Source organism: Glycomyces sp. NPDC047010 (assembly GCF_040644205.1).
GTDB lineage: Bacteria > Actinomycetota > Actinomycetes > Mycobacteriales > Micromonosporaceae > Glycomyces.
In genome coordinates this window covers 115344-345152 of the sequence record NZ_JBEYVY010000005.1, presented here as the reverse complement: position 1 = coordinate 345152, position 229809 = coordinate 115344, and the positions used below count along the sequence as shown (strand labels likewise).

Genomic DNA, 229809 nt, shown 5'->3' with positions numbered 1-229809 from the left:
CTGGTCGTGCTCGACGACACCCGCCGCGACGACGAGCACCGGATCGGGGAGCGCTGGGCCGCGGAGTTCGAGGGTTGGGCGTTCAAGTCCCTGCCGCACGACCACGGCACGCTCGTGCTCCGCCGGGAGGCGGAACCCGGGGCCTGAGCGGCGCGGGACCGGTCCGACCGGGGCCTTCGGAGAGTTCACATCGGAGAACCCGATGTTAGGATGGTTCGCATTCCTCCCCAGTCAGAGAATCCGAACGGTACCCCATGCCCAATCCGAATCCCCCCGCGTCGCGCGCGCTGGTCGAACGAGTCCTGGCATCCTCCAGAACCGACGGTGTCGCATCGATCTTCGAATGGGGGCAATTCCACCGTTCCAAGCTGTCGCTCTCGGTTCTCGCATATCTGGCGTATCCCGTCGACCCCGATGTCTTCTGGCGTTCCACCGACCATTTTCCGCGATTGTCGCGAACGGCCCTGAATTGCGAGGCGCTCTGCGCGCTCGCCGCGGCGTTCGTGCTCCAGCCGCGCGGCACGGAGGACGTGCGGCGCGGCGCGGCGCTGTTCGACCTGGCCCGCCGACGTCTCGGCGGACGGCTCGATCCCGCTCACCAGGACCTCCATGTCATCGCCGCGCATCTCAGCGGGGACGCGGCCGGGGCGGGGCGGCTCCTGGACTCGTACCCGGACTGCACCCCGGCGCTGCGGGGGGCGCTCGCGAGCCTGGCGGCCCATCCGGCGAACGGCGGGAGCACCGCGGCCCTGGAGCGCGAGCTCAGGTCCCTCGCCGACTGGGACGACCTGCGCCTGCCCGAGGACCCGGCGCGGGCCACGATCGACGGCCTGACCACCACGGCGAAGCCCGGGTGGAAGAGCGGCCCCCTCATCTCGGTCATCATGACCTGCTTTCAGCCCGGACCCGCCCTGCTGACGGCCGTGCGGTCCATCCAGGCGCAGTCATGGAAGCGCTGGGAGCTCATCGTCGTCGACGACGCCTCCGGTCCCGAGTACGACGACGTCCTCCGCGAGGCCCGCGAGATCGACCCCAGGGTCACCGTGCTGGTGCAGCCGGAGAACGGTGGCACCTACAAGGCGCGCAACAGGGCCCTCGCCGCGGCCGAGGGCGTGTTCGTCACCGGTCTCGACTCCGACGACTGGGCGCACCCGCGGCGGCTCGAACGCCAGGTCAAGCCGATGCTCAGGGACTCCAAGCTGGTAGCGGTCGAGTCCTGCGCGCTGTCGACGACCACCGACCTCCGCCCGGTGATCGACCCGCAGGTCGACGTCGTCGCGGCGCGGTCGACGCTCGTCATGTTCCGCACCGCGCCGATCCGCGAGCACATCGGGTTCTTCGACGAGGTCCGCAAGAACGGGGACTCCGAGTTCATCCGCAGGATCCGGAGCAGGTTCGGGCCGGGGAGCTGGACCCGCGTCGGCACCCGGCCGATGACGATCATGCGCCGCGAAGGCGAGACGCTCTCTGCGGGAGAGATCTCCCGGGCCTGGATGAGCGCGGGCAGGTTCGCGTACCACTCCGCGTTCATGCACTGGCACCGGCAGATCAGGGCCAAGGCCGTCCCCGCGTTCCTCGACTCCCTGCCCGTGCACCGGCCGTTCCCGCTCAGCGTCTCGCTGACGCTGCCGGGAGCGGAGGCGACCTTCACGTACGACCGCGTCTACGCGGCGGACTGGCGGTTGCCGGGCACGGCCCGCTCGGCGATGACCGGCGAGGCGATCGAGGCGGCGGCGGCCGGGGAGCGCATCGCGTTCGCGCACTGCCCCGAATGGCTCGACGTGAACGGCAGGCGGGCGCTCATCCCGGATTACATCCTCGCCAGCGCCGCCGAGCACGGCATCTGCTTCACCGATATCCGGCCGGGCGTCGCCCCGGTGGTCGTCGCCCCGAACCGCGAGTACCTGGAGCTGCTGCGCTTCGAGCACCCCGAGATCGACGGTGCCGACGTCCGCCTGGTCGAACCGGCCGAGGCGCCGCAGGCAGAGCGGCGCGGAGTCCCCGTGGTCGCGGACCGGCCGCTGCTGCGGCGCCGCGACCGGCTCCTCCTCGGGCTCGGCGCCCCGGCCGCCGTCGGCGCGGCCGCGGTGGCGGCACTGTGGACCGGTCCCGAACCGCTCTGGGTGCTCGCGGGCGGCGTCGTCGCCGCCGCGGCGGTGGCCGCACTCGGCCTCGGCCGCCAGTTCTCGCGGCGGCTGCACCAGCGCTAGCGCCCATGTCGACCACTCGATCACGACCAGAAGGACCCGGCCCTCGATGAATCCCCGGTCAATTGCCAGGAGGCTGCGCAAGCGGTGGCCCTGGGCGCTCCTCGCGCTGCTGCCCGCCCTGCCGCTCGCAGCCGTGTTCGCGCCGGAGCCCGGCCGCGCCTATGCCGCGCTGCTGTTCGGCGCCGTGGTCTTCGCGTTGGTGCTCGCCGTCTCCGGACTGCGCACCGCCGCCGACCGCGCGCGGGACCTCGCGCTCCGGCCCGCGCCCGCGGCCCCCGCGGCGCAGAAGTACTCGGGGCCGATCTCGAACCGCAAGCAGCAGGCGTACGTCCGGTGGACGGGGCGGCTGCACAACGGCTGGTCCGACGCGGCCCTCCCGGTCCTGTACCAGACGGCGCGGACCAAGGGCGAGGATCCGCGCTACCGGCTCAAGGTGCTGCGCGCCCTGTGCGAATGGCACGCACAGGACCGCCGGGACCGGCATGAACCGCGCGACCTCGACTTCGACGTGGTCATCGTGTCGAACATGAACCTGCCCGGCGGCACCACCTCCTCGAACGAGGCGGAGATCCTCGCGTTCCGCGAGGCCGGGCTCCGGGTCGGCCTGCTGCACCATCCGGTGTGGAACTGGAACATCATCCGCCCGATCAACCCGAAGCTCGACGCGCTCGTCGACGGCGAGCGGGTCGTCCGGCTGACCTCGGCCGACACCGCCCGGTGCAGGCTGATGATCGTCCGGCTCCCCAATACCATGATCCGGCTCATGGACGACCTGCCGGACCTGCACGCCGACCGCGCCATCCTCGTGATCAACCAGACCCCGCACGAGGAGTACGGCGTCGCGGGCGGCTACGGCCGCTCGTGGAGCATCGCCGACGTCCACCGGAACCTCACCGCCTGGGTCGGCGACCACACCTGGTACGGCATCAGCCCGGTCGTGCAGGGCATCCTCGAACGGCACCACGCCGAGGAGCTCGCCGAGGTCGACGTCGCCGCCGAACCCTGGTACAACACGATCGACATGCGACTGTGGGACCGGGGCGACGAGCTCCCCGCCTTCGGGGACCGCCCGATTCGGATCGGACGCCACAGCCGCGACCACATCACCAAGTGGCCCAACGCGGCCGAACAGATGCGGGCGGCGTATCCGCTGCGCGACGACATCGAAGTGCACGTCATGGGCGGGCACGGCTCGGTCCAGCGGATCATCGGCACCCTGCCGGAGAACTGGGTCTCCCACCCGTTCGGCTCGATGCACGCGTCCGAGTTCCTCCGCGGTCTCGACGTGTACGTCTACTTCACCGACGAGTCGTACGTCGAGGCGTTCGGCCGGTCCCCGCTGGAGGCCATGGCGGCCGGAGTGCCGTGCCTCCTGCCCGAGCGGTTCCGGCCCCTCTTCGGCGACGGGGCCGTCTATTGCCGGCCCGACGAGGTCGAAGCCGAGGTGCGGCGGCTGGCCGCCGATCCCGGCTACTACCGGTCCCGGGTCGAGGCCGGGCGCAGAACGGTCCGCGAGCGGTTCTCCCCGCAGGCGCTCCTGCGGAGGCTGGCGGGCTACGGCGTCCACGCCGACCCGGCGGTCTTCGACGCGCCGCTCGCTCCGGCCGCCACCACCGACGAACCCGCGACTCCGAGGACCGCCGCATGAACCGACCCAGCAAGCCAGCGGCCTCGCAGCGCCGCACCGCGATCGCCGCGGCGGCCGCGGCAGCGGTCTCGGCCGCCGCGGCATGGGCGCTGCCTTCCGCGGCGGCGATCGCCGTCGCGGGCGCCGTCGCCGTCATCCTCGCGGCGGCCGCGGTGTTCTACGGGACGCGGCTGCGCCGGGGCGCGGCCGACATGCGGGCGCGCGAGCGCGCCGCGGGACTGCTCGGCGGGCTCGCGGACCGGGCGCCGAGCCTGGGCGCCGTCACGTTCGAGCACCGGGCGCGCCGGGTCCGCGACGCGCTCCACGGGGGGTTCCCCGACACCGCGGTGGTCGAGGCCGACCGGCTGGCGAAGAACACGGCGCTCCCTGCGGACGAGCGGATCGCGCTCCTCCAGGAGGTGCTCGCCTGGCACCGGCAGGAGCGGGAGACCGCCGGAGACGGCCGGAGCCTGGAGTTCGACGTCGTCATCGTCTCGCACTTCGGTCTGCCCGGCGGCAACACCTCTGCCAACGCCGCCGAGATCCTCGCCTACCGCGACGCCGGCCTGCGGGTCGGCCTGCTCCACCACCCGGTGTACCGCTGGGGCGCTTCGGCACCGATCAGCGACAAGATCGAGCCGCTCATCGACGGCGACCGCGTCGTGCGCATCGACGCGCACGACCGCGCGCACTGCTCGCTGGCGGTCGTCCGGCTGCCGACCGTGCTGCTCAAGCCGCTGGAGCACCGTCCACGGCTCACCGCCGACGCCGTAGCGATCATCGCCAACCAGACCCCGTACAAGTTCTACGGCTCCGAGGGCCCGAGCGAGGCGGCCTGGGACATCGCGACCGTCGAGGAGCACTTGGGCGACTGGCTCGGCGACCACACCTGGTACGGCGCCGGCCCGACCGTGATCGAGACGCTGCTCCGACACCACGGCGAGGAGGTCGCCGACCTGAAGCTGTCGACGGATGCCTGGTTCGAGTGCATCGACGTCGACCGCTGGACGCTCGACGCCCCGCGGACCGCGGACGGGACCGTCCGGATCGGCCGGCACTCGCGCGACCACAAGCTGAAGTGGCCCGAGGACCCGCGGACCCTGACGCAGTGCTACCCGGACCGGGCCCCGTTCGAGATCCACATCCTCGGCGGCGCCGAGCACCCCCGCAGGATCCTCGGCGGACTGCCGGAGAACTGGGTCGAGCACGAGTTCAACTCCATGGACTCGCGCGAGTTCCTCTCCCGGATCGACGTGCTCGTCTACTTCATCTCCTCGGAGGGGAAGGAGGCGTTCGGCCGGGCCCCCCTGGAGGCGATGGCCGCGGGCGTACCGGTCGTCATGGACCGGGTCTTCGAGCCGACGTTCGGACCGGCGGCGCTCTACTGCACCCCCGAGGACGTCGCCGCGACCGCGGCGGCGCTCGTCGCCGACCCTCAGGCGTACCGGGACCAGCGCGACCGCGCCCTGGAGTACGTGCGGCACCACTTCTCCGAGCAGGCGCTGATCCGGCGGATCCGCACGCTCGGGGTCACGGTGCCGCCCACCGCCTGACAGCCGGATTCCGAACCCGCCCTTACTGAATCGCACACGGGCCCGTGTGCGGTCGGCCTTCGCCGACCGCATGCGGGCCCGCCGTCGTGCGCCTCCCGCACGGATCCCGAACCCTTGCCGCTCTGATGTAGCATCGACTTGCCCCAGTCGCCCGATTTATTCGCCGTTGCACTTTCTGCCCCTAGTGGACTGATCATCGACGGCAGCGGTCGGAGCCGAGGAAATGCAGGACCTTGCGACAGGAAAGGGATGCGCATGCCCCTCCCACCCTCCACGGAGTACCTCGATTCGGTACTCCCACGAGTCGCCGCGTCCACGAGCGGCGCGGTGCTCGCCAACGCCCTGCGGCTGCGCTCGCGCACCGGACGGCGGCTCCTGGCGATCCTCGCCCACCCCGAGGACCGCGACGCCTCGGACGCGCTCGACCACACCGCGTTCGACCGGCGCGTGAAGTCCTCCAGCCTGCACCTGCGCGCGTACTGCGACCTGGCGTACGCGCTGGCCGCGCAGCCACTCGACGACGGCGACCAGGCCGCGGCCCTGTCCATGTACGGGCGCGCGAGGCGGCTCCTCGGGTCCTCGGTCCCGGAACGGGATCAGACCGCGCACGTGCGGCTGGCGGGACTGCACGGGGACCGCCCGCTGCTGGAGTCGCTGCGGCGGACCTACAACCGGGTGCCCGAGGTCTACTGGAAGGCCGCCGAATGCGCCGTCCGGCGCACCGAGGCCCCCGGCGACGAGGCGCGCTGGTTCGCCGCGCTCCTCGACTTCGCCGGGTGGGAGGGCGTCGCGCTCGCTCCGTCCGGCCCGGACCCGCTGGGTCGGCTGCGGCCCGACGGCGTGCGGGCCGTCGAGGACGGCCCCCTCGTCTCGGTCGCCATGACCTGCTTCCGTCCCGGCCCCGAACTGCTCACCGCGGTCCGCTCGGTGCTCTCGCAGAGCTGGCGGCACCTGGAACTGCTGCTCGTCGACGACGCCTCGGGCCCCGAGTACGCGGACGTCCTCCTGGAAGCCGCCGGACTCGACGACCGCGTGCAGCTCATCCGCCAGCGGGTCAACGGCGGGACCTACAGGGCGCGCAACCGGGCCCTCGGCATGGCCCGCGGGGAGATGGTCACGGGGCTCGACTCGGACGACTGGGCCCACCCGAGGTGGATCGAGCACCAGATCGCACCTCTGCTGGAGCGCCCGGAGCTGGTCATGTCGGTCGCCGAGGGCATCCGCTGCTCCGGTGGCCTCGAACCCGCGATCACGCCCGAGCTGCGCCTGACCGAGACCCGGTCCACGTCGGTCATGTACCGCGCTGCGGAGGTCCGCGAGCACACCGGGTTCTACGACACCGTCCTCAAGAGCGCCGACACCGAGTTCAAACTGCGCATCCAGCGCCACTTCGGGTCCGGGCGGACCGCGTTCCTCCGCGGCCGGTACCTCACGGTGGTGCGCCACCGGTCCGGGTCGCTCTCCGAAGCCGAGGTCGCGGCGGAATGGGTCAGCCCCGCCCGCGCGGCCTACGAGTCCGCGTTCCGCCACTGGCACAAGCAGATGCGGCAGGGCCGGTCGAAGCCGTTCCTGGCCGCGTCAGCGCCGGAGCGGCCGTTTCCCGCGCCGCGCGAACTGCTGGAGCGAGGCGTGGTGCCCGACCGCTTCGACCTGGTGACGGCCGCCGACTGGCGCCGCATCGACCGGTCGCGGCGCGGACTGCTGGACGCGGCGGCCGAGGCCGCCGGCGACGGCGGCGCGGTCGGGCTGGTGCACTACCCGGCGTGGGACGCCCTCCAGGGCCCGGCCCAGATCGCGCCGGAGGTGCTCGCGTTCGCCGCCGAGCACGGCCTGCTGTTCGCCGACCTGGAGCGCTCGGGAACGGACCGGCTGATCGCCTCCGACGATGCGCTGCTCTTCTGCCTGGAGCAGGACTACGGCGTCACCGGGACCTCCGACGAGGAGACCCGCCCGACGTCGCGACCGCATGCGGCCCTCCGCGTCCGAGTCGAACGGCTGCCGAGCGCGCGGGGCCTGGCCGCCGCGTGCGGCGCCGGAGCCGCCGTCCTGGTCGGCGCGGGAGCCGCGGTCGCGGCGGCCGGTCCGGCGGCAGCGCTGACGGCGGCCGCGACCGGTGTCGCCGCCGCGGCTGCGATCGGGGCCATCGGGGCCGCGCTCGCCGCGAGGCGGCTGCGGCGATGAGGCGGATCTTCCTTCGCAGGCTCCGCACCCGGATCGGACGGCCGCTCAAGCGGCTCCCCCGCCGGATCGGCCCCGCACCGGCCGCGGCGCTCGCCGGACTCGCGGCCGTGCCGGTCGCACTCCTGGTCGCGGACCGCACTGTCGCCCTCGCCGTCGCCGCCGCTGTCGTGGTGCTCGAACTCGGGTTGCTGGCCGCGCTGCTGCTGCGCCTGGAAGTCGCCGTCAAGGAGGCCGCGGTCGCCCCCGCCGAGGCGTCGGAGGCAGCGGCGTCGGAGGCCGCACCCCAGGCATGGAAGCTCCCCGCGCGCAAGCTCCGGCCGCTGCGGCGCTGGGCCGCACGGCTCGGTCGCGGATTCTCGGCGACGGCGCTGCCGGTCATGTACGGCTACGCGGACAACGAGAAGGGCACGTACCCGTTCCGGATCGCGATGCTGGACGCGATCGTCGAGTGGCGGCAGGGCCTGCGGGAAGGGCGCACCGAGCCGCTCCGCGGGCATCTCGACATCGTCCTGGTCTCGAACCTCAACCTGCTCGGCGGCACCACCGCGTCGAATGTGGAGGAAGTGCGGGCGTACCTGGAGGCGGGCCTGTCGGTGGGGCTGCTCCACCACCCGGTGTTCGAGTGGAACGTCGCCCGCGACGTCAACCCGAAGGTCGCCGAGCTGCTCGACGAAGGCGCGGTCATGCTCCGCCCCGGCGACGAGGTGTCGTGCGACCTGATGATCGTCCGGTTCCCGCCGTCGCTCGCGAAGCTCCTCGACGACCGCCCCGAGATCAAGCCGGCCCGCACGGTGCTGCTGATCAACCAGACCCCGTTCGAGGCCTACGGACCCGACGGCACAGGCAGGCACTTCTCGTGGGACATCGCGACCGTCCGCGACAACCTGCGGTCCTGGATCGGCGACAGCACGTGGTACGCCATCGGGCCCTCGGTCCGCGAGACCCTCGAACGGCACCACGCCGGCGAACTCGACGGCGTGGACCTGTCCGAAGACTACTGGTACGGGTCTCTCGACCCCGGCCTGTGGCGCCGCGAGGGCCCCAGGGAGCCCGACGGGACGGTGCGCGTCGGCCGCCACTCTCGCGACCACCCCCTGAAGTGGCAGACCATCGCCGAGGACCTCCGCACCGCCCACCCTGACGCCGAGGACTTCGAGGTCCACGTCCTCGGCGGGGCCGAATCGCCCCGGCGGGTCCTCGGACGGCTGCCGGAGAACTGGACGGAGTACCCGTTCGGATCGGTCGGCCCGATCGACTTCCTGCACTCGCTGGACGTGGCGGTCTACTTCACCGCGGAGGAGTACGTCGAGGCGTTCGGGCGCTCCCCCATGGAGGCCATGGCGGCCGGGCTCCCGTGCATCATGCCGCCGCGGTTCAGGCCGCTGTTCGGCGACGGCGGGCTCTACTGCGAGCCCGGCGAGGTCGAGGACCTCGTGCGCGGCCTCATGGCCGACCCGGAGCGGTACCGGCGGCAGTCGGAGCGGTCCCTGGCCGCGGTGCGGGAGCACTTCTCCTACGAGGCGCTCCTGCGCCGCGTGGCGAATCTGGGCGTCCGGGTCCCCGGCGCCGACACAGGCGGACCGGCCGAGCCGGTGGGCGCGGCCGCCGAGGGCGAGGCACGATGAACGTCGAGGCGATCCGGCGGACCCGTAGCGGGTCCGCCCTCCTTTGGGCCGGCGTCGGCGCCGCAGTCACGGCAGGAGCCGTGCTCGCACTGCCGCTCGCCCCCGCCGCCGCAGTGGTCGGCGCCGTCGTCGTGGTCGAACTCGCCGCGATCGCGGCCCTCGGCGCCCGGGTGGCGCGGCGTGCCCGCAACCTCGGTGTCAGGCGGTCGCTCGAACACGCGGCCGCACCCGAGACCGGACCCGGCACCGACCCGGCAGAGGAGGAGCGGCGCCAGTTCCACGAGAAGTGGACCGCACGCCTCCGCAACGGGTTCTCCGCCGGGGCGGTCGACGCGCTGCTCCGCTCCGCGCGCAACACCGCGCATCCCCCCAAGCACCGGCTCGCGGTACTCAGGGAACTGGACGAGTGGCTCCAGGCGGAGGAAAGGGCGTTCCAGGCGTGCGCTGAGCGTTCGGTCGACGTGCTCATCGTGTCCCACTTCGGGCTGCCCGGCGGGAACACCTCCGCGAACGTCGCCGACATCGGGGCGCTCACCGGGGCCGGGCTGCGGGTGGGGCTGCTGCACCATCCGGTGTACCGGTGGGACGTGGCGGTGCCGCTCAACCCGAAGATCGAGGAGCTCGTGGACGGGGAGCGGGTGGTGCTCGTCGGGGCGCACGACGAGGTGCGGTGCGACCTGGCCGTGGTGCGGCTGCCCACGGTCATGGAGCGGCTCATGGACGACCTGCCGCGGATCACCGCCGGGCGCACGGTGCTGCTGGTGAACCAGGTGCCGTTCACGTACTACGACGCCGAGGGCGGGCGCCGCCCCCAGTGGGACCCGCGCGCCGTCCACGAGACCGTGCAGGGCTGGCTCGGGGAGCACACCTGGTACCTCATCGGGCCGGAGGTGCGCCGGACCCTCGAACGCCACCACGCCGAGGGCATCGCGGGCATCGACATCGCCGACGAGTACTGGTACGAGATCATCGAGACCGCCGAGTGGCGCCGTGACGCCCGCCCCGGAGGCGACGGGCCGGTCCGGATCGGGCGGCACACCAGGGACGCGCCCCTGAAGTGGCCCGAGACCGCGGAGAAGCTCCTCGCCTGCTACCCGGACGACCCCGCGTTCGAGGTGCGGGTCCTCGGGGGCGCCGCGACGCCCCGGGAGATGCTCGGGGGGCTGCCGGAGAACTGGACCGAGCTGCCGTTCGGGTCGGTGCCCGCGCGCGAGTTCCTCCACGGGCTCGACGTGTTCGTGTACTTCATCGCCGAGGACTGCGTGGAGGCGTTCGGCCGCTCCCCGCTGGAGGCGATGGCCGCCGGCGTCCCATGTGTCATGGACCCGCGGTTCGAGGCCCTGTTCGGCGACGCGGCCCTCTACTGCGGGCCCGAGGACGTCGCCGCCACGGTGCGCGCGCTCGCGGCCGACCCCGAAGCGTATGCGGCCCAGGCGTTGCGGGCACTCGCTAGAGTCGAGGAGGACTTCTCCCCGGCCGCACTGGTCCGCCGGGCCGCCCGGCTCGGCGCCACCGTGCCGGACCGGCTCTGACCTGCCGGAGCGGGTGCGGGGAGGCCGCCCCCGCACTGCTCCTCTGGAGAACTGGACGACCCGTCGCGGCCGAGCCGCATGCTAGGATCGCCTCGGCCCAGTGTGCGCCCCTCACGATCCTCTTTCCTTATCTCTTGATGGCTGACTGACTGCATCGATGACCTCAACCACCTCTGCGACTCCGCTGCCCGCACAGCAGTCCGCCCCCGCGAACACGGACCCCGCCGACCCCGGGCCCGCCGCGGAACTCAGGCAGGCGCTGCTCGACGAGGCGAGGTCGCAACCGGTCGAAGCCCTCTACTCGACGACGGTCCGCACCCGCTCGGCGCTGGCCGTGGACCTCGCGCGCGAACTCGCCGCCCCCGGGCTCGACCACGACGCGCTCGTGGCCCTCGCCGAATCCGGCGACACCTCAACCGTCGACCCCGCCCGGCTGGCCGGGTATGCGGCCGCGTTGTCGCGGCGGCGGGAGTATCGGGACGCGTATGCGCTGTTCGGGCTGGCGGAGCGGTTGGACGCGAAGTCGGTGGGGGCGGAGTTCCAGATCCGGTATGCGGAGGCGGCGCTGGCGGCGACCGGGTCCGCTGCGGGGGTGCTGGAGAGGTTCGACGGACTGGTGCCCAGGTGGCGCCACGCGTTCGAGGCCGACGAGGTGCATCCTGACCGGGGCGGGGACGCCGCGGTGTGGATGGAGCGGTTCAGGGTCCTGACCGGGATGCCCGACCTGGAGCTGGCCGAGGGCGACGGGGTGCGGTTCGACCGGCTCGGGGCCGGGCCGGCGGCGCCGGTGCAGACGCAGCGGCGGATCTCGGTCGTGATGACGTGCTTCAAACCCGACGAGACGCTGTTCACGGCGATCAGGTCGGTGACGGCGCAGACCTGGCAGAACTGGGAGCTGCTGCTCGTCGACGACGCGTCGGGCCCGGAGTACGGCGGGATCCTCGCCCGCGCGGCCGCGCTCGACGAGCGGATCAGGCTGTACCGGCTGCCCGAGAACTCCGGCACGTACCGGGCCCGGAACCGGGCGCTGCTGGAAGCCAAGGGCGTGTTCACCACGGGCCTGGACTCCGACGACTGGGCGCACCCGCGGTGGCTGGAGCGGCAGGTCGCGCCGATGCTCGCCGACCCGGCGCTGGTCATGACGTTCGCGAACTGCATCCGCGTCCGCGAGGACCTCACGGCCGTCCACACCGGACGGCCCGTGCAGGGGCCCAGGTCCACGTCGGTGATGTTCCGGACCGAGCCGGTGCGCGAGCGCATGGGCTACTTCGACGCGCTCCGCAAGGGCGCCGACACCGAGTTCCACTTCAGGTTCAAGGCCGTGTTCGGCAACCGGGCCGTCAAGAAGCTCCAGGGCGAGGTGTTCACGCTCGTGCGCCTCGCGAGCGACACCCTCACCTCCCGCGAGATCGACAACGGCTGGCAGCACCCGTCCAGGTCCGCGTACCAGTCAGCGCACCAGCACTGGCGCGAGCGCATCCGCCGCGGCCAGTCCACCGGGTTCATCGAGGCCGACCAGGTCGAGCGGGAGCTGTACGCCCCCAGCCTGAGCCGCGGCGTCCGCCTCGACGGCCGGGCCTTCGACGAGCTGTACGTGCTCGACTGCCGCTTCTGGGAGGACGGCCAGCAGCGGGCGCTCGCGCTCGTGAAGGAGGCCGCCGCGGCAGGGAAGCGCGTCGGCGTCGTGCACGTCGAGTCGCTGCTGCGCCTGCGCGCCGAGCTGCGGCACCTGCGCCCCGAGATCCTCGACTTCCTCAACGAGTCCTCGCACGGCCCGAACCCGGTCGAGTTCGTCGCGCCCGTCGACAAGGTCGCGGCCGCGCGGCTCGTCGCCACCGACCCGTCCCTGTGGGAGGGCCGCGCCGACGAGTTCGCGTTCACCGAGGTCGGCCGCACCGAGACGTGGGAGCGGACGATCACCCCGACCGCGGCCCCGAAGGCGATCCTCGCGAAACGGGACGGCGCAAAGCGGGGCGCGAAGGCCCAGGAGCCGAAGCCCGAGGGGAAGGGCCCGCGCCGCTTCCTCGCCGGGGCGTTCGGCGCCGTGCTGGTCCTGCTGTGGGCCGCCGCGGCGGCCTCCTGGTTCACCGCGGGCACCGGTCCCGCCGCGGCCCTGACGTTCCTGGCCCTGTCGGCCTCGGGCGGCACCGCCGTCGCCGCGCTGTCCTCCGCCGGGTTCGCCCGGTTCAAGGCCCTCCTGCGGCGGGCGGCCCGCCGATGATCGGAGCACGCATGCGCACCGCCAAGAGGCTCGCGCTCGCCGGGGCCGTGTTCGGCACCGTGACGCTCGCCGTCGCGGCGCTCGCCCTCACCGCCCCGCCCGCCGTGTACCTGCCCGCGATGGCCGTGGTCCTCGCCGGGGAGGCCGCGCTCGTGGTCTACCTGCTGCGCAACCGGATGCGCGACTCCGGGGTCGCCTCGCCGCTGCAACTGCTGTCGCGCCGGCGCCTGCGGGCCGCGCAGCGCGAGACCCGCGCGCTCGCGAACGTGCGCAAGTGGCAGGAGCGCCTGGACGCGGGCTTCGTGTCCGCCGCCTCGCCCGCGCTCGCCTCCATCAGCACCGACACCGGCCACACGCGGGCCGTGCGCCGCGCGGCGGCCGCCGCGCTCGCGGCCCCCCGCGCCGCCGGGAGCGGCCCGGAGGAGCGGTACGACGTCGTCATCGCCTCGAACTTCAACCTCCCCGGCGGCACGACCTCCTCGAACCTCAACGAGATCGCGCTGCTCAAGGCCGCGGGGATGCGCGTGGGCCTGGTCCACAACCCGCTGTTCGAGATGCACCCCGGGCGGCCCCTGAACGGGAAGGTCCTCGACGCCGTGGACGGCGACCGGGTCCGGATCGTCGGCGACCGCGCGAAGGTGTCCGCGGACCTGCTGCTCATGCGGTTCCCGCCGTTCGCGTCGCAGCTGCGCGACGACCTGCCGGAGATCGACGCCGCGCGGCGGATGCTCGTCGTCAACCAGGCGCCCATGACCTACTACGAGGGCGGCGTCGGCCGCAAGCGCGTGTGGGACGTGGACCGCGTGCACCGCAAGCTCACCGACTGGATCGGGGAGCACCGCTGGGTCACCGTCGGCCCCCTCGTCCACCAGGCCCTGCTCGACCACCACGCCGACGAGCTCGACGGCGTGGACCTGTCTGCCGACTACTGGTACCCCTCGATCGACCTGAAGACCACCGAGGTCCGGGGCGACGAGCCCGTCGGGGACGTGGTGCGCGTCGGCCGCCACTCCCGCGACCACCTGTCGAAGTGGCCGGAGCTCGCCACGCACCTGCGGGCCTGCTACCCGGCGGGGCCCGGCTTCGAGATCCGCGTCCTCGGCGGCGTCGACGTGCCGCGGCGGACCCTCGGGCGGCTGCCGTCCAACTGGGTCGGCCACCGGTTCGACGAGGTCGCCGTCGGCGAGTTCCTCAGCGGCCTGGACGTGTACGTGTACTACACGTGCTCGTCGTGGCTGGAGGCGTTCGGGCGCGCGCCCGTCGAGGCGATGGCCGCGGGCGTCCCGGTGGTCCTGCCGCCCGTGTTCAAGCCCGCGTTCGGATCGGGGGCCCTGTACGCCGAGCCCGCCGATGTCGCCGCGCTCATCGCGGAGCTGACCGGCGACCACGCGAAGTGGCTGGAGCAGCGCGAGGCGGGCTTCGAGACGACTCGGCGGCTGTTCAGCCACGAGGCCCACCGGGCGCGCTTCCGCGCGCTCGGCCTGGACCTGTGACGGGCGGACCCGCGAAGGCCGCTTTGCTTGAGGCGCTTACGAAAGGGTCGTGAACTCCGCGGGGAACGGGAACGACGAGGTCATCTCGCCGCACGCGGCGTCGACCTGCGCGAAGGCCGCGTCCCACGAGCACGTGATGTCGATGAGGTACTGCCCGGCGAACACGAAGTGGTCCTGCCACTTGACGGTGACGCCGTCGACGTCGACCGAGCCGAACCGGTACACGCCGTCGTGGCGGTGCACGACCGTCGGGTAGAAGTTGTCCAGGGAGATGTCCTGGTTCAGCTTCCCGAAGTAGTCGGTCACCAGGTTCGCCTGCGAGTCATAGGAGGACGTGTCCGTGCCCTCGCTGAGCAGGTACGAGGTCACCTGGATGCGGTCGAAGCCGCCCTCGGTGCCCGCGACGTAGAACGTGTACGTGAAGTGGTCGTTCGCGAAGAGCACCTCGCGGTCCTCGCCCTCGGCCGCGGTGAACCCGGCCGGCGCCGTCAGCGTCAGTTCGAGCGGGACGGTCGGTGCGGCGGGGGCGGTCGACTCGTCGCCGCCCGGGTCCTCGGTGCCGGGGTCCTCCGAGCCGGTGCAGCCGGCGGCGAACAGCAGCACGAGTGCGGCGAGTGCGGTCAGCCTGCGCATGGGGCGTTCCTCTCAAGGGGGATCTCGGGCTCCCGACGGGGAAGGGCTCGATACACACTGTACCAAGCGCCCTCCACGGACGAGGCCCGCGAGCAGGGCGCGGACCGGCCTGCGCCACAGCTCACAGGGCCGGGAGCCGCTCCTCCAGCAGCTGCGTGAGCGACCGCGCGTACGGGGTGCTCATGTGGTGGGAATCGCGGTAGACGAGCAGGTTCCCGGTGACCACCGGGCACTCCCCCGCGTAGCAGAACCAGCCGACGGTCTCCACGACCTGCGCCCCGGCCTCCTGCTCGGCGGCGAACGCGGCCTCGCGGTTCCCCGAGTCGTCCACGGCCTCCGACCGCTCCATCACGCACTCGTCCACCGAGTCCTGGTGCAGCGCCACGCAGTCGGGGATCGGGTCCCCGCTGGGGCTGCGCGGGGTGTCGGTGAGGACCACGGTCTGCCCGGCCGAGGGGGTGATCCGCGCGAGCGTGTCGGTCCAGCCCTGCGCCCACCGCTCGGGGCTGTCGTCCTCCCACTCGACCAGCGGCGGCGCGTCCTCGCCGCTTAGGACGACCATGGCGGGCTTGATCTCGTCGATCTCGTCGAGGACGCTGTCGCGCCAGTCGGCGCAGCCGGTGTACTCGCCGCCGACGTCGCCGTTGTAGACCGTCACCGTCGCGGGGGTGCACGCGCTCTTGGTGCGGGTCAGCAGCTTCCAGCCGTTCGCCTCGGCGATCGGCTCCAGCGCCGGGAACCACTGCGCCGCATGGGAGTCGCCCACGAGCATCACGGTCTTGTCGCCTTCGGTGTCGCCGAACACGCAGTCGCCGGGGAGGTCCTCGGTCCACGCGTCCAGGTGGCAGCCGTTCCCGTAGATCTCCGGCTGGTCGGTGGCGACGCCCGTCAGCGACGGCTCCAGGTCGGCCGGGACCTGCGTGGTCGCGATGCCCTCCTGGAGGCGCGTCTCGATCTCGGAGACGTCCTCGACCTCCTCGACGGCCTCCAGGTCCACCGCGTCGTCCTCCTGCGGCGGGACCTTCCCGAACCCGAGGGTGAGGACCAGGACCATGCCGATGCCCAGGAGCGAGCACGCGACGCCGGTGACCAGGCCCCACATGTTGCTCGTCTTGAGCGGGCGGGCGCGGCGCAGCGGCTCCTCGATGTACAGGTACGACAGTTGCGCGACGGCGATCGTGGCGAGGATCAGCACCACGTTGAGTCCCACCGTCGGCTCAGCGCCGACCGCGAGCGGGATGAGGATGAGGATCGGCCAGTGCCACAGGTACAGGCTGTAGGAGATCTTCCCGACGTACTGGAACGGGCCGGTGCCGAGCAGCGAGCTGGCCGGGTTCGCGGCGCCGGTGCCCGCGGCGATGAGCGCCGCGGCGCCCAGGACCGGGAGGAGCGCGGTGTACCCGGGGAACGGCGTCGCCGCGTCGTACACGACGCCGGCGGCGATGATCGCGGCGAGCCCGGCGAGGCCGAGGATCCACGCGAGGACCTTCGGGATGCGCTTGAGCGTGGGCAGCATGAGCGCGAGGATCGCGCCCGCCGCCAGCTCCCAGATCCGCGTGTGGGCCGCGTAGTACGCGGTCGGCTGCGACACCTGCGTGGTGAGCACCGACAGGACCAGGCTGAGCGCGAAGAGCCCCGCGCACGCGGCGAGCGCGGAGTTCACGAACTTGCGGGGCGCGCGCTTGGCGAGGACGAGGAGGCCGATGAGCAGCAGCGGCCACACCACGTAGAACTGCTCCTCGACCGCCAGGGACCAGTACTGCTGGAACGGCGAGGGCATCTGGTCGGCGTTGAGGTACTCGGTCTCGGTGGCCACGAACCGGTAGTTCACGGCGTAGACGATCACGGTGAACGCGTCCTGCATGACCGCTTCGAGGCGGGTCACGGGGAACCACAGCCACGCGCCGAGGACCGTCGCGATGGTGACGGCGGAGGCGGCGGGGAGGATGCGGCGGGCGCGGCGGGCGTAGAACCCGGCGATCGAGATCTTCCCGGTGTCGAAGACCTCCTTGACGAGCAGGGAGGTGATGAGGAACCCGGAGACGACGAAGAACACGTCCACGCCGACGTACCCGCCCTGCGCGAACGCGAACCCGGCGTGGGAGAGGAGGACCAGGGCCACGGCGACGGCGCGCAGGCCCTGGATGTCGGGCCGGAAGCCGACGCCCTCCCAGCGCTGCGGCGGGCGGGCCGGGGCGGGGGCGGGCCGAGGGTGCGCGCCGGTGGTGCGCATCCCTGGCGGGGCCGGGGGCGCGGGGGGCGGCGGCGCGGGCGCGCGGAACGGGGGCCGGACCGGGTAGGGGCTGGGGGCGGTGCGCTGGGTGACCGGGGAGGTGTGGGCCGCCGAGCCGGGCGTGGTCGCGGGCAGGTGGAGGGTCTCCTCGTTGACGCCGCCCCCGGTGGCGGCTCGGGACTGCGGCCGCGGGGGCTGGGGCGAGGTCATGGTGCGAGTGTCTCCGTCTGCGGCTTGCCGGGGCTGGGTCGCGCCCCATACTAGGCGCATCCGGCCCTATCGCGGACTCAGTGGTGACCAATCCGACCTACCGGACACGCAACTGGTTGCGGGCCTTGCTCACATCGTACCGAGGGCGGTCGCGCGGTGCGGTGCCGCACGGGCGATTCGGGTCCGATTTGTCGCTCCTGCAACCTCATTGGAGGTTCGGCAGGGCCTCGCCCAGGACGTTCGCGAGGGACGCGACGTACGGGGTGGAGACGTGGTGGCCGTCGCGGTAGACGGCCATGTCGTCCACGACCAGCGGGCACTGCCCGTCGATGCAGAACCACGGCTCGGTGTCGACGATGTGGGCGCGCCAGGTCTCCTGGGCCGCGAACCCGGCTTCGCGGCGGTCCTCGTAGGTGATCGCGTAGGGGTTCTCGGCCACGCACGACTGCACGTCGTCCTGGTGGAGGGCGAGGCAGTCGGGGGCGGCCTCGCCGGTGGCCCAGGGGGTGTCGGCGAGGACCGCGACCTGCTGGGCGGCCTCGGACCGCAGGAGCGTCTCGGTCCACCCGGCGTTCCACGCCTCGGCGGCGGCCTCGCCTTCGAGGCCGGAGACGCCGGTCTTGTCGGAGGTGCCGATGACGAGCAGTTCCGGTTCCAGGGCGTCGATCTCGGCGAAGACCTCCTGCTTCCAGTCCCAGCACTCGGTGTACTCGCCCTCGTGGATGGTGCTGTCGACGCGCACGGACACGGGCGTGCAGGCGCTCTTGGTGCGGGAGACCAGCTCCCATCCGTTGCGGTCGGCGAGGGCCGCGAAGGCCGGGAACCACTGCGCCGCATGGGAGTCGCCGACGAGCATCACCTCGATGTCGGAGCCGGTGTCGCCGTAGGAGCAGCCGTCGGGGAGCGCAACGTCCGCGAAGTCGAGGTGGCAGCCGTCGTCGTAGGTGGCGGGCCGGTCCCCGGCGGCGCCGGTGAGGGACGGGACGAGGTCGGCGGGGAGTTCGGTGACGGCGAGGCCGTCGCGGAGGCGCTGTTCCTGGGCGGTGAGGTCGTCGGCGGCTTCGACCTGGGTGAGGTCGACGGGTTCGGTGCCGTCGGGGGTCTTGGGGAAGACGTGGAGGAGGGCGAGGACGGCGGCGGCGCAGGCGAGGGAGGCGGTGAGGCCCATGAGGAGGCCGGGGGCGTTGCGTTTGAGGGGGCGCCAGTTGCGGACGGGCTCTTCGATGTACGTGTAGGAGAGCTGGGCGACGGCGACGGTGGCGACGAGGAGGATGAGGTTGAGGCGCAGCGTGGGGTCGGTGCCGAGGGCGAGGGGGGCGAGGATGAGGATCGGCCAGTGCCAGAGGTAGAGGCTGTAGGAGATGCGGCCGAAGAATTGGAACGGGGCGGTGCCGAGGAGCGCTGAGGCGGGGTTGCGGCCGGGGCCCGAGCCCGCGGCGATGACGGCGGCGGTGCCGAGGACCGGGGCGAGGGCGGCGTACCCGGGGAAGGGGGTCGCCTCGGTGAACATGAAGCCGGACAGGAGGATCGCGGCGAGGCCGCCGAGGCCGAGGACCCAGGCGAGGGCCCGCGGGGTCTTCTTCAGGGCAGGGAGGCTGAGGGCGAGGAGGGCTCCGGCGGCGAGTTCCCAGGCGCGGGTGTGGGCGGCGTAGTAGGCGGTGGGCTGGGACGCGGCGGTGACGGTGACCGAGAGCGCGAGGGTCGCGGCGAAGATCAGTGCGGAGCAGACGATCGCGGCGGTGACGAGGCGGCGGGGGCGTCTTCCGGTGCACAGGAGGAGGACCAGGAGGAGCAGGGGCCAGACGACGTAGAACTGCTCCTCGACCGCCAGGGACCAGAACTGCTGGAACGGGGACGGCATCTGGTCGGCGTTGAGGTACTCGGTCTGCTCGGCGACGAAGCGGTAGTTGACGACGTAGACGACGACGGCGAGGGCGTCCTGGAGTACCGCGTCGAGGCGGGTCACGGGGAAGAACACCCACGCGCCCAAGGCGGTCGCGACGGTGACGACGGCCGCCGCGGGGAGGATGCGGCGGGCGCGGCGGGCGTAGAACCCGGCGATGGAGACGCGGCCGGTCGCGAAGACCTCCTTGACGAGCAGGGAGGTGATGAGGAACCCGGAGAGGACGAAGAACACGTCCACGCCGACGTACCCGCCTGCGGCCCTGGGGAACCCGGCGTGCGAGAGCAGGACCAGGCCGACGGCGACGGCGCGCAGGCCCTGGACGTCGGGGCGGAACCCCAGGCCGGGCCAGCGGTCGGGCTCGGGGGCGATGCGGGGCAGCAGGAGCGTGTCGGTGCGGCTCGCGGTGGTCGTCATCGGGCGGAGCGCCACGTCGAAGGCATCGGGACAGTGTCCAGGAGCGAGGTGGCCCGGGGATGAACGCCGCGCGGCCCGGAGGGAAACGAAACGGCCCCGACCAGGAGGTCGGGGCCGTCGTCTCGTCTAGAGCGCCTTGAGGACGCGCGGTTCGAGCTTGTAGAAGATCCAGCGCCCGAAGAACAGCAGGAAGACGGAGAAGCCGAAGGCCACCGCGACCTGGTACATGGTCGGGGCCAGTTCGGGGATGAACGCGCCGCGGTGCATCGAGAAGATGCCGACCAGCGGGTTCGACGAGAACACGTCGAAGAGCCACGGGTGCTCCTTCATCGTGTCCGCATCGGCGACCTTGGAGACCGGGTAGATGATCGCGGAGCCGTAGAACAGCACGCGCATCACCAGCGGCATGAACCGGGAGACGTCCTTGTAGAGGACGTTCGCCGCGGAGAGCACGAACACCATCCCGGTGGTGAGCATGGCCTGGACGAGGATCGCCGGGAACAGCCACAGCAGGTTGAGCCCGAAGGTGCCGCCGTCGAGGAGCGCGACGCCGATCAGGATCGGGAAGCCGACCAGGTACTCCGCGAAGCGCGCGAAGACCTTCGAGACCGGGAAGACCTCTCTGGGGACCTTCATGACGGTGATGAGGCTGGCCTGCCCGCCCAGTGCCGTCTGGCCCTGGTTGACGGCGGTGCTGAACCACTGGTACGCGAAGATGCCGGAGACGATGAAGATCAGGTAGCCCGCCTGGGGCGTCCCCGGGTCGTTCGGCATCGACTTGCCGCCGCCGAAGACGAGGTCGAACACGAACCAGTAGATGAGGGTCAGGCCCAGCGGCTCGATGAGCGACCACACGTAGCCCATGACGGTCGACTGGTACTTGACGGCGAGGTCGCGGCGGACCAGGACCGACATGGCGTACCGGTGGCGCAGGAGCGCGGTGAAGCCGGTCGTCAGCGGGAACTTCCGCTTGAGCGGCTTGGCCTCGGCCTCGCGGGTGTTGTCGATCGGGCCCTCGTCGCGGCGCGCGGAGTCGAGGAACGCGGGGAGCTCGGCGGTGTCGTCGATGTTCCGGCGGATCGGCGACTGCCCGGCCATCGGCATCTCGCGGCCCGGTTCGACGCGGGTCGCGTAGGGCGCCTGCGGGACCTGGCCCGGTCCGCCCGCGGCCTGCGGCACGGGGGGCGCGACGGCGGGCGGCGGCGGGGGCGTCTGCGGCTGGTAGTGCTGCGGCTGGCCCGGGTGGGGCGCGGGCTGCCCGTACGGCTGCGGCGGCTGCCCCGGCTGCCCGTAGCCGGGAGGGGGCGGCGGCTGCTGGCCCGGGTGGGGCGGGGGCGGCGTCTGGTGGTGCTGGGGCTGCCCGGGGTGGGGCGGCTGCGGCGACTGGTGCTGCGGCGCGGGGTACGGCGCCTGCGGGGCCCCGTAGGGCTGCTGCTGTGGGGAGCCGTACGCGGCGGGCGGCGGCGGGACCTGGCCCGGGTGCGCCGCGGGGTGCTGCGGCGCGGCGGGGTTGTAGCCCGGCTGGGGCGCATAGCCTTGCGGCGCAGGAGCCTGCGGGGCGCCCGGGGGCTGCCCCGGAGCGCCGGGGTGGGGCGGCGGGGTGATGCCGGGCGCGGCCGACGGCGGCGGGCTCGCGAACGCGGCCGAACCGGAGCTCATGGCCCCCGGCGGGTATCCCGCGGGAGCGGCCGAAGGCCCGGCGCCGAAGCCGCCCTGGGGGGCGGCCGCGTCGGTGGGGTCCGGGCTCCCGTCGCGGTTCCCGGCTGGGCCGGAGACGCCGTCGGGGTGCGGGCTAATCGAGCTCATTCATCATCTCCGTCAGGTGTCGCTCCAGCGCCACCGAGTCCAGTTCACGATGTTCGAGAATCGTATAACGGCCTGGCCGCGTCCTCGGCGCGTAGGCCACCGCTGTGGCGAGCTGGGCCGTTGTCAACCCGAGTTCACTCGCGGTGCGCGGCAGGCCGTGCCGCTCCATGGCCGCGGCGAGCTCGGCGAACAGGGCCTCGTCGCCCCGCAGCCAGGTGCACACGAGCGCCCCTACGGCCCCTTCGGCCCCATGGGTCGCGAGGCCGGGGTGGAGCGCTTCAAGGGCGTGCGCGATCTCGTGGCACCCGCCCGAGCAGGGCCGCGAGGACCCGGCCATCGAGGAGGCGAGGCCCCCTTGGATGAGCGCGTCGGCGAGGGTCGCCAGGAACGCGTCGTCGGCGATGGTCCCGGGGTGGCGCAGCACCGCTTCGGCGCCGGTGCGGGCGATGGCGGCGGCGAGGCCGTCCACGGGCTCGCCGTTCACCTCGTGCGACAGGTGCCAGTCGGCGACCGCGGAGAGGTTCGTGAGTGCGTCGCCGATGCCGGACTGGAGCTGGTGCGCGGGGGCGTTGCGGATGAAGTCGAGGTCGGCGAGGACGGCGAGCGGCGGGTGGACCCCGTAGGAGACGGAGACGCCGTCGCGTTCGAGCGAGGCCGTGGGGGACGCGAGCCCGTCGTGGGCGAGGCTCGTGGCGACCGAGACCATCGGCAGGCCCAGGTCGGAGGCGGCCCACTTGGCGGTGTCGAGGAGCTTCCCGCCGCCGATGCCCACGAGCGCGTCCACGCGGTGGTCGTCGCGCAGCCGCTTCGTGAGCTCCTTGGCGCTGTCGAGGCTGCCGGGGACGACGGTGTGGACCGTGGCGTCGGGGAGGTGGTCGAGCTGGTCGGCGATGGTCTCGCCGAGGCCCGGCCCGAGGGCGACGGCGACGCGGCCGCCCGAGGAGATCCGGGAGTCCGCGAGGAGCTCCGGGAGGCGCGCGACGGCGCCCGCGGAGACCTCGACGGTGATGGGGGCCAGCACCGTGCGGGCGAACGTGGGCACTAGAGGGCCTTGGCGATGTCTCGGGCCACGGCCCAGTCGGCGTGGTCGTCGACCTCGGTCCAGGCGACGGGCCCGGTGGAGACCGTGCCGATGCGCCCGGCCTCGGCCAGCAATTGGAAGGCGTCCTCGTAGTAGAGGGTCGAGTCGCGCGTGAAGGTCGCTTCGAGGGCCTTGGTCAGCTCCTCGGCGATCCCCGCGGGGATGAGGCTCACGCCGATGTACTCGCCCGCGGCGGCCGCGATCGGCTGCTGCTTGTGGATGAGCTCGACGCCGTGCTCGCCAATCGCCACTTTCATGGCCTCGTCGGTGAGCTGCTTGTGGTCGTCCAGGGCCAGGAGCAGGCGCGGGTCGTCCTCGGCGGCGGCCAGGAGGCGCCGCTCGATGCTCGCGGGGTGGACGGTGTCGCCGTTGACGAGGATCGCGCCGCCGGCGTACCGCTCGCGGGCGGTCCACAGCGAGTAGGCGTTGTTCCAGTGCGGCTTGTCGTTGTCGACGATCGTGACGGCGACGCCGTAGCGGGACTCCAGCTCAGGGGCGTGCTCGCGGATCTTCTCGGCGGCGTGGCCGACGGTGATCGCGAGGTCCGTCACGCCGACCTCGGCGAGGCCGCGCACGATGGTGTCGAGGATCGTCTCGGTCCCGGTGACCGGCAGGAGCGTCTTGGGGAGGCGGTCGGTGTCGGGGCGCAGGCGCTGCCCCTGTCCGGCGGCGAGGATGACGCCTCTCATGTCTGCCTTTCGGTCGGGGGGCACCGGCGGCGCAATCTGCGCGAACCGGTGTGCAACCCGGCTAGTTTACAAGCCGCGAAAGGGGGGAGGCCCCTGCCGAGTGTGCGCCTGCACACGTCGGCCGGGGCCTCCAACTGGGAAGGGGCGGGCACCGCGCGAACGGTGACCGCTCCCTCTACAACGAGTCCGGTGCGGACCCGGTTACGCCTTACTTCGCGGCAATCGCCTTGGCGAGGTTCTCCGACAGGGTGTCGAGGAACTCGTCCGTGGTCTGCCAGGGCTCGTCCTTGCCGATGAGCAGGGAGAGGTCCTTGGTCATCTTGCCGCCCTCGACGGTGTCGATGACGACCTTCTCCAGGGTCTGCGAGAACGCGGTGACCTCGGGGGTGCCGTCGAGCTTGCCGCGGTGGGCCAGGCCGCGGGTCCACGCGAAGATCGAGGCGATCGGGTTGGTCGAGGTCTTCTCGCCGCGCTGGTGGGCGCGGTAGTGGCGGGTCACGGTGCCGTGCGCGGCCTCGGCCTCGACGGTCTGGCCGTCGGGGGTCATGAGGACCGAGGTCATGAGGCCGAGCGAGCCGAAGCCCTGCGCCACGATGTCGGACTGGACGTCGCCGTCGTAGTTCTTGCAGGCCCAGACGTAGCCGCCCTCCCACTTGAGCGCCGCGGCGACCATGTCGTCGATGAGGCGGTGCTCGTAGGAGAGGCCCTTGGCCTCGAACTCGGCCTTGTACTCGTTGTCGTAGATCTCCTGGAACGTGTCCTTGAACATCCCGTCGTACGCCTTGAGGATGGTGTTCTTGGTGGACATGTACACCGGGTAGTTCCGCTGGAGGCCGTAGCGGAACGAGGAGTGCGCGAAGTCCTCGATGGACTTCTTGAAGTTGTACATGGAGAGCGCGACGCCGCCGCCCTCCGGGTAGCGGGCCACCTCGAACTCGATCGGCTCGGTGCCGTCGTCGGGGGTGAAGGAGACGGTGAGCGTGCCGGGGCGGTCGACCTTGAAGTCGGTGGCGCGGTACTGGTCGCCGAAGGCGTGGCGGCCGACGATGATCGGCTTGGTCCAGCCCGGGACCAGGCGCGGGACGTTGCTCATGATGATCGGCTCGCGGAAGATGGTGCCGCCGAGGATGTTGCGGATGGTGCCGTTCGGGGAGCGCCACATCTTCTTGAGGCCGAACTCCTCGACGCGGGCCTCGTCGGGGGTGATGGTCGCGCACTTGACGCCGACGTGGTGCTCGGCGACCGCGTTGGCGGCGTCGACGGTGACCTGGTCGTCGGTGGCGTCGCGGTGCTCGATCGAGAGGTCGTAGTAGTGCAGGTCCACGTCCAGGTAGGGGTGGATCAGCTCGTCCTTGATCTTGCTCCAGATGATGCGGGTCATCTCGTCGCCGTCGATCTCGACGACGGGGTTCGCGACCTTGATCTTGGCCATGGGTTTCGGCACCTCTCCTTGCGCTTCGCCGCGCGTGGTCGGGACGGGGAGCTACAGCTCCTAACAGTACGAGCGTACTGGGCGCGGGCGGAGGTCCGTCGGCCGCCCGGCGAGTCGTTGGCCACAGCGCCCCGCGCGATGATGGATCCGGCCCGTCGCCGACCGGCTACCGTCGGACAGCGCCTCCCGAGTGAGACCAGGGAAAACGTTCCCTGAAGTTCAACGTAACGATTCCGTCTCAAGGCTGGCGTGCCCCGGGTCACGACAGGTAAGTTCGTTAACTAGAAACAATCTTTCCAATTTGTTTCGGGATCTCAGTCGAAACCCCACGCACGAAGGAGTGCCAGGTGACCGCACCTACCGCACCCCCGCCGCGGTCCGATGACGCGGCGGTCGGTACGCCCGCCGCCGCGCGCCCGTCCGTCCTGCGGCGGATCTGGGCCTCCTACGCGTTCCGCCGCATACGCCAGTCGGTGTTCGTCATCTGGCTGGTCGCGACGATCACGTTCCTGCTCATGCACTTCATGCCCGGCGACCCGATCGAGATCATGGCCGGGCGCCTCAACAGCTCCGGGATGAGCCACGAGCAGGCCGTCGCCACGGCGACGAACATCATCGCGTACGACCCCAACGCGAGCGTGTGGGTCCAGTACCTCGACTTCCTCAAGGGCCTGGTCACCTTCGACCTCGGGAACTCCCTCACCAACCCCTCCAAGACCGTGTTCGAGCACGTCATGGAGTACCTGCCGTGGACGCTGTTCGCGGTCGGCGCGGGCGTCGTCCTCGCGATCGTCATCGGCCTCACCGTCGGCATGGCCATGGCCTACCGCCGCGGCTCCTGGTTCGACCACGCGATGACCTCCGTCGGGTCCTTCCTCACCGGCGTCCCGAACTACATCCTCATCGCCGCGGTCATCGTCGTCGGCTACACGATCCTCGGGGTCCTGCCGTTCCTGGACATGCGCGGGCGCATCACCGCCGGCGTCGAACCGGGCTTCAACTTCGTGTTCTTCGGGGACGCGCTGTTCCACGCGGTCCTGCCGATCCTCGCGTTCGCGTTCACCGCCACCGGCTCCTTCATGCTCAACATGAAGGCCGCCACCACCGAGGTCCTCACCGAGGACTACGTGACGGTGGCGCAGGCCCGCGGCCTCAAGCCCGGGCGCATCAGCCGCAGCTACGTGGGCCGCAACGCGATGCTGCCGATCATCCCGCAGATCGCGCTCCAGCTCGGCACGCTCGTCGGCGGCTCCATCGTCATCGAGCAGATCCTCCAGTACCCCGGCGCCGGCCAGATGCTCATGCAGGCCATCTCGAACCGCGACTACCCGGTCGTCCAGGCGTCCGTGATCATCCTCGCGACCTCCGTGGTCATCGCCAGCCTCATCGTGGACCTGTTCCTGGTCCGGATCGACCCGCGCATCAAGACCGAAGGGCAGGAAGCGTGACGACCACCCTCGACCCCGCTCTTGAAGCCGCCATCGCGAAGCCCCGCAAGCAGTTCGGCCAGACGTTCTTCGGCCGCCTGTGGACCGGTCTGACCCGCTCCCCCGCCGGGTTCGCCGGGACGCTCCTGGTCCTCGCGATCGTGCTGTTCTCCTTCGTCGGGCCGCTCCTGATCAACCAGGACAACCCCACCGACACCACCCAGATCTGGACCTCGCCGTCCGCGGAGCACTGGCTCGGCACCCAGTACGAGGGCAAGGACACCTTCACGATCCTGGTGAACTCCGGCGCCCAGCCCATCTGGGTCGGGACGCTCGCCGCGCTCATGGCGACCTTCGTGGCCGTCACCCTCGGCTCCATCGCCGGGTACTTCCGCGGCCGCGTCGACGCGGTGCTCCTCCAGCTCACCGACGTCACCGTCACGATCCCGCAGTTCCTCCTCATGCTCGCGGTCGTCGCGTTCTTCGAGGACATCCCGCCGTGGGGCATCTCGATCGTGGTCGGCTCCACCATGTGGGCCTTCCTGTTCCGCTCGATCCGCGCGCAGGTCATGTCCCTCAAGGAGCGCGAGTTCGTCGAGGCGGCCCGGCTCCAGAACCTGGGCGCCGCGCGCATCGTCTTCCGGGAGATCCTCCCGAACATGGCCGGGTTCATCTTCGTGAACTTCGTGATCTCGGTGAACCAGGCGATCTACGCGATCGTCGGCCTCTACGTCCTCGGCCTCATGCCCTCCGGCACGCCGAACTGGGGCCTGATGATCCACCAGTCCTGGGGCCAGAACTTCTACCTCAACCCGGTCGCCCTGCCGTTCGTCGTCGCCCCGCTCATCATGATCGTGCTCTTCACGATCGGGCTCGTGACGATGGGCCGCGGCCTCGACCAGGCCCTCAACCCGCGCCTCCGGGAAAGGTGAGACCATGACCGACCCGATTCTCAGCGTCCGCGACCTCGCGATCGCGTACCGGACCGGCCGCAAGGAGTCCGTGACCGCCGTCAGCGGCGTCGACCTCGACCTGTACGAGGGCCAGTCCCTCGCGCTCGTCGGCGAGTCCGGCTGCGGCAAGACCACGCTCGGCCTGGGCCTGCTGCGGCTCCTCCCCGGCCTCGGCGAGATCACCTCCGGCTCCCTCACCTACCGGCTCAAGGACGGCACGCGCGCCGACCTCCTCAAGATGAAGAAGGAGCAGCTGCGCCGCTTCCGCTGGAGCGAGGCCGCCATGGTCTTCCAGGGCGCGATGAACGCGTTCAACCCGGTCATCAAGATCGGCGACCACTTCGCCGACACGCTCCGCGACCACGCCGACGACGGGAAGCGCTGGACGAAGGCCGCCGTCGAGGCCCGCGCCGGGGAGCTCCTGGAGACCGTGCGCCTCGACCCCGACCGGGTCCTCCAGTCCTACCCGCACGAGCTGTCGGGCGGCATGAAGCAGCGCGCGCTCATCGCGCTCGCCATCGCCCTCGACCCGCAGGTCCTCGTCCTCGACGAGCCGACCACCGCGCTCGACCTGCTCACGCAGCGCTCGATCGTGCAGCAGCTCCACGAGCTGCGCAAGAAGTTCGGGTTCACGATGGTGTTCATCACCCACGACCTCGGCCTCGCCGCCGAGCTCGCCGACCGCGTCGCCACCATGTACGCGGGCCGCATCATCGAGACCGGCTCGGCGCGCGACATCTTCTACACGCCGAAGCACCCGTACACCGCGGGCCTCATCAACGCGGTCATGCCCGTCAAGGGCGAGCGCCCGGCCCTGGAGTCGATCCCCGGCTACCCGCCCAGCCTCAAGGCCATGCCCGACGGCTGCGCGTTCAACCCGCGCTGCGCCTTCGCGACCCAGGAGTGCAAGCGCGACCGCGTCCCGCTGGAGCTGCTCGCGGAGCGGCCGCTCGCCATGGGCCACTCCGTCGCGTGCGTCCACCACGACCAGGTCCGCCTCCAGCGCAAGGCGAAGGAGAACGTCAATGTCTGAGTCTTCGACCGCCGCCCCCCTGCTGAAGCTCCGCGGGCTGGAGCAGGTCTTCGACACCAAGAAGGGCCCCGTCGCCGCCGTCGGCGGCGTGGACCTGGAGGTCAAGGCCGGGAAGGTCCTGTGCCTGGTCGGCGAGTCCGGCTGCGGCAAGACCACGACCGCCCGCGCGGCCGCCGGGATCACCCGGCCCACCGCCGGGGCCGTCGAGTTCCGCGGGAAGTCCCTCACCGACATGACGCCCGGCGAGAAGACCGCCTACCGTCGCGCCGTCCAGTACATCCACCAGGACCCGTACGCGGCGCTCAACCCCACCCGCACCGTCGCCTCGACCCTCACCGCCGGGCTCAAGCGCCACGGCCTGGTGAAGAACCGCACCGAGGCGCGTGCGAAGGCCGCCGAGCTGCTCCAGCTCGTCGACCTGACGCCGCCCGAGTCCTACCTCGACTCCTACCCGCACCAGCTCTCCGGCGGCCAGCGCCAGCGCGTGAACGTCGCGCGCTCGCTCGCCATGAACCCGGAGCTGCTCATCTGCGACGAGTCGACCTCGATGCTGGACGTCTCGATCCGCGTGAGCCTCCTGAACACCCTCGGGCGGCTCCGCGACGACCTCGACGTGGGCTTCCTGTTCATCACGCACGACCTGGCCGTGGCCAAGTACTTCGCGTGGGACGGGGAGATCGCGGTGATGTACCTGGGGAAGGTCGTCGAGCACGGCCCGACCCCGGAGGTCATCGGGAACCCGCAGCACCCGTACACGAAGGCCCTCATCGGGGCCGTGTGCGAGCCGGACCCGGACCTCGCGAAGGCCAATGCGGCCGCCGAGCAGCTGCGCTCGGCCGAGATCCCGTCCCTCACCGACCTTCCCGCCGGGTGCGCCTTCCACCCCCGGTGCCCCGCATACGAGCCGGGCCTGTGCGACAGCACGGAGCCCGCGCTCGAACGCACGGGCGCTGCCGGCGGGCGCCGCCGGGTCTCGTGCCACATCGTGGCGCGGGAGCAGCGGCGCGAGAGCGTCCAGGCGGCCTCGGGCCGCGACGACCGGACGCTCACCCTTGAGGCCCTTCCGAGGTCGCGGCGTCCCGCGGCCGCGGGGGCGGCCGACGATCCAAACAAGTCACCGGGAGCGGCATGGTCGGCCTGATCGCCCGCGCGGGGCTGGCGTTCGGGGTCCTGCTGACCCTGGCCGCCGGGCTCCTCCTGCTCCTGACTCCCAGCGGAACCGCAGAGTCCTCCGTCAGCGCGCTGACCGTCGGGCTCGGACTGTTCCTCATCCTCATCACTTCTATCGCCCTCTACATTGAAAGGAACCGGCGATGACCTCTCAGCGATTCGAGCTCAGCCGACGCAACCTCATGCAGGCGGTCGGCCTCGGCGCCGGCGCCGTCGCGACCACCTCCGTGCTCGGCGCCTGCCAGGCCGACAGCGGTGACGGCGGCGACGGCGCGAGCGGCAAGTTCGTGTACGTGTACCCGTTCGACATCTCGGTCGAGCACTACAACGCGGCGCTGAACACCGGCGTGCTGCTGACCGCCGCCCCCGTGGCGGAGCTGTTCATCCCCCGCTGCGCGATCCTGAACTGGGACACGCTGGAGTGGACCCCGCAGCTCGCCGAGTCGGTGACGCTGGACGGCACGACCCTGACGATCAAGCTGCGCTCGGGCATCAAGTGGACCGACGGTGCGGCCGTGACCGCGAAGGACGTCGTCGGGACGATCTACCTCCAGAAGCTGAACGCCGCGCAGGGCACCATCGGCTGGGACCAGCTGGAGTCCGCGACCGCGGACGACGACACCACCGTGACCGTGACGTACACGGAGGCGTTCACCGGTGTCGAGCACGGCGCGCTCAAGGCGCAGGTGCTGCCGTACGCGCGCTACGGCGAGTGGATGGACGAGGCCCAGGGCCTGGTCGAGGGCGGCGAGGTCCAGGGCGGCGCGGGCCAGGTGGCCCTGGCCGAGAAGATCGCGGCCGAGGACTTCCTCGACGAGGACTTCATCTCCTGCGGCGCGTACAAGTTCGACCAGATCGGCGAGACCGTCATCACGATGACGGTCCACGAGGACGGGCTGTTCGCCGACCAGGTGAAGTTCTCCACTGTCGAGGTCCAGAAGGGCGACAACGCCGCTTCGGTGCAGTTCCTGCTGTCGTCCGAGGTGGACTACTCGACCCAGGTGCTCGGTGCGACCGACCGCTCCACGATCGCGGGCGTCGACGGCCTCAAGGAGATCTCGACCCCCGGTTACGACGGCATCGGCCTGATGCTGAACGAGGGCCGGTTCCCCGAGCTCGCGGACGCGAACGTGCGCAAGGCGCTCATGTACGTGTTCGACACCGAGGTCATCGGCGAGATCGCGAAGGGCGCGGGCGGCTACTACATCCCCGCGACCTACTCGGGTCTTCCCGACCCGCACGCGGAGGGCCTGTTCGCCGACGGCGAGCTGGAGTTCTACACGACGGACCACGCCAAGGCCGAGGCCCTCCTGACCGAGGCCGGCTGGGCGAAGGAGTCCGACGGCTGGCACAAGCCGGACGGGTCGCTCGCCGAGTACAAGATCATCGGCGTCGAGGGCTGGACCGACTTCTCGCTCACCGGCGAGCAGGCGGCGTCGCAGCTGGCCGAGTTCGGCCTGGCCGTGTCCTACGAGAACGTCCCCGCGGACAACCCGTGGGGCATCTGGGGCGCGGGCGACTTCGACATCGCGGTGCGCCAGTGGGCGAACCCGTTCGTGCCCTACGTCTACGGCTCCTGGCAGATGACCTGGTTCACCGACAACTCGCAGACCCCGGACCAGCCGGGCATGGGCCTGAACACCAAGGAGGTCGTGACGACCTCTCTGGGCACCGTGAACGTGGACGACCTGTACCTGGCGTCGCAGAAGGGCACCGAGGAGGAGCAGGCCGAGGCGAACAAGACGCTCGGCATCGTCTTCAACCAGACCCTGCCGCGCCTGCCGCTGTTCCTGAACCAGCGCGTCTCGTACGCCATCGAGGGCGAGCGCGTGAAGAAGATCGACGCGGGCGACTACTCGCTCAACGACATCTACTTCGACAACCCGATCATGGTCCGCATCCTCGAAGGCGGCATCGAGCCGGTCTAGGCCGTGTTCTGAAGCCCCGTCCCCGGGCACGCTGCTCGTCCCGGGGACAGGACTCGGCGGCGGGGTCCCACAGGGCCCCGCCGCGGGCCGCGCAGCACCGAGGCGGGTTCAGCGCGGCACACGAGGGAAGCGAAGGGCCCCGGTCGAACAGGCCGGGGCCCTTCCGTCCGCCCGCCGCAGTCGCGGCGGGACGTTGAAGGGGCCCGGTGCGATGCACCGGGCCCCTTCAGCGTTCTCGTCTAGCCTTCGCTACATGTCGGGTCGAGCGGGGGGCATTCGCCTTCGCTCGTGGTCTCGTCGTCGCCGCCTCCGCCGCCGTCGTCCGCGGCGGGGACGATCGTGATGGCGGACGCGGGGGCGACGGCGGTGCCGCTGGTGAGCTGGCCGTCGGGGCCGGAGACCGACTCGATGGTCTCCAGAGTCGCGTCGCCGTCGATCGTGGCGGTGAGTCCCATCCCGTTGAGGGTGTCCATGAGCGCCTGGGGCGTCGTGGTGGCGTCCCAGCTGACCACCACGCCCTGGGCGGTGATGGTGACGGTGGTGCCGCTGGCCTCGGTGGAGCCGTTGCTCGGGTTCTGGCTGTAGACGACGCCCACGGTGGTGCCGCCGCTGCCGTACTCGACCGCGTACTCGAAGCCCGCGTTCTGGAGCGTCGAGATGGCGGTGTCGACGACCATGCCGGTCACGTCCGGAACGGTGGCCTGGCCGCCGGCCGAGACGGTGAGCGTCACCTCGGTGCCCGGCGGGACGGTGTCGCCCGCCTCGGGGTCCTGGCTCAGGACCGTGCCTTCGGGGGCGGTGTCCTCGACCGGGTTCTCCTTGACGGTGAGGTTGTCGCCTTCGAGCTCGGCCTTCGCGTCGTCGAACTGGTCGCCCACGACATTGGCGACCTCGACGTCCTCGGGCGCCTGGCGGACGGTGATCGTGATGGTGGTGCCCTGGTCGACCTCGTCGCCCGACTGCGGGGACTGGTCCACGACCTTGTCGATGCTCGTGTCGTTCGGGTCGGTCGCGACCTCGTACTCGACCTTGACCTCAAGCTCCTCGGCGGCGAGCGCGTCCGACGCCTCCTGCTCGGAGAGCCCTATCACCGCCGGCACGGTCGCCATGGCGGCCTGGTTCATCGCCTGCATGATCCCCCAGGCCGCGGCGGTGACCGCGACGAGCGCGAGGACCACGCCGAGGGCGATGAGCCACGGGCGGCGCTTGCTGGTGGAGGTGGGGAGCTGGCGGATCGGGGCGGTCGCGTCGGGGTCGATGATCGCGGTCCGGTCGGCGGGGCCCATGACCGCGGGGGCCATGACCTCCTGGCCGCGGGCGGCGCGGATGAGGTCCTCGCGCATCTGGCCCGCGGAGTGGTACCGGTTCTCGGGGTTCTTCGCGAGGGCCTTCATGATGACCGCGTCGACGGACGGCGGGATCGAGGGGTTGAGCTCCGACGGCGGCCGGGCCTCTTCGCGGACGTGCTGGTAGGCGACGGACACGGGGTTGTCGCCGGTGAACGGCGGGTGCCCCACGAGCAGCTCGTAGAGGACGCAGCCGACCGCGTACACGTCGGAGCGGGCGTCCACGGTCTCGCCGCGCGCCTGCTCCGGGGAGAGGTACTGGGCGGTGCCGATGACGGCGCTGGTCTGGGTCATGGTGGCCTGGTTGGAGGCGAGGGCCCGGGCGATGCCGAAGTCCATGACCTTGACCTGGCTGGTGTCCGAGAGCATCACGTTGCCGGGCTTGACGTCCCGGTGGATGATGTGGTGCTTGTGGGAGAAGTCCAGGGCCGAGCACATGTCGGCGACGACCTCGCAGGCCGCGGCCGGGTCGAAGCGGCCCTCGGCGAGGAGGACCTCCTTGAGGGTGCGGCCGTTGACGAACTCCATCACCATGTAGGGGATGCCCATGTCCTCGCCGGTGTCGAACACGGCGACGATGTTGGGGTGGTTCAGGGAGGCGGAGTTCTGGGCCTCGCGCTGGAAGCGGATGAGGAACGACTCGTCACGAGAGAGGTCGGCCCGCAGCAGCTTCACCGCCACGTCGCGGCCGAGTCGCAGGTCCCGGCCACGGTGGACTTCAGCCATCCCCCCGTAGCCGACGACCTCGCCGATCTCGTATCTGCCGCCGAGCAGGCGGGGCTCTGTCGTCATCGCGTTTTACGTCCTCGTGTTCCGTTCATCGCGGATTGATTCTAGTGGCAGGGCGCGGCCCGGAAGCCCGCTATCGGTCGTTGCAGTCGGCTCCGGGGAGGCAATCGCCGAGTCCGCCGCCCCCCTTGGAGGTCTGCGCGTCCTCGGGAGTGGTCTCCTCGTCGGGGCTCTGGTCGTCCCCGTCGTCCGTGCTCTCCTCCTCGGTGGAGGTGCTGGTCGTCGGGTCTTCGGAGCCGCCACCGGGGTCGTTGTCGTCGTTCATGGACAGCAGCAGCCACACCATACCGCCCACCACGACCAGGGCGATCACGCCCACGATCGCCGCGAGCAGCGTCTTGTTCGGTCCGGGGTTGGACGCCCCGGAGGGCTGCGGGGCTCCCAGGTCGATGCCGGGAGGGGTCGGCGGTCCGGGCGGCGGCAGCTGCTGCGCGGGCTGGGCGACGCCCGCGGGCGGCCCGCCCATGGCGACGACGCCCGCGCGCTGGGGCAGCTGGCCGACGGGGGGCATGACGGAGGTCGCCGGGGGCGCGTCGACGGCCACGCGCGCCGAGGCGGCCATCTCGTCGCCGGTGGCGAACCGCCGGTGCGGGTCCTTGGACATGGAGCGCTCGACGAACGCGCGCACGCCCGGGGGGATCTCCTGCGGGAGCGGCGGCGCGGGGGTGCGCACGTGGTGCAGGGCCAGCTCGATCGGGTTCTCGGCCTGGAAGGGCCGGTGCCCGGTGAGGCCGTGGAAGGCGACGACGCCCAGGGAGTACATGTCGGAGGCGGGGAGCACGCCGGTGCCCTCGGCCTGCTCGGGCGCGATGTAGGAGGCCGTGCCCATGACCGCGCCGGTCTGGGTGAGGTCCCCGGAGGCGCCGGAGCGGGCGATCCCGAAGTCGGTGAGGACGGCGCGCCCGTCGCGGTCGCGCACGAGGATGTTCCCGGGCTTGATGTCGCGGTGGATGACGCCGTGGACGTGGGCGTGGTGGAGGGCCTCGGCGGTCGCGGCGATGATCGGCATGAGCTCGCGGGCGTCGATGCGGCCGCGCTCGGCGATGAGGTCGGCGAGGGACTTGCCCTCGACGAACTCCATGACGAGGTAGGCGGTGGTCTCGCCGCTGGGCAGGTCGGCGTTGCCGAAGTCGTGGACGTTGACGATGTGGGGGTGGGTGAGCGCCGCGACGGTCTTGGCCTCCGCGGTGAAGCGCTGGGTGAAGCCGGGCTCGCTGAGCAGGGACGGCAGCATGGCCTTGACGGCCACGGTGCGTTCGAGGACGGTGTCCTCGGCCCGCCAGACCTCGCCCATGCCGCCCACGGCAATGCGTTCGCGCAGGCGATAGCGCTGCCCGAGTAGCATTTCGGGGCTCAACACGGCGTCTCCTCATTTCTTCGACGGATCGGTGTTCGGGCTGTTCGGATCCGGGGGGATCGCCGCTTCAGTGTACTTGCAGGTCGCCCGGCACCTGGGCGCTCGTTATCCGGTCGCCGTCGAACCGTCTCCGAAGATCCACGTCCCGGAGGCCCCTCCGGTTGCCGATCCCGCGGATCTTGAGGAAACTGTGTCCTTCTCGTCTTCCCTACGCCCCCAAGCGTTGGCGCGGTGCGGGGAGTGTCAGTCCCCGCTGCCTTCGAGGACCTGCTCCATGAGCGTCCCGGAGATCTCGGCGGCCTTCGCGGAGGCGCCGTCGCCGTACGAGTCGAGGAACACGGCGACGGCCACGGCCGGCTCGCCGTCCTTGTCCATCGCCCACCCGTGGAACCAGCCGTGGTCGGGCAGGGTGTTCTCGCTGGACGCGGACTGCTCGGCCGTACCGGTCTTCCCGCCGACGGTGTACCCGCTGATCTGGGCGTTGGAGCCGGTGCCGTTCTCGACGACGCCCTCCATGATCGTCTGGAGCTCCTGGGCGGTGTCGACGTCGATGACGCGCCCGGCGGAGTCCTCGGGGCCGTTCTGCACGGTCTCGCCCTTGGAGTCGGTGAGCGCGGCGATGAGCTGCGGCTCCATCCGCTCGCCCTCGTTGGCGATGGTGGCGGCGATGATCGCGTTCTGGAGGACGGTCTCGCGCACATCCTGCTGGCCGATGCACGCCTGGGCGCGGAACGCGTCCTCGGAGAGGTCGCCGGTCTGGGAGGCGAGGCTCGACAGCGGGGTCTCGAACGCCTCGCCGAACCCGAACTTCCCGGCCATCTCGGAGATCTGGTCGGCCGAGAGCTCCTCGACGCACAGCCGCGCGAACGTCGTGTTGCAGGACTTCGCGAACGCCTCGGCGAGCGTGTACTCCTGGTTCGGGCACTGGTCGGAGGAGTTGGTGATGGTGTGGTTCGTGTCCGGGGCGGTGTACTCGTTGCCCGCGGGGACCATCGTGTCGGCGGTCGCGCCCATGTCCTCGATGAGGGCCGCGGCGACGATCGTCTTGAACGTCGAGCCGGGCGGGTACCACTCGGAGCGGGTGCGGTCGAGCGCCGGGTTGTCCCCGCCCTCGCCCTCCTGCGCGATGAGGTCGCTCCACGCCGAGTTGGCGGTGTCGCCGTCGTTGGAGGACACGTCGGTGGGGTTCCAGCCCGGGTAGGACGCCTGCGCGAGGATCTGCCCGGTCTGCGGGTCGATGACGACCGCGCCGCCCTTGACGCCGGAGTCGGCGAGCGCCTCGTAGGCGGTCTGCTGGAGGGCCGGGTCGATCGTGGTGATCACGTTCCCGCCGGGCTTCTGGTCCTTCTTCACGGTGGCCCAGAAGTCGTCGAAGGCGAGGAGCGAGCTGGAGCCGTTGAGGATCGAGTTCTCAGCCGCCTCCAGGTTCGTGGCGCCGTAGATGAACGACTTGTAGCCGGTGATGTTCGCGAAGGCGTCGCCCTCGGGGTACTGGCGCTCGTAGACGTAGAAGTCGCCGTCGGTCTCGACCGACTGGGCGATGACGGTGTCGCCCGCGAGGATCTGGCCGCGCGGCACCGAGTACTCGGAGACGACGGCGCGGGCGTCGAGCTGGCCCTGGTAGTCGTCGTGGTGGAAGAAGCCCACCCAGGTGACCTGGGCGATGAGGGCGCCCAGCAGGATCAGCGCGAGGACGCCGGTGCGGCGCAGGGCCGGGTTCATCGACCGCCCTCCTTGTTCTCGGTTCGCGGGTCGAACGCCGACGGCGGCGGCGGTGGCGGGGTCTGGGGGGCGGGCCGGGTCGGGGGCCGCTGCGGGCCGCCCGCCGGACCCCCGTAGGCGGAGCCGGGAGGCGACGGCGGGGTCTGGGGGCGGTACGGCTGCGTGCCGGGCGCCTGCGGCGATCCGGGGCCCGCGGGCGGGGGCGAGTACGGGGCCGTCGGGGCGCTCGGGCCGGGGCCGGTCGGGGGCGAGGACGGGCCTTGGCGGGTCGGGGAGACGACGTCCTCCTCCATGGTGCCGCCGGGTCCGGGCGAGCCGGGGAGGTGGCCGGGGATGATGAGCTCGGTGGGCTGGTCGCCGCCGGGGATCGGGCCGGAGTCCATGACGCCCGCGGCGTCGGCCTTCGCGGCCTCCTCGGCGGCGCGCTTGGCGGCCTGCTGGGCGAGGAACTCCGGCGGGGCCTCGGTCTTCATGAGGCCGTAGGACGCCTGCCAGGGCTTGCGGGCGTCGTCGGAGACGCGCACGAGCAGGCCCACGAGCAGCCAGGAGCCGACGAGCGAGGAGCCGCCCGCGGCGAGGAACGTCGTGGTCTGGCCGGTCATGGGGATGAGCCCGGTGACGCCGCCGAACACGACGAACAGCTGGAACGCCACCAGGAACGCCAGGCCCCCGGCGAGGAGCTTCCCGAACAGGTCCCGCGACATGATGCCGGTCTTGAAGCCGCGCTCGACGAGCACTGCGTACAGCAGCAGGATCGCGGTGAGCCCGAGGAGGCCGACCTCCTCGCCGATCGCGGCGAGGATGAAGTCCGACTCGGAGGCGGGGATGCGGTTCGGGTTGCCCGAGCCGGGGCCGTTCCCGAGGAGCCCGCCCGAGTTGAGCGCGACCAGGCCCTGCACGAGCTGGTACGAGGAGGTGACGGGGTCCTCGACGTACTTCCACGGGTCGAGCCAGATGGCCACGCGCACTTGGAGGTGCGAGAAGAACGGGTAGATCGCGATGCAGCCGCCGATGAACATGGTGAGGCCGATGAGGATCCACGACGCGCGCCGCGTCGCCATGTACAGCATCGAGAGGAAGATCGCGAACAGGAGCAGCGAGGTGCCGAGGTCACGCTCGAAGATGAGCATGAGGAGGCTGGCGGCCCAGACGATCACGATGGGCCCCAGGTCCTTCATGCGCGGCAGCTGGAGGCCGAGGATCTTCTTCCCCGCCACCGACAGCATGTCGCGCTTGCGCACCAGGTACACCGCGAAGAAGATCAGCAGCATCAGCTTCGCGAACTCGCTGGGCTGCACCGAGAACGACCCGAAGCGGATCCAGTTCTTGGAGCCGCCCGACTCCGAGATCGACGCGGGCAGGAACCCCGGCAGGGCCGCGAACGCGATGCCCGCGAACAGGAGGATGTACGCGTACCCGCGGAGCATCCGGTGGTTGCGGACCACCGCGAGCAGCACGGCCATGACCACCACGGCGGCCATGTAGTACATGAGCTGGCGCCCGCCCGAGCCCGCGAACACGCCCGCGTCCGCGGGCAGCGCGTTGTCGGTGAGCGCGGTCCGGTCGATGCGGCGGATGTAGACGATGCCGATGCCGGAGAGGAACGCGGCGACCGGGACGAACAGCGGGTCCGCGTACGGGGCGAGGAACTTCACGGCCGTCCACGCGCACATGGACACCGCGAAGATGAGGATCGGCAGCACGAACGTGACCGAAGTGGTCTCCCTGGTGAGCGCCAGGTCGATCGTCAACTGGAAGCAGAAGACCCCGATGCCGCCCATGAGGAGCATGACGATCTCGCGGCCGATCCGCTTGGGCATCCCCGAAAGCGGCGTCAGCGGCGTCTCCGACGGGCCCACCGGTCGGGCGGTGGCCGACATGGGCTGGGCCATCGGTTCCCCTAGCGTCTCGAAGTGTTACGGGCGCCCCCGCGCCGGTCCGTCTGCGCTGTGAGCGTACAACGGTGACGCTCAGTCGTCGCGGCAGTCCTTTGAAGCGGTAGGCACCGCCTCAGTGTCCGAAACGGAGCACAGCGGGTCGAGGTTCGCATTGGACGCGGCGCCGTCGATCAGCTCGTCGAGCTCGTCCTCCGCGGCGGTCTGGCCGTCCACCCGGATGCCGTCCTCCAGGTCGGCTTCGACCGCGTCGGTCGCCTCCGAGGCGGGCCGCTCGGACTCCATCTCCAGCCAGGCCGCGCGCAGCCCGGCCACCTCAAAAGGGAGGCCCCGGTAGACGCTGATGTTGCCCGCGTCCGACACCCCGATGAAGTACTGCGTGCGCACCCACCACGCGCCCGCGCCGGCCGCGAGGACCAGCACGATCAGGCAGGACAGGACGGTCCGCCACACCCGGCCGCGCTTCTTGGCCTTCTTCCCGTCCTCGGGGGCCTCGGCGCGCAGGTCGACGGTCTCGTCGCCGCCGGGCTCGGCCGCGTCCTCCTTCACGGCGCGGAGCACCGCGGTGTCGGACTCGGCGAGCCGCTGGTCGGCGGCCGCGCCGCCGATGATCTGGCGCTGCTCGCCCGGGTGCTCCGCGACGACGTCGGCGATGAGCACCGTGACGTTGTCGGGGGCGCCCGCGTCGAGGGCCTGCTGCACGAGGGTCTCGGCGGCCTCCTGCGGGGAGGCGGCGGTCTGGAGGGTCCGGGCGATGTCGGCGTCCGACACGGGCCCGGAGAGGCCGTCGGAGCACAGCAGCAGCCGGTCGCCCACGACGCCCTTGATGGTCTGGAACGCGGGCTCGACCTCGGAGGCGCCGAGCGCGCGCAGCAGCAGCGACCGCTGCGGGTGCCGCTCCGCCTCCTCGGCGGTGATGCGGCCCTCGTCGACGAGCATCTGCACGTACGTGTCGTCGACGGTGACCTGCTCGAACGCGCCCTCGCGCAGCCGGTACGCCCGCGAGTCGCCGATGTGCACGAGGTTGAACCACTCGCCGTCGAACCACAGGGCCGTGAGCGTGGTGCCCATGCCCTCCTTCTGCGGGTCGTCGGCGACGCAGCGGCGGATCGCGCGGTTGGCGTCCGCGACGGCGTCCGCGAGCTCGTCGACCACCGAGTCCGGCGGCGGGGCGACGTCCAGCCGGGCCACGGTGTTGATGACGATCGCGGAGGCCAGGTCACCGGCGGCCATGCCGCCCATCCCGTCGGCCACCGCGATGAAGTGGGACCCGGCGAACACCGAGTCCTGATTGCCTTGCCTCACCACACCGCGGTCGGAGACGGCCGCGTATCGCAGGTGCAAACTCATGTATCAACCGCCGTAGCGCGGGGCACGCCCGCTGATCGATGCCGACATCGCCGCGTCATTTGCTCGGGCCTCAGGGGCGCAGCTCGAAGGAGGAGCGCCCGATCCGGATGGGCACCCCGAGCGGGACCGGCGTGGGTCTGGTGACTCTAGCGCGCCCCAGGTACGTGCCGTTCGTGGAGCCCAGGTCCTCCACCATCCACTGGCCGTCCATCGGCACGACCCGCGCGTGCCGGTTCGACGCGAAGTCGTCCCGGATCACGATCGTGGAGTCGGCCGCGCGGCCGATCGAGATCGGCTGCCCGGTCAGCCCGATCCGGCGGCCCTGGAGCTCGCCGGTGGTCACCACCAGCCACTGGGCGGCGTGCGCCTGCTGCGGCGCCGCGCCGCGCCCGGGGGCCGGGGGCGCCGACACCGGGCCCGCGCCCGGCCCGGCCGCGGCCGGGCGGCGCTGGGCGAGGAGGTCCCGCGTGATCGTCCGGGCCGCCGCGAACACGAACAGCCACAGCAGCACCAGGAAACCGAACCGGGCGACGGTCTGGACTATCTCAGGCATTCGGTGCTCCCAGCGGATGAACGAACGGTCTCAGACACGGTAGCCCACCGGCGCGCGCCCCAGCAGGCGAGCCGCCGAAGGCGCCCGGTCATCCCACCGCTACCCGCAAGGGCCCGTGGGCTTCTCATCATGCGGAAACGACGGCGCCCCGATCGGCGTGGATCGGGGCGGGCCGTTCGTACTGCGGACTACCCCGCCTGGAGGGTGAGGGAGGTGGTGCCGATCTGGATGACGTCGCCGGGCTGCATGGAGACGGTGGCGATCCGCTGGCCGTTGACCAGGGTGCCGTTCGTCGAGCCGAGGTCGGTGACCGACACCTGGCGGCCGTCGAAGTCCACCCGGACATGGCGCCGCGAGATCCCCACGTCGGGGAGGCGGATCTGCGCCTGCTCGCCGCGGCCGATGACCGTGGCGCCGTGCGCGACCGTGAACTGGCGGCCGTCGGCGGTGACGAGCACCGGGCCCGTGGGGGCCTGCGGGTGCGCGGGGCCGTAGCCGCCGCCCGACACCGGCTGGTCGACGCCCTCGTTGAGGGCCGCGACCTCGGCGGTCACGCGGAACATGCCCGTGTCCAGGCCCTCGCCGCGCTCGATCTCGACGATCACGTCGCCGTAGACGGTCCAGCCGTTCTCGCCGATGAACTCGGCCTGCGACTGGGCGAGCTCCTGCGCCAGCGCGGCCGCGTACGGGGCGAGCCGGTCGTGGTCGGGGGGCGAGAGGTCGATGACGTACCGGTTGGGCACCAGCACGCGGCCACCGGCGAGGACCGCCTTGTGGGTCTCGGCCTCCCGCTGCATGGCGCTGGCGATCTCGACCGGGTGCACAACGCCCTTGAACATCTTGTTGAAGGTGCCCTCGAACAGGCCCTCCAGTTGTTTCTCCAAGCGTTGCAGAACGCTCACCGGTTCTCCCCTCCTCGTCATGTCCTCGTCATGGCGGCGCGAGGACGCACTACGCGTCGACTTCCGATGGTATCGGCTGGCTTCACGCGACGGCGAGGGGTTGAGACGCAACCGCCTCGCGAGTCGCTTTCATATCGTCTGATCGGGTGAGCCCGGTGTCGGCCGGTAGTACCGAATGTCGGGTAGGTCAGGCGGGGGCAGCTGGCGGCGGCGGGGTGAGGCGCGTATGGTGACGCGGGTGACAGATCGCGACTTCAGCTCATTCGTCCGGGACGTGCGCAAACGCGCCCACGTCTCGTTCCGCGAGCTCTCCGACTCCGCCGGGGTCTCGAACCCCTACCTCCAGGGCGAACGCGGTGTCCGCCGCCCCAGCGGCGCGGTGCTCCGCCAGCTCGCACTGGCCCTGCGGATGACCACCCCGATCATGTACCTCCGCGCCGGCGTCGGCAGCGGCGAGGACGGCTCGGCGACGCCCCTGGCGATCGCGACCGACCGCGAGCTCACCGCGAAGCAGAAGCAGACCCTCACCGAGATGTACGAGGCGTTCTGCGACCAGAACGAGCGCACCGCCAGGTAAGACCGGCTCCGGGCGCCGGTGGGGCGCCCGGATCACACCCCCGCTCAAGCCCCGGTCGGCCTCCGGTGTCGTACCCCCGGAGCACTTTTGATCCGGGGGCGACAGCGAATCCGACCGTCGCTCACCTTCAGCGCCAGTCGCGCAGGGCCTCCAGGATCGCGTCGTTCTCCTCGGGCAGGCCCACGGTCACCCGCACCCCGTCGCCCGCGAAGGGCCGCACCAGAATCCCCCGCGCCTCGCAGTGCGCCGCGAACTCGACCGCCCGCTCCCCCAGCGGAAGCCAGAAGAAGTTCGCCTGCGTCTGTGGCACGTCCGGCACCAGTTCCCTTGCGGCCGTGACGACCCGCTTGCGCTCGGACGTCACCAGCGCGACCCGGCGCCGCATCTCGTCCTCCGACGCCAGCGCCGCGAGCGCCGCCGCCTGCCCGGGTCCGTTGACCGCGAACGGGATCACGCACCGCCGCACCGCGTCCGCGACCTCCGGCCGCGCCACCATGTAGCCGATGCGCAGGCCCGCGAGGCCCCACGCCTTCGAGAACGTGCGGAACACGACCGCGTTCGGCCGGTCCCCGTACCGCTCGATCCCGTCCGGCAGGGACGGGTCGGTCACGAACTCCCGGTACGCCTCGTCCAGGACCACGAGCACCGACTCCGGCACCCCGGCGAAGACCCGGTCGATCTCCTCGGCGGTCAGCGAGGGCCCGGTCGGGTTGTTCGGCGTGCACAGGACGACCGCGCGCGTGTCGGGCCCGACGGCCGCGATCATCGCGTCCACGTCGTGCCCGTGGTCGGCGGTGTTCGGGACCTGGACCGACTTGAGCCCGGCCACCGTGGCCGCGATCGGGTACGCCTCGAAGGACCGCCACGAGTAGACGACCTCGCTCCCGGGCCTCGCGACCGACTGGAGCAGGTGGCCGATGAGGGCCACCGACCCGGTGCCGGTGGCGATCCGGTCGGCGTCCACGCCGAGGCGCTCCGACAGCTCGTCCCGCAGCGCCGTGACCCCCATGTCGGGGTAGCGGTGCACGTTCGCGACCGCGTCGGCGACCGCTTCAGCGACGCCGGGGAGCGGCCCGTACGGGACCTCGTTGCTGGAGAGCTTGAGCGCGTCGGGGAGCGCCTTGCCGGGGACGTAGCGGGGGATCGCCGCGAGGTCGTCGCGGATCGGATCGGTCATGCTGCGGGCTCCTTTTGGGGTCCCGCCTCGACGACGGCCGTTCCCGGCGACTTGTCGTGGAGGCATTGACGGAAGGGTTGGTCTCGGATGCACCATATCCCGTCCATGACCCAGAGGATCGCGCCGAACGGGAAGCACAGCAGCGGCAGCGCCGCGTACGACCAGCGCAGCAGCAGGCGGCCCCAGCCGAGCCCGGCGGGGGCGAGCGAGACGACCTTGATCCCCATGAGGCGCTTGCCGAGGGTCTGCCCGGAGTTGAGGGTCGCGGGGACCTCGTACGCGAACCACAGGCCGAGCGAGATGAGCAGGACCACCCACCACTGGTCGGAGGCGCGGGCGGGCAGCTGCACGTCGTTGGGGTCGTCGGCGCCGGCCATCTCCAGCACGTACGGCCAGACCGTCTGCAGGAACTGGTAGATGAAGTAGCCGTTGACGACCGCGTTCAGGGCGATGAGCGCGACGGTGTCCACGATCCGGGCGACGAACCGCTGCCCGGGGTGGGCGAGGACGCGGCCTTCGAGGATGCGGTCGACGTCGGGCCGGGAGATCCAGCCGACGGTGACGCCGAGGGACCGGATGGGGATCGTCCCTGGCGGCTGGACCGCGCCGGGCGTCCGCTGGATCACCTTCGGCGGCGGGCCCGCGCCGAAGCGCGGGTCCGGCGGGAGCTCCTGGACGCTGCGGTCCTGTGTAGAGGGTTCGGGGAGCGGCTCCGGTTCGGGGTCGACCGGTTCGGGCTCGGCGGGCGGCTCGGCGCCCGCGGGGATCGGCTTCCCGACCCAGGCGGAGCCGTCCCAGTAGCGCTGGGTGGACGGGTCGGCGGGGTCGGCGTACCAGCCGGGTTCGATCGTGGTCATCGTGGCCCATTCTTGCAGCCGCGGCTGAAGGTTCCCAGTCAGTTCGGACACAGGACGCTGTGAGAAAGGATCGCGAAGGGGGGCGGGACCGCTTGGCGGGCAAACGACACGGCCCAGTCGGTCAATAGCCTCGACTGGGCCGTACGCAACTTTCAGCACTTCCGACCGAGTTACCAAGCGTGAAGTCTTTTATAGCGGCGTCCTGCTCCTAGGTGCTGGACCCGCTGTGCCTCCCGACGGCTCAGGTCGCACGTGGGTGCTCGGCGGCGGTGCACGAATCCTTCCGATCTCTGGAGACCGTGTCCCCGGGAAGTCCTTCCGGATCCGTAACTCATTTCTACTCGTCTACTGACGGGTAGTAAACCCCTAACCCCAAAAAATCCGAACGGAGTTCTCGAATCGGCGGAGGCCCCGGCCGGTTCCCCTGATTCGGCACACTATGAGTGGGGTTTGGGTTACCTTGCGGGGCATCGGCGCGCGAGCGCACCCGAGCCGAGGAGGGCACCATGACCACCTACCCGCCGGCCTCCGACCCGCCCGAACCCGAGCGGCCCAAGGACGACGGGGGGTACTGGAGCCCGAACGCCGAGGGCTCCCCCGGCCAGGAGCCGTTCGCCGGGAACGCCGACGGCGCGCCAGGATCGCAGCCGCCCCCGCCGGACCCGGACCTGCCTCCCGCACCGCCGCCGCCCGGCCCCGCCGGGATCCCGCCCGCGCCCCCGCCGCCGGGCCTGGGCGGCATGCCGCCCGCACCGCCGCCTCCGGGCGCCGGGTACTCGCCCTACGCCGGAGGCGGCGCGGTCCCGCCGCCGCCACCGCCCCCGCCCGCCTACAACGCGGAGGGCGCCATCGGCGGCCAGCCGCGCAACGGCCTCGGGAAGGCGGCGCTGGTCTGCGGGATCATCGCGGTCGCGCTGTCGTTCGTGCCGGGCGTCAACTGGTTCGTGTGGCCGCTCGGCGTGCTCGCGATCGTGTTCGGGGCGATCGGGTGGTCGCGGGCGAACAAGGGCCAGGCGACGAACAAGAAGTTCGCGATCGCGGGGCTCGTGCTCGGCATCGTCTCGTTCTTCACGTTCTGCCTGATCTGGATCGTGATCTTCGGCGGCGCGAGCACGTCCATGTACAACACGGCGCCGATGTAGCCGCACGCGAGAGGGCCGGGAGCGCACTGCTCCCGGCCCTTCCGCTTGCCCGCTAGACCTGGAGCCAGGCGCCGCGGCGCATGACCGACACCAGGTTCAGGTCGTCGTCCAGGACGACGGCGTCGGCGTACTTGCCGGCCTCGATCGCGCCGACGTCGCGCAGCCCCAGGAGCTCCGCGGGCGTCGCGGACGCCATCTGGGAGGCGGCCTCGACGGTCTGCCCGCCCATGCGGACCGCGTTGCGGAAGGCGTCCAGGAGCGTGATCGTGGACCCGGCGATCGTGTCGGTCCCGGCCACGGTCGCCACGCCGTCCTTGACCTCGACCTCGTGGCGGCCGAGCACGTACCGGCCGTCGTCCAGCCCGGCGGCGTCCATCGCGTCGGAGACCAGGAGCGTCCACGCGGGCAGCGACAGATCAAAGGCGAACCGCATCGCGCCCGGGTGCAGGTGGACGGGGTCGGCGATCACCTCGGAGAGGATGCGCTCGTCGTTCATGAGCGCGGGGATCGGGCCGGGGTCGCGGTGGTTGAACGCGCGCATGGCGTTGAACAGGTGGGTGGCGGCCTGCGCGCCCGCGTCGATCCCGGCGAGGGTCTCCTCGTAGGAGGCGTCGGTGTGGCCGATCGAGGGGACCACGCCGCGGCCGTCGAGGAACTCGATGGCCTCCAGGGCCCCTTCGAGCTCGGGCGCGATCGTGACCATCTTGACGGCGCTCGCGCCGCCGTCCAGGCGCCCCGCCTCGATGAGCTCGGTCAGCTCGGCGATGTCGGGGTCGCGCAGGACCTCCTTGGCGTGGGCGCCGCACTTGGACGCGGAGATGTAGGGGCCCTCGTAGTGGACCCCGGCGAGGACGCCGTCGGCGACCAGCGGGGTGAGGGCCTTCGTGGCGTCCATGAGGAAGCCGTGGGTCTGGGAGACCAGGGACGCGATCAGCGTGGTCGTCCCGCGGGAGGCGTGGAACGCGGCCGCGCCGCGCGCGGACTCGGCGTCCCCGTTCGCCAGGGAGTACCCGCCGCCGCCGTGGCAGTGGGCGTCCACGAAGCCGGGGAGGACCCAGCCGGTCGGCTCGCCCTCGCGTTCCAGGATCCCCTCGAAGCGGTCCCCTTCGACGACGAGGGTCCCGTTGACCACGCCGTCGGGGGTGACGATCCGGCCAACGGCCGGGAGCATGACGCCGTCCACCGGCGCTCCTTCCAATCGATCCGGCGTGTGCAGGCCCACCCCGGTGCGGCACAATGATCGTGAGCGCGCGAGCACCGCTTGAGCACGGCCCGAGCGCCCCAGAGCATACTTTGAACACTATCGTGCAGACGGCGGCGGCCCGCCGCCGTCCCGAACCAGTACTTCCAGAGGAGCGACGTGGACCGCTACGCCCGGTGGAACACCCTGCTGGAGATCCTCGCAGAGACCGGACGCATCACAGTGGAGGAGGCGGCCGAGCGGCTCGGCGTCTCGCAGGCGACGATCCGGCGCGACTTCGACCAGCTCTCGCAGCAGCAGATGATCACGCGGACCCGCGGCGGCGCCGTCGCGGGCGGCATCTCCTACGACCTGCCGCTGCGCTACAAGACCGCCCGGCATGTGGAGGAGAAGCACCGCATCGGCACCGCCGCGGCGGGCCTCGTCAGCCCCGGCCAGGTCATCGCCCTCAACGGCGGCACCACGATCACCGAGGTGGCCCGGTCCCTCGCGATGCGCACCGACCTCGTCGCCACGCCCGGCTCGACCGGGCTGACGATCGTCACGAACGCGCTCAACATCGCCAACGAGCTGATCGTGCGCCCGCACCTCAAAGTGGTGGTCGTCGGCGGCGTGGTCCGGCCCCAGTCCTACGAGCTGATCGGGCCGCTCGCGGCCCCGATCCTGCGCGAGATCACGCTCGACATCGCGTTCCTCGGCGTCGACGCCATCGACATGAAGCTCGGCGCGACCAGCCACCACGAGGGCGAGGCGGCGATAAACGCCCTCATGGCCGCCCGGGCCCGCAAGGTCGTCGTCATCGCGGACGGCTCCAAGATCGGCGGCCACGCGTTCGCCCGCATCTGCCCCACCGACCGCGTCCACACCCTCGTCACCGACGGCAACGCCCCGCCCGAGCAGCTCCGCGGCTTCGAGGAGGCCGGAATCCGGGTCATCGTCGTGTGATCACGGCCGTCTGACGCGCGTCAGCGGTCGTCCCCGCTCCCGCCGAGCACCCCGCGCCGCTGCCGGTCGGCGAGCTTCGCGATGTTGTGCTCCGCGACCTCGCCCAGCGGCAGGTCGAAGTAGTCGGCGAGCACCGCCAGGTACCACAGCGTGTCTCCGAGCTCCTTCTTCAAGTCCTCGGGGTCCCACCGCGAGAAGTCGCCCCCCTCGTCCCGCACGATCTTCTTCGCCTTCTCGGCGATCTCCCCGGTCTCCCCCACCAGCCCCAGCAGCAGGTGGAACACCTCATGCGGCTTCTCCCTCGTCGCAGCCGTCCGCAGCGCCGCCTTCTGGTACTCGTCCATGTCCATGCGCCCGATCGTAGGTGCCGCGAGATCGCGGGTATCACCTCGCTGGAGCGGCCAACCGCGGCAGGCGATGTCGCGGGCTTCGGCCTCGATGCCAGGGCTCATCGGATCGCCGTCCCATGCGGGGCGCCAGTTCGTCGGACAGGTCTCGGGCTCGGTGAAGACGCCGACGGGCCGCGAACCGCAGCCGGTGCCTTCATCGCAGCTGATGCCGTGCACGGTCGGGTCTTCGGTGTTCCGCTCGACCAGGAACCGGATGGTGTCGCCCATCCCGATGTCCCGGGTGAACTCGCCGATCAGGTACCAGTGGTCAGCCATGTTGCTCCGCTCGGAGGCTGAGAGCGGGGACCGGGTAGTGGCCGGGCCTGCGGCGGTGGGCGCCCGTGGCCCTGTATCGGCGGCGCAGGTTCAAGTCTTCGGCGTTGATGTCACCAGCGAGCAGGGCCGCTTCCTGTTGTGCCGTGGATGCGGAGTTCAGGAAGTGTCGAGCGGCTGATTCGCGGGCGTGGCAGCCGTGCCTTCCCCAGCGTTCGCCGCACCAGTCGCAGCGGAGGCGGCCGAAGCCGAGCCAGGTCCGGTAGGGCTGATGCAGTTGCAGGTCGATCTTGGCCCAAGGGGGCACCATGTTGCGCGATAGGCTGTCGAGCGCCATGAGAATGCTCTTCTCCTGGTGTGCGCGGCCCGCCGGTCTAGGTTCCAAGCTTTCCCGGCGGGCCGCAGTCTGTGTTCGGCCCTATTGAGTTCGGGTTCCGCCCGCCCCGAGCGGCATGCGCCTCGGGGCGGGCGCGGATCACCGGCGGCATCCGCCTGCCCCCACCAAGGCAGGCGGTCTGCGAGTCAGCACCGCCTTCGGTGACCCTGAGTGAGGCTTCGACAAGTAGATCACAAGTGATGGCATCAGCCAAATATTGATGGCATCGAAATGAAATGCTCTCGCCTGGCACCCATCACTGCCGCACTCTGTAGGCTGGGTCGGCACCAGGCGAGGAAGGGCGATCGAGATGCAAGGCAAGCAGGGCTCTGCGGCGGCGACCGCCGCTGAAGCGCTGCGTCGGCGCATCCTCGATGGCACCTACTCCCCCGGTCAGCGTCTCCCAAGCGCGACTGCGATCGGCAATGAGTTCGGGATCGACCGCGGCACCGCCGCCCGGGTGCTCGCGCAGCTGCGCGAAACCGGGTTCATCATCACCAAGCCGGGTTCGGGGAGCTTCGTTCGCACCTTCGAGCCGATCCGGCGCTCGTTCCCTTCGCGGCTGGCCGCATGGCGTGAGGGCCAGGCGATCCAGGATGCCGACACCGGCAAGCGGGCCCGGATGGTCGAAGTCACCGTCGGCGAGGTGCCTGCAAGCGAGGCCGTCGCCGCCGAGCTCTCGATCGGCACCGGCGCACCGGTGCTGCGCCGCTCCCGCAGGTTCGCCGTCGATGACCGGCCGGTGCAGCTGGCCGACTCGTTCTACCTGCTCGATCTGGTCCGCTCGACCCCGGTCGTGTACACCGACACCGGTCCGGGCGGCGTGTATGCGCGGCTCGATGAGATCGGCCATGCCCCGGTCCGGTTCACCGAGCGGCTGCGGGCGCGAATGCCGCTGCCGACCGAGACCGAAGCGCTCGAACTTCCCGGCGGCACACCGGTCATCGCCATCACCCGCGCCGCATTCGATAGTGAGGACCGCTGCGTCGAAGTCACCGAGATGGTGCTCGACGCCAGTGCCTACGAACTCGAATACCACGCGGCCATCTGAACCCTCGGCGACGAGAAGAGCGAGGGGGCCCAGGCGCTTCGCGCCTGGGCCCTCTCGCTTTCGGAGTCTTACCGGTTCGCGGCGGCCGGGTCCTGGAGGCTCGGGTCGAAGAGGCCCGTGCCGGGGTCGGCGGGGTCGTAGTTGGAGGGGAGTTCGGTGGTGGCGCCGGTGTCGTCGTCCTCGACGGGCTCCTTCGGGCGGCCGAGGCGGTCGAGGCCGAAGGAGACGAAGAGGCCGAGGAGGAGCAGGCCCGCGTAGACGGCGCCGGTCCACTGCTGGAACTGGTCCTCGGCGAGGCTGCCCCAGACCAGGTCGAGGGACCACACCGCGACGGCGGCGAGGACGGTCCCGAAGACCGGGCCGCGCCGGCCCCACGGGCTGGTCCCGGCCAGGAACACCACGATCAGCACCAGCGGCACGAGCGTCAGCGACGCGTCGCCGCCGAGGACGAACATCCCGGGCACGCCCGCGAAGCCGGTCCCGTCGGCACCGCTGAACACGACCGCGGCGAAGCCGCCGAGGGCCGCCAGCAGCAGCGCGAGGAACGTGCCTCCGAGGAGCGCGAAGACCGAGGCGGCCTCGCGGTCACCGGTGCCGTCGGTCGCGCCGCGGACCTTCGAGAAGCGGTCGCGCACGGCGGGGACCAGGCCGAGCAGGCCCCCGGCGATCGAGAGCGCGGCCGCGCCCAGGAACAGCCACAGGCTCCCCGGGTTCGACCACGTGCCCGGCTGGCCGGTCGCGTCGAGCAGCTCGGCGAGTTCGAGCAGCCCCGCGAACGACCCCGCCAGCAGCACCAGCGAGGCGAGGCCCGCGAGCCACGCCGGGAGGCGGAACACCACGGTGAGCACCGTGAACACGATCGCGACCACGGCCGCGGCGCCCGCCGTGTAGGCCAGGCCCACCAGCGGGTTCGTGCCGACGAACAGCGACGGCACCGCCAGGACCAGCATCGGCATCGCCGGGACGGCGAGGTTCACCGCGCCCAGGCGCAGCGTCAGCCCGAAGCCGACCGCCGTCAGCAGCAGCGGCGTCAGCGCCGCGAACTGGCCGTTCAGCGCGTCCATCGTAGCGTCGCCGCCAAAGATCTCGTCCTGCCGCTGGTAGACCAGGAACAGCGCGTTCAAGGTCAGGAGCAGCAGGATCGCCTCCCACACGAACTGGAAGACCGTGCGGTCGCGGGGCGCGGCCGGGGACTCGGCGTAGCCGACGGTGACCGCAGGGCGGCCCGCGAACGGGTCCACGGGCTGCGCGCTCTGGGCGTCGACGCCGTTGCCGACGGCCGGGAACGCAGGGGCGGGCGTGGTGTCGAGGCGCTGGGTCTGGTCCAGGATCACGTCGTCGTCGCGGTCATGGGGTACGTACGTCATATCGTCTGTCCTCTATGGGGGGTCGAGGGCGGTCAGCGGCCGTAGCGGCGGTCGTTGTCGAAGCGGGTCCCGTAGCCGTCGCGCAGGTCGTCGAAGGCCCCGGACGCGCCGAACGGGTCGGCGGGCTGCTTGGGGATGCCGCCGGTCGTGTTGGCGCCCGTGCGGATCCCGCCCGTGCCCGTCGACCACGACTCGCCGCCCGAACCCAGGTCCGCGAGGTCCTCGTCGTAGCGCTCGTAGGAGCCGGTGTCCCGCGGGTCCTCCTCGCGCAGGTCGTCGACCGACCCCGCGCGGGACGCGGACGCCGCCTCGTTCTCGTCGACCTGGTTCATGGCCTCCACGAGCCGCGTCACCAGGAACCCGGCCACGATGGCGCTCAACGCGATCCAGCTCGGGTCGAAGCTCCAGCCGCGCGCCTCCGCCAGCCACATCATGGCGAGCACCAGCAGCGACGCGAACACCGTCCCGCACACGCCGCCGCGCCGTCCCACCAGGCTCGTCCCGCCCAGCAGCGCCGCGCCCAGCGCGAGCACCGTCAGCAGGATCGGGTCCGGCAGCCCGGCCGCGCCCGCGTCGGGCACGGACGTCCACGCGGCCACGACACCGGCCGCGCCCGCCAGGGACGAGGAGATCAGCAGGCCCAGGAACACCAGGCCGCCGCGGCCGTGCCGCTCGCCCACAGGGGTGTCCCGGATCGGCGCCAGCCGCGAGCGCACGCCCGCGAACGCGCCGACCAGGCCCAGGAACAGCGAGATGCCCGCCGCGCCCGCGAGCGCCGCGAGGACGCCCGTCTGCGGCAGCTCCGAGAGCGAGAACGCCCCCGGCCCGCCCTGCGTCCCGGCCCACAGGCCGATCGCGCCGCCGACCGCGCCGCTCGCGGCCCAACCGGGCGCGCGCAGCCACGCCGTCAGCGTCGCCAGGACGATGCCGGTGAACGCCGCCGCGCCGAGCCCGAACGCCAGGGCCATCGCCGTACCGGAGCCCGAGGCGTCGGTGAACAGCCACGCCGACAGCAGCGCGATCGGCCCGACCGCGAGGTTCACGGCCCCGACGCGCAGCGACACGGACATGGCGCAGGCCAGCATGAGCACCGGCGCGAGCGCCGCACTGAACGCGGACCACCCGCCCTCGGCGAACGGCCCGGACGACGAGCGGGTGAGGGCGAACAGGACGCCGCCGCCGAGGAGCAGCAGGCCGATCTCCCAGACCACGTGGACCGCCATGCGGTCGGCGGGGGCCTCGCCCCCGCCCTCCGACACGGCGCTCATCTGCGTGGTGGAGTCGCGCTCTTGGGATGGGGAGTCGAATTTCATGGGGCGCACCTCTAAACGCGCGAAATATTGGGGATATGGGGGGATGGGTCCAGCATCGGGTCGTCGGGGAGGGACGGGTCAGGGTCGGTCGCTGCGGTCCTCGTCGCGGTCCTGCGGGGGGATGCGGCAGGAGTGCTCCAGCCAGACCGCCGCGGCGGTCAGCAGTGCGCACGCGACGGTGCCGAGCACCGCGTCGGGAAGGTCGTCAGCGGCTGCGGTGAGGCGTCCTGCCTGGACCGCCAACCACACCGTGAACCCCAGGTACGCGCCGAAGAACGCGGCCCCGGCGATCGAGGCGGCCTTGCCGAGCACCGCGAAGCGGGCGATCTGGAGCGCGTGCTCCGGACCGTCGAGCCGCCCGGCACCGGGCGGCGGCTTCGCGTCGACCGCGGCCTCCTGGAGACGCTTCCCGCTGGGATGCAGCGCCTTCCGGGTGGTCCACGCCAGCCACGCCAGCAGCACGGCCAGCGCGAGGATCACCGCGGAGTTGTACCAGGTCAGGTCGGGGGCCTGCTGGTAGTAGCGGGCGACGAGGAGCAGGGTCAGGGCCGCTCCGGCCAGGGCCGCCACCGCGATGGTGGAGGCCGAGGTCGGCCGAAGGCTCGGCTGCGGACCGTGCTTCCCGTCACTCATGATGCTCTGACCATATCGGGTGGAGACGGCGCAGCGCGCGCGCGTCCGCCGCCACGGTGGCGTCCCGTAGCAGGTCCCTCACCCGGCCCTTGCCGGGGAGCTCCGCGTCGCGGTCCACCGCGAACCACGGGACCAGCACGAACGCGCGCAGGTGCGCGAGCGGGTGCGGCAGCTGGAGGCGCGGCTCCTCGGAGCGGACGGCGCCCGATTCGTCCCATACGGCGATGAGGTCGACGTCGAGGGTCCGGGGCGCGTAGGGCCGCTCGGGGTCGCGGACGCGCCCGGCTTCGGCTTCGAGGCGCTGGCCGAGTTCGAGCCAGTCCCCGGCGGTGCGCGCGGGGTCGTCGGCGATGACGGCGATGTTGTAGTAGGCGGGCTGATCGTCGTCGCCGCCCCAGGGGGGCGTCTCGTAGACGTCGGAGACCGCGGCGGGCGCGACGGCGGCGATGGCGGTCCGCAGTGCGGCCTCGCGGTCGCCGAGGTTGGCGCCCATGCTGAAGACGACCCTGCTCATGGGGCACTCCGCTCGATGGTGACGGCGACGTCGGCGAACTGCTGGGCGATCGGCGCCTGTGGCTTGTGGACGGTGACCTGGGCCGACGCGACGCCGTCGATGGCGGTGCAGGCGTCGGCGAGGCGCTCGGCGAGCGTCTCGATGAGGTTGACGGGCTCGCCCGCGACGATGGCGGCGAGCGTGTCGGCGAGGGCGCCGTAGTCGACGGTGTGCTTGAGGTCGTCGCTGGCGGCGGCCGCGGCGGTGGAGGTGCGGAGGGCGACGTCGATGACGAAGTCCTGCCCGGCGTCCCGCTCGAAGTCGAAGACGCCGTGGCGCCCGTGGACGCGCAGGCCGGTCAGGGTGATCAGGTCGGTATCCACGCGCCCGAGCCTACTAGAGGCGGCCGCGGAGTCGAGGAAGGACGATCGGAGGGCCGGTCAGGGGCCGGATTCAGAGGGCACGGGGGAGGGCAGCGAGGACGGCGCGACGGTTTCCACGACGGCTTCCACGGCGTCGGTGGGCGCGCGCTGCTCGGGGACCAGGACGCCCGCGTCGCGCACTGCGCGGCGGGCGGCGGTGCGGCTGCGCACGAAGAACCAGGTGGCGACGGCGAGCACGGCGCCCGCGAGGAGGATCGGCAGAAGCCGCAGGTTCGCGTCGAACCAGTGCAGGAGCTCCTGGTACTCGGCGTCGGGGTCGAACAGGAGCACCGCGGCGATCCCGGCGGCGACGACGCCCGCGCCGGTGAACAGGCCGGACTTCCACCACAGGCCGAGGCTGAGGCGGCGGGCGAGGATGCCCGCGGCGTCGAAGATCCGCTTGGCGCGCAGGGCCCGGATCGTCCCGACCAGGTAGGCGAGGCGCAGCACCTGGGCGCCGCCCGCGGCGAGGACGAGGCTGACGACGGTGAGCACGCAGACCAGGAGCATCCACTTGTGGCGCCACAGCCATTCGCGCTTGTGCTCGGCGGCGAGGAGCAGGACCACCGACTCGAACCACAGCACCGCCCCGGCGGCCCAGCCGATCGCCTTGCCCGCCAAGGCGAAACCGCCGTCGGTCCAGACCGTGAGAAAAACGGCGGGAATGGAGGCGCACACCGCGACGAGGACCGGGACCTTCAGTTTGAACTGTACGAACCGGGCGAAGACGGTGAGCTTGTCTGGGCGCGCAGGGGCATTCGTGCTCACCCTTCCAATTTACGCGTCTCGTACTCGGAGACGGGTGTCAGCCCAGCTCGCTGCCCGTATCGTGAACCCCATGCGCACGCCCGTGTCCTGGTCCCGATCGCAGGCCGGCCGCCTCTCCCCCGAGCGGCGGCGCTCCGACCTGGAGCGGCTCTCCTCCGAATCGTTCGATGTGGTCGTCGTGGGCGGCGGCGCCACGGGCGCGGGGGCGGCCCTCGACGCGGCTTCGCGGGGCCTGCGGACGGCTCTGGTGGAGGCGCGCGACTTCGCCGCGGGGACCTCGTCGCGGTCAAGCAAGCTCGTCCACGGCGGGCTGCGGTACCTGGAGCAGTTGGAGCTGGGTCTCGTCCGCGAGGCGCTCACCGAGCGCGGGCTCCTCGCCGGGACGCTCGCCCCGCACCTGGTCCGGCCTGTGCCTTTCCTGCTGCCGCTCAAAGGGGTCTGGGAGCGGGCTTACTACGGCGCGGGCGTCGCGGCCTATGACGTACTGGCTACAGCGCTCGGTGCGGGCCGCGGCCGCGGCGGCCTGCCGTGGCACCGGCACCTGTCGCGTTCCGGTGCGCTGCAAGCCTTCCCCGACCTGGACCAGGGCATCCACGGCGCGATCCGGTACTACGACGCGCAGGTGGACGACGCCCGCCTGGTCGTGGCCCTCGCCCGCACGGCCGCGTCGCTCGGCGCGGCCGTCGTGCCCTCGGCGCAGGCGGTCGGGTTCGGGCGCCGGGACGGGCGGATCACCGGCGTCGAAGTGCTCGACGTCGAGACGGGGACGCAGCGGTTCGTCAAGGCGCGCACCGTGGTCTGCGCGGCGGGCGTGTGGTCCGACGAGCTCGCCCGGATGCTCCCGGAGCGGCCGGGCCTGGCGGTGCAGGCGTCCAAGGGCGTCCACCTGGTGCTCCCCGGTTCGGCGATCGAGGGGTCGGCGGGGATCATCTCGCGCACGAAGTGGAGCGTCCTGTTCATCATCCCGTGGGACGGCCACTGGCTCATCGGGACCACCGACACCGAATGGCGTCTCGACCCGGCCCACCCGGCCGCGTCGGCGAGCGACGTCGCGTACCTGCTCCAGCAGGCAAGCGAGGTCCTCGGCCGCCGACTCGACGTGTCCCAAGTAGAGGGCGTCTACGCCGGACTGCGGCCGCTGCTGCGCGGCGAGACCGAGGAGACGTCGAAGCTCAGCCGCGAGCACGCCGTGTTCGAGCCTGAGCCGGGGCTGTTCTTCGTGGCGGGCGGGAAGCTCACCACATACCGGATCATGGCGAAGGACGCGATCGACGCCGCGGCCGTGAGCCTCGGCCCGGACGTCCCGCCCAGCGGCACGCGACGACTCCCGCTCCTGGGAGCTGACGGCTTCGCAACGTACTGGAACGCTCGCCAACGAATGGCATCCCGCAGCGGCCTCGCGCTCCCCGTCATCGAGCACCTGCTGCGCCGCCACGGGAACCTCACGCCGCAGCTCCTGCGCATGGTCGCCGAGCAGCCCCAGCTGGGCCGCCCGCTCGCGCGCGGCGAGCACTACCTGCGCGCCGAGGTCGTCTACGCCGCCCGCGCAGAAGGGGCGCTGCACCTCGACGACATCCTCACCCGGCGCCTGCGCCTCTCCATCGAGACCTTCGACCGCGGCGCCCGCGCCGCCGAGGACGCCGCGTCCCTCGCGGGCGCGGTCCTCGGCTGGGACGAGGCCCGCCAGGCCCTCGAAGTCGAGACGTACGTCCACCGCGTCGCCGCCGAGCGCCGGTCCCAGCAGCAGCCCGACGACGACGCCGCCGAGACCGCCCGCCTCGCCGCGGTCGACCTGCGCCGCCTCGCCCGCCTCCGGCCGATCGGCTAGACTCGGCTTCCGTCGCCCCAGTAGCTCAGGGGATAGAGCGTCGGTTTCCTAAACCGTGCGTCGCAGGTTCGAATCCTGCCTGGGGCACCAAAATTGTAAATATGGGAATGTATCTCTCTGGCATTCCCTGGCAACCTGACGTTCGATCCCTCGGGACGGGCGGCCATCCTCATCGGCCTAAGTACACTGCCGTTGTCTGTGTAGTCGATCTCGACCGCAGGACTCTCGACTCCGAGAACACCGACCGGAGCAGCGCGGTGCGGAGTTCAATCCCCGAACTCGCCAGCTGGCCTTCCCCGCATCCCCTTCGCGTAGTCATTGGTGATCCGAGGGTCGTTTTCAGGCGGGGTGTAGGTGCGAGTCTTGATGAGACCCGTGGTCCTACGTTCCGAGCGTGGCGGCTTCCGTGGAGCAGAGACCTGGACCGTAGTGGCACGAACTCCGGAACGGAGCAGGTCGGTACATCTTGCGCAGTGCTGCCGTCCGGTCTTGGCGTTCAATCCGCAGCATTCACATCGACCCGATTTCCGGATCTCGCGCTCGGTTTTGGCGTACTGGGTAGTCTTCCGCGCTTGAGCACGCTGCTTCCGACTCGCTGGTCGAGCGACAGCATTGGGCTGGGACTGCTTAGCCGCCCCTGGCTTGCCTTCGCAGGGCCGGCAGCGCGCACTGTTCTTCTTCGCGCGATTCCCGCATAGCTCGCAGAATGGCGAGGCCGGGCCGCTCGGCGCCCGTCGAGCCACGGCAATGGCCCGACTGCCCGACTGGATTCGGACCGACTTTGCTCCGCCACCCGAGTTCCGTTCGCGCGCGGCGCGCTGCTTCCGCTCAAGCGTGCCTGCTCGAGACGAGGCTCCGCGCAGTGGTCTGTTAGCGGTCAGTCTGCCGCCGCAGTATTTGCAGGCAGTCCAGTCAGGGAACAGCACCAGAGCCTCGCACTGCACGCAGTAGCGGTCGACCGGTCGCGACGAAGGTGTCTTTGCCATGGAGGGGTTCCCATCGAAAGCGGTCCGTGGATGTTACCACAGTCACAGAGATTTGGGAAGCTCCATTGTCGATGAGCGGTTTGGTTGACCGCAAGCGCTCAAAGGCTCGGTTTCATCCGAGTCGTCTATGTGGACGCGAACCGCCGATTGGAGTGTCGAGTTGGACGTTTCGAGCATGAAAGGCCCGGTCTCGTCGCGGTCGTCTCGACCTGTTCCCATCGGCGTCACCTCCGATGGAGTTGTGTCGGCGCCAGCGGTAACGTGGTTTCCTCGACGCGCGGACTGGCCCGCGCGGACCCCTCGACGGAAGGTCACGCCATGCCCAAGTTCGGGCGAGACGATGAGGACTGGTCCAGGCTCCTTGAAGCTGGGCGAGTGTTCCTGATCGAGCGCGCCAAGCTCGGTAACTTCACCAGCTACACCGAACTCAACGCCGTCCTCGAGCGCCGAATCGGGCTCGGGTTCGACTTCGACCAAGACGCCGACCGATTCGCGATGGGTCAGCTCCTCGGCGAGATTTCGAAGGAGCACATACAGGAGACAGGTCAGCGGTTCATGATCTCCTCGCTCGTCTATTACCTCAACCAGAACGACGTCGGCCCCGGCTTCTACAAGGAAGCGATCGAGTTGGGCCTGCTCAAACCGAAGCAGGACCGGCTCAAGTTCTGGACCGACCAACACAAGGCCGTCTTCGCCTACTACTACAAGAAGTAACCGTCTCCGCTCCACCTCTACGAGGCGGAGCGGATCAACTTCTTGACGCTGGTCAGGCCGATGCCGTATCGCTCGGCTAGCACCGGCTGTCGTACGCCAGCGCGATAGGCCGTCACCAGGGCATTGATCTGCGTTGGAGTCAGGCGCTGGTGCAGCGAGCGCGGGCGGTGCGGCTCCTCTGCGGAGGAGGGACTGGACGCAACTTCGCCGATCGGGGCACTCAACCGCCGTTCCAGCGCCTCGTGCAGGGCGACTACCTGCGTCAATGTATTCGAATAGGCGACCAAACGGGGACCAAACAGGCAGATATGCAAACCTTACTCTCTTTAAGGCGAATCGGTCCTGGGTCGTGCAATTAACACTTCTGGGGCCCGTTAGCTCGGCGCCACTGGTCGGGCGGTCTCGATGAGCCACTGCAGGGTCTGCCGAGTGTCGAGGTGCATCCTGTTCGAGCGGGACTGAATAAGCGCCTGAAGGTCCAGGCGGAGCTGGTCGTCGATCGGTGCGTTGATGGAAGCGACTTGATCGCGACACAGGTAGTCCAGCCCGGACAAGCCATCCAAGGACAGTTTCGTGTCGGGGTCGTCATACAGGGCCAAGCCGACCCAGATGCGATGCCAGATCCCGTGTTCGCGAAGAAGCGTTGCCGCCGACCTGCGGATATGCCGGGGCTGACTTCCTTGGACGAGTTCGCGGAGGGTCTCGACTGGCGGGAGTACCCGCTGTTCCACCAGATAGGCCGCCACCGCACGCGTCACCGACGGCGCTGGGTCACGCAGAAGCCGGAAGAGGTCGAGTTCGGCCCCGAGGCGTCTGAGCGCGTTGACGGCCGCCGCCCTGGTCTGCGGCCGCGGGTCTTCGAGGAACGGCACCACCAGAGCGGCATCGGCCCGCTGGCCGCATTCACCCAATCCTTGGATGACAAGCTTGGGTGAGCACAGCGACGTTTGCAGCAATTCGCGGTACCGGATGGCAGGGTCTTGGCCTGACCGGCGTAGACCCCACTCGGCGGTGGCGCGGACAGAGCCGCTGCGATCGGTGAGGAATGCCTCGATCCCGTCGAACTGATCGAGGCGGATCAAACCCGTGAGCGCCGACGTTCGCACACGAGCCGAGCGGGCCTGGAGCAGCGGCCGCAATAGGTCGGGGTTGCGCTGCGACAAGGCTTGTTCGGCGAGGGTTTCTGCACAGCGTTCTTGCAACCGGTCGTCGAACCTGCCAGTCGCGATCGCCGACAGTTGCAGTGCCAGCAGCCGCCGTTCACTGATCAGCGCCTGCCCCGCCCACCGAGCAGACCGCCCGTCCGATCTGGCGAGGATCGAAAGCAGATCGTCGTCAGCACGCTCACCGAGCGCGGCGAGCACCAGGTTGAGCGTCGGAGCCGCATCCACCCGATGGCGCAGGCGACAGCCCACAGTGAGCATCGTGGCGAACGCCTCGAAATCACTTGCGGCGATGAGCCGGGGCAGCAGGGCAGCGGCGAGCGCCCGAATCTGCGGGACATGGTCAACCGCGCGGATGAGCACCAGCGGGTAGAGCACCGGATGCTCGTTCACGCCCGGATGCTGTAGTACCTCAGCTCTCCGGAATCCGTCCCCCGAGGCCAAGGACAGCGCCAACCCCAACGGCGTCCTGGGGATGGGTTCGCCGGCTCGGGCGAGGTCGGTGCCATGGTGGCGAAATCGGGTCCAGTTGCGGATCGCCGGATCGAGTTCCAGCCAGGCCTTGGGGCCTGGGGAAAGCAGCTCCTCGAGCGCACCCTCGGCATCGTTCTCGTCAGCGGCGGCCTCGAAATACCAGGCCAATCGCGATGCTGCGAAGGGGGACGAGACTCCGTCAAGGCCGTCGCGAAACGGCAGAAGCGTCATGGACGCCTTCCGACCGGGCCGAGGCCGATCCATCGCCGCAGGCCAGCCGGAGTCTGGCGCCCGACGGCGCGCCAATCGTCCTCCCAAGGCCACCAGGAGGGCAACCACGACCATCAACATAAGAGGAAAGGCCGAAACCAAACCCAACCCGCCGAGCCCCGCAGCGACCACCACGATCAAAACCGCGACGGCGAGCACGTCCACGTTGCGACCCGCACCCGCCAGTGGATCCCCCAATCAACGCCCTCCAGCTCAGTGAGAGCTTCATCTGAGTAATTCAGTTTCGTCACCCCCTGGCATAGAAATCGGCGAGTTGCCGCTCCCTCTGCCGAAAAACCGCAATCTCAGCCTCATATCCGAAGAAGAGCCCGGGCCGATGGAGCGGGGAGTAGACGAGTTCGTAGTACCCCATTACAGCATCCGGGGCATGGTAGATCATCTCGTCGACTGGGTCTTCCTTGAATACTTCGGGGGTGCCCCCAGGATCTTCAGGGCCAATTCTTTCGAAGTACCAATCTGAAGGAACCCGAGGATCGACTACCTCAAACAGCGAAATACTCGCCGATACGATCTCGGAACGCCGACCCGATCCCTTGTCGACAATCACCTCCAGCTCATCCTCGATCCAAACCATTCCAAACGCGATGTATTCACCGCCAACTTGCATGAAATCGCGCTTCCGCAGCTCTCGCTCGTCGCGGAACTTTGAAATGTAGCGACTCTTGTATTTCTTCGAAGAAGCCCTAAGCAACATCCCGACTCACTTAATCTTGAAATCGTCGATCTGTCCGGTCCTTGGGTTGTATACGTAGTGGATCTCGACTCCTCGAATTATCTGACCCATTTTGACCCATCCATTGCGCTGATGCCATCGAGCATCTGTCATACCCTTCCTGAGAGGCACAAGGAATCCTCGACGCGGATTCAGAATTGCCTCAGTAAGGGCAATATATTCATCCTTGGTTGTCGGAATCCACTTTCCGGTATGCCCGCGCCCCAGCGGTTTCCGAGCCCCCTTCAGGTTGCTCATGAACTTCGTGAACTTCTTGGAGAGATACGAAGTCAAACCGCAGTTGTGAACCAAAGCATTAGATTCACCGTCGCTGACATAGTATGTGTGTAGCCCGGATATCGCAAGATTCCTGGCTTCAGTAATGCCGCCGTACGCCTGGATTCCTGAGACTTGCCCCCAGGTCCCCGCGCCATTCCTTAGCCAGGATCCGACCTCAAGATTCCGGGCGGGCGTCCACTGCGCAGATCCATCAACCTCCGGGTTCGATCCCGGGGGCGCCGCCCAGAACGAGTGCCCTGCAGTCGCCTCGATCCGGTCGCCTTGAGCGCCACCTTCCGTCGCCGCCAGTTCTACCGAAACCAGCTCTCGTTCAGATTCCGGGGTTAGCGTCGCTTCGGCGACTTCCGCCGGTTCAGTGTCACCGGTCTCCATATTCGTAGCAAGTACGTAGTCACCGGCAGCCACTTCTTCAATTGGCTTTGCGGTCCCGTCAGCCATGACTACAGAGGTTCCGGGGACGAAGCTGTTGCAGGAAGTGGCCCCTGCTGTACCGCCGTTGTTAGAAGTACCTCTCCCCGGATTCGAAATCGCGTTGTCCGGAAGAAGGTCGTCGGCGACGGAGCCTGCGGCGGGGGCGGCGAGTCGGGAGAGGGCCCAGCCGACACCCCAGCCTGCGACGCCCCAGGCGGCGCCGACAAGGCTGTCGTGGATGACTTGGTCGGTGTCGTTGCCGTTCCAGGCGGAGGTGACACCGCCGGCGATGGCGCCAGCTCCAGCGGCACAGAGGAGGCCACCGATGCCGAGGGTGGCGACGCCGATAGCCGCGCATCCGGCGATGACTGCTGCACCGGCGAGGATGCCGCCGATCTCAGCGTTGTACTCGCCGTTCCAGACGTCAACGGCGAAGTCGCTGGTGGCCTCCCATGCGGCTCCGGCGGCGTCCTTGACCGATCCCCAGGCGTCACCGGCGGCTTCGCCGATGTCGTCTAGGCCCCAGAACATGCCGGTGGAGTCGGACAGGCCGATGGGGTTGTTGGCGGCGTATACGTAGCCGGTGAGCTGCTGCTTGTCGTTGGCGACCAGGAGCGGGTCGACTTCGATGAAGCGCCCGAAGAGAGGGTCGTAGGTTCGGGCGCCCATCTGGAGGAGCCCGGTCGGGTCTTCGGTGGCGCCGACATAGCCTTGCTGTCCGAACCATTCCCCGTTGCGTTCGCCTCGGTTCAGGCCGAAGGGGTCGAAATACCGGACGTTCTCACCGGAGTGCGAGACGGCGTTGACCGAGTGGGTGGCGGTGCCGTGCGGGTCGGCCCCGACCCAGCGCCACAGATCCATCGAGTTGCCCTTGCAGGCGGCGATCACGGATCCGGCGTGCTGGATGTATCGGGTCGCGTCGAGAGTGCCGGCTTCCTTGTCCCAGACGATCTCGGTGTCAGGGAGGTAGAGCGTGGCGGTGTCGCCGTCGTCGCGGATGACGCGGGCGCCGTCAGCGTCATAGACCATGCGGGTCTGCAGGTCGCCGTTGCTGGCGGCGGTGTTGTGGCCCTCGGCGTTCCATTCGAAGGTGGTGAGGCTGCCGCCGGTGTCGCGCGAAAGGAGGTTCCCGGCCGCGTCGTAGGTGAAGTAGTCGAACGTGCCGTCAGCCGAAGCAACCTGCGTGGGGGCGTGAGCCTGGATGCTGCCGGGCGTGGGGTAGGTGTAGGTGCGGGTGCCGCCTCCGTGACCGGTCAGCAGGAGCGAGTCGGTGGCGCGGTTGCCGGAGGCGTCGTAGGTGTAGGTGTTGTGGTACATCGCCGGGCCGCCGAGCACGGCATCGTCGCCGGTGGCGGCGCACGCGGTGTCGCCTTCTTGTGCCCAGGCTTCGGTGATGCGCTGCTGGCCGTCGTAGTTGAAGCACTGGGTCTCCCACCGGTTCGCATCGTCGGCGGGCAGGTCGGCGACGGACTGGATGTTGCCGGCGTCGTCGTAGGTGTAGTGGAGGTCGGCGACGGTGGGGTCGGTGGTCTGGTGGTCGAAGGTGAACCGTTCGAGGCGTCGGGTGGTCTCTTCGTAGTCGTAGCCCTGGTAGGCGAACTTGTTGTTGTAGGAGGAGTTCAGGCGCCGGGTCTGGATCTCGCCGTAGGGGGTGTAGGTGGCGTCGTCGACGACGGCGACGGCGTCGCCGTCGATGTTGGACAGCAGCCGGGTCTGGTTGCCGACTTCGTCGTAGGAGTAGAACAGGTCCTGGACGCCGATCCCGCCGACCGGTGAGTAGCCGCGACCGGACAGCTGTCCGTTGTCGTGGTAGGCCTGGGAGACGTAGTAGTACCCGGCGAGGCCGCCTTCGGAGTCGGGGATGGCGATCTCGGTTTCGCCGACACGGCCTCCTTCGTCGTAGTAGGTGACGGTTTCGGTGTAGACGTCGTTGCCGATGTGGCGGGTCGAGGTGGCGAGGAGGCCGATGCCGCCTTCTGCGGTGTCGTAGGTCCAGGACGCCAAGAGGGTCCCGGTGCCGTCGCGGCGTTCGGCCAGGCGGCCGAGGTCGTCGTATGAGAGTTCGATGGTGAGTTCACCGGGGGCTTGCTGGCCGGTCTCTTCTCTGGCGTCGTCGATGGCGGTGATCTGGCCGGCGTCGTTGTACTCGACCAGGGTGGTGCCGGAGTCGGGGTGGGTCGAGGTGATGGTGCGGCCTTGGAGGTCGTAGCCCCATGACCAGGTATTGCCGACGCCGTCGGTGATCTCGGTGATCTTCCCGAGGGGGTCGTAGTCGTAGACGAGGGTGTCGTACCCGCCCGAAGGCGTTCCTGAGTGGAAGGTGCGCACTTCGGCGGTGCGCTCGAAGGCGTCTTCGAGGGTGGCGGTCGCGGTGCCGCCCTCGGGCGGGGTGACCGTGATCTGGAAGCCCTCGGCCGAGCCGCCGTAGGCGGTGGTGGTGCGCCACAGTTCCTCGCCGCCGCGGAACTGCGCCTGGACGGTGGGGCGTCCGGCGGCGTCGTAGGTGGTCTCGACGCGGTTGGAGGAAGCGCCGCGTTCGACGACGGCGAGCGTGCCGGAGGGGGCGTCGGTGTTGTAGTCGGGTCCGCGGGTCTCCTCGATGCGGCCGTGGGTGTCGTAGCGGTTGAGGGTGAGCAGGCGGCCGTTCTCGATGGTGTCGGTCTGCGTCTGGAGGGGCCGCAGTAGCGAGTCGTAGAGCTCGATGGTGGTGATGTAGTTCTCGTTGGGGCCGAGCTCTTCGGTGGTGACGGTCGAGGGTGCGGTGTTGGAGACGTTGTAGGCGAACGTGCGTGAAGCGGTCTCGGTGGTCCGAGTGCGGCCGGGTTGCCACACGCTGGTGGTGCGCCCGAGTGCGTCGTAGGCGATCTCGGTGATGCGCTGGTTGGGGTCGGTGATCTTGGTTTCGACGCCCCAGGCGGGGTCGAGGAGGGTAACGGTGGCGTGCCCGGCGTCGTTGCTGGTGGTCTTCTGGGTAACCGGGCCCGCGCCGCTCGGGACGTAAGCGGTGGTCGTGGACAGGCCGGCGGCGTCGACGCTCTCGGTGACGCGGCCGAGCGCGTCATAGGTATTGATGGTCGTGTCGATGTAGCGGGCGGTGCCGCCTGCGGGCCAGGAGTCGAGGATGGCCGTGCGGGTGAGCAGGCCGTCGACAGGGTCGTCGTCGAGGCCGGTGTGGTTGTCGTAGTAGTACCGGTTGGCGGTGAGGATGTCGCCGGGACCGCTCGCGGTGGCGTCGCAGAGGTGGTCGACCATCTCGTCTCGGGAAGGCAGGTTGTAGATGTTCGCGGTGGTCGCGTCGGTGTACCAGGTGCGCTTGCACGTCTCGTCGCCGGTTTCGGCGGTGTCGCCGTGGGCGCTGACGGCTGTGGGCCGGCCGAGCGCGTCGTAAGTGGTGTCGGTGCGGGTGCGCTGCCAGGTGTCGCCGGTGAGCCAACGGCGGGTGTCCTCGCGGGAGGGCCCGGTGCGCCAGGCGTCGTACGCGCCGCCGTCGTGGTCCTGGCTGGCGGCCTTGGAGGTCCAGTAGCGGGTTAGGGCGCCTTGGATGATCTGGGTGCCGTTGTAAGTCACCTCTTCGAAGACCTCGCCAGAGAGCGCTTCGTGGTCGGCGACGGTGGTGCCGTCGATGCTGGTGAGATTGACGTCGCGTTCGCCGCCGCTCGGCAGGGGCTGGGCGTCGAGTCCGCGGTAGAACCGGGTCGCGGTCACCGCTTGCGGGCCTGCGGCAGCGTCGCCGAGGCGGGTGGTGACTTGAGCGAAGCCCCTCCACTGGTTGTAGGTGCGCTCGGGTTTACGGGTGTGGGCAGAGTCGTCCCACGCCCACAACACGCCGGTGCTGGATCCGGTGGTCGCGTACTCGTAGTAGGTCGACACCGATGGTGTCTGGGCGATGGGGTCGGTCTGGGTGACCTCGGTGACGACGTACTTGTGGAACCAGTCTTCGACGGTCTCGGCTTGACCGCGGGGTTTGGACAGAACGGGGAAGCACCGGTGGGTGTTCTCGGTCTTGGACGGCAGGGTGGTGCAGTCTGGTTCGGAGTAGCCGATGGAGATGACGGCGCCGGTCTCAGTCTTGATCGAGGACAACCTCCAGCGCCACAGCTGGATCCGGTCGGCGGCCTCGACACGGTTGGCGAGGGCGTACCCACCGAATTCGAGCTTGGGCAGGGCGATGTCGGTGCCGGTCTTGCCGGTCTGCTGGATCGATTTGAGCCACAGCACGACCTGGTTCTCCGACCCGTAGGTCTTGAACTCGTAGTCCAGGCTCCACTGGTCGACGTCCCGCCAGGTCGAGCCGGTGCGCACCTGAGTGGTGATGCTCGTCAAGCGCTTGGTGTCGAAGAACACCGGGGAGAACTGGGTGGTGCAGGGCGCTTCGGCGCAGTGCAGGTCCCAGGGGGTCTCGGGCCAGGCCGTCTCGATGGGTTCGTTCTCGGCGTTGTAGCAGTCGCCTTGGCACCGGTCGGTGACGGTGAAGACGATCTTTCCGGTCGCGGCGATTGAGGCGTCGCCCTCGCGCAGGCCGTATTCGATGGTGGAGAGGTAGGCTTCGCGGCCGTAGGTGGTTCGGTTGTCCTCGTCACCGGCGGCACCGTAGGCGCCGGTCTTCGTGGTGTAGGTGTAGCGGGCCATGTTCCCGGTGGTGTCGACGGCCTTGTCGATGAGCCACCGGTAGGTCTGGGCGCAGTCGGAGTCCTTGAACTCGCTCGCGTGACAGGGTTCGCCGGTGTGGTTGCCGAACACGGGGACCGTCAGTCGCGAGCCGGTGGTGGAGCCGAAGGTGTAGGCGCTGCCGTCTTCGGTGGTGATCTTCCAGTGCTCGCTGGTCGCCGACGAGCCGGTGGCGGTTGCGCCGAGCGGCTCGATCTTCCATGCCTGGCCGGAATCGACATACCAGGTGCCGGAGTCGTCATCCTTCAGGAGCGTGGCGTTGACACCGTTGAGGGAGACCGTGATGTGGTTCGACTCCCCGTCCCAGCACTGGTCGGCGGTGAAGTCGTCCTCGCCGTTGTTCGCGCCCGAACCGGTGTCGTCGTAGCAGGCGGTGTAGGTGCGTTCGATGTACCCAGGCTCGTACGTCCAGCCGTCACCGACCCAGGACGCCTGGTTGTTCTTGCCCGAGGTGCGCCCGTCATGGAGCGCCGAGTTGTAGGCGAGGGTGATCTCCGGGACCGGGCCCTCAGCCGGGGGCACGCTGATCGGCACCGAGTAGGTGAACGCGCCGGTGTTCGAACCGGCCTCCCACGACCCGATGGACTCCAGTTTGGTCGCCGAGAAGTCCCCGGTCGAGGTGTCCGAAGCGGTCGAGGCAACTGCGAGCACCATCGATTCGGCAGCACTCGCGGTTGGGAGATCGGCCTGCGCCAGATCGACCGCAATGGTGTCGTTCTGCGTGTCGAAGTCAGCCTCGACGCTCTCGGCATCCAGGCAGCCGTCGATCTCTGGCGTGGTCAGCGCACACCCAGGCAGCCTGAGCACACTCGCGCGTTCGTCCCAACCGGGGTTGAAGGCCGCCTCTGCGTCACCGTAATCGACGTCGACTCGGGCGCCGGGCCCTGCCGCAGCGACCTCAAGGGCGAACCCGCTGATCCCCAAGGTCGCCACTGTCTCGTCCTTCAGCGGCACGGCAGCCGCGCCGCCGGTCGCTTCCACTGTCAGCGCCGCCGCGACCTCCCCGGGGTCGTCTCCGGGGGCCCACCGCTGGTCAGCAGACGGGTCGGACCATTCCGCGTCCCCGGGTTCCCAGTCCTCGGCCGCGACCGGCCTCTCGGCCTCGATCTCGGCCGTGGGAGAGCCGTACTCGGGCATGAGCGGCGCGGCAGCGAGCAAGCCTGCTCCGAGCGCGGCAATACCGGTCACCGCGATCGCGAAGCGCACTGCCGCGCGCGGCTCGAGCCGCTTGTCGCGCAGCCAGGTGCCGTCAGCGGACAGGGACGGCCGAAGGCGAATCATGGTCGTCTACTCCAAGAAAGAGGGGCGAGGTGGGGTCAGGCGCCGGAGGGGGACAGGTCGTTGATGCGGTCCGGGTCGAGAGTGGAGGTCCAGGCTTCGACGCTGTCAATCAGGCCGTTGAAAGGTTGGACCAAGCCTCCGCTCGCACGTCCATAAACCCCCAAGTACAGCGGTCCTGCAGCATTCCAAGGGGTCGCGGTGCAGGCTCCTGTCACCGACTTGCCGCCATCGACGTACATCGTCATCGTCCCCGCCGGGATGTTGACCACGACCGCTACGTGATACCACTTGTTGGTCGCAATCTCCTCGGACGACTGGATACTGGACCAAGTCACGCCGCCAGCGACGTCAGCCGAAGGCATCGCGAACTGGAAGTGCCCCACCCCAGTGGTCTGGTTCGTGTGGTAGTTCAGGTTGAACCCAACCCTGTTCTGACCACCTTGGGAAAGGATCGTCTGATACTCCGGCGCGTTCGCCCTTTGGTTGACGTACACACGGGTCGCGATCGTGAACGAGGCGTCGGTGGCCACCACCGGGCCTGCCGACTGCGCCCAACCGCGCGGAGTGACGCTGGTGTTGAGGAACTCCAGGGCACCATTCGTGCGGCCAGTGACGCCCTTCGCCCACCTAAAGTCAGCGCCCGAAGTCCCCGTGACCGTCAGGTTGTTTCCCTTCTGCAGGTCGACCAGGTTCCGGTAGTCCAACGTCCAGTTACCGACACGCTGGACCGCGGGATTCCCACCATGTACATCTGCGGCCTGGTCAGATGTCAACGCACCACGCCAGAGCTGCACCGTTGAAATCGCCCCGGTGAACTTCCCGCCGGCAGCCGTGCCCGAGGAATTGGCACCGCATCCGATGTTGATCTTTCCGTACCCCGGTTCAGCTGTCCCCGAAGCGGTTCCGGTGGCGACAAGCGCACCGTCGACATAGAGGCGCACCTGCTTCGCGGCGAGGTCGTAGACGCCGATGAGGTGCACCCAGGTCCCAGGGACCGCGGACGCGGTGGCCGTGGCTGACTGCCAGGTCGCGCCGGTTCCGTTGGGCACACTGACCGTGAACGACCAGCTACCGTTTGCGCCGAGCATGAGTTTGAACTTGCTTCGCGCGTCGTCGCCTTCGGCGAGGACCAACTGCTCCGCGCCGGTCACCGCATCGACCTTCGCCCATGCTCCCACCGAGAACGACGCATCGGAGCGGTTTTGGACAGCGTCACCAGCGGTGACGCAGGAGGTGCCGTCGAGGTCGATCGCGGACGCGGTACGACCCCATTGGTCCTCGACCCAGTTCGCGCCAGAGGTCGGGACGGTCATGTGGTTGGCCTGCATCGAGGTGTCGGTACCGTTCCCGCGCAAGAGCCACTCACCCGCGATTCCTGCCGAGAGACCTCCGGCCATCACCGACTGGACCTGAGTTCCGGTCATGAGGCCGGTCCAGATCCCGGCGTGCTGGACGGCGCCGATGAAGTACCCGAACTGCTTGTACGGGCTCGTGGACCCCGAGCAGCCGATGTTGATCGGTCCGGTCGCGTTCCACGCCTCATGCGTGAACGATCGGGTCGCTTCGAGGACGCCGTTGACCCACAGTTGGATCACCTTCGCCCCTGGGTCGACCGTCGCCGCCAGGTGGGTCCACTCCCCTACTACGGGGTCGGTCGTGGAGGCCGCGCGGGTGACGTTGTTGCCGTTGCCGTCGTCGGCGTGGGTCAGCATCAGGTCCCACTCTGCCGAGGTGCCGCGGTAGCGCAGCGCGAACCCGGTGCCCTTGGTACCCGATTGGGAGAAGATCGTGCGGATGTTGGTGTCGGCCTGGTCGAGCCGGACCCAGGCGGCCACGGTGTACTGGGCGCTGGTGTTCACGGCCGGCCCGGCGGTGGAGACGCAGTCCGAGCCGCCGAACAGCATCGCCTGCCCCGGGGGCGCCTGTCCCTCCGATTCGACCCAGCCCGAAGTGCGGCCGAGTCCGAGGTCCAGGTTCGCGGCACCTCCGTTGACGTCGACGGCGCTGACGTCATCGAACCCGTCGCCGTCGAGTCGCCATGCCGCGACCGGCTGGAGCCCGGAGTTCAAGGGCGCATAGAAGTCGGCCTGCGTGAACTGCGAAGGGTTGCCGGCCTTATCGAGGGCTTTCACCCACAGCCACACCCGGCCGCCCTCTGCGGGTGCAGTGACCTCGATGGTCGCCGTTCCTCCGGTCGCCGTGACCGGGGCGCCGAGCGCCTCGGTGTCCACGCCGTACGCGAACGACGCGAGTCCCGAATGCGAGTCCGTGGCCGTGAGCTTGAACGTAACCGTATCCCCCGCCTGGGGGTCGGCGGGGCTGACCAGTTCGACCTTCGGCGGAGTCGGCGCGGTGGTGTCGACACGGAAATAGCACCAGGAGCTGAAAGCGCTGTCAGTCCCGTTCTTGTAGTCATCCAAGGACGCCATCCGCCACCGGTACTCTCCGGTCCCTAGCGCGTACTGTTTCGGCACCGTCCAGGGGATGCGGACGTTGTCGGTCTGGTTGCGGGTGGTGGCCCAGGTGAGAATGTTGGAGTTCGAGCCGTTGCGGCGCACCTCGAACTTCGCGCCGGTCTTGCCGTCCGCATCATGAGGGACACCCGACAGTTGGGGCTGGATCTCCGAAGTCCACGGAGCGGCCGTCCAGCCGGAGGTGACGCAGCTCTTCAGGTTGGTCTGCAAACTAGTCGGCACCGTGGCGGGCCGGTTGTAGGTGACCTGGAGTTCAACCGACTTGATGTCGATGCGCCGCCATGAGTACGGGTCACCCTCATCGGAGGCACGGACCATGAACGACATCCAGTCCCGGCCAGCGTTGACGTTCTCCTGCAGTTCGGTCTTGATGTCCGAGCCGTCGAAGTTGACATCGCGGTCGGGGTAGTCGGTCGAGCAGCCGGTCGTATTCGACGAGGCCACCGATTTAGTCTGCAAATGCTCGCTGGTGGCGCTCGTGATCGAGTTCCAGTGCGTGCCGTTCGACAGTTTCCGGTCGACCTCCCACAGCTCCATGCTGGTGGAGCCGCAGCTGCCGGTGTGGGTCTGGGTCATGGCGACCTTCGCGGTCAGAATGTCGCGGTCCTCGAGGTCGCCGATCCCGAATCGGACCACCGACCGCCATAGCCCGCACGCATCCGGAGCGCAGCTCGCCCAGATGTTGAGGCCGACTCGCATGCCGCCGGATCGGGGCCAGTCCTTGTCGTTCGTCCACGACGAGCCCGGTCGCGACGCGAAGATGTTCGCCCACGCCTGCCGCTTGCCGACGAACGGCGGGTCGATGGTGATCGGGAACTGCGCTTCATCGCTGGCAAGCAGCGCCGCGTCGGGGGTCACGGTGAGCGTGGTCGAACTCAAGTCGACCTCGACCGGGGCGTACAGGCCCGGCATCGTGTCGTCCTCGCCCAACACCGTGTCGGGGACCTCCTCCTCGGCCGCAGCGAACGATTCCGCCGCTGCCATCTCGGCCGCCGGGTCGGGGACGACCGAGGCGTCCCACATGTACGCCGCAGGCGCGGAGAACACGACCTCTCCGGCGGTGTCGGTCGCGGTGATCTCACCGGTCGTCGCATCCTGCGCGACGGTCAGGCCTTCGGATTCGATCCCGAGTTCGATCGACGCGAGTGCGGGGTTCTGGGCCGCTTCGGCGGTCTTGACGACGAGCGCGTAGGTGAACCCGTCCGCGCTCGAGGACACCTGCAAGTCAACACCGGGGAGGACTTCGGCGTAGGTGGCCGTGTCGCCATCGATGACGGGGGCCGGCAGTGCAGTCGGCCACGACAGGGCGATCGAGCCGCCTTCAGGGGACGTGGCGGTCACGAACGGGTCCGTCCCGCCCGAGGAGATGGTGATGTCGGAGACGGCCGCGGTCGTGGTGATCGCACCGTCGACCGTTTCGGTGAAGGCGGTGTCGACGTCGGTCCAGGTGCCCTCGGCGTCCGGCGCCCAGGTCGGCACCGCGCCGGCCTCGGCGGTCAGAGTCCCCTCCGGGTTGGCGATCACTCGGGTGCTGTAGTCCTGGAGTCCGGTCACGACGACGCCCATGCCGCACGCCTCGGCCAGCAGGAGCGCCCCGCCCTCGGTCTCTGCCTCGAGTGTGTCCGTGGCCGGGTCGAGCCCGGTGGTGTCGAACGGGCAGGTCAGAGTAGTTACTGAAACCTCCTCGATCGCATCGAGGGTGGAGTCGACCGCGAACGAGCACCAGGTGGTGTACCTGTTCGTCGCCTGATCCGAAGTCGTCGTCCGCGCCCGTACCTCGTACGTGCCGTCGGGCAGGGCCGTCTCCACCTGCCAGGTGTAGGCCTGGCCGGACATGGCCGGAGAAGCACTGACATGCTGCACGACAGTCGTACCGGAGGCGTCGCGGACCTCGAAGCCCGCCGTTGAGGCCGCATCAGAGAAGTGCGGGATCGCCGACAGGGTCGGCTGCGATCCGGTCACCCGCGCGCCCTCCGGGGCGAGGCAGTTGATGCCGTCCATCGTCAGGTCCGAGGGCACCGCCATCGTCGGCATGTACGAGATCGTCAGGTGGGCCGTGGCCACGTCGGCGCGGAACCACTGCTCCCGGTTCGTTTCGTCAGAGGCCCGCAATCCGAGGGTGATCGACTGGTAGGGCTCGTTGGCGTGCCGGTTGACGTGGTAGGTCAGATCCTCCGAGGCGAAGTCGACCGACCGGACCGGATACACCTGGCTGCAACCGCCTGAGGCGTTGGCGCTCTCGACGGTCTGGGTGTCCAGCGGCGCGCCGTGCAGCCAGTTTCCCGCCGTCGAGTTCCACGAGGTGGGCGTCGTGCCCTTGGTGACGATGTTCGTCTGCCACAGCTCCAGCGGGTAGGAGTTGCAGCCGCCGGTGTGTTTGATGTCGAGCGACATCACGGCCGAATTGACGGTGGCGTACTCAAGCGAGCGCAGGTCGAAGCGGATCATCGACCGCCACACGCCATAGCCCTCTTCGCCAGGGGCGGCCCAGCCGTTGAAGCCCATACGCAGGCCGCCCGAGCGCGGCCAGGCCGCGTCGTCCCACCAGGTCGTGTCGGCATAGGCATCGCTGCCGACCGTCGCCCACGCCCAGTTCGTCGACTCGAACGACGGGTCGAGCACCACCGGGAACACCGTCTCCGGATCAGCCAGCATCGCCGCATCGGGCGTGATCGTCAACGCGTCGCCGTCGAGGGCGAGCGCCATGTGCTCTACCCGGCCCGGGTCACCAGGGTCAGCATCCGAACCAGTGTCGGTCTCAGCGAGCGCCTCAGCGAAGAACTGCGTCGGTCCCGCCGCTGGAACATCTGCCGAGGCCGGAACCGAGGCGTCCCACATCAGCGCGTTCGACGCCGTCAGGACCGCTTCCCCGGTAGACGGATCGGTCGCAGTGAGTGCACCACTGCCCGAATCCTGCGTCACCTCCAGCGTCCCGCCGAGCGCGACCTCGATCTGCTCGAGCGCCGGATCCTGGGCAGCCTCGGCGGTCTTGACCTCAAGCCGGTAGGCGAACCCGGTCGCACCAGCCTCGACCACGAGATCGACCCCGGCGATCACTTCGGCATACCGGGCCTGCGGCCCCTCCACGACCGGGGCCGGCAGCACCTCGGGCCACCACAAGTCCAGCGTCTCGCCCGACTCAGTCGTCAAGCTCGCCAACGGCTGTGCGTCCCCGCCCGAGGACACTACGAGATCCCCCGGAACCGCAGCCGCCTGGACCAGACCCTCATCACCAACCACGAGAGCAGGGTTGATGTCGATCCACGCCCCGCCCGCGTCCGTGGTCCACTGCGGAGACGCGTACACCTCCGCCGTGATCGACCCATCGGCCTCGGCCGTGAACTTGGCAGCCTCATCCCGCAGCGAATCCACCTCTACCGGACGATCACAAGCAGCCGCCAGATCCAACGCCTCAGCCTCGGAACCGACGACGAAACCGGCCTCATCGACCCCACTGCAATCCGGCGCGATCTCGGCGGCAGCAGGCTCCACCAGCAGCATCGAACCGACCAGAGCCGCCGCAATAGACAAGACTCCAGAACGCAGAGCAACCCGCCTCGGACCAGGCGTTGCAGACACGGTGAGGGGAGCGTGGGGGTTATGTGGCATGGGTGGTACCGCATTCAGTTAGTCAACCGGGGAGGTGGATGTAGGCGTTTTCAACCCGCAACCGTGCGTGACACTATCCATCACCGACCCGACTGTCAACAAGCGACCACAATCGGTCAATCGCGCAATATGGACAATCCATACAGATGAGTCCGAATCCCGCACCGTCGCGCCACCCGAAATTCTCGAACGGAGGGCCCTTCCCGCAGTACGGATAGCCCAGGCCGACCGGCTTGCTCAAATATAGTGATCCATGACACATAATGATCGAGTGCCTCGACTCGCAAGATCTGTCAAGCCTCCGGAGGAGGCCGCCTCGGCGTTGCTGTCCACCGTTGGTTCGAAGTACTGGTAATCCTCATTCATGGGCAGCATGAAGCACGAGCCGGTCATCGTCGGGGTCGAGTGGCGCAGGCCTATCGATGTACGGCTATTCGCACAGGTCGTACTCGACGTGGCCGCCAAGCAGCTCGCCGAGGAACAAGTCGCCGAATCCGATGGCGGCAATCCGGCGATCATCGAGCAAGAGCCGACTGGCGAGCCTGGCGGATCAGCTTCTTGACACTGGTCAGGCCGATGCCGTATCGCTCGGCTAGCACCGGCTGTCGTACGCCAGCGCGATAGGCCGTCACCAGGGCATTGATCTGCGTTGGAGTCAGGCGCTGGTGCAGCGAGCGCGGGCGGTGCGGCTCCTCTGCGGAGGAGGGACTGGACGCAACTTGGGCGATCGGCGCGCTCAATCGGCGTTCCAACCGCTCGCGCAGGGCGACGACCTGCGTCAATGTGTTCGAATAAGCGACCAAACGGGGCACCATCCCACCCCGGCGACAGCCGCTTCCGAAACGCTCGGAGACCTCCCTTTCCTGGACCCCCGCGACCGGGGGCGCGGTCGGCCGCGCCCCGGTGCCCGCGTGTCGCAGAGCCGTTCCGAATGCCCGGTTTGCAACGATCGTTCCATGTGGAAACAAAGTTCACAATGGATGCTGACCGGTACCGCCGCCGCCGCGACCGCTCTCGCGGTGCTCGTCCCCTCGGCGGCGTTCGCCGCCGAGCCCGGGTACGCCGCCTGGTCGGGCGGCTCCGGCTCGTTCCAGATGTCCAGCCCGGCCGCGGGCTTCCCCGGCGCGGGCCTGACCACCGACGGAGCGCCCGTCACGACCCCGACGGGCAAGACGATCTGGATGGGCGACGGCACGCCGTTCGGCGCCGCGTTCGGCTCGTCCCGGGACCAGGGCTACATCGGCATCGGCACCACCGGAGGGAACCTGCCGTCCACCACCACGGTCACGTTCGACTCGCCCACGCCCCCCTCGGACTGGGGCTTCGCCCTGGGCGACATCGACGTCGACATGGTCCAGATCTCGGGGACCACCGCGGGCGGCACCCCCCTCACCGCCGCCGACGTCGGCTACCAGAGCTCCTTCAACCTCTGCCAGAACTCCCCACGCCCCGCGGGCTGCAAGTCCGCGGCCACCGACCAGCCCGTCTGGGACGCCGCAGCCATGACGCTCACCGGCACGAACTCCGGCGACACGGTCGGCGCCACCGGCTGGTTCCAGCCCACCGCCTCCATCGCGTCCCTGACGTTCACCTTCACGGACTTCTCGGGCATCCCGATGTTCCAGTTCTGGCTGGCCTCCAAGGCGTACGAGGTCGTCACCCCGCTCAAGCCGGTCCTCATCACCGCGCCGAGTGACCCGGACGACCCCTCCGCGCCGACGGACGTCCTCGGCCACTGCGACGACATGGCCGGCGAGGTGAGCCTCGCCCTCCTCGACGAGAACGGCGACGCCGTCATCGGCGACGACGGCGACCCGATCGTCGCTGCGCTCGACGACGAAGGGGACTTCCACTTCGACCGCGTCTTCCCCGGCACCTACCAGGTCAAGCTCCTCACCGACGACCACTTCCCCGTCGACGGACCCGCGGTCCAGACCCTCGAAGTCACCGACGCCGACACCACCGGCCCGTCCTTCTCCATCGAATGCACCCCCGAACCCCCCTCGGCCTCCCCCGCCGCCAACGGCACCGGCGACGATGACGACACCGCCGCCGACCCGTCCCTCCCCACCACCGGCCCCGGAGCCGGCCTCTGGATCGCCGCCCTCCTCGCCATCGCAGGAGGAGCAATCGCAATCCGCAGGGCCCGCAGGCTCTGAGCGGACGACGAGGGCGGCCGACCCGGTGGGGTCGGCCGCCCTCGTCGCGTTCGCTAGGCGCTGACCTCGGGGCGGGGGATCGAGGACGGCAGCCACTTCCGCGCCCCGGCCCGGTAGAGCCCGGCCGGGCGGCCGCCGTCGCGAGTGGTGGCGCCGCCGGTGCGCTCGACGAACCCCTCGATCCTGGTGACCTTGCGGTGGAAGTTCCCCGGGTCGAGCTTGACGCCCCAGACGGTCTCGTAGACGCGGCGGAGCTCCGAGATCGTGAACTCCTCCTGGCAGAAGGCGATCGCCGAGGTCGACTGGTCGAGCATCCGGCGCGCCTTCTCCACGGCGTCCTGGAGGATCCGCTTGTGGTCGAACGCCAGGGGGCCTTCGAGCGCCTCCTCGATCGGAAGCCACTGCGTGGCCGCGGCGTCGCCGCCCGCCTTCGCAACCGGGGGGTCGGGGACCATCGCGACCCACGCCCCGGACGCGATCTGGCCGCGCGGGTCGCGGCCCGGGTCGGTGTAGATGCCCACCAGTTCGAGGTGCTGGACCATCCCGTCCAGGGCGGTCTCCTCCCGCAGCTCCCGCACCGCGGTCTGCCACAGGTTCTCCCCGGGCTCCATGTAGCCGCCCGGTATCGCGAGCATCCCCTCGAACGGCGGCTTGCCGCGCCGGACCAGCAGGACCTCAAGGCGCTCTTCACGAACGGTCAGGATGACGACATCGGCCGTGAGCTGTACGAGCGGGAACATTTCTCGCATCGACATCCCCCTTCTTGGTGACTTGACAATATCTCGCATGGACGCCTACGATCGTAACAGTCAATTGTACAAGAAACAATATTGACCCTCGCGCGGCTCTCCGGCGCGGGCCCTTCCCCAAGGAGCGCTTCATGACCACCCTTCCCACCGCCGTCATCTGCACCCCGCTCAACGTCGAGTACGCGGCCGTCGCCGACCTGCTCGGGCACCGCCCGCACACCACCGAGACCAGGGGCGGCTCGATCTACGAGCTGCACGAGTTCCGCGCCCGCCGCACCTCGTGGCGGCTCGTCCTGGCCCTGACGGGCCGGCGCAACGAGGAGACCTCCGCCGCCGTCGAACGCGCCGTGCAGGAGTGGGCGCCGCAGGTCCTCATGCTCGTCGGCGTCGCCGGGGGCCTGCGGGAGTCCCGCGTCGGCGACGTCGTGGCCGCGACGAAGGTCTACGGCTACGAAGGCGGCCAGGACACGGACCTGGGATGGCTCCAGCGGCCCGACGCCCTCCCCACCTCACACGCCCTCGACCAGCTGGCGCAGCAGGTCAGCCGCGAGGGCTTCTGGATCTGGCGGGCCGAGCCCGACGCCGACGCCCCGCCGCCGGTCCACCACCGGCCGATCGCCTCCGGCTCCAAGGTGGTCACCGGGAGCTCCTCGTACACCGCCGACCGGATCAGGGAGTCGTTCGGCGACGCGTACGCGATCGACATGGAGGGCTTCGGCGCCATGGCCGCGCTGCGGCGCAGCCCCTCGGTGCAGGCGACCGTGGTCCGCGGCGTCTCCGACGTGCTGGACGACAAGGACAAGGACGCCGACCGGCTGACCCAGCCGATGGCGGCCAGGCGCGCCGCGGCGTTCGCGCTCGCGCTCCTCGACCGGTTCGACCCCGAGCCCGCCGACGCCCCGGCCGCCGCGGCGCCCCCCGCGCCGGTCTACAACATCGGCGCCCAGGGCCCCGGCGCGACGAGCACGGCCGGCGCGATCGGCAACGGCGCCACCGGCCAAGTGGTGCAGCAGCCGTACCGGTACTACGAAGGCCCCTGAGCGGCATCGGAAATGAAGGGAAGCAGCATGAACGAGCACGACTTCGACCTGTTCGACATCCACCCGTTCGAGCAGGCGCGGACCGGGCGGGTCCAGATCGCGGCCGCCGGGGTGAACGCCACCGCCACGGTCGGGGCCATCGGCGACGGGTCCCGCGGGTACGTCGGGACCGCCGGGCCCTCCGTCGACCGGGCGCTCCAGGCGGAGCTGGCCGAACTGGTCCGCGAGCTGCGGGGCGCGCTCGGTGGCGAGCGGGGGTACGGCAGGCACGGCCGGGGCGCCAGCCGAGTGAACTGAAGGAACGAGAACGGGCGGGGCCGCTTTGGTCCCGCCCGTTTTTTCAGTGTGTCAGCACTGTTCGCGATGTGTTCTGGTCTTGGTGAAGAGCTCGGGGAGGCCCCCACCGGCCTCCCCGAAGCTCTATCCCACCAAATAGAGAAAGGTCTCGGGGGCGCGCTGCGATAAGCGGAAGCGCGCCGTGTAGATGTCGCCGTCGCGGATCCAGGCGAGCTGGAGTGAGGCGAACATGTCGTCGATGATGTCCTCGTCCGGGAGCCCGTAGTGCTCGCCGAGGCTGCGTCCGCGGTAGTGCCACAGGAGTCCTGCCTGGACCTGGACGGCGTCCGCGGTGTGCTTGCCGCACGAGCGGGCGCAGCGGTAGAGCACCTGGCCGCTGCGGTCGTACTCGATCGCCATCACCTGCTGGCACATCGAGCTCCGCAGCTTGCCTGCCGCGGCTGCCTGTAGCAACGTCTGCGCCTCAAGACGTTCCATATGGCACCCAACCCCTCTCCGGGCGACGATCGGGCCTCGCCGGAGCGGGCCCGGCCAAGCACTGCACTGGTGTGTCCGGTTATGAGATGCACGACGCCCGTTCGCGAAGGCGATTGCCGATCCGAAGACCCGGAGGTTTCGGACGGTTCCGCCTGTCGCTGCCCGAAGCGTCGGTTAGCGGCATTTGAGTCCGTGACAACGGTCGCATACCTTCTACGGCCGTGTCTATGTGCATTGTCACATTCATCGTAACATGCATCGACACCGGGCAGATGCACGTGCATTTGCGCGGCCATCCTCCCGTGCAATTACCGTGTGTAATGTGCGACACTTGATCCGATCGACTACGGGGATGTCGGAATCGTCCGCCTGGGCGACCGTCTGGTATGCCCGCGGCACCCGGTTCCACGCCTCCGACGGTCGGTCTGACCTGCAAAAGAGCATCCGGCCGGACCTACCGGCCACTGGTGGAAGGATCTCTATGGACAACGCACGCAACGGAATCCCGGCCGGGGAACTCCCCTCGACGCTGGCGTGGCGCAAGAGCACCCGCAGCGGCCCGAACGGCGGCAACTGCGTCGAGCTGGCCGCCCTCCCCCAGGGGGACATCGCGGTGCGCAACTCCCGCTTCCCGGAGGGTCCCGCCCTCATCTACACGGTCGCCGAGATCCGGGCCCTCGTCGAGGGCGCCAAGGACGGCGAGTTCGACGACCTGATCGTTTAGGACCGAGAGACGGAAGCCCAAGGGCTGCACACTCACCCTGGCAGGAGGGGCCCGACGGGCTACCCTGTCAGGGTGAGTTGTTCGTTTCCGGGCGACCGCCGCGAGAGGAGGTGGGACGAATGGCGAAGGAAGACAACCCGACCGGTCCCACAGCCCTGCGCATGATCATCGGCGGCCAGCTCCGGCGCCTGCGCGAGGCCGCGAACATCACCCGCAAGGCCGCCGGATTCGAGATCCGCAACTCGGAGTCGAAGATCAGCCGCATGGAACTGGGCCGGGTCTCGTTCCGGCTCAGGGACGTCGAAGACCTCATGGTCCTGTACGGCGGGACCGACCAGGCCGAGATCGACCGCGTCCTCATGCTGTGCCGCGAGGCCAACAAGCCCAGCTGGTGGCATCCCTACGGGGACGCGCTGCCCGACTGGTTCCAGACCTATCTGGACCTGGAGAGCGCCGCCTCCACGATCCGCAGCTACGAGGTCCAGCTCGTGCCGGGCCTGCTCCAGTCCCGCGACTACGCCCGCTCGCTGCTCATGCTCGGGTACGGGCACACGCCGCTGCGCGAGATCGACAACCGGATCGAGCTGCGCCTGGCGCGGCAGAAGGTGCTCGACCGCGAGGCCGACCCGCCGACACTGTGGACCGTCATCGACGAGGCCGCGCTGCACCGCCCCTTCGGCGGGTACGGCGTCATGCGCGACCAGCTCAAGCTCCTCATCGAAGCCTGCGACCGGCCCAACGTGCGGATCCAGGTGGTGCGCTTCGACAGCGGCGCCCACTCCGGCGCCGGCGCGCCCTTCACCTGGCTGCGCTTCGCCTACCCCGAGCTCGACGACGTCATCTACATGGAGCACCTCACCGGCGGCCTGTACCTCGACCGCGACGCCGACGTGGACGCCTACCAGGCGGCCATGGAGCACCTGTGCGTCCAGGCGTCGCCGCCGCGCGACACCCAGGACATCATCAACGCGATCATCCGCGACCACTACTCCTAGTCACCATGTCTCGGGCGTGGACGAACCTGTCCGCCTGAGGGAAGTTCACCCCATCGGGTGAGCGGTGCCTCCCCGGACACGCCGAAGGCGCACGACCGCGGTCGTGCGCCTTCGAAATGCGTCTAGGCCTTGTAGCCGATGCCGCCCATCATGATCTTGTGCCACGGCTCGATGTCCTCCACCGCGGGGACCTCCTTCTCCGGCTCGCCGGGGAACCAGCGCGGGATGAAGTCGATCTTGTCGTCCACGAGCGGCAGGCCGAGGAAGTGCTCCCGGATGCGCTCGGGGGTGCGGATCCAGCCGTTGCCGAGGGACTCCAGGCCGGCCTGCTCGATGGCCTTCTGGAGCGGCTCCCCGGTGTCCACGAAGTCGGTGATGAGCAGGTAGGACCCGCTCGGGCAGGCGTCGAGGAGGACGCGCACCCACTCGTCGGGCTGCTCGTCGTCGTGGAAGTGCATGTGGAGGCCCACGACCATCAGCCCGATGGGGCGGGTGAAGTCGATGTTCTCCTGGACTTCCTTGTTGTTCAGGATGCTCTGCGGGTCGCGGAGGTCGGCGGTGACGATCGTCGTCGACTTGTTGGTCGCGAGCAGGGCCCGGCCGTGCGCGAGCACGATCGGGTCGTTGTCCACGTAGACCACCGTCGCGTCCGGGTTGACCGCCTGGGCGATCTGGTGCGTGTTCTGCATCGTCGGCAGGCCCGCGCCGATGTCCAGGAACTGGTCGACGCCGTGGTTCGCGATGTACTCCACGCCCTTGCGCAGGCCCTCGCGGTTGTCGAGCGCGACGTCCTTCGCGTTCGGCACGTACTTGACGTAGGCGTCCCGGCCCTCGCGGTCGGCCGCGAAGTTGTCCTTGCCGCCGAGGATCGCGTCGTAGACGCGGGCGATCGTGGGCCTGGAGATGTCGAATTCGGGCGTGAGGTCTTCGTTCTCTGCCATGGCACAGCCTCTTCATCGAAGGAACGTTGCGCACATCGTACGACCTTGATCACAGTGCCGGGCTTCGGGATCACCCCACGAAGTCGCACAAGCACCAATGGCCGCAACGGAATCGGTGACCACTAGTGCCACATCGGACGACAGGAGGCACCTCTGGAAACGACGCGGGGCCCGGCCGGAAGGCCGGGCCCCGCGTCGAATCCTGCTAGTCCTCGCCGCCGCCGACGAGGTCCGGGTTCTGCTCGACCCAGGCGCCCACGGTGTCCTCGCGGATCGCGTCCCAGAGGGTCGTCGCCTCCGGGTTGTCGTTCGACGGGTTCTCCAGGTCGTACGAGTACACGACCACGGACTCGCCGCCCATGGTGTCCGTGCCGAGGTTCGGCGTGGTCATGAAGACCAGGTCGTCGCTGCGCAGGTCCATGAGGCTGATCGCGGTCGAGACGACGTTGAACTCGGTGTCGACCTTGACGGCGTCCGAAGTGGAGTCGATGAAGCTGGTGAGCTTGGACCGGTCGGTGAGCACGCCCGCGCTCAGCGCCGAGTCCATGATGGCCTTGATGAGGTCCTGCTGGTGCTGCATGCGCGCGAAGTCGCCGCGGTTCCACTGCTTGCGCTGGCGCACGTAGTCCAGGGCCTGCTCGCCGGTGAGCTCGGTCGGGCCTGCGGGGAAGAACATGTGGTCGCCGTGGATCGACTCGACGCCGGGCTCGTCGGTGAGGTAGCCGTCGGCGTCGGCGGCCTCGATGTCGATGGTGACGCCGCCGAGGGCGTCCACGACCTGGACGAGGCCCGCGAAGTCGATCTCCACGACGTGGTCGATGCGGACGCCGGTGAAGTCCTCGATGGTGAGGACGGTGAGCGGCACGCCGCCCCATGCGTACGCGGCGTTGAACTTCGCGTCGGTCCCGGTGTACTCGGGGTAGTTGCTGGCCTCGGCGTACTCGGGGACGTGCACGTAGAGGTCGCGGGGGATCGAGATGCCGTACGCCTCGGTCCCGTCCTCGGCGACGTGCATGATGATGTTCGTGTCCGAGCGCGCGTCGGCCTCGTCGTTGCCCTCGCGGTGGTCGGAGCCGACGATGAGGATGTTCAAGGCCGCGTTGAGCTTCTCGGGGCGGTCCTCGTCCGGGATCGCTTCGAGGTCGAACGGGCGGTCGAGGTCCGCGTCGGTGGTCTTGGCGGTGGACCAGATCGCGAACCCGCCGCCGGTGGCCGCGATGGAGGCCACGAGGCCGATCCCGGAGCCGATGAGGCCCCGCCGGGTCGGGCCGCCGGCCGCCGCGGCGGCGACGCGCGCGCCGCCCCCGCCGCCCGCGGGGGGCACGGAGGCGCTGCCGCGGTAGTTGGAACCGGAATACGTCATGGTGCCAGCTTACGTGGTGTCCGCCCGCGCGCCGGACCGCGCACGCGGGGCGCCGCGGCCCGCTGTGGCTCAGGCTACGGCGATGCCGCCTTCGGAGCGGCGGGCCACGAAGTCGTCGATCGTGGATTTGAGACCGGCCTCATAGTGGACCTGCGGCTCGTATCCGAGCAGCTCGCGGGCCCTGGCGAGGTCGGGGCGGCGCCGCTCGGGGTCGTCGGAGGGCCGGTCGGTGTACTCGATCGTGGAGGACGAGCCGGTGAGGCGCAGTACGACCTCGGCCATCTCGCGGACGGTGAGCTCGTACTCCGTGCCGAGGTTCACGGGCCCGTACTCGCCGGACTCCAGGAGCAGCACCAGGCCCGCGACGAGGTCGTCGACGTAGCACAGCGAGCGGGTCTGGGAGCCGTCCCCGTGGATGGTCAGGGGCTCCCCGGCGAGGGCCTGGGAGATGAAGCTGGGGACGACGCGGCCGTCGTCGGGGCGCATCCGCGGGCCGTACGTGTTGAAGATCCGCACGATCGCCGCGTCGAGGCCCTTGTGGCGGTGGTAGGCCGCGACGGCGGCCTCCGAGAAGCGCTTGGCCTCGTCGTAGCAGGAGCGCACCCCGATGGGGTTCACGTTGCCCCAGTAGGACTCCGGCTGCGGGTGGACAAGCGGGTCGCCGTACACCTCGGACGTGGAGGCCATGAGGAACCGGGCGCCGTCGGCGAGCGCGCGGTCGAGCGCGTGCAGCGTGCCGACGGAGTCGACGCGGAGGATCTCCACCGGGAGGGTCGCGAAGTCGACCGGGCTGGCCGGGCACGCGAAGTGGAGGACGGCGTCGAAGGGCTCGTCGCCCACGGGGAGGCCCTCGGTGACGTCGGCTTCGACGACGGTGAGGCGCTCATGGGGTTCGAGGTTGGCCTTCGAGCCGGTCACGAAGTTGTCGACGGCGGTCACGTCGCAGCCCTTCGCGAGGAGCGCGTCGACCAGGTGGCTGCCCACCAGGCCCGCGCCGCCCGTCACGAGGATGCGGCTGCCGGTTCCGTAAGTAGTCATCAAGATCCCAGATTATCAGGGTTGGCCTGGCGTTCACCTGGGCGCAGGCTGTGCATTCGCTCAACGCACGCCCGTGTGCCCGTCAGTACGCGCCCTTTCGTCGCAATACTACGGCGACGGTGCGGAAAAGGATCTGGAGGTCGGTCGTGAGCGACCAGTTGTCGACGTAGTAGAGGTCGAGGCGCACCGCGTCGTCCCAGGACAGGTCCGAGCGGCCCGAGACCTGCCACAGGCCGGTGATGCCGGGGCGGACGAGCAGGCGGCGGCGCACGTCGCCGAGGAAGTCGCCGTTCTCGGCCGGGAGCGGCCGGGGCCCCACGAGGCTCATCTCACCGCGCACGACATTGATGAGCTGCGGGAACTCGTCGATGGAGGTGCGGCGCAGCCACTTGCCGACCTTGGTGATGCGCGGGTCGTCCTTCATCTTGAACAGGAGGCCGTCGGTCTCGTTGTGCATCATGAGCGCGGCCTGGCGCTCCTCCGCGTCGATGTACATGGTGCGGAACTTCCAGCACGAGAACGTCTCGCCGTCGCGGCCGACCCGGTTCTGGCGGAAGAACACCGGGCCGGGGCTGTCGGTCTTGATGGCGATGGCCACGGCCAGGAACAGCGGCGACAGGAGGATGAGGCCGAACGTCGAGGAGGAGATGTCCAGGATGTTCTTGATGAGCCAGCCGACCCCGGAGATCTTCGGCTCCTCGACGTGCAGGAGCGGGAGGCCCTCGACGGGGCGGATGTGGACGCGGGGGCCCGCGATGTCGGTGAGGGCCGGGGCCACGACCAGGTCGCGGCCGGTGCCTTCGAGCTGCCAGGCGAGGCGACGCAGGTCGGCGGCGTCGGCGGAGGCCGAGCCGCACACGGCGAGCGTGTCGGCTTCGAGGCGCTCGGCGCAGGTGACGACGTCGGTCCCGGCGAAGACCGGGACCGGGGTGTCGAGGTTGCGGACCGAGGACGCGCCCTCGGTGACGTATATCCCCACGGGGACCAGGCCGGCGGCGGGCGCGCGGCGCACCGTCCGGTACACCTCCAGCGCCTCGGGGTAGGCGCCGATGAGCAGGACGCGCTGGACGCCCTTGCCCGCGAGGCGCATCCGGTGCAGGCCGTACCGGGCGCCGTAGCGGAACCCGATGACGAGCGCGGCGGCCGAGAGGAGGAGGACGGCGACCGCGACACGGGAGACGTCGGCCTTGAACGTGAGGGCCGCGAACGAGACGAGCGCCAGCATGAACATGGCGGCGCGGGTGACGCGCTTGAACTCCTCGTTGCCCATGCCGAAGTAGCGGCGGTCGTAGGAGCCGGTGCCCCACAGGGCGAGCAGCCACGCGAGGGGCAGGATCAGCCAGACCGTGAGGTAGAAGAAGTGGAGCTGGTCGTCGGTGTCGAACCCGGCGCTCGGGGAGTGGGTGAGGTTGACGGCGATGACGGTGGCGAGGAGGGCCGCGAGCAGGTCGGCGCCGACGAGGGCGCCCTGGTAGTAGCGGTGCCAGTTGGAGGCGCGGACGAGGCGCCGCCAGGTGCGGCGGGTGGCGCCGTTGGTGACGAGCTGCGGGTCGCCGCCTACGCGAGTACCGGCCACCTGGGTCCCCGTCCGTCCGTACGGAACACTGCCGCTTCCCTGGATATTGTTTGCTGGACGTTCCAGGCTCGTAGCCACTGCACATCCCTGCGGTCGTCAGCTTACGGTGGAGGTGAGTGTCCGCGGGCGGAGATCGACGCTGCGTCTCCTGATCACCGGGCGGCCCGCCGACACGGTACCCGACAACCTACACCTATTCGGCTCCTGCGGTATCTTCGGCCGAGCTGAAAGCCGTTCCCGCCACCCCTGCCGTGAAGGATGCCCGTGAAGATCGTCATCGCGCACAACCGGTACTCCTCGGCGCAGCCCTCGGGCGAGAACGTCATCGTGGACTACGAGATCGGCGCGCTGCGCGAGGCGGGCGTGGAGGTGGTTCCGTTCCTGCGCTCCTCCGACGAGATCGGTTCCCTTCCGGCGCACAAGAAGGCGCTGCTCGCGGCCTCGCCCGTACACGCGGCGGGCACGCAGCGGCGCCTCGCCGAGGTCCTCGAACGCGAGAAGCCGGACCTGCTGCACCTGCACAACCCGTACCCGCTGCTGTCGCCGTCCGTCGTAAGGACCGCGCACCGGCACGGGGTCAAAGTGGTGCAGACCATCCACAACTACCGGCACGACTGCATGAACGGGCTGTACTTCAGGGACGGCCACGACTGCCGCGACTGCCACGGGAAGCGCTGGAACGGCCCCGGGGTGCAGCACGCCTGCTACCGGGGCTCGCGCGCGCAGAGCGCCGTGATGGCCGTCGCGCTCGGCGTCCACCAGGACACCTGGCGGAGCGTGGACCGGTTCATCGCCCTCACCGACGCCATGGCCGAGTACCTGACGGGCATCGGGATCGAGCCCGACCGCATCCGCGTCAAGCCGAACGCCGTCGCCGACCCCGGGGTCGCCCCGCTCGGCGAGGGGTTCCTGTTCGGCGCGCGCCTCGTCCCCGAGAAGGGCGTGGAGCTGCTGCTGGAGGCGTGGAGGATCGCGAAGCCCGCGGTGCCGCTGCGGATCGCCGGGGACGGGCCGCTGCGCGGCCTCGTGGAGGAGGCGGCCGCCGCGAACCCCGAGATCCACTACCTGGGCCAGCTCGACCCGGTCGCGCGCGACGCCGCCGTCGCCGCCTCCGCGGCCGTCGTCGTGCCCTCGATCTGGCAGGACATCCTGCCGACCTCCGGCATCGAGGCCCTGGCCGCGGGCCGCGCGGTCGTCGTCACGAGCATGGGCGGGGCGCCGTTCATCGCCGGGGAGGGGACGCCCGCGCCCGCGGGGGTCGTCGCCGCGCCCGAGCCCGCGGCCCTGGCCGCGGCGATCAACGAGGTCGCGAAGGACCCGTCGTACGCGGCGAACGCGCGCGCCCGCTACGAGTCGGTGTTCGCGCCCGAGGTGACGCTGCGGCGGCTCGTCGAGATCTACGAGGAGCTGCTCTAGCGGAGCGTGGCCCGCGCGCTCGTGGCGATGCTCGCCAGGAGGAACAGGCCGTTGACGGCCCCGAAGAACAGCATCACCGCGGCCATCGACTCCGGCCGTACGAGCGCGAGGGCGATGACGGCGACGACGAACCCGTAGTCGCGCACCAGCTTGATGAGCTTCACGACGATGTTCGTGCTCGTCACCATCGACACCGACGAGTCCTCTTTGGCTATCACCGCGGTGACCAGGTTCGTCATCCACAGGGCCGCGAACGCGGCCCCGCACCACGCGGGAACCCAAGGGGCGTAGGCGTCGACGACCGCGACGACGACCGCGACCACGGACGCCTGGATCGCCACGTCGCACAGGATGTCGACCCGCGCGCCCGCGTCGGAGCCGGTCCCGGTGACCCGGGCGAGCTGGCCGTCGGCGCAGTCGAGCATGTACGCGGCGTGCCACAGCACGAGCGCGCCGAGGGCCACCGGCCACCACGGGGCGCCGTCCTTCGCGGCCGGGATGTACGCGATCACGGCGGCGCTGACGGCGAGCCCGAGCACCAGGTTGAGCACCGTCAGATGGGTCGGCCGCAGGCCGGTCCGCCATGCGGCGTAAGCGAAGAGCGCGCCGCCGCGCTGGTCGAGGTGCAGGGTCACGAGGCCGCCGCCGCGGTTGGCGGCGAAGAACTCGGCGGGCCCGCGGGACTGGCGCTGATCGGTCACGCGGCGATCCTATCGGGAGCACCGGGAGGCGCCGGGTGGCCTCGGTCGCAACGCATCCGACCTGCGCGGCGACGGTCCGCAGTCAAGGGGAACCCGCTTGTGTCAAGATCCCGACACCGCAGCGGCGGACGACTCCCTAATATGAGCGCGACCTACACCATTTGGGACGAAACAACTTCTCCTTTGGTAGCCAGCGCATGACCAAGCGTCCTAGAGTTGATGGACGTTCGATTCCTGGGGAGGGACATATGGGCGACGAGGTGACCGGCTCTGCCTTGAAGCACTGGGATCACCCGGCATACTCGGCGAGGCTCCAGGCGGGACGAGCGGCCCTCGCGCAGCTGCTGGCCGACGAGCGGCTCGACCGGGGCAGGCCGATGACGGGACTCGAACTGGAGCTGGACCTCGTTGAGCCCGACGGCGACCCGGCGTTCGCGAACGACGCGGTCCTGGAGCACCTGCACACGTCGGGCGACGAGGACGCCCTGTACGGCGCGCAGCACGAGCTGGGGGCGTTCAACATCGAGCTGAACCTCCCGCCGCGGCTGCTCGACGGCGCCGGGCTGTCCTGGTACGAGAGCGACCTCGCGGCGGTGCTCGCGGAGGTGCGGGAGGCGGCCGGGAAGGCCGGGGTGCAGATCTGCCCGATCGGGACGATGCCGACGCTGGCGACGGACCACATGAGCGTGGACGCGCTGTCGACCGCGCGCCGGTACCGGATCCTCAACGAGGAGATCATGTCCCAGCGCGGGGAGGACCTGCGGATCGACATCCGGGGCGCGGAGTCGGTGGACTTCACGTCCTCGTCGATCGCGCCGGAGTCGGCGAACACGTCGGTGCAGTTCCACTTGCAGGTCGCGCCGGAGGACTTCGCGCGGCACTGGAACGCCGCGCAGGCGTTCGCGGGCGTGCAGGTGGCGACGGCCGCGAACTCGCCGTACCTGTTCGGGCGGCAGCTGTGGGCGGAGACGCGGGTGATCCTGTTCGAGCAGGGCACCGACACGCGGCGGGCGAACCAGCGGACGGCGGGCGCGAAGCCGCGGGCGTGGTTCGGGGAGCGGTGGATCGGCGGCGTGCTCGACCTGTTCGACGAGAACTACCGGCACTTCTCGCCCCTTTTACCGCTGTGCGACGAGGAGGACCCGGCGGCGGTCGTGGCCGGCGGCGGCGTCCCGAGCCTCCAGGAGCTGCGGTACCACAACGGGACCGTGTACCGCTGGAACCGCCCGGTGTACGACGTGTACCGGGGGCGTCCCCATGTGCGCGTGGAGAACCGGGTGGTCGCGGCGGGGCCGACGGCGATCGACATCTGCGCGAACATGGCGCTGTTCTACGGCCTGCTCGCGCACTTCGCGGACGCGGAGACGCCGCTGAGCGAGCGGATGGACTTCGCGCGGGCGGCGGCGAACTTCCGCTCGGCGGCGCGGCACGGGATCAACGCGGACCAGTGGTGGCCGGGCCTGGGCCTGGTGCCGGTGCGGCGCCTGGTCCTGGACGAGCTGCTGCCGAAGGCCGCGGAGGGCCTGTCGGCGATGGGAGTGAGCACCCGGGACACGGACCGGTACCTCGGGGTGATCGAGTCGCGGTGCCGCCGCGGCGTGAACGGCGCGACCTGGCAGGTGGCGCGCGTGCAGGTCGCCGAGCACCGGCAGCGGCTGGAGCGCCGGGACGCGCTGCGGGCCATGGTCCTCGACTACGCGGCGAGGTCCGCGGACGGGCGGCCCGTCCACGAGTGGGAGGTGTAGACGCGTGAGCGGCCGGGCCCGAAAGGGCCCGGCCGCTCTGTCTTGCGCTGCTTAGGACTCGGCGTCGCCGGAGTCGATCTTGCGGCGGGTGCGCGCGGTGGTCTTCTTGGCGCGGCGGGGCTTGGGGGCCTCCTCCTTCGGCTCGTCGTCCATGTCGACGGCCTTGAGCTCCTGCACCCAGTCCACGTCGGGGTTGGGGGTGTCGTCGCCCTCCTGCGGCTCCCATTCGGCGCGCTTCTGCGCCTCCTGCTTGGCGGCGCGCTCGGAGTCCTTCGCGGCCTGCTTCTCGCGGCGGGTGGGCCGCCTGGGCTTCGCGGGCGGGGCGGCGAGGTCGGTGGTGTCGCCGTCGTTCGCGTCGTCGTAGGCCGAGGCGGGGGTGGGGACGGTCCAACCGGGGACGGACTCGGTGAGGCCGTCGGGGGTGCGCGGCTCCGGCCGGTCGTCGATCTGCCCGCCCGCCTTGGGGAGCGCGCAGACGACGAGCGAGCCGAGGAGCCCGGCGATGGCCGCGTACGGGCCGACGAGCATCACGGCGAGGGACTCGGCGTTGTCGAGCCGGGAGGGCCCGGCGACGAGGTGCGCGACGGTGACGATGAGGGGACCGGCGATGCCGGAGGCCGCGGCGATGCGGTACCCGGAGGAGGTGATGTGGCTGCGGCGCGCGAACGCGGCGACCACGGCGCCGATGAGGAGCGACCCGGTCACGAACGGGATCGCGATGGAGAACCCGCGGGTGCCCAGGAACGTGTCGGACGCGGCCCACGAGCCCCACACGCCGAGCTCGGTGACGGGCGAGACGCGGTCGCCGACGTCCACGAACACGGCCAGGACCGCGAGGATCCACACCAGGGCCGCGGAGGCGCCGACGTTCACGGCGACCGAGCGGGACGACAGCCCGATGAGCGCCAGCGCGAACCCGACGGCCGCGCCGAGGCCGGCCGCGACGAGCGGGTCGGTGGGGAAGCCGTCGGAGACGGCGCCCTGCTCGGCGGAGAGGGCCACGAGCGGGCCGACGGCGAACGCCCCGGCCGCGGACGCGAGGACCGCGGCGAAGCGGGTGCCGGGGGTGGCGTGCGCGGCGGCGCGGGAGCCGATCGCCCCGGACGCGAGGCCGCCGACGACGCAGGAGGCCGCGGCGAACCAGGCGACCCATGCGAGGTTGGCGTTCCAGCGGTAGTCGAGGACGGGGTCCGCGGCGCCGGGGGCCGCGTCGGCCCAGGAGAGGAGCCCGAAGCCGTAGGCCAGGCCGAGCTGCGCGAGCGCGGCGAGGGCCGCGACCGCGAATCCGGCGCCGACGGTCTTCGCGGCGGATCTAGGTGACATACGTCGCACGCTACTGCGTGTACGCAATGGAGTCTCGAACGGCCGATCGCGTGAGGGTGAAGCAGGTCGCGGCGTCCCACACGTGAGGAAACGGGCGCGGGTGCCGCCGGGTCCTCCGGCTATGCTCGGGGCATCAAGGCCACCTGCCCGGTCGCCGTGCGAGATCATGCCGATCAGCGAGGAGCATTGCATGTCCGACGCCTACGAGGCCCTCACCGCGAACCTCGCGGCCGCCGACCCCGAGATCGAGCGGCTCATCGAGGCCGAGGGACGCCGCGAGTCGGAGAAGATCCGCCTCATCGCGTCCGAGAACTACGTCTCCCAGGCGGTCATGGAGGCGACGGGCTCGATCCTGACCAACAAGTACTCCGAGGGGTACGCCGGGAGGCGCTACTACGAGGGCCAGCAGCTCATCGACCAGGTGGAGCAGCTCGCCATCGACCGGGCGAAGGCCCTGTTCGGGGCCGGGTACGCGAACGTGCAGCCGTACTCGGGCTCGCCTGCGAACCTGGCCGTGTACATGGCGTTCCTGAAGCCGGGCGACAAGGTCCTGGGCATGGGCCTGCCCGCGGGCGGGCACCTGACCCACGGGTCGAAGGTCTCGGCCACCGGCAAGTGGTTCGACGCGGTCTCCTACGGGGTCCGCCGCGACACCGGGCGCGTCGACCTCGACGAGGTCGCCGAGATCGCCCGCCGGGAGCAGCCGAAGCTCATCATCTGCGGCGGCACCGCGATCCCCCGCACCGTCGACTTCGCGGGCTTCCAGGCCATCGCGGAGGAGGTCGGCGCGGTGCTCATGGCCGACATCGCGCACATCGCCGGGCTCGTCGCGGGCGGCGCGCACCCGACGCCCGTGGGGCACGCCGACGTGGTCACCACGACCACCCACAAGACGCTCCGCGGCCCGCGCGGCGCGATGATCCTCACCTCCGACGAGGACCGTGCGAAGGCCATCGACAAGGCGGTCTTCCCGGGCCTCCAGGGCGGCCCGCACAACCACACCACCGCGGCGATCGCGGTGGCGCTGCGCGAGGCGGCGACCGAGGCGTTCAAGGACTACGCGGCGCAGATCGTGAAGAACGCGAAGGCGCTCGCGGCGGGCCTGACGGCGCGCGGCTTCGACCTGGTGTCGGGCGGCACGGACAACCACCTGATCCTGGTGGACCTCACCAGCAAGGACATCCCGGGCAAGCCCGCGGCGAAGGCCCTGGACGCGGCCGGCATCGAGCTGAACTTCAACTCGGTCCCGTTCGACCAGCGCAAGCCGTTCGACCCGTCGGGCCTGCGCATCGGCACGGCGTCGGTGACGACCCGCGGCATGGCCGAGGACGACATGGACCTCATCGCCGGGTGGATCGACCGGGCCGTCTCGGCGGCGAAGGACGGCAAGGACGCCGAACTGGACGTGGTCGCCGGGGAGATCCGCGAGCACACGAAGGCGTTCCCGATCCCGGGCTGGAAGGCGTAGCCGGAAGGCTCAGCGGCACAAGCGAACAGGGGCGCCCGTCCATCCGGACGGGCGCCTTTCGCGTGTGTCCTGCGTTACGGAACGGAAAAACTTCGTCGCGGGGTGCGTCAGGCGGGCGGGGAGCGGCGTCTAGTAGTCATCGAGTCCCCGCGAGTGACAGCCCACAGGGGACTGTCCTCTCACTCCTGTCTGGAACACCGCCATGAACGCTCCCTCCCCCCGGGCCCGGCGCACCGCGCGCCTGGCCGCGACCGCCGGGGCCGCCGCCCTCGGCGCCGGGCTCTTCGCCCTCCCCGCGTACGCGCAGGCCCCCGTCCCCGTGGACGTGGTCCACCCGAGCAGCCACCTCATCACCGCCGACGGCGCGGAGCTCGAAGGCTCCCTGACCGTCGTGTTCGGCGACGACTTCGCCGAAGGCGAGCACGATGTGACCGCCGTGTTCGACCTCGCCCCGAGCACCGGCGTCGTCTACTGGGCCGACAACGACCCGTCGTACGGCGGCTGCGGCCCCGACGCGACCACCGGCCTGCTCCACTGCTCGGCCGAGGACGCCGACCGCACCGTGGACTTCAGCTACATGTACGCCGCCGAGCCGGAGGCCGCGCCCGGCGAGCACCCGTACACGATCACCATCGCCGTGGACGGCGAGACCGTCCTCACCGTGGACGAGACCATGGAGGTCGTGGCCCCGACCGACGGCCTCGCCTACTGGCACAGCGACATCGCCTTCGACGGCGTCGAGCCCGGGTCCACCGTCCAGGTCAGCCCCGAGTTCCTCCAGGAGGGGCCGCTGCCGACCGACACCGTCGCGGTCGTCGTCACCGTCCGCGGCGCCGACTACCTCTCGAACGGCCTGGCGCGGCCGGTCGCGGACTACGACAACTGCCTCGCCGAGGAGTACGCGGTGGTCTACTGCGCGGTCACCGACTTCCCGGACGAGCAGGGCACCGCGTTCACGTTCAGCGACCCGGTCGGCATCGACGTGGACGCGGCCGCGCCCGGCCCGATGAACGTGTGCGGCTGCTCCTACACCGTCGAGGCGCTCGACCAGCAGATGCTCGACGACTGGTTCGGCGGCGTCTTCTGGGACGAGGGCTCGGCGAACCTGTTCGGCATCGAGCCGGTCGCCGACCCCGGGTCGGAGTTCGTCGACTCCTACGCCGGGTACATCGACGTCGGCACCGCCGAGCACCCCTACGACCTGGCCGTCTCGGACGGGACCGTCAAGGGCGGCAAGGGGGACGAGGTCAAGACCGAGGTGGACGTGCGGAACCTCGGGACCGCCGCGGCCCCGGCCGTGTTCGACGGGCCCGGCTCGTACGCGCTCATCGTGGACCTGCCCGCCGGCGTCGAGCCGGTCGCCGCCGAGGCGGTCGGCGAGTGGTCCTACTGCGAGGACGACGCCGCGGACTACTTCCGCGACACGATGCCCGATGCCGACCTGGACGGCGCGGACGTCGTCTGCCTCTTCGAGGCCATGGGCCCCGAGAGCGATCTCGCATTCGAGCTCACCGTGAAGGTGACCGACCCGGGCGCCGACGCCGACGGGTCCGTGCAGGTCGTCGCGTTCGGCAACCCCGACTACCCGGGCGACCTCGACGCGGACCAGGCCAACAACACCGCCGTGCTCCGGCTCGACGGCGACGGCTCCGGGGCGCTCCCGAAGACCGGTTCGTCGCTGACGTGGATCCTCACCGGCGCGGCCGCCGCGCTCGTCGTCGGCATCGCGCTGTTCGTCGCCACGACGCGCCGGCGCAAGGGCGGCGGCGACGCCGCCGAGTAGACCCTCAGGGAACCAGAGAAGCGAGAGCCCCCGTCCGGCCGGACGGGGGCTCTTCGCATACCGCAACAAAATATGAAAAAACTCTGGATCGGGTGCGTCAGATCCGCGGGCCCCCTCGTCTAGTACTCAAGACCCCCGCAACGGACCGAATCCGTTTCACCGCAAAGGAAACCCAAGCCATGTCACCCGTCAAGACCGCCGCCCGCGCTTCGGCCGCCCTGGCCGCCGCCGCCCTCGGGGCGGGCGCGTTCGCGCTCCCCGCCCAGGCCCAGACCTTCACGCCCACCGAGGTGTTCGTCGAGGACTACTCGCCGATCGCCTTCGGCGACGAGCCCGGGAAGTTCGGCCTGCGCATCGCGTTCGGCGACGACTTCGCCGCGGGCGAGCACGACGTCACGGCCGTGGTCGAGCTCGACACCCTCGACAACGCGTTCACGATCGGCCTGCCCGACGGCACCGGCAGCGACTGCCCGGTGAACGACACCGCCACGACCGTCTCCTGCACCTCCGAGGACGCCGACGCGGTGTCCTTCTGGGAGTTCAGGTACGCGCCGACCGCGGAGCTCGTCTCCGGCGAGTACGACTACACCGTCACGTTCGCCGTCGACGGCGAGACCGTCGCGGTCCGCGAGGACACCATCGAGGTCGTCGGCACCGACGACGACGCCCCCTACCTGCACGGCATCGCCGACTACACCGGCGTCGCGCCCGGCTCCTCCGTCGCGGTCGAGGCCGAGGTCCTCCAGCAGGTGGCCCTGCCCGCCGACACGGCCGCGGTCGTCGCGGTCCTCACCGGCCCCGACTTCGCCGTCATCGAGGGCGTCGAGGTGACCGCCGGGTACGACAACTGCACCGAGGGCGCCTTCGGCGGCCCCGGCGCGACCTGCGTCATCACCGACTTCCCCGACGAGCCCGGGACCGCGTTCGCGCTCTCGCCCGTGGACTACGCGCTCGACGCGGGCCTGCCCGGCCCCTACTGGTACTGCGACTGCGAGTACGAGGTGTTCCCGGTCGACGAGGACGGGCTCGCCGGGTACGGCGGCGTCACCTGGGACGAGGGCTCGGAGAACCTGATGGGCCTCACCGCCTCCGACGGCCCCGACGAGTACAGCAACCCGTTCACCGGCTACATCAACGTCCAGAGCGGCGCGCAGCAGTACGACCTGTCGGTCGCCAACGCGAACGCGAAGGGCGCCAAGGACACGGAGACCACCGTGACCGTGTCGGCCACCAACGCCGGACCGGCGGACGCCGTGCGGTTCTTCGACGAGACCGGCTCCTACGCGGTCCTCGGCGCGCTGCCGGCCGGCCTGGAGCTCGTCGCGATCGACGACGAGGACGTCACCTGCCCCGACGCCGCCGAGTGGGCGGACCTGCTGCCGCTCGAAGACCTCTCCGGGCTCGACTTCGCGTGCTTCTTCGACGCGCTGCCCGCCGGGGAGACCCTGGAACTGGACGTGCGCGTCAAGGTCACCGGCGATGCCTCCGCGAACGACGGGACGCTCGCCGTGGTGGCCCGCCAGTACGAGGAGGACGGCTTCGAGGCCGACCCGGCCGACAACGACGCCGTGTTCAGCGTCAACGCGGGCGGCTCGCCGAACCTGCCGACCACCGGCTCGTCCATGACGGTGCTCCTCGGCGGTGCGGGCGCCGTCCTCGCCGCCGGCACCGGCCTGGCGTTCGCGGCCCGCAAGCGCCGCATCACCACCGCCGCATAGCGAACCGGAAGACCACCGAGGGAACCCGCTGGGCGCCCGGCCCCCACAGGCCGGGCGCCCGCTCCGTGTTCACCGGAAGTTCGACTCCGCCGTCGCAACCGGTAGCGGCACCAGTTCGTTTCAGTGACGGACGGAAGGAGCAACCCCATGAAGGCATCGCACCGGCCCGCGGCGGTCCTCGCCGCGGCAGTGCTCGCGGCCCTGGCGGCCGCGTTCACCGCCGCGCCCGCGCAGGCCCAGGACGACCCGTACCACCCGTACACGCACTCCGACCTGTCGTTCACGGGCGCCGCGCCCGGGGCGGCGGTCGAAGTGGCGCCGCGGTTCCGCCAGGAGGCGCCGCTGCCCGCCGACACGGCCGCCGTGGTCGTCACGTTCAGCGGCTCGACCGCCGACGGCTGGCCCGTCGACGGGGCCGAGGCGACCGCGGACTACGACAACTGCCTGCGGATCAGCAGCGGGGACAACTGGAACGGCGTCTCCTGCTACTTCCTCGACTTCCCGGACGCGCCCGGTCAGGTATTCACCCTCACCGGGCCCGTGGACTACCTGGTCGACGCGGACGCGCCCGCGTCGACCGCGGTCTGCGCGTGCGCCTACGGGGCCGCCGCGATCGACGCGGCCGAGCTCGCGTTCCAGATCGGCACGCCCGGCTGGGACCCCGCGTCGCCGGACCTGCTCCGGCTGGAGCCCGCCGCCTCGTGGGACGGCCCCGGTGCGGGGCCGCACCCGCGGCTGAGCGGCGCGATCGCGATCGAGACGCGTTGCGCGCGCAGGTAGAAGCAGACGCGGGCCCCGGCCGAATCGGCCGGGGCCCGCTCCCGTGTCCGGGCGGACGAAACGCGCCGGGCCCAGAGGCCGGCGCGTCGCGTTCGGTGGGTTGAGTTGTGCAGTCGGGCGCGGCGCCTTGTGGGCGCGCTCGCCTCGGACCTAGCGGGCCAGGCCGGCGAGGGCGCGGCCCTCGACGCGGTCGGCCACGCGGCGCAGGGCGCCGGCGGTCGAGAGGCGGACCTTCTCGGGGCGGGTGACGCCGAAGACATACGGCTTGTCGGCCCGTCCGTCGTCAACGACCGGCGCGTTCGGCAGGGCCGAGGTGGCGGCGGTGTTGGCGGCGTCGACTGCGAGGAAAGCTCCAACGAGCTCGTTCATTGCTGATTCCTTCCCGGCGGGGTACGCCGGATCGTGGATCTCTGAAGGGGGAACCGCTCGTCGATGACGCCATTGTCGACGGCGGGGGACCGTCGCGATCGCCTTGGACCGCTTCGGGAGGCCGCTGGCGGAAGCGGTTCGGGTTCGCCGTTCCGGCTCCGCATCTCCGTGCCTCTGGAATCAATGGTAAGCGCCTTCGGCCAGGGAAATCCAGGGATTTCGCGTGGGTCACATGTAGTGCGCGACACTGTCCACAAAGCACTTAGTTACCGTTCGGTTATCGAATTCCGCGGGCGCCGCGGAGCCCCCTGGCGGTACGCTGTCCGGATGCGGGACTTGGGAGTTCGCGTCGGACACTGGACCGGCGAGCACACCGGCTGCACGGTGCTGCTGTTCGAGGAGGCCGTGCTCGCCTCCGGCGAGGTCCGCGGCGGCGCGCCCGCCAGCCGCGAGATCGAGCTCCTCGACCCGCTCCGCACCAACGCCGGGATCGACGCGGTCCTGCTCACCGGCGGCTCCGCGTTCGGGCTCGCCGCCGCCGACGGCGTCATGCAGTGGCTCGCCGAGCGCGGCCGCGGCGTCCCCACCCCCGGCGGCCCCGTCCCGATCGTGCCCGCGCTGGGCCTCTACGACCTCGACGGCACCGGCACCGTCCCGGGCGCCGCCCAGGGCTACGAGGCGTGCGACGCCGCCATGGCGCCGTTCGAGCCCGCACTCGACGGCCCCGTGGGCGCCGGCCGCGGCGCCACCGTCGGCCAGTGGCGCGGGGTCACCCTCCCGTCAGGGCTGCGCACCGCCGCGGTCGCCGCCGGACCGGTCGTCGTCGCCGCGCTCGTGGCCGTCAACGCGTTCGGCGAGCCCGGACCGCTCGACCGGGAGCTGCTGCACCCCGAGGGGTTCGCGTCCGGCGCGTTCGGGCGCAACACCACCATCGGCGCCGTCGTCACCAACGCCCGCCTCGACAAGGTCGAGTGCGCGCTCGTCTCGCAGGGCGCCCACGACGGCCTGGCGAAGGCCATCAGCCCCGTGCACACCCGCATGGACGGCGACGCGTTCATCGCCGCGTCCACGGGCACCCTCCCCGCCTCGGTCGACGTCGTCCGCGCCCTCGCCGTCGAGGCCGTCGCCGAGGCCATAGGCAGTGCGTGAGTGTCCGAATTGTGTGGCGCGCTTATGCTTCTGGCATGAGACGCCTCCCCGCCGCGCTGCTCGCCGTGCCGCTCCTCCTCGCCGCCTGCACCCCGGACGTCAACGCCGACCCGCTCGGCGAGCCGCTCACCGAGGACAGCGCCGAGGCCGCCCCCGGCAGCTGGCTCTACCAGCTGTCCGGCTACGAGGACGGCACCCTCGACGCGGTCGCCGCCGCGCCCCAGCCCACGGCCGTGGTCGACCTGGCCCGCGACGGCGGGGACGGCTACTGGACCGCCGAGGAGATCGGCGCCCTGCACGAGGCCGGGAAGACCGTCTACGCCTACTTCACCATGGGCTCCATCGAGACCTACCGCCCCGAGTACGACGCCGTCGCCGCCAGCGGTGCGGACCTCATCCTCAACCAGTGGGGCGACTGGCCCGACGAGTACTTCGTCAAGTACTGGGAGCAGGACTGGTGGGACCTGGTCATGCGGCCCCGCCTCGACCAGGCCGCGGCCGCCGGGTTCGACGGCGTCTACCTCGACGTCCCCAACGCCTACGAGGAGATCGACCTCGCCACGGTCCCCGGCGAGACCCGCGAGACCCTCGCCCGCAAGATGGCCGACCTCGTCATCGCGGCAGACGAGTACGCCGGCGCGGACCTGGCGATCCTCCCCCAGAACTCGCCCGAGCTCATCGACCAGGACGGCTACCTCGACGCCATCGACGGCATCGGCATCGAAGAGCTCTGGTTCCTCAACGCCGACACCCCCTGCGACGAGGACTGGTGCGCCGAGAACCTCGACAACACCCGCGCCGTCCACGACGCCGGGAAGCTCGTCCTCGCCGTCGACTACGCCGCCGACCCCGCCAACAAGGCCGCGGCCTGCGCCCACTACGCCGAAGAGGGCTTCTGGGGCGCCGTAGCCGGAGTCGACCTCGACACGGTCTACGACCCGTGCCAGTAGACCTCGCCGAAGTCCTCCAGGTCGTCGTCAGGAGTTAAAAGGCCCTTCCGGGACCGCTTCATCTGGTACATCGCCTGGTCGGCGGCCCAGAGGGTCTGGGACGGGTTGCCGCCGGCGGCCAGGCGGGCCCAGCCGATGGAGACGTCCACGGGCGTGCCGGGCACCGAGTACTCCCAGTTCTCGGCCGCCACGGCGACGCGGATGCGCTGGGAGACCGCGTCGGCGTCGTACTCCGAGGCGCCGGGGAGGACCATGATGAACTCGTCGCCGCCGGTGCGCGCCAACAGGTCCCCGGACCTGACGACGCTCGACAGGAGCGCGGCGAGCCGCTGGAGGATCGCGTCTCCCGCCTGGTGGCCGTGCGTGTCGTTGACGGCCTTGAACCCGTCGAGGTCGAGGACCGCGATCATCCCGTCGCCCTCGACGTCGGAGAGGAACGCGTCGAGGCGCCGCCGGTTCGGCAGGCCCGTCAGCTCGTCGGTGTTCGCCCGGTCGGCCCAGCCCGCGGCCGCGCGCCGCAGCTGGTCGTGGTCGACGAGGGCCGCCGCCGACGCGAGGTAGATCGTGTGGAACTCGTTGATCTGCTTGTACAGCGCGTACGTCGTGGCGTGCGCGGCGAGGATCGACGCCGCGTGGTCGCCCTTCGCGACCAGCGCGAGCGACCGCAGGTGCTGCGGCTCCATGACCCCGAGCGTCTCGTCGCCGATGTCGCGCGCCTCCAGGACCTCCAGGGCCTCCAGGCCCCGGGCCTGCGCGATGAGCCGGGACGCGCGGGCCATCGTCCGCAGGTCCATCGCCTCCACCGACGACGTCTCCTCCGGGAGCAGGTGCTCCACCGACCACTGCTCGCTGAACCCGAGGAGCGAGAGGCGCGCGAGCGCGTAGTGCACCCACTCCAGCTCCCGCGTGTCGAGGTCGTGGAGGTTCGGCTTGACGCGCCGCAGCTCCTGGCGGAGCAGTCCGGTGCAGGCGCGGGGGTCGCCGGTGTAGTAGCGCAGCAGGGCGTCGCGCACCCGGATCTCCACGCCCTCCACAGAGGACCTGGTGACGCCGGCGCGCTCGGCGAGCGTGTGGCACTGGTCGAGGGCCCCGGCGGCCTGCTGCTGGTACCCGCAGTTGGAGAGGATCACCGCGAGGTCGTACCAGGCGTCGACGGCGGCCTGGCTGGCCTCGGTCATCGACCGCAGCGCGCGGGAGGAGAGGACGAGCCGCTGGGCCGTGAAGTCGAGGGACTTGATGTGGTGGTGGTAGTACCAGGCGGCCAGCGCGTGGTACTTCCCGTCGAGGCGGGGGTCGCGGCAGCGGGCGACGGCGGTGCCGGCCTGGTCGATGGTGCCGGGGATCTTGTCGATGGCGCGCTGGGAGATCTGGCCCTGGAGGATGAACAGCCACGCCTGGGCGCGCTGCTGGGCGGTCTCGGAGTTGTAGACGATCCAGGTCGCCTCGCTGACGGCCTCGGCCACCTGGCCGGACCGCATGAGTCCGCGCAGACGCCGGTACTGGTCGGCATAATCACGCGCTGACGTGAGCTCCCTCCGTGGCGTCACGCGTCTATCCTGCCACCGCTGCGGCGATATATCCAGTGCCGCAGGTGGGAGGGGCCGCACTCCGACGACCCGGATGGTCATGGGCGCGAAGCATTTCCGTCCGGCGGGCCGGTCGGGAGCTTAGAGTCGGGGCAGGACCCGAGATGGAAGGACGGTGGGCTTTGCTCCCTGCGTGTCCGTGCACGTCCTGCGGTGAGCCCCTGGCGGTGGCCGCGGGGGCGACGGTGCTGGCCTGCGACGCGTGCGGGACGTCCCTGCACGGGCGGCCCGCGGCCCGGCGGCTCGTCGACCCGGACTGGGCGGCGTTGGCGCCCAAGGCGAAGGCCCGGTACGCGGACGACACGCCGGAGCCGATCACGGTGCCCGACGCGCTGGTGCCGTTCAGGATCGAGCGGGCGACGGCGCGGCGGCTGCTGCGGGACCGGGCGCGGCGGCGGTGGCTGGCGCCGCGGGCGTTCCGGCGGGTGGACGAGTCGGAGTCGTTCCGGGCCGCGTACCTGCCGCACTGGGTGTGGGGGGCGTGGACGCGCTCGCGGTACCGGGCGGCGCGGGGTGACTACGAGTGGTCGCAGGCGGGCCGGGCGGGGGCGGAGCGGGGTTCGCGGGTGCGGGGCGTGCGGTGGAGTCCGGCGGCGGGCACGGTGGATCGGTCGTTCACCGACGTGGCGGTCGCGGCGACAGTGCGGGTGGACGCGCGGATGCTGGAGGACCTGGCGCGGGACTGGACGCTGGGCGACGCGGTGGCGTTCGACCCGGGGCTGCTGGAGGGCCGGTGGGTGCAGCGGTACGACCTGGAGCCGGAGGTGGGCCTGGAGCTGGCGAAGGCCCGGATGGCGGCGGCGGTGGAGCGGGAGGTGCGGGGCCTGGTCGGCGGGGACGCCCAGCACGTGCCGGTGATCGACACGTCGTACGCGGGGCTGGGGTACCGGCTGGTGCTGCTGCCGGTGTGGCTGGCGTCGTACCCGCACCGGGGGCGGCGGCGCATGGTCGCGGTCCACGGCGAGACGGGCCGGGTGGTCGCGGACCGTCCATGGAGTGGACCGAAGCTCGGAATCGCGTTCATGCTCGCGGCCGCTGTGGCAGGCGTCATACTGTATTCGCTCTGGTAGTCCCGTTTCGACCGGTCGCAAGGCCCGCGGGGGCGGTGCACGAGGCGGTTACCGGGTGAACATGAACTACTGTTCGGTGAACGCAACCCCGCCGGGAGACCACGCGTGTTCCCCGCAGAGCGGGCCAGCCCCCCCGGCTGCGCCGCGACACCCCCACTCGTAGTTCCGGGAGAGGCAATGGGCGACCCGATCAAGCACGCCGCCAGGGCGACCTCGCCTTGGTGGGCGAAGGCGATGGTCATCACCGGTTCGATGGTCATGGTCGTCGCCGGCGGCGGCGCCATCGCCGCGCAGGTGAGCCTCAACCTGGTCAACAACGCGGTGAACCAGGAGGACCTCCTCGGCGACCAGGGCGTCGAGGTGGAGGAGGGCGAGCCGATCACGGGGCCGCTGAACTTCCTCGTCCTGGGCACCGACGAGCGCGTGGACGCGGGCGGCGAGGCGCGCACCGACGCCGACATCATCGTCCACATCAACGAGGACCTCACGCAGGTCTCGATGATCTCCCTGCCGCGCGACCTGCTCGTGGACATCCCCTCGGGGGTCCCCGCGGACCAGACGAAGCTGACGGAGGCGTTCGCGTACTCCGAGGACTGGGGCGAGTCGTTCCAGAACACCGCCGAGACCATCACGAACCTGACGGGCGTCGAGTTCAACGGCGGCGCCATCGCGAACTTCGAGGGCTTCCTCGACATGGTCGACGAGCTGGGCACGATCGAGCTGTGCCCGTGGCACGAGATCACCTCGATCCACACCGACAAGACGTTCCCCGCCGGGTGCGCCGAGTACGACAAGAAGGACGCGCTCGACCTGGTGCGCCAGCGGTATGGCTGGGACTCGGACGAGGACTACGCGAACGGCACGTGGGGCGACTTCGGGCGCCAGAAGATGCAGCAGCAGGCCATCAAGAAGATCCTGGAGCGGGCCAAGGAGCTCGGGTACGCGACGAACCCGGTGAAGGCCGTGGAGCTGCTGAACTCCTTCGGCGACGCGCTCACCGTCGACGTCGGCGGCTACAACCTGGTCGACATGATCACGCAGATGAAGGACGTCGACCCGAACGAGATCCTCTCGATCGGCACCCCGTCCTCCGAGGGCTCCATCAACGGCACCTCGTACGTCATCATCCACGAGGGCACCGACGAGCAGACCGCCTCCGAGGCCCTCTGGGAGGCGATCCAGACCGACACGCTCGACGAATGGGCGTGCGCCAACCCGACCTGGCTGTCCGGGGACTCCGCCCCCGACTGCACGGGCGTGACCGGCGGCACCACGTCGGCACCCCCTACCGACGGCGCGTCAGAGACCGCCGATTAGCCTGGGGCGGGGCGCGGCCGGGGGGCGTCGCCACAACGAGACGATCGCGGTCGAGGCCGTCCGGACCCTGGGGGATTCATGGCAGTGAAGAGCGGCGCACCCTGGTGGGCCCACCTGATGATGTACGCCGGGGGCGTCACCATGGTCGTCGCCGGCGCCACCGCCGGGATCGCCCAGTACGCCGCCTACACGGCCAACAACACCATCGAGTCCGAGGACATCCTCGGCGACAACCGCGCCGAGATGGACGTCGAGAACATCGAGGGCCCCCTGAACATCCTCGTCCTCGGCGTCGACAAGCAGGGCGGCTCGACCCGCTCGGACACCATGATCATGGTGCACGTCAACAAGGAGCTCACCGAGGTCTCGATGGTGTCGCTCCCCCGCGACCTCTACGTCGAGATCCCCGACTGCGGCCCCGACTGGGGCAACAACACCTGCATGCAGAAGCTCAACCACGCCGCGTCGATCTCCGACGACTGGGAGGTCACGCGCGCGAACGTGGTGCAGACGATCTACGACCTCACCGGCGTCGAGTTCCACATCGGCGCCACCGTCGACTTCAACGGCTTCATGGACCTCGTCGACCTCGTCGAGGAGATCGAGCTGTGCCCCTGGCACGAGATCCAGTCGATCCACGGCGACAAGCGCGTCTTCCCCGAAGGCTGCAACTATTACAACAAGGAAGAGGCCCTCGACCTCATCCGCCAGCGCTACCCCTGGGACGAACCGGAGGACTACGAGTCCGGCCTGTGGGGCGACTACGGCCGCCAGGCCATGCAGCAGCAGGCCATCAAGGCGCTCATCAAGGAGCTCAAGGCCGACGGCTACGCCTCCGATCCGACCCGCCTCACCCAGGTCCTCGACGGCCTCGAAGGCAAGCTGACGATGGACATGCCCGACGGCCTCTCCACCATCGACCTCGCCCTCAACCTCCGCGACCTCAACCCCGAGGACATCACCTCGATCCGCGTCCCCGCGACGTCCCAGGAGACCGAGGTCGGCTCCTCGGAGGTGATCGCCGAAGGGGAGCAGCAGATGGCCGCCGACGCGCTCTGGGAGGCCCTCCAGAACGACACGATGACGGAGTGGATCGCCCAGTACCCCGAGTGGGTCAAGCAGACCGGCAACAACACCACCCCCACCACCGAGACCCCCTCCGGGGACGGCGCCTCCGAGTCGACCGCCGACTAGCGGCAACGCCCGGGCGCGCCCGCGGCGTCTCTAGAGTCGGAACACTTCCGACGACGCTTGGAGACGCATGGCCGGCAAGAGCGGCGCGCCCTGGTGGGCCCATTTCATGACGTACGCGGGTGCGGTGACCATGGTCGTCGCCGGCGGCACCGCGGCGATCGCCCAGTACGGCGTCAACAAGGCCGACGACGTGATCCCGCAGGAGGACATCCTCGGCGACGCGCAGGCCGAGATGGACGTCGACCACATCGAGGGGCCCCTGAACATCCTCGTCCTCGGCACGGACAAGCAGGGCGGCTCCACCCGCTCCGACACCATGATCATCGTCCACATCAACGGCGACCTCACCCAGGCGACCATGGTGTCCCTCCCCCGCGACCTCCTCGTGGACATCCCCGACTGCGGGCCCGCCTTCGACGGGAACCCCTGCCAGAACAAGCTGAACCACGCCGCGTCGATCTCCGACGACTGGGACGTGACCCGCGCGAACGTCGTGAGCACCGTCCACGACCTCACCGGCCTCGACTTCCACCTGGGCGCGACCGCCGACTTCAACGGGTTCATCGAGATGGTCGACCTCGTCGGCACCGTCGAGATCTGCACCTGGAAGGAGTTCCAGTCCCACCACACCGACCGCGTCTTCGAGAAGGGCTGCCACGAGTACGACCAGGAGGCGGCCCTCGACCTGGTGCGCCAGCGCTACCAGTTCTACGACCAGATCGACTACGACCTGGGCCTGTACGGGGACTACGCGCGGCAGAACTTCCAGCAGCAGGCCATCAAGTCGCTCCTGGAGAAGGCCAAGGAGCAGGGTTACCTCCAGGACCCCGCGAAGCTCACGGAGCTCCTGGAGGGCTTCGGCGAGGACAAGGTGAGCATCGACCGGCCCGACGACCTGTCGATCGCCGACCTCGCGATCAACCTCCGCAACATCGACCCGAGCACGATGACGACGGTCCGCGTCCCCGCCAGCTCCGAGCAGGAAACCGAGTGGGGCGACATCGAGCGCATCCACGACGGGCCCGAAGCGGAGGCGGCGGCGTCCCTGTGGCTCGCGATCCAGAACGACACGCTCGACGCGTGGATGGCCGCGAACCCCGAATGGGTCAAGAGCGACGCCGCGAACCCCGACAGCTACACGGACGCGGGCACCGAGTCCCCGGGAGCGGACTGAGCGGGCGGCTCAGGCGGCGTTCAGGCGCCGGTGGCGGCCTTCGCCTCGTCGGCCTCGTCCACGGCGTTCCACTCGCGCTTCGACGAGCGCCAGCCGTCCTCGTCGTGGCCTGAGCGCCAGTACCCCGAGACGGACATCCGCTCGCGCGACAGCTCGCGCTCGAAACGCAGGTAGCGGCGGATCTCGCGGACGAACCCGGCCTCGCCGTGCACGAACGCGTGCACGTCGCCCGCCGGGAACTCGAACCCGCGGACGGCGTCGACCAGCCTGCGCCCCAGGGCTTCCGGGCCCCGGTGCAGCCACGTCACGGTCACGTCCCCCGCGGACTTGAACTGCTGCTCCTCGTCCGGTCCGTCGACCTCCAGGAACACGTGGGCGCGCGCGCCGGGCGCGAGGCTCTCGACGGCGGCGGCGATGGCGGGGACCGCGCTGGCGTCCCCGGCGAGGAGGTGCCAGTCGGCGGTCGGGGCGGGCGCGTAGGCGCCGCCGGGTCCGGCGAAGCGCAGCAGCGAGCCGGGCTCGGCCTTGGCGGCCCAGGGGCCGGCGACGCCCTCGTCGCCGTGGTAGACGAAGTCGATCCACAGCTCGCGGGCGGCGGGGTCCCAGCGGCGCACGGTGTAGGTGCGGGTGACCGGCCACTGCTCGGGCGGGAGCTCCTCGCGGATGCGGGCCATGTCGAAGGGCTCGGGGTAGGCGACGCCCTCGACCGGGAACTGGAGTTTCAGGTAGTGGTCGGTGAAGTCGCCGCACTGGAAGTCCGCGAGACCGTCGCCGCCGAGGACCACGCGGATCATGTGCGGGGTGACCCGCTCGGTCCGCACGACTTCGGCGGTCTTGAGGATCGGGCTCCTGCGCTCACGACGTTCAGCCATTCGGGCTCCTTCGGTCAGGCGGCTCACGACTCCGTTCGGCAGGGCCCCCGAGCCGCGCAATCGGCCCCGCCTGGAGAAGCATGGTTAGGCGAACCTAACCATCACACCATCAGTTGTACCCCGCCGCCCCACCCCCGCGCCCGCCGCGCCCCGCATTCCCGCACGACGTAACAGCGCGAGGGTGGGCATCCCGTCCGAAACCCCTCACATCGGCAGCGCTAGTCGGGCCTGGGGCTCACGTCCTGCATGACCGACCGGAGCAGGGGCCTGGCCAGGGCGCCTGCGGCGATCACCGACGCCGTTCCCGCCGCGAGGGTCGCACCGAGGATGAGGGCGCCGCTGGCGTCGAAGCCCATGACGCCGATGACCGGGGCGGTCAGGGCCATGCCGGTGAGGACCGAGGCGCCGCCGAGGAAGGCGAGCGGGAGCAGGGTCTCCTGGCGTCGGGCCTGGTCGAGGACCTGCTGCGGGGTCCCGGCGAGGTGGAGGAGTCGGTAGGTGCGGCGGCGGTCGAGGACCGATCCGATGGCGCTGATCGCCGTCGAGACGGCGGCGGTGATGAAGACCACTGCGAGGACCACGGTGACGCCGGTGCGGACCGAGCTGACGATGCGGTTCGACATGAGGCTGGAGTCGATCTCGCGTTCGGGCGCGTCGCCGGGGAGGACCGCGGTCATGGTGCTGCGCACCGCTTCGAGGTCGGTGCCCGAGGTGGTCGCCTCGATGACGGCCGAGCCGGAGCCGGCGGTGAGGTAGCCGCTGCTGTCGACGACGGCGACGTCGGCCCGGTCGCCGAGTTCGGCGGCGAGGGTCGCGGCGAGGGCGTCGGCGTCCGCTGCGGGGACCATCGCGGCGATCGACTCGGTGGCCTGCGTCCCGGTGTCGGTCACGAGCATCGGGAAGAGGGCGACCGACCCTGCGACGAAGCCCGCGATGGCGACGCCGGACACGGTGCGCCAGGCGGCCTTCGGGTCCTCGGCGAGGCGGCGGGCCGCCAGGAGCCGGGCGGGGCCGCGGGCGGTGCGGGCCAGGGTGCGGCCGAGGCGCTGGACCAGCCAGGGGCCGATGAGGTTGACGGCGGCCAGCGTCGCGGCGAACAGTCCTATGAGGATCGCCACGGCGATCATGCTGCCGCCGACGAGCTGCGTCGCGATCATGAACAGCACCGCGAGGCCCGCGAAGATCAGGACCCGGATCGCCTTGAGGCCCTTGGGTTTCACGCGCCGGGCCACACCGAGGGGGCTGATCACGACGCCGCGGAGGCCCACGAGGGCCGAGACGGCGACGAGGACCGGGACCGCGAGGGCGACGACCGCCATCCAGGGCGCGCCCGCCCACAGGTCGGCGGTGAACCAGCGGCCGCCGTCGATGGGGATGAGCGCCACCAGCGGCGTCGCGAGCATCCACAGGACCGTGCCCGCGATCGAACCGGCGACCGCGGCGAGCACGGTCTCGATGAGCGTCAACCGCATCACCTGCCCGGGGGTCGCGCCGATGAGCCGCAGCGTCGCGAGCCGCTCGTCGCGCCGCGACACCGTCAGCCGGGCCGCGGCCGCGCCGAACACCGCCGCCGGGACGGCCATGAGGATCGCCGCGAGGACCATGAGGATCAGGTAGAACCCGTAGACCGTGTCCGGCTGCCCGCCCCCGAAGCCGTCCACGACTCGCGGCGAGACCGTGTCGGCGTTCGACCGCTCCGCGGCCATCGCCGGGTCGTCCGCGCTGCGCCCGACGACCACGACCAGCTCGTTCGGGTGCGCGAGCGCCTCCGGCCCGAGCTCGCCCGCGACCTCGACGTCGCCGTAGCGGGCCAGGAAGTCCGAGTCCGGGACGCCGTCGAGGAGGTCGGCCGCGGCCGGGGACAGCCACACCTCGCCGACAGCGGGGAACGCGTCCATGCCGGGCGGCGCGGGCGCGTCGCCGGCCAGCGCAGCGAGGTCGACTCGGGTGACCGAGTCGCCGCCGTAATGGTCGGAAGCGGTCGCGAGGAGCACCGAGCCGGTGTCGGCTTCGGGCACGTCGCGCCAGGTGGTGCGGTCCGCGCGGGCGTCGAACGCGAAGTTCCCCGCCACGGCGAACTGGAGCAGCAGCGTCGCGACCGCGACGGCGAGCGCGGTCAGGCCGGTGCTCAGGAGGGCGCTGCGCCCGCCGAGCCGGGTCAGGCGCCAGGCCAGCTCGGTCATCGCCAGACCTCCGCGACCGGTTCGGGGCCGAAGCGGCCGTCTCCGGCGATCACCGGGCGTCTCGCGGCGGGGTCCCCGATGCCGTTGCCCGCCCGCGGGACGCCGCCGAGGCGGCCGTCCCGGATCTCGATCGTCCTGGTGCACCGCGCGGCGATCTGCGGGTCGTGGGTGACGACGACCAGGGCCGCGTCGAGGTCGGCGACGGTCTGGAGGAGCACGCCCATGACCTGGTCGCCGGTGGCGCGGTCGAGCGCGCCGGTCGGCTCGTCGGCGAACACGACCGCGGGGCTGATCACGAGGGCGCGGGCGAGTGCGACGCGCTGGGCCTCGCCGCCGGAGAGCTCGCCGGGGCGGCGGCCCTCCTTGCCTTCGAGGCCGAGGCGCCGCAGCTGCTCGCGGGCGGGGCCGAGCGCGTCTTTGCGCGAGGTGCCGTCGAGCATGAGCGGGAGGGCAACGTTCTCCTCGGCGGGCAGCTCCGGAAGGAGCTGCCCGAACTGGAAGAGGAACGCGAACCTGGTGCGCCGCAGGTGGCTGCGGGAGCGCTCGGAGAGCGTGTCGATCCGCTCGTCGAAGAGGCGGACCTCCCCGGCGTCGGGCCGCATGATCCCGGCGAGGCAGTGCAGGAGCGTGGACTTCCCGGACCCGGAGGGCCCGGTGACGGCGACCGACTCGCCGGGCGCGACGGCGAAGTCGACGCCGTCGAGCGCGGGGGCCGTGCCGAAGTGCTTGACGAGGGCGCGGGCACTGAGCATGGGGGGTCTCATCGGCGGGCCTTCCGGCGGTCGGAGAAGGGATGGTCGGGGAGGAAGGACACTGCGGTGCCCGCGATGAGGAAGACCGCGGTGAGCACGAGGCCCAGGGCGGTGCCGATTTCCAGGAATCCGTTCATGGTGCAAGCCTCGCCGCGGGAGGGGTCCGTCCGCTTCGGCTCGGCGACGGGTTTCGGGCGGCGCGGGTCGGCCGTTCGACCGAGGACGCCCGGATCCGGGCTACCTTCGAGCCCATGAACGCTCCCAGGGCGGCCGCGAGCGGCCGCTTCAACCGGCTCGTGATGCGGCTGCTCAAGATCGCCACCGTCTCGGGCCTGCTGCTGGTGCTCCTCGCGGAGTCGATGTCCAGCCTCCCCGACGAGCGGCCGCCGTTCGTGTCGTGGGTGTCGTGGGTGCAGATCGCGACGTCGCTGTTCGCGATCGGCGTGTACACGTTCTACGGGCCGGGCCGCAAGCGGTGGATCGCGGCGGCGGCGCTCGCGTCGATGGCCGCGACCGGGATCGACGTGGCGTACGACCAGGGGGAGGTGCGCGGCGTGGGGACCGCGGAGCTGCTCGCGCTGGGCCTGCTCATGCTGTTCGCGGTGCGCCACTGGGACGCCGCGCCGGGCCGGTGGGTCGCGTTCGCGACCGGGGCCGCGGTGATGACGATCGGGTCGCGTCTGTTCGTGATCGAGGGCTCGGCGGTGGGCGGGACGGCGCTGATCGTCATGGCGATGCTCAGCGTCATCGGCTTTGGCGCGTACCTGCGGTCCATGGACAAGCTGCGGCGGGAGACGCAGGAGGAGGTGCGCCGGGCCGAGCGGCTGGAGCTGGCCCGGGAGATGCACGACTTCGTGGCGCACCACGTCACGGGCATGGTGGTGCTGGCGCAGGCGGGGCAGGTGGCGGCGACCGACCCGCTGAAGTCGTTCGCGGACATCGAGGAGGCGGGCCTGGCCGCGCTCGCGTCGATGCGGCGGATGGTGCGGATGCTGCGGGACGACGACGCGGCGGGCGGCGTGAACCCGCTGGGGGACCTGTCGCAGATCGAGGACCTGGTGGACCGGTTCAGCCGGGAGGGGACCGACGCGACGTGCTTCATCTCGCCGGAGCTGGCGGGCGCGGTGGCGCCGGAGATCGCGGCGACGGCGCACCGGGTGGTGCGGGAGGCGCTCACGAACGTGCGCAAGCACGCCCGGGGGGCGACGCGGGTGCGGGTCGTGGTGGCCGCCGCGGGCGGGCACGGCGTGGAGGTGTCGGTCCGGGACGACGGCCGGGCCGCTCGGAGCAGGCTGGGCCGGGAGCCCCTCGCCGAGTCAGGCGGGGGACTGGGCCTGGTGGGGCTGCGCGAGCGCGTGGAGGCCGTGGGCGGTCAGCTGCGGGCGCAGGTGCGCCCGGAGGGCGGCTGGGAGACGGCGGCGTGGCTGCCCCGCGAGGAGGCGGCGCCCGCCGCGCAGTCCTGAGCGACGCGAAAGGCCCGCATCTGTCGATGCGGGCCTCGTCGGTGGCAGGTGCAGGATTCGAACCTGCGAAGTCGATGACGGCTGATTTACAGTCAGCTCCCTTTGGCCACTTGGGTAACCTGCCGTGGCGTGTAGCGAGAGCAAGAATAGCGTCCCCTCCCACCGGGTCCGCAAGCGGGTTCTCCCCCGTTGAGACGGCGTTCACTGCCCCCGCCGCGGGCGCGGTCGCCCGCCGCGGCGGCCCCGGACTAAGCTTGGCGGTCGCGCCCCTTGCGCGGCGCCGCGCCGCCGCGCCCGCCGCAGCGCCGACGCTGAGCCGCCTACGACACTGGAAGGACCGGACGCCATGGCCGACGCCTCGTTCGACATCGTCTCCGAGATCGATCTCGCGGAGCTCGACAACGCGATCAACCAGACCCAGCGGGAGCTGGGGACCCGGTTCGACTTCCGCGGGACGGGCGCGGGCGTGGAGCGCTCGGGGGACGAGGCGGCCGTGATCTCGGCCGAGACCGAGGACCGCGCCAAGGCGGCCCTCGACGTCCTGAAGGAGAAGCTCATCAAGCGGGGCATCTCCCTGAAGGCCCTGGACGCGGGCGACCCGCGCCAGTCCGGCAAGGAGACGAAGATCGACGTCGCGTTTAAGCAGGGGATCTCCACCGAGGACGCGAAGAAGATCGGCAAGATCATCCGCGACGAGGGCCCGAAGGGCGTCAAGCCGCAGGTGCAGGGCGACAAGCTGCGGGTCACCGGCAAGAAGCGGGACGACCTCCAGGAGGTCATCGCGCTCCTGAAGGGCAAGGACCTCGAAGTGGCGCTCCAGTTCACTAACTACCGCTGACCCGGCCGTGGACGTCTCCGACCTGGTCGCCCTCGCCCTGTTCGTCGTGGGCGGGGGCCTCGTCGCGCTCATGGTCGTGGTGACCCAGCGCTCGTACAAGAAGGACGAGCGCTCGGAGTTCTGGGTGGTGTACCCGACGGCGAAGGGCGAGAAGCGGCAGGTCGAGGCCCCGCAGGAGGACTAGGCCGCGAGCCGGTGCGTGAGCCCGGTGTGGCGCTTCCCGGTGCCCGCGGTGCGCACGGCGACCGCGAGGGCCTGCTTCGAGCCGACGAGGACGACGAGGCGCTTCGCGCGGGTGATGGCCGTGTACACGAGGTTGCGCTGGAGCATCGTCCAGGCGCTGGTGGTCACGGGCACGACGACCGCGGGGTACTCCGATCCCTGCGATCTGTGGACGGTGAGCGCGTACGCGTGCTGGAGCTCGTCGAGCTCGGTGAACTCGTAGTCGACGTCCTCGTCCTCGTCGGTGCGCACGGTGAGGGTCTGGGCGACCGCGTCGATGCCCTGCACGATCCCGATGGTGCCGTTGAACACGCCCGCCTTCCCCTTCTGGTAGTCGTTGCGGATCTGCACGACCTTGTCGCCGGTGCGGAAGACGCGGCCGCCGTGGCGGCGCTCGGGGAGGCCGTCGCGGGCGGGCGTGAGTGCCTCTTGCAGGCGGGCGTTGAGGTTCCCGGCGCCGGGGCCGCCGCGGTGCATGGGCGCGAGGACCTGCACGTCGCGCACGGGGTGGAGCCCGAAGCGGGCGGGGATGCGGCGAGAGACGATCTCCACGATCCGGTCGGCGACGAGGTCGTTGTCGTCGCACGCGAACCAGAAGAAGTCCGGGTAGCCGTCGAGTTCAGGGAACTGGCCGCGGTTGACCTTGTGGGCGTTGGCGACCACGCCCGACTCGGCGGCCTGCCGGAAGATCTGCGTGAGCCGCACCCGGGGGACCGCCTCGGCGGCGAGGAGGTCGCGGAGCACTTCCCCGGCGCCCACGGACGGCAGCTGGTCGACGTCGCCGACGAGCAGCAGGTGCGCGCCGGGCGGGACGGCCTTGACGAGCTTGTTCGCGAGGACCGTGTCGAGCATCGAGGACTCGTCGACGACGAGGAGGTCCACGTCGAGGGGGTTGTCGCGGTCGTAGGCGGCGTCGCCGCCGGGCCGCAGTTCGAGCATCCGGTGGAGCGTGCGCGCCTCGAACCCGGTGAGCTCGGCGAGGCGCTTCGCGGCCCGCCCGGTGGGGGCCGCGAGCATCACCTTGGCGCCCTTCGCCCTCGCGAGGGCCACGATCGAGGACACCGTGAACGACTTGCCGCAGCCGGGCCCGCCGGTGAGGACCGCGACCCGCTCGGTCAGGGCGAGGCGCACCGCGTCGGCCTGCTCGGGGGCGAGTTCGGCGTCCGTGCGGCGGCGCAGCCACGCGAACGCCTTGTCCCAGTCGACGCCGCCGAACACGCCGAGCCGGTCCTCGCTCGTGCGCAGCAGCGCGAGGAGCCCAGCGGCGAGGCCGCGCTCGGCGTGGAAGAACGGCGCCAGGTACCGGGCGGGGACGGTGCCGTCGCCGACGGGCACGTCCTCGGCGATCACCCGCTCCCCCGCCTCGGCGAGCTCCGCGAGCGCGGCCGCGACGAGTCCTGAGGGGAGCGCGAGGAGTTCCACGGTGTCGGCGACGAGGTTCGGGGCGGGGAGGAAGCAGTGGCCGCCGTCGGACGCCTGCGACAGCGTGTACTGGAGGGCCGCCTTGATGCGCTCGGGGGAGTCCTCGGGGACGCCGACGGCGCGGGCGATCGCGTCGGCGGTCTTGAAGCCGATGCCCCACACCTCGTTGGCGAGGCGGTACGGCTCGTTCTTGACCACGCCGATCGACGCGTCCCCGTACTGCTTGTAAACGCGCACGGCGAGGGACGTGGACACGTCGACGGACTGGAGGAACACCATGACCTCCTTGATGGCCCGCTGCTCCTCCCAGGCGGCGCCGATCGCCTTGGTGCGCTTGGGGCCGAGGCCGGGGACCTCGATGAGGCGGCCGGGGTCGGCGTCGATGACGTCGAGGGTGGCGGTGCCGAAGTGGGCGACGATCTTCGCGGCGGTCTTGGGGCCGACGCCCTTGACGAGCCCGGAGCCGAGGTACCGCTCGATGCCCTGGACGGTGGCGGGCAGGACCGTCCGGTAGGACCAGACCTCGAACTGGCGCCCGTACTTCGGGTGGCTGGACCAGCGGCCGGTGAGCGACAAGGACTCGCCGACCTGCGCGCCCAGGAGCGGCCCCACGACGGTGACCAGGTCGGCGCCGCCGCGGGCCGGGCTGGCGCGCGCGATCGTGTACCCGGTCTCCTCGTTCGCGTACGTGACGCGTTCGAGCACGGCCTCAAGGACCGTGCCGGGCGCCCCGTCCGGGCGCCGCTGCTCCTCCGCCATCCCGCAACGGTAGCGGCGGGGTCCGTCATTCCTCTTCGGCGAGTGCCATCCGCCTGGTCGGGACGGGTGCGGGGGCGTCGGCGACCGCCTCGGACGGGAGGAGCCGCCAGTCGGGCCGCGAGAAGAACTCGCGGGTCTCGTTGTACACCACGGGGGTCAGCATCATCAGCCCGATGAGGTTGGGGAGCGCCATGAGGCCGTTCGCGATGTCCGACAGGCCCCACAGCAGTTCGAGGCTGGTGACCGCGCCCAGATAGGACACGAGCACGTACACGATCCGGTAGGGCAGGATGAGCGCCCGGCCGGTGTACCGCTCCAGGCACTTCTCACCGTAGTAGGACCAGCCGATGATCGTCGCGAACGCGAACGTCGCGAGCCCGACGGCGACGATGAGCGCCCCGGCCGCGCCGCCGAGCGTGCCGGGCCCGCCCAGGCCCTCCTCGAACGCGAGGCGCGTCAGCGCCGACGAGGTCACCAGGCCCCCGTCGGCGTCCACCGAGCCGAGCACGCCCGTGACGACGATGACGAGGCCCGTCATGGTGACCACGATGATCGTGTCGATGAACGTCTGCGTCATCGACACCATCGCCTGGCGCACCGGCTGGTCCGTGCGGGCCGCGGCGGCCGCGAACCCGCCCGTGCCGAGCCCGGCCTCGTTGGAGAACACGCCGCGCGCGAACCCGATCTGGATCGTCAGCAGCAGCGCCGAGCCCGCGAACCCGCCCACGGCCGCGCCGCCGGTGAACGCCTGCGACACGATCTCGGCGAACGCCGCCGGGACCGCGGTGACGTTGAGCGCGAGCACGAGCAGGCACCCGCTCACGTAGAACACGATCATGAACGGCACCAGCGCGGAGGCGACCGCCCCGATCGACTTGACGCCGCCGAGGATCACCGCGCCCACCAGGACCATGATGACCAGGCCGGTGAGCTGCGGCGTCCACCACGAGTCCGCGGGCACGAGCCCGTCGAGGCCGCTCGTGACGTTCCCGGCCTGCACCGCGTTCCCGATCCCGAAGCTCGCGGCGACACCGAACACCGCGAACAGGAACGCCAGGCCCTTCCCGACCGGCCCGGGGATGCCCGCCGACAGGTACCGCTGCGGCCCGCCCGACTGCTCCCCGCGGGCGTTCACCGTCCGGTACTTCACGCCCAGGAGCGCCTCCGCGTACTTCACGGCCATCCCCACGAACCCGGTGACCCACATCCAGAACAGCGCCCCGGGCCCGCCGATCGCGATCGCCGCCCCGACCCCGCCGATGTTCCCCACGCCGACCGTCGCGGCCAGCGCGAGCGACAGCGCCTGGTAGTGGCTGAGGTCCCCTTCGCCGCCGTGCTCGCCGCGCTTGCGCAGCGCGAGCCACAGGCCGTAGCCGAGGCGCCGGAACTGGATGCCGGAGAGCTGGACGGTGAGGATGAGGCCGGTCGCGAAGATGACGGCGATGAGGGGGACGCCCCACACGAACGCGTCCGCTTCGGCGACCGCGTCCCCGTACTTCGCGCTGAGGCCGTCGGCCCAGGTCTGGACGGCGCCGGTGACCGGGTCGAGGAAGTCCAGGAAATGCACCGATCGCCTCCGGTATCGCTTCTGTAGTGCTTCAGGATGATTTGCGGGGTTCGTCAGGCCCGAGGAAGCATACAGAGGGAATGTCGGGGGCGCCCGGTACCGTGTGGACATGAGCGAGCGATGGTTTGAGGGGCCCCTGCTGGGGTTCGACACGGAGACCACGGGCGTCAGCGTCGAGCAGGACCGGATCGTCCAGGCGGCCGTGGTCACCGGCACCGGCGACACGACGTGGCTGATCAACCCGGGCGTCCCGATCCCCCCCGGGCGCGACCCGCGTCCACGGGATCACCGACGAGCGGGTGCGGGCGGAGGGCCGGCCCCCGGCCGAGGCCCTCGCCGAGGTCGCGGCGGCGCTGCGGGCGGCGGCGGACGCGGGCACGCCGGTGGTGGCGTTCCGCGCCGGGTTCGACTGCACGCTGCTGTCGTACGAGCTGGAGCGCCACGGCCTGGAGCAGCCCGCGTGGGAGCGGCTCGCGGTCGTGGACCCGTCGGTGCTCGACAAGCGCGTGGACAAGTACCGGCGCGGGAAGCGCACCTTGGGCGCGACGTCCCTCCAGTACGGGGTGGTCCACGACGGGGCGCACTCGGCGGTCGGGGACGCGGCGGCGACGGTGGCGCTGGCCCGTGCGATCGGGGCGCTGTACCCGGAGGTCGGGGACCTGACGCCGCAGGACCTGCACGCCTCGCAGGTGCGGTGGCACGCGGAGGACGCGGCGAGCCTGGAGGCGTACTTCAAGCGCAAGGGCCGCGAGGAGACGGTGGACCGGCGGTGGCCGCTCCAGAGGTGAGCACGACCGAGGCCCCGGTCCGTGCGGACCGGGGCCTCGGGTCGAAGCTGCTGCGCGCCGGGGCCTAGTGGCCTTCGGCCTCCTCGGCGGGCTCGTAGTATTCGCGGTCCTCTTCGCCGGTGGTGTCCTGGCCGGTGGGCAGGGCCGCGAGGACCTCGGAGCCGTCGGCGAACACGAACTTGACCCACAGCTGGGAGCCGACCGGGAGGGCGGTGCCGAGGTCTTCGACGAGGAGGTAGTCGCCGTCCTCGACGGCCTGGTCCAGGCGCACGTACTCGGCGGGGGCGATCGCGATGTCGATGGCGGGGTCGCCCTCGAACGCGGGCTCCTCGACGGCGGGCGACTCGTCGCCGGAAGGCGTCTCGGCGCCGGTCTCCGCACCGGTTTCGGTCCCGGTCTCGGAGGCGTCGTCGGAGGGCTCCTCCTCAGCGGAGGTCGCGGGCTCGACGGGGGCGGTGGGGCTCACGAAGGTGACGACGCCGGCCCACAGGGAGGCGTCGGCCTCCTCGGTGTCGGCGGCGGCGTCCTCTTCGGTCGCGTACGCGTAGACGCCGGTCAGGCCGACCTCGGTCTCGCCCTCGTTGCCGATCCACACGCGCAGGGCGGCGCTGTCGCCGACGGCGTAGCCCGCGGCGGAGTCGAACTCGACCTGGAGGTCGCGCAGCGCGAGGTCGCCCTCGTCGACGTTCACCCCGGCGATCGCGCTCACCTTCATGTCCGTCTGGGTCTCGTTGCCCGCGGAGCACGCGGACAGCGCCGCTGCGGCGGCGCCCGCGAGCGCGATGGCGGCCGCGCGGCGGGCCGTGATGATCCCCTTGGCCACTGCTGGTCCTCTCCGAGTTCCGACAGGAATGCTCACGACAGCGTAGACGACTCGCTCTCACCTCTCCCCCGGGCCGGTGCGGCGGTGGAACGCACGTCTCAGGGACCGGCCGGTCCCGTTGCGGCCGTGCGGCATCAGGGCCCGGTCCGCGCCTCCGGGGCCGTCCCGGACGGTTACGGTTCGTCCGCAGCCGCGAACCCGGGTCCGCGCGGCGCGCCCGCGGCGCCGCGCCGCGCACGGCGGAGCGACCTGGGCCTCATTCGTCACATCCGGCTGCCGCCCGAAAGCCCAAGGTGCCGTAGAGTAATCAGTCACATACCAATTGACCAGGGAATTCGTGGCGATCCGATGTCGGGAAAACCCCGACTGCCGTGTTAAGCTGGACACAGCGAAAGGGGTTTCGATCCTATGGGTTTTAGTGTCGGCGAGACCGTTGTCTACCCCCACCACGGGGCCGCACTCGTTGAAGCTGTAGAGACTCGCACCATCGGTGGTATCGAACAGGAATACCTCGTGCTGCGCGTCGAGCAGGGTGACCTCACGGTCAAGGTTCCAGCCAAGAACGTCGAGCTCGTCGGCGTCCGGGAAGTCGTCGGCGCCGAGGGCCTCGAAGAGGTCTTCGAGGTGCTGCGCGCCCCCCACACCGAGGAACCCACCAACTGGTCGCGGCGCTACAAGGCGAACGTCGAGAAGCTGGCCTCCGGTTCCCCGCTGAAAATAGCAGAGGTCGTCCGCGACCTGTGGCGGCGCGACCGCGAGCGGGGCCTCTCGGCCGGGGAGAAGCGGATGCTCTCCAAGGCCCGCGAGATCCTCACCGGCGAGATCGCCCTCGCCGAGGACTGCGTGAAGGACGAGGCCGACAACATCCTCGACAAGGTCCTGCTCCAGGAGGCCCCGGTCAAGTAGACCGGCACCGCCAGCAGACCGCACCGTGAGCAGTTCCAATACGCCCTATGTCATCGGGCACGGCACCGACGTGCACCGCTTCGACACCGCCCAGCCCTGCCGCCTCGCCTGCCTCGAATGGCCCGGCGAGGCGGGGCTGGCCGGGCACTCGGACGGGGACGCGGCCGCACATGCGGCCTGCGACGCCCTGCTCTCCGCCGCCGGGCTCGGCGACCTCGGATCGAACTACGGCACCGACCGCCCCGAGTGGGCCGGCGCCTCCGGGTCCGCGCTCCTCGCCGAGACCGCCCGCCGCGTCCGCGACGCCGGATGGGCCGTCGGCAACGTCTCCGTCCAGGTCGTCGGCAACCGGCCCCGCCTCGGGGCCCGCCGCGCCGAGGCCGAGGCCGCCATGGCCGAGGCGGTCGGCGCCCCCGTCCGGCTCTCCGCCACCACCACCGACGGCCTGGGCTTCACCGGACGCGGCGAGGGCCTCGCCGCCACCGCGGTAGCGTTGCTGTACCAGCCCTGAGACCTGTCCGGGAGTAGCCCATGGACGCCGACCCCAACCGCACGGTCGCCGAGCACCTCCAGAGCGCCGAACTGCTCTACGAGCTCGGCCAGGTGCCCGACGCGCGCGCCGAGGCGGACGCGGCCCTGCGCCTCGACCCCCTCAGCCCCGACGCGAACGCCATGGCCGCCGCGTGCGCCCTCGCCGACAACGACCCCGACGAGGCCCTCGTGTACGCGGGCGCCGCCCTCGCCCAGACCCCCGGCCACCGCCGCGCCATGATCACCCGCGGGTACGCGCTCGCCGACGCGGGCCGCAAGGACGAGGCCATGCAGGCCGCCGCGTCCCTCCTCGACCTGGACCGCACGTCCTGGCTCCACCACGTCCACTACGCGCTCATCACCCGCCGCGCCGGGGCCGCCCAGCCCGCCCTCGACGCCGCCTGGAACGCCGTGAACATCGCCCCCGACCAGCCGCGCACCCACCGGGTCCTCGCCGCCATCGCCGAGGACCTGGGCATGGACGACCTCGCCAAGCGCTCCCGCCGCGCCGCCGCCGAACTCGACCCCGGGCTCGCCGTCGAGGACAACGTCCACGTCCTCCCGCCCGAGGCCCGCCGCGTGCGCCGCCGCTGGGTCGACGCCGACAAGGACGACCCGGCCTGGCGCGGCAAGCTCTACAGCCGCGGCCTCTTCCGCGGGGCCCTCGGCCGGTCCGTGCTCCTCGGCATCGCCGTCGTCTTCGCCGTCCCCGCGCTCCTCGGCTCGGAGATGGACTCGACCGTGCGCCTCTTCTTCGCGGCCGTCGCCGTCGCCGCATGGGTGGGCTGGTTCACAGTTCTGCGCCGCCACCGCCGCCCCGAGTGACCTCAGGGCGCCCGCGCTCGTTAGTCCTTCACCACCGATCCGATGGAGGACACCAAAGTGACGACGTGCTGGGTTCCCGGGGCCGACGAGAGCCACTACAACATCCACAACCTGCCGTTCGGGGTCTTCTCGACCGCCGACGAGACCCTGCCGCGCATCGGCGTGCGCATCGGGGACCACATCCTCGACATGCACAAGGCGGTCCTCTCCGGCGACTGCCAGACCTGCGCGGCCTGCACCGCCCTGCGCGACCCGGCCCTGAACCGGCTCCTGTCGCTCGGCAAGGCCGCCTGGAAGCAGGTCCGCGCCCAGGTCCAGGAGGCCCTGACCGAGCCGAGCCTCCAGGACGTCGCCTCCGACTGGCTGACCCCGATCGGCGAGGCGATCATGCACGCCCCGCTCCTGGTCACCGACTACGTCGACTTCACCATGCGCGCCACCGACTCCGACCGGGTCTACCCGCGCGCCTCCAACGGCCGCCCCTCGACGCTCATCCCCTCCGGGATGGACCTCGTGCGGCCCGCCGGGCACCGCCGCGGCGAGGACGGCCAGGCCGTGTTCGGCCCCACCCGCGCCCTCGACATCGAGGCCGAGGTCGGGTTCATCATCGGCGGCGAGTCCGAGCTGGGCCGCCCCGTCTCGCCCGACGAGTTCGAGGACTACGTGTTCGGCGCGGTCCTGCTCAACGACTGGACCGCCCGCGACTTCCAGGAGCTGGAGACCGACGGCCTCGGGCCCGTCGCCTCCAAGTCCTTCGCGACGTCCATGAGCGCCTGGATCACGCCGATCGAGGCCCTCAGCGCCGCCCGCACCGCCGCGCCCCAGCCCGCGCCCGACATGGCCTCCTACCTGAAGGAGTCCGACCGGTACGGCTTCGACCTGCACCTCGACATCCACGTCAACGGCGTGGCCGTCGCGGGCGCGGACTTCGCCGAGGCGTGCTGGACGCCCGCGCAGCAGCTCGCGCAGCTCACCGCCGGCGGCGCCGTCCTGCGCCCCGGCCTCATGTACGGGTCCGGCGAGGCCGTCACCGGCCAGTGGCGCCTGGAGAACGGCGACGTCGTCAAGGTCACCGCCTCCGCACCCGGGCCGCGCGGCACCTCGATCGCCCTCGGCGAGGTCGAGACCCGCGTGCTCCCGTCCATCACCTGATACGCGGAACCGGTCGGTCCCGCAGGGGACCGACCGGTCGAATCGAATGCGAACGAAGCAGCTAGACCAGCACGGTCTTCGCGCTCGGGGCGAGCCGGGCCACGAGCTCGACCTCGACGGGCGCGTCCAGCGGGAGCACCGCCACGCCCACCGCGCTCCGCGCGTGGACCCCGGCGTCGCCGAACACCTCGCCGAGGAGTTCAGAGGCCCCGTTGACGACCTTCGGCTGGCCCGTGAACTCCGGCGCCGACGCCACGAAGCCCACGACCTTCACGATCTGCACGACCTCGTCCAGCGGCGCCACCGACGCGACCGCCGCGAGCGCGTTCAGGGCGCAGATCCGCGCCAGGTCGTACGCGTCCTCCGGGTCGACCTCCGCGCCGACCTTCCCGGTCGCCTTCAGCGCACCGGCGACCATCGGCAGCTGGCCCGAGGTGTACACGTAGTCCCCCGCGCGCACGGCGGGCTGGTAGGCGGCCACCGGCGGCACGACCGCCGGGAGCTCCAGGCCCAGGCGCGCGAGCGCCTTCTCAACGGCGCCTTCGACACCCGCCACGGCTACTGCTCCTTCTTGCGCTTGAAGTACGCCACCAGCTGCTCCGAGTTCTGGCCCGGCAGGACCGTCACCAGTTCCCAGCCGTCGTCCCCGAACGTATCGAGGATCATCTTGGTGTTGTGGATCAGCAGCGGCGCCGTGAGGTACTCCCATTTCTCCATGCCGCCCACAGTACGGCGTCTTGATTCGCCCGCGGCGCACCGCTACGCTCAGAGTGCGTCGCCTCCCCGAAGAGTCCCCGCGGCCCCCGTGCCGCACCAGTGAACCAGGGAGTCCCCATGTCGTCAGACACCGCGGCGCCGTCGTCAGAGGTGCCGCCGTCGGACGCCGCCGAGGCGCCGTCAGCGGGCCGCGTCCCGCGCCAGGAGCCCGCACCGAGGCCGACCGGCCCGCCCGCGCCCGCACCGCCGCAATCCGGTCTCATGTGGACCGTCATCACCGCCGTCGCCGCCGTCCTGTTCTGCGCCGCGATCGTCTTCGGCGCCACCCGCCTTTTCATCGGCGACACGTCCGGCGACCTCACCGACACGCCCGAGCGCACCGTCTCGGCGTTCCTCGGGGCGCTCCTCGACGACCGGGACGCCGAGTCCGCGGCCGCGTGGCTGTGCACCGACAAGGCCGACCGCGACCTGGGCTCGGCCGTCGCCGCCATGGCCGAGGCCGCCGACCGCGGCTTCGAGTGGGGCGAGGTCGCGGAGACCGGCAGGACCGTGGGCGCCGCCACCGTGACCGCCGAGATCGGCATCGACGGCGGCGCGTCCCCGGCGACCTGGGCGTTCACGCTCGTGGCCGAGGAAGGCGACCCGCAATGGCTCATCTGCGGGATCGCCGCAGGATGACTAGACTCCGATGAATGACTGCCTCTGCGCTCCCGGTGCCGCGACTGCACATCGTCACCGGGAAGGGCGGCACGGGGAAGACCTCGGTCGCCGCGGCGCTCGCCCTGGCGCTCGCCGGGCCCGGCAGGCGGGTCCTGCTCGTGGAGGTCGAGGGCAGGCAGGGCATCGCGCCGCTGTTCGGGGCCGCGTCGCTCGGGTACGAGGAGCGGCACCTCGCGGCGGGCGCGGGCGGCGGTGAGGTCTTCGGGCAGTCGGTGGACGCCGACGAGGCGCTCCTCGACTACCTGACCCTGTTCTACCGGCTCGGCTCGGCCGGGCGGGTCCTCCAGAAGTTCGGGGCGATCGACTTCGCCACGACCATCGCGCCGGGCCTGCGGGACATCCTGCTCACCGGGAAGCTCAAGGAGGCCGTCTCGCGCGCGGAGTCGGGGCGGATGGCGTACGACGCGGTCGTCCTCGACGCGCCCCCGACGGGCCGGGTGGTCAAGTTCCTCAACGTCACCGTCGAGTCGGGGCGGCTGGCGAAGACCGGGCCGATCGGGAAGCACTCCAGGTCGGTGGCGCGGATGCTGCACTCGTCGCTGACGAACGTGCACCTGGTGACCACCCCCGCGGCGATGCCCGTGCAGGAGACCGTCGACGCCTACAAGGAGCTCGCGGCCGCGGACCTGCCGGTGGGCCGCATCCTCCTGAACAAGGTCGCGGGCGCGAAGTCCGGCGAGGTCGCCGAGGAGGAGCTCGCCGCGGGCCTGGCCCGCGCCGGGATCGCCCCCGACGACGCGCTCGTGGGCGGGCTCATGGCCGAGTACGGGGCGGCGCGCGAGGAGATCCGCGCCGTCGACGCCTACCGGGACCGCCTGGAGCGGCTCGGGCGGCCCGTCGAGGAGCTGCCGCTCCTGCCCGAGGGCGTGGACCTCTCGGGCCTGTACCAGCTGGCACGCGCGCTCGGGGGCCGCAATGAGCAGTGATCTGGACGTCGACGCCCTCCTGGGCGACCAGGGCAAGCACGTCATCGCCTGCTGCGGCTCCGGGGGCGTCGGCAAGACCACGACCGCCGCGGCCCTGGCGCTGCGCGCCGCCGAGGTCCACGGGCGGCGCACCGTCGTCCTGACGATCGACCCGGCCCGGCGCCTCGCCCAGTCGCTCGGCATGGAGGCCCTCGACAACACGCCCCGGCCGGTCGCCGGGGTCCGCGACGGGTCCCTCGACGCGATGATGCTCGACATGAAGCGCACGTTCGACGAGGTCGTGGCCTCCCACACCTCGAAGGACCGGGCCGCGGAGATCTTCGCGAACCCGTTCTACCAGGCCGTGTCCTCGACGTTCTCGGGCACGCAGGAGTACATGGCGATGGAGAAGCTCGGGCAGCTGCGCGCCACCGGGCAGTGGGACCTCATCGTCCTCGACACCCCGCCGTCCCGCTCTGCCCTCGACTTCCTGGACGCGCCCGCGCGCCTGGCCCGGCTCCTCGACGGCCGCGTCATCCGCCTGCTCTCGGCGTCCACGCCCGGCGCGCGCCGCTCGATGCTCTCGCTCATGGGCGCCAGCGCCGCGGTGTTCACGCGGGTGTTCAACAAGGTCCTGGGCGGGCACCTGCTGACCGACGTCGCGGAGTTCACGGCGAGCCTGGAGGACACGTTCGGGGGCTTCCGCAAGCGCGCGGAGGCGACGTTCCGGGCGCTCCAGGACGACCAGACGTCGTTCCTGGTGATCGCGGCGCCCGAGCCGGCCGCGGTGGGCGAGGCCGTGTACTTCACGCGGCGGCTCACCGAGGAGCGGATGCCGCTCGACGGGATGATCCTCAACCGGCTCACGCCGCTGGCCACGGACCTGTCCGCGGAGCGGGCGCTGGGGGCGGCGGCGCAGCTGGAGGAGGCGGACCCGGAGGACCCGGTGGCGGCGGTGCTGCGCACCCACGCGGACCTGGCCCGGCGCCGGGCGGCGGAGGAGCGGGTCGCGGCCCGCTACGCGGCCGCGTGCCCGGAGGTGGCGCAGCGGTGGCTGCCGTCGCTGGGCGTGGAGGTCGTGGACCTGGCGGACCTGCGGGCGTTCGGGGCGGCGGCCGCGGGCGTGGAGTGAGCGGTTGTCCACAGGCTGTGGATAACCCAGGGCCGTGGATGACTGTTCCCGGACATGGACGCGCCCGGACGGCGATGCCGTCCGGGCGCGAAAGCGTATACGGCCGCCGATGCGCGGCCCGCCGGTCAGAAGTTGAGGTTCACCGGTATCCGGCGCCGGCTGCTCTTTCGAGCGCTCCGCTGCTCCTCGTCGAGGGCGACTTCGAATATGGCCCGCCAAGAGCGGACGTCCGAATGCTTGCGCAAGAGCGCTCTCCGTTCCCTTTCGGTCATGCCGCCCCACACGCCGAACTCGATGCGGTTGTCGAGTGCGTCGGCAAGGCATTCGAGCCGGACCGGACAGCCGCGGCATACCTTCTTCGCATTGTTCTGCTCCGCCCCTTGTACGAACAAGGCGTCAGGATCTCCATCCTGACAAAGTGCCTTGGTCGTCCAGTCGATCAGCAGTCCCATCTGCATGACCTCCCCGTGAGATCTACCCTTCATACCCCCCGACGACTACAGTCGAGTGACCTCTCGATCACACAACGTCGCCGTCAGAACGGACCCTACACCTCTTGTAAGTGTTTGACTACTCTCCGAGACGAAAATCGGACTCCATGGGACGGCTTCACCCCTACGGTTCGCTTAGCGAATGCGACTCGCGATAATAACGATTCCAATACGGGGGCACCCTCGATCCGCGTTCGCGGCGTCCAATCTCCGGGCGCCGCCGAAGGCGGATTCCGCGGCCGTGCTCAGCACACGTGCCCGGCGGTCCCCGCGCTTCCCGACGTCCGTTCTAATCTGAGGCGGTGGATTCCTTGAAACGCGACCGCAGTCCCCTCGGGGACGCTGTAGCCCTGCTCGTGTGCGGCGTCCTCGCCGGGATCCTCGCGGCCGCGGCCGCCTTCCCCCTGGCGGGGCTGTTCGGCATGGCCGCCGAGAACGGCATCCAGTCGTTCGAGTCGCTGCCGACCGAGCTCACCAAGCCCACGCTCCCGCAGACGTCCTATGTGTACGCTTCCGACGGCGAGACCCTGATCACCTCCTTCTACGAGGAGAACCGCCGCGAGGTGACCCTCGACGAGGTGTCCCCGCTCATGATCGATGCGCTGCTCGCGGCCGAGGACTCGAAGTTCTACGAGCACAACGGTGTCGACTGGGCCGGCATCATCCGCGCCGCGGTGGCGAACCAGGGCGGCGACTCGCAGGGAGCGTCGACGCTCACCATGCAGTACGTCCGCAATACCCTGATCTACTCGGCCTCAACCATCGACGAGGTCATCGCCGCGTCCGAGGACACGTACGAGCGCAAGCTCCGCGAAGCCCGGTACGCCATGGCGGTCGAGGACTCGATGTCCAAAGAGGACATACTTGAGGGATACCTGAACGTCATCTACCTCGGCAACCAGGCGTACGGCGTCCACGCCGGCGCCTACTCGTACTTCAACAAGCCGCCGAGCGAGCTGGAGCTGTGGGAGGCCGCGACCCTCGCGTCCCTCCCCAAGTTCCCCTCCTACGCCGACGGCCTCCTCGACGGCGACTACGACGAAGCCGCCGACGACCAGATCGTCGAGCGCCGCAACTGGATCCTCGACCGCATGGCCTCCCTCGGCTACATCGGGCAGGCCGACGCCGACGCCGCCAAGGAGCAGCCCCTCGGCCTCAACCCGCGGCCCGTCCGCAGCGAGTGCGTCGACGTGGCGACCTCCAACTGGGGCTTCTTCTGCGACTACTTCAAGGCGTGGTGGGGCGACCAGGAGCTGTTCGGCGAGACCGAGCGCGACCGCATCTCCCTGCTCAAGCGCGGCGGCTTTCGCATCGTCACCTCCCTCGACGCCGAGCTCCAGAACGACGCCACCGAGCGCCTCGCCGACGAGGTGGACGTGGACAACTCCGCGACCCTCGGATCGGTGACCATCACCCCGGGCACCGGGCACGTCAGGGCCATGGCCGTCAACCGCGTCTACAGCCTCGACCAGACGGACAACGGTCCGCGGACCGACGGGGACGACTCCAAGCCGTCGAACTACCCGAACACCACGATTCCGCTGCTCAGCGGCAACGAACGGGTCGCCGGGTACCCGGCGGGCTCGACGTTCAAGATGTTCACCATGCTCGCGGCCCTCGAAGAGGGCTGGCCGCTGGAGACCCGCATCCCCTCACCGGGGAAGTACACCTCGCACTACCTCACGGCCGCGGACGACCCGTCCTCGTGCGGCTCGGTGCTGGAGAACAACCAGAGGCACTGGTGCCCGTCGAACGACGGCAACTGGTCGGCGTCGCCGATGAACATGTGGGGCATGTTCGGGCGCTCCTCGAACACCGCGTTCGTGCAGCTCCAGGAGATGGTCGGCACCAGCAAGGCGTACGACGCGGCCAAGCGCGCCGGGATCGACTTCTACAACAACGAGGGCCTCGACGCCCGCGTCGAGAGCGGCACCCTCGACGACTACGGCGTCTTCACCCTCGGGTTCGACGCGACCACCCCGATGGACATGGCCGAGGCGTACGCCACGGTTGCCGCGGGCGGCCTCCACTGCAACCCGCTGCCGGTCATGCAGGTCATCGACGCCACCGGCGAGGAATGGGCCGAAGCGTCTGCGCCCCAGTGCGACCAGGCGTTCCCCGAGGAGGTCGCGTACGCGGCCGTCAGCGCCGGGCGCTGCGTCGTGGGCCAGAACGCCGACGGCACCCAGTGCTCCGGCAACGGCACCGCCTCGGCGTACACCGGCGGGTTCGACCGGCCCCTGTTCGGCAAGACCGGCACCTCCGACTCCGACCGCGCCTACTGGTTCATCGGCTCGACCCCCAACGCCACCACCGCGACCTTCGTCGGCGACACCGACGCGACCTACCGGTCAGGCACGGCCACAGCCGGGTTGAAGGTGTCCGTGAAGGAGGTCGGGGTCGCGATCCTCAAGAAGGCCGTCAAGGACCTCGACGAGGAGGGCTGGCCGAAACCCTCGGACGAGATGGTCAACGGCAAGAACCTCACCTCGATCCCGTCCGTCAGCTGCATGGACGCCGACGAGGCCCGCTCCCGCGTCGCGAACGCCGGGTTCGACGCCTCGATCGCGCCGGGCAGGTTCGAGTCCGACTGCAAGGAGGGCGAGGCGTTCGCGACCTCCCCGTCCGGGTCGGCCCCGAAGGGCGCCCCGGTGTACATCCTCGTGTCCGACGGCTCCGGTTTCGAGGAGGAGCCCACCGGTGACGAGACCACCGGCGGCCCCGGAGGCGGGGGCGGCGGTGGAGGTGGCGGCGGAGGCGGCGGGGGCGACTGACCTGCGGCCCTGACGGGCCTGCACCGCAACGGGAGAGGGCCCGCGCCGTACGGCGCGGGCCCTCGTTTTCCTTGGGAGGGTGTAAGGCTCAGGGGCCGGTCGACACGAGGGTGCCGGGGCCGGGCTCGTCGGTGGGGACGGCGACGTGGTTGCCTTCGCGCAGTTCGCCGTCGCGGATGGTGACCGCGCGCTGGGCGCGCTCGGCGACGTCGTGGTCGTGGGTGATCATGAGGACCGTCAGGCCCCCGGAGTGCAGCTCGTCGATCGTCGCCAGGACCGCGTCGGCCGTGTGCGAGTCGAGGTTGCCGGTGGGCTCGTCGCACAGCAGCAGGCTCGGCTCCGCCGCGAGCGCGCGGGCGATGGCGACGCGTTGGCGCTCACCGCCGGACAAGGTCGTGGGGAGCGCGTCGAGGCGGTGGCCGAGGTTCACCAGTTCGAGCTTCTCGCGGGCGATCTCGCGGCGCTTGCGCCGCGGGACCCCCTGGTAGACCAGGGACATCGCGACGTTCTCGGTGGCGGTGCGGTGCGCCATCAGGTGGAACGACTGGAAGATGAACCCGATCTTGTCTGCCCGCAGGCGGGTCCGCATCGACTCCTTCATCGCCGACGTGTCGTGCCCGTCGAGCCAGTACGTGCCCGAGGTGGGCGCGTCGAGGAGGCCCAGGAGGTTCAGCAGCGTCGACTTGCCGGAGCCCGAGGGGCCGACGATCGCGACGTACTCGCCGTCGGCGACCTTGAGCCGCACCGGCTTCAGGGCCTCCACGGGAGGCGGCCCCGGGTAGGTCATGCCGACGCCGTCGAGCTCGATGAGCGCGCGCGGGCCGGGGTCGGCCTCCGGCGACTCGGCGACGCGGGCGAACACGGCGGTGTCGTCCGCGGCGCCCTCCGCGGTCACGGTCGGCAGGATCAGCGTGGCGTCGTTCTCGGTCACGTCAGTGAGACGCCGCGGCCGCGGCGCCGGGTTGCCCGGGTCAGAAGGCGAAATCCGCGGAGACCGGCCGGTGGTCCGAGGCGGTCGCGTCGAGCACGCCCGACCCGGTCGCGTCCAGGCCCCGGTACAGGACCTGGTCGATCCGCGCCAGCGGCGTGTCCGCGGGCCACGTGAACCCGAAGCCCTTCCCGGCGGACGCCTGCGCGGACTCCAACTGGTACGTGATCGGCGCGAGCGACCGGTCCTGCACGGTCCCGTTCAGGTCCCCCGCGAGGACCACCCGGTCGAGCTCCTCGTCCGCGATGGCCTCGCCGAGGAGTTCGGCGGTCTCGTTGCGCTGCTCCGAGGTGAAGCCCTCGGAGTTCACGCGCACCGACAACAGGTGCGCGACGTAGAACGCGACGGGCTCGCCGTCGATGTCGACCGCGGCCCGGAACGCGCGGGCCCAGCCGAGGTTGAGGTCCACCTCGTTGGAGTCGGTCACCGGGTACACCGACCACAGGGCGACCGTGCCGTACGCGACCGAGTACGGGTACCGCTCGGCGAGCGCGTCGCCCCACGCGATCCGCTGCTCCTCGGTGAGCTCCACCAGGACGATCACGTCCGGTTCGGCGGCGAGGAGCGTCGCGGCGGTGGCCTCGGTGTCGGTGTTCTCGGCGTTGACGTTGTGCGCGACGACGCGGAAGTCGCCCTCGCCGTCGTGCTTGTCGGGGATGAGGCCCGCGTACATCTGGAACCACACCAGCGCCGGGAGCAGCGCGCAGACGATCGCGAAGGGGCGGCGCCGGACCGCGGCGAGCACGATGAGGACCGGGACGCCGAGGCCGAACCACGGCAGGAACGTCTCGATGAGGCTGCCGAGGTTGTACCAGCGGTTGGGGATGAAGCGGTGCAGGAGCAGGATCGCCGCGAGCAGCAGCGACAGGGCGATGACGACGCCGCTGTAGATCTTCCCGCCGGTCTTGGCCATCCCGGTCCGCCCTTCACACGGTCGGCGGCCCGCACCGGCCGCTGTGGAGTTTCGACAGCCTAGCGGGACGCCGCCAGGAACGGCGAACGCCGGGCCTCGGTGAGGCCCGGCGTTCGGACGTTGGCGGTAGCGGTGGGATTTGAACCCACGGTCAGGGGTTACCCGACACTCGCTTTCGAGGCGAGCTCCTTCGGCCGCTCGGACACGCTACCGCCGAAAACGTTACCGGATCGGGGTTGCGTGCGCGCAACCGGGATCGGGCGATTCAGCTCACAGGCGGTCTCCGGGAATTCATGGGATGTTTATGAGAGGCTGGCGGGATGACTGCACACATCTCCGCCGCACCCGGCGACATCGCCGAGAGCGTCCTCCTGCCCGGGGACCCGCTGCGCGCGAAGTGGATCGCCGAGACCTTCCTCACCGGGGCCGAGTGCTACTCCGAGGTCCGGAACATGTTCGGGTTCACCGGCACGTACAAGGGGAAGCGCGTCTCCGTCCAGGGCACCGGGATGGGCCAGCCGTCCGCGTCGATCTACACGCACGAGCTGCTCGACGTGTACGGCGTCAAGACCGTCGTCCGGGTCGGCTCCGCCGGCGCCATCCACGATCGGATCGAGCTGCGCGACGTGGTGGCGGGCATCGGGGCCTCCACGAACTCCTCCATGAACCGCATCCGCTTCAACGGGGTCGTGGACTACGCGCCCGTCGCCGACTTCGGGCTGCTGCGCGGCGCCGTCGACGCGGCCGCCGCGCGGGGCGTGAACATGCACGTGGGCCAGTTGTACTCCTCCGACACGTTCTACACGGACGCGCCCGAGGTGGAGGCGAGGCTCGCCGACTACGGCATCCTCGCGATCGAGATGGAGGCCGCGGCGATCTACACGCTCGCGGCGAAGTTCAAGGCGCGGGCGCTCGCGCTGTGCACGATCTCCGACCACATCCTCAAGGGCACGGAGCTGCCCGCGGCGGACCGGCAGGAGTCGTTCTCAGAGATGGTCGAGATCGCCCTCGACGCCGTCACCGCTTAAGACGTACGAGGAGGCCCGGTCCGGTCGGACCGGGCCTTCGCGCTATCCGAGGGCCGCGGCGAGCTCGGCTTCGAGGTACGGGCCGAGGGTCGCGGCGTACGTGTTCGTCATGTGGGCGTCGTCGCGGTAGACGAGGACGTTGCCGACGACGGGCGCGCAGGTCTCGGGGCCGCAGATCGCGTCGGTGAGGTCGATCTTGTGGACGCCGGCGGGGACGTCGAGGTCCGCGAACGCGCCCTCGTCGTAGTACGAGTCCCGGTCGACGGCGCACTCGGCCGCCTCGGGGCCGTGGAGGTCCACGCACAGCGGGATGTCGAAGCGGGGGCTCGGGGTGTCGCGGACGACGGCGACGCTCGTGCCCGTGGCGAGGAGCTGCTCGTACCGGTCGGTGTAGTCGGGGAACGTCTCGTACGCCTCGTACCCGACCCGGGAGCCGTAGGTGAAGACCAGGTCGGGGTCGATCTCGCCGATCTCGGCGACGACGGCGTCGTTCCAGGCCGCGCACGAGCGGTACCGCTCCTCGCCGAGGTCCTCCTGGCCGGTCTCGATGATGCAGGCGTTCTTCGTGTACGCCACGACGTGCCAGTTCCGGGACTCGGCCGCTTCGAGGACCGCGGGGAGCCACTGCCAGATCTTCGAGCCGCCGTACATGACGACGGTGGCCGCGGCCTCGGATTCGGCGGTGCCGAAGTCGCAGCGGATCGGCTCGTACCCCTCCATGGTCTGGTTGCAGTCGCCCGAGAGCGCCGGGTCGTAGTCCTCGGCGGCGTCGAGCGTGGAGGGCGCGAAGTCCGCTTCGGGGAACGCGGCGTCCTCGGCGAGCGCCGCGGCGCCGGGGTAGCGGGCCGGGTCGGCGGCGGCCTCGGCGAGGCGGGACCGCTCGTGGGCGATGTACCAGGTCATGGACGCGCACGCGGCGAGGACGAGCGCGATGCACCCGGCCCCGAGCGCGAACGCGCCCCGCGCGGTCGACTGGCCGAGCCCCGAGGCGGGGAGCCGGACCTCGACGGCCCAGTGCGTGAGCACGGCGAGGACCGTGGCCGCGGCGAGGATGAGCAGGCCGCCGACCAGGGTGGCGGTGTCGCGGCCGGTCGCCGTCAGGTAGCAGACGAGGATCGGCCAGTGCCACAGGTACAGCGTGTACGAGAGGGTGCCGAGGCGCTGGAGCGGCCACGTGTTGAGCAGGAGCCCCGCGCCCTTCCCGGGCGCGGCGGTGGCGGCGACGATGACCGCGCAGGCCCCGGCGACGGGCGCGAGCGCGGCCCAGCCGGGGAACTGGGTGGATTCGAGGAACGCGCCCGCGAACACGAGCACGGCGACGCCCGCCCAGCCCAGGACGACCGCGACGAGGCGCGGGAGGCGGGCGGTCCAGCCCCGTACGGAGGGCCGCAGGGTCAGGGCGAGGAGGCCCCCGGCGGCGAACTGCCAGATGCGGGCGCGGGTGTCGAAGTACGCGTACGCCTGGTTCTCGGCGGTCTCCCACAGCGCGAACGCGAACGACGCGGCGAGGACCACGGCCAGGACGACCGCGACGGTGCGCATCGGCGGGAGCCCGGCGCGGCGGGCGGCCCACAGGACCAGGCCGACCAGGACCGGCCACAGGATGTAGAACTGGGTCTGGACGCCGAGGGACCAGTAGTGCTGGACGATGCTCGCGCCGTTGTTGGAGGACAGGTAGTCCACCGAGTGCGCGGCGAGGTTCCAGTTCCCGTAGTAGAGCGCGGAGGCGGCGATGTCGCCGAGCTGCTGGCCCCAGGTGGCGCGCGGCAGCCACAAGAGCACCATGAGGACGGTCCCCGCAGCGACGATGAGCGCGGGCGGGAAGATGCGCCGCACGATCCGGGCCGCGTACGGCAGGTAGCCCAGGCCGCGTCCGGCGTCGGCGGAGCGCAGGAACCCGGCGGTGATGAAGAACCCGGACATGAGCAGGAAGATGTCGACGCCGCCGGAGACGCGGTCGAACCAGATGTGGTAGACCGCGATCACCGCGATGGCGAGGCCGCGGAGGCCGTCGATCTCGCGCAGGCGCGGCGGCCTGGCGGCGGGGGCGCGGCCCGCGCTGTCGGCCGCGGGTTCGGCGGTGGAGGTGGCGCTCATGGGTCTCCGGGGTGTGGCGGGAGGCGGTCGCTGCGGGGGTGTCGACACCGAGCGTAGAAGGCGGTTCGCGGATGCGTTGACACGGGGCGCCGGGCGGGCCACAATATCCATGACCTTAACGATCGTTCAGGTCGGTTGATCGTCAAGGAGGACGTCATCGTGGACTTCAGCGGGGACTACCCGGCCGAACGCGAGCGCATCGAGCGCGGCGGGGCCGAGAAGTACCACCAGGCGGCGGCCGCGGCGGGCAAGTACCACGCCCGCGAGCGGATCAGGCGCCTGTGCGACCCCGACTCGTTCCGCGAGGACGCCCTCTGGGCCAACCCCGACCCCAGCCTGCCGGCCGACGGCGTGGTCGTCGGGTCCGCCACCGTGCAGGGGCGGCCGGTGCGGATCGTCGCCAACGACTCCACGGTGAAGGCCGGGTCGTGGGGCGCGCGCACCGTCGAGAAGATCATCCGCACCATCGAGGCCGCCCAGCTGGAGCAGCACCCGATCGTCTACCTCGTGGACTCCGCGGGCGCCCGCATCACCGACCAGGTGCAGCTGTTCCCCGGCCGCCGCGGGGCCGGACGCATCTTCCACGAGCAGGTCCGCGCCTCGGGCAAGATCCCCCAGGCGTGCGCCCTGTTCGGGCCCAGCGCCGCCGGGGGCGCCTACATCCCCGCGTTCTGCGACATCGTCGCGATGGTCGACGGCAACGCGTCGATGTACCTCGGCAGCCCCCGCATGGTCGAGATGGTCACCGGCGAGAAGACGACCCTGGAGGACATGGGCGGCGCCCGCGTCCACACCGAGCGGTCCGGGGTCGGGCACTTCCTGTGCCGCAACGAGGACGAGGCCATCGCCGACGTGCGCCGGTGGCTGTCGTACCTGCCGTCGAACTGGACGCAGCCAGCGCCGGTGCGCGCGGCCCGCCCGCCGCTCCCGGTGGACCTCGCGGCGGTCATCCCGCCGAGCGAGTCCGCGCCGTTCGACATGCACGAGTTCGTGAACGGCCTGGTCGACCGGGACTCGGTCCTGGAGGTCCAGGCCCGGTGGGCCGGGGAGCTGACGACCTCGTTCGCGCGCCTCGACGGGCGCCCGGTCGGGATCGTCGCCAACAACTCCGCGGTCCGCGGCGGCGTCCTGTTCTCCGACTCCGCGGACAAGGCCGCCCGCTTCGTGAACACCTGCGACGCGTTCAACGTGCCGCTGCTGTTCCTCGCCGACGTCCCCGGGTTCATGGTCGGCTCCGCGGTCGAGCACGCCGGGATCATCCGCCACGGCGCCAAGATGATCGCCGCCGTCGCCGAGGCCACCGTGCCGAAGATCTGCGTCGTCGTCCGCAAGGCGTACGGCGCCGGGCTGTACGCGATGGCCGGACCCGCGTTCGGGTCCGACGCGGTGCTCGCGCTGCCGACGGCGCGCATCGCCGTCATGGGCGCCGAAGCGGCCGTCAACGCCGTGTACGCCAACAAGATCGCCGCGATCGACGACCCCGCCAAGCGGGAGCAGTTCGTCGCCGACCGCCGCGCCGAATACGAAGCCGACGTCGACCTGCGAAGGCTCGCAGGGGAACTCGTCGTCGACGACGTCCTCGCCCCCGAGGAGCTGCGCGATGACCTCATCGCGCGGTACCGCCGGCTGACCCACAAGGACCGCCGGTTCGCCGACCGCCGACACCCGATCACACCGGTGTGAACAGGAGCCAGCAATGAAACTCGACATCGAGCAGACCGAATTCGCCGCCGCCGTGCGCGCGTACGCCCAGGAGCAGATCCGCCCCGTCATCAGCGACTTCTACGAGCGCGGGGAGTTCCCGATCGAGCTCGTCCGGGGCCTCGGCAAGCTCGGCGTCCTCGGGGTCACCCTTCCCGAGGAGCACGGCGGGGCCGGCATGGGCCTGTTCATGCTCGGCCTCGCACTGGAGGAGATCGCCCGCGTCGACGCGTCGGTGGCCGTGACCGTGGAGGCGTCGGTGACGCTCGGCGCGGAGGCGATCGCGAAGTTCGGCACCCCTGAGCAGCAGGCGAAGTGGCTCCCGAACCTCGCGGCCGGGCAGGGCCTGGTCGCGTTCGCGCTCACCGAGCCCGGCGGCGGCACCGACGCCGGGCACACCGACACGAAGGCCCGCCTCGAAGACGGCGAGTGGGTCATCGACGGCGCGAAGTGCTTCATCACCAACGCGGGCACGGCGATGACCGACCTCATCATCACCACCGCGCAGACCGGGCCCGGCGAGGTCACGTGCATCGCCGTCCCGCCGGGCACGCCCGGCCTGGAGATCGGGCCCGAGTACTCCAAAGTGGGGTGGCGGGCCTCGGACACGCGGCCGGTGTACTTCGACAATTGCCGCGTGCCGGAGGCGAACCTCATCGGGCAGCGCGGGCGCGGGTTCGTGCAGTTCCTCGAACTGCTCGACTCGGGGCGCGTCGCCATCGCGGCGCTCGCCACCGGGTCGGCGCAGGGGTGCCTCGACGAGGCGCTCGCGCACGCGAAGGAGCGGCAGGCGTTCGGGCGGCCCATCGGCGAGAACCAGGCGATCGCGTTCATGCTCGCGGACATGAAGCTCCGCGCCCACACGTCCCGCCTGGCCTGGCAGGACGCGGCGATGAAGGCCGAGGCCGGGGAGCCGTTCGGCACGGACGCGGCGCTCGCGAAGCTGCACGCTTCCCTTGCGGCCGTTGACAACGCGCGGGAGGCGACGCAGATCTTCGGCGGGTACGGGTTCATGAACGAGACCCCGGTGGCGCGGGCGTGGCGGGACGCGAAGGTGCTGGAGATCGGCGAGGGCACCAACGAGGTCCAGCGGATGCTCATCGCGAGGTCCCTGGGGCTGTAGGGATTCCAGGCGGCGTCCGGGGCCCCGGTCGCCGCCTGAGAACTTACTGAAAACTTCAACTAAAGGTCTTGAGTTTCCGCCCCGAATCATGACAAGCTCGGCTCTTCGGCAGTAGCGTTGCCGCCGCGGCCCGAAATCCCTCCCAGGCTCGCAGGCTGCCGCGGGGGACGGGCCGCATGGACAAGGAGCTCAGACATGACCGACAGCAAGACCGGTAGCGACCTCGCGCGGCGGGTCATCGCCTCGCGGCGCGGGTTGATGTGCGGCCTGGCGGGGCTCGGGGCCGCAGGGGCCCTGGCCGCGTGCGGGACGGCGGAGTCGCCGTCCTCCGAATCGACCACCTCGGGCTCGGACGCGACGACCGGCGGATCGAGTGACGGAACGACCGGCGAGACGGGCGGCGACGCGATCGCGGCGACCGCGGACGTCCCGGAGGGCGGCGGGATCGTCGTCGACGACACCGTGCTCGTGCAGCCCTCCGCTGACGAGTTCCTCGCGTTCTCGGCCGTGTGCCCCCACATGGGCACCATCGTGAACCCGCCGGACGCCGCGGGGGACATCATCTGCCCCAACCACGGCTCCACGTTCTCCCTCGAAGGGGAGCTCGAGAAGGGGCCGGCCGAGACCGGGCTGACCCCGGTCGACATCACCGTCGAGGACGGCCAGATCTTCCTCGCCTAGGAGGGCGGGACGCAGCGGCCGGGAAGCGATCGCTTCCCGGCCGTTTCGCGTGCTGTGCCCTGGAGCAGGGCTCGCAAGCGTCGCCCTGTTGCCCTACGTCAGGGCGTCGGCCGCGGCCGGGTCCGAGTCGCGCAGGAACTGGGCGCAGCGCGCGGCCTCGTCGGCCTCGCCGATCGCGGCGGCGGCGCGGGACAGCTGGTGCAGGGACTTGAGGAACCCGCGGTTCGGCTTGTGCTCCCACGGGATCGGGCCGTGGCCCTTCCAACCGCTGCGGCGCAGCTGGTCGAGGCCCCGGTGGTACCCGGTGCGCGCGAAGGCGTAGGCGGTGACGTCGTCGCCCGACTCCAGGGCGTTCTTCGCCAGCCGCGCCCACGCGGCGCAGAACCACGGGAACTGGCGGACGGTGTCCTCGGGCGTGTGCTCGTCGAGGTACGTCCTGGCCTCGGTGTCCTCGGGCATCAGCGTCGCCGGAGGCTGTGACATCAGATTCTGCGGAGCCAAAGCGGGTCCTCACTCTAGGGTCGAGTCGCTCGTGAAAAGCAGTCAGACAAGCCTAACCCCGCCACGGGAGCGTCCTCCCGGTCCGGGTCGGCATCCTCCTCACGGGGCGCGCGGGGCGCCGTGAAGTGCACGGCCGCCGCGCCGAGCACGGCCGCGAGGACCGACGCGGCGAGGACGCCGATCTTCGCCTCGTACGCCAGGACCGGGTCGCCGCCGTAGAACGCGAGCTCGGCGATGAACAGGGCCACCGTGAACCCGATGCCCGCGACGGCGCCGATCGAGGCGAGCAGCGGCCAGGTGGTCCCCCGCGGCATCCGGCCCAGCCCCAGCTTCACGACGAGCCACGTCACGAGCGTGATCCCGACGGTCTTGCCGACGACGAGGCCCGCGATGATCCCGAGCGTCACCGTCGACCCGAACGCGGCCCCGACGAGGTCCGAGGACAGCGGGATACCGGCGTTGGCCAGCGCGAACAGCGGCAGGACCACGAATGAGGAGAACCGGTGGTTCTGGTGCTGGAGCCGCGCCGCGGGCGGCTGGGCGTCCCGGGTGAGCTTGACGAGGCGCTCGGTCTCCTCGACGGTGAGGCCGTCTTTGGCGAGCTCCTGGGCCTCGTCGTGGGCCACGGACGGGTCCAGGAGCGGCCGGGCGGCGATGATGAGGCCCATGACGACGCCCGCGATGGTCGCGTGGACCCCGGATTCGAGCATCGCGACCCACAGCATGACCCCGATGACCAGGTACACGGCCGGGGACCAGACGTTGAGCAGGCGCATGAGGACCGCGAGGGCGGTGAGCGCGGCGGCGGCGATGAGCCACTCGGGCGAGAGGTCGTCGGTGTAGAACACAGCGATCACGGCGATGGCGCCGAGGTCGTCGACGATCGCGAGGGTGAGCAGGAAGATCCGGGCCGCCGAGGGGATGCGGGAGCCGAACAGCGCGAGGACGCCGACGGCGAACGCGATGTCCGTGGCCATGGGGATGCCCCAGCCGTGCGCGCCCTCGCCGCCCGCGTTCAGCGCCGCGTAGATCAGCGCCGGGACGGCCATGCCGCCGACCGCGGCGGCGATCGGGGGGACGGCGTTGCGGGGGCTGGCGAGCTCCCCGGAGACGATCTCCTGCTTGATCTCCAGGCCCACGACGAAGAAGAACACGGCCATGAGGCCGTCGTTGATCCAGTCCTTGAGCGAGTGGTGGAGCTCGAAGTCCCCGAAGGAGAACGTGATGTCCAGGCCCCACACCGCCTCGTACGAGGCGGACCAGGGCGAGTTGGCCCAGAGCATCGCGGCGACGGCGCAGACGACGAGGACGACGCCCGCGGCGGGCTCGATCTTGAGGAACTCGGCCGCGGGGCGGCCGACGTACCGGGCGATGGGCCGCCGGGAGTAAAGGAACGCGGGGCGGTTCCTCCAGATGTCGGACTTCCAGGGCTCCTCGGGCGGTGTCATGCGCCAGAGCCTATCCGGGCGAAAGGGCCCGTACCACTCCTATGAGGACGCGGCGCGGCACTCGGGGCACAGGCCCCGGTAGGTGACGGCGGCGCTGGTGACGGTGAAGCCGTGGCGCTCGTCGCCGGGGAGCCACTCGATCGGGTCGGCGACGGCGTGGACGTCCTTCATGAGGCCGCAGCCGTCGCAGATGAGGTGGTGGTGGTCGTGGTCGGCGTTCGGGTCGTACCGCTTCGAGCGCCCCTGGAGGGACAGTTCGAGGACCTCGCCGAGGGCGACCATCTCGTTCAGGGTGTTGTAGACCGTGGCGCGGGACAGCTCGGGCATGCGCGCGACGGCGCGTTCGAGCACCTCGTCGGCCGTGAAGTGCACGTGGGAACCCTCAAGCGTCTCGGCGATGACGCGTCGCTGAGGGGTGATGCGCCAGTTGTGGCGCCGCAGTCGGGTTACCAGGTCGCTCATGCTGTTCTCTCAACGGTCAGGAAGTCGAACCCCACTCTAGCAGGACAAACGGGCCTCGCACCACTCATGCTGGACGGCTTCTCACTTTAGAGTAGGTCTAAGCGACTCGGAGCGGGCACGGCGGCGGCCCCCGGCGTTCCGCACGGGGGCCGCAGTGCACCGGGCTCAGTCCTCCAGGACCCGCCCGCACTCGCCGCATTCCGGCGGCTTCTGCCGCGGGACCTCCACGAACTCCTCGGCCACGATCCACAGCTTCCACCGGTCGTGCTCGCGGATCACCGTGATCGAGGTGATGTCGTCGCGGCCGGGCCGCTCCAGGCCCCACATGATGTCCAAGGGCTCCTTGTGCTTCGCGAGCTTCACCTCGCGGCCCTTCAGGTAGTACCCGGCCCGGGAGTACACCAGCTGCTCCTGCTCGCCGTGCTCCTTCGGCGCGGGCTCGCGGCTGCGGCCGTTGAGGAACGCGTGGTACTCGGTGTGCAGCTGGCGCGCGATCTGCTGGAGCGGCACCGACGAATACGCCTTGACCCACCGGTTGGGCGCCTGGTTCTTCCACTTGGTCAGCCGGGCGGAGATCTCCGCGTACGAGATCTTCTCCCCCTTCGCGCGCCACTCGCGCTGGAACACCGACAGCGACCAGTTGTACACGGCGCGAACCGCTTCGAGCGTCTCCTCAAGGTTCCCGAGCTGCTGGTCGTCGGGGTCGAACGTATACTCGTACCCGCGTTTCACCAAGTGGGTCATAGGCTTCGTCAAGTCCATGACCTGTTGATATCAGACGATTACGCACCGCCACGTGTTCCTCACCTCATCGGCGTGTCGGCTGACCGTGCGGCAAGTAACTTGGCCTGGTGCCCTTCGACATCGACCCCGGTCTGTTCGCCCTGCTCATCGTCGCGGCGGTGTTCGCCGGATGGGTCGACGCGGTCGTCGGCGGCGGCGGGCTGATCCAGCTCCCCGCGCTCCTGGTGGCGTTCCCCACAGCGCCGGTGCAGCTCATGCTGGGCACCAACAAGCTGGCGTCGGTGTGCGGGACGGTGACCTCCGCGATCACCTACTCCCGCAAGATCAAACTGGAGCACCGGCTGCTGTGGCCCACCGTCGGCCTCGCCCTCGTGGGCTCCGGCGCCGGGGCCGTCGCGGCCCTCGCGGTCTCCGCGACCGCCTTGAAGCCCATCATCATCGCCGTGCTCCTGGCGGTCCTGGTCCTGGTTATCGCCCGGCCGCAGCTCGGCCTGGAGCCGCAGCCGCGGCTGCGGACCCCGCTGCGCGCCGCCGCGCTCATGCTCACCGCCGGCGTCGCGGTCGCGTTCTACGACGGCATCATCGGCCCCGGCACCGGGATCTTCCTGTCGGTGGCGTTCACGACGATCGTCGGCTTCGACTACGTGTCGGCCGCGGCGCACACCAAGGTCGTCAACGCCGCCACCAACATCGGCGCGGTCGCCGTGTTCGCCCTCCAGGGCAACGTGTGGTGGCTCCTCGGCCTGGTCATGGGCCTCGGCTGCATGGCGGGCGCGTGGTTCGGGGCCCGCACGGCGATGGCGAAGGGCTCCCGGTTCGTGCGGATCGTCCTCGTGGTCGTGGTCCTCGCGCTCCTGGCCCGGCTCGGCTGGGACGTGTGGGCCGCGGCCCGCTAAGGGTTGATCGCGAGGAACAGGTACGCCGCGAGGAGCGCGAGGTGGACGCCGCCCTGGAGGCGGGTCGCGCGGCCCGGCACGATCGTGAGGACCGAGACGACGAGCGTCAGGCCCAGCAGCACGATCTGCGTCGACCCGAGCCCGAGCAGCAGCGGCCCGTCCATGAAGAACGAGGCGATCGCGATCGCCGGGATCGTCAGGCCGATCGAGGCCATCGCCGACCCGTAGCCGAGGTTGATGGAGGTCTGGATGCGCTCGCGGCGGGCCGCGCGGATCGCCGCGATCGACTCGGGCAGCAGCACCAGCAGCGCGATGGCGACACCGACGGAGGACGCCGGGAAGCCCGCGGCGTCGACGCCCGCCTTGATCGCCGGGGACTCCACCTTCGCGAGGCCGACGACGCCGACGAGCGCGATCATGAGCATCCCGAGGCTGAGCAGCGCGGTCTTCCCCGAGGGCGGGTCGGCGTGGGTCTCCTCGGTGACCGGGCCGGACTCGGTGATCGGGAGGAAGAAGTCGCGGTGGCGCACGGTCTGGGTGAACACGAACAGGCCGTACAGGACGATCGAGACGACCGCGGCGAACACCAGCTGCGACATCGAGTACTCGGGGCCGGGCGCGCTGGTGGTGAACGTCGGCAGGACCAGGCCGAGGACGGCGAGGGTCGCGACGGTGGCGAGGGCCGCGCCGGAGCCCTCGGGGTTGAACAGGGTCGTCCCGTACTTGAGGGCGCCCACGAGCAGGGAGATGCCGACGATGCCGTTGGTGGTGATCATGACCGCGGCGAACACGGTGTCGCGGGCGAGGGTGTCGGCGTCGTGGCCGCCGGAGGCCATGACGGTGAGGATGAGGGCGACCTCGATGACCGTGACCGCGACGGCGAGCACGAGGGAGCCGTAGGGTTCGCCGACGCGGTGGGCGACGACCTCGGCGTGGTGGACGGCGGCCAGGACCGTCGCCATGAGGGCGACGGCGGCGACGACGACGAGGGCGGTCTCCGACTCGCGGCCCCAGGTGAAGGCCAGGACGATGACGCCGACCACCGGCGCGATGACGGTCCAGGACAGTAGCGGGGATCGTTTCGCGGCGCTCATACGCGACATCCTGTCACGGGGCGGTCGCAGCGTCCCGGAGACCGCGGCGGGGCCATGCGCCATGACACACTCGTTCTGTCCCTTTTGCGTTGTGCGAAGCGGTGCAGGAGCACAGCACCGCTGAAGTGCGGGAGTCGCTAGAGTCGTCCCATGGCGAGCGAGTTCACACCTGAGTCCCCCTCGGACACCGTCTCGCGCCTGCGGGCGCACTTCGACACCGGCCGCACCAAACCGGTCCCGTGGCGCCTGGAGCAGCTCAAGGGCCTCGACCGGATGCTGCGGGAGGCCGGGGAGGAGCTCGCCGACGCGCTGCGCGCCGACCTCGGCAAGGCCGCGCCGGAGTCGTTCCTCGCCGAGATCGACTTCGTGTCCGCGGAGGTGCGGGCCCTGCGCAAGCACCTGCGGTCCTGGCTGCGGCCCAGGCGGGTCTACACGCCGCCGCACCTCCAGCCCGCGAAGGCGTACGTGCTGCGCGAGCCGCTCGGCGTCGTCACGGTCATCGGGCCGTTCAACTACCCGGTGCAGCTGCTGCTCGCGCCGCTCGCGGGCGCGCTCGCGTGCGGGAACGCCGTGGCCGTGAAGCCCTCGGAGGCGTCGGCGGCGACCGCGTCGGTGCTGGGCCGGCTCATCGGCGAGTACCTCGACCCCGAGGCCGTCGCGGTCGTGCAGGGCGGGGCGGCCGAGACGGCGGCGCTGCTCGCCGAGCGCGTCGACCACATCTTCTTCACCGGGTCGCCGCGCGTGGGCCGGATCGTCGCGAAGGCCGCCGCCGAGCACCTGACGCCGGTCACACTCGAACTGGGCGGGAAGAGCCCCGCGATCGTGGAGCCGGGCGCGGACCTGGCGACGGCGGCGCGGCGGATCGCCTGGGGCAAGTTCATGAACGCCGGGCAGACGTGCATCGCCCCCGACTACGTGCTCGCCGTCGGCGGCACCGGCCCGGAGCTGGAGAAGCACCTCGCCGAGGCGGTGCGGGAGATGTACGGGCACGCGCCCGCCGACAGCCCCGACTACGGGCGGATCATCGACGAGCGCGCGTTCGACCGCCTGGAGCGGTTCCTCGGCGAGGGCCGCCTCGTCGTCGGCGGCGGCCGCAACCGCTCCGACCGGTACATCGCGCCCACGGTCCTCGCCGACGTCTCGCCGGACGACGCGGTCATGGGCGAGGAGGTCTTCGGGCCGGTCCTGCCGGTGCTCGCCGTCGACACCCTGGACGAGGCGATCGCGTACGTCAACTCCGGCGAGAAGCCCTTGGCGCTGTACGCGTTCACGAACTCCGACGCGACCCGCCGGAAGCTCCTGACGCGGACCTCCTCGGGCGCGGTCGGGTTCAACATCCCCATGGCGCACATCGACGTCCCGGGCCTGCCGTTCGGCGGGGTCGGGAGCTCCGGGCTCGGCGCGTACCACGGAAAGCACTCGATCGAGGTGTTCTCCCACGCGAAGTCGGTGCTGGACAAGCCGCTCGCGCCCGACACGATGCGGGTCGTGTACCCGCCGTTCACGTCGCTCAAGGAGCAGGTGATGCGCCGCCTGCGCTAGACGCGAGGTGGGCGTTGACGCGCCCGAGGAGCGAGAACAGCTGCGCGCGTTCGGCTTCGCTGAGCGGGGCCATGATGCGGTCGTTGACGCCGTCGAGGACCGCCTCGATCTCGGCGAGCCGCGCGCGCCCCGCGTCGGTGATGGTGATCGTGTTGCGCCGCTTGTCGTCCGGGTCGGGGGCGCGCACGATCCAGCCGCCCTCGGACAGCTCGTTGAGGACGGCCACGAGGTCGGAGCGGTAGACGCGGGCCCGGTCGGCGAGCGCGGCCTGGCTGGCGGGCCCGGCCTCGTCGAGGACGGCGAGGACCACGAAGTGGGCCTTGGCCGCGCCGAGCGGCGCGAGCGCCTCGGAGGCGACGCGGCTGGCCTGCGCGCTCGTCATGCCCAGGAGCCGCGAGAGCTGGCGCCGCAGCCGCTTGGAGCCGCCGTCCCCGATCCGGTCGAACCGCAGTTCATCGCTGGTGTCCATGCGGAGAGCCTACCCTCTTGCGTTAGTCCCACTAACGATGTACATTCGTTAGCGACACAAACGTTAGTTTCACTAACGACTTGAAGGAGACCGCCATGACCGACACCGACACCCTGGTCCGCCGCCTCGCCGACCGCGCCGCGCTCGAAGACCTCGTCGCCCGCCACACCGTGTGGATCGACGAGGAGCGCTGGGACGAGACCGGCCGGATCTTCACCGAGGACGTGGCCGTCACGTCGCCGCGCGGGGAGGCCCGCGGCATCCCCGCGCTCGTCGCCCTGGTGAGCGGCGGCAACGGGTACGAGGCCACGCTGCACACCAAGGCGAACCTCGTGATCGACCTCGACGGGGACACCGCCTCGCTGCGCGCCAACGACATCGGCGTGTTCCTGAAGGAGGGGAACGAGGCGGCCGTGGCCGCCGGGACCCACCACTACACCGCCCGCCGCACCGGGGACGGGTGGCGCTTCGACGGGCTGCGGGTCGCGCCCTTCGCCCTGACCGGCGGCATCGCCCGCGCCCTCTGAACCCTTCCCCTGCAACCCTGAACGGACCCACTGTGAAGACCATCGACGTCCTCGACTCGCACCTCGCCTACACCGAGGCCGGCACCGGCGACCCAGTCGTCCTCCTGCACGGCAACCCGACCTCCTCGCACATCTGGCGGCACGTCGTGCCGCGCCTGGCCGAGCGCGCCCGAGTGCTCGCGCCGGACCTCGTCGGCATGGGCGCCTCCGGGAAGCCCGCGATCGCCTACGACTACGCCGACCACGCCGCGTACCTGGAGGCGTTCCTCGACGCCGTCGGCGCGGACCGCCCGGTGCTCGTCGGATACGACTGGGGCGGCTCGCTCGCCTTCGACTGGGCCGCAAGGCATCCCGACCGGGTGCGCGGCGTCTCGGTGATGGAGACGTTCCTGCGGCCGATGACCTGGGCCGAGTACCCGGCCGGGGCGGTGGAGTTCTTCCGGACACTCCGCACGCCCGGCGCGGGCGAGCGGATGGCCCTGGAGGAGAACTGGTTCATCGAGACCGCGCTGCGCGCCACGAACGGCGCCATCACGGACGCCGACCTCGCGGTGTACCGGCAGCCGTACCCCGACCCGGAGTCGCGGCGCCCGCTCCTGGCCTGGCCCAGGCAGATCCCGCTCGCCGAGGCCGACGGGGAGCCGTTCGCGCCTGCGGCGGTGGCGGCGCGCTTCGACGCGTACGGGGCGTGGCTCGCGTCCTCCCCGGAGGTCCCGAAGCAGCTGCTGACGGCGAGCCCGTACGGGCTCGGCTCGCCCGCGATGGTCGAGTGGGCGCGCGAGCACGCCGCGGCCCTCGAAGTCCGGAGCATCGGCGAGGCGGTCGGGCACCACGCGCCCGAGGACGCCCCGGAGGCGATCGCAGACGCGATCCTGGACCTGCTCGACAGGGTCGGGGTCGGAGCCGGGGACCTCGACGGGGCCGCCGCCGCGTGACGGCCCGCCGGAGACCGGACACGCGAAAACAGGCCCTGACCGGCGCGGAACGCCGGTCAGGGCCCATACCCCTCGAAGACAAGTCTGCGCAAAGGTTAGCACCCGTCTTGCGCGCGCTACCGCAGGGGATGCCTCTTCGATTCTTAACGCCCCCAAGGGAAAAGACTCCATACCGGAACGTCGTGAGTCTAATGGGGACTTCCAGTCCGGCGAGGGTGATTCGGGTTGCGGCGACCGGGTATGTACACGACCGGGGCGCATCGGTAACATTGCACCGATTGGGAGTGACAATCCATTCCTTTTAGGACGCAAGGACGCCCCATGCGACGAATGGTGCTCAACGCCGCCCTCGGCCGGTCCGCGAGGGTCCGCCGGGACCCTTCCGAGACGCTCGCGCTGTGGCGCAAGTGCATCCGCGAGGCCGTCGCCGCCGCGGACATCGAGCCGGACCTGCGCGACTGGGAGTTCATCGAGGACCTCGGGTTCCTCCTCCAGTGCTTCGCCGCGGTACCGGAGCTGACCCCGCTGGGCTGGACGCTCCAGCTCCGCGGGGCCGTGCAGCGCTTGGAGAACCGCTTGCGCGTCAAGTGGATCCACGCGCAGAACCCCCTGGTCGGCGCCGCGCCGGTCGAGCGGCCCGTGTTCATCGTGGGCCTCCCCCGCTCCGCCGCGGGCCTCGCCCAGCGCATCCTCGCCGCCGCCCCGGGCCACCGCGCCCCGCACCTGTGGGAGATGCAGCGCACCGGCATCGCCCGCGAGGACGCCGGCCGCGGGCGCACCGCTGTCGAGCGCCAGGTCGCGGCCATGCGCCGCCTCGCCCCCGGCTACGACGCCGTCCGCCCCCTGTGGGCCGACCGGCCCGAGGAGTCCTCCGCGGTCCTGTGGCGCACGTACTCGCCGCTCGCCAGCGCGCCGCTCCCGGAGTTCCGGGAGTGGGTCGCGCACGAGGACGTCACGGACGACTACGAGTACCTGAGGCTGGTGCTCCAGGTGCTCCAGTACGGCGCGCCGCCGCAGCGGTGGATCCTGCGGTTCTCCGGGGACGTGGCGCACCTGGACGTGGTCCGGCAGGTGTTCCCGGACGCGGTGTTCGTGTGGATGCACCGCGACCCGGTGGCGGCGGTGCCGTCGTTCTGCTCGGCGGTGGAGCGGCTGACCGCGCTGCACTGCAAGGAGGTCGACCCGCTGGTGATCGGGCGGACGTGGCTCCCGGCGCTCGCTGAGTCGATCGAGCGGGGCCGCAAGCTGCGGCGCTCGCTCCCGGAGGACGCGGTCGCGGACGTCAACTACCACCGGTTCACGGGCTACCCGCACGAGTTCGCGCCGCGCCTGTTCGAGCGCCTCGGCGCGCCTTGGACGGTGTCGGACCGCAACGGGCTCAACGCGATCCTGGACGAGCACCGGACGGGGCACGAGTACTCGATGGAGCGGTACGGCTTCGACAAGCGCGAGGTCGAGGCGGCGTTCGGCGACTACCGGGAGCTGGTGGCGGCGCTCCGCGGCTGAACCGGAGGGGCTTGGGCGGCAACGTGAAAGGGGAGCCCCGCTGGTGCGGGACTCCCCTGGTTCATTTCTTAACGCCGTTAAGCGATGGTGAACGAGTTCCAGCCCGTGCCGATCGCCTTCCGGGTCCCGGCGCCGTGGTTGCCGTTGCCCGGGTACAGGTACAGCGACCCGTCGGACTTGCGGCGGGCGAGCCAGTCGGCGTGGCCGTCGCGGTTGAAGTCGCCGACCCCGGTGATCTGGTCGTAGCCGCCCCAGCCGCAGGAGACCTTCGCGGCCGACTTCAGCGTCCCGTTCCCCTTGCCGCCGTAGAAGTACAGGCAGCCGTCGGAGGTGCGGAGCGCGAGGAGGTCGGCGTGGCCGTCGTGGTCGAGGTCGCCGACCGAGGCGATCTCGCTCATGGCCTTCCAGCCGGTGCCCATCTTGATGCGGGTCCCGAACTTGCCGTCGCCCTTGCCCGGGTAGAGCCACAGGACCCCGGTGGAGGTCTCGCGGGCGACCAGGTCGTCCTTGGCGTCCCCGGTGAGGTCGTGGCCGCCGGTGAGGACGTTCATGACGTTCCAGCCGCTTCCGGCGGTGATCGTGTCGTCGAACCCGGATTCGCCTTCGAGGCCGGTGGCGATGTACAGGCCGCCGGTGTACGAGCGGTACAGCAGGTCGGCGCGGCCGTCGGCGTTGTAGTCGCCGCCCGCGGAGGCGAGGGTGATGCCGTCGCAGTTGTCGCACATGTTCCAGCGGGTGCCGAGGCCGGAACCGGTGCCCCAGTAGAGGTACAGGTCCTTGTCGGACTTGCGCTGGGCGATGACGTCGCTGAACCCGTCGTAGTCGTAGTCGTACGTGCGGTCGAGCAGGGTCACGGGGAGGCGCATGGCGTTCCAGCCGGTGCCGACGGACGTGCCGGAGGAGCTGGCGGGCGACTCCGGGTCGAAGGTGCGCAGCACGAGCTGCCCGGTCCGGAGGTCGACCGACGCGATGTCGGGCGAGCTGTCGCGGGTCACGTCGCCGACGCCGACGACCTGCTCGTACCGGCGGGTGTAGAGCCAGTCGTACAGGGTCTGGTCGAGCTCGTAGACGTCGCCGGTCGACGAGTAGACGTAGTAGTACCCGTCGTAGTTCCAGCGGGTCAGGAACTCGTCGTAGCCGTCGTCGTTCAGGTCGCCGATCGAGGTGAGGACGTCCATGCCGTCCCACCACTCGCCTTCGAGCGCGCGGGCGCCGAACTTGCCGTTGCCGAGGCCCGGGTAGTAGTACAGGTTCCCGTCGGCGTACGAGGTCGCGTACAGGTCGGGGATGCCGTCGCCGTCGTAGTGGCCGACGGAGATCTGGCCCATCCGGTTCCAGCCGGTGCCGACGGTGATGCGCGAGCCGAAGCCGCCGTTCCCGTTGCCCGGGTAGGTGTAGAGCGTCCCGGTCTTGTCGTCGCGGGCGAGCAGGTCGGGCACGCCGTCGCCGGTGAGGTCCCCGGCCATGACGATGTCGAAGCCGCCCCAGCCGGTGCCGACCGAGACCGCGGAGCCGTAGGTCCCGGCGCTGGTGCCCTTGTACAGGCGCAGCGCCCCGTCGGACTTGCGGATCACGAGGAGGTCCTCGTAGTAGTCCCCGTTGTAGTCGTAGCGGGCTTCGTAGGCGTCGTTGTAGATGAGCGCGAAGTCGCTGCCCGGGGCGCCTTCGAACTCGCCGTCGTTGTAGACCGCGCCGATCTCGACCGCGCCCTGGTAGGCGGTGGTGTCGGTGAGCTTCACCGTGTAGGTGATGTACAGCCGCGACCTCGACCCGAACTCGTCGATGGCGCAGGCGAAGTCGAACCGCTCAAGGGCGGTGTCGGTCGCGGCGTGGAGCGCGGCGAGATCGCTCTGGTCGTAGCACTCCCAGGTGCCCGCGCCGTCGCTGTCGACCCCGACGAGCTCGACGCCCTCGGGCAGCTGGGCCCGGACCAGGTACGAGTTGCTCTCCGGGTCGAGGTCGGGGCCCGCGGCCGGGCCGTAGTTCTCGATCTCGGTGGTCACGGTGACGGTGTCGCCCACGGAGCCTTCGATGACGGTCTCGGAGACCTCAAGGTCGTAGGTGCGCTTCGCGCTGGTGAGGGTGATGCCGCCGGCGTAGTAGGCGATGGAGTCCTCGGCGCCGTCCCAGCCCGCGGCCGCGGAGACGAGGCTGAGATTCGTGCCGGTGGCCGGGACCCAGGAGAGGTCGTCGAACTCGTCGGCGAGGGTGCCCGCGTCGATCGTCTTCACGCTGTAGTCGCAGCCGCACACTTCGAGCGGGCCGACAATGGCGTTGGCGAACCGGTAGTTGACGGCCTTGCTGAGGGTCAGGAACTGGCCCTTGGCTTCGGCGAAGTCGGTGATGACGCATTCGAGGCCGGTCGCCGTGCCGCCCTCGTACGTGGTCCGGCAGTTGGCGTACCCGTCGACCGCTGTGGCGAGCCCCGCGGTGTTCAGGGCGCCCTCGTCGGGAGCCGGGTTGGTGAAGGTGACGACCACGGCCTCCGCGGTGGGAGCCAGGTCGAAGTCCTGGTAGACCACCGGGTTGACGCCGACGCTGCTACCGGAGGCGACATCGGTGACCGCGACGTCGCCGTGGGCGTACGGGTTGTGGACGTCGTACGTGGACAGCACGTCGACGGTCCCGGTGCGGGAGGCGACCTCGATGCCGTCGACGGTGACCGTCAGCGTGTAGGAGAAGGTCTCGTCGTCGGCGCTGGGGACGGCGGCGAGGTCGAAGCCGAAGGCCGTGTTCGCGTCGGCGGCGGCGTCGGTGCAGGCCGCCAGGTAGGCGGTGGAGACGTCGCAGGCGGCGTCGGTGGAGGTCAGCTCGATGACGTCGGCGCTGCCTTCGATCGCGAGCTCGGCGGCGACGGCGTGCGTCGCGTCGGCCGAGCCTTCGGCGGCGGTGTAGTCGACGGTGATCGACCCGGGGACGCTCTCTCCCGCGGTGACGGACCCGGCGATGCCGAGGTTCACGACCGGGTCGCCGACGATGCCGGGGACCTCTGCGAAGGCGGGGGTCGCGAATGCGGACGCGACGACGAACCCGGCCGCGGTCGCGGCGAGCAGGCGTATGCCGCTCCGCCCGACGAGGGGGGTCTGGGGGGTCATGGGGCTCCTTGTTCAATTGGGACAGAACTGAGGGGTGTGGACACCGGTGCGACCGGCGACGATTACACGCCGCCGCGCGGGAACCGGTTGCACCGGATCGAACACATGTTGGCAACGCGGCCGCAGGCGCCCGGAACGCGGGCGGTCCCGCCGCGGGCCCGACCGGCTACTATCGTCGTTCGTAGCGTGCCGTGCGGCGCGCCGAGGACCACGGGAGACGGGGCGGCGATGCGCAGACTGGGCGAGCTGGAGGCCGCGATCATGGACGTGCTGTGGTCGGCGCCCGGCCCGGCGACCGTGCGCGGCGTCCTCGAAGCGCTCGACCGCGAGCCCGAACCGGCCTACACCACCGTCATGACCGTGCTGGACAACCTGCACCGCAAGGACGTCGTCACGCGCGAGCGCGACGGCCGGGCCTGGGCGTACCGCCCGGCGCTGACCCGCGAGGACTTCGACGCCGAGGCCATGGCCTCGGTCCTGGAGTCCTCCGCCGACCGCGGCGCGACCCTCCTGCGGTTCATCGGGAAGATCGGCCCCGACGAACTCGCCCGGCTGCGCGAGGCCATGGACGAGGCCGAGGAGCGCACGTGATCGCCGCGGCCCTCCTGCTCGCGTACGCCGCCGCGCTCGCCGTCCTCGGGCCGCGGCTGCTGGAGCGGGCCCGATGGGCCTCGGCCGCACCGCGTCTCGCGATCGCCACCTGGTTCGCCCTCGCGGCCTCGTTCGTCCTCGCCGCGGTCCTCGCGGGCGTCGTCATCGTCATTCCGCTGGAAGTGCACGACAGCGGGGCCGGCGGCAGGCTCGTGTGGCACTGCCTGCGCGAACTCCGCGAGCACTACGGGACGGTCGGCGGCGTCGCGCTGGCGCTCACCGCGGGGCTGCTGGTGTGCGCGGTGCCCGCGCGCCTGGCCGCCTCGCTCATGTCGGCCTGGTGGGAGACCGGCCGCGAGCGGGCCCGGTTGCGCCGCAGTCTCGCGGGATACCCGCTCGACCCCGCGCACGGCGCCGTCGTCGTCCCGGGCGAGCGGCCCGCGGCGTACTGCCTGCCGGGCCGCGGCGGCCTGGTCGTGCTCACCTCCGGTGCGGTCGCCGTACTGGACGACGCGCAGCTGCGCGCGGTCGTCGCCCACGAACGCGCGCACCTGACGGGCGGCCACCACCGGATCGCCGGGATCGCCCGGGCCCTCGGGTCCGGTTTCGGGGTGCTGCCGCTGTTCTCGCGCCTGTCGGAGCGCGTCGCGCACCTGGTGGAGCTCGCCGCCGACGATACCGCCGCCCGCGCCGCGGGCCGCCGGGTCCTCGCCGGGAGCCTCCTGAACGTCGCGGCCGCGCAGGCGCCCGGCCCGGCGCTGGCCGCCAGCGGCGGCGACACGGTCGCCCGGATCGAGCGGCTGCTGGACGCCCCGCAGCGCCCCGGCCCGGCCGGGGTGGGCTCGATCCTCGGCGGGAACCTCGCGGCGGTCGCCGCGCCGCTGCTGGTGGTCGTCACGCCGATCGCCACGGCGGTCGGGTTCGTCTGCTGCCAGGTCTGACACCCGTATCCGAGGGCGCTTCGGGTCGCACTCCGTTATCTACTATCTTGCTTAGTAGTTTGGCCCGCGCACGGCCCGGCCGGGCCTCCCGCGCGGGCGCGGCGACGACCTGCCGGAGGCATCACGTCTTGCACCACGACCCGGACCCCACTGCACCGCAAACGAACAGACCCCGGACCGCGCGGCTCCTCCCGCTCACCGCGCTGGCCCTCCTCCCCCTGCTGGCCGGGCCCGCGGCGCCCTCGGCGGCGCAGGAGGAGGGCGGCTCCGAGTCGCTGAGCGCGGCCATCGGCGCCTACCTCGACGCGCAGGACGAGCTCGCGGCGCTCGAAGCCGAGCAGGAGGAGCTGGAGACGGAACTGGCGGCGTCGTCCGACGAGGTCGCGACCCTGGAGGCTGAGCTCGGCGAGTTCGCGTACATCGCCTACACCGCTTCGGACTTCCAGTCCACGGCCGCGCTCATGTCCTCCGGGAACCCCACCGAGACGATCGACGCCATGTCCACCCTCCAGTTCCTCGGCGAGTCCCGCGCCGACCGCCTGGACGAGCTGATCGCGCGGCTCGCCGAGATCGAGGCGATGCGGGCGACGCTGGAGGACAACATCGCCGAGCAGGAGAACCTGGCGGTCGAGATGGAGTCGGCCGCGGAGGAGGCGGCGCGGGAGTTGGCCGCCGTGGGCGGCGACGACGCGGTCGGGCCGTCCCCCGGCGACTTCCCCGACCCCGAGGACGCGCCCCGCGAGGGCGACGGGACGCTCCCGTCCGAGGGCTGCTCCGAGGACGACCCGACCACCAGCGGGTGCGTCTCGCCGCGCACCCTCCATGCGCTGGAGCAGATCCAGCTCGCCGGGTTCACCCGCTACGTCAAGTGCTACCGGGGCGGGGGCGGCGGGGAGCACCCGCTGGGGAAGGCGTGCGACCTGTCCTCCGAGCCGGGCGGGTTCGGCGGCGTCTCCTACGGCGAGGACTTCGAGTACGGCGAGAACCTGGCCGCGTGGCTGGTCGAGAACGCCGACGAACTCGGCGTGCGGTACGTCATCTGGTACGAGCGGATCTGGCAGCCCGCCACCGGCTGGCGCGCCTACAGCCTCGGCAACGGCGACCCGAACTCCGACCACACCAACCACGTCCACCTGAGCATGCGCTGAGGCACCCCCGCTATCTACTAATCAACTTAGTAGTACTGTGGCGGGGTGTCGGCGAGGCGCCGGGGGTGGCTACTCGGCCTCGCCGACGCCCGTCCGGGCCGCCGCAGGCCCACTGCCGCAAGGAGATCCGATGAGCAACAAGCGCAAGCCGGGGAAGCGCCCGCAGGCCAGGGCCGCCGCCGACGCGCAGCGGTCGGGCGCCCGGCTCAACCTCCTGCTCACTGCGGGCGTGTTCCTGGCCGCGATCGCCGTGATCGTGACGGTCCTGCTCGTCTCCCGCCCCGACCCGGCGCCCGAGGCCGGCGCCGACACCCTCGTGCGCGAGGACTCCCACTTCCTCGACACCGCCGACGGCGACGGGGCGGTGACCGTGGTCGAGTTCCTCGACTTCGAGTGCGAGGCGTGCCGCGCGGCCTACCCGGAGGTCGAGCGGCTCCGCGAGGAGTTCAAGGGCGAGATCGACTACGTGCTCCGCTACTTCCCGCTGCCCGGCCACGGCAACGCGATGCCCGCGGCCCTCGCCGCCGAGGCCGCCGCGAACCAGGACGAGCTGGAGGCCATGTACCACCTGATGTTCACCACCCAGAGCGAGTGGGGCGAGCAGCAGACCGACCAGTCGGCGGTCTTCGCGGGCTTCGCCGAGGAGATCGGGCTCGACATGGAGCGGTTCCGGGCCGACGTCGCCGACCCGGCCACCGCCGAACGCGTCCAGCGCGACGTGGACGACGGCATCGCGCTCGGCGTCCAGGGCACGCCGACGATCTTCATCGGCGGCGAGCGCTTCGAGGACCAGCCGAGTTTCGAGAACCTGAAGGCCGCCGTCGAAGCGGCGCAGTCGAAATGACCCCGGGGCCGCGGCTGAGTGCGCGGACCGTCGGCTGGGTGATGGCCGCCGCCGGGGCGGTGGGCGCGGCAGCCGCGTTCGTGCTCACGGTCGAGAAGCTCGCCCTCGCCGCCGACCCCGGCTACACGCCGACGTGCAGCGTCAACCCGGTCCTGTCGTGCGGGTCGGTGATGTCCTCGGCCCAGGCCGAGGCGTTCGGCTTCCCCAACCCGCTCATCGGCCTGGCCGGGTTCCCGCTCCTGGCGGGCCTGGGGCTCCTCGCCGCGACAGGGACGGCCCTGCCCCGCTGGACCTGGCTCGGCGTCCAGGCCGGCGTCGCGTTCGCAGTGGTGTTCGTCCACTGGCTGGTCTTCCAGAGCCTGTACCGGATCGGGGCGCTGTGCCCCTACTGCATGGCGGTGTGGGCGGCCGTGATCCCCGCGTTCTGGTACGTCACGCTCCACAACCTCCAGGATGGCCGCCTCCCCTCGCCCCGGTCGTGGCGGCGCGGCATCGACGCGGCCGCGCGCCTGCACACGGCCGTGCTCGCTCTCTGGTTCGCCGCGATCGCCGCGCTCGTCACGCAGGCGTTCTGGGACCAGTGGACGCGGATGCTCGCCTGACCGCCCCATTGTCTACTAACCAAGTTAGTAGTAGGGTGGGCTCGTCGTCGGCGGGGCGCCGCCTCAGGTGATGTCACCGTCCCGCCGGCACCTCCCCCGCATCCCTCCCGAAGGAGCGACCCAACCGTGAAGCCGACCTCCGCCCGCCGCAAGTGGACCGCAGCCGCCGTGGCGGGCGGCCTCCTCGTCGCCGCGGCGGGCGCCGCGCCCGCGTGGGCGCAGCGGGACACCGAGGAGATCAACGACGAGATCGAGCAGACCGACGACGACCTGACCGCGGCGGTCGAGGAGTACAACCGACTCGCCCAGGAGGCCCAGGACAACCGCGACATGGCCGCCCAGACCGAGGAGTCCCTCGCGGCCGCCGAGACCGACCTGAACGCCCTGCGCGACCAGCTCGCCGACTACATCACTGCGACCTATGTGGACCAGGGCATCGGCGACGCCGCGCTCCTGCTCGAATCGGGCTCCCCCGACGCGTTCGTCGAGCGCCTCGACCGCCTCAACTCGGCCAACCTCTACAGCTTCGACCTGCTCGACGAGCTGCGGACCGCCTCGGACGAGTACACCGTCCAGCTCGACCTCCTCAACGACCTCCAGGCGGACCTGGACGAGCAGGAGGCGGAGCTGGAGCAGCGGCAGGACGACCTGAACGCCCGCATGGACGACCTCTCGGAGGAGTGGCAGGCCGCCGCGGGCGACGAGATCGCCGACTACGACCTCCCGTACATGAGCGACGACGAGTACGCCGTCGTCTCCTTCGCCCTCGACCAGGTCGGCAAGCCCTACGTCTGGGGCTCGGCCGGCCCCGACTCCTACGACTGCTCGGGCCTGATCCTGCGCTCCTACGCCCAGATCGGGATCACCCTGCCCCACAACGCCGCCGCCCAGTTCAACTCCACCGCGAACATCAGCCGCGACGAACTCCAGCCCGGCGACCTCGTCTTCTACAACGACCTCTCCCACATGGGCATGTACATCGGCAACGGCCTCATCGTCCACGCCCCCAACTCCAGCACCGTCGTCAAAGTCGTCGAAGTCGACCACGGCAACGTCTACTACGGCGCCACCACGGTCCTCCACTGATCCGAACGACAAGACCGCGCCCGCCTGTCGCCGATCGGGCGTGTCCTCAGTCCGCCAGGAGTTCGCGCGGGAGGATCGCGGCCCACCAGGTCTCGATCTGGTCGGGACTCCAGGACCGCTCTTCGGCGAGTGTGTTGTAGACGTCGATGCTGCACAGTGCCGCATAGACATCGAGCGATCGCTGCACGCCGGCCCGCAAGGCGCCCGCAGGCCAGGAGGCGAACACCTCGGTACGGAGCGCATCCGCGCGGCGGCGGCCGTCGAGGTATGCCTGCCCCAGTTCGGGCTCGGTCCGCCCCGCGTCGCGGAGCATCGCGATGAGGTCGCCGGAGCGTTCGAACAGTCGCCGGTCGTACGCGGCCATCGCCGCCAGCTGCGCCGGGGGGTCGCCTTCGGCCGCTTGGAGACCGGCGAGTTCCGTCGCGGGATCGGCGACGAAGTCGGCGGCGTCGGCGAGCGCGAGCGCCAGCCCGGTCTTGCTGCCGTACGCCGCGTACACCGTGGGGACGGCGACCCCCGCCTCCTGCGCGACCTGGCGGACGGTCGTCGCGGCCCAGCCGCCGGTGGTGAAGAGCCGCCGGGCGGCTGCCGCGATCTCGGCTCTCGTCCGCTGCGCCTGCTCGGTGCGGTGCAAGGACTCATAGGTGCGGCGTCCGGACGGGGTCCCCATGCGCACTCCAATCTTTCACTGACTATATTCAATATATGACTGGTAAATCCAATTCGTTCCTGCGGCTCGGCGGTGCCGCGGGCATCGGCTTCGCGGCCCTGATCCTATTGCTGAACCTCCTCGTCCTGGTCCCCGCCGGACTCCCGAGCCCCGGCGCCGGGGTCGAGGAAGCGATCGCGTTCTTCGGCACCGGACCGGTCGCCATGGACCTGGGCTCGATGTTCCTCCCCGCGGTCTGGGTCCTCGCCACCCTCTTCGGTGCGGCCGCGGTCGCGGCGACTCGCGAGACCGAGCGTGCCGGAGTCCATGCCTGGGCACTGGTCGGGTTCGCCGGAATCCTCCTCCAGAACCTCAACGTCACGACCGTCAGCGCCGTCCGGCTCGCTCTGGCGCACACCGAGGCGGCGGATGCGCCCGCCGCACTCTGGGCGTTCCACGAAGCCCTGTTCGGCCTCAACGGCACCTTCCTCGCCCTCGCCCTCATCGGACTCTCGATGAGCGGTCGGCGCGCGGGACTCGTTCCCGTCTGGCTCGCCGTCGTCGGGTACGCCGCCGCCGTCCTCCAATTCACCTCGGCCGTGCTCACTCCGCTCGTCATGGACGACGCGGGTCCACTCGGGCGCATCGGTCTCGCCGGCTGGCTCCTGTGGGTCGCCTGGCTCGCCGCCTACGGCACGATGCTCCTCCGGCATCGAATCGGGTGAGTCGCCCCTCGTCAAGGCGATCACGCCTCCAATGGAGCACCAAGCGCCCGAATAGGATTCGCACGGGCCAGTACCGCGACCCGCAGATCAGCCGGACTTCACCGGTCCGAGCCGGACGAACAGAAACCCCGCCTCCCAGTCATCCCTGGTAGGCGGGGTATTTCGTCTGTCAATTGAGTGTGGCCAGGGCCGGGGTCGAACCGGCGACCTTCCGCTTATCGGACGGACGCCCACTTCTACTCACCCCGAAACTCGCCGACCTGCGAATTCACTCGAAGCCCGAGATTACCTCGCCATCAACAGCCACGAGTTCGAATCCCCCTACCTCCACAGAATCGGACATTGAGTATATTAAGGACCTTCATGTTGAAGGTCCTTATTTTCTTGCCCAGCAAGGCATCTCGTATATGTTGTAGCGCGAACGGGTCGCTTCCTCGCTTCGCGGTCATGGTGTGGCGAGCCCAGTTCTCCAGGCCCAGGCCGCGATGCCGACGTGGTTGCGGGCTCCAGTCTTGCGCTGGGCGTTGGCGATGTGGGTCTTTACGGTGCCCGCTGAGATGAACAGGTCAGTGGCGATTTCGGCATTTGACATGCCTTCGGCGACCAGCTTGACCACTTGCTTTTCGCGTTCGGACAACCCGGGCCCATTTTCGGGTTTGAGCTTGGATTCGGCCAATCCGGTCAAGAGTCGGATGGTGAGCGATGGGCTGATGAGGGTGTCTCCGGCGACCGCGGCGCGGACGGCCTCCACGAGCAGGGCCGGTCCCGAGCGTTTGAGGACGAACCCGGAGGCGCCTGCGTCCAGCGCGGCGCGGACATAGCCATCGTCATCGAAGGTTGTTACGACAATAACCTTGTGCGGGTGAGTTTCGGCGTTCAGGCGCTTGAGGACTTCGATCCCGTCGAGTCGTGGCATGCGAATGTCGGCGAGTACGACGTCAGGGCTGAGCCTGCGGGCGGCTGCGAGCGCCGCTTCGCCGTCGGCGGCCTCGCCGACTACGCGCATGTCCGGTTGGGCGTCGAGGATCATGCGAAAGCCGTGGCGGACCAGGTCGTGGTCGTCTGCGATGAGGACGCTGATGGTCACAGCGGCAGCACCGCGGACAGGCGCCAGTTCTCGTGGTCGTCGGGTCCGGCATCGAATGTGCCGCCGAGGCCGTTCACCGAGCCCTCCAGTTGGTGCAGCCCTTGGCCGCCGGTGATCCGGGCCGGGTGTTCGCCGTTCGATGCAGGCGACAGGTCGTTGGCGACCTCGACCGCCAACGCGTTCGGGAGTCTGTTCAGGGAGATGCGGACATCAGCAGCGTCGGGCGCGTGTCTGCGGACGTTGGTGAGCGCTTCGGTCACGATGCGGTGCGTAAGCGCGCTGACCGTCTCGGGGATCGTGACACTGGTGAGGCCATGATCGATCGCGATGCTGGTCCTTGCGCCTCCGGTCTCCTCGAATCGCCTTGCCAGGACAGCGATATCGGCAAAACCGTTGCCGTGGTCGCGGAGGAGGGCGTCGTGTTCGCGCAGGAGGAGGACCGTGCGGTCGAGCGAGGAGAGGGCCTGCAGCCCGGCTGTTTCGATGCGGGCGAGTGCGGCCAGAGCCTGGGCGGGTTCGCCGACGATCTGTGCCGCCTGGGCTTGGACGACGATGCCGGTCACGTCGTGGGCGACGTAGTCGTGAAGGTCCCGTGCGAGTGACAACCGCTGTGCGCGGCGGGCCTCCCTGACGGCCTGATCCCGTTCTTGCCGTTGGCGTCGCATGAACCGGCCGGCCGCGGCTGCTGCGACCGCAGCGACAGCCCACAGTAGAACCAGCACGACGAGTTCTTCCGGAGCAGACGGAGGTTCCATGCGCAGGCCGATGCGCAGCGGCGACAGCCCTGTCGCGATGCCCGCAGCAACGACGGCAGTCGCTTCGATTCTGGTTGCGGCCGTGCGCGAACCCAGGGCGACCAGTGCGAGCAGCACGGTGGTCTCTGCGATCCACCACGCCGCGGCGCGGTTCGAGGTCGCCGCTGCCGGGTCGGCCGTCGCCATGAGGGAAAGCACTGCGACGGCCAGCAGGGCCCACGGTCGCCCACGGTCTCGCAGACTCGGCCCGGCGGCGAGGACGGCCCCGGCCGCTGCGGCGGGCGCGGACGCCGCCGAGCCAGTCACGAACGCGTCGGACACCGCCAAGCCGAGGACCGCCGCTGCGGCCGTCCAGCGTGCCGCCGGTCTGATCCACTGCTGCATGGGAGCCAAGTCTAGAGACGCGCGACGGGACCGCCCTCTGCCGAACGGCAGAGCGGGTGTGCCAGAACGGCCTGGGAATCGGCCTCTCGGGGATACCATCCTCCACTCATCTCGACCAGAGTCGACGGCATGACAGATCCGAGAAGCAGACGACGATTCCGTTGGTCCGCATTGACATTGGCTTCCTTGCTGGCGCTGGCGGCGGGTGCGGTGGCCTGGGAGGCCACCGCGAGACCCGCTCCCGCATTGCTGCTGGCCGACACGAACCGCGATGGCCGTGTCAACGCCGCCGACAGCATTGGCAGGAGCGAATGGACGACCGACCGGGGCGCCATCGTGGTGCCCAACCTCGACGACGACCTCGAGGCCTGCTCGACCGTTGGAGCCGAGGGGGAGCGGCTCGGTGATGACGCCCTGGCGGCCTGCTCGGATGGAGCCGACGAGGTGGTCAACGGCGCGGCCGACCTCCTCGACATGGCATCGCTGCAGATCAGGCCGATGCGCGGCATCGGGGACAGCGCGAGTGCCTCGATCAGAGTCGACGAGGCCTCGGCGGCAACCGCACGCCTGTTCGTCCGCGACGGCGACCACTACGCCGTGCTCGGCTCGGACGACCTGGTCGGCGCCGACCGTCTGCGCGGCGGCTTGAACCTGGCCCTCGAAGCCACCGACATCGCCCGGAACGAGACATGGGACGGGTTCGTCGACGTGACACTGACCGTCCGGGACGGGCGATCCGTCCAGTCAGACCGAGTCCGGGTCCGTGTCGCGCCGCTGCTGCTGAGCCACGAGCTGGCACCGATCGACCGACTGATCGTCGCCGACAACGGCACTGGAGTGGAGGCCGCTGAACGCGACGGCTACGACCCTGATGTCGGGGCCCCTCCCGTCCACGACGGTGAGGAGGACTTCCGTCGAGACCTGGTCTCCGGCCTGGAATCGGCCGGGCTCGACGGACGACTGACCATGTACCCCACCGGCGATGACCGGTGGATGCGCGACCAGTTCATCACCGGCTACGCCGCCATGCCCGGGCCGGACGGTGTCCCGCACACGATGACGGTGCTGCTGCGCTCCGCAGTCGTCGACCCCGAGGGCAGCACCACCGAGTTCCCGCTGCGCGATGCGGGACGGCCGGTGTTCTCGCTGCTGCGCGGGGCCGACACAGCAGCGGTGCAGACGTACAGTCCCGATCGGGTCGGCCAGGACGAGTACAACGCGCTGTGGGGTTCCTTCAGTTCGACCGGCAATGTCATCGTCGCCCCGCCCTATGCCACCGGCGAGGGCTCCTGGCCGGCCGGGCGGATCCTGTACGGCTCGGACGGCGGCGACGCCGCGCCCGACCCCTCGTTCGTCGAGCTCCTTGAGGCGCAAGGAGACCAGGAGCCGCTCGCGATCGACACGAGCTGGCTCGGCGTCGGACACATCGACGAGTTCTTGTCGTTCACCGCCGCCGACAACGACCGTGGGTGGGCGGCGGTCGTCGCCGACCCGCAGCTGGGCACAGCACTGCTCGAGGGACTGGTCGACGACGGCCTCGGCGGCCAAACCCTCGTGCAAGGCCTCGCGACGGATCCGGCCATGACCGTCGAGGAGGCACTGGCATCGCCGGAGCTGATCGAGGGCAATCGGATCGCGACCGAAGGCATCGAAGCGGCACTTGCGGTACTGACCGAGGAACTCGGTCTCGGGGAGGAGGAGATCGTGCGAGTCCCGGCCGTGTTCACTGAACTCGTCGTCGACGGCTACCCGCGCCAGAAGATCGTGGCGAACCACATGCCCGCCATCGTCAACGGCGTCGAAACCGGCACCGGCGCCTTCCTCGCCATCAAACCCCACGGGCCGCTCGACGCGGCCGGGCAGGACGTGCTCGCGAACGCCTCCGAAACGGCCTTCCACGCAGTGGGTGCTCGAATCGCCTGGGTCGAGGCCTGGGACTACGGGCACGCGGTCGGCACCGTGGGAGGAGAGGTCCACTGCCTCACCAACGCCCTCCGCGATCAATCCGCAACCGAGCCATGGTGGCGAGTCTGAACTTGTTCCGGGTTCTCGGCCACAAGACCGAGAACCCGGAAGAAGTCGATCGGCAATGATCATTCCTTCATCGAGTACTTGCGGGCTTCGGCGTCGCGGAGGACGGTCTTGACACTGGAAAGTCCGATGGCGTACCGCGTTGCGAGGTCCTTCTGGAGGGCCCCAGCGAGGTACTCTTCGATGAGTCGTTCGCGGTCCTTCGGGGCCAGTCGCTTGCGGAGCGGGCGCGGCACCGTTCGGACAGGAGATTTCGGGCTTGTGCTGCGTACCTGGCCTTTCATGTCGGGTTTCACATGATTCGACAGGTCGGATCGCAGTGCTTTGACCAGCGGAAACGTGTCCGAATAATCCTTCAGTACCTCCACAAACGGACATACAGAACATGAGGGATCATCATATCGATGATCCCTTTTTTCTTGTCCAAAGACGCAGCTCAGCGTAATGACAGCCCAGATTGCACTTAGAGTCTCAGTAGGGAGATGCCGTACTTCTGCTGTTGACCTCCCGGCCCTCGCCGCTCCGATAGAGGGCAAGGGCCGTTCGGTTGCCGCCGTGGATATGTCGGGCTACTGGTCGAGTGCGATGTAGTGGAGTTCGGGTTCGGTGCGGGCGTGGTAGAGCTCAACGTACGAGCGGGCGATGACATCGGGTGCGGCACCGGGGTGTCCGGCACCGATCCAGGCGCTGATAGCGAGGTGGGCGACGTAGACGCCTTGCTCCTTGAGTTCGTTGTGGAGGTTCAGGGTCCAGTTGCGCAGGCCCGCTGCGGCGATGTTGATGTTGGCCAGGAACGGGACCGGGGTGATCGAGCCGCCGCCGGTCGTGACCAGGATCGTGCCGTCCTTCTCCGCGATCATGTCCGGGGCGACCTGCTTTACCGCGGCGATCGCACCGAGGTAGAAGTCCAGCTGCGGCTGGAGGTTCTCGGGGGTCACCTCGAGGACGCCGACGGCGCCGAGGGTCTGGTCAGCCGGGGAGAACTCGAGGACATCGATGCGCCCGTACCGGTCTTTGACGCGTCCGAATGCTTCGGCGATCGTCTCGGGCTTGGTGATATCGGCGGTGAACCCTGCTGCCTCAATGCCCTCGCCCTGAAGTTTCTGGGCGAGGGTCTCGAGTTTGTCGGCGTTGCGCGCGACGAGGGCGACGGTGAAGCCGTCCTCGCCGAAGGCGCGGGCGATCTCGTATCCGAGGCCGGGGCCGGCTCCGACGATGGCGATGACAGGCATGGTGATTCCTCTAGATGTTGTAGCGGATGGTCGTGAGTCGCTGTGGTTCAGACGGCGTGCGGGTAGATCTCGGACAGGGCCTCGCGAAGTGGTGTCGGTGTCCGGTCCAGGAGGGTGGCGAGGTCGGTGGAGTCGATGTCGTAGCGGCCTTCGCGCATGTCGGTGAGGAATCCGGCCAGGCCCGCGGCGCCCTGCTCGGGCACGCCCGCTCCGCGGAGCTGCGCGGTGTGCGTCTCGGGGTCGAGGTCGGTGTAGGCGACCGGGGTACCCGTGGCGTCGGAGAGCGCTGCGGCGATCTCGGCGAAGGTGAGTGCCTGCGGGCCGGTGAGGTGGTAGGTGCGGCCCTCGTGCCCGTCTTGGAGGAGGACGTTCGCGGCGGCCTCGGCCATCTCCCGGCGCAGCGCCCACGGCACTCGTCCCGTCCCGCCGGGGAGGGCGATCCCTTGCTCGAGAACGGCTGGGCCGGTGAAGAAGGGGAGCGCGTCGGCGTACCTCGAGTTGCGCACCACCGTGAACGGCACGGTCCCCGCGGCGAGGCGCCGCTCGGTCTGGAAGTGGGCGCCCAGCATCGCGTGCAGCGGTGAGGCGTCGGCGTCGCGGACGGCGGTGCCGGTGTAGACCAGGTGGGCCACGCCCGCGCGCTCGGCCGCGGCGATCACGTTGGTGTGCAGCTCGACCAGGCGGCCGTGCTCGGCCGAGGAGACCAGTAGGACCCTCCCGACCCTGGCCATGGCCGCGTCCAGGGCGGCCGGGTCGGCGTAGTCGCCGATACGCACCTCGATTCCCTTCGCCTTGAGCAGGGCTGCTTTCTCCTCGGTGCGGGCGAGGCCGACCACGGCGTGGGCGTCGAGTCGGGTGAGGAGGTGGTCGAGGGCCGCGCCGCCGAGGTGCCCGGTCGCGCCGGTCACCAGAATCCTCGTTTGCTCACTCGTCATGCTGGAACTCCATTTCAACGCTGGTTCAGGTCATGTCTGGTCGGGTGGGTGGTCATGGGCGCGGTGTGGCCGCATGGTCGTTGGCCTCCGTGGCGTCGTCGCCGGTGCGCGCGCCGGTGGTGTCGGGGAGTACGCAGGCACCGGTCTCGGGGTCGCAGAAACCTTCGGCTTCAGCGGTGACCATTTGCAGCAGCGGCGCGGGCCGTGGATCGGTGTCAGCCATGGGTCTGGTCCCATGCCTGAGCGATCGCGGCGGTGTACTCCTCGACGCTGACCGCCCCGGGGATGCCCAGGCGCTGCCCGAGCACGGTGAACGGAACGCCCCGGGCACCCAGGCGGACGGCTTCGGCGTGGTCGGCGCGGACCGTGTCGGCGTACCGGTCGGAGTCGAGGACGTCGCGGACCTCGGCCTCGGGGATGCCGAGCCGCCCGCCGATGCCGACCAGTGTCGCGGTCTCGAATGCGGCGAAGTTGCCCGTGAACACCTCGGTCTGGGCCGCGCGCAGGAACTCCCACGCCCGGCCGTGCTCGGCGGCGAGGTGGACCAGGCGCAGCAGGTCACCGGAGTTGCGAGCGGGCCGGTCGACTTCGTAGGGCAGGCCCTCGCTTGCGGCTTGGTCGGCCATGCGCTGCTCCATCGCCCGCGCCTGCGCCGCCGAGACGCCGTACTTCGCAGCGAGGTAGTCGAGGGTCGGCACGACCTCGGCGGCGGCGTCGGGCGCCAGTTCGAACGTGTGGACCCTCACGTCGATCGCGGCAGCGTGCGGTGAGGCGGCGACGGCGGCCTGGAGGCGGTGTTCGCCCAGGTAGCACCAGGGGCAGAGCACGTCGGCCCACACGTCGATCGTGAGCCGGGTCGCGGCCTCGGGCGCGGTTTGGAGTGTCATCGGAGGGCTCCCTTCCTGTATCTTGAGTGATGCCTCAAGATCCGAGGGTAGCACTGAAGTTGAGGGGTACCTCAACATGTGAGGAGTGGGACATGCCCGACGCCAGACGGCCCCGCAGGGACGCGCGCGACAACGAGGCCAAACTGCGCGCCGCCGCGCTCGAGATCTTCGAGGACAAAGGACTGGACGCCTCGCTGGAGTCGATCGCGAAAGCGGCCGGGGTGAGCATCGGGACCCTCTACAACCGCTTCGGCTCCCGCGAGGGCCTCATCGACGCGGTCATCCCCGACATTGCCGGAGCGCGCCTCCAGACCCTCGGCGCCGAAGTCCTCGCCCAACCCGACCCGAAAGCACGCCTCGAAACGTTCGTCCGCGGCATGATCGCCCTCCAGCGTCAGGACCCGGCGCTGAACGACGCGATCTTGCGCCGCTACCCCGACGCGACCGCCCTCATCGGGATCTGCGACGCCTCCACCGCCCTGGGCCAGGACCTCATCGCCCAAGCCCACGACGCGGGCGTGCTCGCGCCCGAGTTCACCCAGGCCGACCTGTTCCACCTGCTCTGGCTCGCCGGGATCGCCAGCCGCGAGGCCCACGCCCCCAACGGATGGCAGCACACCCTCACCCGCGCCCTCGACAACGCCTGGACCTGACCCACGGCACCGCTCACCAGCGACTGACCGCTCAGAGCGTGGGGCGCAAACGCCTCCAGCAGACCAGCGCCGCGGCGAGCGTCACAAAGCCCTGGTGCGCCGATAGCGACCGGTCCCAGCGGACGGCGAGGCGTCTGAACTGATGCAGGTGGGCGATGGCCTGCTCGACCACCCAGCGGATCGACCCGAGCCCGATGATCTTCTTGCGACCCCGCTGCGGAACAACCGCGGCGATTCGCCGCCGGCGCAGCCATTCCCGAAACGCAGCCGAGTCATAGCCCCCGTCCGCCAGGATCGTGTCGGGCCGACGGCGAGGATGGCCGACCCTGCCCGCCACCGGAGGGATGGCTTCAACCAGGTCCGGTGCCACCGTGATGTCGGGGACGTTGCCCGCCGTTGTCATCACGGCGAGTGGAACGCCGGTCGAGTCGCAGGCGATGTGGTGCTTCGAGCCGGAACGGCCGCGATCGACAGGCGAAGGACCCGTCCCGTCGCCCCCTTTTTCGCCCGGACATGGGAGCTGTCCAGACACACCGCCGACCAGTCGATTTCCCCGAGCGCATGAAGTTCGGACAGGAGCATGCGGTGCAACCGGTCCCAAACGCCAGCCTCAGACCATCGCCGGAACCGCCGCCAGCACGTGATCCCAGAACCGAAGCCGAGCTCGGGCGGCAGGTGCTTCCAGCTGATGCCGGTATAGAGCACGAACAAGATGCCCTGCAAGCACTTCCGGTCATCTAGCGGCACCGGCCCACGCTTGCCCGGCCGATGCTCAGGCAGCAGCACCGAGATCCGGGACCACAGGCCCTCATCAATCAGCCAAGGCTTCACCATGCCCGTTCAACGAACGAACGCGGAACAGCCAATCGGACAACCAGTCCGAGCTTGAATCGAACTTGAAACCAGCTCTTAGGGGCCGAGGTGGACGAAGCGCCCCCAGAGGCTGTGACGGGCGGGATGCTGCTCACGCAGCCTTCGCACTGCCCTGTGGAGCGCAAACGGGCTCCGGGCTGGATCGAGTCGGCCATCCTCGATCATCTCTCCATAGATCTCGCCAGCAACGAAGTGCGCGGCGCCGTCGTCTACGGTCCACAGTGTGCCAATCACATGGCGCCAGCCGCCGTAATGCATGGCAGAGGCGAGGTTGATCGCCTCGTTGACACCGCTCACGCCGCCGGTGGCGGTCTGGCAGGCAGACAGGAAGACAAAGTCGCCAGCCGTACCGGATGCCCCGAAGAGATCATTCGCTCCGACCAGCCCCTGCTCCGCCCAGTCGAAGGGCACCAGCCCTCCAGCTGCGGGGCGGCGCAGGTCCTGCACGCCATGGCAAGACAGGTGCGCCCAGCGGTGCCGACCCAGTTCGTTCACCAGGGACTTGTGGGTCACCTGGGCTCCAGTGAGCTCAGTGCGGCGATGGGGCGGCAGCATCTGGCACAGCAGTTCGTGCTCGGCCCGCGCCCCGGGTAGGCTCGCAAAGCGCGGACCGGTGCCGCTGTCGGGCATGTCCGAGAGGGTCGACACGAGCATCCGCTCGTCCTGTTTCTCCGATCCGGCCCTGCGGGCGTGCGCAAGCGACCGTAGCGTCGGCGTGTATGAGGAGACCACCCGGTCGAGCACCCCAGCGTCCGCAATAGCAGGGTCGTGTGCAGCATGCAACGGAAGGATCGAGAAGAGTCCCGTTGGGCACCACCAGACCCGCGGCCAGTGCCCCTGTGGTGCGCACCGGTGCCCCAGATGGTCGAGCACCGGTCCGGTCACCTCGTGCCACAGCCACCGCAGGACTTGTCGACACTCGGTCTCCAGGGCGATCTGTTCGAGCGCGTCGCCGGTGCCGAAGACTTGCAATGCGTACAGGTACTTGGCGACTTGCTGCTCCAAGACCGAATCACTGATGTCCAGGCCGACCACGTCCACACCTTCGGAGTCGACAACGAGCGCGTCGCATCGCCCTCCGATGGCGTTCAGCATCACCACTGGGCCCGTTCCCGCAGGGGGAAGCAGCTCAGACAGCGGGGTCGGCTGTAGGAACCGCTCGGGGTGCGGCAGGTCGGAGGTTGGCTCAAGTCCGCGAATGACGCCGATCAGCTCGTCCAGGCGCCGCACGGCCCTGCCGCGTACCTCTCGGTCGAGCGCGTCCGTCTCAAAGCCCATGCCGATCCTGTCGAGGCCGTCGATTCCCCGCCGGTCGAACACGATACGGCAGCGGTCGAACTCCTCGGCGATCTCCGGATACGACGCGGAGAGTGCGTCGAGTTCTGTCCGGGTGTCGAGCAGCGAGCCCCACAACACGCCTCGTCCGCGATCCAGCAGGGTGACCGCCAGCTCCAGGTCCCCGGTCGCAACGGCGCACGCGGCGGCTTCGCCCGCGAGCGTGGAAGTAGACGTGTCTATGAGTCGGAGCCGGTCGTCGGTTTCCAAGTCCCGACGGGCGACCAGCGGGATCAGGTCGATGGCCTTGCGGTAGAACGGGAGCGCTGCGGCTGGCCCGCCTTGCTCGGAGAGGGTCCGGGCAAGGGCGATGCTGAGCATGATGCGGTCGCGGGCGGCGTTCCTAGCCGACTCCACGGCCCGACCCGCAAGGTCGCATGCTCGATCAAGCTCGTCGGCTGCACCAGTGCGCTCGTACTCGGCCTTCGCTGCCGCAAGGAGGCGTAGCAGCGTGTACGCCTCGCGTGAATCATCCCGTACGGTCAGCGCGTGGGCCTTCTTGGCGAGCTCAATCGCCCGGGAAAGGTCGGCCGCGTTCCCCGTCGCACGGTACCGCTGCAGGTGCCCTTCGCCGAGATTCGACGCTTGGCGGGCGACATCGGCCGCACCGTCGGGGGTCGCTTCCAGACACGATGCGGCCGCTGCTATCGCTTCGTCGAGTAGGCCAAGCTCGCCCGACTCGCCGTACGCCACAGTCAGCACGCCCGCGAAGTTCGACAGGAGCGTCGTCCACGCGGGGTGCCACCTGCCCGAGTCCTCGGTGACGGAGGCTCTGCCGAAGGTGACGGCCTCTTCGAGATCCTGCGGCGCCCGGTGCAGCCGGTATCTTGCGACCAGCATTCCCGACAGATTGCCTTGAACGCTCCGACGCTGCATGGTATTGGTTCCGGATACCGTCTTCAGTGCTTCACGGGTGACCCCGATGGCCTCGTCCAGGTCGGCCGCGTCGTCGAGATCGTCGAATCGGCGCCGCAGGATCGTCCCCAGGGTCGAGAGGATCCCTCCGCGCCGAATGGACGACTCTTGCACAAGTCCGACCGCCGAGCGCGCCGCGGCGGCGGCCTCGTCGATGTCTCGTCGGTCGCCGGAGTGCTCGAAACGACTGGCCAGGACGGCGGCCAGGTTCGAGGCGACCACGCAATGGTTCGGGTCGGACACGGGCGTGGTGTCACGGGCGCGGCGCATCAAGTCGATGGCCCGGTCGAGCGCGGCCGGCTCCCCGTGCCGCTCATACTGGGAGCGCAGTACGATGCCCAGGTTCGACAGGGTGTGGGCATCCTCGGCATGCGACGCTTCGACTGCGCTTTCGGCGGCTTCGATCGCCTCCGCGAGGTCGGTGTCCGATCCGGTCTGCTCGAAGCGGGTGTGCAGCGCCAACTGCAGCAGTGTCAGGCGTGCGGCGAGGTCGAAATCGCTGGGGCCCGTGTGATTCGCGAGCATGCGGCCGAGCTCGATCGCCAGGTCGAGATCGGCGGGATCCCGGTCGAGTGCGAACTTCGCCTGTTGTGCCCGGCAGAGGACGTGCATCGCGGTGAACCCGTCACCGACCTCGACGGCATTCTCCATCGCCTCCATCGCCCGATAGGCCGCCATGTTCAGGTCCTCGACCGCTTCGAAGTGCTCGTATCTGGATATCAAGGCGAGGGCGAGGCCGCTGAGGTAGCGTGAGCGCCGCTGATCTCCGCCCGGATCGACCTCGTTCAATCTCGCAATGAAGAGCCCGAGTTCGATCGCCTGGTTGATGTCGGCCGCGGTTCCGGCCGATTCGAACCGCGATCTGAGCAGAAAGCCTAGTGAGTAGAGCACGTAGAGGTAGTTCGGATGGTGTTCGGGGATGACTCCGGTGAGTGCCCGTATCCCGTCGATGGCCTCGCTCAACGATTCGATCACCGTACTGTTCAACGCTGCGAAGAACAGTTCCATGGCCCTGTTCACGGCGGCATCGGGCTCGCCGAGGAAAGGGGCGGCCCGGTCGTCTGCAAGGTGCCCCATGAGCGGCTTGGGGACCAGCCAGGGCTGCGTCTCGGCGATGGGGCTGAACCATCGGATCGCCTCCGACAGCTCCTCCTCGCCCTTTTCTGCAGGCAGGGCTTCATAACGGCACCAGTGGACGAACGCGATCAGCCTGGCAGCCTTGATCGGCACACGGCCGTGGTCATCGACAATCGCGGCATGCAGGGCTTTCACCTCGGCCAAGGTGCGCCGACTGAGTACGGCTCGGGGCTCGCCTCGCAGACACGCGTCGACTCGGCCCCACAATCTCTCCTCAAGGGACTCTATCTCCATCCGTGTCCTCCTCAGCCCCAAGCATCTCGATGCCATGCACCCCATACCCAGGGTACGGACTCCGATCAACCTGTGCGGTGCAAGCTGATCGCGCTTGCAGCCGTGGGCCATCATGAGTTGGATCGGTCGAGGCCACCGATCACAGCCCTCACCGGACGGAGGTCGGTCAGTTGGATGCCGAAGCAAATGCGAACGCCATCACCGAACGCGACTGGAGCGTCCGGCTATGGTGCAGCCAGTACCACCGCCTGACTGCACTAGCCGCGCAAGCGCCCTCGGACCTGCTCGACAGGTTCGAGGCGGTCATGGCCGAGGTCCGCGACGGCGCACCGCCTGCGGACGCCGCTGCCAGGCACGACATCACGCTGGTCGAACTGGATCCGGACGAGGTCAGCCGGACCGGTCGGCCGGAGACCGGCGAGGCTGGCCTCAGTGCGGGGACGCTCGGCGCGATCGGGGTCGACGACCGTCCTGTGGACGGGGAGTACCGGTGCCCTCGAAGTCCGCGATGCGGCCGCCGCGCCACGGCCGAGGCCAGGACCGGGTACGAGCCCGAATGCGCGGTCGCCGATCGCGTCATGGATCGCATCGCGCGCTGAGCACCGATGATGAATACACTCCTCGATACCTTCGGCACCTCCCTCACCAAGCGGCTCCTCTCCCGAGTCGCTCTGCCGGGCCTGCTCTTCGTCGCCTGCTGCTCCTGGTTCGCGGCCGCGGGACACGCACGGGTCCTCGACTTCGCGGCCTACTCCTCCGAAGTCGACTTGCTTTGGTCGCAGACCCGCACGGCTCCGCTCGCCCTGCTCATCGCCGCGGTCTCCACCGCGATCGCCGCAGGAGTGATCGCATCCCTCCTCGGACGCGGCGTCCACCGCGTCTGGATCATGCGCCTCTCCTGGGACGACCTGCCGCCGAACTCGAAGCGATCCCGCCCCTTCCGCCGCGGCGGAAAGCGATGGATCGAATGGCGACGCCAACGCTATTCGGCCCGCAATCGCAAGCGGGGAGTCCAACCGCCCAGAAACTACCGGCCCCAGTGCACCACCGCGATCGGCGACGCATTCCGCCTCATCGGCACCCGCATCGACGCTCAGTACGGACTCTCAGCCAACGCAGCGTGGCCGCGCCTGGTACTGCTGGTCAACGCCGACACCCGAAGCCTCGTCGACGAGGCCTACCAGCGATACCGCTCCGACACGATCCTCGCCGCCTGGTCGCTCCTCCTGCTCCCCTGGTCGGCCCTGAGCTGGCCCGCGGCCCTCATCGGTACCGCAGGCCTGGTCACCGCGCACCTCCGCGCCCGGGCCAGTTCCACCGCACTCGCAACTATCGTCGAATCGGTGTTCGACGTCCACCAGCTCCCCCTCGCCGCCAGCGTAGGAATCGAAGTCTCCCAAGGACGCTTGACCCGAACCGAAGGCAACCACATCACCGACATCCTGACCAAGCGCGCACAAACCCCGTCTTCGAGAACCGCCCAAACCTGATCCGAATCCACCGAACGGTCCGACGCAACTGTTCTCACATCCCCTCGGCGAACGTGTCTCAATTGGAGGGTCTTCAGTTGGGAAAATCACTCTTCAGTAGGCGACATCCTCACATTAGAAATGAACGCTTTGCCTGATTAGTGTGACTTGACCGAAATGCCGGGACCGCTATAGGACCGTAAATTGGCCGTTTGCAGCCGGATTTCACCGGTCGGAGCCGGACACAAGCAAACCCCGCCTTCCAGTGTTCATCCTGGTAGACGGGGTGTTTCGCCTGGTTATGAGGGTGGCCAGGGCCGGGGTCGAACCGGCGACCTTCCGCTTCTCGGACGGACGCCCACTTCTACTCACCTCGAAACTCACTGTGCGCCTGAGCGGGTGTGACCGGCGGCGGTCATGCCTCTGCATCGCGGGCCAGGAGCGCGATCTGGACTCGGGTGTCGAGGCCGAGTTTGGCGAGGATGCGGCTGATGTGAGCCTTGACGCTGGCGGTGAGGCCGAGGGCGCGGGCGATCTGGGCGTTCGAGGCGCCTCGGGCCACTTCGGCGGCAACGTCGCACTCGCGCGAAATCAGCGCCGACAGGCGGTGTTCGCGGCGCGAGCTGCCGCGGGCGGCTGCTTGTGCGCAGATGCTGCCCAATCTGGCCGGACGGACGCAGGTGCAAGCTCTCGCCGAAGTGGCCGAAAGTTCGGACTGACCCTGACCCGAGCGTCCGGCGCGAGGAGGACGGCGAGCACCCACGGTCGTGAGCGCACCCGCCGATCCTGTGTACGCACCGGAGGTTCGTTATCTGGCCCCGGGTCGTTGATCCCGGCCGCAGTTACAGGGCGTCTGGATGTTCGGCGTCCGTGCGGGGCATGTCGGGATCGGGCGTGGGGTCAGTAGAGGTTCCACCGGTTGTATTTGCGGCGCGGCACGGGCAGCAAAGGTGTCTGTTCGGGCGGTGCAGGGCGATGGTTGCGGTGGCGACGGCGAAGAGGGCCGCGGTGATGACGATGGTGTTACTCGTCGCAGCCAGGGCCGCGAGCGTTGCGGCACAAAGGATCTCACCAACGTACTCGGATTGGGCGAAGAAGGAGTGCGTGGTCGCGCGGATGTCGCTGGTGGTGCGGCGGTTGACCCAGATGGTGGTGATGGTGCGAGTCAGGGGCATGGCGATGCCGCTGGTGATGATCACGGCGGCGACGGCGAGTTCGAGGTCGGGGGCCAGCCCGGTCAGTGTGAGGCCGAACGCACCGGTGAGGCAGGCGCTGATGAGACCTACGCGGGCACCGCGGTCGGTGTGGAGTCCGCGTTGGACGATCGTGAGGGCGAGGGCCGCGAGGACGTACCCGGCGAGTGCGATCGCGGTGAACCAGGCGGTGCCGACCGGCCCGGCTGGCAGCCCGAGGTCGGCGAGGGCGACCGGGTAAAGACGGCCGAAGGCGTCGGCGGCGCCGTTGACGAGGATGGTCACGGCGACCAAAACGAGCAGGGTGCGGTCGCGGACGGCTAGCCGCGCGCCCCGGCGCGCGATGTCGAGGGCGGCATGGAGGTGCCGAGTGCGGACGCGGGTGAATCGGCGCTCGGGAAAACGCAGGGTGAACCAGGTGCCGAGGGCGAGCATCAACGCCCCGGCGGTGACGATGGCGGTGGGCCGGCCGGTGAATGTGGCGAGCGCGCCGAAGGCGAGGATGCCGATCCCGGCGCCGATCATCTGCCAGCGGCCCTGGGCGGCGAGGAGGAGATGGATGCGGTCGGGCTGGTCGATCTCGTCGGTGGCCCAGGCGATGTCGGAGCCGCTGGCGAATGTCCAGGAGATGCCCCAGAGCATCTGTGCGACCAGGAGCGGGACGAAGCCGGGAGCGAGCCCGGTGGTGATCATCGCCGCGGCCATGAGGAGGTGAGACACCGCGATCGCCGGTTTGCGGCCGATCGTATCGGCTACGACACCGGCCGGGATCTCGAACACGAAGCTCGCAACGCCTTGGGCCGCGGCGATCATGAGCAGGTCGGCAGGGGATAGACCGGCGTCGACGACCATGTAGAGGCTGGTGACCAGCCACCAGCCTTGGTGGAGGACGGCCCTGAGGAAGTTCCAGACCAGGAAGCGGCGTGCGAGGAGGTCCGGGTTCATCGGGCGCTCCTGGTCGGAGCGTAGTGGTCGAGGACGGTTTCGAGGACGGCTTCGCCGTGGGCGGCGGTGTGGAGGCCGGTGCGGAGTGCACCCGCCTCGGCTGCGGGGACGGTGCCGGTGATTGTGGTGAGGGCGCCGGTCGCGTGAGGCGGGCCAGGGACCGCGCGGTGTCGGCCGAGGAGGGCGAGGACGGGTGAGAGGGTCGCGGAGGGGATTTCGAGGTCGAAGCGGTCGACGGGTTCGCACACGAGGGTGCCCGCACGCCGGACTGCCTCGCGGACGACGGTTTCGGTGGTGCGCTTGACGTCGACCGCGCGCGGGCCCGCGGGCGGGTAGTCGCTATCGGTGACGGTGACGCGCAGGTCGGTCACCGGCCAGCCGTGCGGGCCGTCGGCGAGGGGCGTGGCCAGGTACTCGCCGATCGCGGCGCGGTACCCGTCGGCGTTGCCGTAGACGTGCATCGGCAGGGTGATCTGGTTCGCGGCGACGACCAGTTCGACCCCGCTGCCCGGTGCGGCCGGTTCGACCGTGACGCCGAGGCTGTAGTGGTATTGGTGGCCCGGATCGCCCATGCGGGCCGCGGCGTCGGCGCGTCGGGCGAGGCGCTCGACGCAGACCACCGTGACGGCCTCGAACCGGACGTCGATGCCGTACTCAAGGGCGAGCGTGTCGGTCAGGACCTCTTGCTGCACTTCGCCGTAGAGCCGGATCCGGGCCGCGCCGCGGTCGGGGCGGACGGCGATCAACGGGTCGATGTCGGCCAGGTCGGCGAGCGCCCGGTGCAGGTCGGCCTGGCGCGCGGGATCGGCGGCGACCACGCGCGCTTCCAGGCCCGGCTCGGGCAGGACCGAGGCCGCCGCGGTGTGCTCGGCGCCGATCCAGTCGCCGATGCGGGCGGCATCCAGCCCCCGCACGCGGGCGATCTGACCCGCGGCCACAAGACCGCTCGCGGCGGTGCCGCCGGGCGCGAAGACCTCGATGCCGGTCACCGTGGCGGCCCGGCCTGCGCCGAGGACGGCACGGTCGCGGACGTGTAGCGTCCCTTCCCTCATCCGGAGCGTGCAGACCCGCTGCCCCGCCGCCGAGCGCTCGATCTTGAAGACCTGCGCGACCGCCGGGCCGTCGTCGCTGATGGAGGCGGGGAGGAAATCGGTGACCGTGCCGATCAGCTGCTCGACCCCTTGTCCTGTTCTGGCCGAGCCGAACAGGACGGAATGGACGGTCCCGGAGCGGGTGAGCGCCGCGAGCGAGGACCGCAGGCGTGTCGCGTCGAGCCGCTGTGCGGGGTCGATCCATGCTTCGAAGAGGGCGTCGTCGTGGTCGGCGAGCTGGGCGCTCGCCTGCTCGGCCCAGCGCGGGTCGTCCCAGTCGAGCGGCTCGGCCTGCGCGGCGGCCGTGCCGGGGCGGCGGACCCGCGCCAGCGGCACGAGCGCGCGCGTCAGCCGCTCGGCGATCGCGGTGCGGACGCGGTCGGGGTCGGCGCCGGACCGGTCGATCTTGTTGATGAAGAAGACCGTCGGAACGCCGAGGCGGCGTAGGGCGCGGAACAGCACGATGGTCTGGGCCTGTACCCCCTCGACGGCGGACACGACGAGGACCGCGCCGTCCAGCACTGCAAGCGAGCGATCGACCTCGGCGATGAAGTCGGGGTGCCCGGGCGTGTCGACCACGTTGACGGCCACGCCGTCCGCAGCGAACGTCGCCACCGCGGCGCGGATCGTGATCCCCCGCTGTCGCTCCAGCGCCATCGTGTCGGTCTGGGTCGTGCCCTCGTCAACGCGCCCGAGGCGCGCGATCGCGCCGCCGCGCAGCAGCAGTGCCTCGGTCAGGCTGGTCTTGCCCGCATCGACATGGGCGACGACCCCGAGGTTGACGCAGCGCCGCGGCGCTCCGGTGTCAGGTCGTGCATGGGCGGACTCGTTCGATCGGTTCATGGCTCCTCATGTGCTGGTCGGACCTGGGCTCGCACATGAGTTGGCGCATGATCAGTTTCCTTCGCTTCGGCGGATGACGCAACGTCCGGACCCGCCGATCCTCCACCCGCGATTCCGGACGCGTCAACCGAATTGCGCCCCAGCCGGAGCAGACGACTCCGAGCCATGCGACCCATCGAGTCAACATGCCGGTTCTGCCACTCTGCCTGATTCCCAACGCAAAGCCTTCCTCCTACGCGAAGCGTCCGAAATTGCCTCGGGAAATGTCGGACCCCTCGCGTATCCTATATGTAGTGCTTGCTTCGACTGTTCAACACAAGATATGGATGTATCCGCAGTCGCCTCCGGCGACTCATGCACAGTCGGACCAAGCCTGCTTCGGCCTCGAAGCAGACGCCTCCCGTCGGCACTTCCCCGGCGTCGAGGCCGAACACAGGGGGATGCAATGGCTGCACAACTGGAAGAAACACCAGGAGCTCGAAGCGAGGTTGAACTCGCTGCGTTCCATCTGGTCGACCTGGTCTATCCCGATTCGCCGCACCGGTGCCAGATCACCGATGAGCTACGCGAACTCGACAGCATGCGGTTCAAGGCGATGCGCGTCTGCAACGAAGCGCTGCTCATCATCGAGGCACTTGTGGTGGGATGCCGCATCCTCGATGCCGGAGACGACCTCGACACCTGGTACGACAGGCTCGACGAGGCCACGCGAGAGCCACATGCCCAGGCCGCTCTCAAAGCCGCGCTCCTGAAGGTCGACGTGTTCTTGCAGGATGGGCTGAGCGCACTGATCGAGCGGATCGACACCCCTGCCACGAAGCGGTATCACCGGCGTCTCCTCGGCGCTGCCCGCTACGACCGGCTCGCCGAAGCCGTCGCCGACGACCTCGCCGCCGTCCTCCGCGCACTCAAGCGTGCCATCGAATTCATCAAGCCGCTGGCCGTCGCCCTCCAGGACGCGGCGCAGATCATCTCGGAGAAGAAGATCGAGCAGAGCGGCTTGTCGCTGCTGTTCTCACGCCCGCTGCTAGAGATGCTGACGCAGCTTGACGCGGGCCTTGACCATTTGCTGGACGTGCTCGCTGACGGGAGGTTCGACTTCAAAGTCGACCAGCCGCCCGAAGGTGCTAGCCCAGACGAAGTCACCGAGCTCATGACTGCGTTGCGGGAATGGCTGTCCGAAGACCTCCGCGTACGTGTCACCAAGCTCAACAAGGTGCTGGAGCGAAAGTACGTCGGTGCGAGTGAGGCGCTCGCCATGTCCTGTGACGGGCCTTCCCAGGCGTCCAACTCGCTTGTCGAGCTCATCGATCGGCTCCTTCGCGGTGTCGCCGATAAGGAGCAGGTTCTGGCCTGGGCCGATGCACACTACCCGGTGCCGCTCACCAAGTCCTCATTCGTCACCACGGCCGGGGAGGTGCTGCCGACCAAACGCACCGAGGCGCTGTTCCTCGTGTACGGCGGTGGCCATGTGGACGAGATCCAGCCGCTGAACGAGTTGGTGGCTACGGCGATCGCCGAGACGCGTGCGCAGCTCCAGGCCGTCAAACACGCTGATGAGGATCTGGAGCTTGCCCGTGCGCAGGTGGAACAGGGTTTGGGGGCGGTGCGAGGCGCATTGAGCATTGCACTGCGCTTGGCAGGGCCACTACTCACTGAGGAGAAAACCGCCGACATCGAAGACGCTGTCGACCGATAATCATATTCTCCCCCAGCCGGGGCCCGACTCCGTGCGGGCGCCGACCCTGCCGTCCGGGCACGAACAGCAAATATGCAATCTTCGGCTTCACGGAGAACGGTCGGCATCCTCTGTCGGAACCTGGTCGGTTTCGTCATCGAACAAGGCTGGCACTTCTGAAGGCTGGACTTTCGACGTCGCATGCCGGGGCACCGTGTCGTGGCCGCATCGGAATGAGGAGCGGCACTACGTTCAGGGCCAGGAACACCCTCGCTCGATCCGAGAGAATGGGGAAGTGCATGTCGAGGAAGCAGTTGCGGGTCCGGGTGACCGGCGACCAGCGCGAGGATATCGATCCTCACCAGATCGGGCAGATTCTGCTGGACTTGATTCTGGCGGAATCGGATGCTGAGCGGACAGCGCCGGACGAGCGGGAATCTCCTCCAGCGTCATGGGGTAGCGTCCGTCGGATCGAGCGCCGATGATCGGGGACTCCATGCTCGAGGCATGTCCAGGCGGCGCCGTGATGAGGTTGGCCTGGCGACCTTCTTGCCGCCAGACCCGTCCCGCTCTCAGCCGCGATTGGCGTACTTACGGACTCCGGCGTCGCGGAGAATGGTCTTGACGCTGGAAAGTCCGATCGCGTATCGCGCGGCGAGGTCCCTCTGGAGTGCCCCATCGAGATAGTCTGCGATAAGTCGTTGGCGGTCCTTCGGGGCCAGTCTTTTGCGGAGCGGACGCGGTGCCGTCCGCACTGGAGATTGCAGACCTGGACTGCGTTCCTGGCTTTTCGTGTCGGGTTTCGCATGGTTCGACAGGTCGGATCACAGCGCTTTGACCAGCGGAAACGTATGCGGATAAGCATTCAGTACCTCCACCATTTTGTTTGAATCACCCCGCCTCTGACAAGGTGAAACAAGTTCTGGTTTTCGAGAAGATCTTGAAATACCCGGCATTGCGTCCGGAAGCGGCCATCGATTCAATGGCCGCTTTCTCGTTGTGTCGGTGCGGTGGTGGTTTTCGAGGGTCGACTTTGGCCGGGGGAGCTTGCAGCCGGGTGGGGGGGTCTGGCGGCAGCTTTGGGGGGGGTTCAGGTGCGGGCGAGGATTGCGGCGAGGTCGGGTGGGACGGGCATGGTCTGGGCGAGGGGGATGCGGGCGCGTCCGGTGTTGCCTTCGGGGTAGCGTCCGAGGGCGGAACCGGGTCCTGCCACCAGCATCCGGACCACTTGGCCGACGGCTTCGATGCGGTCTCGCTCCCGGAGGGCGCGGCGGAGCATGACCGCGTGCGCCCAGGTGTGGGGCCAGGGCCAGGGTTGGGACAGGATGTGGGCGCGTTCGGCGGCGGTCCAGAACGCGGCGCCGTCCTGGGCGTGCCGTGCGATCGCCAGCTCGGTTGCGAAGGCGGCCTTGACGACCGGCGGCATGGGTTTGAAGATCATGCCCGTCCCTTCTCGTGGTCGCAGCAGTCGTCCTCGTGCGGGGCGGTGGTTTCGAGGCGGTCGCCGGTCGGTGCCGGGGTGCAGCATTCATCCCCGCAAGCGGCCTGGTCTGCGGCGAGGGCGGCGTTCGGGGCGCAGCAGTTGTCGCCCTTCCATGCCTCGACGCCTTCTTTCACGGCGACGGCCGCGATGACGAGCGCCGCGAGGGGTCGGCCCAGGTCCAGCCGAAGAGGCTGTTGAGCGCGAGCCCGACCAGGAGGACCGCGGAGAGGTAGGTGCACAGCAGTGTCTGCTTGGAGTCGGCGACAGCGGTCGCGGAGCCGAGTTCGCGTCCGGCGCGGCGCTGGGCCCAGGACAGGAACGGCATCACGGCGAGGGAGACGGCGGCGAGGACCAGGCCGATGCTGGAGTGCTCGGCCTCGGTGCCGAAGAGCAGGCCGCGCACCGATTCGACCGTGACGTAGGCGGCGAGGGCGAAGAAGGAGAGGGCGATGATCCGCAGCGTCCGGTGCTCGCGGGCTTCGCGCACCGCGGGGTCGGCGGCGGAGAACTGCCAGGCGACCGCGGCCGCGGAGGAGACCTCGATGACCGAGTCGAGGCCGAACCCGATGAGCGCGGTCGAGGACGCGATCGTGCCCGCGGTGATCGCCACGACGGCCTCGACGACGTTGTAGGTGATGGTCGCGGCCACGAAGATCCGGATCAGGCGCGTCAGGTGCGCGCGGCGCTCGGGGCTCGGGCCGGTCGGCTTGCGGGCGAGGGTGATCGACTCGGCCATCAGCAGCAGCCGTTTTCCTCGGTTGCCGCGCATGCGGCCGGGTCGACCGCGAGCACGGTGCTGAGCAGGCTGCCCAGCGCGGCGGCTAGGCCGGGGTCGGCGAGTTCGTAGCGGGTGCGCCGGCCTTCGGGGACGGCCACGACCAGGCCGCAGCCGCGCAGACAGGCGAGGTGGTTCGACAGCGACTGGCGCGAGACCCCGAGGGCCGCAGCGAGCTCGGCCGGGTACCCGGGTGCCTCGCGCAGCGCCAGCAGCAGGCGTGAGCGGGTGGGGTCGGACAGGGCGTGGCCGAAGCGGGCGAGGACTTGGCCGTGGGTGAGCGTCTCCATGAGCCTGACAGTACATTGAATCGTGTATTCACGCAATGATGTACTATCCAGGTCTTGTGTCGGTGGTCACTTCGGGTTGCATCCGGTTCTGCGGTACAGGTTTACGGTTGATGCCTGTTCAGGAGGGATCTGATCGGCAAGGAGCGACGGCTATGACTGCTCTTCCTCTCGCTGAAGTGGCCGAGGCGGGATTCGGGCACGAGGTGCTTGAGGCCGAGGGCCGGACCGTGGTGGCGTTCTATGCGACCTGGTGCGGCAGTTGCCACCGCATGGCCCCGGTCCTGGAGGGTGTCGCAGTCCACTCCGGCCGAGACCGCCGTCCTGGTCACCACCGACGCCTTCACCGCACAACTGGTCCTCGAACCCGGCCGCCCCGGGCCCAACAGCGTCCGCATCCTCGCCGACACCCCCGAAGGCGAAGCCGCCATCGACATCAACTGACCACCTCACGCTGCACCGCAGCCCTCCCCCGACCGGAGTCCGAACAGACCGCCGATCCCGGGTCATGACCTGCCGACCGGTCTGGGGACGCGGCGTGGGTCGATGAGCACCAGCGTCGTGACCACGGCGAGGACCGCGAGCACGGCCCCGACCGCGAGCACGGCGCGGACGCCGTCGGCGACCGCCTGGGGGTCGGTCCCGCCGGTGCGGGCGTAGACCGCGCCGAGGGCGGCCGTGCCGACTCCGGCACCGATCGAGGCGAGGGTGGACACGGTGCCGGCGACCATGCCGACCCGTTCTGGCTCGGTGACGTTGACCGCGACCGCCATCACGGGAGCTCCGGCGATCCCACCACCAGCGCCCCAGGCCAGGAGCGGGGCGAGCAGCGCCCACCACGGCGTCCCGGGCGCGATCGTGCACGCGAGGACGATGAGCCCGGCTGCCTTGAGCGCGTAACCGAGCCCGATGACCAGGCCCGGCGCCCAGCGGCTGAGCAGTCTGGAGCCGACCATGCCGGTGACCATCTGCGCGGCGAAAATCGGGGTCATCAGCAGCCCGACCGCGGCCGGGCTCAAGCGCATCGACTCCGCGAAGTGGAGGACGAGGTAGACGGTGCCGCCGATCGTCAGGACCCGGGACAGGAACACGGCCAGCATCGCACCGGCGAAGGCCCGGCGAGCGAACATCCGCAACTCCAGGATCGGTGCCGCCGTACGCGACTCGACGACCGCGAACACCGTCAACGCCACACCGGCGACAGCGAGGATGAGGGTGTCCGCGTTGCTCCAGTTCCGGTCGAGGCCGAGCATGACCATCGTCGCCGCGCCCAGGCCCAGCATCAGCAGCAGCCCGCCCGGCCAGTCGGTCCGAGCCCCGGTGGTCCGGCGCGGCGCACTCGGGAGCAGCCGCGCCGCCGTGATCCAGGCGGCGATCCCGAGCGGGAGGTTGATCGCGAACACCGCGCGCCAGCCGAACACCTCGACCAGCAGTCCACCGAGGACCGGCGCAAGGAGCCCGGCCGCGGTCGCGACCGTGCCCCAAGCGCCGATCGCGAGATTCCGGTCCTCGCCGGAGTACCGGTCGGCCAGCAGCGGGATCGCGTTCACCATGATCACCGCCGCCCCGGCGCCCTGGATGACGCGGGAGGCGTTGAGCCACAGGAGGGTCGGTGCCGCGGCCGCGGCGAGCGACGCCAGCGTGAACAGCGCGATCCCGGCCAGGACCGTCGGCCTGCGGCCCCACCGGTCCGACAGGCTCCCCGCGACCTGGGTGAGTGCGCCCATCGCGACCGTGTACGTCACCACCACCGATTCGGCGGACGTTCCGGCCGTGAACTCGGCGCTGATGAGCGGCAGGCCGATCGTCACGATCGTGATGTCGATGATCACCAGCGCGGTCGAGGCCATCACCAGGGCCAGGACACCGCTGAAGGGTGGTAGACGGCGGGACTTCACGGCGGGCATGCATTCCTCGGCTTCCGTGCGGCGAACGGGGTTCGCGTCAAGCCTGCCGCCCCTCCCCACGAAAAGTCAACATGTGTGAAGTTTAATGTGAGGGCGGGTACGCTGACCCCATGTCGACTTCCCCGCGCCGCCGCCCGGCCACCCGCAAGGGCCGCCCGGTCCTCACTCGCGAGGCGATCGCCGCCAAGGCGCTGGAAATGGCAGGCCGTGAGGGGTTCCGGTCGATCACCATGCGCGCGCTCGCAACCGAACTCGACGTCACCGTCAGGGCCCTGTACAACTACGTCGAGGACCGCCAGGAGGTCGTGGACCTCGCCGTGACCCAGATGCTCGCGGCCTGGAACCCCCCGGCCCTCGAACCCGGGGACTGGCAGGCTTCGGCCGCCGCCTACGCCCGGTCCTTGCGCGAGCTGTACCGGCGCTGGCCCCGTGCCCTCCTGATCGCCCTCGAGGAGGACGCGCCCCCGACCTCGATCCACCCCAACCGGCTCCTCCACCTCGACCGGTATCTGGCGTTCCTGCGCAAGGTCGGCCTCACGCTCCCGGCCGCCATTGAGGTCCACCGCCACCAGTCGCTCCTGGTCCTCTCGTTCGCCCTCATGGTCGACCAACCGACCGGCCCCGGCCCCACCAGCCGATCCCCACTCGTCCCCGGCACCTGGCTCAACGCCCACGCCGATCTCGACCTCCCCGTCCTCCGTGAAGCCGCCGCCCTCGAACCGCCGACCCCCGACGAGCAGTTCACCGCCCTCATCGAGGCAGTCCTGACCCTGATCCGGGCACACCTGCCCGGCGAACGATGCGCATCTTGAAGTAGGTCGGGAGGGCCGATCTCGCTCGGGCGAGGGCGCGGAACCCTCCCGCGGCCCCGCCCGGTTGCGGGTTGCGGCGAGCGGGCCGGACTCCCGGCGTTTGGTCCGGCGCCGGGGATGTGGCTACCCTTCGGTGGTCAAGGCGCGCGGCATCGCGGCGCGAAAGCCGTCGGGCACCCCGCGGTTCGCGGCGGGCGCAGGGGGAGGGAATCGTGGAGGACTCGCCGAAAGGACCCGCCACTCGTGCGGGGCTCACCCCCGGGCGGGTCGTCGACGGTGCGGTGGCCCTGTCGCGGGACCGGGGTCTGCACACCTGGTCGCAGCGGGACCTGGCCAAGGCGCTCGGGGTCTCGACCTCGGCGATCTACCACCATGTCGGCGACAAGGAGGAGTTGTGCCGCCGCGTCGTCGAGCGCGTGGTGGCCGAACTCGACCACCCCGATCCCAGACTCGGCTGGAAGGACTGGTTTCGGGCGCTGCTGTTCCCCGCCCGGGCCAGGATGGCGGCGGTCCCCGGCAGCGCGATGTGGGTGCTGATGCACGGCCCGACGTTCGCGAGTCTCGTGCCGATCATGGACGACGGCGTCACCGTCCTGCGCAGGGCCGGGCTCGGCGAGCAGGTCGGCATGGCCTACGCCGCAGTGGTCAATTGCGCGCTGCTGACCATCGCGGCAGGCGACGAGCGCCTGGTCAAGGCGGATGACGGCGCTCGCGACCGGAGCCGGATCGCAGGCGGCCTCAAAGAGGTCGGCGCTGGCAGCGGCGGGGCGTCCGAACTCGGCGCCGTCGCCGCCTCCTTCACAGAGGACGCGGCGGTCGACCACTACTACCGCTATGTCATCGAGACCATGCTCGACGGGCTCAGCGCGCAGATCAGCCGCTGAGCCGATCGAGCGTCGTGATGAGCGCTCCTCTTCCACCGGTTGTGGCCTGCGGCGGCGCGCCGATCGGCGGCGGATGCCTCACCGGCGGCACCCGCCTGGTCCGGATGCGGTGCTATCCGGCGAAGCCGTCGAAGGCGGCGGCGCTGACTCCGGTCGAAAGGACCGCGGGAGGAACGAACTCGGAGCTGAAATCGCCAGCCGCATAGTTCAGCACCTCGTCGAGCGCAGAGGCGAGAACACCCGCCTCCTCCTTTGTCGCGGTGGCGACGTCCTGGAGTTTCTCCAGCATGTCGCCGGTGATGTCGAACCAGTTGTCGCCCTCGGTCGCGGTGGCGACGGCGTCCAGTTTCACCCCCACGGCCCCTAGCGCCCCGAACACGGCTGCCGCGAACGGCGCCTTCGGCCCGCCGACGGTGGCTCCGCCGGCGAGCCCGGTGACGACCGCGGTCACCATCGCCGCGACCGAAGACGCCTGCTCGACCTGCTCAGTGTTGTCGTCGATCGCCTTGGTCGCTTCTTTGAGGATGTCGAGGGTCTTCTGCCGCACTTGATCGAGCACGGCTTCATAGCTCGTCATGATCGCCGCCATCGACTGCATGGCGGCGAGCTGGTTCTCCAGAGCGGTCGCCAACTGGGGAAGGTACGCCCATTTGAACTGATAGGAGGCGCTGCCCTCCGGTCCGTGCCACTCTTCGAGCTTGCCGCGGACGATCTGCACCGGCCCCTCGTTGTTCGACAGCTCGTACTCTTTCAGCCGGGGCAGGACCTGGAGTTCGAGCGCGTCGGTCACGATTGCGGTTCCGCCCGAGATGGATCCGATCTCGTTGACGAACCGGAGGCCTGACTGGACTCTGTTCATCTGCGACTCGAACTGGTCTCGAAGCATGAACCCGTAGGCTTCCCGCATGTTCTTTTCGGACGCTTCCTGGAACTTCTCCCTGACGGCGTCCAGATCGGAGGTGAATGTCGCGTCGTCCTTCGGCATTAGAACCCGCCCCCGGACTGCGGGGCGTCGGCGAGGCCGTTGATCCCGTCGAGATCCGCTGCCGCTTGGTCGTCGGCATCGTCGTAGTCGTCAGCGGTCTGCCGGAGCGATGCGGCCGCATCCTCGATCCGCTCCACCGACAGCGCCATGCCCCTGGCGATCGCCTCGCCGGCCTCGGCCCATTTGCACCTCAAGGAGTACAGCTCCGGCCCCGGAGGGTCCTCGAAGAAGCCGGCGGTGTCGATGCAGGATGCGATGAAGACCCTGCGAGCTTCGGCCAGGTCGTCAGCGATCGCCGCGAAATCGCTGTTCGCGACGTCTCTGATCGCTTCAGTGTCCTGTGTATATCGGCTGGTTTCGGGCATGTCCTGATCTCACTTCCAGGAGTCGCAGGGGGGAAACGTGTCGACCAGCGAGCTTCCGCAGCGGGACCGCCGTGAGGCGGGAATCACTGGAACACTGTTCCAGTAGAGGCTACCCGGTCTTCGCAACCTTCGGATCCCCTGGCGTGCAGGCAGACGCCGACCAGGGAACGAGCTGTCTCCGTCGGCCCCTTCAGGTCTCGGTCGAGTGCGGAACTCGCTGAGGGCCGAGAAGTGAAAGCCCGGGTCGTCCAGCTCCAGACCGAGCAGGTACTTCCAGTCCATTCGGGCCCGGACCGCGTCGGCCGCAGCGCGATCGGACAATACTTCGACATATTCCGGTGGGAGGCGTTGTGCGCTTCCTTCCAGTCGACGAGGGGTTGGTCCTTCCGCTTGCGTCGACTTCGCCGCCACTGTGTGGTCTCTGGTCGGGACCAGGGCGCCGTCGACGATGAGCACCGTTTCAGGCGCGTATCACTGCCTCGGGCGAAACGCGAGCTTGGGGGCGAAGTCGTCGATGACGCGGCCGACGGCCGACTTCGACGTCCCGAACAGCGCCGCGATCTGGCGCATCGTCAGATTCGTGCGCCAGTACGCGGCGACCAGCAAGACCCGGTCGGCGAAGCCGCGCTTCCAGGGGCGGCCCTTGAGCACCGGGTCAGCACCCTCAGCGCGCAGCTGGCGGATAAGTCGGGCGAACTGCCTCGCCGACAGCCAGCTGAAAAGCTCGACCATGATCTCGTCCGCCGTATTGACCGCACCTGGAACTCAGGCATGATCCCATGCGCCCCAACAACATCCTTGAGAGCCATTAGGGTATCCGCCATGATGCTGATCTCCGGCGGAGCACCCGCCCCGGACGCCCCTGTCCTGCGCACGGGAGGCGTGCCGCTCGTACCGCGCGGGTTCAACTGGCCCACCTGCGCCGAGTGCGAGGGGGCCATGCAGTTCCTCGCTCACGTGCCCGTTGACGGCGGCGCGGTCGCGGTGTTCTACTGCCAGAACGACCCCGGCATGTGCGACGACTGGAACGCCACTTCCGGCGGCAACCAGGCGTTCCTGTTCACCGGGGAACTGCATGCGGCCGCCGCCCCGACCGAAGGCCAGACGCTCCTCGGCGCGGTCACATCACTGCTCCCAGACGATACGGTCGCACCCGATGGCGATGGAGTACTCGGGCAGCTCAGCGGAGAGCCGGAGTGGATCCAGAACGATGAGACCCCCACCTGCCCGAGTTGCGCTGACCCCATGAAATTCATGGTCTCACTCGAAGAGGGACTCCACCACACCACAGCGGCGAACTTCGGTGGCAGCGGCCGCGGATACGTCTTCACGTGCCAATGCTGCTCCGAGGCCGCGTTCCTCTGGCAGTGCTGAAACCCAGAACGGCAAGCTCCCGAAGCCATTGCACCGAGCACCCTCTCGAACCGCTTATGGGACAACCCTTAGTGGCGGTGGCGTCCCCGCAATCATCACAGCAGCGAATGTCGCAGCTCTTGAACCACGCACGTCACGGGGCCGACACGCGCGCCCGCAAAGCATGCCCGAAGATGCGGCATGCTGCGAGCATGGGAACCTGCGCTGCTGTCGTCTGGCAGCGAGCGTCTTGAGTGCTGGGAGCGGCGATGGGCAGGGTTTCGCAACTGAACGAGCGCCAGCGCTCGACGCTGCGGTTGGTCGGGGATGGGGATGATCTCAGCGGGGATGACCGGGTGGGTCTGCGGATCACGGCTCGCTCGCTTGCTTCCCGTGGTCTGGTGACGGTTCGCAGGAGCGGCGGGAAGTGGCGGGCGACGATCACTGAGGCCGGTCGGGTCGTCCTCGATCGGGACGGCACCCAACTTGGGGTTGCGACGCGGGTATCTGCATTCGGGTCGCCGCCGAGGCAGCAGCGGCGTGTGGTCGGCGAGGATGCGCGGTCGGATCCGGGACCCGGTGGGCGAACGCGTCCCGCTGCTCCTGGGGCTCGTCGCCGGGAGGCGCTGTCGCTGGTGGAGCGTCTGGTTCGCGAGCGCCGGGTCGTCATCGCCGATCCGGATCAGTCCGAACGCGGGCACTGGCGCAAGACCATCCACTATGCGAAGCGGTACGAGCTGGTCCCTGAGGGCGAGTTCATCGAGTGCACCGGATCCGAACGCGGCGACCTGACCATCAAGCTCGTGGCAGGCGCCCATCCCAATGCCGCTCGCAAACGCGCCGCGGCGTTGGCACGAGTGCCGGTACCGCAGCGCTTGGACCGCCTGCACCCGGTCGTGGCCCGGCTTCGTGACGATGCCGGGAAGCTCGCCATGCCGAAGCAGCTCCGGCACCGGTCCCTGCTGCTGTTGCAGGCGCTTGCTGCGGCCGCCGAAGAGCGCGGTTGGCAGGTCCGGGATCGCTCGGGCGAGGCCGAGCTGCATTACAGCGGGATCCGCCGACAGTCGGAGCATCGTGCAGGCTGGATCTGGGTCGAGGTCGACGGGTACTCCTACCAGGTCACCATCGCTCAGGAGTTCCCGCAGACGCTCGATGCGGTCAAGTCGCAGCTGCTCAAGATCAAGCTGCCCCATACGAAATCGGGCAGCCGGTGCCGGTGGGCCGACCGCAAGACCGGCCAGCTGGAAGACCGCCTTCCCGAAGTCATCGATGGCCTCGCTACCCGGGCGGCAGAAGACCGTGAGCGCACCTCGCGATATCGGCATACTGCGACGCCTTCGAGGAGCAGATCGCCGCGGCCGATCCCGCTACCCCGGGGCTGGAGTCGGCCGTTGCGTGGCTCGAATGGGCCCGGAGACATGCCGCCGAGATCGATCCGCTCCAGACCCTGCCGACCATGCCTACTGCCCCTGTGTTTACCGCCGAGCAACTGGCACCGTATCTGAAGGATGCCGAATCCTCTGCGCCGCAAGGAGATCGTCTCCGTCCCGCGCAGTCGCAGTACCTGGATCCCGCCCTGATGATGCTTCAGCTTCAGGCCGAAAAATCATCCTTCAGGAGGTGGCACCCTCACGTTTAGAATGACCGCTTTATCCGCTTAGTGCGATTTGACTGAAATGTCGGAGCCACGCTGGGGCCACAGATCGGCCGTTTCCAGCCGGATTTCACCGGTCCGCGCCGGACAAGAGGAAACCCCGTCTTCCAGTGTTCGTGCTGGTAGACGGGGAGAAATGCCTGGTGGTGAGGGTGGCCAGGGCCGGGGTCGAACCGGCGACCTTCCGCTTTTCAGGCGGACGCTCGTACCAACTGAGCTACCTGGCCAGGAAACACGCGCTGCGCGTTGCCGTGAACACTGTACAACATCGGCGGTCGGGGGGCCGAACTGGTGTTGCGGAGAACGTGACGTCCGCCCCGACGGGGGCGGCGGGGCGGGGGACCCGATCGGGTGCGATGCGCGGGGCGCGCGACCCGTTCGGGGCGGGGCAAGGCGGGCGAACTGCTGATCAACCAAGTCAAAGCGGCGCAAGCATTTTCGGTGCGACGGTGGAACCCGTCGGCGGTCGCGGGTAGCGTACAGGGCACCTTACCCCCCGAGGAGGTTTCCGTGACCCGACTCGCTGCCGTCCCGCCGATGGGCTGGAATTCGTGGGATGTGTTCGGGACCTCGGTCACCGAGGCCGAGACGCGCGCGAACGCCGAGTTCATCGCCGAGCACTTGGCCGAGCACGGCTGGGAGTACGTCGTCGTCGACATCCAGTGGTACGACCCGGCCGCGCGTGCGGGCGGGTACAACTCCGGGACCAGGCTGGTCCTGGACGAGTACGGCCTCCCGCAGCCCGCGCCGAACCGGTTCCCCTCGGCCGCGGGCGGCGCCGGGTTCAAGCCGCTCGCCGACTACGTGCACTCCCTCGGCCTCAAGTTCGGCCTGCACGTCCTGCGCGGCGTCCCGCGCCAGGCGGTCGCGGCCGACACCCCGATCAAGGGCAGCGAGTACTCGGCGGCGCACATCCCCGACCGGGAGCGGATCTCCGCCTGGATCGATGACAACTGGGGCATCGACCACTCCCACCCCGGTGGCCAGGCGTACTACGACGCGCTCGCCCGCCAGTTCGCGGACTGGGGCGTCGACTACGTGAAGGCCGACGACATGACCGCCCCCTACTGGGAGGACGAGGTCGAGGCGTTCTGGCACGCGATCGACGGCGCCGACCGCGACATCCTCCTCAGCCTCTCCCCGGGCATGAACCTCTCCACCGGCCACGCCGAGCACCTCAAGGCCCACTCCCACCTGTGGCGGATCTCCGCGGACCTGTGGGACCGGTGGCGCGACGTCAACGCCCAGTTCGACCTCCTGCGCGAATGGGCCCCGCACGCCGGGCCGGGCCACTGGCCCGACGCCGACATGCTCCCCCTGGGCCGCATGGGCGTCCGCGCCGAGGTCGGCGAGCCGCGCGAGAGCCTGCTCACCCCCGACGAGCAGCGGACGATGCTCACCCTGTGGTGCATCGCCCGCTCCCCGCTCATGGTCGGCGCCGACCTGCCGAACTCCAGCACTGAAACGATCGAACTGCTCACCAACCCCGAGGTCCTCGCGGCCCAGCGCCACCCCGCCGGGGCCCGCGAGGTGTGGCGCGAGGGCAAGCTCGTGGCCTGGGCCTCCGAGGACGGCGCGTTCGCGGCGCTCTTCAACCGCGGCCCCGAACCGGCCGAGATCCAGGTCCCGTGGGCCGTCCTCGGGACGGCGCAGCCGGGGCGGATCAGGGACTGCTGGAACCGCGCGGACCTGGTCCCCGGGGACGCGCTGCGGGTGAAGCTGCAACCGCACGGCTCGGCGCTGTTCCGGCTCTCCTAAGCGGTCGCCTCCGGGCCGGTCATCCACTGGACGAGCTGCACGACGACCCCGTTGGGGTCGGCGGTCTGGAAGTAGCGCTCGCCCCACTCCTCGGTCTCGATCGGGGTGGTGATCGCGACGCCCTCGGCCTGGATGCGCTCGTACTCGGCGTCGATGTCGTCGACGACGAACGCGAGGAGGAGGCCGTCGGCGTGGCCTTTCGCGCTGTCGGGCTTGAAGGTGGCGAGGCCGGTCCGCAGGAAGATCACGTTGAACCCGGCGTCGGGGCGGGAGAGCGAGACGAAGCCGTCGGCGGCCATGTCCTCGGTGAAGCCGTAGTGGCGCTTGAGGAAGTCGGCGGAGGCGGTCGGGTCGGCGACGTTGAGCGAGACGGCGGACGAGGTGATTCGCATGGGCGCTCCTTGGCGGTGATTTTCTTCGTACGTTGTATATTGTACTTAGTACGTCGTACGGCGTACAACTTTTCCGGCTAGGCTTTCCGCGTGAGTGCCGCCACTGAGACGCCGAAGCCGAACCTGCTCGAACTGCTGTGGAGAGCAGGGCCCGAAGGGAGCCGCGGGCCCCGCAAGGGGCTCACGGTCGACGAGGTCGTCGCCGCCGCGATCGAACTCGCCGACGCCGAGGGGCTGGAGGCGGTGACCGTGCGGCGGCTCGCCCAGGAGCTCGGGAAGGCCCCGATGACCCTGTACACGTACGTCCCCGGGAAGAGCGAGCTCGCCGCCCTCATGCTCGACTTCCTGTTCCGGTCCATGGAGCGAGCAGACATGGGAGAACGGCCCTGGCGCGAGCGGTTGTCGCTCGTCGCCCGGGAGAACTACCTGCTGTACCGGCGGCACCCTTGGGCCGCTTCGGTCTCGCCCGGCCGGCCGCCGCTGGGGCCGGGGCAGTGCGCGAAGTACGAGCACGAGCTCAGGGCGTTCGAGGGCCTCGGGCTCGACGACGTCGGCATGGACGACGCGCTCGGGTACCTGCTCGGGTTCGTGCGGACCACCGCACGGGACGCGGCCTCGGTCGATGCGGAGCGGGCCGCGAGTTCCATGAGCGATCAGGAGTGGTGGGCCCGCAACGGGCCCCTGCTCGCGAAGGTGCTCGACCCGGAGCGGTTCCCCACCGCGGTCCGGGTCGGCGAAGCCGCCGGGGAGGCGCACGGCGGTGCCTACGACGCCGGGCACGCGTTCGAGTTCGGACTCGCGCGGGTGCTCGACGGGCTGGAGCGGTTCATCAAGCGGGACTAAGGCAATGGCCCGGTCCGGAGTCGCCTCCGGGCCGGGCCGTCTTGCTCAGACCTGCAGCGGCTCGTTCAGGCTGTCGGGCTTCCAGCGCCGCCGCGCGGCGACCACCAGCGACGAGAGCGCCAGCGCGCCGACCAGGTAGACCGCGAGGATCACCAGGGCCCTGACGACGTGGGCCGTCTCGCCGCCGCTGATCGTCACCCGCAAGGCGTCCACCACGTAGCTCATCGGGAGAAGCGGATGCAGCGCCTGGAAGAACTTCGGCGTCGTCTCCACCGGGTACAGGCCGCCCGCGCTCGTGAGCTGGAGCATCAGCAGCACGACCAGCAGCAGGCTTCCGGCCGTGCCGAAGGCGAGCTTGAACAGGTGCGCCATCGCCGTGAAGGTGAGGATGACGAGCACCGACAGGCCGACGGTGTCCAACGCGTCCTTCGGGTTCAGGCCCAGGCCCAGTTCCACCGCGAGGTAGAGGACGACCGCCGACAGGACCCCGAGGAACGCGCCCGGCAGCCAGCCGCCGATCGCGATCGGGACGGAGCGCAGCGGCCCGGCCAGGGCCCGCTGGTTCACCGTGGACAGGACCAGGTAGGCCATGAGGCCGAAGACCCACAACGCGATCGCGATGAAGAACGGGGCGAGGCCGCGCCCGTAGGTGTCGGCCGGGTTGAGGTTCTTCTCGCTGATGGCGACGGGGCTGCCGTACGCCTCGGCGTTGTCGGAGTCGTCGGCCGGGTTGGTGCTGGGCACCGACTCGGCCGCCGTGGCGAGCTTGGTGGCGAGGGTGGTGGCGCCGTCCTGGAGGTCGGTGAGGCCGTCGGCGAGGTCGCCCGCGCCGGACTCGGCGGTGGCGGCGGCCGTGGCGACCTGGGAGGCGCCGTCGGCGACGTCGCTCGCGCCGGTCTGGAGGGTGGTGAGGTCCTCCGACGCCTGGTCGAGGGTGTCGGTGGACGTGGACTGGATCCGGTCGTTGGCGTCCTGGATGTCGGAGTTGGCGGTGTCGGCGTCGGAGATGAAGCCCTGGAGCTGCGAGCAGGCGTCGGCGTCCGCGTCGGCGTTGTCGGTGCACAGGGTGCTGTAGACGGTGTCGAGGTCGGTGTCGGCGCGGTCGGCGAGGTCGGCGGCGCTGGAGGCGCCGGTCTGGATGTCGGACCAGTTGTCGGCGAGGGTCTGGACGACGGGCTGGGCGACGTCCACGGCCTGGTCGACGCCGTCGCTGACCTGGGAGGCGCCGTCGGCGACCTGCTGGGCGCCGGTGGTGAGCTCGCCGAGGCCGGATTCGAGGTCGCTCGCGCCGGTCTGGGCGGTGCCCGCGCCGTCGGCGAGTTCGGTGGCGCCGTCGGAGGCTTCGGTGAGGCCCGAGTGGAGTTCGGTGAGGTCGCCGAAGATGGTGGTGGCGAACGTGACGTACACGGCGGTGTTGATCTGGTTCCGCAGTTCGGCCTCCACGGTGGAGGCCATGATGCCCGCGACGTAGCCGTTGGCGTCGTTGAGGTCGAACTCGACGGTGGCCTGCTCGGGGTCGTCGCCGGAGAGGCTCGCGAGGTGCGTGGAGAAGTCCGCGGGGACGGTGATGACCATGTAGTAGTCGCCGTCTTCGAGCCCTTGGGCCGCATTGGAGGCGGAGACGAACCGCCAGTCGAAGATGCGGTCTTCCTTGAGCTGCTCGACGAGCTGGTCGCCGCCGTTGATCTGCTGGGTGTCGCCGTCGACGTCCACTGAGGCGCCGGTGTCCTCGTTGACGACGGCCACGGGCATCTGGTCGAGCTTGCCGTACGGGTTCCAGGCGAACCACAGGTAGAGGCCGCCGTAGACGAGCGGGATGAGGACGATCGCGACGAGCGCGAGGGTGCGGATCGGGTGGCCGCGGAAGCGCCGCAGTTCGGCGGCCGCGAGTTTGAACGGGCTCATCACTGGTGGCCTCCGTTGCGTTCGTGGTGGCCGCGCTCGTGGTGGGTGCGGCGGCGGGTGTGCCTGGCGTGGTCCTGGCCGCGGAGGTCGACGACGGTGTCGGCGGGCGGGTCGGTGCGGGTGCAGGCGGCGATGACGAGCTGGCCGGCGTCGGCGACGGTGCGGAGGGCCTCGAAGACGCGTTCGCCGCCGCAGTGGTCGAGTCCGGTGTCGGCGTCGTCGACGAGGATCGCGGGCGTGCGCGAGGCGGCGGCGCAGGCGATGGCGAAGCGGATCTGGTCGATGCGGGGCAGGAACCCGAAGGTGTCGCCGGTGTCGACGCCGACGGCGAGGCGGTCGAGCCAGGCGTGGATGTTCGCGGGCGTGGCGGTGCCGCCGGAGACGGTGGTCGTCTCCTTGATGCAGGAGGCCACGGTGTGGTACTCCGCGAAGCGGATCGGGGGCCCGGCCTGGGCGACGGTGAAGCGGCGGCGGATCTGCGCGGGGCGGGTCTGGCCGTCGACGGTGAGGGTCCCGCCGGAGGTGCGGAAGCGCCCGGCGAGGGCGAGGAGGAGGGACGAGCGGCCGTCGCCGCCGTCGCCGCAGACGGCGACGACCTGGCCGAGGCGGGCGGAGACGCTGACGTCGGTGAAGATCGCGCCCTGGCGGCCGGTCGCGGTGAGGCCGCGGGCGTCGAGGAACGGGTCGCCGTTCGGATGTTCGAGGAGCGCGGTCCGGTCGATGACCGTCGTGGCGTCGAACGCGGGGACGGCGGCGGGCGGCGGGGCGACGGCGGCGCCTTCGCGCGGGAGTTCGACCGGCTCCGGGACGGCGTCGGCCGCGGGGATCGACTCCGTTGGCGCCGTTTCGTTTTCGGGTCCGGTGGCCCCGGTCCCGCCGGGTTCGCTCGCGGACGTTCCGGGCACAGGCCCCTCGTCGTCGCTCCTGTCGCTCATGGGCACTATCCTCACAGGCCGGTGCGCCCTGGTTCGGGCGTTTTCACGGGATTCCAACCACGCAGATATTACTCGCGAGTAACTTATGATCGAGTGAAGGGAGGCGCGCTGTGACCGGCACGTCCCGCGCCGGGCCCTTATTGTTGAGGCATGTCGGAAACGCAACCCGCGAAACCCGCGGCGCCCCGCCGCGAACACGCGCGAACCCACCACGGCGACACCGTCGACGACCCGTACGCCTGGCTGAAGGACCCCGAGGACCCCGAGACGCTCGACTACCTCCGGGCCGAGAACGCCTGGGCCGAATCCAGGACCGGGCACCTCGCCCCGCTCCGCAAGGCGATCTTCGGCGAGATCAAGGGCCGCACCCAGGAGACCGACCTCTCCGTCCCCGTCCGCAAGCGCGGCTGGTGGTACTACGGGCGCACCGAGGAGGGGAAGCAGTACGGCATCCAGTGCCGCGTCAAGGCCGCCGGGGACACGCCGCCCCAGGTGGAGGCCGGGGTCGCGGTCGAGGGCGAGGAGATCCTCGTCGACGGCAACGAGCTCGCCGCGGGCCACGACTTCTTCTCCCTGGGCACCTGCGACGTCTCCCCCGACGGGAACCTGCTGGCCTACGCCGTGAACTACTCCGGGGACGAGCGGTTCACCCTGCGGTTCAGGGACCTGCGCACCGGGGACGACTTCCCCGACGACATCCCGAACGTGTTCTACGGCGGGTCCTGGTCCCTCGACGGCTCGGTGTTCTTCTACACCAAGGTGGACGACGCGTGGCGCCCCCACCAGGTGTGGCGGCACGTCCTCGGCGAGCACGAGGACAAGGACGTCCTGGTCCACCAGGAGGACGACGAGCGGTTCTGGACCGGCATCGACCTCACCCGCTCCGAGCGGTACCTGTTCATCGTGTCCGGCTCCAAGATCACCACCGAGGTCCGCTACCTCGACGCCGCCGACCCCACCGGCGAGTTCACGGTGTTCGGGAACGGCCGCGAGCAGGGCGTCGAGGTCTCCGTGGACCACCAGGGCGACCGCTTCTGGGTGCTGCACAACCGGAACGCCGAGAACTTCACCCTCGGCTGGACCCCTGTGGACGACACCACGCAGTTCCACGAGGTCATCGCCCATGACGAGGCGGTGCGCCTGGAGTCCGCCGACGCGTTCAACGACCACGTCGTGGTCTCGATGCGGCGCGCGGGCCTCTCGCAGGTCGGCATCCTCGACGACGCGGGCGTCCTGACGGAGATCGCGTTCGACGAGCCGATCTACAGCGTCGGGCTCGGCGAGAACCCCGACTACGAGTCGCGGCAGATCCGCCTCGGGTACACGTCGCTCGTGACGCCGTCCTCGGTGTACGACTACGACATCGACGCCGCCGAGCTGCACCTGCGCAAGCAGACGCCGGTGCTCGGCGACTTCGACCCCGCCGACTACGTGCAGTACCGCGAGTGGGCGACCGCCCAGGACGGCACCAAGGTCCCGATCTCCATCGTCGCGAAGGCCGGGGTCGAGGCCGACGGCACCGCCCCGTGCCTGCTGTACGGGTACGGCTCCTACGAGCACTCCATCGACCCGTACTTCTCGATCGCGCGCCTGAGTCTGCTCGACCGCGGCGTCGTCTTCGCCATCGCGCACGTGCGCGGCGGCGGCGAGATGGGCCGGCAGTGGTACGAGCAGGGCAAGCTCCTGGAGAAGAAGCACACGTTCACCGACTTCGTGGACTGCGCCGAGCACCTCGCGTCGGTCGGCTGGGCCGCGCCGGACCGGATCGTCGCCCGCGGCGGGTCCGCCGGGGGGCTGCTCATGGGCGCGGTCGCGAACCTCGCCCCCGAGCGGTTCACGGGCATCCTCGCCGACGTCCCATTCGTGGACGCGCTCAACACGATCCTCGACCCGACGATGCCGCTCACCGTCATCGAGTGGGAGGAGTGGGGCAACCCGCTCGAATCGCCCGAGGTGTACGCGTACATGAAGTCGTACTCGCCGTACGAGAACATCACCGGGGTCACGTACCCGGCGATCCTCGCGGTGACCAGCCTCAACGACACCCGCGTGGGCTTCCACGAGCCCGCCAAGTGGATCGCGAAGCTGCGCCGCGAGAGCCCCGACTCGGACGTGCTCCTCAAGACCGAGATGGAGGCCGGGCACGGCGGCCGGTCCGGGCGCTACGACGCCTGGGAGGAGGAGGCGTTCAACCTCGCATGGATCCTCGACCGGCTGGGTACCGCTTAACGACCGGAATGCACAGGGGCCCGGCTCCGCAGCGCGCTGCGGGACCGGGCCCTTCTCTGCCTACTGCTCGGGGGACTCGTCGTCCTCGCCGAACTGGATGATCACGAGCTGGTCGGCGGCGTCCGCGGGGTCGGCCTCGTCCGGCGGCTCCGGATCCGTCACGGGCGCTTCGGGGTCGTCGTCACCGGGCGGATCGGCGGAGTTCGCGAGGTCGAACTCCGACAGCTCGTCGTTCTCTTCGGCCCATTCCTGGTGATAATTCATAAACCAACCGTAGTGCCGAGGGCCGCGTCCGGCCAGTGAACCACCAGGTAGCCTGGGACGTGCCTTCACATGTTCGTGGGCGATACTTCACCTCGACGCAACAGTTCGAGGCCATCAGACAGCGGCGTCTGGGTCTGGCCCCCGGTCGGGGAGCAATCATCGACTTGTAAAAGGAGCAGGCAGCATGCCTATCGCAACACCCGAGGAATACAACGAGATGCTCGACCGGGCGAAGGCCGGCTCCTTCGCCTATCCCGCGATCAACGTGACCTCGACCCAGACCCTCAACGCCGCGCTCGCCGCGTTCGCGGAGGCCGAGTCCGACGGCATCGTCCAGGTCTCGACCGGCGGCGCCGAGTACCTCTCCGGCCCCTCGATCAAGGACAAGGTCACCGGTGCCGCCGCGCTCGCCGCCGCCGCGCACGAGATCGCCAAGAACTACCCGGTCAAGGTCGCCCTGCACACCGACCACTGCCCGAAGAACCACCTCGACGGCTTCGTCCGCCCCCTCCTCGCCATCTCCGAGGAGCGCGTGGCCCGCGGCGAGGAGCCCCTGTTCCAGTCGCACATGTGGGACGGCTCGGCCGTGCCGCTCGCCGAGAACCTGGAGATCGCCGAGGACCTCCTCGCCCGCACCTCCAAGGCGAAGGTCGTCCTCGAAGTCGAGATCGGCGTCGTCGGCGGCGAAGAGGACGGCGTCGAGGCCGAGATCAACGAGCAGCTGTACACCACCGTCGAGGACGCCCGCGCCACCGTCGCCGCCCTCGGCTCCGGCGAGAACGGCCGCTACATGACCGCGCTGACCTTCGGCAACGTCCACGGCGTGTACAAGCCCGGTAACGTGCACCTGCGCCCGGAGATCCTCAAGGAGATCCAGGACGAGATCGGCAAGGAGCTCGGCAAGGACAAGCCGTTCGACCTGGTCTTCCACGGCGGCTCCGGCTCCACCGCGCAGGAGATCTCCGACGCCGTCGACTTCGGCGTCATCAAGATGAACATCGACACGGACACGCAGTACGCGTTCACCCGCCCGATCGTCGACCACATCTTCAAGAACTACGACGGCGTGCTCAAGGTCGAGGGCGAGGTCGGCAACAAGAAGGCGTACGACCCGCGCGCCTACGGCAAGCTCGCCGAGGCCGGCATGGCCGCCCGCATCATCGAAGCCTGCCAGCAGCTCCGCTCCGCGGGCACCAAGATCAAGTAAGACTGCGCCGCAAGGCGAACGAGGGTCCGGACGCGATGCGTCCGGGCCCTCCGCCGTACTCAGAGCTCCCAGGGATTGACGATCTGGAGGCCGATGCCCTCGAAGTCCTTGACGTTCCGGGTGGCGATCGCGGTGCCGTGCACCTTGCAGATCGCGCCGATCATGACGTCGAGCGCCCCGACCTGCCGGCCCCGCCGTTCCCGTTCCGCGACGTCCGCCGCGTAGACAGCTGCGGCCGTGAGGTCGAACGGGAGGAGGCGGTCGCCGTAGCCTTCGACGATCTGCCGCTCGATGAAGGTTTCGAGGTGGATGCGGTCACGGCCGTACGGCATTCTCGCCGTTCCCGCCCGCATCTCGGCGACGTTGATGATCGTGGTGGTCGACTCCTCAAGCGGCAGCTGCCGGAGCCACTCCTTGACCTTCGGATCGCCTTTCGGGTGCACGCCTTCGCGAAACACGTTGGTGTCGAGGACGATCACCACGAGAAGTCCGCCGCTCGGGGGAGGTCGTTCCGCTCGGGGAGGTCGAACTCGACGCCGCCCGTCTCCTTCCGGAAGGCGTCGAAGAGTGCGCCGACGGAGCCGTTCCCCTCGGCCTCGTCAACGCGCTTGGCCTCCGCGAGGATCTCGCGCGTTTCAGCCTCCATGGACCGGTCGTGCTGCACCGCACGGATCTTGAGCCACTTGTAGAGCTCGGGGTCGATGCCGCGAACGGACATCGCCTTAGTATCTGCCATCAAAACCACCCCCTAACCTTAAATAATGCTAGCACTGAGAATTCGTGAGAACACGCCGAAGAATCCACATGTCGTGGATCACTTCAAGGTGGCGGCCCCGCGGCCCTTTCGGGCCGCGGGGCCTCCTGCTGCCTGGTTCAGCGCTCCGGTTCTCTGAAGCGGCGGCCCGGGCAGCGGTCCTGGGTGGTGGCGGCGGCCTGGCGGTGGTGGCAGCCGCGGGCGGGCGGGTCCTCGGTGTCGCGGGCGGCGGCGGGGAGCGGGGCGGTCTCCTCGGCGAAGAAGACGTTCTCCTGGAGGTCGCCCGCGCCGATGCCGGTGTTGCCGGTGATGAGCTCGGCGAGGGTGGCGACCGGTTCGACGTCGTAGCGGTCGGCGATGTAGTCAAGGGCGTCGTCGGCGCGGTAGAAGAAGCGGTCGCCGTCGCGGAGCATCGTGAACTCCGCGGCCCACATCGCCTGCTGGAGCTCGCCGAACTCGGAGCCGGGGAGGTGCGGTTCGGCCATCATGCCGGTGATCGCGTCGAGGGAGTCGGTGTCGCCGTAGAGGGCCGCGAGCCGCGCGGCGACCGTGGACGCTCGCTCGGCGGTGATGGCGGTGCCGTCGCCGCGGGCCTCCTCCTCGGTGACCGGGTTCCCGTCGACGTCGCTGAACGCGGTGAACGCCATGATCTCGGGCGAGTCGATCGTCAGGCCCTCGGGGAGCGCCTCGGTGTCCTCGCCGGTGATGTCGGTGAAACTGGCGGCCGGTTCCAGGCCGAACGCCTCGCGCAGCGCGTTGTACCCGGGCAGGCCGTGGTCGCGGGCGCGCACCAGGTCGAGCGCGGGCAGGTCGGTGACCATGGTGAAGCACTCGGAGGAGTCGAGGCAGTCGGTGGCGTCGCCGACCGGCACCTGGTTGAGGACCGAGCGGAGCTGGTTGTCGACCATCTCGTCGTTGTTGTACTCGGTCTGCACGGACATGCCGTGGACGAACGCCTCCAGGCCGACGTCCCGGAACAGGTCGGGGTTGAAGAACATGAGGCCCGCGGGGGCCTCGGCCTCCACGCCGTCCTCGCCCGCCTCGACCTCCAGGCCCGCGGCCTCCAGGGCCTCCAGCTCCTCGTCGGTGTAGTAGCCGTCGGCGACGTCGACGAGGAAGTCGCCGTGGATCATCGAGTGGGCCCGGAACGCGACCGTCGCGAACTCGTTCGAGACCTGCACGTGCGTGTCGGGGTCGTAGCCCTCGTAGTCGGGGAGCTCGACGCCGAGCGCGGGGAGGAACTCCTCGTACGTGATCCGCTGGATCTCGGCGACGACGACGCGGCGGGCGATCTCGAACCTGGCCTCGTCGGTGAGGCGCCGCGGGAGTTCGGCGACGATGCGGTTGTGCTCGCGCGCGAACAGGGTCGAGAGGGCGAGCAGGGACGGGGACTGGTTGGCGCGGATGTCGCCGGTGACCATCGCGGCGGCCGGGTCGGCCATGAGGCGCCCGCTCGCGTCCATGTAGGGCGCGGCGGCCGCGTCGCCGCGCAGGTCGGCGGTGGGGAGGTAGCCGCCGTCGAGCATGAACGTGGCCGCGTTGTCGGCGAGGTCGCCGTTCACCTCGCCGTCGCGGAGCCATTCGAGCCGGTCCTCGGTGCCGCCGTAGAGCTCGAACCCGCCGAGGTAGGACGGCAGGAGGTCCACCTGCTCGCGCGGGGAGTCGACGCCGGTGCCCTCGGCGGGCACGGACCGCAGGAACGGGAGCGTCTCGGCGTCGTTCGTGAACTCCTCCAAGGGGTCGGCGTTGTCGAAGGGGACGGTGACGGCCTCGGCGGCCGGGTCGTCGTGCGCGGAGGTCTGCCGGAGCGCGATGTTGTGGACGACGAACTGGCCCCAGGCCCAGTTCCACTGGGACAGGCCGCGTTCGGAGAAGAGGTTGACGTGGTCGTCGGCGAACACGCGGTTCGAGACGTACCGCGGGTCGGGGCCCTCCTGCATGGCGCCGATCCCGTCTGCGTACGCGGCGGGGGCGAGGCGCTGGTAGGGCTGCCCGGCGGCGCCCCAGTCGGGTTCGGCCTCGTTGTTGCCGGTGCCGTCGAGGGACTCGATGTCGAAGGGGAGGGCCCGGGACAGCTCCACCTGCCGGGCGGGCCGGTTCCCGCGCCCGCCCGCCTCGGCGATCACGGCGAGGGCGGCGGCGAGGAGGAACACGAGGGCGAACGCGGTGAGTTTGAGCGCGGTGCCGCGTCTTCTGCTGCGGCGCAGCGGTTCGGTGCGCGGGTCGCGCGGTCGGGTGAGGACGGCGGGTCGGGTCATGGCGGGTCTCCGTCGGGTCAGCGCAGCGGACCGCGGGCACGGGCGTCGGCTGCGCCCCGGCTCCGCCGGAGGTCGGCTTGTGCGATGGAGAACCTCGGAGGCCGCGCCGTACGGCCTCGCATCGCGGGGGTATGCGATTGAGGCCCCGAATCTAAACCCGGAGGTCGCGGGAGGGCAATACCGCTTGCGTGACGGGGCGACTGCACGGCCGAACGGGAGGTGCGGGGCGGTACGGGTGCGGCGCGGAGGCACTCGCGGGCGTCCGCATCGGACCGCGCGTGCGACATGGGAAGGGCCCGCAGCGAGCGCTGCGGGCCCTCAGGCGCGGATCGTAGATCCTATAGGAAATAGGATCTACGATCCGGTGCTACTTCTTGAACCAGACGGCCGCGCCGCCCGGCAGGTCGCCGTCGACGAGGTCGGCGCTCGCGAGGAGCACCTCCGCGCCGTACTGGGCGACCGGGACGGGCTCGGTGCCGAAGTTGACGACCGCGACCAGGGCGCCGTTGTCGAACGCGAACGCGTCCTCGCCCGGGTCGGACAGCCACGTCAGGCCGGTGGCCTTGTGGGCCTTGCGGATCGCGATGGCGGCCCGGTAGAACTCCAGGGTGGAGCCCGCGACGCCGTCCTCGGCCTCGGCCGACACGCCGCCCCACTCGGCGGGCTGCGGGAGCCAGGAGCCGTTGGTCCCGAACCCGAACGAGGAGCCCTCGCGGGTCCAGGGCAGCGGGACGCGGCAGCCGTCGCGGCCGATCTGCGCGCCGCCCGTGCGGAAGAACGTCGGGTCCTCGCGGACCTCCGCGGGCAGGTCCAGGACCTCGTTCAGGCCCAGCTCCTCGCCCTGGTAGACGTACACGACGCCCGGCAGCGACAGCAGCAGCTGCGTCGCGGCCTTCGCGCGGGCCAGGCCGACTTCGCCGCCGCCGTAGCGGGTGACGTGGCGCTGCACGTCGTGGTTGGAGAGCACCCACGTGCACGGCGCGCCGACCCCGGCGTTGTTCGCGATCTCGGAGTCGATGGCCTTGCGGAAGTCCGCGGCGCTGAACGGCGCCAGCACCAGGTCGAAGTTGAACGCCTGGTGCAGCTCGTCGGGCCGCAGGTACAGGGAGCGGCGCTCGGCCGAGTCGGTCCACGCCTCGGCGACGAAGATCCGGTCCCCCTCGTACTCCTCGATGATGGGGCGCCACGTGCGGTAGATGTCGTGGACGCCGTCCTGGTCGAAGAAGGGCGCCTGCGTGGTGCCGATCATCTCGATCGTGCCGTCGCCGCCGGTGTCGGGCAGGCCCTCGGCCTTGACCATGCCGTGGGCGACGTCGATGCGGAAGCCGTCCACGCCCCGGTCGAGCCAGAACCGCAGCACCGACTGGAACTCCGCGTGGACCTCCGGGTTGTCCCAGTTCAGGTCCGGCTGGGAGGCGTCGAACAGGTGCAGGTACCACTGCTGACCGTCTGGGGTCTTCGTCCACGCCGGGCCGCCGAAGATCGACTGCCAGTTGTTCGGCGGCACTTCGGGGTCGGTGACGTCGCGGAAGTGGTAGCGCTCTCGCTCCGGCGAGCCGGGTGCCGCAGCGAGCGCGGCCTTGAACCACTCGTGCTCCGAGGAGGTGTGGTTGGGGACGAGGTCCACGATGAGGCGGATGCCCGCGGCGTGCGCGTCGGCGAGCATCCGGTCGAAGTCGCCCAGGTCGCCGAAGCGCGGGTCGATCTTCCGGTAGTCGGAGACGTCGTAGCCCGCGTCCTTCTGGGGCGAGGCGTAGAACGGCGACAGCCAGATGGCGTCGACGCCGAGCTCCGCGAGGTAGGGGATGCGGGAGCGGATGCCCTCCAGATCGCCCATGCCGTCGCCGTTCGCGTCGGCGAACGAGCGCGGGTACACCTGGTAGATGACCGCGTCGCGCCACCAGTGTTCACTCATCGGTGAGTTTCCCTTTCAGTCTTCTCGGGGTGCCGCACCGGTGGACCCGCGTACGACCAGTTCGGGCCGGAACAGGTATTCCGACGACGGGGTGGGCTGCCCGGCGATCTCGTCGAGCAGGGCCCGCGCGGCGGCGGTGGCGATGTCGCGCACCGGCTGCCGCACGGTCGTGAGCGGGGGGTTGGTGTGGGCGATGAGCGGGGAGTCGTCGTAGCCGACGACTGAAAAGTCTTGCGGGACGTTGAGGCCGCGCTCCTCGGCGGCGCGGATCGCGCCGAGGGCCATCATGTCCGAGCCGCAGACGACGCTGGTCGCGCCGCGGTCGATGAGGCGCGACGCGGCGGCGTACCCGCCCTGCTCGCCGAAGAGGGTCAGCTCGATGAGCTCGGGGCCGACGGTCTGCATGGCGGCGCGGTAGCCGGAGATCTTGCGGCGCACCGGCCAGTACCGGTCCGGGCCCGAGACCAGGCCGATCCTCCGGTGGCCCAGCCCGGCGAGGTGCTCGACGGCGATCCGGGCCGCGACGGTGTCGTCGCAGGAGAACGAGGCGGCCTCCACGCCCTCCGGGTGGCCCGTGACGAAGGCCACCGGGAGGCGCTTGTCCTTGAGCTCTTGGTAGCGTTCGGTGCTCGCGGACGTGTCCGCGTGCAGGCCCGAGACGAAGATGATGCCGGCAACCGCCCTCTCGCGGAGCATCTCCACGAACTCGTCCTCGGAGACCCCGCCGGGGGTCTGCGTGCACAGCACCGGGGTGTACCCCGAACCGGCCAGGACGTTGGAGATCGTCTGCGCGTAGAGCGGGAAGATCGGGTTCTCCAGTTCGGGCACGACCAGGCCGATCAGGCCGATAGCGTGCTTGCGGAGGGCCTGGGGGCGTTCATAGCCGAGCACGTCGAGGGCAGTGAGGACGGATTGGCGGGTCTGCTGACCCACGCCGGGCTTGTCGTTGAGCACCCGGGACACCGTTGCCTCACTGACCCCGGCCTGCCGGGCGATGTCAGAGAGTCGAAGCCGCATGATGACAGACTAGCCTATCTGAAAGTTGGCAACAGTTTGGTTGCAAGGCTTTCCTGATTCTGAAACATCTTGCTAATGTCGTAGGAAGTCGGGACGCGAGTCCCCGCACCAGCGGCCCCCGCCCCGGGGCCCCTCAATGAGGAGAAAAGAAGACATGCGCAGAAGGACCCTGGGTATCACCGCCGTCTCCGCCGCCGCCCTGGGCGCGGCCGCCGCATGCGGCGACGACAGCGACAGCGGCTCCGACACCGGCACCGAGTTCTCGGGCGAGCTCGTCATCTGGGCCGACGAGACCCGCACCCCCGTGCTCAAGGAGTTCGTCAAGGACTTCGAGACCTCCGTCGGCGTGAAGGTCACCGTCGAAGAGCACGTCGACACCCTGCGGCAGGACTTCCTCACCGCCGCCGAGCAGGGCCAGGGCCCCGACATCGTCGTGGGCGCCCACGACTGGGCCGGGCAGTACGCCGCCGCCGGCGCCGTCGCCCCCATCACCCTCACCGCAGACCAGCAGGCCGCCCTCAACGAGACCGCCGTCAAGGCGTTCACCGTGGACGGCAACCTCTACGGCGTCGCGTACGCCCTGGAGAACCTCGGCCTCATCCGCAACACCGCGCTCGCCCCCGACGCCCCCGCCACCTTCGAGGAGCTCGTCACCGCCGGCCAGGCCGCGGGCACCGACGAGGTCCTCACCATGGAGGTCGGCGTCGACGGCAACGCCTACAGCGCCTACCCGCTGTTCTCCTCAATGGGCGGCTACCTCTTCAAGGACGACGGCTCCGGCAACCTCGACCCGACCGACGTCGGCGTCGACTCCGCCGGCGGCGTCGCCGCGTTCGAGAAGTTCGCCGAGCTCGGCGCCTCGGGCGTCCTCAAGACCACCTTCGACGCCTCCAACGTCATCCCGTTCTTCGTCGACCAGAAGACCGCGTTCATGATCTCCGGCCCCTGGGCCCTCACCGACGTCCAGGGCGCCGGCCTGGAGTACGAGGTCACCGCGATCCCCGGCTTCGAGGGCCAGAACCCCGCCTCGCCGTTCCTCGGCGTCCAGGGCTTCTACGTCGCCTCCGGCGCCAAGAACGCCGTGTTCGCGCAGGAGTTCGTCACCAACTACGTCCTCACCGAGGACCTCCAGCTCAAGCTCGCCGAAGCGGGCGGGCGCCTCCCGGCGCTCACCGCCGCCGCCGAGACCTACGCCGAGGGCAACGCCGACGCGCAGGGCTTCGCCGCCGCCGGCGAGAACGCCGTCCCCATGCCGAACATCCCCGCCATGGACTCCGTCTGGGAGCCCTTCGGCCGCGCCGAGGCCGACGCCATCGACGGCACCACGCCGGGCGCCGACGCGGCCGCGACCGCCGCGCAGACCATCCGCGACGCCGTCGGCGCGTAGCGGCCCCGGCCAGTCCACAGAGCGAAGGAACGCGCAGCAGTGCTCGACCAACGTGCCCAGACGGCCGGCTCCACCACCGCCGCAGGCCAGATCATCAAGATCGCGGTGCTCGCGGCGGTGGCCGCGCTGGCCGTCTGGGCGGCGTTGCCGCTCATCGGCGCCGGGGCCTGGTGGGGCCTCGGCCTCGAGGCGGTCATCGTCGCCATCGTCTTCTACACCTACCTCCAGCGCCGGTCCATCCCCCTGAAGTACCTGGTCCCCGGGACGCTCCTGCTCATCGCGTTCCAGATCGCGCCGGTCGTCATGACCGCCGGGACCTCGTTCTCCAACTACGGGGACGGGCACCGGACCGACAAGGAGGGCGCGGTCGAGGCGATCATCGCCGCGGGCGTCCAGCAGACCCCCGGCGGCGCCAACTACCTGCTCGCCGTCGGCGAGTCCGCCTCCGGCGAGCTGACCCTCCTGCTGACGAACACCGCCGACGGGACCACCTGGGCGGGAACGGAAGAGGGCCTCACCGAGATCGACGGGGCCACCGTGGACGCGAGCGGGCGGATCACCGCCGCCCCCGACTACACCGTGTGGACCCTCGCCGACCTCAACGAGCGGCAGGGCGAGCTCGCCGAACTGGCCGTCCCGACCGGGCCGGACACCGGCATCAAGGTGCAGGGCCTCTCGGCGTTCGAGGGCGTCTCGACGCGCTCCTACGACGAGGGCTGCGACTGCATCACCGACTCGGCGACCGGCACCGTCTGGTACGCCGACGACGAGGAGGGCAGCTTCCTCACCGAGGACGGGCAGGCCGCGCTCGTCGGCTGGCGCGTCAACATCGGCTTCGACAACTACCTGTCCGTCATCACCGACCCCGACATCCGCGGCCCGTTCCTCGGCGTCTTCGCCTGGAACGTCATGTTCGCGGCCGGGTCGGTCCTGTTCACCTTCGTGATCGGCCTCGGCACCGCCATGGCCCTGAACAAGCCGTCCATGCGCGGCACCAAGGTGTACCGGACGCTCATGATCCTGCCGTACGCCATGCCGTCGTTCGCGATGCTGCTGGTGTGGGCGCAGATGTTCAACCGCGACTACGGGCTCGTGAACGAGCTGTTCGGGCTCAGCGTCAACTGGTACGGCGAGACGTGGGCCGCCCGCGCGATGGTCCTCATCGCGAACACGTGGCTCGGCTGGCCGTACATGTTCCTCATCTCCCTCGGCGCGCTCCAGGCGCTCCCGTCGGACTCCCTTGAGGCCGCGAAGATCGACGGCGCGACGGGGGTGACGGCGTTCCGCAAGATCACGCTGCCGCTGCTGCTCATCGCGCTCACGCCGCTGCTGATCTCCTCGTTCGCCTTCAACTTCAACAACTTCAACGCGATCCAGCTGCTCAGCGGCGGCAACCCGTTCCTCGCGGGCGAGTCGGTCGGCGGGACCGACCTGCTCATCACGTACGCGTTCCGCCAGGCGTTCGGCTCCAGCACCGCCGACTACGGCTTCGCCAGCGCGGTCAGCGTATTCATCTTCCTGATCGTCGCCACGATCTCGGCGATCATGTTCCGGACCACCCGCAACCAGGAGGACGTGTACTGATGGCGACTCAAGCGCGACGCAAGCGGTCCAACTGGGTCGCGGAGTTCGGGTGGCGGCACCTGGTGGCCGTGGCGGTCCTCGTGTTCGGGCTCGTGCCGATCCTGTACGTGGTGTCGGCGGCGTTCAACCCGAAGGGGACGCTCTCGGCGACGTCGCTCGTCCCGACGGATCTCAGCCTGGTGAGCTTCGACCGGCTGTTCTCGGACCCGAACATCCCGTTCGGGTCGTGGTTCGCGAACTCGCTGATGATCGCGATCCCGGCGGCGTTCCTGTCGATCCTGATCTCGTCGCTGGCGGCGTACGCGTTCAGCCGGTTCCGGTTCAAGGGGCGGCGCGGGATGCTGCTGTTCCTGCTGCTCATCCAGATGTTCCCGGCGTTCCTGTCGGTGGTGGCCCTGTACCTGATCTTCGGCGCGATCGGCGAGTTCTACCCGGTGGCGGGCCTGAACACGAAGCTCGGCCTGATGCTCGTGTACATGGGCGGGGCGCTGGGCGTCTCGACGTGGCTGATGAAGGGCTTCTTCGACACGATCCCGAAGGAGCTCGACGAGGCCGCGACGATCGACGGGGCCTCGCACGCGCAGATCTTCTTCGGGATGATCCTGCCGCTGGCGGCACCGATCATCGCGATCTCGGGCATCCTCGCGTTCGTCGGGACGATGAACGACTTCATCCTCGCGTCGCTGTTCCTCACGGACCGGCCGGAGATGACCCTCGCGGTGGGCCTGAAGACCTTGACGGCGGACAACTCCCCGGCCTCGTACTTCGGCATCTTCGCGGCCGGAACGCTCCTGACCTCGGTCCTCACGGTCGGGGTGTTCATGAGCCTCCAGCGCTACATCGTCTCGGGCCTCACCGGCGGTGCCGTGAAGGGCTAGACAAGACTGCTGCTCGACACGCGTTTCCCTCCGGGAGGCGCACCGGGCCCGGACCAGGGGGAGCCTCCCTCCCCTCGGTCCGGGCCTTTCCGCTTGCGCGGGCAGGGCCTTGACCGACGGGCCGGGCCCTCAGTCCCGGAAGAGGTCGGAGAGGAGGGCGAGGGGGGTCTTGAGGTCGGCGTACTCCTCCAGCTCGATCACGGTGTGCTGGAGCTGTTCGAGGGCGTAGGCGACCACGGCGATGTCCTGCGCGGGGGATTCGAGGAGGTCGATGACGCGGTCCATGAGGCGGAGGGCGTCGGCGAGGGTGCGGAGGTCGTCGGCGTTCTCGGTGCGGGCGCCGGGGTGGGTGTTGACGGTGACGGCGTCGGGGTCGTCGACCGAGGCGGCCCTGTTACCGGTGAGGCGGTCCCAGTTGACGCGGCGCTCCTCGTGGAAGCGGGCGAGTCCGGCGCGGAGCAGGACGGCGCGGGCGACGAGTTCGACTCGTTCGCCGGGCGGGAAGGCGTCGGACATCGGGTGCCGCCGCTCAGGACCAGTGCGGGGGGCGCTCGGCGAGGAGGTCGCGGTCGCGGGCGGAGAGTTCGCGGCGGACAAGGGGGGCGGGGGCCTCGCCCCAGCCCCGGTCGGTGTCGTCGGAGGTCTGGTCCGGGAGCACCGAGAAGTCCTCGTCGAGTTCGACGGAACGGTCGTCGTCGGAGACTGCCATGCACCGACTGTACGTCAGGGGGTCTCGCCGGGCACAACAGAGCGGCCCTGAACACCCGGTGAACGGGTGGTCAGGGCCCTGCTTCGGCGTGCTTAGGAGGCGAGTCCGACGAGCTCGTACCCGGCCTCGTCGACGGCTTCGCGGACCTGGTCCTCGGTGAGGGCGGCCTCGCTGGTGACGGTGACCTTGCCGGTGTCGAGGGCGACGTCGACCCCGGAGACGCCGGGGAGGGCGGTGAGTTCGGAGGTGACGCTGCCGGCGCAGTGGCCGCAGGTCATGCCCTTGACGACGTAGACGGTTTCCATGTGGACTCCTTGTCAGGTTCTGAGCAGGCGGGCCACCGCGTCCGAGGCTTCCTTCACCTTGGCTTCGGCGGCGGTCGGGTCACCGGAGGTCTGCGCCTCGGCGACGCAGTGGGCCAGGTGGCCTTCGAGGAGGCTGAGGGCGACGGCCTGGAGTCCCTTGGTGGACGCGGAGATCTGGGTCAGGATGTCGATGCAGTACTGGTCGTCGTCGACCATCCGCTGGATGCCGCGGATCTGCCCTTCGATGCGTTTGAGGCGTCGCGTGAGCGCGGCCTTGTCGCCGTGGTACCAGTAGTGGTCGTGCCCGCCGTCGCCGGACTCAGGGGCGTGCGCGGTGTCGTCGCTTGCCATGTCGCTTCCCTCCGTTCGTCAGTGTATACCCCTGCGGGGTATTGCGGCAACTGCTCGTTAGCCCTGAGCAGCGGCCCGTAGTATTCCGTGCCATTGTGCGAGAAATTCTCCCCCCGGGCTTGTCTCGACTCATATTGGCCTCTAACGTGAACCCGTCGCGTCGGAAACTCGGGTGCACCCCGCACCCGCCGCGCGGCACCGCCGAGTCGGCCCGAGTCCCGTCGGGTTCGAGCCGGGGAACCAGCAGTCGGCCGCGTGCAGGGGCCGACGGGGTGAATCGCATGCAGCGTAGGGCGACCCTTCCTTCCGCCCGAACCCGACAGCTAACCCGGTAGGCGGCCAGAGGAAGGAGCGCATCCCTTGGTGCGTACCCGGCGTATCGCTGCCGCCGCCTTGGCCGCAGCACTGATTCCCGCGACGGCGGCGCTGTTCACGTCTTCGCAGGCGTCGGCGCAGACCAGCGACGAGATCCAGGCGGAGATCGACGAGCGCCACTCGGACCTGGAGAAGGTCATCGAGGACTACAACGCCAAGCGCGAGGAGCTGGACGACGCCAACGCCCTGATCGCCGAGATCCAGGAGCAGCTCCCCGCTTTGGAGACCGCGGGCCTCGCCGCGCAGGACCGGATGGCCGAGATCGCCTCGACCGCCTACACGGGCGGCGACTTCGCGATGGTCAACTCGGTGCTGGCGGGCGACCCGTCGGACTTCGCCGACCGCCTCATGTACCTGTCGAACCTCTCGAACGCCGAGAACGCGGCGCTCCAGGACTCCCTCGCGCAGATCGAGGAGCTGGAGACCCGCCAGGCGGAGCTGGAGGCCCTCCAGGCGAGCGCCGACGAGATCCTCGGCGAGATCGACGAGCAGCAGCAGGCGATCGAGGACGAGATCGACGCCCTTGAGGACGAGTACGCCGACGCGTACGCCGAGGAGAACCCCGAGCCCGACTGGGGCGACTACTCGGGCGACTCGGCGGTCGTGGCCTTCGCGTACGACCAGCTCGGCGACCAGTACGTGTACGGCGCCTCCGGGCCGAACGAGTGGGACTGCTCGGGCCTGACGCAGGGCGCGTGGGGCGCGGCGGGCGTCAGCCTCTCGCACAACACCGCGATGCAGTGGGACGAGACGGCGCGGATCTCCCGCGACGAGCTCCAGCCCGGCGACCTCATCTTCTACAACGGCCTGGGCCACGTGGCGATCTACATCGGAGGCGGCGAGATCATCCACGCCCCGAACTCCACCACCGTGGTCAAGATCGCCGACATGGACATCATGTCGATCGACGGGTACGGCCGCCCCTAGCGGCCGCGTCCGTCCCCCGGCCGCGAGGCCGGGCGCCGAACCCCCCGGCGGCGGCGCGGGCGCTCCCGATTGCTGACCCTGCTGCTGACCCGCAATAGCCCGACCGCCGCCGGGGACCACCTCATAGTAAAGAAGCCCTTGCGAACCGCTCCGGCGGGCCGCAAGGGCTTCTCACGTTTTCGTTACCGGCCAGTCGGTTCCGGCCGACCGGTCACTCCGGCTGGTGCTCCTCGAACGTCCACGAGTAGCGGGCCCGGCGGCCCGTGCCGCCGCGCTGCCACCGCTCGGGCCCGGTCGGGGGCCGGTAGTCGATGCCCATGGCGTGCAGGCGCTCCAGGTGGTCGCCGAGGCGGTCCTGCACCGGGTTCGCCTCGCGCACGGCCATCCCGGTCCACCCGACCTCGGCGAGGACCGACAGGCGCGGGAACGCCGAGTACTCCACGTCCCGCGGGGTCGGCAGGTACTCCGACCACAGCTGGCACTGGATGCCCAGGACCTTCTCGCCGTCCACGCCCGCGGGGACCGGGTCCCAGCCCGCGACCTTGTCGACGGTGGTGAGGCCGTGGATGCGCAGCGGCTCCTGCGGGTCGTCGCTCTCGTAGTGGTCGTAGTACGCGTACGGCTCGGGCGAGGCCACGACCATGTGGCCCGCGGCGATGGCCTTCTTGACGTACGCCTCGTTGCGCCACACGTGGACCACGGCCTCGGCGGGCGCGCCGCCGTCGAGGATCTCGTCCCAGCCGATGACCCGCTTGCCCATGCCGGTGAGGTGGTCGCAGAACGCCTTCGTGAACCACGCCTGGACGCCGCGCACGTCCTCCATGCCCTCGCGCTCCATGAGCTCGCGGGCGACCGGGGAGGACTCCCACTGCGTCATCGGCACCTCGTCGCCGCCGATGTGGACGAACGGGCCCTCGAAGACCTCGCCGATCGCGGTGTACGCCTCCAGCGCGAAGTCCAGGGCCTCCTGGGTCGGCTCCAGGACCTCCTCGAACACGCCGAACGTGGGCGAGACCGGCTTGTCCTGGCCCGCACCGAGTTCGGGGTAGGCGGCGAGCACGGCGCGGGCGTGCCCGGGGAGGTTCACCTCGGGGACGATCATGATGTGGCGCTCGCGCGCGTAGGACGCGATCTCGCGCAGGTCGGGGACGGAGAAGATCCCGCCGTGCGGGGTCGGCTCGTACCCGGACGCCTCGTCGCGGGCGTGCCCGATCTTCGTCTCGGCGCGCCAGGACGCGATCTCGGCGAGCTTGGGGCGGGAGGGCACGTCGAAGCGCCAGCCCTGGTCGTCGGTGAGGTGCAGGTGCACGACGTTCATCCGGTGCAGCCACGCCCGGTCGATCATCTTGAGCACGAAGTCCTTCGGCTGGAAGTGCCGGACCACGTCGATCATGACGCCGCGCCAGCGCAGGCGCGGCTCGTCGTCGATCGCCACGAGCGGCACGACCGGGGCGGCCGCGGGGGCCTCGCGCAGGGAGTCCGCGGGGAGGAGCTGGCGGAGGGTGGCGATGCCGCGGGCGATGCCCGCGGGGTGGGCCGCGGCGAGCACGACGCCGTCCGCGGTGATGTCGAGGCGGTACGCCTCGGCGGCGGTGGTGAGGTCCGCGGGCCGGTCGCCTTCGAGGCGCACGCGCAGGACGCGGCCGCCCTCGCCTGTGCCGCCCTCTTCAGGGCCGGCGACGGCGAGCCGCAGGCCGGTGCCCCGGTTGAGGAGGTCCGACAGGAGCCAGGCGAGCGGGTGCAGCTCGGGGTCGGCGGCGATGGCGGCGAGGGTGCTCAGGTCCAGGTCGCCGTCGGCGAGGACGAGCTGCTGCGGTTGCGGGATCAGCGAGATGCGGCGCTGCATGGTTCGGGGGCTCCTGTGGTCGAGGTGCAGTTGTCCGGCCCGCTCGCCGCCGGGGGTGCGGCCGCGCCGGGAGGAACCGGTGTCCGCGGGGTCGCGCCGGTCGGTACGGCGACGCTCCCACGAATTAGTTCAGTTTATTTATAATATAGGACCGCGCCGCGGTCGGCCAGTGCATCGAGCGGGGAAACCCGCCCGGGACCGGCGACCGCGGCGCGCGGTGGAACGTTTCGCGGAACTCTCAGTGCACCTTGGGCAGGTGCTGCGTCGCGTCCAGGTCCTCGGGGGACTCCCGCTGCCGGTTGATCGGCAGCGGCGCCGACTCCGACTCGAACACCCCCGACACGGACGTCAGCGCCGACAGCGACGGCGAGGTCTTCTCCTCCTCGCCCGAGACCAGGCCCAGCTGGCGGCGCAGGTCGGTGAGGTTCGAGCCCGCCGAGTCGCGCTGGCGCTCCAGGGCCGCGACCTCCTCGGAGAGGGGCTGCACGCGTTCGGCCGCGCGCTCCCCGGCGCTGCGCTTGAGCCGCGCCGCCTCGGTCTCGGACTCCGACTTGATGGACTTGACCTGCTCGGTCGCGCGGTGGACGGCGTCCTTCGCCTGCTGGTCGGCCTCCTCGCGGCGCTCGACCGCCCGGTTCTCGGAGGAGCGGGACCGCTCCTCGGCGAGCGCGAGCCGGTCCTCGGCCTCCGAGACGATCCGCTGCGCGGTCGCGATGGCCTGCTGGTGCCGGTCGGCCTCCTCCTTCTGCGCCCGCTCGCGGCGGTCGGCCTCGGTGAGGGTCAGTTCCTGGGTCTTCTTCTTGCGGAACTCCGACGCCTCGGACAGGAGCTGCCCGGCGGCGCTGCGCTGCTGGTCGGACTCGCGGGAGGCGAGGGCGCGCAGCTCGGTCATCTCACGCTCGGAGGTCGCGCGGGCGACGGCGATCTCGCGCTCGGCGGCCGACCTGGTCTTCTCGGCCTCCGAACGGGACTGGCTCTGCGCGGTCTGCACTTCGCGGTGGACGTCGGCGAGGGCGAGGTCGTGGCTGCGGCGGGCGTTCTCGCGCAGCTCGGTGGTCTCGTTGACCGCGCGGGCGCGGATCTCGGTGACGTCCTGGTCGGTGGTGGCGGTGATCTCGGCGGCCTCGGCGTGGGCGGCGCGCATCATCGCGTCGGCCTCGCCGCGGGCCTCCTGGATCAGGGACGCGGCCTGGCGCTTCGCGTCCGCCTTCTGGACGCCGGCGTCCTGCTCGGCGGCCCGGAGGATCTTCTCGACGCGGGCGCCCAGGCCCGCGAGGGTCGGCTGCTCGGCCTCGGCGATCTGCGTGGCCCGCTCGGAGACGCGCCGCTCCAGTGCGCCGATGCGCTCCTCCGCGCGGCGCAACTGCTGCTCGGCGGTGTCCAGTGCCCGCACCGCCTCGTCACGGTGCTGCTCGTGGGTCTTGATGTTCTGATACAGCCGGGTGGTGAACTCGTCGACCTGGTGGCGGTCGTAGCCGCGCATGGAGACGGCGAATTCGGGCCCGGTTTCCTCGAAGAATTTCGACATGGTCTTCCAGAGTCACAGGAAACGGTTGATGAATCATGATCACGCCTGAAGGGCCCGAAACCGGCGACGAACACGCCCGGGGCCGCGTGTCGCGGTGAAAACGTCCAGGCGGCAAGGCGAAGGGCCCCAGCCGAAGCCGAGGCCCTCTTCCGTTCGGACGCGGTTACGCGGTCTTGTCGGTCTCGTCGTAGAAGTCGCCCATGATCTCCTCCAGCAGGTCCTCCATGGCGACCAGGCCGGTGACCTCGCGGTCCGCGCCGGTGACCAGGGCGAGCTGGGCCCGCTGGCGGCGCATGAGGGTCACGGCCCCGGCGACGGTGGTGTCGGCGGCGACCAGGAGCGGGGCCGCGGCGAGGTCCGCCACCGTGGCGTCGGGTGCGGCCTGCACGGCCTCGCGGACGTGGACGAGGCCCACGGGCCGCTCGTCGGGGTCCACGACGACGAGGCGGGAGCGGCCGGTGGCGCGGCTGCGCTCCTCGGCGTCGACGGCGGTCGCCCCGGCCGGGATCGTGACGACCTCGGTCCACGGGATCTGCACTTCGCGGACCCCTTGGCGCTGCACGGCGATGGCGTGGGCGAGCATCTGGTGCTCCTCCTCACCGAGGACGCCCGCGGCCGCGGAGGACCGCAGCAGGTAGCGCAGCTCCTCGGGGGAGTGCGCCTGCGCCTTCTCGTCGGCGGGCTCCACCCTGAACAGCTTCAGCATGGCGTTGGCGCCGTGGTTGAGGCCCAGCAGGATCGGCTTGGTGACCCACACGTAGCCGGTGAACGGCCAGATGAGGGCCATCGCGGACGCCTCGGGGTGGGTGATCGCCCACGACTTCGGCATCATCTCGCCGACGACCATGTGGAGGAACACCACGACGACCAGGGCGAGCGCGAACGCGATCGGGTGCGCCGCCGCTTCCAGACCCACGGCTTTCAGCGGGACCTCGATGGTGCTCGCGAGGGCCGGTTCGGCGAGCGCGCCGAGGCCGACGGTGCACGCGGTGATGCCCAGCTGGGCGCCCGCGAGCATGAGCGACAGGTTCCTGGTGCCGCGCAGGGCCGCGCGGGCCGCGGCGGAGCCGTCCTGTTCGAGGCGGTGCTGCCGGGAGGCGACGAGCGCGAACTCGGCGGCCACGAAGAACGCGTTGGCGGCCAGGAGGATCAGGGAGACCAGGAGGGCGGGGCCGGTGCTCACTTGGCGTCCTCCACCGGGAGCGGCCGCAGCTCGATCGCCTGCGGCACATGGCGTGCGGAGGAGACGACGACGAGCTTCACGCTGCGCGGGGCCGGGTCGGCCTGGCCGTCGCCGTCCTCGTCGTAGAAGTCCCCCGCCGCGGCGGTGGGCACTTCGACGGTGTCGCCGGGGTGGGCGACGCGGCCGAGCTCGGCCATGACGAGCCCGGCGATGGTCTCGTAGTGCTCCCCTTCGGGGAGCTGGATGCCGGTGGCGTCGGCGACCTCGTCGACGCGCCAGCGGCCGGGGATGAGCCAGCCGCCGCCCGCGAGCGAGACCGGCACGGCCTCGAAGCGGTCCTGCTCGTCGCGGATCTCCCCCACCAGCTCCTCGGCGAGGTCTTCGAGCGTGACGATCCCGGCGAAGCCGCCGAACTCGTCCACGACGCACGCGAGCTGGCGGTGGCGCCCGCGCATCTGGTCGAGCAGCTGCGGCAGGGGGAGCGAGGCGGGCACGAGCATCGCGGGGTCGGCGATCTCGGCGACGGTGACCACGTCGCGGGCCTCGCGGGGCACCTCGATGATCTGGCCGATGCCGACGACGCCGAGGAGGTCGTCCACGTCGGCGCCGACGACCGGGAAGCGGGAGTGGCCGTCGGCGAGCGCGGCGACCGCGTCCGCGACGGTGGCCGCGGCGGGGAGGGTCTGGACGCCGACGCGCGGGGTCATGGCCTGCTCGGCGACGGTGTCGGAGAAGTCGAGGCCGCGGTCGAGGAGGACCGACAGCTCCTCGTCGAGGGCGCCCTCGTCGCGGGAGACGTCGATGATCCGGTGCAGGTCCTCGGCGGTCGCGTTGTGCTCCAGCTCTTCGACGGGCTGGATGCCGAGGAGCTTGAGGAGCCGCGTGGAGGCGGCGTCGAAGAAGCGGATGATCGGCCCGCACACCGTCAGGTACGTGCCGGTGGGGACCGCGAGGGCGAGCGCGAGGGCCTCGGTGCGGGCGATCGCGAGGTTCTTGGGGCCGAGCTCGCCGAGGATCATCTGCACGATGTTCGCGATGACGAACGCGACGACCGTGCCGAGGGTGACCGACACGGCCGCGGGGACCCCGGCGGTGCCGAGGAGCTGCGCGAGCCCCTCACCGAGGTAGGGCTCGGCGAAGAAGCCGACGAACAGGGCGGTGACGGTGATGCCGAGCTGCGCGCCCGAGAGGGCGAAGGACAGCTGCGAGGAGACCTTCAGGGCCCGGCGGGCCCGGGACGCGCGCTTGGCGTCGGGGCCGGCGGCGAGGTCCTCCAGTTTGGACCGGTCGACGGCGGTGTAGGCGAATTCGAGCGCCACGAAGAAGCCCGTGGCGGCGGTGACGGCCAGGATGATGACCAGTCCGACGGCTATGAGCACTGCTCACGCCCGCTGGGAGGCTCCGATGCGCGGAGCGGGCGGCCGCCGGGCCGCGGACTTCGGGATCGTCGTCTTCTGCGTCGCATGGGCCCGATCTTAACGGTGCGAGGAAGGGGGGCAAGCGTCGATCATTGTTCGCCCCGCCACAGGACGATGTCCGTGGAGCGGCCGAACGGACCTGCGACGGCGCGCAGCTCGGCGAGCTGGGCGCGGGCCCGCTGGAGCTCCTCCACGACCGCCTGCGCCTCGGCGCGGATCGCGTGGACCTCCCGTTCGAGGTCCATGATCCGCTTGATGCCCGCGAGGTTGACGCCCTCGTCCTGGCTGAGCCGCTGGATCTCCCGCAGGCGCGTGACGTCGCGCGCGGAGTAGCGGCGGCCGCCGCCGGGCGTGCGGGCGGGCTCGACGAGGCCGAGCCGGTCGTACTGGCGGAGGGTCTGCGGGTGCATGCCCGCGAGTTCGGCGGCGGCGGAGATCGCGAGGATCTTCGCGTCGAAGTCGAGGTCCTCGCCCGGTCCGCGCCGGCCGTAGGAGATCTCGACGCGCACGCGCGGACGGTTCGCATCGGACGGTCCGCTGCGGTCGGCGGCGTTCACGCTCCACTCCTCTCTCCGGTGCCCGGGGCGCCGTGCGGCGCCGCGCGTTCGGTACAACGCCGGAGGGCGCACCGGTTGTTCCGGCCGGCCCCGGTAGGGGCCCGCCGTCCTTGCGGAGCCGCGGGTCTCACTGCCCCGTCAGCTCTTCCAGCTTCGAGCGGTCGGCCGCGGGGGCGGCCGCCGCGTACTTCTCCAGGGCCTCGCGGGCCTCGGCGGTCAGCGAGACGGGCACGTCGACGTCGACGGTGACGAGCAGGTCGCCCTTGCCGGGGACGCCGCGGCCCTTGACGCGCAGCACCCGCCCGGTCGGGGTCCCCTCGGGGACCTTCAGGGTCACGGGGCCGTCGAGCGTCGGGACCTTCACCTTGGCGCCCAGGGCGGCCTCGGGGAAGGAGACGGGGAGGCGCACGGTGACGTTGTCGCCGTCGCGCGCGAACAGCGGGTGCGAGCGGACCGCGACGCGCACGAGGAGGTCCCCGGCGGGTCCGCCGCGCTCGCCCGGCGAGCCGCGACCGGCGAGCCGGATGGTCTGGCCGTCGCCGATCCCGGCGGGCACCCGCACGGTGATGACGCGGTCCTTCGTGGTCGCACCGGTGCCGCCGCAGTCGGGGCACGGGTCGGTGACGACGGTGCCGGTGCCCTCGCACTCGGGGCACGGCTGCGCGAAGCTGAACGCGCCCTGGTTCTCGGTGACCAGGCCGCGCCCGCTGCACTTCGGGCACGTGGTGGGCGCGGTGCCGGGCTTGGCGCCCGACCCGTGGCAGGTCTCGCACTCCCCGGGCGCGCGCATCCGCAGCTCCGTGGTGGAGCCCTTCACGGCGTCGGCGAAGTCGAGGGTCACGTTGGTGCGCAGGTCGTTGCCGCGCACGGCGCCCGAGCGGCGCCGCGGGCCGGACCCGCCGCCGCCGAACAGGCCGCCGAAGAGGTCGGAGAACCCGCCCGAGCCGCCGCCGGCGTTCCCGAACAGGTCTTCGAGGTTGATGCCCCCGGGCGCGGCGTGCGCGCCCCCGAACCCGCCCCGGCCGGACTTCATCAGCTGGATCTGGTCGTACTCGCCGCGCTGCTTGTCGTCGTGCAGCACCGAGTACGCCTCAGAGATGCCCTTGAACCGCTCCTCGGCGTCGGCCGCCGGGTTGTGGTCGGGGTGCCATTCGCGGGCGAGCTTGCGGTACGCCTTCTCGATGTCCTTCTTGGAGGCGTCCTGCGGCACGCCGAGCACGGCGTAGAAGTCCTTCTCGAGCCACTCCTGCGATGCCACGGGACGCCTCCTCCGATCTGTTCAGAGAGCAAGGACGATTAGTCCTTGTTCTTGTCTTTTCGCTTCTTGCCCTTGGGTTCGGCGTCCTCGGCCGGAGCCTCCTCGGCTTCCGCCGACTCGGCCTCCACGACCTCGGCGTCATCCGCGTCGACCGTCTCGGCGTCCTCGGTCTCGACGGCCTCGGCCTCGATCACCTCGGGCTCCTCGTCCGGCGCCGCTTCGGCCTCCGGCTCGGGCTCGTCGCTCGGCTCGGCCACAGCCACCAGCGCCGGGCGCAGCAGCTTGTCGCCGAGGCGGTAGCCGGAGCGCATCACGTCGATGCACGTCGGACCGTCCACACCCGGCATCTGCATGTGCGCGACCGCTTCGTGGATCTGCGGGTCGAACGGGTCGCCCTTCACCCCGAAGGGCTCCAGGCCCTGCTTGGTGAGCGCGTTGACGAGCTGGTCCGCGACGGCGCCGAAGGGGCCGTTGAGGTCCCCGTGCTCCCGGGCCCGGTCGAGGTCGTCCAGCACCGGCAGGAGGCTCTGGAGCACCCCGGCCGTCGCCAGCTCGCCCGAGCGGGCCTTGTCGCGCTCGACGCGCTTGCGGTAGTTCTGGAACTCCGCGGTGATCCGCTGGAGGTCGCGCGTGCGCTCCTCCAGTGTCGCCTGGAGCACCAGGACCGCGTCGTCGGCGGCCTGGCCGTCGTCGGAGGCGGCGGCGAGGATGTCCTCGACCGTCAGCTCCTCCTCGGCCCCGCCCTCGGCGGCCGCGCCGTCCTCGGGCGGCCGCGCGTCGTCGGCGTCCTTCTTCTCGTCCGCCACTACTTCTGGTCCTTGTCGTCGTCGACGATCTCGGCGTCCACGACGTCGTCGGCGCCGCCCGCGGCACCGCCGGCGGGCTGCTGCGGGGCGCCCGCCTGGTCGGCCTGGGCCGCCGCGTACATCGCCTGCCCGGCCTCCTGCGAGACCTTCGACAGCTCCTCGGTGCCGCGCTTGATCGCCTCGATGTCGGTGCCGCCCAGGGCCGCCTTCAGCGAGGACGTGGCGTCGTTGATCTTGCCCTTGAGGTCCTCGGGGATCTTGTCGCCGGACTCGGCCAGGAGCTTCTCGGTCTGGTAGACCAGCGACTCGCCCATGTTGCGGGCCTCGGCCTCCTCCTTGCGCTGGCGGTCCTCCTCGGCGTGCTCCTGGGCCTCGGCCATCATCCGCTGGATGTCGTCCTGGGCCAGGCTGGAGCCGCCGGAGATCGTCATCGACTGGGCCTTGCCCGTGGCGGAGTCCTTCGCGGACACGTTCACGATGCCGTTGGCGTCGATGTCGAAGGTGACCTCGATCTGCGGGACCCCGCGCGGGGCCGGGGGCAGGCCGGTCAGCTCGAACGTGCCGAGCTTCTTGTTGTAGGCCGCGATCTCGCGCTCGCCCTGGAAGACCTGGATGAGCACCGACGGCTGGTTGTCGTCGGCGGTCGTGAAGACCTCCGAGCGCTTCGTCGGGATCGTGGTGTTGCGCTCGATGAGCTTGGTGAAGATGCCGCCCTTGGTCTCGATGCCCAGCGACAGCGGGGTGACGTCGAGGAGCAGCACGTCCTTGACCTCGCCCTTGAGGACGCCGGCCTGGAGGGTCGCGCCGATGGCGACGACCTCGTCCGGGTTGACGCCCTTGTGGGCGTCGCGGCCGATGAGGCGCTTGACGAGCTCGGAGACGGCGGGCATGCGGGTGGAGCCGCCGACGAGGATGACGTGGTCGACCTCGGAGACGTTGATCCCGGCGTCCTTCACGGCCTGCTCGAACGGCTTCTTGCAGCGGTCGAGGAGGTCGGAGGTCATCTGCTCGAACTCGGCGCGCGAGAGCGACACGTCGAGGTGCAGGGGGCCGTCGGGGCCTGCGGTGATGTACGGCAGGTTGATCGAGGTCTGCGTCGCGGACGACAGCTCGATCTTGGCCTTCTCGGCGGCCTCCTTGAGGCGCTGCATGGCCATCTTGTCCTTGGACAGGTCCACGCCGTACTGGCCGTTGAAGGTCTTCACCAGGTGCTGGATGACCCGGTCGTCCCAGTCGTCGCCGCCGAGGTGGTTGTCGCCGGAGGTGGCCTTGACCTGGATGACGCCGTCGGCGATCTCCAGCAGCGAGACGTCGAAGGTGCCGCCGCCGAGGTCGAAGACGAGGATCGTCTGCTCCTCCTCGCCCTTGTCCAGGCCGTAGGAGAGCGCCGCGGAGGTGGGCTCGTTGATGATGCGCAGGACGTTGAGGCCGGCGATCTCGCCCGCCTCCTTCGTGGCGGTGCGCTGGGCGTCGGAGAAGTACGCCGGCACGGTGACGACCGCGTCGGTGACGTTCTCGCCCAGGTACGCCTCGGCGTCGCGCTTGAGCTTCATGAGGATGCGGGCGCTGATCTCCTGGGACGTGTACGACTTGCCGTCGATGTCGACGGTCCAGTCGGTGCCCATGTGGCGCTTCACCGAGCGGATGGTGCGGTCCGGGTTCGTGACCGCCTGGCGCTTGGCCACCTCGCCGACGAGCACTTCGCCGTTCTTGGCGAACGCCACGATCGACGGCGTGGTCCTCGCCCCCTCGGCGTTGGTGATGACCGTGGCCTCCCCGCCTTCGAGGACGCTGACCACGGAGTTCGTCGTGCCGAGGTCGATGCCGACCGCACGTGCCATGTTGATCTCCTGATGTAGTCGAACAGATGATGTCTCTGTCTCAAGCGGCCGGGCGGGAACCCCGAACCAAGTTGAGCCGGATAGACTCAATGTTCATCCGGTCGGTATCGACTGTCAAGCCGGTCACAGGAAATGTGATCAGATGCACTAAAGTTGAGTCGGGTCGACTCAACTCTGCGTCAGGCGGTGCTAGCGGGCCGCGGCGGGCGCGCCCCCGGCGGCCTCGCAGCACTCGGTGAGCAGGTCGTCCGCGATCTTCCAGGTGTCGCACGGCCACGCCTGCTTGCACGAGGCGCAGTCGATGCCGAGGAGCTGCTCGGGCAGGTGGTCGCGCCACATGAGGGACGCGAGGTTCCAGCCGGTGATCTCGGTGATCCCCGCCGGGGCCTCCAGGGGCGGCGGCTCCTCCAGGGAGAACAGCTTCGAGGGCTCCTCGCGGCGGGCGCGGCGCGAGCGCGCGGGGATCGGGACGACCATCGAGCCCTGCGGCCCGGGGGCCGCGGGTTCGGCGGTGTGGCGCGAGCGGCGCGGCGGAGCGGTGCGGTCCTGGCGCGGGAGCGCGCGCCCGTGCTCGGGCGCCTCTGCCTCCGGCGCCCCCTGCCTCGCTGAATGCTGCATACTCACGCTATCTCCTCATTCGCCTTCGCTTCCGTGCCTGCGTACTCCTCCATCCGGGTTAACGGTCGAGCAGCCCGGGAGGACACGGGTATGAGCACTCGGCACTCTAGTCCGCCCCCGTCCGGCGAATGCGGAGCAGAACGCGCAATCCTTCGCACATCACATGGAACGGGAATGAGACTCGCATTGCCGTGGGCGCCATTGGCGGGCGCGGGGTAGCCTGGACCGGTCGTTCCGAAACCGCGCGGCGCATGGGGCGGGCCGCGATTCCTGCGCATTGGATATGCTTGCGGGACAAGGGATTCGCATTGGCATCCCCGGGACGCGGCCAGCGTTCTCCAAGGGGCGTAACGCAAACCGCATTTACCGTAGGCATACGGGCGTTGAGCTGGTATTTCAGCCTTGTAACCGAGCCGAACGGGGGATTAACTTTGGGTTACCGCGCCCGATTTGTCGCATAACAACCCTTTCACGTATGGCATCATTGGATGATGCAGTCTCCTTCAGAAGAAGTACAATGGACGGTTGACGGTGGATTGATCACTCCCTTCTCCGAGATCAAGACCGTGCTCGTCCGCAGCGCCGGGGACGAGCCCCAGCGCGACCACGTCTACATCTACGGCATCGAGCTCCGAGGCGACGGCGAGATCGCGCTGCGCCTGCGCCCGGAGCACCGCCACCAGCACTCGGAGGCGTCCCTCGCCATCCGCGTCGACGAGTCCAACTGGGTCCGCACCGGCGCGGAGTACCTCGGCGGGCAGCACCTCATCAGCACCGTCGCCACCCGCGGCCGCACCGACTGGTCCCTGTTCCCGGTGGACACCGAGTCGGACGAGATCTGGCTGCGGCTCATCAGGGCCGGCGACACCGTGACCGTCGCCCACGCCGACGACGGCGTCGACTACACCACCATCGCCTCCACGTACCTGCCCGGCGGCGTCCCCGCCACGGCGGGCATCGCCAGCACGCGTCCGGTCGCCGAGACCTTCTGGGACGCGGGGCTGGACCTCGACATCGACGTCGACTGAATCCCTTAGCGCGCAGCACGTTCAGCGGTCCGGCAGAGGGGTGCCGGACGCCGCTGAGCATAGAGGTCGGGCCCGGTGGGCCGGATGATCCGGGCGGACCCGACCTGTGTGCTCAGCCCGAGCGGCGCAGCAGACGAAGGAGCGGCCGGTCGCATCAGCGACCGGCCGCTCCCCTCATTCGGTCTCCTTTACTCGAAGAGCGCGGCGTAGGTCTGGAAGGCCGTCGCGACCTCGACCTGGTGCCAGTAGCGGTGGTAGCTGAACTCCGGCGCGGGGCCGGTGCAGCCGCCGTCGAGGTACGCCTGGACCTGGTCCCAGCCCTCGAACTCGGTCATGAACGACCGGGTCTCGATGAACGTGACGCCGTTCTCCAGCTGGTCGCCGTTCGGCATGGTGCCGGTCCAGCCCTCGGGGATGTAGACCTCGTCGCCGAAGCGGCAGTAGTCCGCCCGGGCCTCGGTCTGGGTCACGCCGACGCCGTCGTTGGCGGCCCACAGCGCGTCCAGGAGGTTCTTCGCCGCGGTCTGCGAGGCGGTGTCACCGGTGGCCGCGGCGTGGTAGGACAGGATCTTCGCGAAGGCCCCGGCCACGCCCGGGTCCTTGGACATGGAGGTCACCGTGGCGGACAGGCCCGCCCCCGGCTCGCCGTTCCAGTCCAGGTCGCCCGGGATGCTGTAGTCGGTCGCGGAGATGTCGGACTCCGAGAGGGCCCACTCGACCCACTCGTCGAGCAGGTTGCACGCCCGCGCGTCGTCGGTCTCCATGCAGTACTGCGCGATGCGGTCCATGCCCCAGACCTGGAAGCCGAACCAGCGGTTCGACGGCGGGTCGTGCCACACGGGCTGCTCGTCGTAGTACAGGCCCTCGAACTCGGCGTTCGTGGTCGGGCTGCCGTAGTTGCCGCCCCAGTTGTTGGTCGCGCCGCCCGCGATGGCGCCCGCGCCCTGCGAGCCCTGCGGGACCTGGAGCCACTCCAGGAACTCCAACTGCTGGTCGAGGCTCATCGCCCAGTCGCTCGCCGCGGTGGGCGAGTTCGGCTCCAGGCCGCCCTCGGACAGCGCGTACGCCGCCATGACGTTCTGGTAGCCCTGGTGCACGCCCGAGCCGCCGATGCGGAACGACCAGTCGCCGTTGGCGCCGGCGCCCCACGAGTAGTACCAGCTCAGCAGGTAGTGGAAGGAGCTCTTGCCGCTGCCGTCGGGGCAGTTGTTGATCCCGATGCAGTCGCCCGCGATCTGCTTGAAGTACTTGTCCGCGAACGAGTACCGCAGGAAGTCGCCCATCTTGGAGGCGTTGTCGAGCGAACCGGAGATCGCCGACTCCTGGCCCTGGGCCGCGGCCCACTGCTGCGCCATCCACGCGACCTGCACGGCGCGCGCGTCGGCGTCGGGGGCGTCGGTGTACCGCTCCTGCTGGGAGTACTGCGAGTCGCCCACGAACAGGTCCAGGTAGCCGTTGTCGCCGCCGAAGTCGAACGTCTCGCACGAGGGGTGCGCGACGGTCTCCCACGTCGACTCCTGCGAGCCGCGCTGGAACGTGTTCATGTACGCGGGCTCGGTGGTCCCGTCGCCGCACTCGCCGAAGCCGTAGGCGTTGTCCACGTCCAGGATCCAGTGCATGCCGTAGACCTGGTTGGTCCCGTACGTGTTCCGCAGCTCCTGGCCCAGCGGGTCGACGCCGACGGAGGCGTTGAAGTCCAGCTGGGTCGGGTAGTCGGTGACGCTGCCCGACTCGGGCGCGTACGAGGCCGGGGAGGACGGGTTGTACGCGGTCGGGTTCAGGTCCGGGATCGCGTACTGCTCGGTGATGTCCCACGACTCGTTGTAGCCCGACCAGTCGCCGGTGACCTGGCCGTAGGCGGCCTCCAGCCACTGGAGGTAGCTCAGGGCCTCGGAGGTCGTCTCGTGTCCGTAGTCCGGCGCCTCGACGATGAGCTCCTCCACCGAGTGGTAGGGGACGCCCGTCTCGTGCAGGTACGGCGAGTCGGAGCCGGTGAGCTGGTCGTACATCGCGAGGAAGCGCTCCTCGTTCTGCGTGACCTCGCCCAGGTCGGCGACGGTGACCGTCACGGTCTTGGACGCGTAGCCGGGGGACGCGACGGTGAAGACCGCCGAGTCGCCGGGCTGGGCGGCCGCGGTGGCGGCGAAGACGATCGGCTTCGGGTTCACGTCCCCGGCGGCGAACGCCAGCGAGCCCCCGGAGGACACCGAGATCGCGGTGGAGCCGGAGGTGCGGGTCGTGGTCACGGTGGACGCGGCCTCGGTCGCGGCGGAGAAGCCGACCTCGACGGAGGTGGTCGACCCGGCGTCGACGACGACGTTCGCGCGGCTCACTTCGAGCTCGGCCTCGACGGGCTCCTCGGCGCCGTCGCAGGACTCGCCGTTGACGGTGATGCCGGTGGGCGCGGTCGAGGGGCCCGCGCCGATGAAGCCGAAGACCTCGCGGCTCTGGTTGGCCGCGATGGTGCCGTTCCAGCCCACGTCGGAGCCGGTGAAGGTGCGCCCGCTCTGGCTCCAGCCGACGTTCCACGCGCTGGAGACGGTGGTGCCGGCCGGGAAGTCCCATTCGATGTCCCAGCCGTTGAGGCCCGCGGTGCCCGCGGTGAGGACCACGTTGGCCTGGAAGCCCGAGCCCCAGCTGGAGACGACGTTGTACTGGACGCCGCCGCAGTACTGGGCGGCGAAGGCCGACGGCGCGGCCACCGCGGCGAAGGTGCCGACGAGCGCGAGCGGCAGCGTGACCGCCGCCGTCCGGCGCCATCGGCGGCCCCGCCGGCGCGGCGGGGCCAGGTTGTCGGTTTCCATATCGGCTACTCCTATGGCGTGGGGTTGAATGTCCGTTTCCATGGGAGCGCTCATGCCGGGTTCGCGGTCGGTGAATCGCACGAGTGGAACGAATCGGACCAAGATGCGGAAGCGCTCCCAAGTCATGCTCCCAAGCAGGCACCCTGTATGTCAATACATTGACATCCCTAAATTTCTCCCCTAACGAGGCAAACTGTTGCCGTTTGCCAGGTATTTTCCCTGCTAATTGAGTTGTTGATCCGGATTCATAGTTATGGATTCGCGACCATCGATTCGATCGGAGCGATCACGAAGGCAACGATCCGGTAATGACCCTCACATCCGGGCTTGCGTCATGGAACACGCTCCCGTACGATCCTGGTATCGCTCCCAAGGGCGATCGCCTCGGCGGTTTCAGTCCGCGGGCCGCCGCGCACTCATGGCGGCCCGCACCACCACCGCCCTGCGCACCAACCGGAACGAGTCCCTCAAACCCCTCGACAACAGCATGGCGCCGCCGAGGCGCCTGGAAGGAACCCGCAAAGATGCATCTCCTCAACCGCAGGCACGGCAAGGCGGCCCTCGCCGCCGCTGCCGCCGGCGCGCTCGCCCTCACCGCCGCCTGCTCGGACGGCGGCGACGACACCGAGGGCACCAGCGCCGACGGCAAGATCCAGCTCACCGTCTCCACGTTCAACACCTTCGGCTACGTCCAGGCCGGCTTCGAAGAGGCGTACGAGTCCACCCACGAGAACATCGACGTGGTGTTCGAGGGCGACGGCGTCGGCTTCGACGCCGAGTACCGCCCCAACCTGGAGACCTCCCTGGAGACCGGCTCCGGCTTCGGCGACGTCGTCGCCATGGACGAGCAGGCCACGCCGCAGCTGTTCAGCAACCCCGACTACTGGTACGACCTGGGCGCCTACGAGTCCCGCTCGGCCGACTACACCGAGAACACCTGGAACCTCGGCCACACCGCCGAAGGCACCCTCGTGGGCTTCGGCACCGACATCGGCGGCATGGCCATGTGCTACCGCTCCGACCTGTTCGCCGCGGCCGGCCTCCCGACCGACCGCGAAGAGGTCGCCGCGGCCTGGTCCACCTGGGACGGCTTCAAGGCCCTCGCCCAGCAGTACGTCGACGCCGACACCGGCACCGCGTTCCTCGACAACGGCACCCAGATCCAGAACGTGCTCCTCAGCCAGTTCGCCGGCAACGGCGACGGCGAGATGTACGTGGACGACGACGGCAACCTGACCCTCGACTCCGCCGCCGCCACCCAGTCGATCGACCTGGTCCTGGAGCTCATCGAGATGGGCGCCGTCGGCAACTACCCCTCGTGGGGCGAGGAGTGGAACGCCGCCATGGCCGAGGGCGGCTACGCCGTCATGCCGTGCCCCGGCTGGATGGCGACCGCCGTCATCGAGCCGACCTCCGGCCCGGACAACACCGGCAAGTGGGACATGGCCGCCGCACCCGGCGTGGCCGGCAACTGGGGCGGCTCCTTCCTGGCCGTCCCCGCCGCGGGCCCGCACCCCGAAGAGGCCGCCGAACTGGCCTCGTGGCTGACCGAGCCCGAGCAGCAGATCGCGGTCTTCGAGGCCGTCGGCAACTTCCCGTCCTCCCCCGCCGCCCAGGCGGACCCGCGGGTCGCCGACTTCACCAGCGACTACTTCAACGGCGCCCCGGTCGGCCAGATCCTCAGCGCCTCGATCCAGTCGTTCCCGGCCCTGAAGTACTCGTACTTCCACCCGCCGGTCAAGGGCGCGGTCGAGACCACCATCAACGGCATCGTCGACGGCTCCGTGCCGGCGGCCGACGCCAAGAGCACCATCCAGTCCGCGGCTGAAGAGGCCGTGGCGCTGGCGGGCGAAGGACTGTAGCCCCCGGCGGGTCCGGCCGGAGGAACCTGCCACCTCCGGCCGGGCCCGGACCCGGCGCCGCCGCTGAAGCGGCACCGGGTCACGTGCCGCCGGAAGGGGCCGGCGCCGAGCGGTTCCCGGCATCCGCTCGACGCGACCCCCAGGACCGGCCCCGCACCCCTCGGCGGCACCGTGTCGGCCCGCCGCGCCCCAACCCGCGGCGGGCCGGCTCCCTCCCGAAGCTCCGGGCGGGCCCGGCGGAACCGGACCCGCACCACGGCGGCCCGCAGGAGCAGGCGGGCGGCGCGGCAGGCGTCACCGCGACCGTCCCAAGGAAGGCCCACATGACCACCCAGAACGCCGCACCGCGCCTGACCTGGCGCCAGCGGCTCACCCGAGCCGACTTCAAGGCCATGCCGTACGCGCTGGTCTCCCCGTACTTCATCCTCTTCGCCGTGTTCGGCGTCTTCCCCATGGCGTACACGCTCTACGCGTCGCTGCACTCCTGGAAGCTCGGCAACCCGAACCGCGAGTTCGTGGGGCTCGACAACTACGAGTTCCTGCTCACCAGCTACGACCGCTTCAACTGGTCGGTCGTGAACACCCTCGGCATGTTCGTCATGGCCACCGTCCCGCAGCTCGTGGTCGCCATGATGGTCGCCAACGCGCTGAACAAGCGCCTGCGCCGGCCCCTCCTGTGGCGCATGCTCATCCTCGCGCCGATCGTCACCTCCGTGGTCGCCGTCGGCGTCATCTTCGCCCGCATCTGGGGCAACGAGTACGGCATGATCAACGGCGCCCTGGAGTTCATCGGCCTCGACGGCGTCGACTGGCGCACCGGGCGGCTCACCTCCTGGCTCGCCATCTCGTCCATGGTGGACTGGCGGTGGATGGGGTACAACTCCCTGATCTTCCTGGCCGCCATGCAGACCATCCCGAAGAACCTCTACGAGGCCGCCACCGTCGACGGCGCCTCCCCCCGGCAGCAGTTCTGGAAGATCACCGTTCCCCAGCTCAAGCCGGTCCTCATCTTCACCGTCTTCGTCTCCTCCGTCGGCGGCATGACCCTGTTCGTCGAGCCGATGATGTTCGGCTCCGGCGCCCTCAACGGCGGCGCGAACGGCCAGTTCCAGACCACCGCGATGGTCCTGGTCGACATCCTGCGCACGCACGGCAACTACGGCATCTCCGCCGCGGCCGGGTGGCTGCTGTTCCTCGTCATCGCGGTCGTCGCGGCCGTCAACTTCCTCGTCGTCAACCGCATCCAGGGGAACAAATGAGCACCGCAACCGCCCCGCGCCCCACCGCCCCCGCGCAGCGGACCTCGCCGCCGAAGCCGCCCCGGCGCAGGAAGGGGAAGGACCCGATCGAGTCCGACGGCGTGTTCGCGCCGACGGTGATGACCCGCATCGGGCTGGCGTTCGTCGCGGTCCTGTCGGTCTTCCCGCTGTACTGGATGATCGTCATCGCCTCCCGCACCACCGGCGACGCCGCGGACTTCCCGCCGCCGTTCCTGCCCGGCGGGAACCTCGGCGAGCACATCCAGGCCGCGTTCGCCCACCCCGAGGCGGACCTGCTGCTGGGCCTGCGGAACTCGTTCATCATCACCGGCACGGTGACGTTCTCGGTGGTGCTCATCTCGACCCTCGGCGGGTTCGCGTTCGCCAAGCTCAAGTTCCGCGGCTCGAAGCTGCTCATGGGCACCGTCCTGTTCTCCATGATGGTGCCGCTCCAGCAGCTCGGCATCGTGCCGCTGTACATGATCATGGTCGAGCTCCAATGGCTCGACACCCTCCAGGCCGTGATCCTGCCGTTCCTGGTCAACGGCTTCGGCATCTTCCTGATGCGCCAGTACTGCGAGCAGGCCGTCCCCGACGAGATCATCGAGGCGGCCCGCATCGACGGGGCGAGCACCATCGGCATCTGGTGGCGGATCGTCCTCCCGGCCCTGCGGCCCGCGATGGTCGTCCTCGGCCTGCTCACCTTCATGCTGAACTGGAACGAGTTCCTGTGGCCGTTCATGGTCCTCAGCGGGGAGAACCCCACGATCCAGCTCGCGATCCGGCAGGCGTCCACGGCCATGTTCTCCGCGGACCTGTCGATGGTGTTCACCTGCACCCTGATCTCGATCATCCCTATCGCGATCCTGTTCGTCGTGTTCGGACGGCAGATCGTGCACGGCATCATGGAAGGCTCTGGCAAGTAATGACTACCGAATTCAAGGGGGCCGCCGACCTGGCGGCCCGGTTCCCAGCCGGGTTCACGTGGGGCGCGGCGACCTCCTCCTACCAGGTGGAGGGCGCCACCGGCGCCGACGGGCGCGGGAAGTCCATCTGGGACTCGTTCGTGAACGAGCCCGGCCGCGTCGTGGACGGCTCCAACGGCGACACCGCGATCGACTCCTACCGCAACATCGCGGGGGACGTCGCCACCGTCAAGGCCCTCGGCCTCAACAGCTACCGGTTCTCCCTGTCGTGGCCCCGGATCTGCCCCGACGGGGACGGGCGGGTCAACCCGGCCGGCCTGCGCTACTACTCCGACCTCGTCGACGCCCTCCTCGCCGAGGGCATCACCCCCTGGATCACCCTCTACCACTGGGACCTCCCGCAGGCCCTGGAGGACAGGGGCGGGTGGCCCGTGCGCGACACGGCGCTGCGCTTCGCGGACTTCGCGCTCATCGCGCACACCGCGCTCGGCGACCGCGTCAAGCACTGGATCACCGTGAACGAGCCGTGGTGCGCCGCGTTCCTCGGCTACGCGTCCGGGGAGCACGCCCCCGGGCGCCGCGAGCCGGCCGAGTCCATCGCCGCCGCCCACCACCTCATGCTCGCCCACGGCCTCGCCGCGCGCGCGATCAAGGCCGCCGACCCCGAGGCCACGGTGAGCATCGGCATCAACTTCTACCCCGTGTACGCGGCGACCGACGCGCCCGGCGACCTCGACGCGGCCCGCCGCGTCGACGGCGTCCAGAACCGCTGGTTCACCGACGCGGCCCTGCGCGGGGCCTACCCCGAGGACGTCGTGGAGGACTTCAAGGCCCTCACCGACTTCGAGTTCATCCTCGACGGCGACATGGAGCTCATCAACGCTCCCGTCGACGTCCTCTCCGTGAACTACTACAGCCGCTTCACCGTCACCGGCAACGGCGGCTCCGCCTCCGCCTCCGCGGCGCCGACCGGTGCGGGCTCCGCGTGGCCCGCGAACGACCACATCGGGTTCGTGCCCGCCGGGCTGCCCGTCACCGACATGGGCTGGGAGATCGAGCCGTCGGGCCTCACCGACGTCCTCACCCGCCTCCACGGCTCCTACCCGGGGGTCGGGCTCGCGGTGACCGAGAACGGCGCCGCGTTCCCCGACAAGCTCGACGACGGCCGCGTGAAGGACCCCGAGCGGCTCGACTACGTGGAGCGCCACCTCGCGGCCTGCGCCGACGCGCTCGACTCGGGCGTCCCGCTCGTCGGGTACTTCGCCTGGTCGCTGGCCGACAACTTCGAGTGGGCCTGGGGCTACACCAAGCGGTTCGGACTCGTGTACGTCGATTTCGAGACCGGCGAGCGCATCGTCAAGGACTCCGGACGCTGGTACGGCGACCTGGTGCGACGCGCGCGTACGAACCGTGAGGCAGAATAGTTCCACGCGACAGAGCCCGAGGTGATGCACGATGACCGAGACCCGACTTGAGGCGCCAGGCGAACCTGGAGAGCGCACCGGCCGCAGGCGCAGCGGCGGCCGGCCGACGCTCGACACGGTCGCGCGCCATGCGGGCGTCGGCCGGGGCACGGTCTCCCGCGTCATCAACGGCTCCCCGAAGGTCGCCGAGGACACGCGCGCCGCGGTCCTGGCCGCCATCAAGGAGCTGGGGTACGTCCCCAACCAGGCGGCCAGGACCCTCGTGACGCAGCGGACGGACACGGTGGCGCTCGTCGTCACCGAGTCGCAGGAGTGGCTGTGGTCGGAGCCGTTCTTCGCGGGGGTGCTGCGCGGGATCACCGAGCAGCTCGCCGAGGAGAACATGCGGCTCATGCTCACCTTCGCGCCCCGCGACGGCAACCGCACCGACCTGGAGTCCTACCTCATGGGCCAGCACGTCGACGGCGTCATGATGGTCTCCAGCCACTCCGGCGACCCGCTCCCCGAGCGCCTCGAAGAGGCCGGCATCCCGATCGTCCTGTGCGGCACGCCCGTGGGCTTCCGCCCCGTCGCGTACGTCGACTGCGACAACCGCTCGGGCGCCCGCCAGGCCGTCGAGTACCTCGCCGAGCGCGGCCACAGGCGGATCGGCATCATCGCCGGGCCGCAGGACATGGCCGTGGGCGTCGACCGCCTCAACGGCTACCGCGACGGCCTCCGCGGCCACCGCCTCCCCGTCGAGGAGGGGCTCGTCTCCGTCGCCGAGGGCTTCGACGAGGCCAGCGGCATCAAGGCCGCCCGGCACCTCTTCGACACCGCCGGCGACCTCGACGCGGTCTTCGCCAACTCCGACCCCCTCGCCATGGCGACGCTCCGCGTCGCCCGCGAACGCGGCATCTCGGTCCCCGACGACCTCGCCCTCGTCGGCTTCGACGACTCCCCCCTCGCCGAGTTCGCCGAGCCTCCGCTCACCACGGTCCACCAGCCCACCGAGACCATGGGCCGGGAGATGGCCCGCCTCCTCTGCGGCCGAATCCGCGGAGAAGAGGCCGGCCCCCTCGTCACCATCCTCGGCACCCGAATGGTGGTCCGCGAATCCGCTTAGGATGCAACGCGAAAGGCCCCGGCTCCTGGAGGAGCCGGGGCCTTTTCACTTGCGCGTCAGGCGATGATGTCGATCGCGTTCCAGCCGGTGCCGATCGCGACGGCCGACGTGAACCCGCCCTTGCCGTCGCCCTTGTACAGGAACAGCTTCCCGTCCGAGGTGCGGCGGGCGACGAAATCGCCGTGGCCGTCGTTGTCGAAGTCCCCGACCGAGGCGAGGGCGTCGAGCCCCGCCCAGCCGCAGCCGACCTTCACACCGGCCTGGAGGGTCCCGGTCCCGGTGCTGTCGTACCGGTACAGGCAGTTGTCGGACTTGCGGACGGCGAGCAGGTCGGCGCGCCCGTCGTGGTCGAGGTCGCCCGCGGCGACGATGTCGCGGAGCTTCTCCCACCCGGAGCCGATCTGCACGCGGGACCCGAGCTTCCCGGCCCCGGTGCCCGGGTAGAGCCACAGCTTGCCGGTGGCCTGCTCCCGGGCGAGGACGTCGACTCTGCCGTCGGCGTTGAAGTCCTGCCCGGAGACGACGGCGCTCATGGCGTTCCAGCCGGTGCCGATCTTGATGCGGCCGGTCTCGTAGTAGGACTGGCCGGTCCCGGGGTAGGCGTAGAGGGTCCCGTCGGCGAACCTGACGAGGACGTCGTTGGCGCCGTCGCTGTTGATGTCGCCCGCGGTCTCGACCAGGGTCGCGCTGCCCAGGCCGGAGGTGAAGGGCGCGGCGCCCATGAACCCGGCCCCGGTGCCGTGGTAGTGGGTGATCTCCCCGGTGGACTTGCGCCAGGCGAGGACGTCGCTGTTGCCGTCGCTGTAGTAGTCGTAGGACCGCTCGTCCTCGCCGATCGGCAGTTCGTAACCGGCCCATCCGGATCCGACGGTGACCGCCTCTTCGAGCACGAACGGGTAGGCGTCGTAGCTGCGGAGCACCATCGTGCCGGTGCGGGCGTCGACGGCGAGGAGGTCGCCCACGCCGTCGCCGGAGTAGTCGCCGTTGCCGACGATCTGGACGTACCGGTTGCCGTCGTCGCTGTAGCCGGGGATCAGGTCATCTTCGAGCTGCCGGTTGTAGGTGATGCCGCCGTCGCCGTCGGCGCAGTAGATCCGGTAGTCGCCGGTCGTCGGGGCCCAGTCGAACAGGAGGCCCGGCGTGGCGTCGCGGCAGATGCCGACGGTGGTGAGGTTGTCCCAGCTGGACCACTCGTCGAGCCAGTTCTCGGCGATGGTGCTGCGCGCCGCGAACCTCCCGTTCCCGAGGCCGGGGTACAGGTACAGCTTGTCGGTCCGGTCGGAGACGGCGATGAGGTCGATCTTCCCGTCGCCGTCGAAGTCGGTCGCGGAGGTGAAGTCGGCCATGAGGTTCCACCCGGTGCCGACCTGGATGCGGGCTTCGAGCCCGCCCTCCCCGTCGCCGGGGTAGGTGTACATGACGCCGGTGCGGGTGTCGCGGGCGAGCAGGTCGGGGTGGCGGTCGCCGGTGAGGTCCCCGGCCATGACGACGTCCATCGGGCCCCAGCCGGAGCCGAGGGACACCGGGGCCTCGAATCCGCCGGCGCCCTTGCCCTTGTGGAACATGAGGCTGCCGTCGGCGCGGCGGACGGTGACGAGGTCCTGGTACCCGTCGACGTCGTAGTCGTTGCTCGGGGCGGTGACCGTGAGGGTGAAGGTCTTGACCGTCCTGTTCCCGGCGTCGTCGGTGGCCGAGACGGTCACCGAAGTGTGGGTCTGGACCGCC

190 protein-coding genes, 4 tRNA genes, 7 pseudogenes and 1 riboswitch (2 of these 202 running past the window's edge) are annotated in these 229809 nt (G+C 70.4%); of the genes and pseudogenes, 93 read left to right on the top strand and 108 right to left on the bottom strand.

The window, feature by feature from the left end:
* The 9 genes from AB0A65_RS12885 to AB0A65_RS12845 all read left to right on the top strand — a co-directional run.
* A protein-coding gene (locus AB0A65_RS12885; RefSeq protein WP_359950696.1) for a class I SAM-dependent methyltransferase crosses the window boundary here: on the top strand, positions 1–147 show its 3' portion. It extends 939 nt beyond the left edge of the window; 147 of the gene's 1086 nt are visible here — the last part of the coding sequence; its start codon lies beyond the left edge, outside the window; it ends in the stop codon at positions 145–147.
* A 302-nt stretch (positions 148–449) separates the two neighbouring features.
* Positions 450–2210 carry a glycosyltransferase gene (locus tag AB0A65_RS12880; RefSeq protein ID WP_359950694.1) on the top strand — a complete coding sequence of 587 codons (1761 nt, stop codon included), beginning with the start codon at positions 450–452 and terminating at the stop codon, positions 2208–2210.
* 46 nt (positions 2211–2256) lie between these two features.
* Positions 2257–3858 (top strand): glycosyltransferase, encoded by a 1602-nt coding sequence (locus tag AB0A65_RS12875; RefSeq protein WP_359950692.1) that lies wholly within the window; start codon positions 2257–2259, stop codon positions 3856–3858.
* Entirely contained in the window at positions 3855–5390 is a 1536-nt protein-coding gene (locus tag AB0A65_RS12870; RefSeq protein ID WP_359950690.1) for a glycosyltransferase, read from the top strand. Before AB0A65_RS12875 ends, AB0A65_RS12870 begins: the two co-directional genes overlap by 4 nt.
* A gap of 255 nt (positions 5391–5645) precedes the next feature.
* Positions 5646–7571 carry a glycosyltransferase family 2 protein gene (locus AB0A65_RS12865; protein ID WP_359950688.1) on the top strand — a complete coding sequence of 642 codons (1926 nt, stop codon included), beginning with the start codon at positions 5646–5648 and terminating at the stop codon, positions 7569–7571.
* Positions 7568–9196: a glycosyltransferase gene (locus AB0A65_RS12860; RefSeq protein WP_359950686.1), complete on the top strand. Its 1629-nt coding sequence runs from the start codon at positions 7568–7570 to the stop codon at positions 9194–9196. Before AB0A65_RS12865 ends, AB0A65_RS12860 begins: the two co-directional genes overlap by 4 nt.
* An 80-nt stretch (positions 9197–9276) precedes the next feature.
* A complete protein-coding gene (locus tag AB0A65_RS12855; RefSeq protein WP_359950684.1) occupies positions 9277–10728 on the top strand; it encodes a glycosyltransferase in 1452 nt (483 codons plus the stop codon).
* Between the two features lie 157 nt (positions 10729–10885).
* Positions 10886–12949 (top strand): glycosyltransferase family A protein, encoded by a 2064-nt coding sequence (locus tag AB0A65_RS12850; protein WP_359950682.1) that lies wholly within the window; start codon positions 10886–10888, stop codon positions 12947–12949.
* Between the two features lie 11 nt (positions 12950–12960).
* Positions 12961–14442 (top strand): glycosyltransferase, encoded by a 1482-nt coding sequence (locus AB0A65_RS12845; protein ID WP_359950680.1) that lies wholly within the window; start codon positions 12961–12963, stop codon positions 14440–14442.
* Between the two features lie 36 nt (positions 14443–14478).
* Here AB0A65_RS12845 and AB0A65_RS12840 read toward each other — a convergent pair whose 3' ends face one another.
* The 7 genes from AB0A65_RS12840 to AB0A65_RS12810 form a co-directional block, all read right to left on the bottom strand.
* On the bottom strand, positions 14479–15075 hold the full coding sequence (locus tag AB0A65_RS12840) for a hypothetical protein (protein WP_359950678.1): 597 nt from the start codon (positions 15073–15075) through the stop codon (positions 14479–14481).
* 121 nt (positions 15076–15196) lie between these two features.
* A complete protein-coding gene (locus AB0A65_RS12835; RefSeq protein WP_359950676.1) occupies positions 15197–17518 on the bottom strand; it encodes an acyltransferase family protein in 2322 nt (773 codons plus the stop codon).
* Positions 17519–17723: 205 nt separating this feature from the next.
* Entirely contained in the window at positions 17724–19838 is a 2115-nt protein-coding gene (locus AB0A65_RS12830) for an acyltransferase family protein (protein ID WP_359950674.1), read from the bottom strand.
* Positions 19839–19964: 126 nt separating this feature from the next.
* Positions 19965–21644, bottom strand: a complete 1680-nt coding sequence (locus AB0A65_RS12825; RefSeq protein WP_359950672.1) for an ABC transporter permease — start codon at positions 21642–21644, stop codon at positions 19965–19967.
* Positions 21631–22686 carry an iron-containing alcohol dehydrogenase family protein gene (locus AB0A65_RS12820; RefSeq protein WP_359950670.1) on the bottom strand — a complete coding sequence of 352 codons (1056 nt, stop codon included), beginning with the start codon at positions 22684–22686 and terminating at the stop codon, positions 21631–21633. The genes AB0A65_RS12825 and AB0A65_RS12820 overlap by 14 nt, the downstream gene beginning before the upstream one ends.
* Entirely contained in the window at positions 22686–23414 is a 729-nt protein-coding gene (locus AB0A65_RS12815) for an NTP transferase domain-containing protein (protein ID WP_359950668.1), read from the bottom strand. Before AB0A65_RS12815 ends, AB0A65_RS12820 begins: the two co-directional genes overlap by 1 nt.
* A 208-nt stretch (positions 23415–23622) precedes the next feature.
* Positions 23623–24846, bottom strand: a complete 1224-nt coding sequence (locus AB0A65_RS12810; protein WP_359950666.1) for an NADP-dependent isocitrate dehydrogenase — start codon at positions 24844–24846, stop codon at positions 23623–23625.
* A 347-nt stretch (positions 24847–25193) separates the two neighbouring features.
* Between AB0A65_RS12810 and AB0A65_RS12805 the strand changes: the two genes are divergently transcribed.
* The 6 genes from AB0A65_RS12805 to AB0A65_RS12780 are packed head-to-tail and all read left to right on the top strand — an operon-like array spanning position 25194 to position 31357.
* Positions 25194–26294 carry an ABC transporter permease gene (locus AB0A65_RS12805; protein WP_359950664.1) on the top strand — a complete coding sequence of 367 codons (1101 nt, stop codon included), beginning with the start codon at positions 25194–25196 and terminating at the stop codon, positions 26292–26294.
* A complete protein-coding gene (locus AB0A65_RS12800; protein ID WP_359950662.1) occupies positions 26291–27205 on the top strand; it encodes an ABC transporter permease in 915 nt (304 codons plus the stop codon). Before AB0A65_RS12805 ends, AB0A65_RS12800 begins: the two co-directional genes overlap by 4 nt.
* A 4-nt stretch (positions 27206–27209) precedes the next feature.
* The gene (locus AB0A65_RS12795) at positions 27210–28259 is read left to right on the top strand and encodes an ABC transporter ATP-binding protein (protein WP_359950660.1); all 1050 of its coding nucleotides are present in this window, start codon (positions 27210–27212) and stop codon (positions 28257–28259) included.
* The gene (locus AB0A65_RS12790) at positions 28252–29400 is read left to right on the top strand and encodes an ABC transporter ATP-binding protein (RefSeq protein WP_359950658.1); all 1149 of its coding nucleotides are present in this window, start codon (positions 28252–28254) and stop codon (positions 29398–29400) included. Before AB0A65_RS12795 ends, AB0A65_RS12790 begins: the two co-directional genes overlap by 8 nt.
* On the top strand, positions 29388–29576 hold the full coding sequence (locus tag AB0A65_RS12785) for a hypothetical protein (protein WP_359950656.1): 189 nt from the start codon (positions 29388–29390) through the stop codon (positions 29574–29576). Before AB0A65_RS12790 ends, AB0A65_RS12785 begins: the two co-directional genes overlap by 13 nt.
* Positions 29573–31357, top strand: a complete 1785-nt coding sequence (locus AB0A65_RS12780; protein ID WP_359950654.1) for an ABC transporter substrate-binding protein — start codon at positions 29573–29575, stop codon at positions 31355–31357. The genes AB0A65_RS12785 and AB0A65_RS12780 overlap by 4 nt, the downstream gene beginning before the upstream one ends.
* Before the next feature lie 239 nt (positions 31358–31596).
* Here the strand turns inward: AB0A65_RS12780 and pknB are convergent, their stop codons facing one another.
* From pknB to AB0A65_RS12745, 7 genes are all read right to left on the bottom strand, one after another.
* The gene (gene pknB / locus AB0A65_RS12775) at positions 31597–33495 is read right to left on the bottom strand and encodes a Stk1 family PASTA domain-containing Ser/Thr kinase (protein WP_359950652.1); all 1899 of its coding nucleotides are present in this window, start codon (positions 33493–33495) and stop codon (positions 31597–31599) included.
* A gap of 70 nt (positions 33496–33565) precedes the next feature.
* Entirely contained in the window at positions 33566–34852 is a 1287-nt protein-coding gene (locus tag AB0A65_RS12770) for a serine/threonine-protein kinase (protein ID WP_359950650.1), read from the bottom strand.
* A gap of 240 nt (positions 34853–35092) precedes the next feature.
* Positions 35093–36571, bottom strand: a complete 1479-nt coding sequence (locus AB0A65_RS12765; protein WP_359950648.1) for a penicillin-binding transpeptidase domain-containing protein — start codon at positions 36569–36571, stop codon at positions 35093–35095.
* Positions 36568–38463 (bottom strand): FtsW/RodA/SpoVE family cell cycle protein, encoded by a 1896-nt coding sequence (locus tag AB0A65_RS12760; protein ID WP_359950646.1) that lies wholly within the window; start codon positions 38461–38463, stop codon positions 36568–36570. The genes AB0A65_RS12765 and AB0A65_RS12760 overlap by 4 nt, the downstream gene beginning before the upstream one ends.
* A gap of 78 nt (positions 38464–38541) precedes the next feature.
* A complete protein-coding gene (locus AB0A65_RS12755) occupies positions 38542–39771 on the bottom strand; it encodes a protein phosphatase 2C domain-containing protein (RefSeq protein WP_359950644.1) in 1230 nt (409 codons plus the stop codon).
* Positions 39772–39886: 115 nt separating this feature from the next.
* Positions 39887–40369, bottom strand: coding sequence for an FHA domain-containing protein (locus tag AB0A65_RS12750; protein WP_359950642.1), 483 nt, complete (start codon positions 40367–40369; stop codon positions 39887–39889).
* Between the two features lie 188 nt (positions 40370–40557).
* Positions 40558–41292 carry an FhaA domain-containing protein gene (locus tag AB0A65_RS12745; protein WP_106364180.1) on the bottom strand — a complete coding sequence of 245 codons (735 nt, stop codon included), beginning with the start codon at positions 41290–41292 and terminating at the stop codon, positions 40558–40560.
* A gap of 217 nt (positions 41293–41509) precedes the next feature.
* Between AB0A65_RS12745 and AB0A65_RS12740 the strand changes: the two genes are divergently transcribed.
* Positions 41510–41848 (top strand): transcriptional regulator, encoded by a 339-nt coding sequence (locus tag AB0A65_RS12740; RefSeq protein WP_359950639.1) that lies wholly within the window; start codon positions 41510–41512, stop codon positions 41846–41848.
* Between the two features lie 127 nt (positions 41849–41975).
* On the opposite strand, the gene AB0A65_RS12735 is transcribed toward AB0A65_RS12740, so the two are convergent.
* A complete protein-coding gene (locus AB0A65_RS12735) occupies positions 41976–43025 on the bottom strand; it encodes a histidinol-phosphate transaminase (protein ID WP_359950637.1) in 1050 nt (349 codons plus the stop codon).
* Entirely contained in the window at positions 43022–43882 is an 861-nt protein-coding gene (locus AB0A65_RS12730; RefSeq protein WP_359950635.1) for an RDD family protein, read from the bottom strand. The genes AB0A65_RS12735 and AB0A65_RS12730 overlap by 4 nt, the downstream gene beginning before the upstream one ends.
* A 506-nt stretch (positions 43883–44388) precedes the next feature.
* Here AB0A65_RS12730 and AB0A65_RS12725 point away from each other — a divergent pair.
* Positions 44389–45024 (top strand): DUF4190 domain-containing protein, encoded by a 636-nt coding sequence (locus tag AB0A65_RS12725; protein WP_359950633.1) that lies wholly within the window; start codon positions 44389–44391, stop codon positions 45022–45024.
* A 52-nt stretch (positions 45025–45076) separates the two neighbouring features.
* On the opposite strand, the gene nagA is transcribed toward AB0A65_RS12725, so the two are convergent.
* A complete protein-coding gene (nagA, locus tag AB0A65_RS12720; RefSeq protein WP_359950631.1) occupies positions 45077–46207 on the bottom strand; it encodes an N-acetylglucosamine-6-phosphate deacetylase in 1131 nt (376 codons plus the stop codon).
* 177 nt (positions 46208–46384) lie between these two features.
* Between nagA and AB0A65_RS12715 the strand changes: the two genes are divergently transcribed.
* Positions 46385–47170 carry a DeoR/GlpR family DNA-binding transcription regulator gene (locus tag AB0A65_RS12715; RefSeq protein WP_106364185.1) on the top strand — a complete coding sequence of 262 codons (786 nt, stop codon included), beginning with the start codon at positions 46385–46387 and terminating at the stop codon, positions 47168–47170.
* A gap of 20 nt (positions 47171–47190) precedes the next feature.
* On the opposite strand, the gene AB0A65_RS12710 is transcribed toward AB0A65_RS12715, so the two are convergent.
* Both AB0A65_RS12710 and AB0A65_RS12705 read right to left on the bottom strand, forming a co-directional pair.
* Positions 47191–47520: a nucleoside triphosphate pyrophosphohydrolase family protein gene (locus tag AB0A65_RS12710; protein ID WP_359950838.1), complete on the bottom strand. Its 330-nt coding sequence runs from the start codon at positions 47518–47520 to the stop codon at positions 47191–47193.
* A 307-nt stretch (positions 47521–47827) separates the two neighbouring features.
* A complete protein-coding gene (locus tag AB0A65_RS12705; protein ID WP_359950629.1) occupies positions 47828–48169 on the bottom strand; it encodes a hypothetical protein in 342 nt (113 codons plus the stop codon).
* A gap of 349 nt (positions 48170–48518) precedes the next feature.
* Here AB0A65_RS12705 and AB0A65_RS12700 point away from each other — a divergent pair, with 349 nt between their 5' ends.
* Positions 48519–49259: a GntR family transcriptional regulator gene (locus AB0A65_RS12700; protein WP_359950627.1), complete on the top strand. Its 741-nt coding sequence runs from the start codon at positions 48519–48521 to the stop codon at positions 49257–49259.
* Between the two features lie 68 nt (positions 49260–49327).
* On the opposite strand, the gene AB0A65_RS12695 is transcribed toward AB0A65_RS12700, so the two are convergent.
* The 6 genes from AB0A65_RS12695 to AB0A65_RS12670 form a co-directional block, all read right to left on the bottom strand.
* On the bottom strand, positions 49328–50626 hold the full coding sequence (locus tag AB0A65_RS12695; protein ID WP_359950626.1) for a hypothetical protein: 1299 nt from the start codon (positions 50624–50626) through the stop codon (positions 49328–49330).
* Between the two features lie 32 nt (positions 50627–50658).
* The gene (locus tag AB0A65_RS12690; protein WP_359950624.1) at positions 50659–51939 is read right to left on the bottom strand and encodes a hypothetical protein; all 1281 of its coding nucleotides are present in this window, start codon (positions 51937–51939) and stop codon (positions 50659–50661) included.
* Between the two features lie 78 nt (positions 51940–52017).
* Positions 52018–52572, bottom strand: a complete 555-nt coding sequence (locus AB0A65_RS12685) for a DUF3180 domain-containing protein (protein WP_359950622.1) — start codon at positions 52570–52572, stop codon at positions 52018–52020.
* Positions 52565–53086, bottom strand: a complete 522-nt coding sequence (gene folK / locus AB0A65_RS12680) for a 2-amino-4-hydroxy-6-hydroxymethyldihydropteridine diphosphokinase (RefSeq protein ID WP_359950620.1) — start codon at positions 53084–53086, stop codon at positions 52565–52567. The genes AB0A65_RS12685 and folK overlap by 8 nt, the downstream gene beginning before the upstream one ends.
* Positions 53083–53448: a dihydroneopterin aldolase gene (folB, locus tag AB0A65_RS12675; protein WP_359950618.1), complete on the bottom strand. Its 366-nt coding sequence runs from the start codon at positions 53446–53448 to the stop codon at positions 53083–53085. The genes folK and folB overlap by 4 nt, the downstream gene beginning before the upstream one ends.
* 57 nt (positions 53449–53505) lie before the next feature.
* Entirely contained in the window at positions 53506–54255 is a 750-nt protein-coding gene (locus tag AB0A65_RS12670; RefSeq protein WP_359950616.1) for a hypothetical protein, read from the bottom strand.
* A gap of 70 nt (positions 54256–54325) precedes the next feature.
* On the opposite strand from AB0A65_RS12670, the gene AB0A65_RS12665 reads away from it, so the two are divergent.
* The 3 genes from AB0A65_RS12665 to AB0A65_RS12655 all read left to right on the top strand — a co-directional run bounded on the left by AB0A65_RS12665 (position 54326) and on the right by AB0A65_RS12655 (position 57783).
* On the top strand, positions 54326–56083 hold the full coding sequence (locus tag AB0A65_RS12665) for a glycerol-3-phosphate dehydrogenase/oxidase (RefSeq protein ID WP_359950614.1): 1758 nt from the start codon (positions 54326–54328) through the stop codon (positions 56081–56083).
* 14 nt (positions 56084–56097) lie between these two features.
* Positions 56098–56173 (top strand) — tRNA-Arg (locus AB0A65_RS12660).
* A gap of 1214 nt (positions 56174–57387) precedes the next feature.
* On the top strand, positions 57388–57783 hold the full coding sequence (locus AB0A65_RS12655; protein WP_359950612.1) for a hypothetical protein: 396 nt from the start codon (positions 57388–57390) through the stop codon (positions 57781–57783).
* Positions 57784–57800: 17 nt separating this feature from the next.
* Here the strand turns inward: AB0A65_RS12655 and AB0A65_RS12650 are convergent, their stop codons facing one another.
* The 5 genes from AB0A65_RS12650 to AB0A65_RS12630 form a co-directional block, all read right to left on the bottom strand.
* Positions 57801–58070, bottom strand: coding sequence for a hypothetical protein (locus AB0A65_RS12650; RefSeq protein ID WP_359950610.1), 270 nt, complete (start codon positions 58068–58070; stop codon positions 57801–57803).
* Positions 58071–58157: 87 nt separating this feature from the next.
* A complete protein-coding gene (locus AB0A65_RS12645; RefSeq protein WP_359950608.1) occupies positions 58158–59855 on the bottom strand; it encodes a hypothetical protein in 1698 nt (565 codons plus the stop codon).
* A gap of 82 nt (positions 59856–59937) precedes the next feature.
* Positions 59938–60405, bottom strand: a complete 468-nt coding sequence (locus tag AB0A65_RS12640) for a hypothetical protein (RefSeq protein ID WP_359950606.1) — start codon at positions 60403–60405, stop codon at positions 59938–59940.
* 6 nt (positions 60406–60411) lie between these two features.
* Positions 60412–67083, bottom strand: a complete 6672-nt coding sequence (locus AB0A65_RS12635) for an RHS repeat-associated core domain-containing protein (protein ID WP_359950604.1) — start codon at positions 67081–67083, stop codon at positions 60412–60414.
* Between the two features lie 35 nt (positions 67084–67118).
* On the bottom strand, positions 67119–73058 hold the full coding sequence (locus AB0A65_RS12630) for a LamG domain-containing protein (protein WP_359950602.1): 5940 nt from the start codon (positions 73056–73058) through the stop codon (positions 67119–67121).
* A gap of 481 nt (positions 73059–73539) precedes the next feature.
* Here AB0A65_RS12630 and AB0A65_RS12625 point away from each other — a divergent pair, with 481 nt between their 5' ends.
* Together AB0A65_RS12625 and AB0A65_RS12620 are read left to right on the top strand one after the other, a co-directional pair.
* Positions 73540–73728, top strand: coding sequence for a hypothetical protein (locus AB0A65_RS12625; RefSeq protein WP_359950600.1), 189 nt, complete (start codon positions 73540–73542; stop codon positions 73726–73728).
* Between the two features lie 418 nt (positions 73729–74146).
* Positions 74147–75325 carry a hypothetical protein gene (locus tag AB0A65_RS12620; protein WP_359950598.1) on the top strand — a complete coding sequence of 393 codons (1179 nt, stop codon included), beginning with the start codon at positions 74147–74149 and terminating at the stop codon, positions 75323–75325.
* 53 nt (positions 75326–75378) lie between these two features.
* Here the strand turns inward: AB0A65_RS12620 and AB0A65_RS12615 are convergent, their stop codons facing one another.
* A complete protein-coding gene (locus tag AB0A65_RS12615) occupies positions 75379–76074 on the bottom strand; it encodes an NUDIX domain-containing protein (protein ID WP_359950596.1) in 696 nt (231 codons plus the stop codon).
* 131 nt (positions 76075–76205) lie between these two features.
* On the opposite strand from AB0A65_RS12615, the gene AB0A65_RS12610 reads away from it, so the two are divergent.
* Entirely contained in the window at positions 76206–77114 is a 909-nt protein-coding gene (locus AB0A65_RS12610) for a phosphorylase (protein WP_359950594.1), read from the top strand.
* Between the two features lie 27 nt (positions 77115–77141).
* A complete protein-coding gene (locus tag AB0A65_RS12605; protein WP_359950592.1) occupies positions 77142–77411 on the top strand; it encodes a hypothetical protein in 270 nt (89 codons plus the stop codon).
* Between the two features lie 123 nt (positions 77412–77534).
* On the opposite strand, the gene AB0A65_RS12600 is transcribed toward AB0A65_RS12605, so the two are convergent.
* The gene (locus tag AB0A65_RS12600; protein WP_359950590.1) at positions 77535–77825 is read right to left on the bottom strand and encodes a hypothetical protein; all 291 of its coding nucleotides are present in this window, start codon (positions 77823–77825) and stop codon (positions 77535–77537) included.
* A gap of 544 nt (positions 77826–78369) precedes the next feature.
* On the opposite strand from AB0A65_RS12600, the gene AB0A65_RS12595 reads away from it, so the two are divergent.
* Entirely contained in the window at positions 78370–78612 is a 243-nt protein-coding gene (locus tag AB0A65_RS12595) for a DUF397 domain-containing protein (protein WP_359950588.1), read from the top strand.
* Positions 78613–78731: 119 nt separating this feature from the next.
* Entirely contained in the window at positions 78732–79607 is an 876-nt protein-coding gene (locus AB0A65_RS12590) for a helix-turn-helix transcriptional regulator (RefSeq protein WP_359950586.1), read from the top strand.
* 122 nt (positions 79608–79729) lie between these two features.
* Here AB0A65_RS12590 and AB0A65_RS12585 read toward each other — a convergent pair whose 3' ends face one another.
* From AB0A65_RS12585 to AB0A65_RS12570, 4 genes are all read right to left on the bottom strand, one after another.
* Entirely contained in the window at positions 79730–80548 is an 819-nt protein-coding gene (locus AB0A65_RS12585) for an SAM-dependent methyltransferase (protein WP_359950584.1), read from the bottom strand.
* 205 nt (positions 80549–80753) lie between these two features.
* Positions 80754–81911, bottom strand: a complete 1158-nt coding sequence (locus tag AB0A65_RS12580) for an LCP family protein (RefSeq protein ID WP_359950582.1) — start codon at positions 81909–81911, stop codon at positions 80754–80756.
* A gap of 69 nt (positions 81912–81980) precedes the next feature.
* A complete protein-coding gene (locus AB0A65_RS12575; RefSeq protein ID WP_359950580.1) occupies positions 81981–82949 on the bottom strand; it encodes a UDP-glucuronic acid decarboxylase family protein in 969 nt (322 codons plus the stop codon).
* An 82-nt stretch (positions 82950–83031) separates the two neighbouring features.
* Positions 83032–84525: a sugar transferase gene (locus tag AB0A65_RS12570; protein ID WP_359950578.1), complete on the bottom strand. Its 1494-nt coding sequence runs from the start codon at positions 84523–84525 to the stop codon at positions 83032–83034.
* 264 nt (positions 84526–84789) lie between these two features.
* On the opposite strand from AB0A65_RS12570, the gene AB0A65_RS12565 reads away from it, so the two are divergent.
* Positions 84790–85941, top strand: coding sequence for a glycosyltransferase family 4 protein (locus AB0A65_RS12565; protein ID WP_359950576.1), 1152 nt, complete (start codon positions 84790–84792; stop codon positions 85939–85941).
* Here the strand turns inward: AB0A65_RS12565 and AB0A65_RS12560 are convergent.
* A complete protein-coding gene (locus tag AB0A65_RS12560) occupies positions 85938–86642 on the bottom strand; it encodes a CDP-alcohol phosphatidyltransferase family protein (RefSeq protein WP_359950574.1) in 705 nt (234 codons plus the stop codon). The two genes, AB0A65_RS12565 and AB0A65_RS12560, sit on opposite strands and share 4 nt — an antisense overlap.
* Before the next feature lie 248 nt (positions 86643–86890).
* Here AB0A65_RS12560 and AB0A65_RS12555 point away from each other — a divergent pair, with 248 nt between their 5' ends.
* Complete coding sequence (locus tag AB0A65_RS12555; protein ID WP_359950572.1) at positions 86891–88387, top strand: glutamate--cysteine ligase; 1497 nt, start codon at positions 86891–86893, stop codon at positions 88385–88387.
* Between the two features lie 51 nt (positions 88388–88438).
* Here the strand turns inward: AB0A65_RS12555 and AB0A65_RS12550 are convergent, their stop codons facing one another.
* The gene (locus AB0A65_RS12550; protein WP_359950570.1) at positions 88439–89710 is read right to left on the bottom strand and encodes a hypothetical protein; all 1272 of its coding nucleotides are present in this window, start codon (positions 89708–89710) and stop codon (positions 88439–88441) included.
* Positions 89711–89900: 190 nt separating this feature from the next.
* On the opposite strand from AB0A65_RS12550, the gene glyA reads away from it, so the two are divergent.
* The 4 genes from glyA (at position 89901) to AB0A65_RS12530 (ending at position 95459) form a co-directional block, all read left to right on the top strand.
* Positions 89901–91178, top strand: a complete 1278-nt coding sequence (gene glyA / locus AB0A65_RS12545) for a serine hydroxymethyltransferase (RefSeq protein WP_359950568.1) — start codon at positions 89901–89903, stop codon at positions 91176–91178.
* A gap of 202 nt (positions 91179–91380) precedes the next feature.
* Positions 91381–92961 (top strand): LPXTG cell wall anchor domain-containing protein, encoded by a 1581-nt coding sequence (locus AB0A65_RS12540; protein ID WP_359950566.1) that lies wholly within the window; start codon positions 91381–91383, stop codon positions 92959–92961.
* Positions 92962–93140: 179 nt separating this feature from the next.
* Positions 93141–94679: an LPXTG cell wall anchor domain-containing protein gene (locus AB0A65_RS12535; RefSeq protein WP_359950564.1), complete on the top strand. Its 1539-nt coding sequence runs from the start codon at positions 93141–93143 to the stop codon at positions 94677–94679.
* 147 nt (positions 94680–94826) lie between these two features.
* Positions 94827–95459, top strand: a complete 633-nt coding sequence (locus AB0A65_RS12530) for a hypothetical protein (RefSeq protein WP_359950562.1) — start codon at positions 94827–94829, stop codon at positions 95457–95459.
* A gap of 150 nt (positions 95460–95609) precedes the next feature.
* On the opposite strand, the gene AB0A65_RS12525 is transcribed toward AB0A65_RS12530, so the two are convergent.
* Positions 95610–95828, bottom strand: coding sequence for a hypothetical protein (locus tag AB0A65_RS12525; protein WP_359950560.1), 219 nt, complete (start codon positions 95826–95828; stop codon positions 95610–95612).
* Positions 95829–96155: 327 nt separating this feature from the next.
* Here AB0A65_RS12525 and AB0A65_RS12520 point away from each other — a divergent pair, with 327 nt between their 5' ends.
* Positions 96156–96977 (top strand): P1 family peptidase, encoded by an 822-nt coding sequence (locus AB0A65_RS12520; RefSeq protein WP_359950558.1) that lies wholly within the window; start codon positions 96156–96158, stop codon positions 96975–96977.
* A 35-nt stretch (positions 96978–97012) separates the two neighbouring features.
* Entirely contained in the window at positions 97013–97927 is a 915-nt protein-coding gene (locus AB0A65_RS12515; protein ID WP_359950556.1) for an endo alpha-1,4 polygalactosaminidase, read from the top strand.
* Here the strand turns inward: AB0A65_RS12515 and AB0A65_RS12510 are convergent.
* Complete coding sequence (locus tag AB0A65_RS12510; protein ID WP_359950554.1) at positions 97909–99474, bottom strand: GGDEF domain-containing protein; 1566 nt, start codon at positions 99472–99474, stop codon at positions 97909–97911. The genes AB0A65_RS12515 and AB0A65_RS12510 overlap by 19 nt on opposite strands.
* 206 nt (positions 99475–99680) lie before the next feature.
* Between AB0A65_RS12510 and AB0A65_RS12505 the strand changes: the two genes are divergently transcribed.
* From AB0A65_RS12505 to AB0A65_RS12490, 4 genes are all read left to right on the top strand, one after another.
* Entirely contained in the window at positions 99681–100583 is a 903-nt protein-coding gene (locus tag AB0A65_RS12505) for a hypothetical protein (protein WP_359950552.1), read from the top strand.
* A gap of 177 nt (positions 100584–100760) precedes the next feature.
* The gene (locus AB0A65_RS12500; RefSeq protein WP_359950550.1) at positions 100761–101900 is read left to right on the top strand and encodes an LCP family protein; all 1140 of its coding nucleotides are present in this window, start codon (positions 100761–100763) and stop codon (positions 101898–101900) included.
* Positions 101901–101978: 78 nt separating this feature from the next.
* Positions 101979–103094, top strand: a complete 1116-nt coding sequence (locus AB0A65_RS12495; protein ID WP_359950548.1) for an LCP family protein — start codon at positions 101979–101981, stop codon at positions 103092–103094.
* 67 nt (positions 103095–103161) lie between these two features.
* Positions 103162–104268 (top strand): LCP family protein, encoded by a 1107-nt coding sequence (locus tag AB0A65_RS12490; RefSeq protein WP_359950546.1) that lies wholly within the window; start codon positions 103162–103164, stop codon positions 104266–104268.
* A 20-nt stretch (positions 104269–104288) separates the two neighbouring features.
* On the opposite strand, the gene AB0A65_RS12485 is transcribed toward AB0A65_RS12490, so the two are convergent.
* From AB0A65_RS12485 to AB0A65_RS12470, 4 genes are all read right to left on the bottom strand, one after another.
* On the bottom strand, positions 104289–105140 hold the full coding sequence (locus tag AB0A65_RS12485; protein WP_359950544.1) for a siderophore-interacting protein: 852 nt from the start codon (positions 105138–105140) through the stop codon (positions 104289–104291).
* A gap of 218 nt (positions 105141–105358) precedes the next feature.
* Positions 105359–107323: an FtsX-like permease family protein gene (locus AB0A65_RS12480; protein ID WP_359950542.1), complete on the bottom strand. Its 1965-nt coding sequence runs from the start codon at positions 107321–107323 to the stop codon at positions 105359–105361.
* Positions 107320–108075: an ABC transporter ATP-binding protein gene (locus tag AB0A65_RS12475; RefSeq protein WP_359950540.1), complete on the bottom strand. Its 756-nt coding sequence runs from the start codon at positions 108073–108075 to the stop codon at positions 107320–107322. The genes AB0A65_RS12480 and AB0A65_RS12475 overlap by 4 nt, the downstream gene beginning before the upstream one ends.
* Positions 108076–108083: 8 nt before the next feature.
* Positions 108084–108212 carry a hypothetical protein gene (locus AB0A65_RS12470; protein ID WP_359950538.1) on the bottom strand — a complete coding sequence of 43 codons (129 nt, stop codon included), beginning with the start codon at positions 108210–108212 and terminating at the stop codon, positions 108084–108086.
* Positions 108213–108326: 114 nt separating this feature from the next.
* Between AB0A65_RS12470 and AB0A65_RS12465 the strand changes: the two genes are divergently transcribed.
* Positions 108327–109538: an ATP-binding protein gene (locus AB0A65_RS12465; RefSeq protein ID WP_359950536.1), complete on the top strand. Its 1212-nt coding sequence runs from the start codon at positions 108327–108329 to the stop codon at positions 109536–109538.
* A gap of 42 nt (positions 109539–109580) precedes the next feature.
* Here AB0A65_RS12465 and AB0A65_RS12460 read toward each other — a convergent pair.
* Positions 109581–109662 (bottom strand) — tRNA-Tyr (locus tag AB0A65_RS12460).
* A gap of 222 nt (positions 109663–109884) precedes the next feature.
* On the opposite strand from AB0A65_RS12460, the gene AB0A65_RS12455 reads away from it, so the two are divergent.
* Together AB0A65_RS12455 and AB0A65_RS12450 are read left to right on the top strand one after the other, a co-directional pair.
* Positions 109885–110376, top strand: coding sequence for a YajQ family cyclic di-GMP-binding protein (locus tag AB0A65_RS12455; RefSeq protein ID WP_359950534.1), 492 nt, complete (start codon positions 109885–109887; stop codon positions 110374–110376).
* A gap of 7 nt (positions 110377–110383) precedes the next feature.
* Positions 110384–110560, top strand: a complete 177-nt coding sequence (locus AB0A65_RS12450) for a hypothetical protein (RefSeq protein ID WP_359950532.1) — start codon at positions 110384–110386, stop codon at positions 110558–110560.
* On the opposite strand, the gene AB0A65_RS12445 is transcribed toward AB0A65_RS12450, so the two are convergent.
* Complete coding sequence (locus tag AB0A65_RS12445) at positions 110557–112779, bottom strand: ATP-dependent RecD-like DNA helicase (RefSeq protein ID WP_359950530.1); 2223 nt, start codon at positions 112777–112779, stop codon at positions 110557–110559. The two genes, AB0A65_RS12450 and AB0A65_RS12445, sit on opposite strands and share 4 nt — an antisense overlap.
* Before the next feature lie 25 nt (positions 112780–112804).
* Positions 112805–114241, bottom strand: a complete 1437-nt coding sequence (locus AB0A65_RS12440; RefSeq protein WP_359950836.1) for an amino acid carrier protein — start codon at positions 114239–114241, stop codon at positions 112805–112807.
* Between the two features lie 214 nt (positions 114242–114455).
* Between AB0A65_RS12440 and AB0A65_RS12435 the strand changes: the two are divergent.
* Positions 114456–115134, top strand: a pseudogene (locus AB0A65_RS12435) (exonuclease domain-containing protein).
* Between the two features lie 64 nt (positions 115135–115198).
* Here the strand turns inward: AB0A65_RS12435 and AB0A65_RS12430 are convergent.
* Positions 115199–115957: a hypothetical protein gene (locus tag AB0A65_RS12430; protein WP_359950528.1), complete on the bottom strand. Its 759-nt coding sequence runs from the start codon at positions 115955–115957 to the stop codon at positions 115199–115201.
* 408 nt (positions 115958–116365) lie between these two features.
* On the opposite strand from AB0A65_RS12430, the gene AB0A65_RS12425 reads away from it, so the two are divergent.
* From AB0A65_RS12425 to AB0A65_RS12410, 4 genes are read left to right on the top strand one after another with little or no spacing between them, the layout of a single operon-like run.
* A complete protein-coding gene (locus tag AB0A65_RS12425; RefSeq protein WP_091049057.1) occupies positions 116366–116863 on the top strand; it encodes a CarD family transcriptional regulator in 498 nt (165 codons plus the stop codon).
* A gap of 25 nt (positions 116864–116888) precedes the next feature.
* Entirely contained in the window at positions 116889–117374 is a 486-nt protein-coding gene (gene ispF / locus AB0A65_RS12420; RefSeq protein WP_359950525.1) for a 2-C-methyl-D-erythritol 2,4-cyclodiphosphate synthase, read from the top strand.
* Positions 117375–117394: 20 nt separating this feature from the next.
* Positions 117395–118219 (top strand): tetratricopeptide repeat protein, encoded by an 825-nt coding sequence (locus AB0A65_RS12415; protein WP_359950523.1) that lies wholly within the window; start codon positions 117395–117397, stop codon positions 118217–118219.
* Positions 118220–118261: 42 nt separating this feature from the next.
* A complete protein-coding gene (locus AB0A65_RS12410; RefSeq protein ID WP_359950521.1) occupies positions 118262–119371 on the top strand; it encodes a fumarylacetoacetate hydrolase family protein in 1110 nt (369 codons plus the stop codon).
* 61 nt (positions 119372–119432) lie between these two features.
* On the opposite strand, the gene AB0A65_RS12405 is transcribed toward AB0A65_RS12410, so the two are convergent.
* A complete protein-coding gene (locus AB0A65_RS12405) occupies positions 119433–119927 on the bottom strand; it encodes a RidA family protein (protein WP_359950519.1) in 495 nt (164 codons plus the stop codon).
* 2 nt (positions 119928–119929) lie between these two features.
* Positions 119930–120088, bottom strand: coding sequence for a hypothetical protein (locus AB0A65_RS12400; RefSeq protein ID WP_181245771.1), 159 nt, complete (start codon positions 120086–120088; stop codon positions 119930–119932).
* Between the two features lie 117 nt (positions 120089–120205).
* Between AB0A65_RS12400 and AB0A65_RS12395 the strand changes: the two genes are divergently transcribed.
* From AB0A65_RS12395 to AB0A65_RS12385, 3 genes are read left to right on the top strand one after another with little or no spacing between them, the layout of a single operon-like run.
* On the top strand, positions 120206–120766 hold the full coding sequence (locus tag AB0A65_RS12395; protein ID WP_359950517.1) for a hypothetical protein: 561 nt from the start codon (positions 120206–120208) through the stop codon (positions 120764–120766).
* Between the two features lie 14 nt (positions 120767–120780).
* Positions 120781–121734, top strand: coding sequence for an ArsA-related P-loop ATPase (locus tag AB0A65_RS12390; protein ID WP_359950515.1), 954 nt, complete (start codon positions 120781–120783; stop codon positions 121732–121734).
* The gene (locus tag AB0A65_RS12385; protein WP_359950513.1) at positions 121724–122845 is read left to right on the top strand and encodes an ArsA-related P-loop ATPase; all 1122 of its coding nucleotides are present in this window, start codon (positions 121724–121726) and stop codon (positions 122843–122845) included. The genes AB0A65_RS12390 and AB0A65_RS12385 overlap by 11 nt, the downstream gene beginning before the upstream one ends.
* A gap of 125 nt (positions 122846–122970) precedes the next feature.
* Here the strand turns inward: AB0A65_RS12385 and AB0A65_RS12380 are convergent, their stop codons facing one another.
* Positions 122971–123297 (bottom strand): WhiB family transcriptional regulator, encoded by a 327-nt coding sequence (locus AB0A65_RS12380; protein ID WP_359950511.1) that lies wholly within the window; start codon positions 123295–123297, stop codon positions 122971–122973.
* 341 nt (positions 123298–123638) lie between these two features.
* On the opposite strand from AB0A65_RS12380, the gene AB0A65_RS12375 reads away from it, so the two are divergent.
* A complete protein-coding gene (locus AB0A65_RS12375) occupies positions 123639–126110 on the top strand; it encodes a penicillin-binding protein (RefSeq protein WP_359950509.1) in 2472 nt (823 codons plus the stop codon).
* Positions 126111–126198: 88 nt separating this feature from the next.
* Here the strand turns inward: AB0A65_RS12375 and AB0A65_RS12370 are convergent, their stop codons facing one another.
* The 3 genes from AB0A65_RS12370 to AB0A65_RS12360 all read right to left on the bottom strand — a co-directional run bounded on the left by AB0A65_RS12370 (position 126199) and on the right by AB0A65_RS12360 (position 128223).
* Complete coding sequence (locus AB0A65_RS12370) at positions 126199–126897, bottom strand: ABC transporter ATP-binding protein (RefSeq protein WP_359950834.1); 699 nt, start codon at positions 126895–126897, stop codon at positions 126199–126201.
* Positions 126898–127081: 184 nt separating this feature from the next.
* Positions 127082–128011 carry an endonuclease/exonuclease/phosphatase family protein gene (locus AB0A65_RS12365; protein WP_359950507.1) on the bottom strand — a complete coding sequence of 310 codons (930 nt, stop codon included), beginning with the start codon at positions 128009–128011 and terminating at the stop codon, positions 127082–127084.
* Positions 128012–128132: 121 nt separating this feature from the next.
* Positions 128133–128223: transfer RNA gene (locus tag AB0A65_RS12360), tRNA-Ser, on the bottom strand.
* Positions 128224–128331: 108 nt separating this feature from the next.
* Between AB0A65_RS12360 and deoD the strand changes: the two genes are divergently transcribed.
* Positions 128332–129039, top strand: a complete 708-nt coding sequence (gene deoD / locus AB0A65_RS12355; protein WP_359950505.1) for a purine-nucleoside phosphorylase — start codon at positions 128332–128334, stop codon at positions 129037–129039.
* Positions 129040–129081: 42 nt separating this feature from the next.
* On the opposite strand, the gene AB0A65_RS12350 is transcribed toward deoD, so the two are convergent.
* Positions 129082–131136 carry an acyltransferase family protein gene (locus AB0A65_RS12350; RefSeq protein ID WP_359950503.1) on the bottom strand — a complete coding sequence of 685 codons (2055 nt, stop codon included), beginning with the start codon at positions 131134–131136 and terminating at the stop codon, positions 129082–129084.
* Positions 131137–131295: 159 nt separating this feature from the next.
* Here AB0A65_RS12350 and AB0A65_RS12345 point away from each other — a divergent pair, with 159 nt between their 5' ends.
* The 3 genes from AB0A65_RS12345 to AB0A65_RS12335 all read left to right on the top strand — a co-directional run bounded on the left by AB0A65_RS12345 (position 131296) and on the right by AB0A65_RS12335 (position 134641).
* Positions 131296–132819, top strand: a complete 1524-nt coding sequence (locus AB0A65_RS12345) for an acyl-CoA carboxylase subunit beta (protein ID WP_359950832.1) — start codon at positions 131296–131298, stop codon at positions 132817–132819.
* 13 nt (positions 132820–132832) lie between these two features.
* Complete coding sequence (locus AB0A65_RS12340; protein ID WP_359950502.1) at positions 132833–133960, top strand: acyl-CoA dehydrogenase family protein; 1128 nt, start codon at positions 132833–132835, stop codon at positions 133958–133960.
* A gap of 195 nt (positions 133961–134155) precedes the next feature.
* On the top strand, positions 134156–134641 hold the full coding sequence (locus AB0A65_RS12335) for a Rieske (2Fe-2S) protein (RefSeq protein ID WP_359950500.1): 486 nt from the start codon (positions 134156–134158) through the stop codon (positions 134639–134641).
* 93 nt (positions 134642–134734) lie between these two features.
* Here AB0A65_RS12335 and AB0A65_RS12330 read toward each other — a convergent pair whose 3' ends face one another.
* The 4 genes from AB0A65_RS12330 to AB0A65_RS12315 all read right to left on the bottom strand — a co-directional run bounded on the left by AB0A65_RS12330 (position 134735) and on the right by AB0A65_RS12315 (position 137814).
* Positions 134735–135124: a DUF3151 domain-containing protein gene (locus AB0A65_RS12330; protein WP_359950498.1), complete on the bottom strand. Its 390-nt coding sequence runs from the start codon at positions 135122–135124 to the stop codon at positions 134735–134737.
* 32 nt (positions 135125–135156) lie between these two features.
* Positions 135157–136590 carry a Na+/H+ antiporter NhaA gene (gene nhaA / locus AB0A65_RS12325; RefSeq protein WP_359950496.1) on the bottom strand — a complete coding sequence of 478 codons (1434 nt, stop codon included), beginning with the start codon at positions 136588–136590 and terminating at the stop codon, positions 135157–135159.
* A gap of 39 nt (positions 136591–136629) precedes the next feature.
* The gene (locus AB0A65_RS12320) at positions 136630–137052 is read right to left on the bottom strand and encodes a Fur family transcriptional regulator (RefSeq protein WP_359950494.1); all 423 of its coding nucleotides are present in this window, start codon (positions 137050–137052) and stop codon (positions 136630–136632) included.
* A 165-nt stretch (positions 137053–137217) separates the two neighbouring features.
* Complete coding sequence (locus AB0A65_RS12315) at positions 137218–137814, bottom strand: helix-turn-helix domain-containing protein (RefSeq protein ID WP_359950492.1); 597 nt, start codon at positions 137812–137814, stop codon at positions 137218–137220.
* A 101-nt stretch (positions 137815–137915) separates the two neighbouring features.
* Here AB0A65_RS12315 and AB0A65_RS12310 point away from each other — a divergent pair, with 101 nt between their 5' ends.
* A complete protein-coding gene (locus AB0A65_RS12310; RefSeq protein WP_359950830.1) occupies positions 137916–138692 on the top strand; it encodes a TSUP family transporter in 777 nt (258 codons plus the stop codon).
* Here AB0A65_RS12310 and AB0A65_RS12305 read toward each other — a convergent pair.
* Complete coding sequence (locus AB0A65_RS12305; protein ID WP_359950490.1) at positions 138689–139786, bottom strand: ionic transporter y4hA; 1098 nt, start codon at positions 139784–139786, stop codon at positions 138689–138691. The two genes, AB0A65_RS12310 and AB0A65_RS12305, sit on opposite strands and share 4 nt — an antisense overlap.
* A gap of 150 nt (positions 139787–139936) precedes the next feature.
* Here AB0A65_RS12305 and AB0A65_RS12300 point away from each other — a divergent pair, with 150 nt between their 5' ends.
* Positions 139937–141328, top strand: coding sequence for an aldehyde dehydrogenase family protein (locus AB0A65_RS12300; protein WP_359950488.1), 1392 nt, complete (start codon positions 139937–139939; stop codon positions 141326–141328).
* Here AB0A65_RS12300 and AB0A65_RS12295 read toward each other — a convergent pair.
* Positions 141297–141797 (bottom strand): MarR family transcriptional regulator, encoded by a 501-nt coding sequence (locus AB0A65_RS12295; RefSeq protein ID WP_359950486.1) that lies wholly within the window; start codon positions 141795–141797, stop codon positions 141297–141299. The two genes, AB0A65_RS12300 and AB0A65_RS12295, sit on opposite strands and share 32 nt — an antisense overlap.
* A gap of 95 nt (positions 141798–141892) precedes the next feature.
* Between AB0A65_RS12295 and AB0A65_RS12290 the strand changes: the two genes are divergently transcribed.
* From AB0A65_RS12290 to AB0A65_RS12280, 3 genes are all read left to right on the top strand, one after another.
* Positions 141893–142324: a nuclear transport factor 2 family protein gene (locus AB0A65_RS12290; protein ID WP_359950484.1), complete on the top strand. Its 432-nt coding sequence runs from the start codon at positions 141893–141895 to the stop codon at positions 142322–142324.
* Between the two features lie 32 nt (positions 142325–142356).
* Complete coding sequence (locus tag AB0A65_RS12285) at positions 142357–143259, top strand: haloalkane dehalogenase (RefSeq protein ID WP_359950482.1); 903 nt, start codon at positions 142357–142359, stop codon at positions 143257–143259.
* Between the two features lie 321 nt (positions 143260–143580).
* A complete protein-coding gene (locus tag AB0A65_RS12280) occupies positions 143581–144765 on the top strand; it encodes a sulfotransferase (RefSeq protein WP_359950480.1) in 1185 nt (394 codons plus the stop codon).
* A 77-nt stretch (positions 144766–144842) separates the two neighbouring features.
* On the opposite strand, the gene AB0A65_RS12275 is transcribed toward AB0A65_RS12280, so the two are convergent.
* A complete protein-coding gene (locus tag AB0A65_RS12275) occupies positions 144843–147860 on the bottom strand; it encodes a VCBS repeat-containing protein (protein WP_359950478.1) in 3018 nt (1005 codons plus the stop codon).
* A gap of 228 nt (positions 147861–148088) precedes the next feature.
* Here AB0A65_RS12275 and AB0A65_RS12270 point away from each other — a divergent pair, with 228 nt between their 5' ends.
* The 6 genes from AB0A65_RS12270 (at position 148089) to AB0A65_RS12245 (ending at position 153072) form a co-directional block, all read left to right on the top strand.
* Positions 148089–148451 carry a BlaI/MecI/CopY family transcriptional regulator gene (locus AB0A65_RS12270; RefSeq protein WP_359950476.1) on the top strand — a complete coding sequence of 121 codons (363 nt, stop codon included), beginning with the start codon at positions 148089–148091 and terminating at the stop codon, positions 148449–148451.
* Positions 148448–149392, top strand: a complete 945-nt coding sequence (locus AB0A65_RS12265) for a M56 family metallopeptidase (RefSeq protein ID WP_359950474.1) — start codon at positions 148448–148450, stop codon at positions 149390–149392. Before AB0A65_RS12270 ends, AB0A65_RS12265 begins: the two co-directional genes overlap by 4 nt.
* 128 nt (positions 149393–149520) lie before the next feature.
* Complete coding sequence (locus tag AB0A65_RS12260; protein WP_359950472.1) at positions 149521–150540, top strand: hypothetical protein; 1020 nt, start codon at positions 149521–149523, stop codon at positions 150538–150540.
* Positions 150541–150670: 130 nt separating this feature from the next.
* Positions 150671–151384, top strand: coding sequence for a thioredoxin domain-containing protein (locus tag AB0A65_RS12255; RefSeq protein WP_359950470.1), 714 nt, complete (start codon positions 150671–150673; stop codon positions 151382–151384).
* A 41-nt stretch (positions 151385–151425) separates the two neighbouring features.
* Positions 151426–151986, top strand: coding sequence for a vitamin K epoxide reductase family protein (locus AB0A65_RS12250; protein ID WP_359950828.1), 561 nt, complete (start codon positions 151426–151428; stop codon positions 151984–151986).
* 126 nt (positions 151987–152112) lie between these two features.
* On the top strand, positions 152113–153072 hold the full coding sequence (locus AB0A65_RS12245; protein WP_359950468.1) for an NlpC/P60 family protein: 960 nt from the start codon (positions 152113–152115) through the stop codon (positions 153070–153072).
* Positions 153073–153118: 46 nt separating this feature from the next.
* Here AB0A65_RS12245 and AB0A65_RS12240 read toward each other — a convergent pair whose 3' ends face one another.
* Positions 153119–153742 carry a helix-turn-helix domain-containing protein gene (locus AB0A65_RS12240; protein ID WP_359950466.1) on the bottom strand — a complete coding sequence of 208 codons (624 nt, stop codon included), beginning with the start codon at positions 153740–153742 and terminating at the stop codon, positions 153119–153121.
* Positions 153743–153777: 35 nt separating this feature from the next.
* Between AB0A65_RS12240 and AB0A65_RS12235 the strand changes: the two genes are divergently transcribed.
* Entirely contained in the window at positions 153778–154446 is a 669-nt protein-coding gene (locus tag AB0A65_RS12235; protein ID WP_359950464.1) for a 2-oxoglutarate/malate transporter, read from the top strand.
* A 445-nt stretch (positions 154447–154891) separates the two neighbouring features.
* On the opposite strand, the gene AB0A65_RS12230 is transcribed toward AB0A65_RS12235, so the two are convergent.
* Both AB0A65_RS12230 and AB0A65_RS12225 read right to left on the bottom strand, forming a co-directional pair.
* Entirely contained in the window at positions 154892–155533 is a 642-nt protein-coding gene (locus AB0A65_RS12230; RefSeq protein WP_359950462.1) for a response regulator transcription factor, read from the bottom strand.
* A complete protein-coding gene (locus tag AB0A65_RS12225) occupies positions 155530–156672 on the bottom strand; it encodes a histidine kinase (RefSeq protein ID WP_359950458.1) in 1143 nt (380 codons plus the stop codon). Before AB0A65_RS12225 ends, AB0A65_RS12230 begins: the two co-directional genes overlap by 4 nt.
* A gap of 186 nt (positions 156673–156858) precedes the next feature.
* On the opposite strand from AB0A65_RS12225, the gene AB0A65_RS12220 reads away from it, so the two are divergent.
* On the top strand, positions 156859–158706 hold the full coding sequence (locus AB0A65_RS12220) for a protein-arginine deiminase family protein (protein WP_359950456.1): 1848 nt from the start codon (positions 156859–156861) through the stop codon (positions 158704–158706).
* 59 nt (positions 158707–158765) lie between these two features.
* On the opposite strand, the gene AB0A65_RS12215 is transcribed toward AB0A65_RS12220, so the two are convergent.
* The 5 genes from AB0A65_RS12215 to AB0A65_RS12195 all read right to left on the bottom strand — a co-directional run bounded on the left by AB0A65_RS12215 (position 158766) and on the right by AB0A65_RS12195 (position 161757).
* The gene (locus tag AB0A65_RS12215; RefSeq protein WP_359950454.1) at positions 158766–158939 is read right to left on the bottom strand and encodes a hypothetical protein; all 174 of its coding nucleotides are present in this window, start codon (positions 158937–158939) and stop codon (positions 158766–158768) included.
* 333 nt (positions 158940–159272) lie between these two features.
* Positions 159273–159935, bottom strand: coding sequence for an SDR family NAD(P)-dependent oxidoreductase (locus tag AB0A65_RS12210; protein WP_359950452.1), 663 nt, complete (start codon positions 159933–159935; stop codon positions 159273–159275).
* Positions 159936–159982: 47 nt separating this feature from the next.
* Entirely contained in the window at positions 159983–160870 is an 888-nt protein-coding gene (locus AB0A65_RS12205) for an SDR family oxidoreductase (protein ID WP_359950450.1), read from the bottom strand.
* 52 nt (positions 160871–160922) lie between these two features.
* On the bottom strand, positions 160923–161093 hold the full coding sequence (locus AB0A65_RS12200; RefSeq protein WP_359950448.1) for a hypothetical protein: 171 nt from the start codon (positions 161091–161093) through the stop codon (positions 160923–160925).
* On the bottom strand, positions 161086–161757 hold the full coding sequence (locus AB0A65_RS12195; protein WP_359950446.1) for a DsbA family oxidoreductase: 672 nt from the start codon (positions 161755–161757) through the stop codon (positions 161086–161088). Before AB0A65_RS12195 ends, AB0A65_RS12200 begins: the two co-directional genes overlap by 8 nt.
* A 92-nt stretch (positions 161758–161849) precedes the next feature.
* On the opposite strand from AB0A65_RS12195, the gene AB0A65_RS12190 reads away from it, so the two are divergent.
* Positions 161850–162410 (top strand): helix-turn-helix domain-containing protein, encoded by a 561-nt coding sequence (locus tag AB0A65_RS12190; RefSeq protein ID WP_359950444.1) that lies wholly within the window; start codon positions 161850–161852, stop codon positions 162408–162410.
* Positions 162411–162441: 31 nt separating this feature from the next.
* Here AB0A65_RS12190 and AB0A65_RS12185 read toward each other — a convergent pair.
* Both AB0A65_RS12185 and AB0A65_RS12180 read right to left on the bottom strand, forming a co-directional pair.
* A protein-coding gene (locus AB0A65_RS12185; protein WP_359950442.1) for an IS5 family transposase occupies positions 162442–163244 on the bottom strand; the annotation gives its coding sequence in 2 pieces (ribosomal slippage) (positions 162442–162914 and positions 162914–163244; 804 coding nt in all).
* A 75-nt stretch (positions 163245–163319) separates the two neighbouring features.
* Positions 163320–166805, bottom strand: coding sequence for a CHAT domain-containing protein (locus tag AB0A65_RS12180; protein ID WP_359950826.1), 3486 nt, complete (start codon positions 166803–166805; stop codon positions 163320–163322).
* 269 nt (positions 166806–167074) lie between these two features.
* On the opposite strand from AB0A65_RS12180, the gene AB0A65_RS12175 reads away from it, so the two are divergent.
* The gene (locus tag AB0A65_RS12175; protein WP_359950440.1) at positions 167075–167503 is read left to right on the top strand and encodes a hypothetical protein; all 429 of its coding nucleotides are present in this window, start codon (positions 167075–167077) and stop codon (positions 167501–167503) included.
* A gap of 6 nt (positions 167504–167509) precedes the next feature.
* The gene (locus AB0A65_RS12170) at positions 167510–168394 is read left to right on the top strand and encodes a hypothetical protein (RefSeq protein WP_359950438.1); all 885 of its coding nucleotides are present in this window, start codon (positions 167510–167512) and stop codon (positions 168392–168394) included.
* Between the two features lie 394 nt (positions 168395–168788).
* On the opposite strand, the pseudogene AB0A65_RS12165 reads toward AB0A65_RS12170, so the two are convergent.
* The 3 genes and pseudogenes from AB0A65_RS12165 to AB0A65_RS12155 all read right to left on the bottom strand — a co-directional run.
* A pseudogene (locus AB0A65_RS12165) lies at positions 168789–168959 on the bottom strand (helix-turn-helix transcriptional regulator); the annotation flags it as partial.
* Between the two features lie 256 nt (positions 168960–169215).
* Positions 169216–170511: an MFS transporter gene (locus AB0A65_RS12160; protein WP_359950436.1), complete on the bottom strand. Its 1296-nt coding sequence runs from the start codon at positions 170509–170511 to the stop codon at positions 169216–169218.
* Complete coding sequence (locus tag AB0A65_RS12155) at positions 170508–172445, bottom strand: translation factor GTPase family protein (protein WP_359950434.1); 1938 nt, start codon at positions 172443–172445, stop codon at positions 170508–170510. Before AB0A65_RS12155 ends, AB0A65_RS12160 begins: the two co-directional genes overlap by 4 nt.
* Positions 172446–172890: 445 nt before the next feature.
* Between AB0A65_RS12155 and AB0A65_RS12150 the strand changes: the two genes are divergently transcribed.
* Positions 172891–174144 (top strand): hypothetical protein, encoded by a 1254-nt coding sequence (locus AB0A65_RS12150; protein ID WP_359950432.1) that lies wholly within the window; start codon positions 172891–172893, stop codon positions 174142–174144.
* A 1069-nt stretch (positions 174145–175213) separates the two neighbouring features.
* Here AB0A65_RS12150 and AB0A65_RS12145 read toward each other — a convergent pair.
* From AB0A65_RS12145 to AB0A65_RS12135, 3 genes and pseudogenes are all read right to left on the bottom strand, one after another.
* Positions 175214–175564: a DUF3703 domain-containing protein gene (locus tag AB0A65_RS12145; protein ID WP_359950430.1), complete on the bottom strand. Its 351-nt coding sequence runs from the start codon at positions 175562–175564 to the stop codon at positions 175214–175216.
* Positions 175561–176342: pseudogene (locus AB0A65_RS12140) on the bottom strand (cation transporter). The gene AB0A65_RS12145 and the pseudogene AB0A65_RS12140 overlap by 4 nt, the downstream one beginning before the upstream one ends.
* A complete protein-coding gene (locus AB0A65_RS12135; protein WP_359950428.1) occupies positions 176342–176671 on the bottom strand; it encodes a metalloregulator ArsR/SmtB family transcription factor in 330 nt (109 codons plus the stop codon). The pseudogene AB0A65_RS12140 and the gene AB0A65_RS12135 overlap by 1 nt, the downstream one beginning before the upstream one ends.
* 35 nt (positions 176672–176706) lie before the next feature.
* Here AB0A65_RS12135 and AB0A65_RS12130 point away from each other — a divergent pair.
* Together AB0A65_RS12130 and AB0A65_RS12125 are read left to right on the top strand one after the other, a co-directional pair.
* Positions 176707–176910, top strand: a pseudogene (locus AB0A65_RS12130) (hypothetical protein); the annotation flags it as partial.
* A 49-nt stretch (positions 176911–176959) separates the two neighbouring features.
* Entirely contained in the window at positions 176960–177112 is a 153-nt protein-coding gene (locus tag AB0A65_RS12125; RefSeq protein ID WP_359950848.1) for a hypothetical protein, read from the top strand.
* Positions 177113–177174: 62 nt separating this feature from the next.
* Here AB0A65_RS12125 and AB0A65_RS12120 read toward each other — a convergent pair whose 3' ends face one another.
* Positions 177175–178575, bottom strand: coding sequence for an MFS transporter (locus tag AB0A65_RS12120; RefSeq protein WP_359950427.1), 1401 nt, complete (start codon positions 178573–178575; stop codon positions 177175–177177).
* Positions 178576–178685: 110 nt separating this feature from the next.
* On the opposite strand from AB0A65_RS12120, the gene AB0A65_RS12115 reads away from it, so the two are divergent.
* Positions 178686–179387, top strand: coding sequence for a TetR/AcrR family transcriptional regulator (locus tag AB0A65_RS12115; RefSeq protein ID WP_359950425.1), 702 nt, complete (start codon positions 178686–178688; stop codon positions 179385–179387).
* 212 nt (positions 179388–179599) lie between these two features.
* A complete protein-coding gene (locus AB0A65_RS12110) occupies positions 179600–180271 on the top strand; it encodes a TetR/AcrR family transcriptional regulator (RefSeq protein ID WP_359950423.1) in 672 nt (223 codons plus the stop codon).
* Between the two features lie 112 nt (positions 180272–180383).
* On the opposite strand, the gene AB0A65_RS12105 is transcribed toward AB0A65_RS12110, so the two are convergent.
* The 4 genes and pseudogenes from AB0A65_RS12105 to AB0A65_RS12090 all read right to left on the bottom strand — a co-directional run.
* Entirely contained in the window at positions 180384–181256 is an 873-nt protein-coding gene (locus AB0A65_RS12105) for a hypothetical protein (protein ID WP_359950421.1), read from the bottom strand.
* A complete protein-coding gene (locus AB0A65_RS12100) occupies positions 181256–181621 on the bottom strand; it encodes a hypothetical protein (protein ID WP_359950419.1) in 366 nt (121 codons plus the stop codon). The genes AB0A65_RS12105 and AB0A65_RS12100 overlap by 1 nt, the downstream gene beginning before the upstream one ends.
* 177 nt (positions 181622–181798) lie before the next feature.
* Positions 181799–181954, bottom strand: a pseudogene (locus tag AB0A65_RS12095) (transposase); the annotation flags it as partial.
* A 63-nt stretch (positions 181955–182017) separates the two neighbouring features.
* Positions 182018–182353 (bottom strand): annotated as a pseudogene (locus AB0A65_RS12090) (transposase family protein); the annotation flags it as partial.
* 90 nt (positions 182354–182443) lie between these two features.
* Here AB0A65_RS12090 and AB0A65_RS12085 point away from each other — a divergent pair.
* Together AB0A65_RS12085 and AB0A65_RS12080 are read left to right on the top strand one after the other, a co-directional pair.
* The gene (locus AB0A65_RS12085; RefSeq protein ID WP_359950417.1) at positions 182444–182995 is read left to right on the top strand and encodes a hypothetical protein; all 552 of its coding nucleotides are present in this window, start codon (positions 182444–182446) and stop codon (positions 182993–182995) included.
* Positions 182996–183609: 614 nt separating this feature from the next.
* A complete protein-coding gene (locus tag AB0A65_RS12080; RefSeq protein ID WP_359950415.1) occupies positions 183610–184479 on the top strand; it encodes a hypothetical protein in 870 nt (289 codons plus the stop codon).
* A 302-nt stretch (positions 184480–184781) separates the two neighbouring features.
* Here AB0A65_RS12080 and AB0A65_RS12075 read toward each other — a convergent pair.
* Positions 184782–184855, bottom strand: a tRNA-Phe gene (locus AB0A65_RS12075).
* A gap of 283 nt (positions 184856–185138) precedes the next feature.
* Here AB0A65_RS12075 and AB0A65_RS12070 point away from each other — a divergent pair.
* Entirely contained in the window at positions 185139–186386 is a 1248-nt protein-coding gene (locus AB0A65_RS12070) for a glycoside hydrolase family 27 protein (protein WP_359950413.1), read from the top strand.
* On the opposite strand, the gene AB0A65_RS12065 is transcribed toward AB0A65_RS12070, so the two are convergent.
* Positions 186383–186778, bottom strand: a complete 396-nt coding sequence (locus tag AB0A65_RS12065) for a VOC family protein (RefSeq protein WP_359950411.1) — start codon at positions 186776–186778, stop codon at positions 186383–186385. The genes AB0A65_RS12070 and AB0A65_RS12065 overlap by 4 nt on opposite strands.
* A gap of 90 nt (positions 186779–186868) precedes the next feature.
* On the opposite strand from AB0A65_RS12065, the gene AB0A65_RS12060 reads away from it, so the two are divergent.
* Positions 186869–187621 carry a TetR/AcrR family transcriptional regulator C-terminal domain-containing protein gene (locus tag AB0A65_RS12060; RefSeq protein WP_359950410.1) on the top strand — a complete coding sequence of 251 codons (753 nt, stop codon included), beginning with the start codon at positions 186869–186871 and terminating at the stop codon, positions 187619–187621.
* A gap of 45 nt (positions 187622–187666) precedes the next feature.
* Here AB0A65_RS12060 and AB0A65_RS12055 read toward each other — a convergent pair whose 3' ends face one another.
* Together AB0A65_RS12055 and AB0A65_RS12050 are read right to left on the bottom strand one after the other, a co-directional pair.
* Complete coding sequence (locus AB0A65_RS12055) at positions 187667–189526, bottom strand: YhgE/Pip domain-containing protein (protein ID WP_359950408.1); 1860 nt, start codon at positions 189524–189526, stop codon at positions 187667–187669.
* A complete protein-coding gene (locus AB0A65_RS12050; RefSeq protein WP_359950406.1) occupies positions 189526–190461 on the bottom strand; it encodes an ATP-binding cassette domain-containing protein in 936 nt (311 codons plus the stop codon). The genes AB0A65_RS12055 and AB0A65_RS12050 overlap by 1 nt, the downstream gene beginning before the upstream one ends.
* A gap of 150 nt (positions 190462–190611) precedes the next feature.
* Between AB0A65_RS12050 and AB0A65_RS12045 the strand changes: the two genes are divergently transcribed.
* Positions 190612–192690 (top strand): S9 family peptidase, encoded by a 2079-nt coding sequence (locus AB0A65_RS12045; RefSeq protein WP_359950404.1) that lies wholly within the window; start codon positions 190612–190614, stop codon positions 192688–192690.
* 60 nt (positions 192691–192750) lie between these two features.
* Here AB0A65_RS12045 and AB0A65_RS12040 read toward each other — a convergent pair whose 3' ends face one another.
* Positions 192751–192954, bottom strand: a complete 204-nt coding sequence (locus AB0A65_RS12040) for a hypothetical protein (RefSeq protein WP_359950402.1) — start codon at positions 192952–192954, stop codon at positions 192751–192753.
* A gap of 184 nt (positions 192955–193138) precedes the next feature.
* Here AB0A65_RS12040 and fbaA point away from each other — a divergent pair, with 184 nt between their 5' ends.
* Positions 193139–194161, top strand: coding sequence for a class II fructose-bisphosphate aldolase (fbaA, locus tag AB0A65_RS12035; RefSeq protein WP_359950400.1), 1023 nt, complete (start codon positions 193139–193141; stop codon positions 194159–194161).
* Positions 194162–194220: 59 nt separating this feature from the next.
* Here fbaA and AB0A65_RS12030 read toward each other — a convergent pair whose 3' ends face one another.
* From AB0A65_RS12030 to AB0A65_RS12010, 5 genes are all read right to left on the bottom strand, one after another.
* Positions 194221–194643: a type II toxin-antitoxin system VapC family toxin gene (locus AB0A65_RS12030; RefSeq protein ID WP_359950398.1), complete on the bottom strand. Its 423-nt coding sequence runs from the start codon at positions 194641–194643 to the stop codon at positions 194221–194223.
* Entirely contained in the window at positions 194637–194897 is a 261-nt protein-coding gene (locus AB0A65_RS12025) for a plasmid stabilization protein (protein ID WP_359950396.1), read from the bottom strand. Before AB0A65_RS12025 ends, AB0A65_RS12030 begins: the two co-directional genes overlap by 7 nt.
* Before the next feature lie 137 nt (positions 194898–195034).
* A complete protein-coding gene (locus tag AB0A65_RS12020; protein ID WP_359950394.1) occupies positions 195035–197173 on the bottom strand; it encodes a peroxidase family protein in 2139 nt (712 codons plus the stop codon).
* 367 nt (positions 197174–197540) lie between these two features.
* A complete protein-coding gene (locus AB0A65_RS12015) occupies positions 197541–199088 on the bottom strand; it encodes a glycoside hydrolase family 13 protein (protein WP_359950392.1) in 1548 nt (515 codons plus the stop codon).
* 15 nt (positions 199089–199103) lie between these two features.
* Positions 199104–200105: a LacI family DNA-binding transcriptional regulator gene (locus AB0A65_RS12010; protein ID WP_359950390.1), complete on the bottom strand. Its 1002-nt coding sequence runs from the start codon at positions 200103–200105 to the stop codon at positions 199104–199106.
* A 154-nt stretch (positions 200106–200259) separates the two neighbouring features.
* Between AB0A65_RS12010 and AB0A65_RS12005 the strand changes: the two genes are divergently transcribed.
* From AB0A65_RS12005 to AB0A65_RS11995, 3 genes are read left to right on the top strand one after another with little or no spacing between them, the layout of a single operon-like run.
* Complete coding sequence (locus AB0A65_RS12005; protein WP_359950389.1) at positions 200260–201492, top strand: maltose ABC transporter substrate-binding protein; 1233 nt, start codon at positions 200260–200262, stop codon at positions 201490–201492.
* A 39-nt stretch (positions 201493–201531) separates the two neighbouring features.
* Positions 201532–203076, top strand: a complete 1545-nt coding sequence (locus AB0A65_RS12000; protein ID WP_359950387.1) for an ABC transporter permease subunit — start codon at positions 201532–201534, stop codon at positions 203074–203076.
* Positions 203076–203954, top strand: coding sequence for a sugar ABC transporter permease (locus tag AB0A65_RS11995; RefSeq protein ID WP_359950385.1), 879 nt, complete (start codon positions 203076–203078; stop codon positions 203952–203954). The genes AB0A65_RS12000 and AB0A65_RS11995 overlap by 1 nt, the downstream gene beginning before the upstream one ends.
* A gap of 129 nt (positions 203955–204083) precedes the next feature.
* On the opposite strand, the gene AB0A65_RS11990 is transcribed toward AB0A65_RS11995, so the two are convergent.
* From AB0A65_RS11990 to AB0A65_RS11975, 4 genes are all read right to left on the bottom strand, one after another.
* The gene (locus tag AB0A65_RS11990) at positions 204084–204470 is read right to left on the bottom strand and encodes a hypothetical protein (RefSeq protein ID WP_359950383.1); all 387 of its coding nucleotides are present in this window, start codon (positions 204468–204470) and stop codon (positions 204084–204086) included.
* 13 nt (positions 204471–204483) lie between these two features.
* Positions 204484–204663, bottom strand: coding sequence for a hypothetical protein (locus tag AB0A65_RS11985; RefSeq protein ID WP_359950381.1), 180 nt, complete (start codon positions 204661–204663; stop codon positions 204484–204486).
* Between the two features lie 92 nt (positions 204664–204755).
* Positions 204756–204968 carry a cation transporter gene (locus AB0A65_RS11980; RefSeq protein ID WP_359950379.1) on the bottom strand — a complete coding sequence of 71 codons (213 nt, stop codon included), beginning with the start codon at positions 204966–204968 and terminating at the stop codon, positions 204756–204758.
* A gap of 12 nt (positions 204969–204980) precedes the next feature.
* Positions 204981–205319 carry a metal-sensitive transcriptional regulator gene (locus tag AB0A65_RS11975; RefSeq protein ID WP_359950377.1) on the bottom strand — a complete coding sequence of 113 codons (339 nt, stop codon included), beginning with the start codon at positions 205317–205319 and terminating at the stop codon, positions 204981–204983.
* 204 nt (positions 205320–205523) lie between these two features.
* A riboswitch (cyclic di-AMP (ydaO/yuaA leader) is annotated at positions 205524–205673 on the top strand.
* Between the two features lie 9 nt (positions 205674–205682).
* Here AB0A65_RS11975 and AB0A65_RS11970 point away from each other — a divergent pair.
* Positions 205683–206621, top strand: coding sequence for an NlpC/P60 family protein (locus AB0A65_RS11970; RefSeq protein WP_359950375.1), 939 nt, complete (start codon positions 205683–205685; stop codon positions 206619–206621).
* Positions 206622–206832: 211 nt separating this feature from the next.
* Here the strand turns inward: AB0A65_RS11970 and AB0A65_RS11965 are convergent, their stop codons facing one another.
* The 9 genes and pseudogenes from AB0A65_RS11965 to AB0A65_RS11925 form a co-directional block, all read right to left on the bottom strand.
* On the bottom strand, positions 206833–208467 hold the full coding sequence (locus AB0A65_RS11965; RefSeq protein ID WP_359950373.1) for a beta-N-acetylhexosaminidase: 1635 nt from the start codon (positions 208465–208467) through the stop codon (positions 206833–206835).
* A 238-nt stretch (positions 208468–208705) separates the two neighbouring features.
* Entirely contained in the window at positions 208706–209995 is a 1290-nt protein-coding gene (locus AB0A65_RS11960; protein ID WP_359950371.1) for a cell division protein DivIVA, read from the bottom strand.
* A gap of 163 nt (positions 209996–210158) precedes the next feature.
* Complete coding sequence (locus AB0A65_RS11955) at positions 210159–211178, bottom strand: hemolysin family protein (protein WP_359950368.1); 1020 nt, start codon at positions 211176–211178, stop codon at positions 210159–210161.
* On the bottom strand, positions 211175–212557 hold the full coding sequence (locus tag AB0A65_RS11950) for a hemolysin family protein (RefSeq protein WP_359950365.1): 1383 nt from the start codon (positions 212555–212557) through the stop codon (positions 211175–211177). Before AB0A65_RS11950 ends, AB0A65_RS11955 begins: the two co-directional genes overlap by 4 nt.
* Positions 212558–212685: 128 nt before the next feature.
* Positions 212686–213093, bottom strand: coding sequence for a helix-turn-helix transcriptional regulator (locus AB0A65_RS11945; protein WP_359950824.1), 408 nt, complete (start codon positions 213091–213093; stop codon positions 212686–212688).
* 187 nt (positions 213094–213280) lie between these two features.
* Positions 213281–214411, bottom strand: coding sequence for a molecular chaperone DnaJ (gene dnaJ / locus AB0A65_RS11940; RefSeq protein ID WP_359950362.1), 1131 nt, complete (start codon positions 214409–214411; stop codon positions 213281–213283).
* 245 nt (positions 214412–214656) lie between these two features.
* Positions 214657–215130, bottom strand: a pseudogene (gene grpE, locus AB0A65_RS11935) (nucleotide exchange factor GrpE); the annotation flags it as partial.
* Between the two features lie 86 nt (positions 215131–215216).
* A complete protein-coding gene (dnaK, locus tag AB0A65_RS11930) occupies positions 215217–217058 on the bottom strand; it encodes a molecular chaperone DnaK (RefSeq protein ID WP_359950359.1) in 1842 nt (613 codons plus the stop codon).
* 189 nt (positions 217059–217247) lie between these two features.
* The gene (locus AB0A65_RS11925; protein WP_359950356.1) at positions 217248–217682 is read right to left on the bottom strand and encodes a hypothetical protein; all 435 of its coding nucleotides are present in this window, start codon (positions 217680–217682) and stop codon (positions 217248–217250) included.
* A 530-nt stretch (positions 217683–218212) separates the two neighbouring features.
* Here AB0A65_RS11925 and AB0A65_RS11920 point away from each other — a divergent pair.
* Positions 218213–218704, top strand: coding sequence for a DUF1349 domain-containing protein (locus tag AB0A65_RS11920; protein ID WP_359950353.1), 492 nt, complete (start codon positions 218213–218215; stop codon positions 218702–218704).
* 188 nt (positions 218705–218892) lie between these two features.
* Here the strand turns inward: AB0A65_RS11920 and AB0A65_RS11915 are convergent, their stop codons facing one another.
* Positions 218893–221508: a glycoside hydrolase family 48 protein gene (locus AB0A65_RS11915; protein ID WP_359950350.1), complete on the bottom strand. Its 2616-nt coding sequence runs from the start codon at positions 221506–221508 to the stop codon at positions 218893–218895.
* Between the two features lie 524 nt (positions 221509–222032).
* On the opposite strand from AB0A65_RS11915, the gene AB0A65_RS11910 reads away from it, so the two are divergent.
* The 5 genes from AB0A65_RS11910 (at position 222033) to AB0A65_RS11890 (ending at position 228084) form a co-directional block, all read left to right on the top strand.
* A complete protein-coding gene (locus AB0A65_RS11910) occupies positions 222033–223370 on the top strand; it encodes an extracellular solute-binding protein (RefSeq protein ID WP_359950347.1) in 1338 nt (445 codons plus the stop codon).
* A gap of 323 nt (positions 223371–223693) precedes the next feature.
* Positions 223694–224629: a sugar ABC transporter permease gene (locus AB0A65_RS11905; protein ID WP_359950344.1), complete on the top strand. Its 936-nt coding sequence runs from the start codon at positions 223694–223696 to the stop codon at positions 224627–224629.
* Positions 224626–225555 (top strand): carbohydrate ABC transporter permease, encoded by a 930-nt coding sequence (locus AB0A65_RS11900; protein WP_359950342.1) that lies wholly within the window; start codon positions 224626–224628, stop codon positions 225553–225555. Before AB0A65_RS11905 ends, AB0A65_RS11900 begins: the two co-directional genes overlap by 4 nt.
* Positions 225555–226979, top strand: coding sequence for a GH1 family beta-glucosidase (locus tag AB0A65_RS11895; protein ID WP_359950339.1), 1425 nt, complete (start codon positions 225555–225557; stop codon positions 226977–226979). The genes AB0A65_RS11900 and AB0A65_RS11895 overlap by 1 nt, the downstream gene beginning before the upstream one ends.
* A 31-nt stretch (positions 226980–227010) precedes the next feature.
* On the top strand, positions 227011–228084 hold the full coding sequence (locus tag AB0A65_RS11890) for a LacI family DNA-binding transcriptional regulator (protein WP_359950336.1): 1074 nt from the start codon (positions 227011–227013) through the stop codon (positions 228082–228084).
* Positions 228085–228140: 56 nt separating this feature from the next.
* Here AB0A65_RS11890 and AB0A65_RS11885 read toward each other — a convergent pair whose 3' ends face one another.
* Positions 228141–229809 carry the final stretch of a VCBS repeat-containing protein gene (locus AB0A65_RS11885; RefSeq protein WP_359950333.1) on the bottom strand. It continues 1868 nt past the right edge of the window, so the window shows 1669 of its 3537 coding nt (coding positions 1869–3537); the start codon falls outside the window, past its right edge; it ends in the stop codon at positions 228141–228143.

Excerpts from the sequence above, each read along its gene's own strand:
- AB0A65_RS12710 (WP_359950838.1), bottom strand. The coding sequence starts at position 47,520 with ATGGACATGGACGAGTACCAGAAGGCGGCGCTGCGGACGGCTGCGACG.
- AB0A65_RS12105 (WP_359950421.1), bottom strand. The coding sequence starts at position 181,256 with ATGCCGAAGGACGACGCGACATTCACCTCCGATCTGGACGCCGTCAGG.
- AB0A65_RS11915 (WP_359950350.1), bottom strand. The coding sequence starts at position 221,508 with ATGGAAACCGACAACCTGGCCCCGCCGCGCCGGCGGGGCCGCCGATGG.
- AB0A65_RS12530 (WP_359950562.1), top strand. The coding sequence starts at position 94,827 with ATGAAGGCATCGCACCGGCCCGCGGCGGTCCTCGCCGCGGCAGTGCTC.
- AB0A65_RS12480 (WP_359950542.1), bottom strand. The coding sequence starts at position 107,323 with ATGACCGAGCTGGCCTGGCGCCTGACCCGGCTCGGCGGGCGCAGCGCC.
- AB0A65_RS12635 (WP_359950604.1), bottom strand. The coding sequence starts at position 67,083 with ATGATTCGCCTTCGGCCGTCCCTGTCCGCTGACGGCACCTGGCTGCGC.
- AB0A65_RS12500 (WP_359950550.1), top strand. The coding sequence starts at position 100,761 with ATGGGCGACCCGATCAAGCACGCCGCCAGGGCGACCTCGCCTTGGTGG.
- AB0A65_RS11900 (WP_359950342.1), top strand. The coding sequence starts at position 224,626 with ATGAGCACCGCAACCGCCCCGCGCCCCACCGCCCCCGCGCAGCGGACC.
- AB0A65_RS12840 (WP_359950678.1), bottom strand. The coding sequence starts at position 15,075 with ATGCGCAGGCTGACCGCACTCGCCGCACTCGTGCTGCTGTTCGCCGCC.
- AB0A65_RS12555 (WP_359950572.1), top strand. The coding sequence starts at position 86,891 with ATGGGCGACGAGGTGACCGGCTCTGCCTTGAAGCACTGGGATCACCCG.
- AB0A65_RS11890 (WP_359950336.1), top strand. The coding sequence starts at position 227,011 with ATGACCGAGACCCGACTTGAGGCGCCAGGCGAACCTGGAGAGCGCACC.
- AB0A65_RS11975 (WP_359950377.1), bottom strand. The coding sequence starts at position 205,319 with ATGGCAAGCGACGACACCGCGCACGCCCCTGAGTCCGGCGACGGCGGG.
- AB0A65_RS12100 (WP_359950419.1), bottom strand. The coding sequence starts at position 181,621 with ATGCCCGAAACCAGCCGATATACACAGGACACTGAAGCGATCAGAGAC.
- AB0A65_RS12725 (WP_359950633.1), top strand. The coding sequence starts at position 44,389 with ATGACCACCTACCCGCCGGCCTCCGACCCGCCCGAACCCGAGCGGCCC.
- AB0A65_RS11895 (WP_359950339.1), top strand. The coding sequence starts at position 225,555 with ATGACTACCGAATTCAAGGGGGCCGCCGACCTGGCGGCCCGGTTCCCA.
- AB0A65_RS12475 (WP_359950540.1), bottom strand. The coding sequence starts at position 108,075 with ATGCTCAGTGCCCGCGCCCTCGTCAAGCACTTCGGCACGGCCCCCGCG.
- AB0A65_RS11985 (WP_359950381.1), bottom strand. The coding sequence starts at position 204,663 with ATGGCAGTCTCCGACGACGACCGTTCCGTCGAACTCGACGAGGACTTC.
- AB0A65_RS12025 (WP_359950396.1), bottom strand. The coding sequence starts at position 194,897 with ATGGCAGATACTAAGGCGATGTCCGTTCGCGGCATCGACCCCGAGCTC.
- AB0A65_RS12050 (WP_359950406.1), bottom strand. The coding sequence starts at position 190,461 with ATGAGCGACAGGAGCGACGACGAGGGGCCTGTGCCCGGAACGTCCGCG.
- AB0A65_RS12040 (WP_359950402.1), bottom strand. The coding sequence starts at position 192,954 with ATGAATTATCACCAGGAATGGGCCGAAGAGAACGACGAGCTGTCGGAG.
- folK (WP_359950620.1), bottom strand. The coding sequence starts at position 53,086 with ATGAGCAGGGTCGTCTTCAGCATGGGCGCCAACCTCGGCGACCGCGAG.
- AB0A65_RS12705 (WP_359950629.1), bottom strand. The coding sequence starts at position 48,169 with ATGGCGCTCGACAGCCTATCGCGCAACATGGTGCCCCCTTGGGCCAAG.
- AB0A65_RS12600 (WP_359950590.1), bottom strand. The coding sequence starts at position 77,825 with ATGTGCCAGCAGGTGATGGCGATCGAGTACGACCGCAGCGGCCAGGTG.
- AB0A65_RS12765 (WP_359950648.1), bottom strand. The coding sequence starts at position 36,571 with ATGAACCCGGCCCTGCGCCGCACCGGCGTCCTCGCGCTGATCCTGCTG.
- AB0A65_RS12695 (WP_359950626.1), bottom strand. The coding sequence starts at position 50,626 with ATGACGTACGTACCCCATGACCGCGACGACGACGTGATCCTGGACCAG.
- AB0A65_RS12785 (WP_359950656.1), top strand. The coding sequence starts at position 29,388 with ATGGTCGGCCTGATCGCCCGCGCGGGGCTGGCGTTCGGGGTCCTGCTG.
- AB0A65_RS12200 (WP_359950448.1), bottom strand. The coding sequence starts at position 161,093 with ATGGCTGACACCGATCCACGGCCCGCGCCGCTGCTGCAAATGGTCACC.
- AB0A65_RS12150 (WP_359950432.1), top strand. The coding sequence starts at position 172,891 with ATGGCTGCACAACTGGAAGAAACACCAGGAGCTCGAAGCGAGGTTGAA.
- AB0A65_RS12445 (WP_359950530.1), bottom strand. The coding sequence starts at position 112,779 with ATGGCGGAGGAGCAGCGGCGCCCGGACGGGGCGCCCGGCACGGTCCTT.
- AB0A65_RS12730 (WP_359950635.1), bottom strand. The coding sequence starts at position 43,882 with ATGACCACGATCGAACCCGGCTGGTACGCCGACCCCGCCGACCCGTCC.
- AB0A65_RS12120 (WP_359950427.1), bottom strand. The coding sequence starts at position 178,575 with ATGCCCGCCGTGAAGTCCCGCCGTCTACCACCCTTCAGCGGTGTCCTG.
- AB0A65_RS12575 (WP_359950580.1), bottom strand. The coding sequence starts at position 82,949 with ATGACTACTTACGGAACCGGCAGCCGCATCCTCGTGACGGGCGGCGCG.
- AB0A65_RS12320 (WP_359950494.1), bottom strand. The coding sequence starts at position 137,052 with ATGAGCGACCTGGTAACCCGACTGCGGCGCCACAACTGGCGCATCACC.
- AB0A65_RS12550 (WP_359950570.1), bottom strand. The coding sequence starts at position 89,710 with ATGTCACCTAGATCCGCCGCGAAGACCGTCGGCGCCGGATTCGCGGTC.
- glyA (WP_359950568.1), top strand. The coding sequence starts at position 89,901 with ATGTCCGACGCCTACGAGGCCCTCACCGCGAACCTCGCGGCCGCCGAC.
- AB0A65_RS11910 (WP_359950347.1), top strand. The coding sequence starts at position 222,033 with ATGCATCTCCTCAACCGCAGGCACGGCAAGGCGGCCCTCGCCGCCGCT.
- AB0A65_RS12760 (WP_359950646.1), bottom strand. The coding sequence starts at position 38,463 with ATGGCCCAGCCCATGTCGGCCACCGCCCGACCGGTGGGCCCGTCGGAG.
- AB0A65_RS12735 (WP_359950637.1), bottom strand. The coding sequence starts at position 43,025 with ATGACCGATCCGATCCGCGACGACCTCGCGGCGATCCCCCGCTACGTC.
- AB0A65_RS12170 (WP_359950438.1), top strand. The coding sequence starts at position 167,510 with ATGATGAATACACTCCTCGATACCTTCGGCACCTCCCTCACCAAGCGG.
- AB0A65_RS12255 (WP_359950470.1), top strand. The coding sequence starts at position 150,671 with ATGAGCAACAAGCGCAAGCCGGGGAAGCGCCCGCAGGCCAGGGCCGCC.
- AB0A65_RS12210 (WP_359950452.1), bottom strand. The coding sequence starts at position 159,935 with ATGCCTGTCATCGCCATCGTCGGAGCCGGCCCCGGCCTCGGATACGAG.
- AB0A65_RS12300 (WP_359950488.1), top strand. The coding sequence starts at position 139,937 with ATGGCGAGCGAGTTCACACCTGAGTCCCCCTCGGACACCGTCTCGCGC.
- nhaA (WP_359950496.1), bottom strand. The coding sequence starts at position 136,590 with ATGACACCGCCCGAGGAGCCCTGGAAGTCCGACATCTGGAGGAACCGC.
- AB0A65_RS12750 (WP_359950642.1), bottom strand. The coding sequence starts at position 40,369 with ATGCCTGAGATAGTCCAGACCGTCGCCCGGTTCGGTTTCCTGGTGCTG.
- AB0A65_RS12630 (WP_359950602.1), bottom strand. The coding sequence starts at position 73,058 with ATGCTGCTGGTGGAGCCTGCTGCCGCCGAGATCGCGCCGGATTGCAGT.
- AB0A65_RS12590 (WP_359950586.1), top strand. The coding sequence starts at position 78,732 with ATGGCGAAGGAAGACAACCCGACCGGTCCCACAGCCCTGCGCATGATC.
- AB0A65_RS12825 (WP_359950672.1), bottom strand. The coding sequence starts at position 21,644 with ATGAGCTCGATTAGCCCGCACCCCGACGGCGTCTCCGGCCCAGCCGGG.
- AB0A65_RS12625 (WP_359950600.1), top strand. The coding sequence starts at position 73,540 with ATGAAGCACGAGCCGGTCATCGTCGGGGTCGAGTGGCGCAGGCCTATC.
- AB0A65_RS12685 (WP_359950622.1), bottom strand. The coding sequence starts at position 52,572 with ATGAGTGACGGGAAGCACGGTCCGCAGCCGAGCCTTCGGCCGACCTCG.
- AB0A65_RS12065 (WP_359950411.1), bottom strand. The coding sequence starts at position 186,778 with ATGCGAATCACCTCGTCCGCCGTCTCGCTCAACGTCGCCGACCCGACC.
- AB0A65_RS12580 (WP_359950582.1), bottom strand. The coding sequence starts at position 81,911 with ATGACGTATTCCGGTTCCAACTACCGCGGCAGCGCCTCCGTGCCCCCC.
- AB0A65_RS12410 (WP_359950521.1), top strand. The coding sequence starts at position 118,262 with ATGGAGGACACCAAAGTGACGACGTGCTGGGTTCCCGGGGCCGACGAG.
- AB0A65_RS12010 (WP_359950390.1), bottom strand. The coding sequence starts at position 200,105 with ATGCGGCTTCGACTCTCTGACATCGCCCGGCAGGCCGGGGTCAGTGAG.
- AB0A65_RS11905 (WP_359950344.1), top strand. The coding sequence starts at position 223,694 with ATGACCACCCAGAACGCCGCACCGCGCCTGACCTGGCGCCAGCGGCTC.
- AB0A65_RS12495 (WP_359950548.1), top strand. The coding sequence starts at position 101,979 with ATGGCAGTGAAGAGCGGCGCACCCTGGTGGGCCCACCTGATGATGTAC.
- AB0A65_RS12315 (WP_359950492.1), bottom strand. The coding sequence starts at position 137,814 with ATGGACTTGACGAAGCCTATGACCCACTTGGTGAAACGCGGGTACGAG.
- AB0A65_RS12815 (WP_359950668.1), bottom strand. The coding sequence starts at position 23,414 with ATGAGAGGCGTCATCCTCGCCGCCGGACAGGGGCAGCGCCTGCGCCCC.
- AB0A65_RS12865 (WP_359950688.1), top strand. The coding sequence starts at position 5,646 with ATGCCCCTCCCACCCTCCACGGAGTACCTCGATTCGGTACTCCCACGA.
- AB0A65_RS12390 (WP_359950515.1), top strand. The coding sequence starts at position 120,781 with ATGACTGCCTCTGCGCTCCCGGTGCCGCGACTGCACATCGTCACCGGG.
- AB0A65_RS12795 (WP_359950660.1), top strand. The coding sequence starts at position 27,210 with ATGACCGACCCGATTCTCAGCGTCCGCGACCTCGCGATCGCGTACCGG.
- AB0A65_RS12700 (WP_359950627.1), top strand. The coding sequence starts at position 48,519 with ATGCAAGGCAAGCAGGGCTCTGCGGCGGCGACCGCCGCTGAAGCGCTG.
- AB0A65_RS12870 (WP_359950690.1), top strand. The coding sequence starts at position 3,855 with ATGAACCGACCCAGCAAGCCAGCGGCCTCGCAGCGCCGCACCGCGATC.
- AB0A65_RS12540 (WP_359950566.1), top strand. The coding sequence starts at position 91,381 with ATGAACGCTCCCTCCCCCCGGGCCCGGCGCACCGCGCGCCTGGCCGCG.
- AB0A65_RS12835 (WP_359950676.1), bottom strand. The coding sequence starts at position 17,518 with ATGACCTCGCCCCAGCCCCCGCGGCCGCAGTCCCGAGCCGCCACCGGG.
- AB0A65_RS11960 (WP_359950371.1), bottom strand. The coding sequence starts at position 209,995 with ATGTCGAAATTCTTCGAGGAAACCGGGCCCGAATTCGCCGTCTCCATG.
- AB0A65_RS12225 (WP_359950458.1), bottom strand. The coding sequence starts at position 156,672 with ATGCAGCAGTGGATCAGACCGGCGGCACGCTGGACGGCCGCAGCGGCG.
- AB0A65_RS12015 (WP_359950392.1), bottom strand. The coding sequence starts at position 199,088 with ATGAGTGAACACTGGTGGCGCGACGCGGTCATCTACCAGGTGTACCCG.
- AB0A65_RS12610 (WP_359950594.1), top strand. The coding sequence starts at position 76,206 with ATGACCACCCTTCCCACCGCCGTCATCTGCACCCCGCTCAACGTCGAG.
- AB0A65_RS12275 (WP_359950478.1), bottom strand. The coding sequence starts at position 147,860 with ATGACCCCCCAGACCCCCCTCGTCGGGCGGAGCGGCATACGCCTGCTC.
- AB0A65_RS12135 (WP_359950428.1), bottom strand. The coding sequence starts at position 176,671 with ATGGAGACGCTCACCCACGGCCAAGTCCTCGCCCGCTTCGGCCACGCC.
- AB0A65_RS12055 (WP_359950408.1), bottom strand. The coding sequence starts at position 189,526 with ATGAGCCCGTTCAAACTCGCGGCCGCCGAACTGCGGCGCTTCCGCGGC.
- AB0A65_RS12455 (WP_359950534.1), top strand. The coding sequence starts at position 109,885 with ATGGCCGACGCCTCGTTCGACATCGTCTCCGAGATCGATCTCGCGGAG.
- AB0A65_RS12490 (WP_359950546.1), top strand. The coding sequence starts at position 103,162 with ATGGCCGGCAAGAGCGGCGCGCCCTGGTGGGCCCATTTCATGACGTAC.
- AB0A65_RS12195 (WP_359950446.1), bottom strand. The coding sequence starts at position 161,757 with ATGACACTCCAAACCGCGCCCGAGGCCGCGACCCGGCTCACGATCGAC.
- AB0A65_RS12515 (WP_359950556.1), top strand. The coding sequence starts at position 97,013 with ATGAGACGCCTCCCCGCCGCGCTGCTCGCCGTGCCGCTCCTCCTCGCC.
- AB0A65_RS12190 (WP_359950444.1), top strand. The coding sequence starts at position 161,850 with ATGCCCGACGCCAGACGGCCCCGCAGGGACGCGCGCGACAACGAGGCC.
- AB0A65_RS12535 (WP_359950564.1), top strand. The coding sequence starts at position 93,141 with ATGTCACCCGTCAAGACCGCCGCCCGCGCTTCGGCCGCCCTGGCCGCC.
- AB0A65_RS12290 (WP_359950484.1), top strand. The coding sequence starts at position 141,893 with ATGACCGACACCGACACCCTGGTCCGCCGCCTCGCCGACCGCGCCGCG.
- AB0A65_RS12020 (WP_359950394.1), bottom strand. The coding sequence starts at position 197,173 with ATGACCCGACCCGCCGTCCTCACCCGACCGCGCGACCCGCGCACCGAA.
- pknB (WP_359950652.1), bottom strand. The coding sequence starts at position 33,495 with ATGACGACAGAGCCCCGCCTGCTCGGCGGCAGATACGAGATCGGCGAG.
- AB0A65_RS12595 (WP_359950588.1), top strand. The coding sequence starts at position 78,370 with ATGGACAACGCACGCAACGGAATCCCGGCCGGGGAACTCCCCTCGACG.
- AB0A65_RS12335 (WP_359950500.1), top strand. The coding sequence starts at position 134,156 with ATGACCGACAGCAAGACCGGTAGCGACCTCGCGCGGCGGGTCATCGCC.
- AB0A65_RS12520 (WP_359950558.1), top strand. The coding sequence starts at position 96,156 with ATGCGGGACTTGGGAGTTCGCGTCGGACACTGGACCGGCGAGCACACC.
- AB0A65_RS12655 (WP_359950612.1), top strand. The coding sequence starts at position 57,388 with ATGCCCAAGTTCGGGCGAGACGATGAGGACTGGTCCAGGCTCCTTGAA.
- AB0A65_RS12810 (WP_359950666.1), bottom strand. The coding sequence starts at position 24,846 with ATGGCCAAGATCAAGGTCGCGAACCCCGTCGTCGAGATCGACGGCGAC.
- AB0A65_RS12145 (WP_359950430.1), bottom strand. The coding sequence starts at position 175,564 with ATGATCTTCAAACCCATGCCGCCGGTCGTCAAGGCCGCCTTCGCAACC.
- AB0A65_RS11965 (WP_359950373.1), bottom strand. The coding sequence starts at position 208,467 with ATGCAGCGCCGCATCTCGCTGATCCCGCAACCGCAGCAGCTCGTCCTC.
- AB0A65_RS12790 (WP_359950658.1), top strand. The coding sequence starts at position 28,252 with ATGTCTGAGTCTTCGACCGCCGCCCCCCTGCTGAAGCTCCGCGGGCTG.
- AB0A65_RS12280 (WP_359950480.1), top strand. The coding sequence starts at position 143,581 with ATGCGACGAATGGTGCTCAACGCCGCCCTCGGCCGGTCCGCGAGGGTC.
- AB0A65_RS12250 (WP_359950828.1), top strand. The coding sequence starts at position 151,426 with ATGGCCGCCGCCGGGGCGGTGGGCGCGGCAGCCGCGTTCGTGCTCACG.
- AB0A65_RS12780 (WP_359950654.1), top strand. The coding sequence starts at position 29,573 with ATGACCTCTCAGCGATTCGAGCTCAGCCGACGCAACCTCATGCAGGCG.
- AB0A65_RS12845 (WP_359950680.1), top strand. The coding sequence starts at position 12,961 with ATGCGCACCGCCAAGAGGCTCGCGCTCGCCGGGGCCGTGTTCGGCACC.
- AB0A65_RS12400 (WP_181245771.1), bottom strand. The coding sequence starts at position 120,088 with ATGGAGAAATGGGAGTACCTCACGGCGCCGCTGCTGATCCACAACACC.
- deoD (WP_359950505.1), top strand. The coding sequence starts at position 128,332 with ATGACTGCACACATCTCCGCCGCACCCGGCGACATCGCCGAGAGCGTC.
- AB0A65_RS12380 (WP_359950511.1), bottom strand. The coding sequence starts at position 123,297 with ATGGGACTGCTGATCGACTGGACGACCAAGGCACTTTGTCAGGATGGA.
- AB0A65_RS12830 (WP_359950674.1), bottom strand. The coding sequence starts at position 19,838 with ATGACGACCACCGCGAGCCGCACCGACACGCTCCTGCTGCCCCGCATC.
- AB0A65_RS12115 (WP_359950425.1), top strand. The coding sequence starts at position 178,686 with ATGTCGACTTCCCCGCGCCGCCGCCCGGCCACCCGCAAGGGCCGCCCG.
- AB0A65_RS12205 (WP_359950450.1), bottom strand. The coding sequence starts at position 160,870 with ATGACGAGTGAGCAAACGAGGATTCTGGTGACCGGCGCGACCGGGCAC.
- AB0A65_RS12045 (WP_359950404.1), top strand. The coding sequence starts at position 190,612 with ATGTCGGAAACGCAACCCGCGAAACCCGCGGCGCCCCGCCGCGAACAC.
- AB0A65_RS12385 (WP_359950513.1), top strand. The coding sequence starts at position 121,724 with ATGAGCAGTGATCTGGACGTCGACGCCCTCCTGGGCGACCAGGGCAAG.
- AB0A65_RS12605 (WP_359950592.1), top strand. The coding sequence starts at position 77,142 with ATGAACGAGCACGACTTCGACCTGTTCGACATCCACCCGTTCGAGCAG.
- fbaA (WP_359950400.1), top strand. The coding sequence starts at position 193,139 with ATGCCTATCGCAACACCCGAGGAATACAACGAGATGCTCGACCGGGCG.
- AB0A65_RS12415 (WP_359950523.1), top strand. The coding sequence starts at position 117,395 with ATGGACGCCGACCCCAACCGCACGGTCGCCGAGCACCTCCAGAGCGCC.
- AB0A65_RS12860 (WP_359950686.1), top strand. The coding sequence starts at position 7,568 with ATGAGGCGGATCTTCCTTCGCAGGCTCCGCACCCGGATCGGACGGCCG.
- AB0A65_RS12005 (WP_359950389.1), top strand. The coding sequence starts at position 200,260 with ATGCGCAGAAGGACCCTGGGTATCACCGCCGTCTCCGCCGCCGCCCTG.
- AB0A65_RS12085 (WP_359950417.1), top strand. The coding sequence starts at position 182,444 with ATGATGCTGATCTCCGGCGGAGCACCCGCCCCGGACGCCCCTGTCCTG.
- AB0A65_RS12235 (WP_359950464.1), top strand. The coding sequence starts at position 153,778 with ATGACTGGTAAATCCAATTCGTTCCTGCGGCTCGGCGGTGCCGCGGGC.
- AB0A65_RS12395 (WP_359950517.1), top strand. The coding sequence starts at position 120,206 with ATGTCGTCAGACACCGCGGCGCCGTCGTCAGAGGTGCCGCCGTCGGAC.
- AB0A65_RS12295 (WP_359950486.1), bottom strand. The coding sequence starts at position 141,797 with ATGGACACCAGCGATGAACTGCGGTTCGACCGGATCGGGGACGGCGGC.
- dnaK (WP_359950359.1), bottom strand. The coding sequence starts at position 217,058 with ATGGCACGTGCGGTCGGCATCGACCTCGGCACGACGAACTCCGTGGTC.
- AB0A65_RS12665 (WP_359950614.1), top strand. The coding sequence starts at position 54,326 with ATGCGCACGCCCGTGTCCTGGTCCCGATCGCAGGCCGGCCGCCTCTCC.
- AB0A65_RS12485 (WP_359950544.1), bottom strand. The coding sequence starts at position 105,140 with ATGGCTGAACGTCGTGAGCGCAGGAGCCCGATCCTCAAGACCGCCGAA.
- AB0A65_RS12350 (WP_359950503.1), bottom strand. The coding sequence starts at position 131,136 with ATGAGCGCCACCTCCACCGCCGAACCCGCGGCCGACAGCGCGGGCCGC.
- AB0A65_RS12270 (WP_359950476.1), top strand. The coding sequence starts at position 148,089 with ATGCGCAGACTGGGCGAGCTGGAGGCCGCGATCATGGACGTGCTGTGG.
- AB0A65_RS12240 (WP_359950466.1), bottom strand. The coding sequence starts at position 153,742 with ATGGGGACCCCGTCCGGACGCCGCACCTATGAGTCCTTGCACCGCACC.
- AB0A65_RS12155 (WP_359950434.1), bottom strand. The coding sequence starts at position 172,445 with ATGAACCGATCGAACGAGTCCGCCCATGCACGACCTGACACCGGAGCG.
- AB0A65_RS12525 (WP_359950560.1), bottom strand. The coding sequence starts at position 95,828 with ATGAACGAGCTCGTTGGAGCTTTCCTCGCAGTCGACGCCGCCAACACC.
- AB0A65_RS11995 (WP_359950385.1), top strand. The coding sequence starts at position 203,076 with ATGGCGACTCAAGCGCGACGCAAGCGGTCCAACTGGGTCGCGGAGTTC.
- AB0A65_RS12690 (WP_359950624.1), bottom strand. The coding sequence starts at position 51,939 with ATGAAATTCGACTCCCCATCCCAAGAGCGCGACTCCACCACGCAGATG.
- AB0A65_RS12425 (WP_091049057.1), top strand. The coding sequence starts at position 116,366 with ATGGGTTTTAGTGTCGGCGAGACCGTTGTCTACCCCCACCACGGGGCC.
- AB0A65_RS12465 (WP_359950536.1), top strand. The coding sequence starts at position 108,327 with ATGAACGCTCCCAGGGCGGCCGCGAGCGGCCGCTTCAACCGGCTCGTG.
- AB0A65_RS11990 (WP_359950383.1), bottom strand. The coding sequence starts at position 204,470 with ATGTCCGACGCCTTCCCGCCCGGCGAACGAGTCGAACTCGTCGCCCGC.
- AB0A65_RS12850 (WP_359950682.1), top strand. The coding sequence starts at position 10,886 with ATGACCTCAACCACCTCTGCGACTCCGCTGCCCGCACAGCAGTCCGCC.
- AB0A65_RS12340 (WP_359950502.1), top strand. The coding sequence starts at position 132,833 with ATGAAACTCGACATCGAGCAGACCGAATTCGCCGCCGCCGTGCGCGCG.
- AB0A65_RS12615 (WP_359950596.1), bottom strand. The coding sequence starts at position 76,074 with ATGCGAGAAATGTTCCCGCTCGTACAGCTCACGGCCGATGTCGTCATC.
- AB0A65_RS12875 (WP_359950692.1), top strand. The coding sequence starts at position 2,257 with ATGAATCCCCGGTCAATTGCCAGGAGGCTGCGCAAGCGGTGGCCCTGG.
- AB0A65_RS12620 (WP_359950598.1), top strand. The coding sequence starts at position 74,147 with ATGCTGACCGGTACCGCCGCCGCCGCGACCGCTCTCGCGGTGCTCGTC.
- AB0A65_RS12305 (WP_359950490.1), bottom strand. The coding sequence starts at position 139,786 with ATGAGCGCCGCGAAACGATCCCCGCTACTGTCCTGGACCGTCATCGCG.
- AB0A65_RS12370 (WP_359950834.1), bottom strand. The coding sequence starts at position 126,897 with ATGACCTACCCGGGGCCGCCTCCCGTGGAGGCCCTGAAGCCGGTGCGG.
- AB0A65_RS12365 (WP_359950507.1), bottom strand. The coding sequence starts at position 128,011 with ATGGCCAAGACCGGCGGGAAGATCTACAGCGGCGTCGTCATCGCCCTG.
- AB0A65_RS12585 (WP_359950584.1), bottom strand. The coding sequence starts at position 80,548 with ATGGCAGAGAACGAAGACCTCACGCCCGAATTCGACATCTCCAGGCCC.
- AB0A65_RS12745 (WP_106364180.1), bottom strand. The coding sequence starts at position 41,292 with ATGACGAGGAGGGGAGAACCGGTGAGCGTTCTGCAACGCTTGGAGAAA.
- AB0A65_RS12330 (WP_359950498.1), bottom strand. The coding sequence starts at position 135,124 with ATGTCACAGCCTCCGGCGACGCTGATGCCCGAGGACACCGAGGCCAGG.
- AB0A65_RS12160 (WP_359950436.1), bottom strand. The coding sequence starts at position 170,511 with ATGAACCCGGACCTCCTCGCACGCCGCTTCCTGGTCTGGAACTTCCTC.
- AB0A65_RS12470 (WP_359950538.1), bottom strand. The coding sequence starts at position 108,212 with ATGAACGGATTCCTGGAAATCGGCACCGCCCTGGGCCTCGTGCTCACC.
- AB0A65_RS11980 (WP_359950379.1), bottom strand. The coding sequence starts at position 204,968 with ATGGAAACCGTCTACGTCGTCAAGGGCATGACCTGCGGCCACTGCGCC.
- AB0A65_RS12640 (WP_359950606.1), bottom strand. The coding sequence starts at position 60,405 with ATGTTGCTTAGGGCTTCTTCGAAGAAATACAAGAGTCGCTACATTTCA.